Below are 225230 nucleotides of genomic sequence, written 5' to 3'. Positions count from 1 at the left end.
ACCCAGCGTGCCGCCCTCGCACGGGACCTGCAGGCCGGCCTGCTGATGCCCCGGGTTCCCGGCGTGCCCGGCGCGGGGATCGCCACCTACTATCACCCCGCCGGTGAGGGCCTCGACATCGGTGGCGACTTCTACGACGTCTTTCCGCTCCCCGACGGCAGGTGGGCGTTCCTGCTGGGCGACGTCTGCGGCCGCGGCGCCACCGCCGCCGCGACGACCGCCCTCGTGCGCCACACCGCCCGCGCCGTGGCCCGCCTGCTGCCCGACCCGCCGGCCGTGGTCCAGGCGATCAACCAGGCCCTCCTCGACCGGCCCACCGACCACGACGGGGGCTTCGTCACCCTCGTCTACGGCCACTTCGTCCCCGTGGACGGCGGCGGCCTCGACCTGTCCCTCGTCCGCGCCGGACACGAGTACCCCGTCCACATCGACGCCGGCGGAAACGCCCGGCCGGTGGAGGTCCCCGGCCCCCTCATCGGCATCGCCGCCGATCCCGACCTGCCCGCCCACCACATGCGCCTGTCCCCCGGTGAGAGCCTCCTGCTCCACACCGACGGCATCACCGAAGCCTGCGACCGGACCCGCGGCCAGTTCGGGGAGGAACGCCTGTTCCAGGCACTCGGCACGCTTCCGGCCGCCCACACCGCCGAGGACGCCGTCACCGCCCTGACCAGCGCGGTCCGCGCGTTCACCGGATCCGACGGCATCGACGACGACCAGGCGGTCCTCGTCCTGACCGCCCTCCGGGACGGGGCGCCCGGGCCGGTCCGGATCACCAACGAGTGCCCCTTCGAGCGGCGGGAAGGAGAATGGTCGACTCAGGGAGGCTGATGTGACGCGCGACGGGATGGGACTGACCGATGTGCTGGAGGCGGCGGAAGCCGCCGCTCCGGTGGCCTCGCTCGACGTGGTCGCGCGCAATCTGCGCGAGCGGTTCGGCGCGGAGTACGTGTCGTTCCTGTTCGTCGACCTCGTCAGCCGCAGCGTGGTCAGGGTGACCGAGGAGAGGGCCACCCAGCAGGGGCGCCGCGCCGAGCAGATCCCGCTGGCCGGCAGCGTCTACGAGGAGGTGCTGCGCACCCAGAAGGTGCTGCGGGCGGCGAACGCCGGGACGGGACAGCTGGTCCTCGCCCCGGTCACCAACCGCGGCGACACCATCGGGGTGCTGGAGCTGTGGCTGCCCGAGGTGACGGAGGAGGTGCTGGAGCAGGTCGCGGAGGCCGCGCACGCGCTGGCGTACATCGTCGTCACCGACCGCCGCTTCACCGACCTCTACCACTGGGGCCAGCGGACCACCCCGGTGAGCCTGGCGGCGGAGATCCAGCGGCAACTGCTGCCCTCCGCACCCTCCTGCGAAGCCGCCGAGTTCGCGCTGGCCTGCGCGCTCGTCCCGGCCGACAACATCGCCGGTGACACCTACGACTACACCCTCGACCACGACACCCTGCACCTGTCCGTCACCGACGCGATGGGCCACGACGTCCACGCCTCCCTGATGGCCACCTTGCTGGTCAACGCCTCGCGCGGCGCCCGCCGTGCCGGGGCGGACCTCGCCGAGCAGGCCCGCCGCACGCACCAGGCCCTCCTCGATCACGGACGGCGGACCTTCGCCACGGGCCTGCTGCTGCAAGTCGCCCTCGACGGGAGCGGGGCCCGGCTCGTCAACGCCGGACACCTCTGGCCGCTCCGACTGCGCGACGGCGTGGTCGAGACCGTCCCGCTGAACGTCAATCTGCCGTTCGGCGTCGCCGGAGAGCGGGGCCCGTACGAGGTGCAGGATCTCGACCTGCGTCCCGGCGACCGCCTGGTGCTCTACACGGACGGCATGCAGGAGCGGAATGCGGCGTCCGTCGACCTGCCCGGCATCATCGGTGCGACCGCCACGGAGCATCCGCGCGAGGTCGTCCGCGCCCTGGTCGACGCGGTCATCACCTGCGACGGCGACCTCAGGGACGACGCGACCGTGCTGTGCCTCGACTGGCACGGTCCCGGCGCGAAGGTACGCCACTGCGATGCGGGAGCGGACGCCTGAGAGGCGGCTCCTTGGGGGTGCCGGTACGACGGGTGCCAGGGTGACGGGTGCCGGGGTGACGGGTGCCGGGGTGACGGGTGCCGGGGTGACGGGTGCCGGGGTGACGAATCGGCCCCGAGGGGCGGACAAGGTGTCGGCATGAGCGTCGGCCAACCGCGCCCAGGGGGTACGACGCAGCGCATCCGGATCGCGAGCAGGGCCTCGGCGCCGGCCACCGCGCAGGTGAAGTGGTTGACGGGCGAGCCGGAGCGGACCGCCCCGGGCGTGGTGGCGGAGTTCGTTCCCGTCGGGACCGTGGGGGATCGCCGGAGCGGGTGACGCGGGGCTGGTCGAACAGCGCGACCAGGGCCCCAGGCGGCTCCACCGGCAGCGCCGTGAGGAGTTCGACGCCCGCTTCCCCGGCCTTCTCGACCTGACCCTGCGCGCCGACGGGAACGAGTAACGGGGCCCGCACACCGGCAGGTTGGCGCCACGGCCCGAAGTAGCCGCACCCGTCACGCGTAGCATTGACGTGCTCACGTCTCATCGCTACGTTGCGACAGCGTTTCGGCACCCACCGGCGCTCCCCGTGCGAGCCGCCTTGTCCTCCGCCGTGACAAGTCGTCGCCACGTGCACCTCGAACGACCCCGACACCCTCGACCAGGAAGCCCCGTTCACCTTCGAGACAACGTTGTCACCCCTACCCAGGAACCGCGTCGAGTCCGCCCCTCCCCCACTTCCCCAGGAGGCACATCGCGATGTTCGGGAACTCGTTGTTCAGCAGACGCCGGGGCGCCGCCCCGGTCGGGCCACGGTCGTCCCGGTCGCGCCGGGGGTACGCAGCCCTCGGCGCCGTGGCCGGGGCCGCGCTGTTCGGCGCCTACGCGCTGCCCGCGCCCGCAGCGGCGGCGGCCGCCCGCCCCGCCGACCTCGTCGCCCATCCGGCCGACCTGGTCAACCCGTTCATCGGCACGTCGAACGACGCCAACGACTTCCCCGGCGCGGACGTGCCCTTCGGCATGGTGCAGTGGAGCCCTGACACCTCCTCGCGGCCGCCGGGCGGCGGGTACGAGTACAAGGACTCCTCGATCACCGGGTTCAGCCTCACGCACATCGCCGGTCCCGGCTGCGGCGCGGCGGGTGACGTGCCGGTGCTGCCGACGGTCGGCGCGGTCAGCAACTCGGCCACCGACTCCTTCTCGCACGCCAACGAGTCGGCCACGGCGGGCTCGTACAAGGTCGCGCTCGACAACAAGGTGACCACCGAGCTGGCCACCACCACGCGGAGCGGGATGGCGCGGTTCACCTTTCCCGCGACCACTCAGGCGAACCTGCTGTTCAAGCTGAACGGCAGCCAGAACGGCGGTAGTTCGACCCAGTTCAACGTGGTGTCCAACACCGAGGTCAGCGGTCAGGTCACCAGCGGCCGGTTCTGCGGGGCCGGGAACAGCTACACCGTCTACTTCGACATGGTCTTCGACCGGCCCTTCGCCGGCAGCGGCAGCTCGCTCGCCGCGTCGAAGCCGGCGCCGCGCACCGAGCGGGCCGGGAAGAACGCGGCGGACAAGCCGAACCACCCGCGTCTGCACGGCGCCGGGCCGAAGGCGGCCGCCAAGGGCGACGCAACCCCCGAGGCCGCCGCGTCCAACGCCCATGTCACCTTCGACACCAGCTCGAACCAGGTCGTCCAGGCCAAGGTGGGCGTCTCCTATGTCTCCGTCGCCAACGCGAGCGCCAACCGCGCCGCGGAGAACCCCAACTGGAACTTCGACGCCGTGCGCACCTCGGCGCACGACGCCTGGGACTCGGCGCTCGGCAAGGTGCTGATCGGCGGCGGGACCTCGGACCAGCAGAAGATCTTCTACACCGCGCTCTACCACTCCCTGCTGCACCCGAACGTCATCAGCGACACGAACGGCCAGTACTTCGGCTTCGACGGCAGGACGCACCAGGTCGACTCCGGGCACCGGGCCGCGTACGCCAACTACTCCGGCTGGGACATCTACCGCTCCCAGGCACAGTTGGAGGCACTGGTCAGTCCCCAAGTGGCCTCCGACACGGCCCAGTCGATGGTGGACGACTACCAGCAGACCGGGATCTTCCCCAAGTGGTCGGAGAACAACGGCGAGTCCTATGTCATGGTCGGCGACCCGGCCGCGGCCATCATCGCCGACTACTACGCCTTCGGCGCACGGGACTTCGACACCTCGACGGCGCTCAAGGGGCTGCTGAAGCAGGCGAGCACCGCGAACAACGACCGGCCGGGTCTCAATTACCTCGACAGCCCCGGCTACGAGCCGCACGACGGCAGCTACGGCTGCTGCAACTTCTACGGCCCCGTCGCCACCACGCTGGAGTACGACACCGCCGACTTCGCACTCTCCGCACTCGCCGGTTCCCTCGGCGACAGCCAGAACCAGAAGACGTACGCCCGCCGGGCGCAGGACTGGCGCAACGTCCTCAACCCCGCCTCCGGTTTCGTTCAGCCGCGCAACGCCAACGGCGGTTGGACCGGCGGGTTCGACCCCACCAGCGGGACGGACATGGTGGAGGCCGACTCCTGGATCTACACGGGCATGGTGCCGTTCGACGTGGGCGGACTCGCCACCGCCAAGGGCGGCGACAAGGTGATGGGCGACTACCTCGACACCGTGCTGCGCAGCTACACCGGCGCGAACGGCTACGCCTGGGTCGGCAACGAACCGAGTATCGAACTGCCCTGGGAGTACGACTACATCGGTATGCCGTACAAGACCCAGTCCACCGTGCGCGCGGTGCAGGACCAGATCTGGTCCAACTCTCCCGCGGGACTCGCCGACGGCAACGACGACCTCGGTGCGATGAGTGCCTGGTACGTCTGGTCGGCGCTCGGCATGTTCCCCATGACACCGGGCACGTCCGATCTCGCCCTCGGTTCCCCGCTGTTCCCGCAGGCCCAGGTCACGCTGCCGTCGGGCAACACGCTCACGGTCAACGGCTCCGGCGCGGCGGACAACGCCCCCTACGTCCAGTCCGCGACCTTCAACGGCTCGGCGTGGAACAACGCCTACGCTCCGACGTCCGCGATCACGTCGGGCGGCACCCTCGGCTTCACGCTGGGGACCACGGCCAACACCGGCTGGGCGAGCGGGACTTCCGCCGCTCCCCCGTCGTACCCCGGTGACACCTCGGCGCCGGCCAAGCCCCGGGTGGGTCCGGTGAAGGCGGGTGTCGGTTCCTCGCTCTGCGTGGACGACGCCAACTCCGGTACGGCCGACCACACGGCGATCCAGCTCTGGACCTGCAACGGGACGTACGCCCAGGACTGGACGGTCGCCTCGGACGGCACCCTGCGCACCCTCGGCAAGTGCCTCGACGTGTCGAACAGCGGGACGGCCAACGGCACCCTCGTCCAGCTGTACACCTGCAACGGCACCGGCGCCCAGGCGTGGACGATCGGCTCGGACGGCTCGCTGAAGAACACCAACTCCGGTCTGTGCCTGGACGATCCCAACTCCGCCACGGCGGAGGGCACCCGGTTGCAGATCTATTCCTGCAACGGCTCGGCGGCACAGAAGTGGACGCTTCCGGCGGCGTAGCCGGTGGTCCGATCGCTCTCCTTCGCCCTGTCCTCGCGGAGCGGACAGGGCGAAGGCGTCTTCAATTGCGCGTGATCTGTGCGTGCACGGGTGATGCCGGCTCGCCGGCGGTCTGTGAGACGGCAGCTCAGCTCAGCGGCTTGGACAGCACCGCCTTGCGGTGACTGAAGGTCTCCAGCGAGTAGCGGCCGTGGTAGCTGCCCATGCCGCTCTCCCCCACGCCGCCGAAGGGCAGGTCGGAGACGGTGAGGTGGGCGAGGGGCAGGCCGTGACCCAGGCCGCCGGAGGAGGTCTCGGCGGCGATGCGGTCGCGGGTGCTGTCGGACTCGGTGAAGACGTACAACGCCAGCGGCTTGTCGCGGTCGTTGATGAAGTCCACCGCCGCGTCGAGGTCGGGCACGGTGACGATCGGCAGGATGGGTCCGAAGATCTCCTCCCGCATCACGGGCGCCTCGGGCGCGACGTCGGCCAGGACGGTCGGCGCGATGTACTTGTCCTCACGGTCGCTCGCCCCGCCGACCACCACCCGCCCGGAGTCGAGCAGGCCGGAGAGGCGGTCGAAGTGGCGCTCGTTGACGATCCGGCCGTACTCGGGCGAGGTCGCCGGCTCGGTGCCGTAGATGCCCTCGACCGCGCGGACGAGTGCCGCCTCCAGGGCGGGGGCGGTGTCCGGGTCGGTGAGGACGTAGTCGGGGGCGACGCAGGTCTGCCCGGCGTTGAGGAACTTGCCCCGCGCGAGCCGGTCGGCGACCACGTCGAGATCGGTGTCCCGGTCGACGAACGCCGGTGACTTGCCGCCGAGTTCGAGAGTGACCGGGGTGAGGTGCTCGGCGGCGGCGCGCATGACGACGCGGCCCACCGTGCCGTTGCCGGTGTAGAAGATGTGGTCGAAACGCTCGGCCAGCAGGGCCGTGGTCTCCGGGATGCCGCCCTCGACCACGGCGACCGCGTCGGTGTCGAGGTAGGCCGGGATCAGCTCGGCCAGCGCGGCGGAGGTCGCCGGCGCCAGCTCGCTCGGCTTCGCCACGACCGCGTTGCCGGAGGCCAGCGCGCCGACCATCGGGGCGAGCAGAAGCTGGGCCGGGTAGTTCCAGGGGGCGATGACGAGGACGACGCCGAGCGGGTCGTACTGCGTCCAGGCCGTCGCGTCGGCGCCGAGGTGCGCGGGGACCGGAGCCGGCTCGGGGCGCAGCCACTCCTCCAGGTGTTCCAGGGTGTGGTCGATCTCGCGGACCGTGAAGTCGATCTCCGTGCGGTGCGCCTCGGTGGCGCTCTTGCCCAGGTCGGCGTGGAGGGCGGTGGCGAGGTCGGCGCCGCGCTCGGTGAGCAGCGCGCGCAGGCGGCGCAGTTGCTCGCTGCGCCACTCGACGGACTTGGTCCGGCCGGTGCGGAACGTGTCGCGCAGGCGGGCGACGGTGTCGGCGGGCTGCTCGGTGGGGGCGTGGTTCACGGGTGCCTCGCGATCTCGGCTGACAGATGTAAACACCAACCTTTCAGGTGGCCGACCGCATTCCGCGCATTGCCCGGAATGACGCAGATCACGGCGAGCGGGCGCGCGGCGTCAGATGTCCGAGCCCGGCCCCAGCCGTACGTCCAGCCCGTCGTTCTCCGTCCAGAACCGGTCGTCCGCGTCCTGGAGGCGGGACGCGGCGTGGCGCAGATGGAGGCGGGCGGCGGCCTGAGCGGCCTCGGGGTCGCGGGCCTCCACGGCGGCCAGGATGGCGTGGTGCTCCTGGCGCACCGCCTCGATGAAGTCGCTGCGGCGCGCCTCGTTGGCGCGGGTGACGCGGATGCCGCCGCGGGCGACCTCGCCCAGGTAGCGCACCGTCTGGACGAGGACCGGGTTGCCGGTGGACTCCGCGATGGAGCGGTGGAAGGCGAGGTCCTCGTCGACACCGTCGCCGTCGGCCGCGACCGCCGCGTCCAGCGCGTCCAGTGCCCCGCGCATCCGGGCGATGTCGTCCGGCATGGCACGGGTCGCCGCCAGGGCCGCCGCCTCGCCCTCCAGCGCGGCGCGGACCTCGACGATCTGGAGCACCCGGGACTTGGTGCCCGGGGACTCCGCCTCCAGGTCGAGCGGCCGGGTGCGCCGGGGCAGGACGAAGACGCCGAGGCCCTGGCGCGGCTCGACCAGTCCCGCGTTGCGCAGCCGGGACACCGCCTCGCGGACGACCGTGCGGCTCACGCCGAGCTGCTTGACCAGCGCGACCTCGGTCGGCAGTTTGTCGCCCTCGGCGAGCCGCCCGGACTCGATCTCCTCCGCGAGGATCGCGGCGACCTGGTCCGCGAGCCGTATCGGACCGCTCACCTTGGAAAACATGCTTTTCAGTCTATCGATCCGCGCTCTGCCGCCCGGCTCCGAGCCCGGTGACGGCGGTCACCGCGTCGGCGTGGTCGGTGAGGTACTCCCGGACGACCGACTCGAAGTCCGGGTCGGCCGCCAGGCCCAGGGTGGCGGCGCGCGCGTTGTCGAAGTCGGCGGGCCAGGAGCCCACGATGGCCTCGACGGCGGGCTCGGGCGCGACGGTCACGAGGTCCGCGACCGCGTCCCCGGCCACCCGGCGAAGGGTCAGGAGCATCTCCTCGACCGAGACCGTCAGCGCGGGCAGGTTGACCGGCAGCCGCCCGTCGAGCTGACCGGGGCCCTCGCCGCGCTCCAGTTCCGCGACCCGGAGGATGCCCGCGACCGTGCGCCGGGGCGAGGCCAGGGCGACCCGCAGGGCGGGGTCGACGGGGCAGACGGCCGGCAGCCCGGCCAGCGGCTCCCGGACGATGCCGGACAGGAACCCGGACGCGGCGGCGTTCGGCTTGCCCGGCCGCACCGACACGGTCATCAGCCGCGCCACGCGTCCGTCCACGAAGCCACGGCGCGTGTACTCCGCGACGAGCTGCTCGCAGACGAACTTCTGCACGCCGTAACTGGAGCGTGGGGCAGGCAGCGTGGCCTCACTGACCACCTCGGGCAGCGGCAGCGCCGGGTCCGGGCCATACACCGCGACGCTGCTGGAGAACAGCAGCCGTACGACCGGTCCCCCGGCGGCGGACTGCGCGCGGGCGGCTTCGAGCAGGGCGCGGGTGGTGTCGACGTTGGCGGCCATCCCGAGGTCGAAGTCGGCCTCGCACTCGGCGGACACGGCGGAGGCGAGGTGGATCACCGCGTCCACCGGCTCGGCGAACAACTCACCCAGCCGTGCGGTCAGATCGCCCTGGACCACCTCCACGAGCGGGTCGGCGGTGAGCGGTGACGCGTCCGGTGTGAACAGGTCGGCCAGCACCAGCCGGTCCACGGGTACAGCGTTGAACGTCCGCGTCTCCAGCAGCCGTTCGGCCACCTGGCGGCCCAGGAAGCCGAAGCCACCGGTGATGACGATCCTCATGCGTGTGCTCCTCGGTAGTCGTGCAGCCAGCCGAGCCCCTCGCTCGTCCCGGCGCGGGGGCGGTACTCGCAGCCGGTCCACCCCTCGAAGGCCAACTCGTCGATGACAGCGAAGAGATGGCCGAAGTTCAGTTCGCCCGCGTCGGGTTCGTGCCGGTCGGGCACGCCCGCGATCTGGAGATGCCCGACCCGGCCGGTCGGCAGGTCCCGGCGCAGGACCGTGGTGAGGTCGCCCTCGGTGATCTGGCAGTGGTAGAGGTCCAGTTGGACCTTGACGTTGTCGGCGTCCAGCTCCCGTACGACAGCGTGTGCTTGGGTCTGGCGGTTGAGGAAGTAACCCGGCATGTCGCGGTGGTTGATCGGTTCGATCAGGAGGTCCACCCCGGTCGCGTCCGCCCGGTCGGCGGCCCAGGCGAGGTTGGCGAGGTAGGTGTCGCGGTGCCGGACGACATCTGCGGGGGCGGCTCCGGTCGGCAGCAGCCCGGCCATGACATGCACGCGCGGGCAGTCCAGAACGGCCGCGTACTCCAGTGCCCGGTCGATTCCGGCCCGTGTCTCCGCCTCGCGTCCGGGCAGTGCGGCGGTCCCGCGCTCACCCGCGTCCCAGTCGCCGGGCGGGGCGTTGAACAGCACCTGTCGCAGCCCGTGGTCGTCCAGCAGGCGACGCAGATCGGCGGCCTCGTACGCGTACGGGAACAGGTACTCGACGGCTTCGAAGCCGTCCGCCGAGGCCGCGGCGAACCGGGCCGGGAACGGGTGCTCGGTGTACATCATGGACAGGTTCGCTGCGAACCTCGGCATGGTCACTCCCATGACGCCGGTGGGCGCCGGTCAGCGGTTGACGACGTCCTTCTTGGTGGTGAGTACGGCGGCGGCGCCCACGACGAGGCTGAACGCCAGCACGTACATCGGTATCGCGGCCGAGCCGGTGCCGTCCTTGAGCGCGCCGATCATGTACGGGCTGACGAAACCGGCAAGGTTTCCCACGGAGTTGATGAGGGCGAGCCCGGCCGCGGCCGCCGTGCCGCCGAGGAAGGCGGTGGGCAGCGACCAGAACAGCGGGGCGCAGGTCAGTACGCCGGCCGCCGCGAAGGACAGGGCGATCAGGGACAGCGCGGTCGAGCCGGACCAGGAGGCGGCCAGTGTGAAGCCGACGGCGCCCATCAGGCTCGGGACCACCAGATGCCAGCGGCGCTCCCGGCGCCGGTCGGCCGACCGTCCGAACAGGTTCATCGCGACCAGTGCGGCCAGGAACGGCACCGAACTGAGCACGCCGATGGCCAGGTTGCCCTTGATGCCGGTGGACTCCACGAAGGTCGGCATCCAGAACGTCAGCGCGTACTGGCCCATCACGAAGCAGAAGTAGATGAGGCTCATCAGCCACACCTTGGGGTCGCGGAAGCCGTCCCAGACCCTGCCGTGCACGGTCCGGTGCGTGGCGTCCTCGGCGAGCGCCCGCTCCACGACGTCCTTCTCCTCGTCGCTGAGCCACTTCGCGTCCCGCAACCCGTTGTCCAGGTAGAACAGCGTGGCCACGCCCACGGCGAGAGCGGGCAGCGCCTCCAGGGCGAACATCCACTGCCACCCCTGCCAGCCGCCCGTGCCGTGGAAGGCGTCCAGGATCCAGCCGGAGAGCGGGTTGCCGAAGATGCCCGCCACGGGGATCGCCGACATGAACATCGCGATGACGCGGCCCCGGCGGTGCGAGGGGAACCAGTAGGTGCAGTACAGGATGACGCCGGGGTAGAACCCGGCCTCGGCCGCGCCGAGCAGGAAGCGCAGCACGTAGAAGGTCGCCTCGTTGGTGACGAACACGAACGCCGCCGAGACGAGCCCCCAACTGATCATGATCCGGGCGATCCAGGTGCGGGCGCCGACCCGCTGGAGCAGCAGGTTCGAGGGGACCTCGAAGAGGAAGTACCCGATGAAGAACAGCCCGGCGCCCAGGCCGTACGACGCCTCGCTGAATCCCAGGTCACCGGACATCTGGAGCTTGGCGAAGCCGACGTTGACGCGGTCGAGGTAGGAGACGATGTAGCAGAGGACGAGGAAGGGGACGATCCGCCGGACGACCTTGCGGAAGACGGCGTTCTCGCGGGTGAGGTCGACTTCGGTGGCGACCGTGGGGAGAGACATGACGAATCCTTGGAGCGGCTCAGGGGGATTCCGGGGACGAGCGAGCGGGTGCGGGGGCGGGCGGGTTCACCAGCGGGCGCCGAACACGGATCGCAGTTCGGCGAGGGCGGGTTCGGGCAGCGGTGCGGGGCGGCGGTCGGTGAGCAGCCACAGGCGGGCCGTCTCCTCGAGTTCTTCGAGGACGGCGAGGGCGGAGGCCGCGTCGGGCCCCCAGACGACCGGTCCGAGCCGGTCGAGCAGCACGGCCCTGATCGGCGTACCGCTCGCCGCGCGTTCGGCGATGCGGGCGGTCACCAGGTCGGCCACGCGGGGGTCGCCGGGCCGGTGGTAGGGGACGAGCGGGACGTGCCCGACCTTCATCACGTAGTACGGCGTGATCGGCGGGAGCACGTCGTCCTGACTCCACACTCCGGCCAGGGTCAGCCCGACCAGGTGCGTGGAGTGGGTGTGGACGATGAAGCGGGCGGTGGGGTCGGCTGCGTAGATGCGGCGGTGCAGGGTGAGGGTCTTGCTGGCGCGGTCGCCCGCGAGCTGCTCGCCCCGGGCGTCGACGAGGGCCAGCCGGCCTGGGTCGAGGAAGCCCAGGGCGGCGTCGGTCGGGGTGATCAGGCGGGAGTCGCCCACCTGGGCGCTGATGTTGCCCGCGCTGGCGTGGACATAGCCGCGTGCGAACAGGCTCGTGCCCACGCGGACGATCTCGCGCCGGGCCTCCTCCACCGGGTCGGTCACGGTCCTCGTCATGACTTCCCCAGCAGGGTGAAGGCGGCGCAGAAAAAGTCCGGTCCCCCGAAGTTGCCCGACTTCAGGGTGAGATGGAGCGTCTCCCCGTCGGGCAGAGCCGCCGCGCACCAGGGCACACCGGGGTCGATCTGCGGGCCGATGCGGAGCCCGGTGATGCCGAGCGCCCGGACGACGGCGCCCGACGTCTCTCCCCCGGCGACGACGAGCTGCCGCACTCCGCGCGCCACGAGCCCGCGTGCCACCTCGGCCAGGGTGCGCTCCACCAGCTCGCCGGCCTCGGCGGCGCCGAGCCTGCTCTGCACTCCGCGTACGGCGTCGGGCGCCTCGGTGGAGTAGACGAGCACGGGACCGTCGGCCAGGTGGGCGTCGGCGAAGGCGAGCGCCTCGGCGGCCACGTCCTGACCGTCCGCGATGCGCAGCGGGTCCACGCTGAACGCGGGGCGTCCGCTGTCCAGGAACGCGCGGACCTGACCGTTCGTGGCCGCGGAGACCGAGCCGGAGACGATGGCCCGTTGTCCACCGGCGACCGGCAACTCGGCTGCCGCCGAGGAGGGTTCGAACCCCCAGTTGGCCGGGAGCCCGATGGCCAGCCCCGAACCGGCGGTCACCAGTGGCAGTTCACTCACGGCCTCACCCAGCCGCACGAGGTCGTCGTTGGAGACGGCGTCCACGACGGCGAACGCCACACCCTGGGAGCGGAGTTCGGCGATCCGGTCCCGCACCGCCTCCGCGCCGGCCGCGAGGACCGTGTGGTCGACGAGCCCGACGGGACGCGTGGTCTGCGCACCGAGGACGTCGACGAGATTCGAGTCCGTCATCGGCGTCAGTGGGTGGTCCCTCATACCGCTCTCGCTCAACAGCACGTCGCCCACGAAGAGATGGCCCTTGAAGACGGTGCGCCCGTTGTCCGGGAACGCCGGGGTGGCGACCGTGAAGTCGGTGCCCAGCGCGTCCATCAGGGCCTCGGTGACCGGCCCGATGTTCCCGGCGGGGGTGGAGTCGAAGGTCGAGCAGTACTTGAAATAGATCTGCTCGGCGCCCGCGCCCCGCAGCCAGGTCAGCGCGCGCAGCGAGGCGTCGATCGCCTCCGCGACGGGAACGGTGCGGGACTTGAGCGCGATCACCACGGCGTCGGCGTCCCCCGCGGCGTCGTATCCGCCGCCCTCGGGGACGTCGATGAGCTGGACGACGCGCATACCCGCACGCACCAGGTTGTTCGCCAGGTCGGTGGCGCCGGTGAAGTCGTCGGCGATGGCGCCGAGTCGGATTCCCATGTCAGTCATCCTCCGGCTTCGGCAGGTCGATCCCCGGGAACATCTTGATCACCGCGCTGTCGTCCTCGCCGCCGAGACCCGAGGCGGCTGCCTGGAGGAACATCTGGTGGGCGGTGGCGGCCAGCGGCAGCGGGAAGCGCTCGAGGCGGGCGGAGTCGAGCACGATCCCGAGGTCCTTGACGAAGATGTCGACGGCGGACCGTGGTGTGTAGTCACCGGCGAGCACGTGTGCCATGCGGTTCTCGAACATCCACGAGTTGCCCGCGCTGTGCGTGATGACCTCGTACAGCGTCTCCGGCGGGATGCCGGCCTTGATGCCCAGTGCCATCGCCTCGGCGGCCGCGGCGATGTGGACGCCGGCGAGCAACTGGTTGACGGCCTTGACCTTGGAGCCGAGCCCGGCGCTCGCGCCCAGCCGGTGCACGGTCGCGCTCATCGCGTCCAGCACCGGACCGGCGACGGCGTACGCCTGAGGGGACCCGGAGGTCATCATGGTCAGCTCCCCGGACGCGGCGCGCGCGGCGCCTCCGGAGACGGGTGCGTCCAGGTAGAGCACGCCGGACTCGGCCAGTCGGCCTTCCAGTTCGACCGACATGGCGGGGTCCACGGTGGAGCACATCACGAACACGGTCCCCGGCCGCAACCTCTCGGCGGCTCCGCCGTCGCCGAACAACACCTGTTCGGTCTGCGCCGAGTTGACGACCACACCGACCAGGACGTCGACGGTCGCCGCGAGTTCACCGGGCGTCGGGAACGCGGTGCCGCCCTCCCGGGCGAACTCGGCGGCCACGTCGGACCGCAGATCGTGGACCCCGACCTCGTACCCCGCGCTCCGCAGGCTCCGTGCCATTCCGAGCCCCATGGCCCCGAGTCCCACCACGCCCACCCGGGGTAGGGCGGACCTTTCCTGGTCGTTCACGCGCAACATCCTTGTCTCGCTGTGGCCGCCCGGGCGCCCTTCCCTGCCCGGCCCCTTCGCCAACGATCAGGTCATATGATGACCTGATGACGAGAGTTGATGCACTGTGATGCCGGTCACATGACCGCGTGGAAGGGGCCGGCACCGAACGTTCCGGCGCCGACCCCGGCCGAGCCGCGTGACGTCACTGGTCGTCGGCGTCCCCCGCCGTCTTCGTGGACTGGTTGGACATGTTGGGGCCCGTCGGTACGAGTTCGTCCGCGAGGGCTTCGAACAGGGAGATCTTCTGCGTCTCGGGCTGCTGCTCGTCCATGGTCACGACCTCTCTAGGGATGTTCCGCGTCACGGACCGGGGCTGTCGCAGGGAGGCGACCCCCTGCGTAAGCCGTCAGTCCGCCTCTGCCGTCCGTGCCAGTTCCGCGGCCAGCGCTTCGGCCACGGGGATACCCAGTTTCTCCTCCAGCCAGTTGTGCTGACCGTTCGGATTGCACTCCAGGAAGACGACCTGGCCGTCCGGCTGCTCGACCAGGTCGAACGCTCCGTACCTCAGGGAGAAGCGCCGCAGATAGGAGCGGCACAGGTCCGCCACCCCGGCCGGAAGGGGCTCCACGCGGAATTCCACCGACGGTGTGTTCTGCATCCGTCTCCAGTCGTCCCGCGCGTCGGCGTCCGTGTGGACGGCCACCGGAAACACCTCGTCCCCGACCACGGTGATCCGCCATTCCCTGGCCTTCTTCAGGAACGGCTGGAACATTCCGGGGAAGGGAATGGTGCTCTCCTTCAGGCTCTCGATCGCGGAACGGTCGAGCGGCGTGGTGTACAGCCCCTTCAGCCGGTTCTGGTCCGCCAGCACCCCGCGCATCATCTTGACGATGATGTCCGACCCGTCGGGAGCCGTTTCGGCCTCGACGGCGTCCCAGTCGTTTCCCACGACCGTACGCGGGATCGTGAACCCCACGTCCCGCGCCGTGACGAGCTGAAGCAGCTTCTGGTTGGCCACCGCGACGGCCCGGGGCGAGCTGAGCCAGAGACGCTCCGGATACAGGCCCCACAGGCTGCTGTTCCACTGGGCGATCTCGTTCACCATGGAGAGCTGTTTCGCGACGTTCCGCTCGGCGTCGGCGACGCGGAAGCCGGCCACTTTCCAGTACCAGGCCGCGGCGATCGCGTCCGGTGCGATGTCGTGGCCGTCGCAGGTGACGGCCAGTCGTCCGGTGGGATCGATACGCAGCCCGAACCGCTGCCGTCCCGCCATGATCTCGTCCGTCTGGTAGACGACGACGGGAAAGCCGCGCCGGAGAAGCCTCTCCCGCACCGGGCGGTGCGTGTGCGCGTCGAAGCTCGAGGAAGCGATGAGGATCGTCGGTTTCGGACCGGCCACTGCCACCACCTCCGGGGCGGTCGAAGTCGTCGCGGCTCAGGCGCTGGCCACGGTGAACAGCGCGATCAGGTCCGCCTCCGTGGGGCCGAACCGTCGTCCGCCGTAGGAGCCGATCACCTCGCGGGCGCCCTCGGCGGCAGCGACGACGTTGTTCCGCTGAAGTGCCCGCAGCCATCCGCCGAGCCGCTGGAAGGTGCCGGGGCCGTGCGGGCCGTCGAAGAGCAGGTCGAAATAGAGGGTGGGCAGGGAGGTCTCGTAGACGGCGGCGGACATCTTCTGCTCGTACGCGAGCGCGCAGAAGTACTTGCCGACGACCACCTGCCGGTTGGCCGCGTTCGCCCACTGCACCGGTCCCACGAGGTCGGGCACGTCGATGGCGAGCCCGCTGGAGATCTGCACCGACCAGTTGTCCGCGGGCCGGTCGGTGATGTCGGCCCACACCAGGGTCAGAGCGCCCTGGTCGTGGATCCCGAATCCCCACTGCGTGTCGATCAGGTCGAACACCGTCATGTCGACGACGCCCGACGGGTAGTCGCTCTCCGCCCACTGGCGCAGGACTCCCACGGCGCGTTCCACGGAACGGCTCACAGCACCCCCCGGTGTCGGGACCGATGGTCCGGGGACAGACCGTACAGGCCGCACACAAGGGTGCAATAGGCGCGGAACGCGACTGGCATATGCCGGATCGCGTCGCTCCCCCGTCTTTCCGCCCCTCGTGGGGCGTCATTCGGAGGCGTCCAACTCCCGCAGAGCGGCGAGGTTGTTCTCCCGGTCACGCGGGCTCTGGGCGTCCCGCACCCCTGCCGTGTAGAAGCGGCGGGCGGCTTCCCTGCGGCCGAGCTCGCGCAGGCAGTCGCCGATCACCCGGTACGTCCCCGACCGGTCCCGCACCTCGTCCGTACGGGCGTACAGGGCGAGGGCGGTCCGGGCGAGGGAGAGGCCGTCGGCAGGCCTGCCGCGCAGCCGGGTGAGCCGGGCGAGGACGGTGAGGCACTGCGCCTGTCCGACCACGCGCTCCAGTTCGGCGTTGAGCCTCAGGGCCGTGCGGAGGTGTTCCTCCGCGATCTCCATGGCCCCCATGCGCTCCGAGCAGATCCCGAGGTGCTGGTGGGAGCGCGCCATCTCCTCCGGTGCGTCGCGGGCGACGGCGGAACGCAGAGCCGCGTCGAACTCCCGGTGCGCTTCGCTGAGTTCGCCCGCCAGTACGTGCAGGGTGCCGATCTGGTTGCGCAGTTCCTCCGCCTGGGCGAGGTCCTCGCTCTCCTCGCACAACGCCACCGCCGCCCGGCAGTGGTCCATCGCCGTCGCCAAGTCCTGCTCGTCCTCCGCGAGATAGGACAGGCTGCGGTGGCAGGCGACGACCGCGCCCACGTCACCCTCCCGCCGGAAGACCTCCATCGCCTCCGCGAAACCCGCCGCCGCCCGCTCCGGCCGTCCGTCGTACTGGTTCAGCATGGACAACTGGTAGAGCGTCGCCGCCGCGTCCCGCTCCCTGCCCAGCTCGCGGAAGGCGGCCCGCGCCCTCAGATAGCGCGACTCGGCCGCCCTGTGGTCTCCCTGCTCGTGCTCGATGGACCCGAGCTGGTGCTCGGCGTAGGCGACGCCCAGGACGTCGTCCGCGCCGGTGCTCACCTCCAGCGCCCGCTCCAGGTGCGTCCGCGCGGCGTGCATCTCGCCCCGGTCCCGCGCGATGAGACCGAGCTGGCGGTGGACGACGGCCTCCGACTCGGTGCCCGGCTCGCTCCACTCCAGCATCCGCAGACACAGCGCCCGCTCGGTGCTCCAACGGCCCTTGGCGTGCAGAATCCGGCACAGGCCGCGCCCCAGCACCCCCGCCTGCTCGTTGCGTCCGGCCGCGCCGAGGTGGTGCAACGCCTCGAACGCCGCCTCGACGCGTGCGGCGTCGGACAGGGCGGCAGGTACGGCATGGGGCTTCGGGGCGTTCCCGTCGCCTGCCGGCCCGTCGCCGTGGAAGCGCGCCTCGTGATGAGCCGCCGCGCGGCGATGGGCGTCCCGCGCGGCCGACGGGTCGAGGCGCTCCAGCTCGGCGGCGATCCACCGGTGGACGCTCCAGAGGGGAACGCCCGCCTCGTCGACCCCGTCCTCGGCGAGCAGCCCGGCGTCCACCAGGGCGGCCAGGGCTACCGGCGGCTCGCACCCTCGGTCGGCGTCGCCGGTGCGGGCTACGTCGTCCACGTCGTCCACGACGCCGAACGCCCGTGCCGGCACGGGGACGCGGTGCACCGCCGCACGGTGCAGGAGGGTCCGGCTCTCCGGGTCCAGAGTCGCGAGCAGCTCCTGGAGCAGGGTGTCGGCCGCGGTGAGGCTGAGCGCCTCGCGCAGGGCGGGACGCAACTGGCCCCGCACGCGAGAGCGCGCCACCTCCAGACCGCCGCCGAGGCGGCCGATCCGCTCGGCGAGGTCGTCGGCCGGGCGGCCGGTGCCGAGGAGCGCTTCGAGGTAGGCGTACGTACGGGGGTGCCCCCCGGCGGCGTGCCGGATCCGCTGCCAGTACTTCGGGGGTAGCAGCCGGGTCAGGGGCAGCCGCAGCCGCAGGAGGTCGGTCTCGTCCCGGCTGAGGGGAGGCAGCGGCATCTGACGCAGCCGCCCGGCCGCCGGCCCGTTCGGCAGCGGGAGGGGATGGCGCGAGGCGATCAGCAGGCTCGTGCCCGACTGCCGGCCGGCTAAGGCGACGAGGAACTCCCCCAGTTCGGGGTCGGTGAACCGGGTACGACCCTGTGCGTCGCGGCTCAGGTTGGTCTCGAAGTCGTCCAGTACAAGGGTGAGTTGGCCGGCGCCGAGGGCGGCGAGATCGTCCAGCCTCGCGGACCAGGGCCGTTGCGGGTCGCGGACCGCTCGCACCTGTTCGGCGTCCGCTCCGGAAGCGAGCACGGCCGCGGTCTCCCGCAGGATGGAATCCGGGCCGACCGGTCCGCTCAGCAGCACCGTCGGCGCGGGCAGCGCCCGCAACCGCAGCAACTCCCCGACGAACGCGCTCTTTCCGACTCCGCCCACACCGTGGACCACGAGCCCGGCGCCCTCGGCGAGTGTCTTCAGCGCGGCGCGCAGCTGCGTACGGCGGCCGACGAACGCGCCGAGCGGCAGCGCGAGCGGCGCCACGGCAGCGGCGGACTCCCCCGGCACCTCGTCGGCGTCCGGCGGCCTCCGCGTCGGGCGGGGTCCGGCGAACAGCAGGGGTACGTGCCATTCCGGCAGCCATCGCTCGTTCGTGGAGCGCCTGAGCCGCTCCTGCTCGGAGCGGGCGGCGTGCAGCGCGTCCCACAGGGGCCGGCCGGCGGCCAGCTCGGCGTACATGGCCGCCATCAGAGCACCGGCGTAGACGTCGCGTACCGGGGCGGACATGGCCACCACGGCGGGTGAGCCGAACTCGGCCACGCTCTGGGCCAGTCCGGGCAGATACCTGGTGTCGTGCGCCGGTTCCGGGCCCGGGTGCGGCCGGTTCCGGCGCACCGACGACGCGGTCGAGCAACCCGCCAGGACCACGGCGGGAACGCCGTGACCGTCGCGCAGTGCCTCGCACAGGGCGTGCGCGGTCACCGGTGCCGGTCCGCCCCGGTCGTCCTCCAGCAGGAGCTCGCCGGGCCCGGCGTGGCAGACGATGTGCACGATGTCGGCGGGCTTCTCCGCCAGGGCCGTCCGGAGCGCGGTGAGGCTGCCGGAGCTGAGGACGCGCAGCTCGGCCGTCCCCGGGATCCGGGACAGCGCGGTGGCCAGCCGGGCCGTCTCGGCGTCCAGGTCCAGCAGGGCTTCGCGGCGGCCCGGGGCGGTACGCGGGCCGGCGAGCAGCACGAGCAGGCGCAGCGGGCGTCCGTCCGCGCCTGCGGTGTGCACGGGTCCGGCCGTCGCCGCCTTTGTCCCCGCCAAGGCGCGGTACGGCCGGATCGTCGGGTGGAGTGCCAGCGGCACCGTCTGGTTCGGCAGGGTGAGGGCTTCCCAGGGCAGGTCGGCGAGTTCACCCGGCTCCGCCTCGATGGCGAGCGGCAGGCCGTGCTCCCCGGCCGTCTCGCGCTCGGCTGCGGCGAGCGCGAGCGTCACCGCGGAGCCCGCCGCCTCGGCGAGCAGGCGTCCGAGGCGGCGGGTGAGCACCGCCGGTGGCACACCGGTGGCCCGTCGCCGCGCACCCCGGCCCGCGGTCTCGTACGCCCGGTTCAGCGCCCGGACGGTCTCCGCGAGGGGGTAGGACACCTGGACGCCGGGCCCCTGGGCGACGGTCTTCGTACCGGCGCTGAGGGTCACGGCGGTACGCCGTACCTCCAGCCGCCAGTGGGAGCCCTTCGCGGGGTCATCGGGCACAGGGATCCTCCTCCGCGTGGGAGCCGAGTGGCAGGGGCGGCGTGTCCGGCCGGCAGACGTACACCACGGTCGGCTCGTCCTTGGAGTCGAGCGGTGCCGTGACGTAGAGCGCGGCACCGGCGAGTACGAGCAGCGCGGCCAGGAGCGTGTCCCTGCGGGCCCGCCGCAGCGCCTGTCCCACCTGCCAGGCGTGGATCCAGGCGAGCAGCCGGCGTTCCAGGCGCTGAGCCAGGAGCGCGTTGCGCCGCGCGACGGCCGCCTCGTGGGTCAGGACCCGGATGAGCGCGGGATCGTTCTCGCGCGCCAGCATGGCTTCGAGGCGGGCGGCGACGGTCAGGCGCAGGCGGTGTTCCCGCCGCAGGGCGGCCGGGCCGGTGGCGCGGGGGCCGTAGAAGTCCGCGGGACCGCGGTCGATGAGTTCGCGCAGGCCCTTGAGGCGGGGCGAGTCGAGGTCGTCGAGTACGGCGGTGCGTGGACCGAGCACGTCGCTGGTACGCCACACCGCCCAGACCACGCCCGCGAGCGCGAGCAGGATGCCGCCGACCGCCGCGATCACGTCACCGGTGTCGTCCAGGTCCTTCACGATCACGAGAGGTCCGCCCGCCAGCACCAGCGCGCCGACTCCCGCCGCCGCGCCGATGAGCCATCGCGCGGTGGCCCGCATGTCGCTCACGGATGCCTGGAGGTCGGCGAGGACGGGATCGGGTCCCGGGTCCGGGGCCTGACCGTCGGCGGGGCTGCTCACGCCGGGAACGGGAGGTCATCGGGAGCTTCGTCGTCCTCGTCGCCGGTGTGGCCCCGCAGTTGGGGCGGCAACTGGTCGTCGGGCAGTTCCTCGTGCTCGACCCAGTCGCTTCCGTCGAAGTACTCCACGGTCGTGCCGGTGAATCTGACGTCACCGGCTTCGGGGGGCGGAGGTTGCGTGGTCATGGCCGGATTATCAGGCCAAGTCACCTTTCCCGCAGGGCATTCGGGGAAGCTGGGGGAGCCGGGTACGGCGGTCGTCAGCCGGTAGCCGCGAAGTGGTTCCGGAGAACTGTCCGAACCGGTAGCCTTTCGTCCTCGTATCAACCGCCCTGCACACGAACGCCGTTCCGGCTCCCCGCGGTTCTTCTCCGCGTCCGGCCCAGTGGGCGCCCCGCCGAAGGGACCTCCTCGTGCACGACTTGACGCTCGGCCCGGAAGGACGCGGGACGCTGGTGGAGCTGCTCCACCAACTGGTCGTCTCCGCGGGGCTCGTCACCACGGTGCAGACCTCGACCGGCATCCCGGAGACGGTCGCGGAGATCGTCGAGGCGGCTCCACGCCTGTCCGAGGACCACGACATCACCTCCGGCGGTCTGATCGTGAGCCGGGTCGGCATGTACCGGATCGTCTGGGGCGTCGTCAGCCACCCCGGCGGCAGCCTGGCGGTCCTCACCCCGCTGCCCGCCTACGAGGGCCAGCCCTCCGACTGGACCGGCCACTACATGCGCGAGGTACTCGACCCCGTGCTCGCCCTCTCGAAGCGCGGGCATCGCACAGGAGGCGGGGGCAACGGAGGGGTGACGGACGAGGAGTTCGCGCGGGCGTTCCGGGAGGCGTACATCTGAGCAGCCGTCAGCCCGCCGGATGAGACCTGCCACGAAGAAGCTGCGGGACGGGTGGGCGAAACAGGAATCGGCGGTGTCCGCCGACTCCCGAGCCCGTGTGGACCGCCCTCAGCGGGACTTCCGCGCCTTCGCCGCCCTCCTCGCCTCCGCGAGCTTGCGCGCCTCCGCCGCCTTTCGGGTCTCCTTCGCCGGGCGGCCCGGGCGGGTGCCCATGCCGCGGAAGGGAGCGTTGGTGTTCTTGGCGGGGGCCGCGGAGGGGGCGCGGCGGGCGCCGGTGAGGGTGGTCAGCTTCGCTTCGCCGGAGCGGACGGGGGTGACCGTGGGGCGGATGCCGGCGTCGGACATCATGCGGTGGACCTCGCTGCGCTCGCCGGGGGTGACGAGGGTGACCACGCTGCCGGACTCGCCCGCGCGGGCGGTGCGGCCGCCGCGGTGGAGGTAGTCCTTCGGGTCGGTGGGCGGGTCGACGTTGACGACGAGGTCGAGGTCGTCGACGTGGATGCCGCGGGCGGCGACGTTGGTGGCGACCAGCACCGTGAGGTCGCCATCCTTGAACCGGCCCAGTGTGTGGGTGCGTTGGGGCTGCGACTTGCCGCTGTGCAGGGCGGCGGCCTGGATGCCGCTGTCGCGCAGATGGCGGGTGAACCGGTCGACTGCCACCTTGGTGTCCAGGAACATCAGGACCCGCCCGTCGCGGGCGGCGATCTCGGTGGCGGTGGCGAGTTTGTCGGCCGGGTGGACGAGGAGCACGTGGTGCTCCATCGTGGTGACCGATCCCGAGGGCCGGTCGACCGAGGCGGAGACCGGGTCGTGCAGATGGTGCTCGACCAGTCGCTCGACGTCGCGGTCGAGCGTGGCGGAGAACAGCATCCGCTGCCCGTCGGGGCGCACCTGGTCCAAAAGTTCCGAGACCTGGGGCAGGAACCCCATGTCGCACATCTGGTCCGCCTCGTCCAGCACCGTGATCTCCACGCGGTCCAGACGGCAGTCCCGGCGCGAGACCAGGTCCGTCAGCCGTCCCGGGGTGGCGACGACGACCTCGGCCCCGGTCTTCAGCGACGCCGCCTGCCGCCCGATCGACAGACCGCCGACCACGGTCGCCAGCCGGACGCCGAGGACCTCCGCGTACGGCGTCAGGGCGTCGGTCACCTGCTGCGCGAGTTCCCTGGTCGGTACGAGGACCAGCGCGAGGGGCCGCTTCGCGTCGGCGCGGCGGCCCGCCGTACGGACCAGCAGCGGGAGGCCGAAGGCGAGCGTCTTGCCGGAGCCGGTACGCGCCCGGCCGAGGACGTCGCGGCCGGCGAGGGCGTTCGGCAACGTGGCGGCCTGGATCGGGAAGGGCTCCCGCACCGCCAGCTCGGTCATCGTGCGGACCAGCTCCGACGGCAGGTCCAGCTCGGCGAACGCCTCGATCGGCGGCAGGCCCGGCGTCGTCGCACCGGGTGCCGCGCCCTCGCGCCCGGGCGTCTCGGCACGGTCATTGTCGTCGGCACCGGGCTGCCCGGGGTGCGGCGTCTTCGCGTTCATGGGGACCTTCCTTCGCTGGTGACCCCGAACGGAACAGGACCCGCGCCTTGGTCGGCACGGGTCCTGTGTGTTTCGAAGCGTACGGTCATTTTACCAGCGTGCGGCCGACGGCCCGGGGATCCGCGACCGGCGACCGGCGACCAACCCGCACAGGACACGCGGCACCCCCCACCCCGCACCCGGTCACGCCGCCGCCCCGCCCACCGCCCCCAGATATCCCGCCACCACCGACGCGTCGCCCTCGTCCGAGACGACCCCGACATACCCGTCCGGCCGGATCAGGACGAGCGTACGTTCGCCCGCCCCGTACGCCCGCCGCAGATGACCGGCCGTGTCGGCGACGTCATCACCGCCGGCCACGTCGTCCACGACCCGGAGTGTCCTGCCGCCGAGCTGCGGGAACGCCACGTCGGCCGCGTTCCCGAAGCACAGCAACGTGAAGCGTCCGCCGCGCATCAGGTCGAACAGCCTTCTCCTGCCGCCCGTTGTCGCCAGCTCCGTCGCATCCGGAGCCCGATCGCCCGCGCGCAGCGGGGCGTTGTCGTCACGGTCGTCGCGGGCGAGCGCCAAGTCCCGGTAGTTGATGTCCAGTTGGATCGTGCTCGCGTCACGCCGCGTCGGGATGTCCTGCGCCCTCATCATCCGCTCGAGCCGCGCGGTGGACAGTCCCAGCACATGTGCCGCGACCGGCCGCCGCTCGGACTCGTAGGTGTCGAGGAGGGAGGAAGCGGCACCCCGCGCGACCGCGGCCAGCTTCCAGCCCAGGTTGACCGCGTCCTGGATGCCCGTGTTCATGCCCTGGCCGCCCGCCGGCGAGTGGACGTGGGCGGCGTCTCCGGCGAGGAACACGCGGCCCTCGCGGTAGCGGTCGGCGAGGCGGATGTTGGCCCGCCACAGCGAGGAGTACTCCGGGTCGTGGAGGCGGATGCCGGTGCCGCCCGTGCGCCGGTCCAGCGTGGCCTGCAGGTTCGCGAGGGTGAGCCGCGGGTCCTGGCCGGGCGCGACGCCGGCCTGGTACTGGAACACGTCGGTCGAGGGCAGCGGGCAGAGCGCGACGACGCCTTCCGCGTGCCGCCAGACGCGCCAGGCGTCGCGATCGACGCCGTCGGCCCGGACGTCGGCGACGATCATCCGCACCTCTTCCCGAGTCTCGCCCTCGAAGGCGATACCGGCCCGCTTGCGGACGACGCTGTGGCCGCCGTCGCAGCCGACCAGCCACCGCGCGGCGACGGTCGCGATCTCGCCGTCCTCCCCCACCGCGACCCGCGCCGACACGCCGTCTTCGGACTGGTCGAAGCCGACCAGTGAGGTGCCGAACTCGACCGCGCCGCCGAGTTCGGCCAGCCGCAGCCTCAGCGCCTCCTCGACGCGCCACTCGGGCGTGATCAGGCTCGCGGCGTAGGGGATGTCGGGGCGGTTCGCCAGCGACTCGGGCACCGCGCCGCCGACCGTCATCCGGCCGTCCGGGGCGATGGAGTGCATCGGCATCGCCAGGCGGCCGTGCGCGAGGACGCGGTCGATGACGCCGAGGTTCTCGAACACTTCGAGGGTGCGCGGCTGGACGCCCTTGCCGCGCGAGCCGGGCCGCGGCCCCGGAGCGGCTTCGATGAGCCGGAACGACACGTCACGGCGCGCGAGTTCGCAGGCAAGCGTCAGGCCGGTCGGACCGGCGCCGACGATGAGCACGGTGGGGGCGTGGGGTGGTGGCTCGGACTTCGTCATGGTCTCGTCCTCGCGATAAGAGTGGTTGACATCTCTTATACGGGGTCGTTGATAAGAGACGCAAGCCTCTCTTACGATGGCGGCATGAGCACACCGGCCGCCAAGCCCGCACAGCGCCGTCGCGGGGCCGACCTGGAGGCGGCCCTGCTGGACGCCGCGTGGAACGAGCTGGTCGACACCGGCTTCGCGAAGCTCACCATGGAGTCCGTCGCCGCCCGCGCGAAGACGGGGATCGCGGTGCTGTACCGCCGCTGGGCGAACAAGGACGAGCTGGTCCTCGCGGCGCTGCAGCACCACCGCGACAGCCATCCGGTCGAGCTCCCGGACACCGGCAGCCTGCGCGGCGACCTGCTGTCGGCACTCACCGGCATGGGCCAGGAGCGCGCCTCGTTCTTCACCACCGCCGTCACCGCAGGCCTGTCGGGACTGCTGGCCGGCAGCGGACTCAGCCCCGCTCAAGTGCGCGAGCGAATTTTCGGCCGGCACCCGGCGGACCGCGTCAGAACGATCTACGAGCGCGCCCAGGCCCGGGGCGAGATCGACCTCGAGCGCACCCCGCCGGCCGTGCTCGCCATGCCCTACGACCTGGTCAGACACGATCTGTTCATGCGGCTCGCACCCGTGCCGACCGCACGCATCCAATCGATCGTCGACGACCTTTTCCTGCCTCTCGTCGAGCGATGACCGGTCGCCGCGAGCACCCCGCACTCGTACGCGAACTCCACGAAACCAGGCCGAAAACCGCCGGTTGAAAAATCCCCGCACCACTCATTGACGCTCCCCCGCCCGACTGCAATCGTTCTCTGACAACGGTTTCAGCGACGAAACGGGAGATCCTCTGTGAGCACCATTCATGATGTGGCTGCCCGCGCCGGGGTCTCCGCGGCCACCGTCTCCCGGCATCTGCGCGGACAGCGTGTGCGCAGCGCGGAGGTGATCCAGGAGGCCGTGGACGCGCTGGGGTACCGGCCCAGTGCCGTCGCGCAGTCGCTGAAGTCCGGGCGGACACGGACGATCGGTGTCGTCGTTCCCGACATCAACAACCCGTACTTCGCCGCCGTCGTGAAGGGCATGGAGTCGGCCTCCCGGGACCGCGGGTACCGCATCCTGCTCGCCAACAGCGACGAAAGCAGCGAGCGCGAGGACGACGTGCTCTCCGACATGATCCATCAGGTCGACGGGGTGATCCTGGCCCCCGCGACCGAGCAGGACGAGACACCGTTGCACGTGCGGGAGGCGGGCGTGCCGCTGGTGTTCGTGGACCGTGATCTGGCGGGCGGCGAGCACTTCGACGCCGTGCTGGTGAACAACCACGAGGGCGGACGCCAGGCGGCCGGGCATCTGCTCGCGCTCGGGCACACCCGGATCGCCGCCGTCAGCGGCCAGCAGGAGACGACGCCCGGACGGCACCGCCGTGAGGGATTCGTGGCGGCGCTGGCCGAGGCCGGGGTGGAACTCCTGCCGGAGTTCGACCTGATCGGTGACTTCCGGGAGGAGAGCGGATACCAGCTCACGCTGCGTCTGCTGTCCGCGGCCGAGCCGCCCACGGCCCTGTTCACCGCCAACAACCTCATGACCCTGGGGGCGTTGAAGGCGCTGCACGACATGCGCGTCGGCATCCCCGACCAGATCAGCGTCATCGGCTTCGACGACCTCGACACCGGACCGCTGCTGAACCCGCCCCTGACCGTCGTCGACCGCCCCATGGTCGAACAGGGCGTCCTCGCCATGCGCCTGCTGCTCCAGCGCCTCGGCCAGGACGACGACGAGGGCGGCGGGTCCCGCCGGATCACCCTCGACACCAAGCTGGTCCAGCGCGGCTCCACCGCACCACCGCGGCGCTAGCCGACGGCGCCGGGCCGGCGCGGCACACCGCACATACGGACTCCGACACCCCTCAGGGCAACGGCACTTCGCCGCGCCCCTCCCCCACCCATGCCAAAAACGCTCAGTCCCGAGCCGCTCATGTCCCCAACAGGAGGTAGACCGCGATGACACGGACCGGTGTTCTCGTCGTCGGCAGCATCACCGCGGACGTCACCGCGTTCACGCGGCGGCTGCCCCGCCCCGGCGAAACCGTGCTCGGGGACGACTTCACCCTCGTCCTCGGCGGCAAGGGGGCCAACCAGGCCGTCGCCGCCGCCCGGGCGGGCGCGCCCACCTGGATGGCCGGCTGCGTCGGGGAGGACCTGTTCCGGGACCTCGCGCTGGACGGCCTGCGCGCCCACGGCGTGGAGACCTCCGAGGTCCGTACGGTCCCCGGGCGCACCGGTGTCGCCCACATCCGGGTCGACGCCTCCGGTGAGAACGACATCGTGATCACACCGCTGGCCAACGCCTCGCTCACGCCCGAGATGGTGGACGAGAGCATCGCCGCGACCCGGGACCGCACGCGCGTCCTGCTGCTGCAGTTGGAGGTCCGGGCCGAGGTCACCCGTCATGCGGCGCGGGCGGGCGCCGAGGCCGGGTTCACCGTGGTCCTCGATCCGGCGCCCGCGCAGCGACTGCCGGACGACATCTGGGAGTACGTGGACGTCGTCACGCCGAACGAGAGCGAGGCCACCGCGCTGACCGGTGTCGAGGTGGACGGGCCCGAGTCCGCCGAGCGGGCGGCCCGCTGGTTCCTCGACCGGGGCGTACGGCACGCGCTGATCACACTCGGCGGGGCCGGGGCGGTCTCGGTCACCGCGGACGCGGTCCGGCACTTCCCGGCCTTCTCGGTCACCCCCGTCGACACCACGGCGGCCGGCGACGCCTTCACCGGCGCGTTCGGCGCGGCCCTCGCCGCGGGTCTGGACGCCGACACCGCCGTACGACGCGGCATGGCGGCCGGTGCCCTGGCCACCACCCGTCCCGGAGCGAGCCCCTCGCTCCCCGACCTGGCCGCGGTCGACGCCCTGCTCGCCGCAGCCGAGACCGAGACCCACGCGGACTCGGATGCCGACACCGACACCGATTCCACCACCGGCCCGGCCACCGCCGGCGCCGCGACCGACCTGGAAGGAGCCGCCTCGTGAGGCGCAACAACGGAACGCTCAACGGGCAGCTCGCCCGGGTCATCTCCGAGCTGGGCCACACCGATCAGCTCGTCGTCACCGACGCGGGGCTGCCGGTTCCGCCCGGTGTGGAGCGGGTGGACCTGGCCGTCGCCGAGAACCTGCCGCGCTTCCTGGAGCTGCTGGACGTGGTTCTCGCCGAGGTCGCGGTGGAGGACGTGCTCCTGTCGGAGGAGATCAAGGAGGCGAGCCCGGAGATGCTCGCCGAGATCGAGAAGCGGTTCACCGCACTGGGGGTGGCCCTGCGCTTCGTCCCCCACACCACCTTCAAGCAGGCGACCGCCGCCGCACGGGCCGCCGTTCGTTCCGGGGAGTTCACCCCGTACGCGAACGTGCTGCTCACGGCGGGCGTCGTGTACTGAGGAGCGCCGCATGAGGCTACGACTTCAGGACGTCACCAAGTCCTTCGGCGAGAACAGCGTGCTACGCGGTGTCACCTTCGAGGTCGGTCCGGGCGAGGTCGTGGCCCTGGCCGGGGAGAACGGAGCGGGGAAGTCCACGCTCACCCGGGTCATCTCGGGCGCGCACCAGCCGGACTCAGGGCAGGTCGTCATCGACGGCGAGCCAGTGACCTTCAGGAACCCGCAGGCCGCCATGGCCCGGGGCATCGAGGTCATCTACCAGGAGTTCCGGCAGAACCTCTTCCCGCATCTGAGCGTCGCCGAGAACATCCACGTCCTCGACCGCGAGCGGCGGTTCGGGCGGCTGCTGGTCTCCCGGAAGCGGATGGCCGAGGAGGCGCGGTCGACGCTCGCCGCGCTCGGCATGGACGGCATCGACGTGCTCGCGCCGGTCGGCACGCTGGGCGTCGCCGAGCAGCAGATGGTCGAGATCGCCAAGGCCACCTCGCACGAGCTGCGGCTGCTCATCCTCGACGAGCCGACGGCGGCGCTCGACGAGCGCGAATCGGAGCAACTCTTCGAGCAGGTGAAGCGGTTGCGGGACGAGGGCGTGTCCATCGTCTACATCAGCCACCGCCTGGACGAGATCTTCGAGCTGGCGGACCGCATCGTCGTCCTGCGGGACGGCCTGGTCGCGCTGGACACGCCGATCGCGCAGACTGGTCCGGCCCAGGTCGTCGCGGCCATGGTCGGCAACGCGGTGGACGACTTCTACCCCAAGGAGCGCAACGCCCGGGAGGAGGTCGTCCTGCGGGTCCGGGGCGGCTCGGGCACCGTCTTCCAGGGGGTCGACCTCGACGTCCGCGCCGGTGAGGTCCTCGGTATCGGCGGTGTGGTCGGCTGCGGCCGCAGCAGTCTGCTGCGCGCGCTGTTCGGTCTGGAACCGCTCACCTCCGGCACGGTCGAGGTCGACGGCCGGCCCGTGCGGCTGCGGAGCATCCGGGACGCCATCGCCGCCCGCATCGCCTACGTCACCCCCGACCGGCAGGCGGAGGGCCTGTGCCCGGACCTGTCGGTGGAGGCCAACGTCTCGCTGGCCACCCTGCGCCGGCACACCGGCCCCGGCGACCTCGTGCGCCGGAACCGGGAGCGGGAGGCGACCGGCGAGGTCATGTCCCGGCTGCGGGTACGGACCGCCTCCCCGGAGGCCGCGGTGACCTCGCTGTCCGGCGGCAACCAGCAGAAGGCGCTGTTCGCCAAGTGGGTCCTCACCGGCCCCCGGGTCCTGCTCATGGACGAGCCCACCCGAGGGGTCGACGTCGGGGCGAAGACCGAGATCTACCGCATCATCAACCAGCTCACCGCGGACGGCGTGGCCGTCGTCCTGGTGAGTTCCGACCTCCCCGAGCTCGTCGCCATGTCGGACCGCGCGGTCGTCATGCGCCAGGGGCGGCTGGTGGCCGAGATGGCCGGCGACCGGCTGAGCGAGCAGTCCGTCCTGGAACACGCATTGGTGGGTGCCGCATGACCTCCGTCCTGAAATCCGTGGGCCGCCAACTGCGGGCGGTATGGATGCTGTTGCTGGTGGGTGTGGTCCTGAGCATCGCCTCGCCGGTGTTCCTGACCAGCACCAACCTGCTGAACGTCGGGCTCGCCACCTCGGTGGTCGCGCTGCTGGCCATCGGCCAGACGTACGTCATCGTCCTGGCGGAGATCGACCTGTCGGTCGGCGCCGTCCTCGGCTTCTCCTCCGTGGTGACCGCCCTGGTCCTGCGCGACCACGGGCTGCTGCCCGCCCTGGCGGCCGGCATCGGCGTGGGCGCGGCGGCCGGTCTGGTCAACGGGCTGCTGGTGACCCGGACCCGGATGCCGTCCTTCATCGCCACGCTGGCGATGATGTCCATCCTGTCCGGGCTGACGCTCCAGCTCACCGACGGCAACCCGGTCGGCGTCGACGACTACGGCTTCCAGGGCATCGGGCAGGACTACCTCGCCGGCATCCCCCTTCCCGTGTGGCTGATGGTGGCCGGGTACGTCGTCTTCGGCGTGCTGCTCGCCCGTACCGGCTTCGGCCGTTTCGTCTACGCGACCGGCGACAACCTGGAGGCGGCGCGCCTGTCGGGCATCCGCACCCAGCGGGTCAAGGTGCTCGCCTTCGTGATCAGCGGGCTCCTCGCCGCGCTCGGCGGTTTCATCCTCACGGCCCGTCTGTCCACGGCCGAGCCGACCGCCGGTACCGGTCTGGAGCTGGAGTCGATCGCCGCCGTCATCATCGGCGGCACCAGCCTCGCCGGCGGCCGGGGCAAGCTGCTCGGCACCCTGATCGGCGCGCTGGTCCTCGGTGTCATCGACAACGGCATGAACCTGCTGGACGTGTCGCCGTTCCTGCAGAGCGTGGTCAAGGGCGTGGTCATCCTGCTGGCCGTCTTCCTCGACCGCAACGTGGACGGGCTGCGGGCGATGGTCGCCTGGCGCAAGCCGCCGCGGCCCTCCGAGCCCGCGGCACCGGAGACCGTCCTCGCCCCGGCCTCCGCGCCGGCCGCGCATCACACGCCCTGAGCACCCCCTACGCACCATGAGCACCTCCCGAGCACCGCTGAACGTCCCCCGCACGTCCCCTGAAGGAGCCGCACCATGTCCGTCACCCGCACCGTAAGAGCGGCCGCCGCGCTCGCCGCCGTCACCGCGCTCGCCCTGACCGGCTGCAGCCGGGGCTCGGCCGCCGACCCCGCCTCCGGCAAGGCGTCCGGGAAGAAGACCGCCACCCTGATCATGAGCACCCTGAACAACCCGTTCTTCGTCAGTGTGGGCAACGGTGCCAAGTCCCAGGCGGCCAGGTCCGGGGTGAAGCTGAGCGTGCAGAACGCCAACAACTCCGACTCCACGGCGCTGAACCTGGCCACCACCGCAGTCTCCAAGCAGGTCGGCGCCCTGATCATCGACCCGGTCAGCAGCACGTCGGCGACGGCGTCCGTCAAGCAGGCGAACGGCGCGGGCATCCCCGTCATGGCGTTCGACCGCAAGCCCGAGGGCGGCAAGCTGTCGTCCTTCATCGGCTACGACGCGATCCAGGCGGGCCGCAACGCCGCCGACGCGCTCGCCAAGTCCCTCGGGGAGAAGGGCACGATCGTCGAGATCCAGGGGCTGCTCGGCACCAACGTCGCCCAGGACCGCAGCAAGGGCTTCGAGGAGGAGATCGCCAAGTATCCGCACATCAAGACCGTCGCCAAGCAGGCGGCCGACTTCGACCGGGCCAAGGCGCTCGACGTCATGACCAACGTCCTCCAGGCGCACCCCGACATCGACGGTGTCTACGCCGCCAACGACGAGATGGCGATGGGCGCCCTGGCCGCGCTCAAGTCCCGTCACCTCGCCGGGAAGGTCAAGCTGGTCGGCAACGACGGCATAGCCGACGCGCTCGCCGCGATCCAGGCCGGCACGATGTACGCCACCAACGCCGAGTCGCCGTACGCCCTCGGTCAGAAGGTCGTCAGCCTCACCGGCCAGGTCCTCGACGGCAAGAAGGTGTCGGCCACGGAGACCCTCCAGGGCAAGCTGGTCACCAAGTCCACGGTGCGGGAGTACGCCCGGTACCTGGTGAGCATCGGCGACTCGGCGGACGTACCCGCCTCGCTGCGCAAGTAGCAGCCGCTCGTCGCACGGTGGAGGTCCGCGAGCGGGCCTCCACCGGTGCGTTCACGCCCGTACGACCTGCGCGAACATCTCCTCCATGGACCGCTGGGCGGGGCGGTAGCGCACGCCGAGATCCCGGCGGCTCTTGGTGGTGTCGACGCGGAGGTCGTAGCCGATGTTGCGCCGCAGATAGGCGCGTTCGAGTCCGGCGGCCGGTCCGAGGGCGACCGCGAGCGCCTTGGGCAGGGCGCGGCGCGGCAGCGCGTGGTCGGCGCCGTAGCGGGGCAGGAGCCGCCGGGCGAGGTCGACGACGTCCGTGGACTCGGCCGCGAGGAGGTGGCGCCCCCGCGCGTGGGGCAGGAAGGCGGCGGCCAGATGCCCGTAGGCGACTTCCCGCACGTCCACGACGGTGAGCGCGATGCGCGGGGCGCCCCTCCGCATCCGCCCGCTCGCCATCTGCCGGGCGATGGTGAAACTCTCGCTGGTCGGGGCGGAGTTGAGGGCGGGTCCGATGACCAGTCCCGGGTTGACGGTGACCAGACGCCAGTCGTCCCGCTCCTCCGCGATCCGCCACGCCTCCCGCTCCGCCAGCGTCTTGGAGTAGCTGTAGGGCTCGCGGGTCAGGGAGGAGGTGGTGTTCCAGCTCTCCTCGGTCACGGTGCGGTCCGGGAGCGCGAGGGTGTCCTCCGCGTCCCCGAACATCGCGGCGACCGAGCTGGTCAGCACCACCCGCTCGACGCCGCCGACCCCGTTCGCGGTGCGGAGCACGTTGCGGGTGCCCTGTACGGCCGGATCGACCAGGTCCCGCTGGGGGTCCCGTACGGAGCGGACGAACGGCGAGGCGGTGTGGATCACGATCCGGCACCCGCGCATGGCGTCCGCGTAGGAGCCGTCCTTGAGCAGGTCGGACGCGAACAGGCGCAGCGTGCCGGGCGCGCCGTCGGCGGCGTGCAGCAGGTGCCGGACCTTCTTCGTGCTGCCCGGGTCGCGGACGGCGGCGTGCACGGTGACCCCCGCGTCGAGCAGGGCTTTCACGATCCAGCCGGCGACGTAGCCGGTGGCCCCGGTGACCAGGACCGGCGTGCTCGTGTCGACGGGCAGGTCACCGAGGTCGACGTGGGAGTCCATGGCCTTCTCCCCGATTACTCGTTCACCAGGAGGATCTTGCCGATGTGGCCGCCCTCCTCCATGAGCCGGTGTGCCTCGGCTGCCTGGGACATCGGCAACCGCCGGTCGACGACGAGCTGCACGGCGCCGCTCTCGATCATCGGCCAGACCTGTTCCCGGACCTCGGCGACGATCTCTGCCTTCTGCTCCTTGGACCGCGTCCGCAGGGTCGTGCCGTGCACGGAGGCACGCTTGAAGACCAGCTCCGCCAGGTTGAGGGTCGCTTCCAGACCGTCCTGGAGTCCGATGACGACCAGGCGTCCGTCGGGGGCGAGGGAGCGCACGTTGCGTTCGAGATAGCTGCCGCCGACGACGTCCAGGACGACGTCGTAGGGACCGTGCTCGGTGAAGTCCTGGGCGCGGTGGTCGATCGTGACGTCGGCGCCCAACTCCCGTGCGCGTGCGGCCTTCTCGGGACCGCCGACGGTGGTGACGACGCGGGCGCCGAGTGCCTTGGCGATCTGGATCGCCATGGTGCCGACGCCTCCGGCGCCACCATGGACGAGGAAGGTCTCGCCCTTCTTCAGCCCTGCGGTCATGACGATGTTGGACCACACGGTCGCGACGGCCTCGGGCAGACCCGCGGCGTCGACCAGGCTGATCCCCTCGGGCACGGGCAGCAGTTGTCCTGCGGGCACGGCGACCTTCTGCGCGTAGCCGCCTCCGGTGAGCAGCGCGCAGACCTCGTCGCCGACCTGCCATCGGGTCACACCCTCGCCGAGGGCGCTGATACGGCCGGAGACCTCGAGTCCCGGGTAGGGCGAGGTGCCGGGCGGGACGGGGTAGAGACCCCAGCGCTGCATCACGTCGGCGCGGTTGAGCGCGCTCGCGACCACGTCGACGACGACCTCACCGGCGGCGGGGGCCGGGTCCTCGACGTCAGTCCACTCCAGGACCTCGGGACCGCCGGGCTCCTTGATCGACACTGCCTTCATGACGCTCCGTTCATAGGGCTGCGGGCTCCCGCGCACGCATCGGCGCACGTCCGGAAGCTCGATGTTTACAGCACACACATTAGATTGCGGGTGTATGCACTGTCAACATGGACCGCCCTGCCGCGACATCGCCGCCGACGCGGCGAACAGCGCCCGGACAGCCCCACGGACCTGGGCGTCGACCTTTTCAGGGGTCGAGGCGTCGAGCTTTCCGTCCAGACAGAGGAAGGCCAGGCCGTGGACGACCGCCCACACCGTGGTCGCGAGCGCGTCCGGGTCGGCGGCGCCAGGGAAGGCGCCGCGCACGATGGAGCGGACGTACTCGGATATGGCGGCGGTCGCCGCGACCCGCTCCTCACTGGTCGGGTCGCACGGCTCCGCGAACATCACCCGGAACATCGCGGGGCGGTCGAGCGCGAAACGCACATACGCGACGGCGACGGCGGCGAGGTCGTCCGGGGTCGCGGGCGCGGGGTGCGCGGCGGCCAGATATCCGGCGAGTTCGCGGTAGCCCTCGGCGGCGACGGCGGAGACCAGCGCGTCGCGGTCCGCGTAGTGGCGGTAGGGAGCCGTCGCCGACACCCCCGCCCGCCGCGCCACCGCGCGCAGCGACAGACCGGCACTGCCGTCCTCCTCCAGCAGCCCCAGCGCGGCACGCAGACAGGCGGCGCGCAGATCGCCGTGATGGTAGGAGCCGGTCGCTTGCGGCATAGGTCACACTCCTTGAAGTTCACGACGCTTACATCCCTGACCTAATGTAAACGCTGCACACATTGTAAGCGATGCAGATCGAGAGGGAAAAGTATGACCAGCGAACTGTTCTCGCCGTTGTCCCTGCGCTCCGGGCAGGTACTGCGCAACCGGATCGCCAAGGCGGCCATGGAGGAGAACATGGCCGCCGAAGGCCAGTTGCCGGGCCATGAGCTGTTCGGGCTCTACCGGCGCTGGGCCGAGGGCGGCACCGGACTGCTCATCACCGGCAACGTCATGGTCCACGCCGAGGCGCTGACCGGACCCGCCGGTGTCGTGCTCGACGAGGCGGCGCCGCTGGAGCCGTTCACCGAGTGGGCGAAGGCGGGCCAGTCGGGGGGCGGGAAGATCTGGATGCAGATCAACCACCCCGGGCGCCAGATCGGCTCCGACATGCCCGGCGTCGTCTGGGGTCCGTCCGCCGTCAGCGTCGACCTCGGAAGGCACAGCAGCCGCTTCGGCCGCCCGGTCGCCATGACCGCCGAGCAGATCGGCGAGACCGTGACGCGGTACGCGGTGACCGCCTAGCGCGCCGAGGAGGCGGGCTTCGACGGGGTCGAGATCCATGCCGCGCACGGCTATCTGCTCTCGCAGTTCCTGTCGCCCCTGGTCAACAAGCGCACCGACCAGTGGGGCGGCTCGCTGGTGAACCGGGCGCGGATGCTGCTGCACATCGTCCGCGCCGTACGCGCCGCGGTCTCGCCCTCCTTCGCGGTCGCGGTCAAGCTCAACTCCGCCGACTTCCAGCGCGGCGGCTTCGACGCGGACGACGCGCGTGAGGTGATCGAGATGCTCGCTCCGCTCGGCGTCGACCTGGTCGAGCTGTCCGGCGGCAGCTACGAGTCCCCGGCGATGTCCGGGCGCCCGGCGGACGCGCGCACCCAGGCCCGCGAGGCGTACTTCCTCGACCTGGCGAAGGACCTGGTCAGGACCAGTCCGCTGCCGCTCATGCTGACCGGTGGCATCACCCGGCGCGAGACCGCCGAGCGGGTCCTCGCCGGCGGAGTCGCCGTCATCGGCATGGGCACCGCGCTCGCCGTCACGCCCGACCTGCCCGGGCGCTGGCGCGCGGGCCGCGAGGCCGAGCGGCAGCTCCGTCCGGTGACCTGGTCCGACAAGGCGCTCGCCTCGGCGGCGGGCATGGCCCAGGTCCGCCACCAGATGCGCCGGATCGCCCGGGGCAGCCGTCCCACGCCCGGCACCCACCCGGCGGTCGCCCTCCTCGCGGAGCGGCGCAAACAGCGGCGGGCGCTGCGCCGTTACCGCTCCTGGCTGGAGACGGTGCGGCGCGCCGCGTAGCGCGGACCCTTCCCGCACAGCGAGGCGGCGCGACTCCAACGGAGCCGCGCCACCTCGGTGTTGGTTCAGCGGGAGCCGATCACCTTCAGCACCTTCAGCGCCCCGGTCAGCAGTGCCGCCCACGTCTCGGGCGGGATGCTCTTCGGCGGGGCGAACCCCTGGACGCGCTGGTGGGCAACGGTCTGCGCCTCGGTGTACTTGAGGATGCCCTCCGCACCGTGCCGGCGACCGAGCCCGGAGTCGCCCATGCCGCCCATCGGCGCGTCGACGCTGCCCCACGCGGCGGCGAACGCCTCGTTGACGTTGACGGTGCCCGCGTGCAGCCGGGCGGCGACGGCGCGCCCCCGAGAGGAACTACGGGACCAGACGCTGGCGTTGAGACCGTACGGCGTGGAGTTGGCGCGCGCGATCGCCTCGCTGTCGTCGCGGACGGGGTAGACCGACACGACGGGCCCGAAGGTCTCGTGCTCGTACAGCGTCATGTCGGGCGTGACACCGGCGAGGATGGTCGGCTCGTAGAACAGCGGTCCCAGGTCCGGGCGCGCCCTGCCGCCCGCGAGAACCTTCGCCCCCTTGGCCACGGCGTCGTCGACGTGCTCGGTGACGGTCTTGAGCTGGGCGGGCGTGGTGAGGCTGCCGACATCGCAACCGAAGTCGTACGCGCCACCGACCTTGAGCCGCTTCGCGCGCGCGACGAACGCGTCCACGAACTGGTCGTGGACCGACTCCGCGACGTACAAGCGCTCGATGGAGACGCAGAGTTGGCCCGCCGAGGGGAAGCACGCGGCGACGGCGCCGTCGGCTGCCTTCTCGATGTCCGCGTCATCCAGCACCAACATGGCGTTCTTGCCGCCGAGTTCGAGGGAGGCGCCGATGAGCCGCTCCCCCGCGTCCCGCGCGATCTTTCGGCCGCTGGCGGTGGAACCGGTGAACATCATGTAGTCGGCGCCCGCCATCAGCGCCCCGCCGATGGAGCTGCCCCGCCCGATCACCATCTGCCAGACACCGGACGGCAGTCCGGCCTCCCGCATCAGCTCCAGCGACCACAGCGCGGTGAGCGCGGTCTGCGTATCGGGCTTCTGGACAACGGCGTTGCCGGCCATCAGCGCCGCGATGGCGTCACTGGCGGCCATGCTCAGCGGGTAGTTCCAGGGCGAGACGACCGCGACGACGCCCTTGGGGTGGCGCAGTTCGGTGGTGTGGGTGAGCAGCGGGATCGCGCCCCGACGGCGCTTGGGCGCCAGGTAACGGGCGCCGTTGCGGGCGTAGTAGCGGGACACGATGGCGATGTCCACGACTTCGAGGAACGCGTCCCGGCGGGTCTTGCCGTTCTCCGCCTGCATGAGGTCGAGCGCCTCTTCCTGGCGGGCGAGGACGAGGTCGTGGAAGCGCAGCAGGATCTGCTTGCGGCGACTCAACGGGGTGGCGGCCCATGCGCGTTGGGCGATGCGGGCCCGCGCGAAGGCGTCCTCCACGTCGGTGGGCACGGAGACCGGGAGGTCGGCCAGGGGCGCGCCGGTGTAGGGGGCGGTGGTGGTCACGCGTACGGCGTCGGGGGCGGCGGTGACGCGGGCCGCGAGCCGCTCGATCCGCTCCGGCGTCAGGGACGCGGGCAGGGGGGCACGGGAGGCTCGGGCGGTGGAGGCTTGGGCGGTGGTCACGGCGGGCTCCTCGCTTACCGGCTGCGGACCGAGGTCGGGACCGGCATGTGCAGGGCGAGCTGCCCCTCGGTCACGACGTCGAACTGGATGGTCCGCATCGGCTTGAGGGAGCGCAGGTCGTCGGCCATCCGCCCCTCCCCCACCGTGAGCTGGAGATCGCGCGGGACGAGCGAGGTGCCCGCGGAGAGCACGTTGGTCTGGCTGAGGGTCGAGTGCCACGCGCCGTTGATCGAGGTGTACGAGGTGAGCGACGCGACGCGCTTGCCGCTCGGGAAGCTGTTCTGGGCCGGGGTGGGCGCCGAGAGCGCGAGGTCGATGCCGCCCGCGTCGTTCGCCACGCGCGCGGTCGTGCGGTGGGCGTCGATGTCGACGTCCAGACCGGTCACCCACTTGGGGAAACCGTAGCCGTCGTGTCCGCGCACCTGGGCGATCTCGGTGCTGACCGGCAGGGACAGCACATAGGAGTCGAGGTGCTCGTTCTTGAGCGCGGCGACGAGGTCGAAGAAGCCGAGCTTCCCGTGCCGGGCGGGCTTCACCGCGATGCCGACGGCGGCCTCGGTGTAGAAGTCGATGTCGCACACGTCGTACCGGAAGAACATCGCGGAGACCAGACCGAGCCCGGGCGCGACCTCCAGCGGGGCCAGCTCGCGGGGCAGCCGGGAGCGGATGGCGCGGGTGGGCGCGAGCATCGTGAGCCGGGCGGTGGAGATGCGGTAGTAGAAGTTCGGGGTGAGGGTCTCGCCGACGGGCGAGTCGACCTTGGTCTTCGGCAGCTTCCGGAAGAAGTCGACACCGCTGACGCGGGGGTCACGGGCGACCGCGTCCAGGTCGGTGTCCATCCGGTAGCGGTCGTAGAGGCCGCCCTTGGGGACGGTGACCGCGCGACCGCCGAGGTCGACCTTGACGGTGTCGGGCTGGGGCTGGGACGAGGGCATGGAGGGGCTCCCGGATCGCATGTTGACGGTGATTACATCAGCGTAGCACCAATGTAAGCACCGTCAACACATGCGATCGCGCCCGCTGTCTCAGTCGTCCTGGTGCAGGGCGTTCCCCAGGAAGTCGATGGCGATCTTGCGGGCGATGTCGGCCGCCTTGGTGTCGCGCAGGCTGTCCAGGAGCAGGAAGTCGTGGACCATGCCCGCGACGCGGACCGAGGTGACGTCGTTGCCCGCCTCGCGGAGCTTGTTGGCGTACTTCTCGCCCTCGTCGCGCAGCACGTCCGCCTCGTCGGTGATGACCAGGGTGGGCGGCAGCCCCTGCAGCTCCTCCAGGCTGGCCTGGAGCGGGGAGGCGTAGATCTCGGCGCGCTGGGCGGGGTCGGCCGTGTAGGCGTCCCAGAACCACTTCATCCCGTCGCGGGTGAGGTAGTAGCCCTCGGCGAACTGGTGGTACGACGGCGTGTCGAAGTCGGCGTCGGTCACCGGGTACAGCAGGCACTGTGCCTTGAGGTCGATCCCGCCGCGGTCCTTGTTCATCAGCGCGAACACCGCCGACATGCAGCCGCCGACGGACTCGCCGGTGACGGCGATGTTCGAGGTGTCCATGCCGTGGTCCGCGCCGTTCTTGAGGACCCACTGGCCCACGGCGTAGTTCTGCTCGACCTGGGTCGGGTACTTCGCCTCCGGCGCGCGGTCGTAGACGGGGAAGACGCCCACCGCGCCCGCGCCGACGGTGAGTTCGCGGAAGAGGCGGTCGTGGGTGTTCTCGTCGCCGAAGACCCAGCCGGCGCCGTGGATGTAGAACAGCACGGGCAGCGGACCCGTCACACCCTTGGGCCTGATGATGCGGGTGCGGACGGTCCCCCACTCACCGGCGTCGACGTCGACCCACTCCTCGTCGACCTCGGGACGGGGCACGCTGGTGTCGCTCTGGAGGTCGGCGAGGATGGCGCGGCCCTGTTCCGGTGGCACCTCGTAGATCCGGGGGTGCGGGTCGGTCGCCTCGGCCAGTTCCTTCGCGGCGGGTTCGAGGTAGGGCGTGACGGGCGGCGGGATGTCGGTCATGGCCACTCCTTGGGACGGGCACACGAGTCGATAGTCGCGCGGCCTGTCCGGCCGCTGATGGTGACGGTTACCCCGAGGCGGAGATCACCCACACATGTGAGGCGGGAATCCCCGTGTCCATATTTGGCGCCCGCGCCAACGGACGCAACCGGCGCCCCGCGCGTCGCCCGGCCCGGGAAAGAGGGCTGCCCGGCTCCCGTACGGGGGCAGCCCGGCTCGTGCACGAGGGTTGCCCTGCCGGGGTACGAGAGCTGCCCGATCCCATGGACGAGGATTCCCCGGCTCAGGTACGAGCCCCCGCCGGGACGCTCCTGCCGGGCTGCCGCAACGGGCTGAACGAGAGGCGCGACCGGCTCGAGGTCGTCGACACCTACGTGATGACGCCACCCGTGTCATCGTCGCCCCCGGCCGTGCTCTGGACCTGCCCGCGCCGGAGATGCCGCCGAACCCGTAGGCACCGTGCCGGCGCACGACATCGGACGCGTCGGCAGCGAACAGCGGCATCATCCTCACGGCCGGGCGGTGGCGGCCGGCGAAGGAGTCAGGGTTGCGGTTGAGGCTGCTCGACCGCTTCCTCGGCAGCCGCCGCCGTCTCGGCGGCCGCGATGTCGATGAAACGACGTATCGCCTCGGGGGACATGTCGAGCCCCTGGGAGGCGGCGTGTTCGTCGCCGAAGACCTGGACGGCCTCGGCGACGGCCAGGGCGAGTTCGGCTTCCGCCTTGCGCAGCTTGACCTCGGCCTTGTCGACGGTGTCGACGACCGCGAGCTGGCGGCGCTGCTTCTCCTGGAGTCGCTGTTTGCGGGACGGCGTCTTGCCGACGTTCTGCACAGTCACACCAAGATCATAAACAGAGCGGTGGGCAGAGATGTAATCGACAACTCCGCTTCCGCACGCGGCTGTTCGTGGGCCGACGTGCGGAGGGCGTCTCAGGCCGACAGCTCCCAGGCGTACGGCGGTTCCGCGCCGGACCGGGAGCAGGTCAGGGCGGCGGCGCGGGCCGCGAAGCCGAGGACGTCGTGCCAGACCTCGGCGTCGAGGCCCGCGACGGCCGCGTGGCTCAGCGCGTCGATCTCCCGCAGCCAGTGCAGGAGCGCCGCGTTGACCGTGTCGCCCGCTCCGATCGTGTCGACCACCGTGACCTTCGTACCCGGCACGCTCACCCGGCCCGCGCCCCGGCTCCACACGCTCAGTCCGTCACCGCCCCGGGTCAGGACGATCGCCGCCGGGCCGTACTCCAGCCACTCGGCGAGCCGGGCGTCGAGGTCGCCGTCGGGGCCGAGGTCCGCGAGCCAGCGGGCGTCCTCGATCGAGAGCTTCAGCAGCGCGACGTACGGCAGCCAGGAGAGGAACCGCTTCCGGTAGGCGTCGGCGTCCGCGATCAGACCGGGGCGGATGTTGGGGTCGAGGGCGGTGAAGACGCCGTTGTCGGACTCCCGGCGCAGCAGCGCCTCGTACGCGCTCGCGCCCGGTTCCAGCACGAGCGAGCAGGTGCCGACCGACAGGGCGGTGACGCCCTCCGGCAGGGCGGTCGGGAGCGCGAAGAGACGGTCGGCGGTGCCCTCGGTGTAGAAGCCGTAGCCCGCCGATCCGTCGCTGCCCACGTCGGCGACGGCCAGCGTCGTCGGTTCGGGACCCCGCTGGACCAGCGCCGTGTCGGCACCCGCGTCCCGCAGCCCCGACAGCAGGGCCGCGCCGAAGGCGTCCGTGGACACGCGGGAGCAGAACGAGGTCGGGGAACCGAGGCGGGCGAGCGCGACGGCGACGTTGTACGGCCCGCCGCCCCGCTGCGGGAGGAGCGGCGGCAGCGGGGACGCCGAGTCTGAGTGGGTGACGGGGGCGGGCACGAGGTCGATGAGCGCCTCGCCGGCGACGACGATCACTGTGCTGATTCCTTTCGGTGCGCCGTGGAGCGGCGGGGCGGGAAGGGTCGTAACTGACCAACAGAGCAAGGGACTTGGGACGGGCTACGGCGACCCCACCGGGAAGTCGGTCGCCCCCGCGCCGAAGGCGGCAGCCCCCGGCGGGCACCCGCAGGACGTCCGGTGGACCACCGCGCACGGCAGCCGGACCGTCCGGGCGGCGCGCCCCGGCGCGTCCAGCCGCTCCAGGAGCAGCCGCAGCGCCGCCCGCCCCACGTCCCGGCTCGGCTGGCGGACAGCCGTGAGGCTGGGCGAGAACAGGTCCGCCCACTCGAAGTCGTCGAAGCTGACGAGCGCGATGTCCTCGGGGATGCGCAGGTCCGCGTCGCGGAGTGCCTGGAGCGCGCCGATGGTCATCGCGTTGTTGGCCGCGATGAGGGCGGTGGGACGGGCGCTGCCGGACAGCAGGCGCTCGGTCGCGAGACGGGCGCCCTCGGAGGCGGAGCTGCCGTGCGCGAGCAGTTCGGGGTCGTAAGGAAGCCCGGCCGCACGCAGCCCCTCCCGGTATCCCTCGACGCGCTCGGTCGTCGTGCTCAGCCCGGCGAGGCCCGCCACCATGGCGATCCGGCGGTGCCCGAGGGAGGCGAGGTGCTCCACGAGTTCCCGCACGGGCGCGACGCCCTCGGCGCAGACCTGGTCGTACGCCGGTTCCTCGGACTCGTCGACGCGGCGGTCCAGGAAGACGGCGGGGACGGCGGCGCGGGCGAGGTAGTCCAGGAGGGCCGACGGCTGGGCCGAGGGGGCGATGATCACGCCGTCGACGCGGCGTTCGTGCAGCATCCGGACGACGCTCAGCTCGTGCTCGGGGTCGTCGTGCGGGTCGGCGATGAGCAGTCCGTACCCGGCGGCGAGCGCCTCGGCCTCGACGCCCTGGAGGATCTCGGTGAAGTACGGGTTGCTGATCGCGGAGACGGCGAGGCCGACCGAGCGGGTGCGGGAGGTGACGAGGGAGCGGGCGAGGGAGTTGTGGATGTAGCCCAGCTCGTCGATGGCACGGAGTACCGCGTCGCGGGTCGCGGGCCGTACCGGACGTGTGGCGTTCAGCACGTGGGAGACCGTGGCCACCGAGACGCCCGCGTGCCTCGCCACGTCCGCCATCGTCCGCATCCCGTACTCCTTCGTGTTGCCCCGTACCGCGTGGTTCCGCGTGTTCTCCCGCCCGCGGTGGAGCCGGACGGCGGCGGGCGCGGTGGGGGAAGCGCGGGCCGTCCGTCCATGAGACCTCGTCCGCCGGAAGGACAGACGCCGAAGACCTATGAAAAGTCACACGTAAGCGTTTGCGCAAGCGCTTACGTGGCGATTATGTTTCCCGCGTCTTCGGACATCCGTCCGCACACCGCTGTGAGGAGGCGCCATGCGCGCTGTCGTGGTCACCCAGCCGGGAAGCGCCGAGCTGACCGTCATACCCGATCCGAGTCCCGGTCCCTCGGAGGTGGTCGTCCGCGTCAGCTCCTGCGGCCTCTGCGGCACGGACATGCACATCCTGGGCGGCGAGCTGCCGTCCGTCGGCTACCCGCTGGTCCCCGGCCACGAGCTGACCGGCGTCGTGGTGGAGACCGGCCGGGACGTACGCTTCCCGCTCGTCGGCCAGCGCGTCGCCGTGGACCCCAACACCCCGTGCGGTGCCTGCCATTACTGCCGGATCGGCCGCGGCAACCTCTGCGAGCACTACACCGCCGTCGGCGTGACCCGCGACGGCGGTTTCGCCGAGTACGTCGCGGTCCCCGCGGGCCGCTGCCACGTCCTGCCCGAGGGCCTGTCCGAGGCCGCCGCCGGTCTGGTCGAGCCCCTGTCCTGCGCGGTCCACGGCCTGAGCCGCCTCCCCCGCCGCCCCGGTGAGCACTACCTCGTCTACGGCGCCGGGACCATGGGCCTGATGATGGCGGCCCTGGTGGCGCACTCGGGCGCGGCCTCCGTGTCCGTCGTCGACCCCAACACCCGCCGTCTGGACCTCGCCAGGCGCATGGGCGCGGATGCGACCGCCGCGAACGCCGACGAGCTGGGCCGCGACCACGGCTTCGAGGTCGTGATCGACGCGACCGGTGTCATCGCGGCCATCGAGGACGGTCTGGGCCGCGTCCGCAAGGGCGGCACGTTCCTGCAGTTCGGCGTGGCGGACCCGGCCAAGCGGGCCTCGTTCTCGCCGTTCCTCGTCTACAACCGCGAGATCGACATCATCGGCTCCATGGCGGTGCACAACGGCTTCCAGCCCGCGGTGGAGATCCTCGCCGGTGGGCTGGACCTCGACCCGCTGGTCAGCGACGTACTGCCGCTGGAGCGCTTCGACGAGGCGGTGGGGCTGTTCCGCGCGGGTGCGGGGCAGAAGATCCATCTGGCTCCGCAGCTTGATGATCCGCGGGTGGCGGGGGCGGTGGCACGGGGTGCGGCTGGTGCGGAGAGCCCGGTGATCGTCGCGCCGGAGGTCGCGGCGGCCGCCGAGGCGGCGACGGCCGCGGCAGCCGAGGCGGCGGCGCGGCTCGCGACGGCTACGGCTGGGGATGCGGCTGCGGCTGAGGGCGTCGACGCGGCTGCGACCACGGACGCGGCGTCGTGAGCCGGGTCGCGGAGCCGGAGACGGCGACCGAGAAGGCACCCGAGCCGGCGGCGAAGCGGCGGCCACGGCTGCGGAACGCCCTGATCTGGGTGTTCGGCGCCCTCGGCGGCATCCTGTGGGGTTACGACACGGGCGTGATCTCCGGAGCGATGCTCTTCATCCGCCAGGACATCGCCCTGACGCCGCTGATGGAGGGTCTGGTCGTCTCCGGGCTCCTGGTGGGCGCGATGGCGGGCGCCGGGCTCGCCGGAAAGCTGTCCGACGCGTGGGGCCGGCGGCGGCTGATCCTCGGCGCGGCGCTCGTGTTCATCGCGGGCACGGTCGGCGCGGCGCTCTCCTCCGAGGCGTCGCTCCTCATCGGCGCGCGGGTGCTGATCGGTGTCGGCGTGGGCATCGCGTCCGTCGTCGTCCCGCTCTACCTGACGGAACTGGCGCCGATGGAGGTGCGCGGCGGCCTCGCCTCCCTCATGCAGCTCCTGGTGACCGTGGGCATCTTCCTGGCCTACCTCACCGACTACGCACTGGCCCCGGCGCACGCGTGGCGCTGGATGATCGGGCTCGGCGTCCTGCCCGCGGCGGTCCTGGCCCTCGGCATCCTGACCCAGCCGGAGAGTCCCCGCTGGCTGGCGGGACGGGGCCGCCGTGACGACGCCCGCGCCGCCCTGACCCTGCTGCGCGGCGACGGCGAGACCGCCCGCACCGAGCTGCTCGACATCGAGAAGACGCTGGCGGAGGAGCGGGCGGCGACCCAGCGGCTGACGCTGCGGGACCTGTGGTCCCCGCGTCTGCGACCCATGCTGGTCGTCGGTCTGCTGCTGGTGTTCTTCCAGAACTTCGGCGGCATCAACACGATCATCTACTACGCCCCGACGCTCCTCACGAGCATCGGTTTCGGCGACAACGGCGCGATCCTCGCGAACGTCGGCGTCGGTCTCGTCAACATGCTGATGACCCTCCCCGCGATGCGCCTCATCGACCGCCGCGGCCGCCGTCCCCTCCTCCTGTGGGGCTCGGTCGGCATGTGCGCGGGCATGGCCGTCCTGGCCGCGGTCAACCTGACCCCCCTCGGCCACGGCTCCCTCCTCGCCCCCCTCACCCTCTTCGGCGTCGCCCTCTACGTCGCCGCCTTCGCCGCCTCCTGGGGCCCGGTGCAGTGGGTGATGCTCCCCGAGCTGTTCCCCACCCGCATCCGCGCCGGCGCGGTCGGCGTCTGCGTCGTCTTCAACTGGCTCTTCAACATGGCCGTGGCGCTCGTCTTCCCCTCCCTCCTCCACGCCTGGGGCGCGGGCGCGAACTTCGTCGTCTTCGCCGTGACGACGTTCGCCTCCGGCGTCTTCGTCAAGCGGCTGCTGCCGGAGACGAAGGGGCGGTCGCTGGAGCAGATCGAGCGGGAGGTGTTGCGCAGGGGGGACGCGAGTCCTTCGGCGGACGAGGTGTCCGCTCCGACTGCCTCGGTGTCCTGAGCCCGATTCCGGAGTATCAGTCCTCCACACGACCGTCGGGCCGGTAAACCGGCACGTCGAAGCGGTCGGACATGGTCTCGAAGGTGCGCTGATCGGTGGCACGCCGCTCGACGAAGTCGCGGGCCGCGGTCGGACCGAAGCCGACTTCCGCGTGTGAGCCGTCCAGCAGGGGGAACACGGTGTCGCAGAATTCGTCCAGCTCGACACCGTGTACCCGGCCGGGACCGGCGAGATGGGTGGCCACCGCCGGGGGCATGAGTTCCACCACCCGGACCGACGTGGCGTTCAGGGCGTGCCGCAGGTTCACGGTGTAGCTGTGCAGTGCGGCTTTGGCCGCGCTGTACAGCGGGGCGAACGGCTGGGGGACGAAGGCTCCGCCCGACGTGACGTTGACCAGCACGCCGGGACGACCGTGGGCCAGCATGTGCGGGACGAGCAACCGCCCGAGGTGGACCGGCGCGGCGAACAGGATGTCGATCTCGTTCTGCGCTTCGGCCCAGGGAGATCGGTCCGAGGCGATGCCCACCCGTCGCTGGATGCCGGCGTTGTTAATCAGCACGTCCAGCTCCGGCATCGTCCGCCGGACGTGATCGGCCAGGTGCTGCCGCCCTTCAGGCGTGGCGATGTCGTTGGTGAGGGTCTCGACGCCCGGCAGACGGTCGGCTACCGCGTCGAGCCGGGCGGAGCTGCGGCCGGTGATCATCACGCGGTGTCCGGCGGAGAGGTGCCGTTCGGCCAGGCCGAGCCCTATGCCGGAGCCGCCGCCAGTGATGAGCACCGCGCGCTTCTGTCGAGTTTCCATGTAAACCATCATGAGCCGTTTGTGTTTACACGGCAACTCGCAGGTAGGGTGACCCCATGACGCAGCCCCTTGACGACGCCGAGGTGGCGCGGTGGACCGCCTGGAAGCGAGCGAATGAGGCGGTACTCGCCGCGGTCGCACAAGAGATCCACAGTGCGGCCGGGCTGTCCGCAGCCGACTTCGCCGTCCTCTCACGCGTGATCGAGAACGGCGACGGCCACATCCCCCAACAGGACCTCGGCACCATGCTGGGCTGGAAACGGGCCCGCCTGTCGCGCCAGCTCTCCCGTATGGCCGACCGCGGACTCCTTCGACGCGAAGACGGACACGGCAGGCGCGTGCTCGTCACCGCGACGGACGAAGGGCAGACCGCCCTCGCCGCCGCCCGCCCGGCTCACGCACGGGCAGTCCGCCGCGCTCTGTTCAAGCACACCAGCACGCCGGGCTCCGATGACTTCTGGAACGTCATCCAGGAGATCTCCTCCACCCCTGAGGTGGCACAGTAGGCACCCGTCTCCGGGACTCGGGGGGCGCCCCCAACGGACGAGCGCGCTCCCGAGGGCAAGGAAGGCTCGATGGATGTCGTCGCATGTCTCCGAGCGGATCCACAGGCACCGGAACCCATGCGGTTGGGCGAACACCGGCTCCACGAACCGGCGTTGGGTGCCCGGACCGAAGTCGTGCTCGGTGCGCGGCGGGGTCAGCGGCTTCACGCCGAGGTCCCGGACCAGCCGGCGGTACTTGTCGTGGCGGTAGTCCCGGTCAGCCATCACTGCGTCCGGGCGGCGTCGGGGTCGCCCGCGCTTGCCGTGCACGGGCGGCAGCCGTCAGCCCTCCGCCACCAGGACACCTCCGGTGACGTGGCGCGGGTGACCTTGGACCTGTCGCTGGAGGCCCTCGGCTTGTCCGCTCCAGCTGTCGGGGCTTTGCTGCAGGCGCCGGCGGCGGATGTGGTACGTCGTACAGCCGCGCGCTCCACGTGGAAGCCAGGAACCAGGTACGCCGCATGACCGACCACGCCCCAGCCTGCCCTCAGTGCGGCCGGCACATGGAATCCGGCGGCCTTGTGCTGTCGAAACGAGTGGACGACAGTCGGCGGACCTGCCGATCGCTGTGGCGGTGTACCGATCGGCATGTCTGGTGGGGCTGGGCCGACCGACCGGACGAGCCATTGGAGCCCTGTCCGGTGCCGGACCTCTTCCATGACCTCGACGGCAGCGGGACACCGGGTCGAAGGCGTGCCTAAGAACTCCTATCGCAATGACTTCAGGCGTCGCCCGCAGATCAGTGCGCATCCGAGGGTGAGGAAGGCTTCGTGGATGTCGTCGCGGATCTCCCAGCGGATCCGCAGTCGGCGGAACCAGTGCAGATGGGCGAACGCCCGCTCCACGACCCAGCGTTGGGCACCGAGTCCGGAGCCGTGCTCGGTGCCCCGCCGGGCGATCAGCGGCTTCACACCGAGCTCCCAGACCAGGCGGCGGTACTTGTCGTGGTCGTAGCCGCGGTCGCCCAGCACCACGTCAGGGCGGCGCCGGGGTCGGCCGCGCTTGCCCCGCACGGGCGGCACGGCCTGAAGGAGCGGGATCAGCTGGGTGACGTCGTTGCGGTTGCCGCCGGTCAAGGTGGCGGCAAGCGGGATCCCGGTGGCGTCGGTGATCAGATGGTGTTTGCTGCCCGTCCTGCCCCGGTCGACAGGGCTTCGTCCCGTCTTGGCTCCCCCTTTAACGCCCGGACGTGGGAACCATCGACCGCCGCCCGGGAGAAGTCCAGAGCGTTCGCACCCCGCAGCCTGGCGAGCAGAACCTCGTGCAGCCGGGGCCAGACTCCGGCCTCCGTCCACTCGGCCAGGCGGCGCCAGCAGGTCATGCCCGAGCCGAAGCCGAGCTCCTGCGGCAGGTGCTCCCAGGCGATCCCGGTATGCAGCACGAACAGGATCCCCTGGAACACCAGCCGGTCCGGATGCCGCTTGCGTCCCGGATGCCGCACCCGACGCTCGACCTTCGGCAGCAGCGGCTCGACCACCGCCCACAGCTCGTCGTCGACCTCCCACGGCTTGGACCGCGCCACCCCACACCCCCAGATCGTCAGACTGAAGGCGATCCAACCACGACGAAGATCATTTCGTTAGGAGTTCTAAAAGCGGTGACCTCACACCATGCGAGTGAGATCATCCGTAGATGACCGACGCGCGACTACCTCGGGGATGGACTCTTCAGCAGATCCGCGAGGTGTCCGGGGATCGAGAGGCTGTCGCCCTGGATCCCACTCGGCCAGTGAAGTGGGTCAGCGTCGGCGAGGCCCACGAGATGCCACACCCTGAGATCGTTCTCGGATTCCACAGCCTGTGTCTCGTGAAGCCTACCGATGACGACGACTGGTACATGGGCAACCTGAACGACGACGGCAGCATCGACTGTTGGGAAGCCTACAGCGACCTGCACGAGGCGCTACGTGGTCTATAGGAGCAGTGGCAGCCGCAGAAACCCGATGCGTGGCCGCTACGACCGTCGATGACCGATCCACATTGAGCTACGGATCAGGTGTTGTCACTGATCCGTAGCTCTTCCTTTCGTCGGCGGGCGTAGCCCTCCAGGTCCTGCTTGATGGCCATGACGTCCTCGACGCGGAGGTGGATCGGCCCGCAGTGCAGCGCATCGCAGGAGCGGGGAAAGCTGCCGTCGATGAGGGAGACGCCGCTGAGTAGGATGCCCGCCGCCTCATCAACCGCAGTGCACAGCACCGGATGGAACGAGCAGTCCTCATAGATGTCGCCCACCTGAAGGCCGTTCGGGTTGCCGGGGTCTGGTGTCTCGCTCATGAGGGGCACCGTCTCAGTTTCCGCCTCATTCAGCGACGTTCAGGCCCGTTCGGGAGGGGCCATAAGCGAGAAGCCGCCCGTCGTTCGACCGCACGCGAACGCAAGTGAACGAGCCTGGACAGAGCTCCGGGCAGCAGGTCGTGGATTCAAGACCCGTCTCCCCCGCGCGGTTCTCAGCTGGAACAGGAGACAACCTGCCCGACAACGGAGAAGCGCTGCTCACACTCCGGACAGGTCGCCTCACCAAAGGCATAAGTCAGGGCGCGCGCGACGTCCTCATGACCGTCGGCCAGGGCAAGGTCGTAGAGGCGCCGGCCGAGACCTTCCAGGGCACATGGATCGGCCGGATGGAGAGGGAGGGTCTCGGTGTCGTCGTCGCAGAGGGCGTAGTCCTCCGCCACGCTGAAGAAGCCTCGCTCTCCGAGAATCACCCACACCGTCGCGCATCCGTCGGGATCGGGGCACTCGAGCTCGTATTCCTCGCTGACGACGCCCCAGATCAAGTCCTCCGCCCAGGAGATGTCGCCTTCCAGGTTCAGGACCGCCTCGACCAGATAGCAGTAGTCCTTCCGGCCGGCGGTGAGCGTTCGCCACCTGTTTGCGGCGCCCAGTAGCCGTATGACTTCCGGCGCGTACTGGTACCGCAGGTTACGCGTCTCGTACCGCTGGTCGGCCTGGACGAGGAGGGCGCCGGCTAGGTGGAGGGCCGAAGTCGCCGTGCTGGCTTTGTCGGTCTGCGCCATGTCGGCCAGCGTGTGCAGCACCAGCGGCTGGGCGACATCCAGAGAGCCGTTGTGGTAGAGCTCCGTCCAGAGGTCGCTCCAGGCCTGACTGTCCCGGCCCTTGGCGGCACGTTCCAATAGGGCTCCCAGGCGGTCGGAATCGGCGTCGTCTGCGCGGGGGACAGGAGGGCTCGTTGTCATCTCCGGCATCCAAGCAGACTGCCGCATCTGCACTTTCGCCGACCTGTCGATCGCCGTGGAAGTGTGCCGGTCGGCATGTCCGGTCCGGCTGGCCCGCCAGGCAAGCCATTGCAAGTCGGCCCGGTGCCAAAGCGGTTGCGCTGACATCCAACACTGACATCAACGACCACGGACAGCGGTGGCGCCCGGCAATCATGTGCGGCACCCGTGCGCGCAGGGGGCCGCCATCACATGGGGGCGTGATCGAACTCCTGAAGCGGTGCTCACAGAAGCCGCGGCCGACGGCAGCGACGGCAGCGCTGACGGCAACGACAGCGGACGTCAGCGGTACTGCGCGACCCGGCACGGTAGCGGCAGAGTGCAGGCGGACCGTCCCGCCAAGGCGCGCCCGCATCTTCTAAGAGGTCATCTCATTTGGCGAGTCTGCGGTAGCAGATGAGGGTGCAGGCGATGCTGGTGAAGCCGAGGAAGTGCTCGGCATTGCGCTCGTAGCGACGATGGAGGCGACGGCATCCAGCGAGCCAAGCCATGGTGCGTTCGATGGTCCAGCGGTGCCTGCCGAGTCGCTGAGAGGTCTCGATTCCCTTGCGGGCTATGCGGTGTCGGATGCCTCGCTGGGATAACCATCGCCGCAGGTGGGAGTAGTCGTATCCCTTGTCGGCGTACAGCTTGCCGGGCTTGCGCCGACGGGGTCCTCGCCGGGATCGGATCGGCGGTATGCCCTTCACGAGCGGCATCAGGGCCTGGCTATCGTGGACGTTGGCACCGGAGATGCCGACAGACAGGGGCAGACCGGTCCGGTCGGTGATCAGGTGGATCTTCGAACCGTACTTACCCCGGTCGACAGGATTCGGACCTGTCAGGTCCCCTTTTTCAGGGCCCGCATGTTCACCGAGTCGATCGCGCAGCGGGACCAGTCCAACTCCCCGCGGGACCCGAGTTCGTCGAGGACCAGGCGGTGCAGCTTGGCCCACACGCGGGCCTTCGTCCACTCGGTGAACCGGCGGTGAGCTGTCGCTCCGGACGGTCCGAACGACGCCGCGGGTAGCTGCTGCCACGTGCAGCCCGACGTCGCCACGAACACGATCGCTGCCAGCACCTCACGGTCGCCGTGCCGGCGCCGGCCGCCACCTTGAGGCCGCGATGGCGCCTCTGGCACGACCCGCTGGAACAGCTCCCACAACTCGTCCGGCACCAGCCGTTCAATGATCCCCACCACAGCGGACAGCCTACTCAGCCAAATGAGATGACCTCTAAGCGCTTGGCCGCCGGTTCGCGTGTCGAGTACGTGTCGAAGCACCCGCCCTCGGAATCAGCGGGCTCCCGGTACCTCCCGTACCGATGCCGTCGACATGCGGGTCTGGCTGATCGAGAGTTGGACGGGAACTCCGGTCAATGTCGCGTTGGACGAGCACGATGACATCGCGTGGTTCCAGGACGGCGAACTCGGGGAACTGCGCCTCGCACACGACAGCTACCTCGCGATGTTCACCGAGGCACTCGCCGTGCGCTGAGCCTCCGCGGCGGGAAGTGACCGAAGCTTGATCGAGATGTCCGGCTGGGAGGCTGGTGCCGTGGAAGACTTCACAGCGCGAGGACTTCGCCGCTCGGTCGCCGAGGCCGACTCTCCGGCCTGGCAGGTCAGGGCGGCCGCAGGACGACGGCTGGCGGCGGCGCCCCGGATCGAGGGCATCGCCGGTGTGCTGCGCCGTCTCCTCCTGGACGCTCAGGACACCGGGGTGACCTCCGACACCGCTGCGGCTCTGTTGGCTCGGAAGGATCTGGCCGGCCTGCGGGCCGTGCTCGCGGCCCGTGCGGTGGCGTCCGACGAGGGGACGGCTGACCAGCTCACTGCCGAGCTCGACTGCGACCCGCGCTGGGCGACCGGAGAGGGCGGCGCCGAGCTGATCACACAGCTGCGGACTCTGGCATCGGACCCGGACCCAGAGGTCCGCGACGAGGCCCTGCTGCGACTTTCGCAGTTGCGCTGATCGGACAGGTGGACAGTGGGCAACCGTGCACCGCGAGATCGTCCACGAGCTCCTGACCAACTGTCCGTGGCGGCTGGCAGGGCCGGGAGAGCAAGTCTGGGGGTGATGCGGCTACCGGCGGCGGACGTACCAGCCCACCACCAGCACGATGAGGATGGCAACGACGAAGGCCCACACGGTCGCTGCGCCGTGGTACGAGCGGTACGCAATCAGAGCCAGCATGTTCAGGCGGATACCCCGGAGAGATGGCTTCAGCCGAGATACGTTGGCCGCCCCCTTGTGGAGAAATACGCCTCGCCCACGACGGCTGTCACTTCAGGACGACTCCGTGCCTTGCCGGGACGGTGCGCGGTCGGCGCTGGCAGGTCACCTCGTGGCCATCGACGTAGCCCGACCGTCGGTTAGGTCCCGGACAGGCAGTCGTCCGGGCCGCCCCCGGACAGGCCGGGGATGCAACCATTCCTCTCAGAGCTGGAACCCCCGGAAGCCGACCGCGCGTTCGCGACCCTAGAGGACGGCACTGACAACGACCCGTGCCGATCGGACGACGGCTTACAGTTGGTCCCCCTTGAACGCCGGCTTCGGGGGATGTGGGCCGCCGCCGTCCTTGACGTCCTGTTCGCAGGTCCGGCGGTCTTGGGACCGGTCGTTGGGGATCAGCAGCACGGCGGCGACCTGCTCAGGGTGCTCGACCTCGAGCCAGGCGTCGCCGGTGTGGTTGCCGTTCGGGCCGAACGCCTCGGACGAGTAGACCGTCTGACACAGCATGGCCACGCGCTGCTTGTCGACCGCGCAGGCGTCCACCGCGGGACCGGAATACTCGTCGGCGCCGTCGAAGCGGTAGTGGAAGTGGACCTCGTCGCCTCGGTCGGGCACCTGCGGGTGGGGCTCGAGGCGCCAGTCAACTACCTCGGCGGTGACGTCGAGTGGGCGCCCGGTCGCGTCCTCGACCTGTACCCTCACTCCCGCCTTGCCGCGCTTCGCGGTCGTGTCGGTGCAGCCCCAGGAGGAGCAGCCGGAGAGGGCGAGGAGCAGCAGGGCCAGCGGAGCACCGGCGAGTATGCGGGTGGGAGGCATTCAGGTGGTTTCCCTTTGGGGTGGGGTGACCTTCTCGAAGCGGGCGAGCAGGTCGCGCCAGAAGGGAACCGTCGCTCGTGGGTTCCAGCTCTCGTCGACCTCGCCCCGGGTCTCGTCGAACTCCCGGTGTATGTAGTCGACCAGGTCCTCGCCGTAGTAGATGGTGTCGGTCTGCCACACGGAGAGCACGGGGTGTCCGGAGGTTCCCCGGCCGGCGGGCAGGTAACGGTGGGCGTACACGGGCACCAGGACCGGTGTCTTCGCCAGGTGCCGGCGCGCCCTGCCCAGCGCCACCGCCTGGGAGGCCGGACGTTCGCCCCAGCTCTCGTGCCAGAACCCGCTGTGCTCGACGTCGAGCAGCACCCCCTCGACCGGCCAGTCGAGCTGCTCACGCAAGCTGTCCGGGTCGCCGCCCCGCCATTCGGGCCAGGGCCTGGCCCAGGCCTGCCCTTCCTCGGGCGGGACGTTGATCGGGAGCCCGGCTGCGAGGAACGCTCGGTGGTCGTCCGCGAACTCGAAGCCGTACTCGTGCTCGATGTGCTCGAACTCGTCTTCGGTGAGGCCCGGTTCGAACTCGTAGAGGCCCGTCGCCGCCAAACGACGCGCGGCCTCCGCACCCACCGGTGCTCCCTCGCTCCTGATCACTGCGGCACGATAGCGTCAACGGGCTGTGCGGTCACCTTAGTTGCTGCGTCGGCTCCGGCTGCGGGCGCGCGCAGGCGGGCGGCGCCTTGGCCGGAGCGATCCCGCGGCGGGCGGCAGGACGCCGTGGCTGCGACGCTCTGGTGGCGGACCGCGCCGACTGCGGTGGTCCGGGGGCTGGAACCGGTGTCTCCACGTGCGGGGTCAGAGTCTGTGGTAGATCTCCTTTTCACGCATCAGCGTCTTCAACTGCTTGTCGGTCAGCGGTCGGAGAGAGTTCAGGAGACGGCGTAGGGCCGCTTCGTCCACGGTCTGGCTGGAGACTTCGAACTCGGCGTCGTCGTGGCGGCGGGTGAGGGTGGTGGTGTGGCCGCCGGGGAAGGGGATGATCGTGCGCATGGTGCCCGGGGTGGTCACCCTGCAGGTTGCGCCCTTCTGCAGGACACCGGGGCATTGGAGCGTCGGTGTGACGGGTGGGCGGACCACGAGATCCAGGTATCCGTGTTCGTCCTGCCGTGTGGGGCGGTAGGACGCGCTGAAGTAGCCGGGGCCGATGTCGACGCGGGAGAGTGTCATGCCCGGGGGCGGGGTGCCCAGGTACTGGAGTTCCGCGTGCTCTCGGTAGCGGGTGAAGTCGGCGTCTTGGTGGCGCTGTTGGGCGTGGGCCGGGCCGATGAAGGCACCGTACGCCACCCCGGCCGCGAGGGCTGCCGTCGCACCCAGGCGGACCCAACGGCTCGGGACGAAGAACGCGGCGGCCACGGCGTACGGCACCCCCACCAGCGCGATCCGGGTACCGGCGCTCCCCAGGTCGACCTCGTCGGTGTAGGCGACCACGCCCGACAGAACGCCGAGTGTGCCCAGGGCGAAGACGGACACCGCCCAGCCGAGCCGCTGCCGGACGGAGCCGCAGCGCGGGACCACGGTCCGTGCCGGCAGGGCCGCGATGACCAGCGCGCACACCACCAGCGGCACGCCCAGGGCGAGGACGAGTCCCATCGCGCCCGCTCCGCCGCTCCACCCCGAGGCGAACAGCACGAGTCCGAGTACCGGCACGGCGGTCGCCATCATCGCCCACACCAGGAAGAGGTGCAGAGCCGTCAGGGCTCGTCTGTCGCTCGTCACGCCTCCGGATGCTGGCAGTCGGGGGCTGGGGCCACATGAGTACGCGTACTCAGCGGGCAGCTGCTTCAGGAGCCGGAATCCGGGCTGCCGGGCCCAGGCGCGGAGGAAGTCCGCCGAGCCGTGGATCGCGGGCCACGGGTCGGTCGTCGTGGGGGGGGACGCCGGGGAGGTCCGCCACCAACGGTGCCTGGTCGTCAAGGAGTTCGGCGTTGGCGACGCCGCCGACTACATCCGCTCACGAAACCGGGAGTCCGCCCATACGAGAGCCGCGTCGCCGGGCGGGCCACCGCAGTCCCCCTCGGTGGCCCGCCCGGTGTCTCGTGAGCGGAGCGACTAGCGCAGCGCCCGTCCGAAGCGCGCCGAAGTGGCCGGCGCGCCCACGGTCGTGGGACCGAAGGCGGTCGCTCCGGTGGTGGTCAGGCCGGTGGAGGTGCCGTTGAGGGACCAGACGGCGCCTGCCGCGGCGTTCTCGTTGGAGGCGGAGACGGCGAGGTCGCGGTGGCCGTCGCCGTTGGTGTCGACGAGGGCGCAGGCGTCGCCGAAGCGGTCGTTGGTCTCGGCGACGCCGGGGACGCCGGCGGTGTTCTGGTGCATGACCTGGCTGCCGGTGCCGGTGACACCGGTGGACGTGCCGTGCAGCAGGGCGAAGGAGCCGGCGTCGGTGAGGCCGCTGAAGTCCTCGCCGCTGATGCCGAGCGCGACCTCGGCCTTTCCGTCGCCGTCCACGTCGCCCACGGCGACGCAGGAGCCCAGGTCGTCGCCCTCCTCCTGCGCGCCGTGGAAGCCGGGGAGGCTCTGGTCGAAGGTCTGGGTGCGCTTGGTCAGGTCGGCGTCGGGCGAGCCGAAGCCGATCGTGACGGAGGGGCGGTCCTCGCCGGAGCCGGACACCACGTCGTCGTAGCCGTCACCGTCCACGTCGCCCACGCCGATCGCGCCGTCGTCGCCGGGGGCACGGACGACCTTGAAGCCGGTCGGGGTGCTCAGGAGCACGCGGTTGCTCCAGCTGCCGTCGCCGGTGTACAGCCTGATCACGATGTCCTGGAGGTGGTCGCCGTTGACGTCGCCGGTGGCCAGGGCGACGACGGGGCCGGCGATGGAGTGCGGTCCGTTGACGCAGGTGTCCTTCGCGGCGCAGGCGTCGGGGCCGTCGTCACCGTCGTCGCCGTAGCCCCACCACGTCGACTTGTCCATGAAGTCACGCGTCGCGGCGGGCTTGCCGGAGCGGGAGATCGGGCCCTTCCACAGCGCGGCGGGCTGGGCCACCGGGTCGTCGCCGAAGGCGTCCGGGTCGCCGAAGAGGGCGAGGTCGGTCCTGCCGTCGCCGTCGAAGTCCCCCGCGATGGGCGTACGGCGGTACTTGCCGAGATCGGTGCCGCCGGTCAGGCCGGACGGGGAACCCCACAGGACGACGGCGTCGGAGCCGTTCTTGCCCGCGCCGATGACGAGGTCGCTGTAGCCGTCGCCGTCGAGGTCGCCCTTGGTGAAGGACTCACCGAACCCCTCCTTCGCGACGGCCGCGCCGGGTACGCCGCTGGTGGAGCGGGAGATGATCGACTTGTGCGCGGGCGAGAGGCCGGAGGCCGATCCGTACATCACCGCGACGTAGCCCGCGGCCGCCTTGCCGGAGACGGTGCCGTTCGAGGCGCTGATCACGAGGTCCGCGTAGCCGTCGCCGTTGAAGTCGTCCGCCTTGGTCACCTGGGACGCGTGACCGGTGGCGGCGTGGGCGGGGGCGGCGGACAGGGTCAGTGCGCTCATGCCGGTGGCCGCGAGCAGGGCGGCGGCGAGGGGCGCGGTGACGCGGGCACGGGTCGCTCCGCCGGTCACGCGGTGCTCGGGGTCAACAGGGCGTCGTATGTGCGTCATCGCGGAGTCCTTCTGTCGTGGGTCTACGTTCACAAGACCCACCGGGGGGCGATTGGTTGCACGCGCCACGAGAATCGACCGGAGAATCACACATCACCGGCCCGGTGGGGGGGACGAGGGGTTCGCTGCGTGTCGTCGCCCGTCGCGAGACCGCGCGGATCTCGTTCTCCGTCCTGCCGTCGAGCCGTCCGGCTGGACACACGTCCTGCCCGGCCGACGGGTCAGCACGCGCGAGGACGGAGATCGCTCGCCGACACAGGTCAGGGCGGTGGCCGTGGCCGAGTCGTGGCTCAGCCAGTCGTCGCGGACCGCGTCCGGGATCTTGAGACCGCGAGCGGCCCATGGCAGCCTCGTGCCGCGTGATCGATGACTTCGCGAAGGACAACCTGCACGGGAGACTGCGGCGGGACCGCGCGGCGCTGCTCTGGAAACTCGACGGTCTGTCCGAATACGACGCCCGCCGTCCTTTGACTGCGACCGGGACCAGCCTTCTCGGTCTGGTCAAACACGTGGCCGGCGTCGAGGCCCGCTACTTCGGCGAGGTCTTCGGCCGTCCGTCCCCGGAACCGCTGCCCCGGTGGCAGGACTCCGACGGCAGCGATCTGTGGGCGGCCGAGCACGAGACCCGCGATCAGATCATCGGCTTCTACCGGCGCACGTGGGAACACTCGGACGCGACGATCAACGCGCTTCCCCTCGACGCCCCCGGCCACGTGCCGTGGTGGCCGGAGCCTCATGCCGACACGAACCTGTTCGCCGTGATGGTCCATGTCCTCGGCGAGTGCGTCCGACATGCCGGACACGCAGACATCCTCCGCGAGGGTCTCGACGGCCGGACCGGGATGCGCGCCGAACACGAGGAGCGGATCGACGAGGAAGCCCGAGCGGCCCACCGCGCGAAGATCGAGCGGGCCGCCAGGTCTGTCTCCGAGAAGCTCACGGGCGTCGCCGCCGCCCCGGATCACGATCGCCGCCAAGTGCCGCCTGGAGAGGGCTGATTCCCCTTTCCCCCCTACTGTCGGCCATCCGGCTGCTGGGTCTCCTACGGGCAGGGTGCGAGGATGCCCGCGTGGTGAGCGTGGAGGAGTGGCATCGCATCCGTACTGGCCTGCGGCTCGGGCAGCGGTTTCGGGGGAGGGTGACCTGCGTTCCGAACCCCGGGGCCACCGGGATCTTCGTGGACATCGGCCTTCCCGTCGGCGGCTTCGTCGACGTGCTGCTGCTGCCGAGGGCTTCGGAGCGGTGGCCGGAGGAGGGGACGGTTGCCGAGTTCGAGGTGTGGTGGGCCGATGAGCGCCCGCAAGTGCGGCTCAAGCCGGTGGCTCGTCAGTTCCTGAGGGAGGATTTCGACGAGTGGCTGAGCGAGTGGCGGCCCGGCTGGACCGCTGAGCACGGGCAGGTCGTGCGGGAGGACACCCCGGCGGCCGAGGCGTGGGGGGACGCGATCGCGACGCCCCTGCGGGGAGTCCGCGCGGCGACGGGTTTCACCGCGGAGACCGAGGAGACACTGCGTGCGGCCGGGTGGTTCCCCGGGCGGTGCGTATCCGTCGAGCCGTGGCGCGAGCGGCTGGAGGCGAGCGGCGAGGTGCGCATGCACGAGGCCGCCAGGAGCTTCCTGGCGGAGTTCGGCGGCCTGAGCGTGCGGATCGGCGGGCCGGGTGTCACGTGCGCCAAGTCGCCCTTCGGCTTCGAGCCCGGATTCCTCGTCGGCGAGGAGGACCGCTTCGCCGACTGGAGCCGGACCATCGGACGCGACCTCTTCCCGATCGGCGAACTCGACGAAGGCCGGTTCTTCCTGGGCATCGATCAGCACGGAGAAATCCACCTGGTCGAGACCTGGGTGGCGACCTTCGGCCCCGTCCGGGACGCCCTGGAGAAGCTCGTCCTGGGATGTGGTCCGGAAACCATAGGGTGACCACATGACACAGACAGCGCGTCCGTCCCTGGTCGGCGAGGCGGACGCACTGTCCGCCGCGGGGGCCGGAGCTGTCCAGTACGAAATGGGCCCGGCGGTGATCGCGGCGGGGGCGGACGCGACCGTTGTCGTCGTCGAGCCGGGGGACGACCCGAGGGTCAGTGGCGTGCGGGATGCCCATGGGGTGCTCCTGCGCGGAGAGCCGGTTCCGGACCTCTCCCCTCGCTTCGAGTTCGAGGACGCCCCGCCGACTCACGTCTTCGTGCGCCTGGGCCCGGGCTGCCTCCCGCTGGGCACGGCACGTTGCCGGGGCAGCTCAGCATCGCCCGCCGGGTTGGTCGGCGTGGAGCTGCGGCTCGACGTACCGCTGGCCAGAGAGGTGCTGGACCTGGTCCGGCCCGTCCCCGAACCCGGACCGGTGCCGGATGTGGACTGGGTCGATCTGGTGAAGACCGAACCGATCCGCGCTCTGGAAGCGTTCGTGGTCGGCTGGTTCCCCGCTGAGGAGGCGGAAAGAGACACACCGGATGAACGGGGCGAGCTGCCGTCGGCGTTGGCTGCCTTTCACCGCCTGGCCCGCCTGCGACCGGCGCTCCACAGATTTCACGACCCCGTGCTGGAGGAACCCGGGATCGCCACCGGGCCGCTCGGCGATCGGCTGGTGTTCGCCGTGTGGAACGGGGCCGGGATGGACTGGTCCATCCCCTGGTCGTCGGAGGGTCCACGCGCGGCGGATCCCGTGGTGTGGCACACCGAAGACCCCTGCGGCACCCCGGAGACGCTCGTAGAGGAAGAGCCGCTGAGCCGATTCCTCCTCCAGTTCACCCTGGCCCAGGCCACAGGCGGCGCGCCGTTCCACGCGGCGACGCCCTACATGCCGGCCGCGCGCTTCGACGCCTTGCGCGGCGTGCTGCGGCCTGTACCGCTGAGCCCGTTCCTGCCGGCTTACACCGCTGACAGGTTCTTCGTGGCCCCCGGCCTGCTCGCCCAGGTGAGCGGTGACGAGGACGAGGTGAGCGTGTTCTTCGGCGCGCTCCACAGGGGAACCCTGACGCCGCTGCTCGACCATGGGTTTCCCTGGTCCCAGTTCGACGGGTGAGGTACGGCGACTCCGATCGACACCGCGCGCGGAACGGGCCGGCGCGCCGTCAGCAGGCCCGCTCGTAGAGCGCCCGCAGCCACGGTTCCCTGGGCGCCAGCATGAGCGCGAGGGTTTTTCGGAAGGCGTAGGGGGACGGCTCGAAGGGGCAGGGCGGGTGGGGTGGGAGCGGGTCGTCCTGTTCGGTGCCGGGTGGGAGGCCGCCGACGACCGGGAGTCGGGTGCGGTGGGGTGGGAAGGCGAGTTCGGACCAGAGTGCGGCGTCCAGGGGGACCGGGCGCGCGCCGGAGCGCGGCTGCCAGATGTCTCCGGTCTGGGGGTGGACCGGTACGAGGACCAGGTCGGCGGTCGGATCGCCGTACCCGGGGCCCGCGAGGTCCAGCCGCTTCGCGGGTTTTCCGGTGGGCACGAGCGCGCCGAGTGCCCGGCCGAGGAGGTCGGTGACCGGGCCGGGAGCCGTCTCGACGGGGGCGCCGTCGGCGGCCACCACCACGTGGGCGAGGGCCACGCCTGCCGGGATGTCCCGGAACTTGCTCAGCCGGTGCCACAGCGCGTCGGTGGCCAGCAGTTCCGGCCAGTCCATGACCGGGCGCTCCGGCGGGGCGGGCAGCCGCACCACGGCCTCGGGGACGAGCTGGACGACCTGCCAGCAGCCGCAGTCGTCCACCCTCGTGCCGACCGGCAGATCGCAGTCCACGCAGGCGAGGTTCGGGCCGTCCCGCCCGTCGATCCCCATGCAGTAGCCCGCGGCCCGCTCCAGGATCAGCCGGGTACCGCGTGTGTCGCCGGGGGCGAGGAGGACGGCGTCCGAGCGTGCGGGGTCGACGGCGTAGGAGCCGGCCTCCAGCAGGGGCGGGTGCAGTGTCTCCCAGTGGGTGTCGATCACGTGGACCGGCAGCGCCACCTTCGACACCGCCGCCGTCAGCACCGCACCGCAGCCCGCGCACCCGAACACCGCCAAGCCGACTCCTCCCACCGTCGAAACTCCTGCATCCCATCAGCATGCGGACCTGGGAGCAAGGGGATATCGGACGGCCCCGCGCTTCTCGTCCTCCGGTTCCGTCAGCCCGAGTGCCAGCGGTTGCGGCCGTCGGAGGCGGGTCCGCAGACCATGGAGGTGCCCGCCCGAGTGACGCCTCTTGCCCCTGCGGGGGCACAGTAGGCGCCGGGGTGGACGACCGGACCGCCGCCGCCTCCCGTGGCGGAGGAACTGCCGCCGGAGGTCGAGGACGAGCCACCACCCGTTGTCGAGCCACCACTCGCAGATGAGCCGCCACTCGCACCACTCGGGGACGACCCCCCGTTCGTGGACGAACTCCCGCCGCCCGTAACGGTCCCTCCCGATCCCCCGGCCGCTCCCCCGGTCGTCGCACTCCGCACCCGGTCATCGCTGTGATCCCGGTAATCCGGAACCCCGTCGTCGTCCTTGTCGCCCAGGTACGAACCCTCCCTTGCGCAACCGGCTTTAGGCGAGGCGAGTTGGAGCGTCACCTCGGCCGTGATCTCGTCGCCCTTCGCAGGGTTCTGGTCGCAGACGCGCCAGGTCCCGTAATCCCCCTCGGGCAGCGCGTCGTTCATGTAGTGCGACTGCGCCCGGAGCGCTTCCCCGGACACCCCGAGATCCGTCAACTCCCCTGCGGCGGCACGCCATGTACGACCCCGCAGATCCGGCATCACCGGCCGGGGAATCCTCGCGCCGTCCTTCTCCGGGCACCGTTCCCCGGACTTGACGGCGGCGAAGGCGATCGACCTGCGGCCGCTCCCACCGGTAGCGCTCTGGAAGCACACCACCCATCCCGCCCGCACGACGATCGCGCGGTGGTCGGCGGAGGCGTCGTGGTGGGCGGCGGTGTAGCCCGCGGCGCGGGCCTCCGTCTCCGCCCTGTCGAGCGGCTTGCCGCGGTAACTCGGCGGTGGCGCGGGCTCGTTCGTCCGCTGCCGTGACGGCTCGGTGCTCGGCAGGTGGGTCCGCACGGCGGACGGTTTGGCGTCCGTCCGGGCGGTGGTGTCGTCGAGCTGTCCGCCCGCGGCCGCGCCGATCGCCAGGAGGACGAACGCGCCGACGCCGGCGCCGAGTTTGGCGAACCAGCGCCAGGGCGGGAGGAACCAGAGCAGGGCGACGGTGGCGATCAGCGCGAGGAAGCCCAGCGGGAAGCTGAACGCGCCGATGAGGGCGACCGCCGCCAGGAGGCCCAGTCCGGCGGGGGTGGTCTTCCACCAGGGGCGTACCGGAGGGGGCGGTGGGGGTGCGGGGGTGTACGGGTTCACCGTGGGGGTTCCTCGTTCGCCGGATGCGGGGACGCTCCGGTTCACGCGGGGGGGGTGCCCTTTTCGCGGATGCGCCCAAGTCGCCCCACTTTAGCGGGATGTCACCCTTTGTGTGGCTCCTTCCGATGCGTCTCGCGCGCCTCCCTCACAGCGATCTGTCTGCCACCCCCACACTCCCCCGCCCGCTCAGGCGGAACAGCAGCAGGATGGACGGGACGATGAGGACCGCCGCCACGCAGGCCACACCCACGACCACCGCGAGTGTCGCGTCGGGGGCGGCCGCTTCGGCGAGGGTGAGGTGGGTGCCGAGGAGGTAGGGGTACTGGGCGACGCCCCAGCCGGCGACGACCAGGGCGACCGCCCCGGCGGCGATGGCACGGACGCCGAAGGTCCTGCGGGCGCGGAGCATGACGAGCCCGACGATGCCGCCGACCGCGGCCAGGACGACCAACGGCAGGGCGCGGCCGGTGAGATGGGAGAAGAGGCGGGGCGCGTCGGCCTGGAGGACGAAGATGCCCGCGATGCTCCCGGCGCCGGTGAGCGCACCGGCGCCGAGGGCACGGTTGCGGAAGTAGCGGTAGAGGGGGTGCTCGTCGCGGCGCAGGGCCTCGACGGTGAGGTAGGTGGCGGCGAGGTATCCGCAGGCGAGGACCGCGAGGACGCCGCCGAGGATGCTGGAGGGGTTGACCCAGCTCGAGACGGCGTCGCCGTTGCCGCCCGTCGGTACGCGCCCGGAGGCCAGCCCGCCCGCGATGGTGCCGAAGCAGTACGGCGTGAGGACGGAGGACAGCGCGAAGGCCACGCCGTACACGCGTCGTTCGGGCGTGCTGATCGTCGCCTTGCGGAAGGCGAATCCGGCGCCGCGCAGGACGATGCCGAGCAGGGCGAGGACGAGCGGGATGTACAGCGTGGTGGTGATGGCGGCGAAGGCGGTGGGGAAGCCGCTCCAGAGGACGACCAGGCAGTAGATGAGCCAGGTGTGGTTGGCCTCCCAGACGGGGGCGAGGGAGGAGTCGATGAGGTGGCGGGGCGCGCGGCCGCGCCGGGCGCCGCCCGCGAGCAGGTCCCAGAAGCCCGCGCCGAAGTCGGCTCCGCCGAGTACGGCGTAGGCGATGACGCCGATGAAGAGGAACACCGCGACCACGTCGGCCATTTACGACACCTTCCCCTCGGTGCGCTCGCGCGAGGCGTCGGGTCCGTACGGCACGTCGACCGTCCCGTCGCCCTGTTTCTGCCAGCGTCTCTTCATGGACAGCAGGACCCAGATGGCCGCGGAGCCGACGGCGGCGTAGAGGACGAGCACGACCCCGAAGGTGATCCACAGGTTGCCCTGGGTGGCCACGGCGTCCCGGGTGCGCAGCAGTCCGACGACGATCCAGGGCTGGCGGCCGACCTCGGTGACCACCCAGCCGCTCTCCAGGCTGAGGATGGACAGCAGCCCGCAGACGGAGGCGGCGCGCAGGAACCAGCGGTCGGTCTCCAGGGTGCCTCGGCGCTTCCACCACACCCAGACGAACCAGGCGGCGACGGCCAGCATGACCGTGGAGGTGCCGACCATGATGTCGAACGCCCAGTGGACGATGTTGACCTGCTCGGCGGTGGGCCGTACGGCCACGGGGACGGCGTCGAGTCCCTTGATGGTGGTGGACGGTTTGAATCCGGCGAGGATGGAGGCGACGCTCGGCACGGAGATGCCGTAGCGCACCTCGCCGTCGATGAGGAAGCCGCCCAACGTCTCGGGGACGTGGTTGCCGGTGGTGGGGAGGAGTTCGATGGCGGCGAACTTGGCGGGCTCGTCGTCGAAGACCTCGCGGGCGATGGTGTCGCCGACGAAGATCTGCACGGGCAGGGCGGCGGCCGCGGTGACGAAGCTGATGAGGAAGCCGAGCCGCTGGTAGTGGCCGCGCCGTCCCCGGAGCATACCGACCGTGTAGACGCCGGCGACGACGAATCCGGCGACGATGTAGGCGGCCAGGAGCATGTGCCAGAACTGCCACCAGAAGGCGCCGTTGAAGAAGACCTCCGCCGGGCGTACGGCGGTCACCTTGCCGTCGCGCATCGTGATGCCGCCGGGCTGGTTCATCCAGCTGTTGGCGGCGATGACGGCGGCGGCTCCGCCGACGCTGGCCAGCGCGACCGGCACGCCCGCCCAGAAGTGGGCCCAGGGGCGCATCCGGTCCCAGCCGTAGATGTAGATGGCGACGAAGATGGCCTCCAGGAAGAAGAAGAGGCCCTCGATGGCGAACGGGAAGCCGAAGGCGGCGCCGTAGGTCTTCATCAGGCCGGGCCAGAGGATGCCCAGCTCGAAGGAGAGGACGGTGCCGGTGATGGCGCCGACCGCGAAGAGCACGGCGGCGACCTTCGACCAGCGCCGGGCCAGGAGCAGGGCCGCCTCGTCGCCCTTGCGCAGTCCCCGGTAGTTGGCGATCAGCATGAGGGAGGTCAGCGCCACGCCGAAGGGGACCAGGATGATGTGGAAGCCCAGGGTGAAGGCCATCTGTTCTCGCGCCGGCAGCAGCTGATCCGGGTCAGCGGCGGCCAGGATCGCGGTGACTCCGGCCGGGTCGACCGTGAACATGGACGGTTCCTCCTCGTGCTCGGGAGGGACTGCGGCCACCGGGGGATCTCGGCCGCCTTCCATGGATCTGTTTCACTTCCTACACCGGATTCGGATGCGTCACGATACGTCCTGGTCTGAACGGGTACGACCGCGCCCGGTGCTAGAGATGCGCGGCCGGGGCGTCGGGCAGGGTGGTCCGGGCGACCAGCCCCCCGGGCACGGGCCGGGCGCGCAGCAGGTCGGCGACGGCCTCGGCGGCGAGCGTGTGCCAGGTGGGCAGGCGGCGCAGCATGGCGTGGTCGGTGTCGGCGAGGACGACCATCCCGGCACGGGCTCCCCCGGCGCGCGCCCGTTGGACGAAGCGGCTGGAGTCCGCCGCGGACGTGACGTGGTCGGCGTCCCCGTGGAGGACGAGCAGGCGGGCGCCGTCCAGGTGGGCGGTGGGTTCGCCGGGCGGCAGCCAGGGGGCGAGGGCGAGTACGCCGCGTACGGCGGGGTGGTCGGCCACGCGCAGCGCGGCCCGGCCGCCCATGGAGTGGCCGACGAGGACGACGGGGACGGGGCCGTGGCGGGCGGCCAGTTCGGCGAGGGCGCGGCGGACGTCGTCGGCGGCGGCGCCGTCGTTCCAGCCCCGGTGGCGGTAGCGGATCTCGCCCAGCAGGACGTGGTCCGCGGGCAGTCCCGCGCCGACCGCGCGCAGGAGGGGGCGCATCCGCAGTGCGGCGAGGTGCCAGGGGCGGGAGAGGGTGTGGTCCTCGGCGCGGCCGCCGTGGGCGGTGAGGACGGCGGCCCGTACGGCATTCGGCGCGTGCCGTACGAGCAGGGCGCTCCTGGTGGCCGGGCTGTCCGTGGCCGTGCTGTCGGTCGTCATCCGCCGTGCTCCCCGCTGTCGTGATCGTCGGCCGCCGTGGGGAATCCGTAGCCGAGCGCCGCACGGCTTGGCCCGGGAGCCGAACCGGTGGATGCGGAGACCGGTGAGGCGGGCCGGCCGGGAACCCGGCAGGTCTGAGCGCGCCGGTCCGGGGCACCTGTCACCAGGCAAGGAACGCACGCCTGTGAAGAGACCTGAGGTGAATCATGACGAAGGAGATCAAGGACCTGACCCCGAAGTACACCGTCCCCGGTATCGAGCGCGAGGCGGCGGGACGGCTGATCGGGTTGCTGCGGCTTCGGCTGCACGCGCTGAACGATCTGCATCTGACGCTCAAGCACGTGCACTGGAACGTCGTCGGGCCGCACTTCGTCGCCGTGCACGAGATGATCGACCCGCAGGTGGACCGGGTGCGCGACATGGCCGACGACGCGGCGGAGCGCATCGCGGCGCTGGGCGGCGTGGCCCAGGGGACGCCGGGCAAGCTGGTGGAGGAGCGCACCTGGGACGACTACTCGATCGGCCGGGGTGACGCCATCGCCCATCTGGGTGCCCTGGACCTCGTCTACACCGGCGTGATCGAGGGCGTACGGGCCGCGATCAAGGAGGCGGGCGAGATCGACCCCGCCACGGAGGATCTGCTGATCGAGCAGTTGCGGGACCTGGAGCAGTTCCAGTGGTTCGTGCGGGCCCACCTGGAGAGCGCGGGCGGCACGCTCGCGACGGGTGGCGCGCACACGGAGGAGCAGGCCGCGGCGAAGGGTGCCGAGCTGAGCTGAGGACGTGCGGGGGCGGGGGCGCGGCGTCACGGGGGTCCGGCGCCGCGCCCCCGCTGTGTGCGCAGCACCTCGTCCAGGTCGCCGAGCCGGTCCAGGCCCTGGACGGCGCGGGCGGTGCGGGGGTTGCCCGCGAGGACGGCGCGGTGGCGGTGGACGAAGGACCAGTAGCCGGTGGTGAAGGGGCAGGCCCGCTCGCCGGTGCGGTCGCCCGGGCGGTAGGCGCAGCCGTCGCACAGGTCGCTCATGCGGTGGATGTAGGCGCCGCCGGAGGTGTAGGGCTTGGTGGTCATGCGGCCGCCGTCGGCGTACTGGGACATGCCGACGACGTTGGGCAGCATCACCCAGTCGTAGCCGTCGACGAAGCTGCGGTGGAACCAGTCGGTCACCGCGGCCGGGTCCCAGCCCTGCTGGAGGGCGTGGCTGCCGAGCAGCATCAGGCGCGGGATGTGGTGGGTCCAGCCGGTGTCGCGGACCTGGGCGAGTGCGGTGGCCAGGCAGCGGGCGGTGACGGCGTCGGCGTCGAGGTCGGCGAACCAGTCGGGCAGCGGGGCGTGGTGGCGCAGGGCGTTGCGGTGCCGGTAGTCCTCGCCGAAGTACCAGTAGAGGTGCCAGACGTACTCGCGCCAGCCCGCGATCTGCCGTACGAAGCCCTCGGCGCTGTGCACGGGCGCGTGCCCGGAGCGCCAGGCGTCCTCGGCGGCGTCGACGGCCTCGGCGGGGTCGAGGAGGCCGAGGTTGAGGGAGGACGAGAGCAGGCTGTGGCTCATGACCGGGTCGCCGGCGAGCATGGCGTCCTCGTGGGGGCCGAATCCGGCGAGCCGGTGCCGGGTGAAGCGGCGCAGCGCGGCGAGCGCCTCGCGGCGGGAGGCGGGGAAGCGGCGGGGGCCGTCGCGTCCGGCGAAGCGGATGCCGTCGTGCTGTTCCCAGCGGTCGAGGTCGGCGCGGACCTCGGCGTCGATGTCGTCCTCGCGGGGCCGGTAGGGGGCGGGGGCGCCGAGGGTGCCGGCGCCCTTGGGCGGGGGTTCGCGGTTGGCGTGGTCGTGGTTCCAGCGGCCGCCCGCCGGGGTGTCGCCGTCCATGAGGAGGCCGAGTTCGCGGCGGACCCAGCGGTAGAAGTCCTCCTGGCGCAGTCGTCGTCCCTCGCGGCCGTCCGCCCAGGCGCGGAAGGTGTCGTGGGGCAGCAGGAAGGCGGGGGTGGGCAGCACGCGGACCCGGTCGAGGGAGTGGACCAGGCGCAGGGCGGCGCGTGAGGTGGGGTGGTGGACGGTGACGGGGGTGTCGCCGACGGCTTCGCGCAGGCCCTCGCGGTAGGTCTCGGCGCGGACGTAGCGGACGCGGTCGCCCAGTTCGGCGGCGCGGTGGCGCATCGCGGAGAGCACCAGATGGGCCTTGGCGCGGTGGAAGCGGCGGCGCCGGAACACCGAGCGAGCCTCGATCATGACGACGGGGGCGTCGCGGACGGGGGCGTGGTCGCCGGTGAGGAAGTGGGGGCCGAGCTGGTCGCCGAAGAGCCAGTGCGGGTCGGTCATGCGCGCCTCGTCTCTGCGGCCGGTCTTCTCGGGGTGCCGTCAGTCCAGTTCGGGGGCGGGGCGCGGGGTGCGGCGGAAGAAGGTGGTGGCGCGGCGGATGCGGGAGGCGGTGTCGTGGGGGCGCCAGAGGTTGCCGAGGTAGGGGGCGTAGCGGCGGGCGCCGTGGTGGTAGAAGCCGGGCAGGTGTCCGGCCAGGGGCGGCTTGAGGTCGAGGGCGCGCAGGCGCGCGAAGGGCACGAACTCGGGGGTCATGCCCGGCTCGCGGGCCACCGGGCTCTGGCCGTGGGCGGAGCCGTCGGCGGCGAAGACCAGGTCGACGGTGCGCTGCCGGTTGTCGGGGTCGACGGCCTCCAGGACGAAGGCGACGCGGGTCGGTTCGACCGCGAGACCGGTCTCCTCGCGCATCTCGCGGCGGGCGCAGGCGGCCATGCTCTCGCCCATCCGGGGGGTGCCGCCGGGCAGCACCCAGTCGTCCAGGCCCTGGGCGGTGCGGTGGACGAGCAGCACGCACTCTCCTCGGAAGAGGATGGTGGAGCAGCGGAGCATCATGTCGTCCGGCATCGTCATGCCGACCTCCTCGCGAATGACGTGCGGGTCTGCCGGCAGAGGCCATCGACGGCGCGTTCGCGTCCGCGGTTACGGCGAGCCTCATCGCCGCGAGTGCTGGCTCCATTGTCGAACCGGTCGGGAGCACCGGCAAACGGTGGGCCCTACTCGGCACCCCCGGGCGGGCCGAGCCGGGCCAGGAGGAGGGCGGTGTCGTCCCCCGAGGACTGGTCGAGGGTGTCCAGGAGCATGTCGCAGATGTCCTGGAGCGATCCGGGGGACGCGGCGGAACCGGTGGCGCCGGTGGCCCGTTCCAGTGCGCGGCACAGGGCCTCGATGCCGACGTCGATGGAGTCGTGCCGGGACTCCACGAGGCCGTCGGTGTAGAGGGCGAGCAGGGAGCCCTCGGGCAGCTTCGTCTCCAGCGTGCCGAAGGGTACGCCGCCCACGCCCAGCGGGGCCGCGGGGGGCAGGGTCAGAAGCCGGGCGCCCTGGCCGGGCTGGACCAGGACGGGCGGCAGGTGTCCGGCGCTGGACAGGACGCAGGTGCCGCGTTTGGGGTCGCAGGCGGCGTAGACGCAGGTGGCGAAGGACTCGCTCAGCTCCGCCGCGGTCTCGTCGAGGTGGCCGAGGAGTTCGGCGGGCGGGAGGTCGAGGCGGGCCAGGGCGCGGGTGGTGGTGCGCAGCTGACCCATGATCGCGGCGGCGCGTATGCCGCTGCCCATGACGTCGCCGACCACCAGTCCGACCCGGCCGTCGCCCAGCGCCAGGACGTCGTACCAGTCGCCGCCGACCTCGGTGCCGCTCCCGGCGGGCCGGTAGCCGACGGCGATCTCCAGGCCGTCGGGCTGCTCGGGGGGCTGCTGGGGCAGCAGGCTGTGCTGGAGGGTGAGCGCGGTTTCGCGTTCACGGCCGTAGAGCAGGGCGTTGTCCACGCTGACGGCGGCGCGGCCGACGAGTTCGCACACGAGCTGGAGGTCGCGGCTGTCGAAGGGGCGGGTGTCGGCGGTGCGGTAGAGGGTGAGCACGCCGAGCACGGAGCCCCGGGCCAGCAGGGGCGCGGCCAGGACGCTGTGCACCCCGGCGCCGCGCAGCGCCTCGGCCGCCTGCTCGTCCCGGGCGATCTCGTGGAGCGCGGTGTCGTCCACGCGGGGGATCATGACGGGGGCGGCCTCGCGGACGCTGCGACACAGCAGCGGGGACGAGCCGGAGCCGGTGAGACCGTCCGGCAGCTCGGCGGTGCCGTCGCTGCCGTCGGGGCGGGCGGCGGCGACGGCCAGCGTGCGGAAGCCGCCGTGGCCTTCGCCGGAGTGCGGGGCCAACGGCCGCTGTCCGACGACGGAGTCCAGTACGTCGACGGTGGCGAGGTCGGCGAACCGGGGTACGACGGCCGCGGCCAGCTCCCGCACGGTCTGCTGGAGATCGAGCGTGCTGCCGATGCCCGAGCTGGCCTCGGTGAGCGTGGCGAGGTGGCGGTGGGCCGCAGCGATCTCGGTGGCGGCCAGATGCCGCTCGGTGACGTCCACGACGGACACCGCGACGCCGAGCGGGTGCCCGCGCTGGTCCTCGATGCGGTAGTACGACTCCGACCAGGCGTGGTCGTGGTCCGGGTCGAGCGGGGTACGGCCCACCGTGCGCTGGTCGAGGATCGGCTCGCCGGTACGCAGCACCTGCCGCATCGCGGTCTCGATCGCGGTGGTGTCCAGCTCGGGAAGCGTGTCCTCCAGCCGACGCCCGCGCACCTCGTGCTCGGTGACCCCGTTGGCGGTCGTCAGAGCGGGGTTGATCCGTATCCAGCGCAGGTCGGTGTCGAACACCGCGAGCCCGACCGGGGACTGGTCGATCAGCAGCTCCGACAGGGCGAGATCGCCCTCCACGCGTCGCACGGTGCCCTCGTCGGCGGCCAGCGCCAGGCCCAGCACCTTGCCGTCGGGGTCGCGCAGCCGGCCCTTGCGGTACTCCACCAGCCGGGTGGAACCGTCCTTGCACCGCGCCGGGAAGACGCCCGCGAAATCCTCCCCGGTCTGGATCCGCCCGAACAGTTCGTGCGCGCGCTCCACGTCCTCCGGCGAGGCCAGCAACTCCTCCACGGACTCGCCGAGCGCCTCGTCGGCGGCGTACCCGAAAAGCTCCTCCGCCTCGGGGCTCCACAGAACGATGCGGCCGTGCCCGTCCACCACCACGGCCGAGGCGTGCAGCAGATCCAGCAGACCGCCGGGCGCCCCGGTGTCCCGGGCCCCGGCCGCGCCGGGCCCGCAACTCCAGAGCTCCTTGCCACCCATACCCGCCGCCTCCCGTCACCCGGCCGACCTTGCACACCGCCCGGATCGCTCCTTTTGCGTAGCTGATACCACTATGCCGCGAGGGGGACGGTGACGCGGGGGCGCTGCCGCGCGGGAGGGGCGACCGGTACCGGGCACTGGCGTGCGGCAGGGGGTCAGCTCGGGGCGCTGCCGTGCGGCCGGTGCCAGCGCGGTGCGCTGCTATGCGGCGGGGGTGGTCGCGAGGGGGGGGCTGGCGTGCGGCGGGGTGACCCCGCAGTCCGCTGCCACACGGCAGGGGCGAGCGCGCAGACCCGCCACCACGCCAGTCGGCGCAGGGCACTGCCACCCGGCAGGTGTCGGCGCAGAGCGCTGTCACACGGCAGAGGTGACCGCGAAGGACCGCCACGGCAGGTGTCCGGCGCAGGGCGCTGCCGGGCGGGAGGAGTGGTCGCGAGGGGGCGGGACCGGGTGAGGCGGGCTCGATCGCGGTGGGATGATCTCGCGGTGAGTGAGGCGAGGGTGTTGGCCGCGGAGGCGGTTGAGTCGCATGTCAGGGCGTTCTTCGAGGGGCACGCCGTGGAAGCGGTCGACTGTGCGCTCGGGCCGGGACGGCGGGTGGCGGTCCCCGGGCCGCGCGTCCTCGTCGTGGGACCCGGTCCCCGCGGTGACGGCTGGGCCTATGTGACCGCCGGGTGCTGGGCCGCGACGGAGAAGGACGGCCACGGCCTCGAGTTCGTCATGACCGCCCATGTCCGCGACCAGCGGTTCGTCGAGCTGATGGCGATGATCGCCTCCTACCACTGCGGAGGGCATCGCCTCGACCTGGAGCACAGCCTGTCGATCGGTGAGCCGTGGGTGCCGGGGTCGACCTGCGAGCACCTGCTGATCAGCCTGCCGTATCTGCATGGACCGGACCTTGAGCACTGCCCCGTGCCCGGCGGCCACGCCCGCATCCTGTGGACCCTGCCCGTGACGGCGGCGGAGATCGAGTTCCGCAGGCGTCACGGGCACGAGGCGTTGGAGCGGCTCTTCGACGAGGCGGAGATCGTCCCCACCGACCCCTTCAGGGCGTCGGTCGTCTGAGTTTCCGGGCACACGCCTGCCGGGTTCCGGGGCACACCCCTACACAGCGGGATCGCCCTCGGTGCGCCGGCTCCCCGTTTCCGCCACCGCGGGAACCGCGGGCACCACCCCCACCGCGCCCCGGCCGGAGGCCCACCGCACCGCCGGGCCCATCGCCAGACCCGCCGTCAGGAACAGCGCTCCCAGGAGGAGCCAGCCGAGAGTGCCGCCCGAGAGGACGAGGGTGGTCAGGAGCAGGGGGCCGATGAGGCGGGCCACGGCCGTACCGGCGCCGTAGAAGCCTTGGTACTGGCCTTGTTTGTCGGGTGGGGCGAGGGCGAAGCCGATTTCCCAGGAGCCGGAGCCGAGGAGCATCTCGCCGAGGACCTGGACGCAGGCGGCGGCCAGGAGGACGAGGGCGGCGGTCCAGGCGGTGGTGCCGGTGGCCGACAGGGCGAAGCAGGCGCAGGCGGCGAGGAGGACGAGCCCGGCGTGCCGTATCGCGCGGGACGCGGAGGGCAGATCTCTGACGCGGGCGGCCATGCGTACCTGGAAGAGGACGACGCCGACGGTGTTGACGACCAGCAGCGCCGACACCGTCCAGCTCGGCGCCTCCGTACGCTCCACGATCCACAGCGGCAGCACCACGCTGAGCAACGGCATGTAGAGCAGCATGATCATGTTGAGGAGGGACACCAGGGCGTACGGCCGGTCACGGAGGACCGAGAGGCTCGGGCCGTCCTGTACCGCGGCCGCCGGCACGCCGGTCGGCGGTCGCAGGCGCGTCAGCACCGCCGCCGCCACGAGGAAGCTCGCCCCGTCGGCTGCCAGCGCCGTCAGATACGACGCCTCCGTGTCGAGCCGCAGCGCGATGCCGCCCAGCGCGGCCCCGAGCGCCAGTCCGGCGTTGACGGTCGACTGGAGGTAGGCCCGGGTCTCGGTCCGCCGGGCAGGTTCGACCAGCCCGGCGAGCAGCGCCTGCCGCGCCGCCCCGAGCCCGCACTGGCAGCAGGTGTAGGCGCAGACGGCTACCAGGAACGCCGGGTACGAGCGGACGAAGAGGAACGACCCCACGGCCAGCCCCGTCGCCACGGACATGAGGATGGCGATGCCTCGCGGACCCCGCCGGTCCGCGAGGTGGCCGAGCGGCACCCCGGCGACGGCGCCGAGCGCCCAGCCGAGGGTGAGCGCGGCGCCGATCCGGGTCGGGCTGAGCCCGACGATCCGGCTGAAGTACAGCACCGAGCAGACGTAATACGCGCCGTCGCCGACGGAGTTCGTCAACTGGGCCAGCGCGAGCGTGCGCGCGGGCCCGCCGGGTGGGACGATCCGGATGAAGCGCACGTGCGTTCCTCTCGGTCGGTGGCTCGCTGTCCGTGGCTCGCTCGTCGGGGTGCCGGAGGGTTCACGGGGAGGCCCGGATCACCGGCCGGCTCAGTCCAGTTCGCACTCGAACCAGATCCGGTGGGCGCCGTCGGTCTCGACCTCGACGTGCTTCTCCGTCCGAGCGACCCCGTCCGGCAAGCCGGTGGTGACGGCCCGGTCCGGCGTCACCTCGGTGGGGACGAACGCCTTCACCGTGAACGTTCCATCAGCTCTCATGGGCCGACCGTATGCCCCGGGTCTGACATCAGGGCCCGACCACCGCCCTGACCTGTGACGTCATGGCTGATGAGGTGATGTTCGTCCACACGGAGCGCCTGCCGTCGGTCTCACAGCACACGGGGGTCCCGGTTCACACCCCCCTCGGGTCCGCCGTGGACGGTTCCCGGGTGCGGGTCGACGTCGGATCGGAGAGCGTGGCCCTGCGTCCCTACCAGACCTGAACGCGCCATCAGCCGCAGCTGCGGAAGTGCGAGGTCAGTCGCGCTCCGCCGGCGGGCGACACCGAGTCGGCCGAGTTCTCGACGAGTTCGGTCGGCAACTCGATGACGTGTACCGCGTACCCGGGCGGTGCCGTCCGGTCGATCACCCCGCCCCACTCCTCTGCCTCCGTCTCCCAGCCGAGCCGGAGGGTGGAGGTGACGCCGGGGCCGAGGGCGAGCGGCCGGCCGGCGAAGGTCGTCACGGTGGCGGAGTGGGCGTGGCCGCCGAACACCGCGACGATCTGCGGGTGTTCGGAGAGCAGCGCGGCGAGGTCGTCGGCGTTGTCGAGCATGATGGAGTCGATCAGACCGCCCCCGAGCTCGACGGGCGGCTGGTGCAGGGCGAGGACGACCGGTGTGCCTGCGGGCAGGGCGTCGCGGATCGTCCCCCGCACCCAGTCCGCCGTCTCGTCGGCCAGGTGACCCTCGTCGCGGCCGGGGACGATCACGTCGAGCATGAGGACGGCGAGGGGTCCGACCTGGTGAAGCCGGTTGACCGGCGCGTCGGAGGCGGGCTCTTGGAGGAGGACCTTGCGGTAGGGGCCGCGGACGTCGTGATTGCCGGGCAGGCACAGCACGGGCGCCGGAAAGTCCGCCAACAGCCGGGCGGCGGACTCGTATTCGGGCTCCGTGCCGTGGTCCGCGATGTCTCCGGTGACCAGCAGCGCGTCGAACGGGCCCGGCATGGACCGCAGTCGGTCGAGCACCCGCACGGCGCGCTCCTCGGCGCGGGCGCCCCCGTCGAGGTGGAGGTCGCTGATGTGCGCGAGGGTCACGCGCGAACTCCCGCGTGCCGTATACGCCTTGCCCGAGTCCCCCGCTGCCGCTTCCTGCGTCATGATGCCACCCCTCGTCTCGCTCTAACGGTAAAGTTGACCATAACCGTTAGGAGCCGCCATGGAAACCACGCCACACGAGACCGCCGTCGTGGAACCCTCACCGTTCGACCTGACGGACACCCTCCACCACGACGGCCACGGTGGCGTGACGGACGACCTCGCCACCACCGCGGGGTTTCTGGCCTGGGCACCACCCGGCACCCCCGAGGGACTCCGGGACGAAGTCATCGAGGTACGGCGAGCGGTCCGCGCCCTGTTCGCGTACGCCACCGGCCACGAGGACTCCCGAACCGATCCGAGCCCCTCCCGGACGGAGGCGGTCACCCTGCTGAATCACTACGCGAGCCGGGAACGCGTCTCGGTGCGTCTGGACTGGCCGGCCCCTGACGCGACTCCGCTCCTGAGGTTCACGGGGACCCTCGATTTGCCCGCCCGACTCGCGCGGTCGGCGGCCGAGTTCCTGGCCGGACCCCTGCGCGGGCGACTGCGAGCCTGCCCCGCCCCTCGCTGCGTCCGCTACTTCGTCCAGGACCACGGCAGGCAGGCGTACTGCAAGACGTCCTGCGCCAACAGGGCACGCGCGGCGCGGCATTACGCGAGGAACCGTTAGACACGCCGGACACGGCGACGGCAGGGCCGGTATGGGGAGACCGACCCTGCCGTCAACCGCGCCGGGACTACGTCTACTTGCTCGCCGCCGCCTTGTCGGCGCCCTTCAGGCCGAAGATGCTGACCGCCTGGTAGTAGGTCCAGGCGGTCGAGTTGCAGCTCGTCTTGGTGGCGCCGGAGTAGTTGTTGCAGACGCGCTTGAGGTCTTCGTAGAAGGCGGAGTCGAGGCGGGACTTGTTGGCGTCGAACGCGCCGGCGGCCTTGTAGTTGCGGTAGCCGAAGTCGTGGCGCGCACAGGGGGTCTGGAACGGGAAGCCGAAGGGGTTGTCCGGCGAGGAGCTGCAGTAGTCCGTGGACCAGTCGAAGCCGTAGGCCGCCCACTGGCCCTGGTTCGACCGGGCGGCGTACCAGGCGTTGTAACTGGCCGCGCTGGTCTGCGTCCAGGAGCTGAGCACCTGCATCTTGTCGGCGGGGGCGGCCGAGGCCGAGGTGGCCGGGACGAGGACCGCGGGGAGCGCGAGAGCGGCGACGACGAGGGGAGCGGCAAGACGACGACGCATGGAGACCTCCGGTGCGTGGGGCCCGTGAGTGCTCGCGGGGTTCGCGAAGCGGGCTCAGCTTGGCCCAGGAGTGCCTTCATGAACAGTCCATGTCAAAAAATAAATGGCCCGAATTCCGCTGCCCGGCATCTTCAAGTTCCGCAAAATTCGTCAAATCTACGCGAGTTGACAGCCTCTCAGGGAGACGTCGGCGAGGGTTCGAGTGAATCCTCGCTCCTCGATCCGGCTTGCCCGGCTCAGTCCGGTTTGTTCAGCAGCCGCGTCACGCTGTCGCCCACTTCCGCCGTGATCCGCCCCTCGCACTCCACCCCGACCGCCGTCGCCAGGTCCCTCCCGTGCAGGTCGGCCAGCGCCTCCGCGAGTTCCGCGAAGGACGCGGCGGCGGTGCGGCCACGAGACAGTCCCGTCAGAGCGGTCGCCACACCGATGAACGCGGCGGGCCACCACCAGATCGCCAGCAGGAGATAGGCCACGCCCCAGGCGCTCAGCCGGGCCGCCGCGCTCAAGGCACCCCGCGCGGTGCTCAGTTCCGTTCGTGTGCTGTCGGGCGCGAGGAGCCACAGGTGGGGCCAGGCGGTGGTGAGGTCGAGGCGGTAGGCACGCCAGACGCGCTGGTCCGGCGCCGTGACCCGGTCCCCCGCCCAGAACGGGTGCCGGGGCCGGACCAGGGCGATCCGGTTGCGCTCGGCGTAGCGCGCCTCCGCCTCGTCGGCCAGGGCGCCGGCGTCGTCCCGGCCGCTCAGCCGGGCGCGTCCGGCGGCGACCAGCGCCGTGCGGTAGCCGGTGTCGGCGGTACGCCAGCGGCGCACGCGGCGTGCGGTCAGCAGGCGGGTCAGCGGGCCTCGGGGCGCCATGAGCCAGGTCCGCTCGACGAGCGCCCCGAGCGACTGCGCGGCCGTGCCGGTCAGCGCGGCCCCGGCCAGCACGGCGACCGCCGCGACCGCGAGGGCGCCCGGGCTGTGGGCGCCGGGCGCCTCCGCCAGAGAGTCCAGGCGGGTCCGCAGCCGTCCGGTGTCGTTCCAGTGGCTCTGGCCAAGGGTGACCGCCGTGGCCAGCGCCACCAGGTACACCAGTCCCGGGATGGCCAGCAGGGCGAGCCAGCGTTCGGCCAGCTTGCCGCTCAGTGCGCCGAGGAACGCGTTCACGGCCGGCGCAGCCCGAACTCGCGCAGCGCCTCGCCGAAGATCCGGCAGGCCGGTCGGCCCTCGTCCTCGGACGGCGGTGCCTCGACCCGGGCGCAGTGGCCGCGCGGGCAGGTGAGCACGTGGAGCGGAGGGTGACCGGCGCCGCTGCCGGGGAAGCGCTGGTACGGCGGCGGGGCGTCCGTGCGGTAGGAGCCGAGTCCGGCGCTGAGCCCGGCGGCGAGGAGGAGGTCCTCCAACTCGTCGAAGTATTCCTCCAGTTCCTCGGGTGCGCGGCCGTCGCGCACCTCCGAGGTGATGTGCTCGATCAGGAGGCGCACCGGCGGATCGAGGTCCGCGGTGCCCGGGGAGGCGGTGAGCCGGTGGCACAGGGCGGCCAGCCGCTCGTGCCCGAAGGCGTCCACCCCCGCACCGGTACCGTCCGTGCCGTCACCGAGTCCGCCCATCACCGCACCTCCAGGGTTTCAGCCGTCGCAAGCTCACCACAACGAGCGTGACAGCGGGGCTTCCTGGGTAAAATCGGGCTTCGGAGTTCCCGCCGCGCGCCAAGGTCGAGAGCCCACAGTGAGCCGCACGGGGGCGGACGATGGCAGACGTCAACGGGCCGGACAGGGAGACGCTCGAACGGGTCGTCGCGCTGGTCGGACACTTCCAGCGCACCGGTGACCGCCGCCCGCTGGACAGCGGTGTCGCGATCTGCCGTGCGGTGCTGAGTACGGAGCCCGCCGCCGAACACGTGCGGACCACCTGGGAGTCGACCCTGCGACTGACTCTGGTGCTGCGCTGGACGGCCTTCCACGACCGGCGCGACCTGGACGAGTCGATCGAGCTGGGCCACCGGCTGATCGTGCGCCGCACCGTGCGCGAGCAGGATCTGCGCCTGCTGGGCCGTATGCTCGCGGATCGCTTCGAACTCGACGGTGACCGCCGCGACATGGAGACCGCGATCGAGGTGTCACGGCGCGCCGCCGCCATGCCCGAGGACGGTACGAACCAGCCCACGGCGACCTTGGACACCCTGTCCACCCTGCTGCTCGAACGCGCCAGACTCACCGGCAGCCCGACCGATCTCGCCGAGGCGGAGCGATTGCAGCGGCACGCCCTCAGCCTGCTGGCCGACGTTCCCGAGAACGCCGAGAGCATCGCGGCCCTTCGCAACAATCTGGCGTCCACGCTCAACCACGCCGTCAGAACACACCGTTCGCCGGACGTCGCGCGTGAGGCCGTGGCACTGTCGCGGGCGGTCCTCGCGGCAACGCCCGCCGGCCATCCGCACAGGACGACGGCACTGCTCAATCTGGCCACCGCGTCCGTCGCCAAGGCCGAACTCACCGGCACGGCCGCCGACATGGAGGACATGATCGCGGACGCCCGGGCAGCGGTCGCCGTCACACCTCCGGGACATCCCTCGCGCACCCGCGCCGCGGCCGAACTCGGCGTCGCCCTGCGCATCGCCTCCGAACACACAGAGGGCACGGCGCTGTTGGACGAGTCCGTGGCGCTGCTGCGCGAGGCGGTCGAAGGCACCGGCCGGGACAGCGCGTTACTCCCCCAGCGGCTGAACAGCCTCGGCAACGCCCTGCACCGCCTCGCTGAACGCACCGGCGACGCGGTGCTGTCGGACCAGTCGGTGGAGATCCTGCGAGCGGCCGTGGCGGAGCCGTCCCCGGATCTCCCCGACCACTTCGGCCGCTTGACCAACCTGGCCGTGGCCCTGCGCGAGCGCCATCACCAGACCGGCGATCTCGACGCCCTGCGCGAGGCGGCCGAACTGGCCCGGCTCGCCAGGCGATTCCCCCACTCCCCGGAGCAGTCCACCCTGCACCTGGCCAACCTCGGTGTCGTCCTCCAGACCTGGTACGACCGTACGGCGGACCCGAGCGCCGCCCTCGAAGCCGTCGAAACGGCCCGGCAGGTCATCGCCCTCGCCCCGCGCGACTCCGCCGAACGCGCCTCACATCTGAACCACCTCGGCAACGCCCTCCACAAGCGGTTCCTGAGCCATGGCGACCCGGCCGACCTGGACGAGTCCGCCGAGATGCTGAACCTTGCGGTGGAGGCCACGGCGTACGGCAGCCCGGAGCACGCCAGTTACCTGCACAACCTGGGCCTCACCCAGCTCGGCGCGGCCCGCTTCGCGCAGGATCCGGCACTTCTGGACCGTGCGGTGTCCACGCTCGGCCGGGCGGTGTGGGCCTCCGCCACCGGCGCGGCGCGTACCGCCGTGTATCTCCAGTCGTACGCTTCCGCGCTGCGCACCCTGCATCTCGTGGACGAGGACCCCGCCGTCCTGCGCACGGCCGAGGACGCCTACCGGCAGGTGGCGCGGATCGAGTCGCTGCCGGCCTCGCGGCGCGTCCTGGCCGCGTACGACTGGGGCGCGGCTGCGGCCGACGGGGGCAGGTGGGAGGAGGCACTCGAAGGGTTCGAACTCGCCCTCGCGCTACTGCCGTTCAGCATCACGCGGCGGCTCGCGCGCGACGACCAGGAGCACGAGCTGGTCAGCGTGCAGGGGCTCGCCGCGGACGCGGCCGCCTGCGCCGTACAGCTGGGCAGGCCCGAGCACGCCGTACTGCTTCTGGAGCAGGGGCGAGGGGTGCTGCTCGGGCAGGCGATCGCCGAGCGGGCCGAGTGGGAGCGGCTGCGCGCCGGACATCCGCTGACCGCCGAGCGCTTCGTCCATCTGCGTCGGCTGATCGAGCTGACCGACTCCCCCGCCGGGGGCGCGGACACGGCGGGCATCGCGGATCTGCGGCACACCCTCGCGGCCCGCTGGGAGCAACTGGTGACCGAGATCCGTGCGTTGCCCGGCTTCGGAGACTTCCTCGGCGCGCCGACGTACGCCGAGGTGCTGGCCTGCGCCGAGGACGGGCCCATCGCGGTGGTGTACTCCAGCGTCTACCGGAGCGATGCGCTGATCGTGCGGCCGGACGGGGTGACGCCGGTGCCGCTGCCCGGGGCGGCTCCCGAGGCACTGGACGCACAAGTAGCGCGGCTGAACGCTGCGTTGGAGACCGCGGTCGTACCCGGGCGGGAGCGGGAGGCGCAGGGCGCCATCGGTGGGGTGCTCGCCTGGACGTGGGATCACGTCACGGAACCGGTGCTCCGCGAGCTGGGGCTGCTCGACCGGCCCGCCGACGGCGCCTGGCCTCGGTTGTGGTGGTCGCCGGGCGGCGCGCTCGCGGCCCTGCCGCTGCACGCGGCGGGCCACCACGAGGAGTCGCCGGGGCCGGAGCCGCGAACGGATTCGCAGCCGCGGACCCACCCGCGTCCCCGGACCAGCACGGGGCTCAGGACTGACCCGGGGCACCACACGGCCCCCCGGCGGCAGACCGGCCCCCGCCCACGGGCCGTGCTCGACCTGGTCGTCTCCTCCTACACCCCGACCGTCCGCGCCCTTTCCTACGCCCGCACCCGCGCGTCGGGCCCCCAGCCGCCGGGCGGGCTGCTCGCGGTGGTCGTGCCCGACGCACCCGGCACCCGACCCCTCGGCGGCGTCCGCCGGGAGGTGCGGGAGCTGCGCGCCCTGTTCCCGGTTCCTGGGATGCTCGCGGGCCCGCGCGCGACGCGCGACAACGTGCTGGCCGTCCTGCCCGCCCACCCGTACGTGCACTTCGCCTGTCATGGGGTGAGCGATCCGGAGAGTCCGTCGCGGGCCCGGCTGCTCGTGCACGACCACCAGGAGCAGCCGCTGACAGTACGTCACATCTCACGCCTCGAACTGCCCGGCGCGCGGCTCGCGGTGCTGTCGACGTGCGACACGGCACGGGGTTCCGACCTGCTGGCGGACGAGGCGATCCACATCACCTCCGCCTTCCAGATCGCCGGATACCCGCACGCGATCGGCACGCTGTGGCCCGTGCACGACGCGGTGGCGGTCCGCGTGACCAGAGACCTCTACCGGGGGTTGCGAGCCGGCATACCGGCCGCGTCACTCGCCCTCGACACGGACCGGGCGGCGCTCGCGCTGCACCACGCCGTACGACAGTGCCGTACCGCCTTCCGGAACAGCCCCAGTCTGTGGGCGGCCCATGTGCACTCGGGGGCCTGACCTGCCGGAAGGTCCGAAGCGGAAGCCGACGAGAAGGAGTTGGGCGCGACATGGCCCCCTTGTGGCGCAGGAAGCGCGACGACGCACCACCGCAGCGGCAACCGGCGCCGCCCGCCGCCCCCGCCGATCCGGAACAACCGCCTGCGGCCGATCTGGTGGTGACGCTGCTGAACGACGACGGCGGGGAGGAGGAGATCGCCCGGGTCGGCATCCCGCCGCACGAGTTCTACGGTATGAAGGCGAACGCCGCCTACGAACGGCTCGGCCCCCGGCACCCCGACACCCTGCTGGCATTCCGCGACTACGCCCGTGCGCTGGCGCGGATGGAGGGACGCCGGCAGGAGGCACTCGATCGCCTCATGGACCTGGTGCGCCTCCAGACGGAGCTGCTCGGCTACGTCCACGTGGACACCCTGACGACGGCCGCCGACATCGCCGGCCTGCTGGAGAGCACGGGTGACCCCGGCAAGGCGGAGGAGGTCTGGCGCAGCGTGTGGACCAGCCGGGCCGAGCTGCTCGGCCGCGACCATCCGGACACCCTGAACAGTGCGACCGGTCTGGCCCGGACCCTGGAGGATCTCCGCCGTGAGCCAGAGGCGTTGGGGCTCCGCCGGGACGTGCTGGAACGCCGCAGGCGGCAGCTCGGGCCCGACCACCCCTTGGTGCTGTCGGACACCGGGCGGCACGCCGCCGCGCTGGTCAAGTGCGGCCGCTGGGCCGAGGCGGAGCCGGAACTGCGCTCGCTGCTCGCCCACTTGGAGCGGCGCGGCGAACTCGACGGCGAGATCGGTCTGTCCGCCCAGGCCAACCTGGGAGCCGCGCTCTGCCGCCTGGAGCGGCTCGACGAGGCCGAGTCGGTGATGCGTACCGTCCTCGCCGCCCAGCGGCGGGTCGACGGTTCCGCGCATCCGGCGGCGCAGAGCACCCGCAACAACCTCGCGGCGGTCCTGCACGCCCGGGAGCGGTACGGCGAGGCGGCCGTGCTCCTCCGCGAGGTGCTCTCCGAGACCGCCCGGAGGAAGGGCGATGGTCATCCCGAGACCTGCCACGCCCGCGACAACCTGGCCAACGCCCTGATCGACGCGGGCGAGCGCGCCGAGGCCGCCGACCTGCTGCGCCGCTGCCAGTCCGACTACGCCCGCGTGTTCGGCCCGGCCCACCCGCTGACCCGGACGGCCGCCGAACGGCTCGCATGGCTCCGGGACAACCCCTACTGAAGACCGAAGCAACGTGGCGGCCGGTTCGGTGCGCCTCTCCGAGGGCGGGCCGACCGACCTCCAGCGTCCCGCCGGGTGCCCCGGTCAGGGGGCGGCGTTCTCGTGACCGGGCTTCCCTCGGGCGCCGGGCGTCGCGCCGTGGCGCGGGATCGCGGCAGGGTGGCGGCGAGGAGGAGGGCGACGGCGACGAGGCAGGCGCCGACGCGGAAGGCGAGCCGGTAACCGCCCGTGAGAGCCGAGGTGTTGCTCGCGTCGTCGCCCAGCAGGGCGTCCGTGTGCGCGGTGGCGAGGGTGCTGAGGACCGCCTGGCCGAAGGCGCTGCCCGGCCCTCGCCGGACTCGTCGGCCGGGCGGAACGGCACGGGGCGGACATCACCGCCGCTCGGGCCGCGTACGACGCCGCGCCCTGAGGGTCCCCGACGACGGCGCCGGAGCGACGCCCCTGCGGCGAGGCGCCGCCCCTCGGTGGTGCGGGAACCGGTGCCGGATACGGTGGCCCCCTCAGCGAACAGATCCGGGAGAAGCCCCATGCCCGTCCCCCTCGGCCAGAACCTGGTGGCGCTGCTGCGCCGCCCCAGCACCTGCTACATCGCGACCACGATGCCCGACGGCTCACCCCAGCTCACCCAGACCTGGGTGGACACCGACGGCGAGTACGTCCTGATCAACAGCGTCGAGTCGCACCAGAAGACCCGCAACATCGAGCGCGACCCCCGCGTGGCCGTCGCGGTCTCCGACCCCTCGGACCCCTCGAACTACGTCCAGATCCGCGGCCGGGTCGTGAAGGTGACCAAGGAGGGCGCGGTGGAGCACATCGAGGCGCTCTCGCAGAAGTACCTCGGTGGCCCGTACCCGTGGTTCGGCGGCCGCGAGCAGGTCCGGGTGATCTACGTGATCCAGCCGGAGCGGATCAGCAGCCCGCGCGGCTGACGTCGTCGGCGTCCTGCGGCGCTGCTTGCGAGGCCGCGGCACACCCGCCTCAGAGTCTGCTCAAGTCTCTTGGCGGACAGGCCCGTTGACCCGCACGATGATCCGCATGACGGACATCAAGCACCTCAGGGACCTCACCGGCAAGCGCGAGTTCGCCCTGGTCGTCCGGGAGACGGACCTGGTGACGGCGGCACTCCGGCAGGCGCTCGCGGATGCCGCGCCCGAGGAACGGCCGGGCTTGGAGCGGGCGTTGGCCGTCGTCGCGGCCACCGCGACCGCCGACGACGACCGGCTCTGCGCCCACTGGTTCCGGGACCGGCTGGCCGCCGCCGGATTCACGGGGGACATCGGATCGGTCGCGGCCCTGAAGGCGCTGCGCCAGGCGGAGCGTGGGCTGGGCCTGCTGACGGCGGTCCGGCTGCAGAAGGCGGCGGTGGCCCACCCGGAGTGAGGGTCGAGTCCACGCCATACGGTCGACTTCTGTCACTGGGCGCTCAGTTGCGCTCGGTGAGTGAGCGGCACTCGACATTCACCCGTCAAGAGACGTCACTCCCGAAGACCTTCGTACCGGCCTCGATGCGGCTCGCCTAGCGTGCGGGCACCGGGCGGATCACGTCGCGCCGGTTCGGACGAGGTTCAAGGGGAGGATCACCATGGCGAGTGTCGAGGTTTCGCTGAAGGAGATGATGGCCGGGGTCGAGGGGGCCGTGGGCGCGGCAGTGGTCGACTACACCAGCGGCATGGCCCTGGGCACCCTGGGCGGGGGCAAGGACCTGGACCTGAACGTCGCGGCGGCGGGGAACACGGACGTGATCCGCGCCAAGGTCCGCACGATGGAGGAGCTGGGGCTCAAGAGCCAGATCGAGGACGTGCTGATCACGCTCGGCTCGCAGTACCACCTGATGCGGCTGGTCACCGGCCGCAACGGCAACGGTCTCTTCCTCTACCTGGTGCTGGACAAGTCGCGTTCCAATCTCGCGATGGCCCGCCACCAGCTCAAGCGCGTCGAAGAACAGCTTGAGGTCTGACGTCTCCTCATGTCCCGGGCCGACACATGCCCATGATGTGAAGACTTCTTCAAGTCGCGACATCAGCATGATCCCAACTCGCGGTTGCGCGCGGCCCGGGACGAGAAGGATCGCCTGTACAGGGCGTGTGGCACGCGGCGGCGCCCTCGGGTCCGCCGCCGCGTCCTGGACCGACCGTCCCCGACGCGGCAGGGAGCGAGCCCGATGCAAGTCCCCCTCTACCAGGCCAAGGCGGAGTTCTTCCGGATGCTCGGACACCCCGTGCGCATCAGGGTCCTCGAGCTGCTCCAGCACGGCCCCGTGCCGGTGCGGGACCTGCTGGCGGACATAGAGATCGAGCCGTCCAGTCTCTCCCAGCAGCTCGGCGTGCTCCGGCGGTCCGGGATCGTCGTGTCCATCCGGGAGGGCTCCACGGTGAGTTACGCGCTGGCCGGCGGCGACGTGGCCGAGCTGCTGCGCGCGGCCCGCCGCATCCTCACCGAGCTTCTGGCCGGGCAGAATCAACTCCTCGCGGAACTGCGGCAGTCGGACGCGCCCACGGCTGACGGTCCCGCGATGTCCTCACGTACGGCGCATTAGCGGAGCCCGTCCCACCGTGCGCACCTCGGCCCGGAAAGGCGGACCGCCCGCCACCGCATCCCGCTCGGGCGCCTGACTCACGTCAGGGCGGCGGCCGTCTCGCGCGCGAAGACCTCGGGGTTGTCCAGCATGATGTTGTGCCCGCAGTCGGGGACGGCGACGACCCGCACCCCGGCCTCCTCCAGCCCCTCCGTGCCCGGGAACGGCCCGTCCGCCTCGGGGAAGAGGAAGGTGCGCGGTATCGGCAGCCTCAGCAGCAGCTCGCGCATCGTCGGGGTCGTACCCCGCGTGAGCCGGACCGCGCTGCGGTGCAGGGCGGTCGGGTCGGCCAGGCGCATGGTGGCCCACCAGTGCGGGCCCGCCGTGTCACGGACCTTCTCCCAGCCGCCGTCCAGGAACTCCCGCTCCGAGAAGGCCGTGATGCCCGAGCTCCCGGGGGCGCCGGGGACGGGGGTGATCGGGTCGAGGTTGGCGTCGATCAGCACCAGCCGCGAGACAAGTCCGGGGTGACGCGCGGCCAGGACGATCGCCACCGAGCCGCCCATGCTGTGCGCGATCAGCTCGGCGCCGCTCACCCCGGCGGAGGTCAGCGCCGCGGCCAGGGCGTCGGCGTGGGACTCCAGGCTGTAGTCGAAGTCAGCCGGGCGGTCGCTGATGCCGTGGCCCAGCAGGTCGATCAGCAGCGAGCGGTGACCGGCGAGCAGCGGGTGCACGGCGGTCTCGGTGAAGTACGCGGGCGAGCTGGCGCCGAGGCCGTGGACGTAGACGCGGGGGGCGTCCCGGCCGGGCAGCTCGACCCAGCGCATGAGGTCCCCGTGGGGCGTGACGGCGGCGTGGCGCATGGTCTGCTCCTTGATCACGACGAGCGGACGAGTGTAGCCGCCCGTACGGACCGGCAGCGCGGCACCTCACCAGCGGCGCAACACCTGCTCGCCGAACCGCCCGAGCCCCTCAGCCCTGCCGGGGCAGGCGTACCACCTGGACGAAGAAGTCGTCGATCTGGCGGACCGCCGCGATGAACTGGTCCAGGTCCACCGGCTTGGTGACGTACGCGTTGGCGTGCAGCTTGTAGCTGCGCAGGATGTCCTCCTCGGCGGCGGAGGTGGTGAGGACCACGACGGGGATGTGGGCCAGATCCGGGTCGGACTTGATCCGCTCTAGGACCTGGCGGCCGTCGTACTTGGGCAGGTTGAGGTCGAGCAGGATCAGGTCGGGGCGCGGGGCGCCGGCGTGCTCGCCCTCCCGGTAGAGGAACTGGAGCGCCTCCTCTCCGTCCCGCACCACGTGGAGGGTGTTGCCGATCTTGTTGTCCTCGAACGCCTCCCGGGTCATCAGCTCGTCTCCCGGGTCGTCCTCGACCAGGAGCACGTCGATCGGGGTGGCGGAGGGGGTCGTCATGTCAGGGCCTTTTCCTGGGGTTCGGCGCCGGACTCGTCCGGGACGGGGGCGGCCGGCGGGAGGGTGAGGCAGAAGCGGGTGCCGTCCGTGCACTCGGTGTCGAGCCAGATCCTGCCTCCGTGATGTTCCACGATCTTCTTGCACAGCGCCAGTCCGATGCCCGTGCCACCGTAGGCGTCCCGGCTGTGCAGCCGCTGGAAGATGACGAAGACCTTCTCGGCGAACTCCCCGGGGATGCCGATGCCGTTGTCCTTGACGCAGATCCGGGCCATGCCGGGCTCGTCGGGGTCGGGCTCGCAGGTGACGGTGACGTGCGGCGCGCGTTCGGGGTGGCGGAACTTCAGCGCGTTGCCGATCAGGTTCTGCCAGAGCATGGCCAGCAGGGTGGGGTCGCCGACGACCTCGGGCAGTGTCTCCGGGCGGTCGATGACGGCGCCGGACTCCTCGACGGCCGCGCCCAGGTTGGCCAGTGCCTTGTCCAGCGCCGGGCCGAGGCCGGCGGGCACGCGGGCGTCGTTGACACGGCCGACGCGGGAGAAGGTGAGCAGGTCGTTGATGAGCACCTGCATACGCTTGGCGCCGTCCACGGCGAAGTCGATGTACTGCCGTCCCCGGTCGTCCAGTTGGTCGCCGTAGCGCTTCTCGAGGAGCTGGCAGAAGGAGGCGACCTTGCGCAGCGGTTCCTGGAGGTCGTGGGAGGCGACGTAGGCGAACTGCTCCAGCTCGACGTTGGAGCGGCGCAGTTCGACGGCCTGGGCGTCGAGGTCGGCGGTCTGCCGGGCGAGGACGCGCTCCTTGTCGCGGGAGGCGTCGAGTTCGGCGACGATGCGCTTGCGCATCCCTTCCACGTCGTCGGCGAGCGCGGTCAGGTCGGCGGGTCCGCCGCTGGTGATGACGTGAGCGAAGTCACCGCCCGACACGCGGCGGGAGGCGGTGCCGAGGGTCGCCAGCGGGCGGGCGACCAGCGTGCGGACGAGGAAGGCGAGGGCGATGCCGGTGAGCAGGAAGGCGGCCACCATCCCGCCGAGCACCGAGTTGCGCACGGTGCGTTCGTGGGCGATCTCGGCGCGGCCGTCGCGGACGGTGCGGGCGAGGTCGGCGTTCTGCTTCGCCCAGGTGGCGCGCAGGTGGTCGAAGTTCCGCCGGCCGTGTTCGGCGGTGGTCTTGTCGACGCGCTTGGGCTCGCCGGGGGTGACGGAGGCGGCCATCGGCTCGGCGTAGGCGCGGCGCCAGTCCGCCGCCTGCCGCTCGACGGCTTCCAGGTCCGCGAGCAGGGCGGGCTGGTCCCCGATGAGCTCGCGCAGCCGGGCGGCGGAGCGGGCCTCGTCGTTCTTGCCCTGGGTGTAGGGGGCGAGGAACTGCCGGTCGGCGGCGATCGCGTAGCCGCGGATGCCGGTCTCCTGGTTGACCAGGGCGGCCTGGAGCCGGTACGCCTCCGTCTGGGCGGGCTGGACGCGCAGGAGCAGCCCGTCGGTGGCCTCGGCCGTGCGGCCGAGCAGATTGGCGCCGATCACCGTGCCGACCACCACGAGCAGGGCCATCAGCGCCAGCACGAGCTGGAACCAGCCCTGCACCGTCAGGCTGCGCCGGCGGGCGCGCTTGTCGTTCCTCACCGTGTGCTCCGACTCCGTATGCGTCACTTCTGGTTCCAGCTCACGTGGACGACGGCCACGTCGTCCGCGAGTCCGCCGCGTTCCTCGGCCAGGCCCTCGGCGCGGTTGATCAGGGTGTCCACGAAGTCCTCGGCGGGCAGCGTGGCCGACTCCCGGGCGAGGGCGAGCAGGCCGTCCTCGCCGAGGCGTTCGGTGCCCCGGCTGACGTGCCCTTCGAACAGGCCGTCGGTGAACATCACCACGGACGCGCCGGGCGGCACCGGCAGCTCGGCGGTCGGCCAGCCGGCCACCCCGGGGATCATGCCGAGGGCGGGTCCGCCGGGCACCTCGACCCAGTCCACCTGGGTGCCGGTACGGCGCAGCAGGCCGGGGTGTCCGGCGCGTACGACGCTGGCGCTGGGGGCGCCGGGGACGGCGGCGAGGCTCACCAGAGTGGCGAAGACCTCGTCCCGGGCGCGCTCGGCGACCAGCAGCTCCTCCAGGCGGGCGACCTGTTCGGCGCCGGTGACGCCGCTGAGGACGAGGGTGCGCCAGGCGATACGCAGGGCGACGCCGAGGGCGGCCTCGTCGGGGCCGTGCCCGGAGACGTCGCCGACCAGGGCGTGGACGGCGCCGTCGGCGCTCTGCACGATGTCGTAGAAGTCACCGCCGAGCAGTGCCTGGGCGCGGCCCGGGCGGTAGCGGGCCACCACCTCGACGCCCCCGGCGCGCAGCAGCGGGCGGGGCAGCAGGCCGCGTTCCAGGCGGGCGTTCTCCCTGGCCTGCATCTGGCTGGCCTGGAGGGCGACGGCGGACTGCTCGGCCTGCTTGCGCTGGATCGCGTAGCGCACGGCGCGACCGAAGAGTTCGGGTTCGACGCGGCCCTTGACGAGGTAGTCCTGGGCGCCGGCCGTGACGGCGGCGAGGCCGGTCTGCTCCTCGGCGAGGCCGGTGAGGACGACGACGGCGACCTGGTCGGCGTACGACTGCACCATGGACAGGGCCTCAAGTCCCTGGGCGTCGGGAAGGTGCAGGTCGAGGAGCACGCAGTCGGGCACCTCGGCGGCGAGCACGTCGGCGGCCTCGGTCATCGAGCGCACCCAGCGCAGGCTCATCTTGAGCGCGCTGTCGGTGACCAGTTCCTCCACCAGGAGGGCGTCACCGGGGTCGTCCTCGATGAGGAGCACCGACGGCTCTCTGCCGTCCCACTCCCCGGCGACCCGTGCCGTCGGCACGAGCCGCGCAGCACCCGTACGCGACGTCACCATGGTCCCGCCTCTCCCACCCTTACCCGTCGCCTACGCTCAGTGGACGCCGACCGCCAGCAGCCGAGCATACTCATCGCCGGCAACCGGTGGTCACCAGTCCCCTATGCCCAGGCAGCGGGAAAGCGATCCGGGCATGATGGTGATCATGGAGACAGCAGTGGATACGGAGTGGATCAGCGTCGCGGCCTACGAGAACCTGCCGGGCGCCGTCCGGCCGCTGGCGGCCGCGCGCGCTTGACTGCGCGACCGCGGCATCGACTGGATGCCCTTCGCCCCCGACGAGATCGGCTGGCAGCACGCCTGCGGGATCGGCGCCGACGGCCACTGGCACGGCTGGTTCGACGTCCGTGTCGACGCCGACGCGCTCCGGCGACTCGGGCTGCATCCCGACCAGCCCACCGCCGAGGTGGACGGGCCGTCCCCGCCGGGGTGGTGGCACGCGGCGGCGGAGCGGCGCGCTCGATGAGCACGCCGCTCGGCAGCGCTGGAGGACGTTCCGGTCAGCCTCGCGCCGCCGCCTGCCTCAGTGCCACGTTCAGCTCCAGGACGTTCACCCGGGGTTCGCCGATGAAGCCGAGCGTCCGCTTCTCCGTGTGTGCGTCGACCAGTCGACGCACGAGGGAGACGGGGAGGTCGCTGTAGGCGGCCACGCGGCGGACCTGGAGGAGGGCGTAGCGGGGGGAGATGTCGGGGTCGAGGCCGGAGCCGGAGGAGGTCACCGCGTCCGGCGGGACGTCGGCCGGGGCGACCGGGTGGCCGGGGACCGAGTTGTCGCGGGCGACGGCGGCGCGGGCGGTCAGGACCTGGGCGCAGAGGGTGCCCTCCTCGGGGACCGCCGGGCAACGGCCGCGTACGGCGCCGCTGTCGGCGGCGAGGTTGGTCGCACCGGAGAGCAGCAGGTGGTACCGGGTGTTGACGCTGTTGACACCGAGCCCGTTCGCCGGGCGCCCCTGGAACCAGCGGAGGTCGGGACGCGGCGCGTTCTCGCCCTTCCTGCGCGGGAGGTCGTAGGACTGGCCGATGAGGGAGGAGCCGACGGTACGGCCGTCCGCCCGGACCTCGGAGCCGTTGGCCGCGCCGCGGAACAGCGACTGGGCGACGCCGGTGATGGCGAGGGGGTACAGCACGCCGGTGAGCACGCTGAGCACCAGCAGCGCCCGCAGGCCGGCGCCGAGCAACCGGGCCGTGGTGGCAAGGGAGTTGTTCATGTCGTCATCCGATCCCGGGGATCAGCGAGAGAAGGAGGTCGATGAGTTTGATGCCGGCGAAGGGCGCGACGAGACCGCCGAGTCCGTAGACGGCGAGATTGCGCCGCAGCATCCGGTCCGCGCCGACGGGCCGGTAGCGGACACCGCGCAGGGCGAGCGGCACCAGGGCGACGATGACCAGTGCGTTGAAGATCACAGCCGAGAGGATCGCGGAGTCCGGCGAGGAGAGTCGCATCACATTGAGCGCGTCCAGGCCGGGATAGACCGCCGCGAACAGCGCCGGGATGATCGCGAAGTACTTCGCGACGTCGTTGGCGATGGAGAACGTCGTCAGCGCGCCCCGGGTGATCAGGAGCTGTTTGCCGATCTGGACGACCTCGATCAGCTTGGTCGGGTCGGAGTCGAGGTCGACCATGTTGCCGGCCTCCTTGGCGGCCGACGTACCGGTGTTCATCGCCACCCCCACGTCCGCCTGGGCCAGCGCGGGCGCGTCGTTGGTGCCGTCGCCGGTCATCGCGACGAGCTTGCCGCCCGACTGCTCCCGTTTGATCAGGGCCCTCTTGTCCTCGGGAGTGGCCTCCGCGAGGAAGTCGTCCACGCCCGCCTCCTCCGCGATGGCCTTCGCGGTCAGCGGGTTGTCCCCGGTGATCATGACCGTACGGATGCCCATGCGGCGCAGTTCCGCGAACCGCTCCCGCATCCCGTCCTTGACCACGTCCTTGAGGTGGACGACACCGAGGACGCGCGCTCCCCTGTCGTCGCGCACGGCGACCAGCAGCGGGGTGCCTCCGGCGCGGGAGATGCGGTCCACGACCGCCTCCGCGTCGTCGGCCACGGAGCCGCCGCGCTCGCGCACCCAGGCGACGACCGAACCGGCCGCGCCCTTGCGGATCTCGCGTCCCGCCACGTCGACCCCGGACATGCGGGTCCTGGCGGAGAAGGCGACCCATTCCGCGCCCGTCAGCTCACCCTGGTGCCGCTCGCGCAGCCCGTACCGCTCCTTGGCGAGGACGACGACGGAGCGGCCCTCGGGGGTCTCGTCGGCGAGCGAGGAGAGCTGGGCGGCGTCCGCGAGTTCGGGCTCGGTGGTGCCCCGCACGGGCACGAACTCGGCCGCTCTGCGGTTGCCGAGGGTGATGGTGCCGGTCTTGTCGAGCAGCAGGGTGGACACGTCACCGGCCGCCTCGACGGCTCTCCCGGACATGGCCAGGACGTTGCGCTGGACGAGCCGGTCCATGCCCGCGATGCCGATCGCGGAGAGCAGCGCGCCGATGGTCGTCGGGATCAGACACACCAGCAGGGCGATCAGGACGACGAGGGTGAGGTGGGTGCCCGCGTAGTCCGCGAACGGCGGCAGCGTGGCGCAGGCCAGCAGGAACACGATGGTCAGCGAGGCGAGCAGGATGTCGAGCGCGATCTCGTTGGGCGTCTTCTGCCGGGCCGCTCCTTCGACCAGGCCGATCATCCGGTCGACGAAGGTCTCGCCGGGCCGGGTGGTGATCCGGACGACGACGCGGTCGGAGAGCACCCGGGTGCCACCGGTCACCGCGCTGCGGTCACCGCCGGACTCGCGGATGACCGGCGCCGACTCGCCCGTGATCGCGGACTCGTCCACCGACGCCACGCCTTCGACCACGTCCCCGTCGCCGGGCACGATGTCCCCGGCCTCGCAGACCACCAGGTCACCGATGTCGAGGGCGGTGCCGGGCACCCGCTCCTCGCGCCCGTCGGTCAGCCGTCGGGCCACCGCGTCCGTCCTGGCCCGGCGCAGACTGTCGGCCTGCGCCTTGCCCCGGCCCTCCGCGACCGCCTCCGCCAGGTTGGCGAAGAGCACGGTCAGCCAGAGCCAGGCGCTGATCGCCCAGCCGAACCAGTCGGTGGGGTCGGTGAGGGAGGACCCCGTGGTCAGGACCGAGCCGATCCAGACGACGAACATCACGGGCGACTTGACCATGACGCGCGGATCGAGTTTCCGGGCGGCGTCCGGCAGCGACCTGATCAACTGCCGGGGGTCGAACAGACCCGCGCCTACCCGGTCCCGTGCCTCACGCGGCGGGGCGGGCGGTTCCAGACGGGGGGTGCGGGCGGGGGTGAGTGCGGACATCGCGTCCTCTTGCCTGTCCATACGAGTGGTCATCACGCCAGCCCTTCGGCGAGCGGACCCAGCGCGAGCGCCGGGAAGTAGGTCAGCCCGGTGACGATCAGGATCGCCCCGACCAGCAATCCGGTGAACAGCGGTTTCTCGGTGCGCAGGGTGCCCGCGGTGACCGGCACCGGCCGCTGCGCGGCGAGCGATCCGGCGAGCGCGAGCACGAACACCATCGGCAGGAACCGGCCGAGCAGCATCGCGAACCCGGTGGTGACGTTGAACCAGTCGGTGTTCGCGTTCAGCCCGGCGAAGGCCGAGCCGTTGTTGTTCGCCGCCGAGGTGAAGGCGTACAGCACCTCGGAGAAGCCGTGCGCCCCGGAGTTGAGCATCGAGTGCGGCGGGGTCGGCAGCGCCATGGAGGCGGCGGTGAAGACCAGCACCAGGGCCGGGGTGACGAGGATGTAGCAGGCGGCGAGCTTCATCTCGCGCGCGCCGATCTTCTTGCCCAGGTACTCGGGGGTGCGGCCGACCATCAGACCGGCCAGGAACACCGCGATCACCGCCATGATCAACATGCCGTAGAGGCCGGAGCCGGTGCCGCCGGGCGCGATCTCGCCCAGCATCATGCCGAGCATGGTGAGGCCGCCGCCGAGTCCGGTGAAGGAGGAGTGGAAGGAGTCCACCGCGCCGGTCGAGGTGAGCGTGGTCGAGGCGGCGAAGATCGACGAGGCGCCGATGCCGAAGCGGACCTCCTTGCCCTCGGTCGCGCCGCCGGCCGCCTGGAGCGCGGGGCCGTGGTGGGCGAACTCGGTGGCCGTCATCAGCGCGGTGAAGCCGAGCCAGATGACGCCCATGGTGGCGAGGATCGCGTACCCCTGCCGCACCGAGCCGACGAGCACGCCGAAGGTGCGGGTCAGCGAGAACGGGATCACCAGGATCAGGAAGATCTCGAACAGGTTGGTGAAGGGGGTCGGGTTCTCGAAGGGGTGGGCGCTGTTGGCGTTGAAGTAGCCGCCGCCGTTGGTGCCCAGCTCCTTGATGGCCTCCTGGGAGGCGACGGCGCCGCCGTTCCACTGCTGGGTGCCGCCCAGGAACTGTCCGACCTCGTGGACGCCGGAGAAGTTCTGGATGGCTCCGCAGGCGACCAGCACGAGGGCGGCGAGCACGGCCAGCGGCAGCAGGATGCGTACCGTTCCGCGCACCAAGTCGGCCCAGAAGTTGCCCAGTTCACCGGTACGAGACCGGGCGAAGCCGCGTACGAGCGCCACCGCCACGGCCATGCCCACGGCGGCGGAGACGAAGTTCTGCACCGCGAGACCGGCGGTCTGCACGACGTGCCCCATGGTCTGTTCGCCGTAGTAGGACTGCCAGTTGGTGTTCGTCACGAAGGAGACGGCCGTGTTGAACGACTGCGTCGGCGACACCGAGGAGAAGCCGAGCGAGCCGGGCAGCAGGCCCTGGAGCCGCTGGAGGAGATAGAGGAAGAGGACACCGGCGGCCGAGAAGGCGAGGACCGCCCGCAGATAGGCGGGCCAGGTCATGCCGGTGCCGGGGTCGGCGCCTATGCCCTGGTAGATCCACCGCTCCAGGCGCAGATGTCTGCGGGAGTCGTAGACCCGGGCCATGTAGGTGCCGAGGGGGACGTGGACGAGCGCGAGCGCGCCCGTCAGGGCGAGCAACTGGAGCACGCCCGCGAGTACGGGACTCATGGCCGCGCTCAGAACCTCTCCGGGAAGATCAGGGCGAGGACGAGATAGGCGAGGAGGGCGACGGCCACGACGAGACCGACGACGTTCTCGGTGGTCACAGCTTCGTCACCCCCTTGGCGACGAGGGCCACCAGCGCGAAACCCGCGAGGACGGCGAGAACGAGGGCCGTATCGGCCATCTTGGACTCCCGAAGGGAAAGGTTTGATCGCTTACCCTCCGAGCAAACCCCTCCGCCGGCCCCTCCGGCCCCCACGTTGACAGTCCTCTTACGCCCCCGGGCCCGCCCTTGACGAGCTTCTTACGACGAGGCCCGCTCCCGCCGGCCGGGCCCGCGCTCTCCTACGTCGGGAGCCGGGCACACTCCTCGCCTGTCGTGCGACAGTCGGCATCAGCACCGCATCGGCACGGACGGCCACCACCGCCGTGCACAGGGACACGGCGCAGTTCGGCCGTGGCCGCGCCCACGGCGATCACCGCGAGCACGCACAGCAGACCGCCGCTGACGAGCGCCGTCGTACCGGTGGTGACCGAGGCGACGAAGCCGCCGCGCAGGTTGCCGAGGTCGGGGCCGGCCTGGCCCACGATCTGCTCGGCGGCGCCGACGCGCCCGAGCAGCGCGCGCGGGGTGTGTGCCTGGACCACGGTGCTCCGGGCCACGACGGAGACCGTGTCGGCGGCGCCCGCGAGGACGAGGAAGGCCAGCCCGAGCCAGGGGTCGCCCGCCAGTGCGAAGAGGATCAGCGCGGCTCCCCAGGCGGCGGAGGCGAGGAGCATGACCAGCCCGGGGCGCGGGCTGCGGGTGAACGTCCCGGACAGCAGGGACGCGGCCACGCCGCCGACGGCGACTGCGCTGAGGAAGAGCCCGAGGGTGCGCGGATCGCCGCCGAACCGTTCCGCGTTGACCAGCGGGAACAGGCTGATCGGCATGGACAGCACGGTCGCGGCGAGGTCGGTGAGCAGGGCCCCGCGGATGACGGGGGTGCGCACGACGAAGGCCAGACCGTCCCGCACGCCGCGCAGACCGGGCCGGGCGGCCTCGGCGTCGCCGTCCGGGCTCATCGGGGGCAGGCCGAGGGCGCCGAAGAGGGCGGCGAGGAAGGTGAGGGAGTCGATCAGAAAGCACCCGCCGACCCCCACCCCGCTCACCAGCAGGCCGCCCAGCGCGGGCCCGGCCAGCATCGCGGCCTGGGAGGCGATGCGCCGCAGTGCGAGCCCGGCCGCGCGCTGGTGCTCGGGCAGCAGATGCGGCACGAACGTCCGCGAGACCGGCGCCCCTCCGGCGACGAAGCAGGACTGGAGCGCGACGAGCCCCAGCACACCGGCGGGCGGCAGATGCCCGAGGAACCCCTGGAGCGCGAGGAGCAGGGAACAGAGTGCCTGGCCTACGGTCGTCCACAGGTAGAAGCGGCGGCGGTCCACCCGGTCGGCCAGCGCCCCCGCGAAGAGCCCGAGCCCGACGAGCGGCACCGCCTGTGCCAGCCCGACGGCACCGGTCCACGCCGTGCTGCCGGTCGTCAGCCAGATCTGGAACATCACGGCGACGGCCGTCATCTGGCCGCCGAACCCGGACAGCGTCTGCCCCAGCCACAACCGCCGGAAGACGGGCGACGACCGCAGCGGGGTCATGTCCAGCAGCACGCGTTGCAGGCCCATGACCGGCCAGTCTGCCGCAACGGCGGACGCGTTCACGCCACGTGCCCCGAACCGGTCGCCCTCTCCCCCGACCGGCATGACCCCGACCATGCCGGGGCAGTCTGAGCAAGCCCGCCGTATCCACCCGAGAGGTGCCGAAATGCCCGCCGACGAAACCGACTTCCCGCCCGCGACGGGCGGGCGAATCCTGAACGTCATCGGCGTCCATCTGTACGCGGAGGACCCGGAGGGACGGGTCCTGCTCGGCCGGCGTCATCCCGACTCAGCCTACGAGGGCGGCAGTTGGCACTTCCTGGCGGTTCATTAGGCAAGCCGGTTGTCGGAACTACAGTTGTCGGGAACTCCTCGGCCTTCATGGCTCGTCCTGCCGGGCATGACTGGCAAGCATCCGTAGACTTGTGCAGCGAAGGGCCGTCTCCCCCATTGCGAGTGCTCTTCCCCCGCGCCGCGAAGTGACCTGCGCCAGACGACGCTGGCCAGGTCGTAGGCGCTGCTAGCGCAGACCGGGACTGACGGATAGACCGAGTAGCGCGAGGAGGCTGGCGATCATGTCGTCGAAGAGTGCGCGGTAGTCGCCAAAGGCGTAATCCAAGTGACCGAAGGCTGCCATGCATGTGATCCCGTAGATCTGGCGCCAGCAGGTGAGCATCAGATACGCCACGCCTGTTGGCAGGTGTGGGCAGACCTGGGCGCGGTACGCCTCGAGCTGACCGCGCAGGGCAGCGGGAATTTCGTCGTCTGCTGGGAAGGCGAGTCCTCCGCGTCGCCACAGCTGCTCGAACACCTTGGCGAAGACTCCGCCCAGTTCGCGGGCGATGACCCGGGGGACATCACCTCCGGAACTGGACGCTTTGGGGTAGGCCGAGCCCATTAGTAGATCGAATGCCGCGCGGTTGGCAACCGACCAGTCGAAGACGGCGAGGGTGCCTGCATGCAGCTGGGCGCTGAGGTCGTCTGCGTCCTGTCGCTGTGCGGCAGCTGCGACCGTAGAGATCAGCTCGGCAGTGAGATCGCCGTAAAGTGCCCGAACCAGCCCGTCGCGCCCCGCGAAGTACCGGTAGAGAGCCGGAGGACTCACTCCGACCGCCCGTGCCACGGCAGCCAGGGTCAGTCCGTCGATACCCTCTGCGGCCGCGATCTCGCGGGCGGCACGATGTGTGTCGAGCAGAAGCTGTTCACGCTGGCGTTCCCGGCGGGTGCCGGCCGTCCCCATGCCATCCATGGCGAATCCCCCTCCAACGTGGCTCTGCTGCTGCGCCTTCCAGCACCCGTTCATTCGAACGCCCGTACGTGGCAGGTGCGTTGAACCTGTGAGCGACCCGCTCGAACGACTTGCGCTGGTGGCGCATCACCCCGCTAATGGTACTCACGGCGTGACGACCCTTCACGGATCGGCTAACGGGATGAGACGTGCACTCTGTCACGACTCCCACCGCTCAGGCGGAAGCGGCAGAGAGCCATGACAAACGAGCCGAGACTCCGACACCGGAAGGTTCAGAGCGTCGCGTACACGCGTGACAGCCCAACAGCGGGTTGCGACGAGGCGGGCGCATTATCGCACGGCTCGCATTCATCACCCTTCTCGATCCACAACGGGGGTAACAGTGACCGGAGTTGAACTGATCCTGGCTGCATTGGCTGCAGGTGCGACAGCCGGGATCACGGACACCGTGAGTGACGCCGTACGTCAGTCTTACGCGTCTCTGCGTGAACTGGTCAGGCGCCGGCTGGAAGTACGCAATGACGCAGCAATTCAGTTCCTGGACGCTGAGGAAGTCGAACCCAACGTGTGGCAGGCACAGCTCGGTGAGCATCTCGTCTCGGCGGGAGCGGACCGTGACGAACAGATCCTCCGTGCCGCCGAGACGCTGCTGGCTCAGGTTGAGTCCCACAGTGGGCCTGCGTCGAAGTACACCGTCGACGCCCGTGGAGCCAAGGGCGTGCAGACTGGTGACCACAGCACGCAGACGAACACTTTCAACTGACAGTGAACGATCACACGGCGGCTGCGGATCCAAAGCTTGTTGACCTCCGTAACGCGCATGGAGTTCAGGTCGGCGACAACAACATCCAAATCGCTAACTTCCTCTCGCGCCAACAGGCGGCTCCTCAGCCAGCAGAGTGGCCGGTGCTGCGGACTGTCGAGAGCCCCGTTCACTTGGGTGTGCATCCCACCCCCTCCGGCAGGGAGGGGGAGCCGCAACTGCCGCCCTACGTGCCGCGGGACTGCGACACGCTACTGCGCGACGCGCTACGGACCGCCTCTGCGGCCGGTGGGCTGGTTCTGGTGCTCGGCGAGTCCACCTCAGGCAAGAGCCGATGTGCCTTCGAAGCCGCGCACGCCATCGTTCCGGACCATCGGCTGCTCCACGTCCCACCCCAGGAACTCCTCAGCGGACTCGAGAGCATCCCCGACGGGATGCGGGTGATCGTTTGGCTTGACGACCTCGAGCACTACCTGGGGCCAGCTCGCTTGACGGCTCCGTGGCTTCGCCTGATGCGGCAGAAAGGCGTAGTGCTCCTGGCGACGATGCGCGTAGAGGAGTACTCGCGGCTGCGGTCCGCGTTGACGGACGACGGCCACCGCCTCGTCAGTGACGACATCCTCAGGCAGGCCGATCACGTAATCCGCGTGGACAGACGCTGGTCCTCATCTGAACTAGACCGCGCCAGTCGTTATAAAGACTCTCGACTCTCTGAGGCGCTTCAGCGGTCACATGAGTACGGGCTCGGGGAATACCTAGCCGCCGGACCCGACCTCATGACGGCATGGCTCAACGGGTGGGCGCCAGGCGCGCATCCAAGAGGCGCAGCCATCGTCGCCGCTAGCGTGGACCTTCGCCGTGCCGGCGTGCGCGCTCCCATTCCACTGTCCCTGTTGGAGCAGTTGCACGGGCACTATCTGCGTGGGCGCGGCGGTGCCCGGCTTCGTCCCGAGCCCTTCCCTCAGGCCATGGAGTGGGCAACTGCACAGGTCCGGGCCACCACCGGCCTGCTTCTGCCCACTGAGTTCGAGGGGCTTTTCACGGTGTTCGACTACCTCGTCGACACCACTCAGCGAGACACCAACGCATCTCCTGTACCGGAAGTCATCTGGGATGCGGCCCTGCAGATTGTTACCGAGGCCGATCGGGCTACGGTCGCGGAAGCGGCAGTCAGTGAGGAGCAGTACGACATCGCAGAGGGTATCTTCCGCAAGTTGGTGGATGCCGGCAACGAAGATGCCCTCTTCGGCCTGTGCCGGGCACTCCTAGGACAGCTGAGGCTGCACGATGCCGTGGAACTTCTTGAGCAACAGCTGACCGTCACTGTTGCGGAGCCGCGTCGGCACACCGTCTGCAGGTCCCTGCTCGGCATGCTCCTCTGTGTTGAGGAAAAGTTCGATGAGGCCGAGGTCCATCTGCGTCAGGTCTTGGATTCCGAATTCCCGGTTCCCGGTGCGGGGTATTATCTCGGCACAATCCTGTTGGAACAGGGGAAGCACGCGGAGGCGGAGAGTGTTCTGCACCCATGGGCGGGACAGGGCGATACAGATGCGTGCTGCGCGCTCGGAAAGGCACTGGAGGCCCTTGGTAGAAGAGAGGAGGCACTCCCTTGGTTCATCAAGGCAGCGGAGGCGGACAACAATGAAGCCATGATCTTTGTCGGGCTCAGCGCCAAGAATGAAGAAGACATGGCCACGGCAGAATCATGGTTCCGCAAGGCATCTGCACTCGGCGGTAAAAGTGGAATAGCAGCCGATGGGTTCTTGGCGATGCTCCTCTCTGCACAGGGAAAATTTGCTGAGGCGGAACCCTTTTGGCGCACCTTGGCCGAAGCTGGCGGGAGCCCGTTCGCTGCGCACCACCTCGGTCAAGCTCTGCTGGCTCAGGGCCGGGCAAGCGACGCCGAGTCATGGCTCCTCCAGGCTACCGAAGGCCACTACGACGGGGCCGTTGAGGCCAGGGTTCTGCTAGGGGGCGCTCTTGCCGAGCAGGGCAAGAGAGATGAAGCTCGGCGTTGGTGGCACGAGGCTGCCACAGACGGATCGCCGGAGGCGGCGGTGAGGCTCGGCTCCCTTTTGCTGGACCAAGATTCTCCAGACGCCATCGAGTGGCTTGAACGGGCGGCCAACGCAGGCCAGGCTCAAGCGAGTGGTCTTTTGGGAACGCACTTTGCGCAAATAGGCCAACATGCGGAAGCGCAAAGATGGCTCACGCAAGCAGTTGAGGGCGGCATTGCGTCCGCAGCGCACCTGTTGGGCCTGCTCCTTAGCCAGCAGGAGCGGTTCCAAGAAGCTGAAGAATGGTTCGAAAAGGCGGCCGAGTTGGGATGGCCGGAGGCGACCAAGTCTCTCGCCGAGTTGAGAGCGAGGGGGGCGCAGCCACGGTTGAGGGCGCTTGCCCAGCACGACGAACCACGAGCCGACGAGGCGTATACCGCTGGCCTTCACTTCCGAGACGCTGGTAATGAAGAGCAAGCCGAGGCAGCGTTCCGCGTAGCGGCGGAGCTTGGCCATGCCTATGCCGCCATGATGCTAGGGGTGGCGCTCATCAACAGGGGCGCAGGTGCCGAGGGTCTCGGTTGGATACACGAAGCCGCTGAGAGCGGGCGGTGCTCCGGCGCGGCTCTGACCCTGGGAATCCTGCTCAAGGAGGAAGGATCCCTGGACGAAGCGGAATCTTGGCTCAGACAGGCGGAGGAGGGCGGCCAGTCCAGTGCTGCTGAGGAACTCGGCAAGCTCCTACACGCTCAGAACCGCATTGAGGAGGCGGAGCCGTTGCTCCGAAAGGCGGCTACAGCTGGAAGTGCCGAAGCGGCAGGCGTTCTCGGCGTGCAACTCAAGGACCAGGGGCGCACGGACGAGGCATGGGCAATGCTCTACCAGGCAGCTACAGCAGGGTACGGGCTAGCGGCCACGGTACTCGGCCTCATGTGTCTGGAGCAGCAACGCGTTGACGATGCCATGAAGTGGTGGCAGTACGCGGCACAGGCTGGCGACCCTCTCGGAGCCCACACTCTGGGGACCGTATGGGAACAGAACGGGCGGATCCAAGACGCAATCGCTATGTACACCCTGGCCGCCAATGAAGGGCATGCGGACGCGATTGTTGCCCTGAACCGGCTGCGGACTCAGGGGTTCTGAGCTTGATCACTAGCTTCGCAGATCACCCGACCGCCCGACCTGCTAGATCTTCCAGTTCCAGGGAAACGCGAATCGGTCATCCTACATGCCTCGAGATGTTGAGTTACGGAATTCATCGAAGTGAACGTCGGTCTCCAGGGGGTAGCCCGCATCCGCCGGGCACCCTCCCAGAACCCAGGGTCTTTGAGAAGTGATCTTGTGTCCGGGTTCGTCATGCCAGGCCGAGGGCGGTGAGGGGCCGCAGGTGGTTTCGGGCGGTGTGGCGGAGGGCGGCTGCGATGTTGGCGTGGCCGTCCTGACGGTGGACTCCGATGGCGAGGTTACGCAGGCCGGCCATGACGCGGGGTAGGTGGCGGGTGCGGATGTGCGAGGCGTCCTCGTGGAAGGTGCGGTCGCGGACGTGGTGAAGCTGGTTCTCGATGCGCCAGTGGCCGCGGATCCAGGCCGCAAGTTCGCTGCCGTCGGCCGCGCCGGGCGGCAGGCTCGTGACCAGGTAGATCCGTTCGATCGTCAGTTTGCCCGTGCCCATGTCCCGTCTCCAGCGCACGACTTGGAGGGCCTGGCGTGCGTGGGGATAGTCGATGTGGGCGAACGCGGCGGTCTTCAGGCGGCGGATCTCGTCGCGGTGGTGGGCCCGGGTGCGGTCGACGTGGTCCAGGCGGATGTCGCGCCAGGGAAGGCGGCGGACCCGCTTATGCAGTCCGGGGTGGTTCCGCTTGATGACGGCCAGATAGTGAGCCCCGCGTTCGTGCAGGTAGGAGGCGTGATCGCGCTGGGTGTGCAGGGCGTCGGCGGTGATCACGGCACCGGTCAGGTCGATGCCGTCCAGGAGCGGGGCGAAGGCCGGGATCTCGTTGCTTTTCCTGTCGATCTGCCGTTGGGCGAGGACCTGGCCGCTGTGGGTCATGGCGGCGATCAGGGCGGTGGCCGCCCGCGTGGCGCTGCGGGAGCCGCGGAGTGTCTTGCCGTCGACGGCGATGACCTTTCGTCCCGGGGACGGGGCCTGGCGTTCCTGGAGGAAGTCGCCGATGGCGCGGTCGAGGGCGTCTCCGTCCGCGGCGGCCAGGACGAGTCGGACGGTCGTGGCATGGGGTGGGCGGATCGGATCAGGCCGGTCAGCGGGTCGGGCCGGAACCCGAGCAGGGCCAGGACGCGCTGCGGCGCGTCAGCAACCCACTCGCCGATCGCCGTGATCGAGGCGGCACCGGCCAGAACGGCGGCGGCCGCAGAAGTGAGCAGCGCCGTCCATGGGTGACGGACGCCGCGACGGGCCCGCGGGTCAGGCACCGTGGCCAGAAACCTCCGCAGGTCAGCGGCTGTGGCCAGCGGGGCTGGACCGGAGGCTTCCCCCAACTGCTGAAGGCATGACGGCATGCGGGAAGATGGGCGCGCAGGCATGGACTCGCACGGTGCTCATACGGACTCGACACCCACATGATCACCAGCGGCCATGCCTGTTCTGCGTCCAGGAGCGCCTCCGGGTAGAAGCCGACAAGCCGTCACATTCGGCTCTCAGCAGGCGAACGGCCCACCTCGGCACTTCTCAAAGACCCTGTCCCAGAACCGACCGCATCAATCAGCGGCAACCAGCCGACCAGGCCACCTTCGTGTCGAATGCCGCCGAAACCGCCTCCGAGCACAAGTGCGAGATGTGCGTGGCACTCGGGCGCTTCCGCGGGGAGACCGCAGGGAAGCGGATGCAGTCGCTGTGCGAGGACTGCCGCACCCCTCCATACCTCGGCCGCTTTCGGCTCACAGTTCCGGTTCGAGAGAACGGTCACCGACGCGCCGGTCGCCGCCGCGGAGTGGGGAGACGGGTGACGTTCCCGGAATGCCCGAGCTCCTCGCGGGCCTGGTCGAGCTCCAGATCGAGCTCGGCGACGATCCGGCGCAGTGTGGCGGTGACGGCGCGCTCCTTGACCAAGGCTTCCGTCGCGTCGGCAAGCTTCTTTTTCAACTCGGCCTTCTGATCGGCTAGTTCCTGCATGGCAGCCGGTGTGGCGCTCTGCGCCTTGACGCGCGCCTGGAACTCCTCCACGAGGTCCTTGTGGTCGCCGTAGGCGACATCGCGCCGGAGCCCGGACTCACGAAGCAGCTCGGAGGCGGTGAGTTTCCCAGAGACCGAGCGCAGGGGCGTGCCGGCCAGGAGGCGGTCGGCTGCGGCCCGAAGCGCGGCACGTTCGGCTTCCCGATCCCGCGGGCGTCGGCTGGTCATGCGGTCCTTTCCCCGGCGTCAGGGGCGCCGTGTACTTGGTGGCGGTCGATGATCCCCGACAGTTGCGCGGCCTGCGCCGCCGCGCGGTCGCGCCGGGGCCTGGGGGCCAGCGGGTCGGCCGCGTCGGCCCGGTGCCGCTCGCGCCGGCGCTGCACGTCTTCGATGTCACGGTCGGTGTAGGCGAGGTTGACGCACGAGGACCGGCACTCCGACTCGTCCGGCGTGTCATCGTCCGGCAGCCCGAGCGCGAGCTTGGCCTTGCGGCAGGCGGCCGTGGCCGCACGCCACACGCACGTCATGCCCTGCCCGTGATAGATCGCGGGATCCATCTGTTCCAGGAGGCGTTCCACGCTGCCGGCGCTTGTCACCACTCGGCCCTCGAACGACGCGGTGCGCTCCACGCGGGCCCGGTACTCGTCGGCAGAGGGGCCGCTGACGTGCTCACCGGCCGCGAGGCGCCGGCCGTCCTGTTCGACCTGGTCGATGATGAGCTCGAGTTTCTCCACGGCGATGTCGTGCAGCCAGGAGGGATCGGCATACCCGGCATAGCTCAGGGTCACTTTTGTGTGAATATAACCGTATTGTAGTGCAGCTGCGATCAGTCCCCGCGGCTTGCGGACGATGAAGCGGGCCAGGGTGCGGCGGTAGCGGTTGGCGTTGATGCGGCCGGCAGGATCGGCCGGGATGGGGGCGCCGCGATCTGCTCTGCGGTAGGTGGAGTTGATCCAGGAGATCAGATCCTGGATGTCGTCATTCATGGCGCGGCCTGTGCGTGCGTTGACCGTGGCGGGACGCTCGCCGTGGGCGCTGATCAGGCTGGAGGGAAAGAGCAACGGAAGATCGTGCAGCTCTTCCAGAAGGCCGATGGCCGCGTGCACCACGTCCACGACCACCCACGGACGCAGGGGTTCGGAAACGTCCGGCTGGTCGGGGACGCGGTCGAAGCCCTTGCCGCGGAAGCCATGGACCAGGAGCTCACCTGTCTCTTCGTCGGTATCACGGCATCCCCGGCGCAGATTGAGAACCTCGCCGGGACGCATTCCGGAGAGGTAGCAGACCGCCGTGAACAGTGCGGCAGACAGCAGCCGCACCAGGGAGGGAAGTTCCCCGATCGTAATGGGGTGCTCACGCCAGGGGCGGCCATGGACCTGTCCGGTGATGCGGCCGATACCGGAGAAGGGCGCGACGGGCAGACCGCTGTCGGCAAGGAGATCCCGCATGGCCGCGGACACCCCTTGGCGGTGCGCCTTCGGGATGCCCATGAGTCGTTTGATGTGCCCATGGTTGATACCTCCCCCGTCGTGGCCGGGCAGGGCGACGCCCTGTTGACGGCAGTACGAGAGGTATGCGCGAAGCCGTTCCTCCCGTGTGCCGGTGTACCTGGCCTGCGAGACGTGCCTCCCGGCCTCCAGTTGCTGGTATTCGTGCCAGGCGTCGCGGATGTCGGGGCCGACTTCCTCGATCATCACCAGGGTCCAGGCCAAAAGGCCCTCCATGGTGTCGTCGGCGATGCGGGGTGTCTTGTTCTCGCGTTCCGTCCCTGCCGGTGCTCCGACGACCTCCTTGGCGGTCTGGCCGGCCCAGGGGAAGTCGCAGTCGAGGCGGCACTGGGCGGGCATGTGCTCGCTGAAGAGCCACAGCAGGCGCACCGCGGTGATCAGGTCCGACTTTCGGCGGCTGTCGCGGTCCAGGCCGAGCACGTAGGTGCGGAAGCTCTCCAGGTCGGCGTCGCGTACCTCGGAAAGGTCGCGGCACCCCTGCTCGTCCAGCCAGAGCGCCAGGACCCGCATGTCAATGACCCAGTAGGGGAAGCTGCCGACGCTGGCCTGCTCGGCGGGGCGCTGCCGCCCGCCCGGCTCGACCGGGACGGGGTGGTCCAGGGCGGCCAGGAAGAACGTACGGAAATGCCGACGCAGCGCGGCGGGGAAGCTGGACCAGGAGATGGCCGAGATCTGAAGGTGCGCGTCGCGGTGGGCCGGCTGGACATGCCATTGCTCATCTGCGAATCGCGACATGCGCGAGGGCGGAGTACCGATCCGTACCGGTCGGTTGCGGAGGATGAGGACGTCGTCGGCAGGCCAGAGCGCCTGCCCCGGCAGGCTGCCGCCTCCTGGCGCGGGAGTGGCCGAGGGCACGGTCATCGAAGATCCAGCCTTCCGGCGAGCAGGTCGTCGATCAGTTCGCTCTGCCCGTCGCTCAGCTTGGCGCGGGCCTGCTCGCGCTCGGCAGGGGTGTAGTGACGCAGGATGTCCTCCAGTCGGTCGGCAGCCGCTTGGTATTTCGCGTGCCAGGTCGCGGCATCGGAGTTGGGGCGGGTGGCGAGAAGACGGTCGCGAACAACGATCTGGACCGGCAACTGGTGTGGGAGAGCACGAGCGTTCCCGCATCCCAGGCATGCGAAGAACGAGGCCGTGCACGGTGTCCCCGGCGGCGTGTCAGGCCCGGCGAGGTGATCGACGCATCCGGTCAGCACTGTGTCCTGATCCCCGGCCAGCAGCCGCTTCAGGGCTTCCGGGTCGAGCCCGGCCTCCGCCGCTGCCGCCTCCGGGTCCCGAGCCGCGCGGTCGAGGAAGGCCGGGGTGAACACCGGGACTTCCATCGCTGTGCGTGCCTTCGCGACCTGTTCGCGCAGCGCCTTGCCGACCACGGAACGGCTCTGCTCCTGCACCGTGCGGCTGCGCTTGAGGTAGTGGTCCCGCAACGTTTCGCGGCTGTGGGCGACCGGGCGCCGCTTCAGCTCCAGCGCACTCTGGCGGATCCGCCGAACCTGCACGACGGGGGGTCCCCCGGCGACAGCTTCGCGCATCGAGGGGAAGCCCCGCGTCTGACTCCAGTGCTTCACGTGCACCTCGGTGTTCCACATGTCTCTGCCGAACGCGGAGCGGCGCTTCGGGCTGTAGCTGATGAACGGGCGGGTCGCTCCGCTGAGGCGGCGAGCGGTCTGTGTCAGCTCCAGCAGCAGCTGGTACACCCGCAGCGGCGAGTGGAAGAGCCGGGGCTCGGCGTCCTCGGATTCGGCCAGCTCGCGCAGGGAGGCGGGGAGATCCTCAAGTGCGGCGACCATGTGCTCACGGTCGGGGCCGCGACGCGGTTTGGCCTCCTCGACCAGGGCCACCGCTTGCGCCGTCACCCCGCCGTCGGGCCGGGTGTGCAGAGCCGGCCACGTCTTGACGGTCCCGAAGTTCTCCGCGGTCAGCGCGCTCAGCAGCAGCGCGAAGGCCGTCGACTCGTCGCGGGTGAGACTCAGCATGCCGCTGATGGCCATCGCGCCGCCGAGCCGGGAGACCTCGTCCCGCAGGACACCGGACTCGTTCCGGGGCAGATCCCCCGTCGTGGCGAACTGCTCCAGCATCCTTCCCAGGGCCTCCTCTCTGCTGCCCGGTATGAGTTCACCGTCCCGGAAGCGGGCCAGAAGCCGCACTCCCGCACGGATGCGGTCCCGGCTGATACGGACATCACGGCGCACAGCGGTCATGATCTGCTGCCACTCGTGGTCGCTGTACGCCATGACCTGCGTCGCCTCCGCGGCGGCGGGAAGCCGTGTGCGCAGGAGAGCGTGGAGGGCCTCTTCCGTCAGGTCGTCGCGCTTGCACATGAGACGCCGCAGCGCTTGCAGGTGCAGCCGCAGGCTCGTCGGATGGTCCTCGTACCGGTCGCGAAGTATCTGGAAGTGTTCCGGCGCCAATTCTTCCGGCGTCGACGGCACACGGCCGGCCTCCGACAGCACCACCGTGAAGCGGCGCAGTATCCAGTGGTACCTCTTCGCCGTGGCCAGGCGCTTACTGCCGCCACGCGCACCGCACCGGGCCGCCAGCAACACGGCCATCCACCGCTGCATCGCGAGCGGCGCCGGGAAGGACGAGAAGTCGAGGATGTGACTCTTCCCGCTCTGTTCCTCGTAGAAGACCACCGTGGTTCGATCCCCGTCGGCGGGCAGCCGCTCAGGAGGCTGCCAGTCCGAGGGCGGCTGGGACGCTCGTTGGCCACCTCGCCTACTCACTGGGCGTCTCCTGGAGTGGCTGCCACGGCAACGGGCACGATGGTGGAACCGCCGTGCCGCGCGAAGATGCGCACCAGCGAGTCCACGCCAGCTTGCTCGTCGTCATCGAGCAACGACATCAAGTAGGACAACTGCAGCCCCGTGAAGGGCTCCAGGTAGTGGTCCCGGGTGGTGTCCGGGTGTTTGTGGCCGAGCAAGATCGCCAACTGTAGCCAGATGTCCCCGAGTTGATCTCGGAAGTCCTCGATCTCCTCCGAGGTGAATCCCTCCAGCCGCCGCTCCTCCAGCAGGGACAGGATCGAGAACCATTTCAGGGCGAAGGAATGCCGGCACATATGGGCGGTCGCCCATAGCGGGCATTCGTGACGGATCCGTTCGCGCTCCTCCCCGGTCAGGCGCCCGTCCGGATCGGTTCTGCGCACCCACGCTTCCGCGACGCGTTTGTTCGCGTCGTCGAAGGTGTCCTCCCAGCTGTGGACCTTCTTCGGCAGTCCGTTCACCGAGAGCCACAGGCAGAGCGGCTCCAGCCCGGCGGGGGTCCGGCGGAAGAGCATGCGGCGTTCGTCCGGCGCGAGCACGTCCAAGGCCAGCGCCGCCGGCCCGCTGCGGCCCTCAAGATAGAGCTCACCGGTCCGGGGGTTGTGGCCGGTGGCAATCCGCACGCCGCGCAGCCGGTCGTACCGGCCCCGCTGCTGAGCTCGGCGGATCACCTCCGCCCGCGAACCCTCCAAAGGATCCGCATAACCTTCCACCGACTGCAGTACACGTCGCGGGATCCAGTACTTTCGGCCTTCTTCACCACCCTTGATGCACTTCGCGGCCAGCCACGCCTCCCCCATCCGCTCTGCACCTGATGCGGGGAGTTCGACATCCAGGCCACTGACCCACTCCCGAACCCGCAGACCAGTGCCGTAGAGCCCGTCGACGAAGGCGCAGTCGCGGTCCTCGTTGAACCCCCGCCATCCATCCCGGCGCAGACCATCGAAGTCGAATCCGCGCAGACCGATGTTCCGCCACTGCTCCAGCGCAGCCCGCAGCAACCACTTCACCTGGCGGCGTCTCGAGCCCGCCGGCCGCAGTGGGTCCCGGCGCTGCTGCGTGTAACCCGGCCCGGGCCTCCAGGCGGCTTCGTCCGAGTCGTCGGCCTGGACGGTCGGCACCGGGTTGAACACTCCGTAGCGCGAACTCGCCCAGGTGTAGAAGGAGTTCAGGGCCGCGCGGTCCGTATCGAATGAAGTCGGTCGGATCCGTTCATCATTGCGCAGGTCCGTGATTCGCCAGTCCTTGAACGCTTCGACATCGCGTACGCTCGCGCAGTCCCACGACGTGCCGATGGCATCCAGGAAGTCCAGCCACACGATCAGCGCGTACGCGTACCGCCGCCAGGTGCTTGCTTCGTGTGCTGCCATGCGGCCCGTGCGGAAGAAGAGGTTGATGCGAGGGTCCGGCCGACCCGACGGAGAGGTGATGACTGGGGTGCCGTGGCGCGCGCCGTTGCGGGCCGCTCTATCGAGCAGATCGCCGAACCTCAGAATGTCCGGATCGTCGGTGGTTGGGGGTGGGACGGTGAAGTCATAGAAGTCCACATTCCAGTGCTCCAGTACGTTCACGAGCCCCCTCCCGACACATCCTGAACCGACAACTCAGAGGAGCCTAGAGAATGGCCGGACACTGCGAGCAGGAGTCCGCGGTGGCGTGCCTGGTGCGGGAGGCGTACGAGGAGGGCGGGCTGGTGATCGACCCCGCCGACGTCGAGTTCGCGCACGTGGTGCATCTGCTGGACGCCCCGCGGAGACGGCCTCGTATGCAACTGATCTTCCGAGTGCGGGAGTTGAAGGGCGTCCCGGAGGTCAGGGAGCCGGACAAGTGCCTGGCCTGGCGCTGGTGGCCCCCGGACGATCTCCCGGACCCGGTCGTCCCCTACGCCCGCGCGGCCATCGAGGGCATCCGCGCCGGGCGCACGTACACGGAGATGGGCTGGTGAGCCGATTGAACGCCAAGCAGCTTGAGCGGTGCCGTCGTTGAGTGCCGGGCGTCGTCACACCGAGCCCGTCTACGTCCATCTGATTCTGCGCCGCGAGGGCGACGGCGGGCCCGAGGTGCTGATGTCGCGGCGGGCCGGGCAGGTCTACGCGACCGGGCTGTGACATCGACCACCAGGTGAGCGCGGTCGTGGACGTACGCCCGTGGCTGGACCTGAAGTGGGCGGCGATCCTGGCGCACCGCGGCCAGGTGGAACGCGAACGCCCGCTTCCCGGCATCCTCGCCCGCCTTCCCGCCGAGGCCCGGCACCGCATCATCGGCACGGCGTACAGCCTCGCGAGCGGGCGTCCGGGGACACCGCCGACATCAGGGAAGCCGCACAAAACCCCCATATCACGTCTCACCCTGACATAGTGCCGCCATGCCTCTCCCCCGCCGCACTCTCCCCCTCCTCGCCCTGACCGGTACCGCCGTCGCCCTCACCGCCACCGCCTTCCTGGTCCTCGAACCACGCTCCAGGACCCCGGGCCCCCACCCGGCACCCCACCCGGCCCCCGGTGCGACCCGTACCGCCACGCGGGCCGCCGACGTGCCCCGGCCCGGCGCGCCCGGCATCGGTGATCCGCTCGTGCCGCTCGACGGCAACGGCGGGTACACGGTCGACCGGTACACCCTCGACTTCGACTGGCGGGCGCCCCGCACGCCCTTCCCCGCCGCCGCGACCATCGCCGCGACCGCCACGCAGGCCCTGTCCCGGTTCGACCTCGACTTCGCCGGAAACACGCTGGGCGCCGTCACCGTGGACGGCGCCCCGGCGAGAACCGAGCGGAAGGGCGACGAGCTGGTCGTCACGCCGGGACGACCCCTCGCGCGCGGGCACCGCTTCACCGTGCGTGTGGCGTACACCGCCGACCCCACGCAGCGGCGTCACCGCGACGACGCGATCCAGGACTACGGCTGGGTGCCCACCGACGACGGCATGCTGCTCTCGCCCCAGCCCGACGGCGCCAAGATGATCTTCCCGGCGGACGACCACCCCAGCCTGCGCGCGCCCTACACCTTCCGCGTCACCACCCCGCCGGGGATCACGGCCGTCGCCAACGGACGGCTCGTCAAGCGCGAGCGGCGACCAGGCGGGCGGACCCGGTGGACGTACGACTCGGAGCAGCCGCTCGCCGCGCAGCTGGTCCAGCTCGCGATCGGCAGGCTGACGGTGATCGACGGCAGGGGCCCGCACGGGCTGCCCGTGCGGGACGTGGTGCCGGACGCACTGGTGGCGGACACCAAGGCGTACCGCTCGCTGACGCCGGACCATCTGGCCTGGCTGGAGCAGCGGCTGGGCCCGTACCCGTTCAGCCGCTACGGCGTGCTCGTGGGCGCCGGCGATCTGCCCGTGGCGCTGGAGACCCAGTCCCTGTCGACCGTGCCGAGCGCCGACCTGCTGGGCGATCAGGTCACCGCCGAGCGGAACCTCGTGCACGAACTGACCCACCACTGGACCGGTGACAGCGTGGCGATCCGCCGCTGGTCGGACCTGTGGCTGAGCGAGGGCCACGCCCGTTTCTACGAGCTGCTCCACGCCGACGCGCACGGCGGCCCGAGCATGGCGGACATGATGCGTTCGGCCTACGAGCAGCACGACCAGTGGCGCCACGACGACGGCGCCCCGGCCCAGCCGGCCGAGGACACGCTGTTCCGGAGAATTCGCTACGACGGCTCCGCGCTGGTGCTCTACGCCCTCCGGGAGAAGGTCGGCGCGGACGCCTTCGGGCGGATCGAGCGCTCCTGGGTGACGGAGTACCAGGGGAGGACGGCCGGTACCCGAGACTTCGTCAGGCTCGCCTCGAAGGTCGAGGGCGAGGACCTGACACGGTTTCTGGACCGTTGGCTGTACGGTGCGCACACACCGCCGATGCCTGGTCACCCGGACTGGCACACCGACCCGGTGGAGGAGGACTGAGTCGCCGTCCGCCGGGCGGGGCGCGGCTGCCGCCGACCGGGTGGCCTCGGCGCGGGGGATGGTCCACGCGGTTGACGCTCGGCGCGACGTGGCGCGCGAGGCAAGGAAACGTACGAGGGGCGACGTGCAGGGCCGGCCCCTGCGCCCTGGTCGCATTCTCTGGCCACGCCGACCTCGTTGGAGCCTCCCGTATGAGAAAACGCGTCGCCCCCCGCGTCTCCGGTTATGTGCGCGGACACCGGCGAATCGTCTGTGTGAGCGCTTCGGCGGCACTGCTGCTGCCGCTGCTGCTGCTCGACCACTCGGACGACGGCGGCGGCCCGTCCGAGAACCGCCTTCAGGACGACTACACCGCCGCCGCGGCCGAGTACCACGTGCCCCGCAGCGTGCTGATGGGCGTGTCCTACCTCCAGTCGAGGTGGGACTCCCATCCCGGTGTCGCGAGTGTGGTGGGCGGCTACGGCCCGATGCACCTGGTGGACTCCGCCGGGCCGCCGCCCGAGCAGCCGCGGCACCATGTGACAGCCCGGCCGCAGACGCTGACACCGAGTCCGGCCGCCTCCCACGGGACCGCCTCCCCGAACACCGGTGGCCAGGCGGACCTGCGGCGGGCCGCCGGACTCCTCAAGCTGCCGCCCGAGCGACTCCAGAGGGACGACGCCGCCAACGTGCGCGGCGGTGCCGCCCTGCTCGCCGAGACCCAGCGCAAGCTCGGCAAGCCGCTGAGCGCCGATCCGGCCCAGTGGTGGGAGGCGGTGGCGAAGTTCGGCGGGCCGACCGACACGGCGCAGGCCGAGGCGTACGCGAACGACGTCTTCGACGTCATCCGCAAGGGTGCCGACCGGGTCACCGACGCCGGACAGCACGTGATATTGGCCGCGAGCCCCCAGGTGCGCCCGCACCCGGCCACCGCGCAGGGCGCGGAGCGCTCGAAGAACTCCGAGTGCCCGCCGGAGCTGAACTGTTCCTGGCTGAGCGCGCCCTACGTCCGGATCAACGAGGACGCCTACGGCAACCACGACCTGGCGAACCGCCCCAAGGACCAGCGGATCGAGTACATCGTCATCCACGACACCGAGGCACCGCTGGCCTCGATGCTCGCGACCATCCAGGACCCGGAGGAGGTGTCCTGGCACTACTCCATCCGTTCCAGCGACGGTCATGTCACCCAGCACGTGAAGACCAAGGACGCGGCCTGGCACTCGGGCAACCAGTTCGTCAACGGCCGCTCGATCGGCATCGAGCACGAGGGCTTCCTGCGCCAGCCGGACGCCTGGTTCACCGAGCGGATGTACCGGTCGTCGGCCCGGCTCGTGAAATATCTGGCGAAACGTTACTCCATCCCACTCGACCGGTGGCACGTCTTCGGGCACGACAACGTTCCCTCACCGACCGGGGGCAGCATCCCGGACATGCACGACGACCCCGGTCCTTTCTGGGACTGGCGGCACTATTTCGACCTGCTCGGCGCGCCGCTGAGGGCCACGGCCGGGCCGGACAGCGACATCGTGATGATCCTTCCGGACTACGCAAGGCACGAGCCGGTCTTTACGGGCTGCTCGGAGAAGGGCGCGCCCTGCGCGCCGCACGGTTCGAGCGCCGTCCGGCTGCGCACCGAGCCCTCCAAGGAGGCCCCGCTGATCCAGGACCCGGGCCGGCGGCCCGAAGGCGACGACGCCACGGTGGACGTGGACGACCTCGCCTCGCGGGTCTCGACGGGGCAGACCTTCGCGGTCGCCGAACGCCGCGGCGACTGGACGGCGATCTGGTTCCAGGGCCACAAGGCGTGGTTCAGGAACCCGCAGAAGCGGCCGACCGCGGTCGGCGCACGCGGCCACATGATCACCCCCAAGGCGGACCGGGACGAGATCCAGGTCTACGGCCGCGCGCTCCCGGAGGCGTCCGCCTACCCCGAGGGCATGGACGAGGCGCAGCAGACCCCGCTGCCGTACACCATCAAGGCGGGCCAGCGGTACGTCACCGGGGCGCGGGTGTTCGGCTCGTACGTGGACCGCTCCACCTTCCAGGACATCCCGGCGCCGGTCATCAACGGCCAGGAGGCGTACTACGAGATCCAGTTGGACCACCGGCTCGCCTACGTCCGGGCGAGCGACGTGGACGTGATCTCGACGCCCGGTGCGGCGGGCGCGCCGGCGCACGCGGGTCCGACACCGCAGCGCTGACCCCGGGTCGAGGGCCGACTCCGCGAGGGGGCCGGCTCTCCGCCGTGAAGTACGCCTGCTGGACGTGCTGTTGGGAAGCCAGCAGACTGGAGGCATTGGAGGAAGCGATGGCAGACGAAGAGGTCCCTCGCGTCCGGCTCACGCCGCAGGCGGCCGAGTTGGTGCGCAAGCTGCGGGCCGAGCACGGTCCGCTGATGTTCCACCAGTCCGGCGGCTGCTGCGACGGCAGCGCGCCCATGTGCTACCCGGCAGGCGAGTTCCGCACCGGCGACTCCGACGTGCTCCTGGCCGAACTCGCCGTCGAGGACGTGCCGGAGGCGGTGCCGTTCTGGATGTCCAGGTCCCAGTTCGAGGTCTGGAGCCACACGCGTCTGACGGTGGACGTGGTGCCGGGCCGGGGTAGCGGCTTCTCGCTGGAGGCGCCCGAAGGGGTGCGGTTCCTGATCCGCTCGCACGTGGTTCAGGGCTAGCCTCGCCGTGAACCGCCGGTCGGCGGTGATCGCTTCGTGCGGCGCGGTGTTCGCGCTGCTCACCGTGTTCGTGGTCCCGGCGGGAGCCGCCCCGGACGGCAGCGCGGTCGTACGAGGCGTGCGGTACCGGCAGTTCGACGTGGCAGGGGCGGCCGGGACCGCGCGGGTGCATCTGCTCACCGTGGATCTGGGCGACCGGCATGTCCGGGTCCGGCTGCTGCACCCGGGCGCGGTGGCCGCGCGGGAGACGGTCTCGCGGCTCGTGGAGACGGCCGGGGCGGTCGCGGGGGTCAACGGGGACTTCTTCGACATCACCGAGACCCAGCATCCGGGTGTCGAGGCGACGGGCGCGACCGTGGGACCGGCGGTCGCGGACGGCCGGGCCATGAAGGCGGCGGTTCCGCCGGGCCAGCGCTTCGGACCCGCGCCGCCGCCCGGCACCACCGGGCGCGAGGTGTTCGGCGTGGGCGTCGACCGCAGGGCCCGGCCGGGACGGCTGCGGCTGGTCGGCTCGGTCCGCACGGCGGCGGGCGCCCTTCCGCTCGGCGGCCTCAATCAGTACGCGCTCCCCCAGGACTCCATAGGTGCCTTCACCATGTGGTGGGGCACCGTCTCACGGGCGCGTGCGGTGTGCGGCACCGACACCGACAGGGCGGCCGGCTGTGACACCGACGCCCGGGAGGTGGCCGTGCGCGCCGGCCGGGTGGTGACCGTGTCCGGTGGGCCCGGCGCCGGCCCCATCGCCCCGGGCACGACGGTGCTGCTCGGGCGCGGCAGCGGGGCACGCCGGCTGGCCGCGCTGTCCGTGGGCGACCGGGTGCGGGTGCGGTACGGCCTGGTGTCCGGGTCGGTGCCGTACGCCTTCGCGCTCGGCGGCTTCCCCGTCTTGAGCGGGGGCGAACCGCTGCCCGGTCTCGACGACAGGGTCTCGGCCGTGCGGACGGCGGTGGGCGTGACCCCGGGTGGCCGTCGGCTGCTGCTGCTCGCGCTGGACGGATCGGCCGGCTACCGGACCGGTCTGACCGTCGCCGAGGAGGCCGCGACCCTGCGGACGCTGGGCGCGGCCGAGGGGTTCAACCTGGACGGCGGCGGGTCGACCGAGCTGGTCACGCGGGAGCGGGGCGGCATCGTGATCCGCAGCCATCCGAGCGGCGGCGCGGAACGGCCGGTGCCCAACGGCATCGGGGTGTTCGCGGTGCCGTGAGCCACCGGGCGACACGCCCCACGGGGGATCAGGGGCGCAGCCCGCTGACCAGCTCCGCCGTCGCCGTGAGCCCGCTGGAGATGCTCGGGCCCATGCTCGTGCCCGCCAGACAGAAGCCGAGCAGGACGCAGGTCAGGGCGTGGGACATCTTCAGTGCGCCGTTGCGCAGGAAGACCACCGCCAGGATCAGGAGCAGCAACATCACCGAGATGGAAACGGCCATCGGAAACCTCCTCCGCGCGCGCCCGTTGGGCGGCGTTCGGCCGCAAGTGTGGCGTAGCGGGGGGTCCGTCCGGGCTGCTGACGTGTCCCCCGTCCGGGTGATGTCGCGCGGACGGGGGCTGTCGGTGGGCCGGTGTCAGGGCGCCTGGAGGTCGACCAGTGCGGCCAGCGCCTCGCGGTGGGCGCCGGCCGTGCCGTGGGCGAGCGAGTCGGCCTTGGCGCGCTTGAGGTACAGGTGCGCCGGGTGCTCCCAGGTCATGCCGATGCCGCCGTGGAGCTGGACGGCCTCCTCGGTGGCGTGCACGGCGACCGGAGAGGCGTACGCCTGGGCGACGGCCACGGCGACCTCGGTGTCCACGCCCGTGGCGAGGGCGTCGGCGGCGGCGCGGGCGGCCGCGCGGAGGTTGACGACCTCCAGCCACAGCTGGGCGAGCCGGTGCTTGAGCGCCTGGAAGCCGCCGACGGGACGGTTGAACTGCCTGCGCTCCTTGAGGTAGCGCACCGTCTCGGTCAACGACCAGTCGGCGACGCCCAGTTGCTCCGAGGCGAGCAGTCCGGCGGCGGCCGTCAGGGCGCGGCGCACGGCGGGCTGGGCAGCGCCGACGCGGCGGCCCGGCGCTCCGGTGAGGCTGACGGTGGCGAGGGGGCGGGTCAGGTCGAGCGAGATCTGCGGGGCGACCCTCGCCGCGTCGGCGTTCACCGCGTAGAGCCCGCCGTCGTCGGCCGGGACGAGCAGCACGTCGGCGGCGGCCGCGTCCGCGATGCCGGTGAACTCGCCGTGCAGCGCGCCCCCTTCGAGACGGGCGGTGGGGAAGGCGGCACCGGGTGCTCGGTGCAGGCCGACGGCGAGGGCGGCGACGACACGTCCGGAGGCGAGGTCGCGCAGCAGCTCGGCGTCCTCGCAGGCGAGCAGCGCCTCGGTGGCGGTGACCGCGCTGGCGAGATACGGCACGGGGGCCATGGAGCGCCCCAACTCCTCCAGGACCACGGCGACTTCGCGGTGCGTGGCGCCCTGACCGCCCAGTTCCTCGGGGATCAGCAGTCCGGCCAGGCCCATGCCGTCGGCCAGCAGCTTCCACAGGGCGCGGTCGTGCGGGGTGTCCGACTCGATGCGGGCGAGCACGGACTCGGGTGCGCAGTGGTCGCCGAGCAGGTCGCGGACGGCGGCGCGGAGGGCCTCTTCCTCTTCCGAGTAGAGCAGATCGGGTTCGGTTGCCGGCGTGCGCACACCGGAGTTCGTCGTGCTCATCGGGCGAGGTCCTTCCAGGCGACGTCCTTGTCGGTGCGCGGTTCGGCGGGCAGGCCGAGGACGCGTTCGGCGACGATGTTCAGCAGGACCTCGCTGGTCCCGCCCTCGATGCTGTTGCCCTTGGCGCGCAGATAGCGGTATCCGGCGTCGCGCCCGGTGAAGTCGACCAGTTCGGGACGGCGCATGGTCCACTCGTCGTATCCCAGCCCCTCTTCGCCCCGGAGTTCGACCTCCAGGCCGCTGATCTCCTGGTTGAGGCGGGCGAAGGCGAGCTTCATGCCGGAGCCCTCGTAGCCGGGCTGTCCGGCGACGAGCTGCTGGCGCAGACGTTCGGCGGTGAGGCGGGAGACCTCGGACTCGACCCAGAGCCCCAGCAGGCGCTGGTGCAGATCGTGGGTGCGCAGTTCGGGGCGCTCGCGCCAGGTCTTCGCGACCGGGCCGATCATGCCGCCCTCGCGGGGCAGCCGCATACCGCCGATGGAGACGCGTTCGTTCATGAGCGTGGTCTGCGCGACCCGCCAGCCGTCGCCGACCTCACCGAGGCGGCGGGAGTCGGGTATGCGCACATCGGTGAGGAAGACCTCGTTGAACTCGGCCTCGCCGGTGATCTGGCGCAGCGGCCGGACCTCGACACCGGGGTCGCTCATGTCGCAGATGAAGTACGTGATGCCCGCGTGCTTGGGCACGTCCGGGTCGGTGCGGGCGATGAGGATGGCCCAGCGGGCGAGATGGGCGCTGGAGGTCCACACCTTCTGCCCGTTGACCACCCAGGATCCCCCGCTCTCGGCCTCGCTCGAGCGGGCGGCACCCCCGTCGTCCCGGACGGCGCGGGTGCCGAGTGCGGCCAGGTCGGATCCGGCGCCGGGCTCGCTGAACAACTGGCACCACACCTCCTCGCCGGTCCACAGCGGGCGCAGGAAGCGGGACTTCTGCTCGTCGGTGCCGTAGCGCAGGATGGTCGGCGCGGCCATGCCGAGGCCGATGCCGATGCGCCGGGGGTCGTTGTCGGGCGCCCCCGCGGCCTCCAACTCGGCGTCCACGACGGCCTGGAGGGCGCGCGGGACACCGAGTCCGCCAAGGCCCTCGGGGTAGTGCACCCAGGCGAGTCCGGCGTCGAAGCGAGCGCGCAGGAAGTCGAGGCGGTCGGTGGTGGCGGGCGGATGCGCGGCCAGCAACTCGACTGTGCGGCGGCGGAGTTCCTCGGCGTCGGTCATGCGGCGGCTCCGTTCTCCAGGACCACGGCGATACGGCCCGTGGTCGTACCGTCGGCGACCCGCTGCACGGCGTCGGCCGCGCCGCTCAGGGGTACGCGCTCGCTGATCAGCGGCTTGATGGCGCCGCGCGCGGCGAGTTCGGTGAGTTCCTCGTGGCAACGCAGGACCAGCTTGGGGTCCTTGGTGTTGTACAGGCCCCAGTGCAGGCCCACGATCGAGTAGTTCTTCACCAGGGCGTGGTTGAGGGCGGGGCTCGGGATGGTGCCGCCGGCGAAGCCGACGACGACGATCCGGCCCTCGAAGGCGACCAGCTTGGCGGACTGCGCGTAGGCGTCGCCGCCGACGGGGTCGTAGATCACGTCCGCGCCCCGGCCGGCGGTGGCCTCCTTGACGGCGGCGACCACGTCCTCGCTCCGCCGGTCCACGACCACGTCACAGCCCAGCTCACGGGCCACAGCGGCCTTTTCGGGGCCGCCGACGACGCCGATGACGCGCGCCCCGGCCGCCTTGCCGAGTTGCACGGCCGCGCTGCCGACGCCTCCGGCGGCGGCGTGCACGAGCAGGGTCTCGCCCGCCTCCAGGTGCGCCCTGCGGTGCAGGCCGAACCAGCCTGTCTGGTAGCCGATGTGCAGGGCGGCGGCCTCGGCGTCGTCCAGCGAGTCGGGAGCGGGCAGCAGCGCGCGGGCGTCGGCGAGGGCGTACTCCGCGAAACCGCCGTACGGCAGCGCGGGGTTGGCGATCACCCGGCGCCCGTCCTCGGTCTCGCCGCAGATCTCGACGCCGGGCGTGAAGGGCAGCGGCGGCCGGATCTGGTAGTGGCCCCGGCACAGCAGGGCGTCGGGGAAGTTGACGTTGGCGGCACGCACCCGGAGCAGCACCTGCCCCTCGCCGGGCACCGGGCGGTCCACTTCCGCGAGACGCATCACCTCACCCGGCTCGCCGTTCTCGTGCACCTGCCATGCCTGCATGTGAAGCCTCCACGGGACTGCCTCGTGCGACCGGGTTCTCCGGCATACTAAGCGGTCGCTTGCCGGTGAGGGAAGGGCGGTCACGCGCCGCTCGCCATCGATCACGCGGACCCCCGGGCCGCCCACGGCTCACTCCTTCTCGCCCTGTCGTCCCGTCCGCGCCCGTACGTGCATCCGCTCGCCCTGTGGCCCGAAGAGGCTCAGGAACTCCACCGGCCCCTCCCCCGTGGACCCGAACCAGTGCGGCACCCGGGTGTCGAACTCGGCAGCCTCCCCCGGCCCGAGCACCACGTCGTGGTCGCCCAGCACCAGCCGCAGCCTGCCGGAGAGGACGTACATCCACTCGTAGCCCTCATGGGTGCGCGGGTCGGGCTCGCGGACGCGCCGCGGTTCGAGCACCTTGAACGCCTGGAGCCCGCCGGGGCGCCGGTTCAGCGGCAGAAAGGTGCGCCCGTCCCGCGTCAGGGGCTTCGCCCGCACCCGGGGATCACCGACCGGTGGCGCCCCGACCAGCTCGTCCAGCGGGACCTGGTGCGCCTGCGCGATGGGCAGCAGCAGTTCGAGGCTGGGCCGGCGCAGCCCCGACTCCAGCCGGGACAGGGTGCTGACGGAGATGCCGGTGCGCTCGGAGAGGGCGGCCAGGGTGACGTCCCGCTGCTTGCGGATGCGCCGCAGGCGCGGCCCGACGCCCGCCAGCACCTCCTCGGTGCTCCCTTCGGTGCTCTCTTCCGTCTCCCGGTGGCTGTGGTTCATGTCCTTCATTGCAGAATCGGCAAACAGGTTTGTCAACACGGCAGGGGGCGCGCGACCGTCGGGACCGGAGGTGGTCACCTTGACCGAGATTTCCGGGAACGGGAAGAGCGACGAGAACGGCTACGACGTGGTCGTCGTGGGAGGCGGCGCGGCCGGGCTTTCCGCCGCGCTGGTGCTGGGCCGGGCCAGGCGGCGCACGCTGGTGGTGGACGCGGGCGAACCGCGCAACGCGCCCTCGGCCCACCTGCACGGCTATCTGTCGCGCGACGGCATGGCACCGGCCGACTTCCTGGCGGCGGGCCGCGAGGAGATCGCCCGGTACGGCGTGGAACTGGTGCGGGACCGGGCGACGACGGCGAGCCGCGACGCGAACCCGGCGCCCGGCGGCCCCGCCCCGGCACCCGGCGGCTTCACCGTGACCCTGGCGAGCGGCCGGACGGTACGCGCCCGACACCTGGTCGTCGCCACCGGCCTCAGGGACGAGCTCCCGCCCGTCCCGGGCCTGGCCGGGCGCTTCGGCCGGGACGTGATCCACTGCCCGTACTGCCACGGCTGGGAGGCCCGCGACCTGCCCACCGGCGTGCTCGCCACGAGCCCGCTCAGCGCCCACCAGGCGCTGATGGTCACCCAGTGGTCCGACGACGTGCGGCTCTTCCTGCACGAGGTGCGGGAGTCCGACCTGGCGGACGAGGACCGGCGCAGGCTCGCCGCCGCCGGGGTGGAGGTCGTCTCCGGCGAGGTGAGCGGCCTGGTGGTGAGCGACGACCGGCTCACCGGGGTCCGCCTCGGCGACGGCACCGTCCACGAGCGCGCGGCACTGTACGTCGCCCCGCGCGCCGTACCCCGCGACGAGCTGCTGACCTCGCTCGGCGCCGAGATGCGCGAGACGCCGTTCGGCAGGTACCCGGTGATCGACGAGCGGGGTCTGACGAGCGTGCCGGGACTGTGGGCGGCGGGCAACGCGAGCGGGTTCGCGGAGCAGGTGGTGAACGCGGCGAGCCGGGGGTACCGGGCGGGCGCCACGATCAACGGGGAACTGCTCTTCGCGGATCTGGACGCGAAGGCGGCCGAGCCCGCGTAGCCCGGCCGGGTCCGCCTGACCGCGGGTGTGATCGCGCCTCCTGCGAGGCACCATGACTGCATGTTGCTGACCCGCCTCGCGGAGGTCTCCCGAGAGGTCGCCGCGACGGCGTCCCGTAACCGCAAGACCGCCCTGCTCGCGGAGCTGTTCCGGGACGCGCAGCCGGCCGACGTGCCGATCGTCATCCCTTATCTGGCGGGACGGCTGCCGCAGGGGCGGATCGGGGTCGGCTGGAAGGTGCTGGGCGCTCCGGTGCCGCCCTCCGCGGAGCCCTCGCTCACCGTGCGGGAGGTCGACGCCCTGCTGACCGAACTGGGCGCGGTGTCCGGCGCGGGTTCGCAGAAGGAGCGCGCCCGGATCCTCGACGAGCTGATGGGCGCGGCCACCGAGGACGAGCAGCGCTTCCTGCGGGCCCTGCTCACGGGCGAGGTGCGGCAGGGCGCCCTGGACGCGGCCGCCGTGGAGGGGCTGGCCGCCGCGACCGGCGCGGACCCGGCGGAGGTGCGCCGGGCGGTGATGCTCGCCGGGTCGCTGCAGCCGGTGGCCGGTGCGCTGCTCGCCGAGGGCCCCGCGGCGCTGGACCGGTTCCGGCTCACGGTGGGGCGGCCGGTGCTGCCGATGCTGGCGCGCAGCGCCTCCTCGGTGGCGGAGGCGGTGGAGAAGCTGGGGGCGTGCGCGGTCGAGGAGAAGCTGGACGGCATCCGGGTCCAGGTGCACCGCGACGGGGACACGGTGGGCGTCCACACCCGCACCCTGGACGACATCACCGACCGGCTGCCGGAGGTGGTGGCGGCCGCGCGCGGGCTGCCGAGCGAGCGGTTCGTGCTGGACGGCGAGGTGATCTCCTTCGGCCCGGACGGCCGGCCGCGCTCCTTCCAGGAGACGGCGGGCCGGGTCGGCTCCCGGGTGGACGTGGCGCGCGCTGCCGAGGAGGTGCCGGTCTCCCCCGTCTTCTTCGACGCGCTGTCCGTCGACGGCCGCGATCTGCTGGACCTGCCCTTCGCCGAGCGGCACGCGGAGCTGTCCCGGCTGGTGCCGGAGCCGATGCGGGTGCGCCGGGCGCTGGTGACGGGTCCCGAGGAGACCGGCGAGGCGGAGGCGTTCCTCGCGGCGACGCTGGCGCGCGGCCACGAGGGAGTGGTGGCCAAGGGGCTGGACGCGCCGTACAGCGCGGGCCGGCGCGGCGCGTCCTGGCTGAAGGTGAAGCCGGTGCACACCCTGGACCTGGTGGTCCTGGCCGCCGAGTGGGGACACGGGCGACGCACCGGCAAGCTCTCCAACCTGCACCTGGGCGCCCGCTCCGCCGACGGCGGATTCGTGATGCTGGGCAAGACCTTCAAGGGCATGACCGACGCGATGCTCGCCTGGCAGACCGAGCGCCTCGGTGAGCTGACCGTCGAGGAGAAGGGCTGGGGGGTGACCGTCCGCCCGGAACTCGTCGTGGAGATCGCCTACGACGGCCTCCAGCGCTCCACCCGCTACCCCGGCGGTGTCACCCTGCGCTTCGCGCGCGTGGTCCGCTATCGCGAGGACAAGCGGCCCGAGGAGGCCGATACGGTGGAGGACCTGCTCGCGGCCCACCCGGAGGTCATGACGTGACAGTGCGTGCGACGAAGCGCAGCGCGGGACTGCTGGTGTTCCGCCACACCGATGACGGACTCGAAGTGTTGCTCGGCCATATGGGCGGCCCCTTCTACACGAAGAAGGACGCCGGGGCCTGGACGGTCCCCAAGGGCGAGTACGAGCCGGACGAGCCCGCGTGGGAGGCGGCCCGGCGGGAGTTCCGCGAGGAGCTGGGGCTCGAACCGCCGGACGGCGAGGCGCTGCCGCTGGGCGAGATCGCGCAGCGCAACGGCAAGATCGTCACCGCCTGGGCGGTCGAGGGCGACCTCGATCCCGGGACGATCTCGCCGGGCACGTTCACGATGGAGTGGCCGCCGCGCTCGGGACGTACGCAGGAGTTCCCCGAGCTGGACCGGGTGGCCTGGTTCACGCCCGAGAAGGCACGGGAAGTGCTCGTCGCCGGGCAGGGGGCGTTTCTCGACCGGCTGGCGGAGCACTCGGGCTGAGACGGACGGCCACGCGTTGCGCTGCCCCGCGGCACGCGCGAAGGTCGAGGAAAAACCGCTCAGGGAGGCCAGCCATGCCCATCGCGACGGTGAACCCGGCGAACGGCGAGACGCTCAAGATGTACGAGCCGATGGACGACGACGAGGTGGAGCGCAGGCTCCAGCTCGCGGAGGCCACCTTCCGCACCTATCGCACGACCCCGCTCGCCGAGCGCTCCCGGCTGCTCAACCGGGCCGCCGACCTGCTCGACGAGGACCGGGACGAGGTCGCGCGGATCATGACCCTGGAGATGGGCAAGCCGATCGGCCAGGCCCGCGCCGAGGCCGCCAAGTGCGCCAAGGCGATGCGCTGGTACGCCGCGCGCGCCGCCGAACTGCTCGCCGACGAGGTACCGGACCCGGAGGACGTACGCGACTCGGGCGCCATCGGGGCCCGCGTCGTCTACCGCCCGCTCGGCCCGGTGCTCGCGGTGATGCCGTGGAACTTCCCGCTCTGGCAGGTGATCCGCTTCGCCGCGCCCGCGCTGATGGCGGGCAACGTCGGACTGCTCAAGCACGCCTCGAACGTGCCGCAGACCGCCCTGTACCTGGAGGACCTGTTCCACCGGGCGGGCTTCACGGAGGGCTGTTTCCAGACCCTGCTGATCGGTTCCTCCGCCGTCGACGCGATCCTGCGCGACGACCGGGTGAAGGCCGCGACGCTCACCGGCAGCGAGCCGGCCGGACGCGCGGTCGCCTCCACCGCCGGCGAGATGATCAAGAAGACGGTCCTTGAGCTGGGCGGCAGCGACCCCTATCTCGTCCTGCCCTCCGCCGACCTCGACCGTGCCGCGCGCACGGCGGTGCTCGCGCGCACGCAGAACAACGGCCAGTCCTGCATCGCCGCGAAGCGGTTCATCATCCACCGGGACGTGTACGACGCGTTCGTGGCCGAGTTCGTCGCCCGCATGAAGGAACTCACCGTCGGCGACCCGTTGGACGAGAACGTGAACATCGGCCCGCTCGCCACCGAGCAGGGCCGCAACGACGTGGAGGAACTGGTCGACGACGCGCGCCGCAGCGGGGCCGAGGTGCTGTGCGGGGGCGAGCGGCCCGAGGGCGCGGGCTGGTACTACCCGCCGACCGTCCTCGGCGGGATCACCCGCGAGATGCGCATCCACCGTGAGGAGGCGTTCGGTCCCGTCGCCACGCTGTACCGCGCCGACGACCTGGAGGAGGCGATCCTGATCGCCAACGACTCGCCGTTCGGCCTCAGTTCGAGCGTGTGGACCCACGACCCGGACGAGATGGCGCACTGTGCGCGGGACATCGAGGCGGGGGGCGTCTTCATCAACGGGATGACGGCCTCTCACCCGGCGCTCCCCTTCGGCGGTGTGAAGCGGTCGGGGTACGGACGTGAGCTGTCCGGGCAGGGAATCCGGGAGTTCTGCAACATCACGACGGTTTGGCAGGGTGCGTGAGGGCGGCCGGACTACGATCCCGACTGTGACCCGCGAAGTGACGTTGCCCTTGATCGTGGACGACCGTGGCGCCTTGCAGGTGTCGGCGGCGGATGTGAGTGCGCTGCTGCGCAGTGTGGGGGCGCGGTGGGTGCATCTCGTGGAGGCCGGGGAGAGGCTGGACGAGGATACGGTTGCCGCGCTGACCATCGAGTTGGCGAAGCTGGCCGACCGGATCGACGTGGCGTGCATCGCTCATAGCAGCGGAGCGCCGTAGTTCCGTCCGCCGGAGGTCGGGTGCGGGTGCGTGGTGGCCGATCGCGCAGCTCCCCGCGCCCCTTCGGGGAGTTGCCCTCGGCCCTGCTTTCAAGTAGCCGCTGACCTGCGAAAACGGAAGATCGTCACTCTCTGCTCTCGCCGGTTCGGAGTAACACCGCGCGAGTTCGTCGCTCTCTCGGGTGAGTGTGGGTGGACCACCTTCTGACCGGCGGACGAAGGCCCGCCGGACGGCGAAAGCAGGGACCGCTCATGGCGACTTTGTGCAGACCCTCGGTGTCCGTGCCGGAGCATGTGATCACGATGGAGGAGACGCTGGAGCTGGCGCGTACGCACCATGCGGACAACCCCCAGCTCCCGCTGGCCCTCCGGCTGATCGAGAACACCGGAGTGCGCACCCGGCACATCGTGCAGCCCATCGAGGAGACCCTGAAGCACCCGGGGTTCGAGCAGCGCAACAAGCTCTACGAGTCGGAGGCCAAGGCCCGGGTCCCGGCGGTGATCCGCGAGGCGCTCGACGACGCGGAACTCCTCACCTCGGACATCGATGTCATCATCTACGTGTCGTGCACGGGCTTCATGATGCCCTCGCTCACCGCGTGGCTGATCAACGAGATGGACTTCTCCAGCACCACCCGGCAGCTGCCCATCGCCCAGTTGGGCTGTGCGGCGGGCGGTGCGGCCATCAACCGGGCGCACGACTTCTGTTCGGCCTACCCCGACGCCAACGCCCTGATCGTGGCCTGCGAGTTCTGCTCGCTGTGCTACCAGCCCACCGACCTCGGCGTCGGATCACTGCTGTCCAACGGGCTGTTCGGCGACGGCATCGCGGCCGCCGTCGTGCGCGGCCGGGGCGGCCGGGGTGTCGAGCTGGAGCGCAACGGCTCGTACCTGATCCCCAAGACCGAGGACTGGATCTCGTACGACGTGCGGGACACCGGGTTCCACTTCCTGCTGGACAAGCGGGTGCCGACCACGATGGAGCCGCTGGCTCCGGCGCTCCAGGACCTCGCGGGCACCCATGGCTGGAACGCCTCCGACCTGGACTTCTACATCATCCACGCGGGCGGTCCCCGAATACTCGACGACCTCAGCAAGTTCCTGAAGGTCGAGCCGCACGCGTTCCGGTTCAGCCGGTCCACGCTCACCGAGTACGGGAACATCGCGAGCGCCGTCGTCCTGGACGCGCTGCGCCGGCTGTTCGACGACGGGGGCGCCGAGGACGGGGCGCGGGGGCTGATGGCCGGGTTCGGGCCCGGGATCACCGCCGAGATGACCGTCGGCCGCTGGTCCGACGGCGGTTGAGAGGAGGCGCCATGTCCGAGGAGACACTCACCGAGACCCAGCCTCCCGTCCGGCAGTGGCCGGCGCTCGACCTGGCCGGGACGGACTTCGACCCGGTGCTCACCGAGCTGATGCGCGAGGGCCCGGTCACCCGCATCCAACTGCCCAACGGCGAGGGCTGGGCGTGGCTGGTCACCCGGCACGACGACGTGCGCACGGTGACCAACGACCCCCGGTTCGGCCGGGAGGCGGTCATGGACAAGCCGGTCACCCGGCTCGCCCCGCACTTCATCCCGGACCGCGGCGCGGTCGGCTTCCTCGACCCGCCGGACCACACCCGGCTGCGCCGCGCGGTCGCCGCCGCGTTCACCGCGAAGGGCGTCGAGCGGGTCCGCGAGAGGTCCCGGCACATGCTGGAGGAGCTGGTCGACGAACTCCTCCAGGACGGTCCGCCCGCCGACCTCACCCGCTCCGTGCTGAGCCCCTTCCCCATCGGGGTGATCTGCGAGCTGATGGGCGTCCCGGCCGCCGACCGGCACTCGATGCACGAGTGGACCCAGCTCATCCTGTCCTCCGCGCACGGCAAGGAGGTCAGCGAGAAGGCCAAGCGCGAGATGGGCGCCTACTTCTCCGACCTGATCGCCTTGCGCGAGGGCAGCACGGGCGAGGACGTGGTCTCGCTGCTCGGCGCGGCCCTGGGCCGGGCGGAGGTCACCCTGGAGGAGGCCGTCGGGCTCGCCGTGCTGCTCCAGATCGGCGGCGAGGCGGTCACCAACAACAGCGGGCAGATGTTCTATCTGCTGCTCACCCGGCCGGAGTTGGCGGACCGGCTGCGCCGGGACCCGGCGATCCGGCCGAGGGCAGTCGACGAGCTGCTGCGCTACATCCCGCACCGCAACGCGGTCGGCCTGTCCCGGATCGCCCTGGAGGACGTGGACATCAGGGGCGTGCGGATCCGCGCGGGCGACACGGTCTACGTCTCCTACCTGGCCGCCAACCGCGACCCGGAGGTCTTCCCGGACCCGGAGACGATCGACTTCGAGCGCAGCCCCAACCCGCACGTGTCCTTCGGCTTCGGACCGCACTACTGCCCCGGCGGGATGCTGGCCCGGCTGGAGTCCGAACTCCTGGTGGACACGCTCCTCGACCAGGTGCCGGGTCTGAGGCTCGCGGTGCCCCCGGACCAGGTGCCCTTCCGCAAGGGCGCGTTGATCCGGGGTCCAGAGGCGCTGCCGGTGACCTGGTGAGCGGCCCATGACCACCGATGGACTGCTGGTACCGCCGGGTCAGGGCCGGGTCGTCGAGACGGCCGCCCAGCGGGTCACGTTCAAGGTCACCGGCACCCACTCGCGGACGGCCTCCACCTTCGAGGTGGAGGTCCCGCCCGGGTTCGACGTCGGCGCCCATGTCCACACGCGCAGCGAGGAGCTGTTCTACGTCCTGGACGGCGAACTGGACGTCCTCGCCTTCGAGCCGCGCATCCGCACCCCCGACAACTGGCAGAAGTGGGAGTCGACGACGGGCTCCCGGGTGGTACGCGCCACCCCGGGCACCCTGATCGTCGTACCCCCCGGCTGCCCCCACGCCTTCGCCAACCCGACGGACACCCCGGCGAAGATGTTCTTCCAGGCGTCTCCCCCACCGGACCACGAACGCTACTTCGAGGAACTGCTGGAGATCCTGGACAGCGAGGGCCCCCCGAATCACGAGGCGATAGAGGAGCTTCGGAGTCGCTACGACATCACCCAGCTGACGCCTCTGAAACACCGGTAGCCGGTCCCACCCGAGAGGGCGCGGGGAACTGCGCGAACGGCCGCGACGAACGCGCGGACCGAACCAAGCGGTTCCCCGACGGCGCTACCGAATCGGCACTCCGGCCAAGGTTCGAGCGATGACCAGCCGCTGAATCTCGCTCGTCCCCTCGAAGATCGTGTAGATCGCCGCATCCCGGTGCATCCGCTCGACGGGATACTCGCGGGTGTACCCGTTACCGCCCAGAATCTGAATCGCCTGCCCGGTGACCTTCTTGGCCGTCTCGGAGGCGAACAGCTTCGACATGGACCCCTCGGCAGCGGTGAACGGCTTCCCGTTGACCGCCATCCAGGACGCCCGCCACACCAGCAGCCGAGCCGCGTCGATGGAGGTCCGCATGTCCGCGAGCTGGAACGCGACCCCCTGGTTGTCCACGATGGGCCGCCCGAACTGCTCCCGGGTGACGGCGTAGTCGAGAGCGACCTCGTAGGCGGCCCGGGCCGTACCCACCGCCATCGCCCCGACGGCAGGCCGCGACGCCTCGAACGTGGCCATCGCCGCGTTCTTGACCCGCTCACCACTGCGGGCACGCTCCCGCGCCCGCGCCAGCCGCTCGTCCAGCTTCTCCTTGCCCCCGAGCAGGCAGGACCCGGGCACCCGGACGTTGTCGAGCACGACCTCGGCGGTGTGCGAGGCGCGGATGCCGTGCTTCTTGAACTTCTGCCCCTGGGACAGTCCCGCCGTGCCGGGCGGGACGATGAAGGAGGCGTGGCCCTTGGAGCCGAGGTCGGGGTCGACCACCGCGACGACGACGTGGACGTTGGCGATGCCGCCGTTGGTGGCCCAGGTCTTCGTGCCGTTGAGCACCCACTCGTCCGTGGCCTCGTCGTAGACGGCGCGGGTGCGCATCGAGGCCACGTCCGAGCCCGCGTCGGGCTCGGAGGAGCAGAACGCGGCGACCTTCACGTCACTGGCGTCGCCGTACATCTGGGGAATCCAGGTGCCGATCTGCTCCTCGGTGCCGTTGGCGAGGACGCCGACGGCGGCGAGGCCGGTGCCGACGATGGACAGCGCGATGCCCGCGTCGCCCCAGAACAGCTCCTCCATGGCCATGGGTATGCCGAGCCCGGTGGGGTCGAAGTACTGCTGGGCGTAGAAGTCGAGGGAGTAGATGCCGACCTTGGCGGCCTCCTGGATGACCGGCCAGGGAGTCTCCTCACGTTCGTCCCATTCGGCGGCCGCGGGGCGGATCACGTCGGCGGCGAAGCCGTGCAGCCAGTCCCGGACCTCCTTCTGTTCGTCGTTGAGCTCCATGGTGAACTCGGCCATGTCCCCTCCAGCGGCGGCGCGTATTACTGTTACTAGCGGTAACCAGAGTGTGTTACCGACCGGTAGCAGAAGTCAACTCCACATGTCCTCTCGGTATCCCGTTCGATGTCAGGGGGCCTTTCAGTGTTACTTTGCGCAGGCGTCACCGAATCAGCACAGGTGGGGAGAGCACATGGACACCACGCAGCGGACCGACCAGCAGCGGTCCGCCGACCGCCGACGGCGCGAGTTGCTGGAGGCCGCCGACCGGGTGGTGCTGCGCGACGGCCCGCAGGCGTCGATGAACGCCATCGCCGCGGAGGCGGGCATCACCAAGCCCATCCTCTACCGCCACTTCGGCGACAAGGGCGGGCTCTACGCCGCTCTGGCCAAGCGGCACACCGACGCCCTGCTCGACTCCCTGCGGGCCGCCCTGGACGCGCCCTCGGACCGGCGCGAGCGGGTGGAGAACACCCTCGACACCTATCTGGCCGCCATCGAGGCCCGGCCGCAGGTCTACCGCTTCCTGATGCACCCCGCCGAGGGCAGCCCGTCCGGCGACCCAGGCTTCGACGTGGGCAAGCACAGCGTGCCGCTGCTGCGGCGGATGGGCGAGGAACTGGCCCAGGTCATCGAGGAGCGCGTGGACCTCGGTCCGGGCAGCGAGCAGCTGGCCCGGGTGTGGGGGCACGGGATCGTCGGCATGATGCACGCGGCCGGCGACTGGTGGCTCGGCGAGCGCCCCTGCTCCCGCGCCGAACTCGTGCGCTCCCTCGCGGACTTGCTGTGGGGCCGCCTCGCGGCAGCCGGGGACCGGATCGGCGGTCCCGGCTTCTGAACACCCGGTGAGGAAGCTCAGCGGCTCCAGTCGGCCCGCTTCACCTGCCGCTCCAGCCGCCGCTTGCGCCAGCCGGTGACCCGGTCCGCGTAGACCGTGCCGTCGAGGTGGTCGCACTCGTGCTGGAGGCAGCGGGCGAAGAAGCCCGTGCCGTGCACGGTCACCGGCTCGCCGTCCACCGTGAAGCCCTCGACCACCGCGTGGTCGTACCGCTCCGTGCCCGCCTCCAGACCGGGCAGGGAGAGGCAGCCCTCGGGGCCGCGCAGCTCGATGCCGTCCGCCGTCACCAGGCGCGGGTTCACGACATGGCCGAGGTGGCGCACCTCCTCGTCGTCGGGACAGTCGTAGACGAACACCCGCGAAGGGACACCGATCTGGTTGGCGGCGAGACCGACTCCCCGGGCCGCGTACATGGTCGCGAACAAGTCCGCGACGAGCCGGGCGAGTTCCGGACCGAAGTCGGTGACCTCCGCGCAGGGGGCGTGCAGTACGGGGTCGCCGAGGAGGGAAAGCGGCCTGACGCGCCCTCGGGCGCCCGGGATGGAGCGTTGTCGCATGGCGGCAAGGGTACGGTTCGTTCGGCCCATGACGACCGCGCGGTGTGGGCCGGGATTCGGGTGTGCGAACGGTTCTCGATAGGCTGAGGCCCCCACCACGTTGCCGGATGGCCTGAGGCGCGGCGCGTACGCAAGGAGGATCGAGGACTGATGGCAGGCAACTCGGACCCGCTCTCGCCGCGGGCCAAGCTGGCCGTGACCGCGGGCAAGGCGGTCGCGGCGGCATCGCGCGCCGCCGGGCGCGGCAGCGGGTCGGTGATCGGCGGAAAGGTCGCCCTGCGGCTCGACCCCGACCTGCTGGCCCGGCTGGCCACGCACCTGGACGTCGTCCTGGTGTCGGCGACCAACGGCAAGACCACCACGACCCGGCTCATCGCGGAGGCGCTGCGCGCCGCCGGACCGGTCGTGTCCAACGCGCTCGGCGCCAACATGCCGGCCGGTATCACCTCCGCCCTCGCGGGCGGCTCGGACGCCAAGTTCGGCGTCATAGAGGTGGACGAGAAGTATCTGGCCGGTGTGGCGCGCGACACCAGCCCGAAGTGCATCGCGCTGCTGAACCTCTCGCGCGACCAGCTCGACCGTGCCGCCGAGACCCGGATGCTCGCCGAGAACTGGCGTGAGGGTCTGTCGGACTCCAAGGCCGTGATCGTCGCCAACTGCGACGACCCGCTGGTGGTGTGGGCGGCCTCGTCCTCCCCCAACGTGGTCTGGGTCGCGGCCGGGCAGATGTGGAAGGACGACGCCTGGTCCTGCCCGTCCTGCGGCGGCGTCATGCAGCGTCCGGGCGACGACTGGTTCTGCGGCGAGTGCGGCTTCCGCCGTCCGACGCCGAGCTGGGCGCTCTCCGGCGACCACGTGCTCGACCCGCACGGTTCGGCCTGGCCGATCCACCTCCAGCTGCCGGGCCGCGCCAACAAGGCGAACGCGGCCAGCTCCGCGGCCGTCGCCGCCGTCTTCGGGGTGCCCCCGCAGGTGGCCCTGGAGCGGATGTACCAGGTGCAGGCGGTCGCCGGACGCTACGACGTGGTCCAGTTCCAGAACCGCGACCTCAGGCTGCTGCTGGCGAAGAACCCGGCCGGCTGGCTGGAGACCTTCTCGCTGATCGACCCGCCGCCGACCCCGGTGATCCTGTCCGTGAACGCACGCGGCGCGGACGGCACCGACACCTCGTGGCTGTGGGACGTGGACTACACGCGGCTGACCGGTCACCCGATCTTCGTGATCGGCGACCGCAAGCTGGACCTGGCCGTCCGCCTGGAGGTCGCGAACCAGAACTTCCAGGTGTGCGAGAACCTCGACCAGGCCGTGCAGATGGCACCGCCGGGCCGTATCGAGGTCATCGCGAACTACACCGCGTTCCAGGACCTGCGCCGCCGGGTCGGCAACTGATCAGGAAGGGCGATCACCTATGAGCGACAACCAACTGCGGCTGGTGTGGATCTATCCCGACCTGCTGAGCACCTACGGCGACCAGGGCAACGCCCTCGTCGTGGAGCGCCGGGCGCGCCAGCGCGGCCTGGACGTGGCCCGGCTGGACGTGCGCAGCGACCAGCCGATCCCGACCTCCGGTGACATCTACCTGATCGGCGGCGGCGAGGACCGGCCCCAGCGGCTCGCGGCCGAGCGGCTGCGCCGGGACGGTCACCTCCAGCGGGCGGTGGAGAACGGCGCGATCGTGTTCTCCGTGTGCGCGGGCTACCAGATCCTGGGCCACGAGTTCATCAACGACCTGGGCCAGCGCGAGCCGGGTCTCGGTCTGCTCGACGTGGTCTCGGTGCGCGGCGAGGGCGAGCGGTGCGTCGGCGACGTGCTGGGCGACATCGACCCGCAGCTCGGTCTGCCCCCGCTGACCGGCTTCGAGAACCACCAGGGCGTCACCCATCTGGGCCCGACCGCCCGCGCCTTCGCCCAGGTCCGCCTGGGCCGGGGCAACGGCACCGGGGACGGCACGGAGGGCGCGTACAACGGCACGGTGTTCGGCACGTACATGCACGGGCCCGTGCTGGCGCGCAACCCGCAGATCGCGGACCTGCTGCTGAAGCTGGCGCTGGACGTGAACGCGCTGCCGCCCATCGACGACCGGTGGTACGAGGCGCTGCGCGAGGAGCGGATCGCGGCGGCGAAGCAGCCCGCGTAAGGGCGACGCCCGAAAGGGTCAAAGCAGTACATTCCAGGCGGGCCTGTGACGGTGTCACGGGCCCGCCTGACTGTGTGTCCGCTCAACTGTGCGGGCACGTCCATCAGGCGGACGCCCGGTGGGGCGGCGGCCGATCCCGCCGTAGTCTGACCGGGAAAGCCGCCGGACAACGCGGTCCGGCCTCCCGGTACTCGTCGAGAAGGTATCTCGGGCTATGCGCATTGGTGTCCTCACATCCGGCGGCGACTGCCCCGGTCTGAACGCCGTCATCCGGTCCGTCGTACATCGCGCCCTCGTCGACCACGGCGACGAGGTGATCGGTTTCCGGGACGGCTGGAAGGGCCTCCTGGAATGCGACTACGTCAAGCTCGACCTCGACGCCGTGAGCGGCATCCTCGCGCTCGGCGGCACCGTCCTCGGCTCCTCCCGGGTACGCCCGGAGCGGCTGCGCGGCGGGGTGGAGCGGGTACGGGGCCACGTCGAGGAACTGGGCCTGGACGCGATCATCCCGATCGGCGGCGAGGGCACCCTCAAGGCGGCCCGGCTGCTCTCCGACAGCGGGCTGCCGATCGTGGGCGTGCCGAAGACCATCGACAACGACATCGCCGCGACGGACGTCACCTTCGGCTTCGACACGGCGGTTGGTGTCGCGACCGACGCGCTCGACCGGCTCAAGACCACCGCCGAGTCCCATCAGCGGGTGCTGATCGTGGAGGTCATGGGGCGCCACACCGGCTGGATAGCGCTGCACTCGGGCATGGCGGCGGGCGCCCACGCCGTCCTCGTCCCGGAACGGCCCTTCGACGTCGAGGAGTTGGCGCGCCGGGTCGGCGCGCGCTTCGCGGCGGGCAAGCGGTCCGCCATCGTGGTCGCGGCCGAGGGCGCCGAGCCGCGCGCGGGCTCCATGGAGTTCGACGAGGGCGGCACGGACGTGTACGGCCACCGGCGCTTCGCCGGGGTCGCCCGGCAGCTCGCGGTGGAGCTGGAGCGGCGGCTCGGCAAGGAGGCCCGTCCGGTGATCCTCGGGCACGTCCAGCGCGGCGGCACCCCGACGGCGTACGACCGGGTGCTGGCGACCCGGTTCGGCTGGCACGCGGTGGAGGCGGTGCACCGCGGGGAGTTCGGGATGATGACCGCGCTGCGCGGCACCGAGATCGTGACGGTGCCGCTGGCGGAGGGGGTGAGCCGGCTGAAGACGGTCCCGGCGGAGCGGTACGCCGAGGCGGAGTGCGTGGTCTGAGGGACCGGGGGCAGGGGCGACCCCGCTCACGGGCGGTCACGGCGGCGCCCGTACCCTGAGTGCGGACAGAATCCGCACAACCCTCACGAACCAGGAGCCGCCGGATGGACCACAGCGGGCACGGCATGATGCCGGATCTGCCGCCGTTCACGCTGGGACGGGGGCTGGAGTGGTCGACGGACCCGTTCTTCCTGATCGCCTGTCTGGCCGGGCTCGGGCTGTACGGCTGGGGCGTGGTGCGGCTGCGGCGGCGCGGGGACCAGTGGTCGACGGCGCGGACCGTGTCGTTCGCGGTGGGCGTGCTGACGATCGGCCTGGTGATGTGCACCAGGCTGAACGACTACGGCATGGTGATGTTCAGCGTGCACATGGTGCAGCACATGATCATCAGCATGCTGTCGCCGATCCTGCTCCTGCTCGGCGCCCCGATGACGCTGGCGCTGCGTGCGCTGCCGACGGCGGGCAAGGGCCGCAAGGGTCCGCGCGAGCTGCTCCTCGCGCTGCTGCACAGCCGGTACATGCGGGTGATCACGCATCCGGCGTTCACGATCCCGATGTTCATCGCGAGTCTGTACGCGCTGTACTTCACCCCGCTGTTCGACTTCCTGATGGGCTCGCCGCTCGGGCACATCGCGATGATGATCCACTTCCTCGCGGTCGGTGTGGTGTTCTTCTGGCCGATCATCGGCGTGGACCCCGGTCCGCACCGCCCCGGGTATCTGATGCGGATGCTGGAGCTGTTCGCGGGGATGCCGTTCCACGCGTTCTTCGGCATCGCGCTGATGATGGCGTCCGAGCCGATGGTGAAGACCTTCCAGCACCCGGCCGCCTCCCTCGGCATCGACGCCCTCTCCGACCAGAACGCGGCCGGCGGCATCGCCTGGGCGTTCAGCGAGGTGCCCTCGGTGCTGGTGCTGATCGCCCTGCTGTTCCAGTGGTACGGCTCCGAGCAGCGCCAGGCCCGCCGCAAGGACCGCGCGGCGGACCGGGACGGTGACAAGGAGCTGGAGGCGTACAACGCCTATCTGGCCTCCCTGAGCGGGCGCCAGGGCTGACGCCGCCGAGGGAACGGACGTCGTACGGGGCCGGTCGCAAAGGACGCGACCGGCCCCGAGTCGTGCCACGGACGGCGGATGCGGGGCACCATGGGGGTGGACCGACCACGAGGAGGGTGCCGCGATGCCCGGTTCCACGAACGGTTCCACGAACGGCTCCACCAGGGTGATGGGGGCCCTGACGGTCGGCGGGCTCGTCGTCGTCACCGCGTACACGGTCGCCCTGGGCGGCAACGGCTGGCTGTGGTTCGGCTGGATCGTCCTGGTGCTGCTGACCCTGGCGCTGGTCCTCACCAGGTCATAGGTCGCAGACGCGCGGGGGCGGCGCCCCGGCCAGCTGACTTACAGTGCCCGCATGAGCAGCAGGGCCGCGTCCTTCGACGACCTCGACCGGAAGATCATCACCGCGCTGATGGCGAACGCCCGGAGCAGCTTCGCCGAGATCGGCGCGGCGATCGGGCTGTCGGCCACGGCGGTGAAACGGCGCGTGGACCGGCTGCGCGAGACCGGGGTGATCACCGGTTTCACGGCCACCGTGCAGCCCACCGCCCTTGGCTGGCGCACCGAGGCGTACGTCGAGGTCTACTGCGAGGGCGCCGCCCCGCCCCGGCGCCTGGCCGAGGTCGTGCGCGGGCACCCCGAGATCGCGGCGGCCATGACCGTGACCGGCGGCGCGGACGCGCTGCTGCACGTACGCGCGCGGGACGTGGAGCACTTCGAGGACGTCCTGGAACGCATTCGCGCCGAGCCCTTCATCCGGAAGACGATCAGCGTGATGGTCCTGTCCCACCTTCTCCCGGACGCTCCCGAGGCGGGCGCCACCCAGGCCGCACCGGAGTGATCGCCCGTTAAACCTCGGACGGACGCAGGTGTCGTGCGTTCTCCCAGGTGGAGACGCAGCGATACTGCGCGGACACGCAGCTTTTGTTTCTTGTCCGCCGTCGCCGGGTGTTCTTACCGTGGTGACATCCCGAGTGACACACCGGAAAGCGGAGGAAACCCTCTGTGGCCGAAACCCGTGTGCGGCGCCCCCGGCGCTTCCTGGTCTGCGAACCCAGACACTTCGAAGTGCGGTACGCCATCAACCCCTGGATGCGTCCCGAAGCTCCCGTGGACGTGGAGCTGGCGCGGACGCAGTGGCGCACGCTGGTCAGCGCCTACCGCGACCACGGACACACCGTGGAGGAGATCGACCCGGTCCCCGGGCTGCCCGACATGGTGTTCGCCGCCAACTCGGCGTTCGTCGTCGGCGGCCGCGTGTTCGGCTCGCTGTTCCACGCCCCGGAGCGGCGTCCGGAGTCCGAGCACTACGACGCCTGGTTCAAGACGGCCGGGTACGACGTCTACCGTCCGCTGTCGGTCACCGAGGGCGAGGGCGACCTGGTGTGGACCGGCCGCTACGTGCTGGCCGGCACCGGCTTCCGCACCTCGCGCGAGGCCCACCGCGAGGCCCAGGAGTTCTTCGGGCACCCGGTGATCGCCCTGACCCTGGTGGACCCGTACTTCTACCACCTGGACACGGCCCTGTTCGTGCTGGACGACGACAACGTCGTCTACTACCCGGAAGCCTTCTCGGCGGGCAGCCAGGAGGTGCTGCGCAAGCTGTACCCGGACGCCGTGCTCGCCACCCGGGACGACGCGCTGGCCTTCGGTCTGAACTCGGTGTCCGACGGCCGTCACGTCTTCATCGCCCCCCAGGCCGAGGCACTCGCCGCGCGTCTGGACGACCATGGATACACCCCCGTTCCCGTCGACCTGTCCGAGCTGCACAAGGCGGGCGGCGGCATCAAGTGCTGCACTCAGGAGATCCGCTCATGACCGCACCCGCGCACCCGCGCACGTCCGACGACCTCATCCGGGCGGAGGAGCCGGTCCTCGCGCACAACTACCACCCGCTGCCCGTCGTCGTCGCACGGGCCGAGGGCGCCTGGGTGGAGGACGTCGAGGGCCGCCGCTACCTCGACATGCTGGCGGGCTACTCGGCCCTGAACTTCGGCCACCGCCACCCGGCGCTGGTCCAGGCCGCCCACGACCAGCTCGACCGGCTCACGCTGACCTCCCGCGCCTTCCACAACGACCGGCTCGCCGAGTTCGCGGAGCGCCTCGCGGCCCTCACCGGGCTCGACATGGTGCTGCCGATGAACACCGGCGCGGAGGCGGTGGAGAGCGGCATCAAGCTGGCCCGCAAGTGGGCGTACGACGTGAAGGGCGTCCCCGACGGCCGGGCGGACATCGTGGTCGCGGCGGACAACTTCCACGGGCGGACGACCACCATCGTCAGCTTCTCCACGGACGAGTCGGCGCGAGCGGGCTTCGGCCCCTTCACGCCCGGTTTCAAGGTCGTGCCGTACAACGACCTCGCGGCGCTGGAGGAGGCGGTCGACGAGAACACGGCCGCCGTGCTCATCGAGCCCATCCAGGGCGAGGCCGGGGTGATCATCCCGGACGACGGCTATCTCACCGGGGTGCGCGAGCTGACCCGGCGCAAGGGATGCCTGTTCGTCGCGGACGAGATCCAGTCCGGGCTCGGCCGCACCGGGCGCACCCTCGCCGTCGAGCACGAGGACGTGGTACCGGACGTCCTGCTGCTCGGCAAGGCGCTCGGCGGCGGGATCGTGCCGGTGTCGGCGGTCGTCGCCCGGCGCGAGGTCATGGAGGTGCTGCACCCGGGCGAGCACGGCTCCACCTTCGGCGGCAACCCGCTCGCGGCGGCCGTCGGCACGGCCGTGGTCGAGCTGCTGGAGTCCGGCGACTTCCAGAGCCGGGCCGCCGAGCTGGGCCTGGTCCTGCGCGAGGGACTCACCGCGCTCCTCGGCCACGGCGTGACCGGATTCCGGTCGCGCGGGCTCTGGGCGGGCGTGGACGTCGACCCGGCGCTCGGCACCGGGCGCGAGATCAGCGAACGGCTGATGCGCGAGGGCATCCTCGTCAAGGACACCCACGGCTCGACCATCCGGCTCGCGCCGCCGCTGACCATCACGGCGGAGGAGCTGCGCGGGGCGCTGGACACCCTGGCGAAGGTGCTGGGGCAGACGGACTGAGCACGGAGCCGGTGGGCCGGGCGCGTACGCGTCCGGCCCACCGGCGCGTCCGGCTCTACTCGCCGCTGTCGAGGAGCTTCCTCATCTCCGCGATCTCGGCGCTCTGGCCCTGGATGACGGCGCCGGCCAGCTTGGTGGCGGGGGCGTAGCGGCCCTTGTCCTTCTCCGTGGTGGCCATCTCGACCGCGCCCTGGTGGTGGCGGATCATCAGGGAGAGGAACGCGGAGTCGAAGGCGGCGCCCTTCTTCTTCTCCAGGTCCGCCATGTCCTCGCCACTCATCATGCCGCTCATGCCGCTCATGCCCGAGTGGGCGGAGTGGTCCATGCCGGCCATGGGCGGCTGCTCGCCCCAGGACTTCAGCCAGCCGCTCATGGTGCGGATCTCCGGCGCCTGTGCCTTCTCGATGCGCGCGGCGAGGTCCTTGACCCGCGCGGACTCGGCCCGTCCGGCGGCGAGCCGGGCCATCTCCAGGGCCTGCTGGTGGTGCGGGATCATGCCCTGCGCGAAGGCGACGTCCTGGGCGTCGTGCGGGGCCGCGGTGGCGGTGGCGCCGTGCGCGGAGTGGCTGCCGGTGTCGGTGTGGGTACCGCCGCAGGCGGTGAGGAGGAGGGCGGCGGAGAGGGCGGCCGCGCCGAGCGCCGCCGTGCGGAAGGTGTGACGGATGGTCATGCGAGGACTCCTGTGGTCCGAGAGGTGCGAGGGCATACCGCTGGACGCGACCGCGTACGGCCGCGCGGGTGCCTCTAGATCCGCAGGAGCTGGAGTTCCGCCAGGGAGGGCGGGGCCCGGGCGCCGTCCGGCGCCGTCACGGCACGGGCGGGCGCGAGGGCGCCGGGTACGGGGGTGACGGCGTCCGGGGAGGCGGGCAGCGCGAGTTCGGGCCCACCGGGTACGGCGCCCGACGCGCAGGTGGCGTCGGCGTGGTGGACGTGTCCGCTTCCGTCGTGCCCGTGGTCCGCCCCGCAGTCGCCGGGGGCGCTGATCATGACGGCCATGCGCGGAGCGCTCGCCCGGTGCATGGTCCCGGGTCCGCCGCCGGGTGCCAGGCCGTGCATGCCCAGCAGCCCGCCCAGCACGAGCAGCACGAGCAGGCGCCACGGGGGCGGGCCTGGGGTGCGCTGACGGGTGCGGGACATCGCCCGCATCCTACGACGGCACTCCCCCGGACCCGCGCCCGGACCCGCCGGGCCGCACTCGTCGGTCGGGACCCGCCGGTCAGGAATCCTTCTCGCCCCGGCGGTGCGGCAGGAACTCCCGGACCTTCGCCTTGAAGCCCTCGCGGACCACGGCCGCGCGGTCGCCGTCGCTCTTGACGACGGGGGCCGCGGCCGCCTCGATCCGGTCGCCCGTCAGGCCGGTCTCCTTGGCGTAGCCGACGTGGGCGCCCATGTTGCGCTCCATCATCTCCAGCGCCGCCTCCTCCAGTCGCGGATGGATGGAGGCGACCGCGTCCCTCGGGACCGTGACGCCGAGGTGGCGGATGTGGGCGTCCAACGCGGAGTAGAGCACGCACTGTTCGGTGACCTGACCGCACAGGACGACGTGGTCGACGCCGAGTTGACTCAGCAGGTAGGTCATGGGCGTCTCGTAGAAGATGGAGTGGCGGGCCTTGACCACGAAGAGCGAGTCGTCGTCCGGCGTGATCGGATCGACGAGGTCGCCGTGCGGTCCGGCCCGCGCGGTCTCCACGAGTTCGCCGTGGTGGGAGCGCCAGAGCCCGAAGTTGTCGTTCGCGTAGATCACGGGCACGCCCGTCTCGCGGGCGCCGTGGATCAGGTCCGCCACGACCGGTACGACGCGGCGGGCGGAGGGGACGAGGAGTTCGGCGTCCGGGTGGTCGTACGTGTTGATCATGTCGATCACGACGAGCGCGCGGCCCGCCGGCCCCTCGGATCCGCTCATGGTGCCACCGTCCCGGTCGTCAGCCCCGCAGGGCGGGCAGGACCTTGGTGCGGTAGAAGTCGAAGAAACCGCGCTGGTCCTTGCCGATCTGGTTGACGTAGACGGCGTCGAAGCCCGCGTCGGCGAAGGCGGCCAGCGCCTCGATGTGGGCCTCCGGGTCGTCGCCGCACGGTACGGACTCGGCGATCCGCTCCTCCGTGACCAGCTCGCACGCCTGCTCGAAGTGGCGCGGGGTGGGCAGGACCTGCGGGAGTTCGCCGGGGAGCGACTCGTTGGGCCACAGCCGGTGGACGGTGCGGACCGCCTCCTCGCGGTCGGGTCCCCAGCACACCTTCAGGCCGCCGGAGACCGGCGAGACGCCTCCGCCGCCGCGCCGGTACCGCTCGACCATGTCGGCGTCGGGGGTCATGGTGATCAGTCCGTCGCCGATGCGCGCGGCGACCTCGGCGGCCTGCGGGCCGAAGGCCGAGACGTCGATGGGGACCGGCTGGTCGGGCACCGTGTACAGACGGGCGCTCTCCACCGTGTAGTGCGTGCCCCGGTGGCTGACCTGCTCTCCGGTCAGGAGCTTGCGGATGACGGCGACGGCCTCCTCCAGCATCTCCAGCCGTACCGCCGTCTCGGGCCACGCGTCGCCCAGGATGTGCTCGTTGAGGGCCTCGCCCGAGCCGACGCCCAGCCGGAACCGGCCGCCGAGCTGGACGGCGCTCGTTGCGGCCGCCTGTGCGACGACGGCGGGGTGGATGCGCACGGTGGGGCAGGTGACGGCCGTCTCGACCGGCAGGGAGACCGCCTCGGACAGGGCACCGATCACGGACCAGACGAACGGGCTCTGGCCCTGCTGGTCGTTCCACGGGTGGTAGTGGTCCGAGATCCACAGACAGTCGAACCCTGCCTCCTCCGCGAGCCGGGCCTGCTCCACCAGCTCGGCGGGGCCGTGCTCCTCGCAGGAGAGGAAGTATCCGAAGTGAGCCACGGTGCATGCCTCCCGGGGCCGTGTGTACGAGGTCGTCCGTGACGCGGCTGCGCTCGCACCGGGTACCCGGTGCGAGCGCTGGCATCCACCGGGACCCGGACGCGCGGAAGGGAACCGGCCGGGACCGCTCAGCGGTGGCAGTCCGAGGAGTGGCAGTCGGACGCGGCCAGGATGCCGTAGGTGACGGTGCCGTAGATCAGGTGTGGGACCACGTCCGAGGTCCAGTCCACGGCCGACCAGGTCCTCGGGTCGCTCACGCCGAGCCGGGCCATCGGCAGGTCGGCACCCGCCATGGCGAGGGCGCCGGTCACGATGCCGCCCAGCCACCACGGCATCCGGATGCCCACGCCGCGCAGCACGGCGACGGCCACACCGGTGGCGCAGCCCACGCCGATGCCGGTGAGCGCGGCGATGCCGCTCACCCGGTTGTCCCGGGTCTCGCCCTCTCCGGGGACCGGGTGTCCCACGTCGTGCGCGACCTTGTCCACGACCTCGGACGGGGCGTCGCTGGCGGCCCTGCCCCGCAGGGCCATGTCGGCGTAGGTGACGGCGTTCAGCACGGTCGTTCCGGCGGCGCCCGCGACGCCGCCGCGCAGAATGGTCTGGATCATGGGCGCCGAGTTCCCAGGCGGGGACGGCCGAATCCTGATCGGGCCGGCCCGGTCACCACGGCTCCAGGATCGTCTTGATCATGCCGTCGCTCTTGGTCTGGAACATCTCGTACGCCTGCGGGGCGTCCTCCAGCGACATGATCTGGGTCGCGAAGGTGTCGACGCCGAGCGGGTCCTCGTCGGTGAGGAGGGGCAGGATGTCGTCCACCCAGCGGTGCACGTTGGCCTGGCCCATGCGCAACTGGATCTGCTTGTCGAACAGCGTGAGCATGGGCATCGGGTCGGTCATGCCGCCGTAGACCCCGGAGACGGAGAGGGTGCCGCCGCGGCGGACGGTGTCGATCGCGGCGTGCAGCGCGCCGAGCCGGTCGACGCCCGCGTGCTCCATGAGCTTCTGGGCGAGGGCGTCGGGCAGCAGCCCGGTGGCCCACTGGGCGGCCTTGGCGACGGGGGCGCCGTGCGCCTCCATGCCGACCGCGTCGATGACGGCGTCGGGGCCGCGTCCGTCGGTGATGTCGCGGATCGCGTCGGGCAGCGAGTCGCCGTACTCGCTGATGTCGAACACGGTCACACCGCGTTCCTTGGCGCGCTCCAGCCGTTCCGGCACCAGGTCGACCCCGATGACCTTGCCCGCGCCCCGCTCCAGCGCGATCCGGCAGGCCATCTCGCCGATGGGTCCGAGGCCGAAGACGGCCACCGAGCCGCCGGGCGGGATGTCCGCGTACTCGACGGCCTGCCAGGCCGTGGGCAGCACGTCGGACAGGTACAGGAAGCGGGCGTCGGGCGGCCCGTCGGGCACCTTGACCGGGAGTTCGTTGCCGAAGGGCACCCGCAGGTACTGGGCCTGGCCGCCGGGCACCTGGCCGTACAGCTTGGTGTAGCCGAACAGGGATGCGCCCATGCCCCGGTCGCGCACCTGGGTGGTCTCGCACTGGGAGTGCAGGCCCTGGGCGCACATGTGGCAGGTGCCGCAGGAGACGTTGAAGGGGACGACGACCCGGTCGCCGGGGGCGAGCGCGGTGACCTCGGGACCCGTCTCCTCCACCACGCCCATGGGCTCGTGGCCGAGTATGTCGCCCTCGTCGAGGAACGGCCCGAGGATCTCGTACAGATGCAGGTCCGAGCCGCAGATCCCGGTCGACGTCACCCGGACGATCACGTCGGTGGGGTTCAGCAACTGCGGGTCGGGGACGGTCTGGACCTGTACGTCCCTCCTGCCCTGCCAGGTGAGAGCACGCATGGTTCGCCTCCAGGAGTGTCGGTGCTCGCGGCTCGTCCTGGCACCGAGTACCCGGCGGCCGGGTGCTCACCCGGGCGGGTGGCCGACCGGGGACCGGCGCGGGGTTCGCGGCCCGGCGCCGGAGCGCATGGCCCGTCGTGTCCACGGGTACCCGACGGGCCGGGAAAACAGGTGGAACACACACGTACCGGAAGGAAGCCGTCATGGCGGACACGGGGCTGGGTGACACGGGCGGACTGCGGGTCGTGGTCGTGGGGGCGACCGGGAACGTCGGTACCAGCGTGGTGGGGGCGTTGAGCGAGCGCCCGGAGGTGGGGTCCGTCCTCGGGCTGGCCCGCCGGACCCCCGACTGGCAGCCGCGGAAGACGACCTGGGCGGCCGTGGACGTCGAGCCCGGCGGTGACGACCTCGTCCCCCATTTCAGGGGTGCGGACGCGGTGATCCAGCTGGCCTGGAAGTTCCAGCCCACGCACGATCCGCTGACGACCTGGCGGACCAACGTGCTCGGCAGCAGGCGGGTGTTCGACGCCGTCGCCGCGGCCGGGGTGCCCGCGCTGCTCCACGCCTCGTCGGTGGGCGCGTACTCGCCGGGCCCCAAGGACCGCGCGGTGGACGAGTCCTGGCCGACCGACGGCTGGCCGCAGGCGGCGTACTGCCGCGAGAAGGCGTATCTGGAGCGCTGTCTGGACGCCTACGAGCGGGCGCACCCGGAGATCCGGGTCGTGCGGATGCGGCCGGGCTTCATGTTCAAGCGGGAGTCGGCTTCCGAACAGCGCAGGATCTTCGCGGGGTCGCTGATCCCGCCGCAGTTGATCCGGCCGCAGTTCGTGCCGGCGGTGCCGGATCTGCCGGGTCTGGTGTTCCAGGCGCTGCACACCGACGACGCGGCCGACGCGTTCGCGCGGGCCGTCACGCTGCCGGTGCGCGGCGCGTTCAACCTCGCGGCCGAACCGGTCCTGAACGCCGACGAGTTGGGCAGGCTCCTGGAGGCGAAGCCGGTGCGCGTTCCACTGCCTCCGCTGCGGGCCGCGCTCGCGGCGGCCTGGTGGCTGCGACTGGTGCCCGCCTCCCCCGACCTCTTCGACGCGGTACTGCGGCTGCCCCTGATGAACTGCGCGCGCGCCCATGAGGAGTTGAGCTGGCAGCCGACGCGTACGGCGCTGGAGGCCATCAAGGACTTCCTCGACGGGCTCGGCGACCGCGCGGGCATGGACACCGCGCCGCTCGCGGCCTGAGTTCACCGCCGTACGCGGCGAACGTGTGCCACCGCGCCGGAACTGGCTCACCGGCCACCGCGACGACACCGAGCCCGAGTGCCCGCGCCGCGGGGACCCGCCGGACTCGCGGCGGGTGTCGGGGCGGCGGACGGCGTGGTGCCCCCACTGACGGCGCCGAGCGCGCGGCCGGAGGGGTTCAGCCCACGTAATCGCGGGCCGTCGAGCCGCGCCGTGCCCGTTGCAGGGTCATCAGCCGCCGCTCCAGCTCTGGCGGTACGGGGTCGCGCTGGCGCAGGACCCAGGGAGCCCGGCGAGCGCGTGGCCCACCGCGCGGGCCGAGGGCAGGTCCCAAGGCACGGTGGCCAGCAACTGGAGGGTGCGGCCGAGCGCGGGCCGCAGCGGTCGGCGCAGCCAGGTGAACCACAGGGTGTTGCGCAGCCCGAGCACGCGCCGTCCGGTGCTGTCGCGCAGCACGGAGGCCGCGTGGTGGACGGTCAGGTCCTCCAGGTAGCTGAGCCACCAGCCCTGCCGTTGCAGATCGGTGGCCAGCAGCTCCTCCTCACCGCCGAGCCACAGCCCGGGGTGGAAGCCGCCCGCGCGGCGGAAGGCGTCGGCACGCAGCACGGTGGCGCCCGCGAGGAACGAGCCGAGCGCGGGCCCGGGCAGCCAGTCGGGCCCGGTCAGCGGGGAGTCGCGCAGTTCCGGGACGACGGGGTCCTCGGTGCCGGCGGGCTCCACCACGATGCGGGCGGTGACAGTGGCGAGGCCGGGGTGCGCGTCGAGGACGTCCGCCGCCCGGCGCAGACTGCCCGGCTCCCACCAGGTGTCGTCGTCGCAGAAGGCGACATAGGGAGTGCGCACCTCGCACACCGCGAGATTGCGGCCGACGGCGCCGAGGTTGCGGCCGGGCTCCAGGAGCAGGACGCCGGGGAAGGCACGGCGGACGGCGTCGGCGGTGCCGTCGCGGGAGCCGTTGTCGGTGACGATCACGCGAGGGCGCTCGGGCAGGGACTCCAACAGCCTCAGGGTGCGCAGGAGTTCGGCGCGCCGTTCGTGGGTGATGACCACGACGGTGGTGCGCCGGTCGGGCCGGGCGGGGTCGGCCGTGGTGCCGTGGGCGTCGGGCGCGGGGGTGCCGGTGCGCGCGGGGATCATGACGTTTACCTCCCCGGCGGGGTGCCGTCGAGCAGTCTGGCCGCGTGCTCGACCCGCTGGGGCAGCCGGTGGCGGCGGGCCAGGGCGGCGGGGAGCCGGGCGAGCAGTTCGCGCAGGGCGGGGCGCGCCGGGGCGGTTCCGTACGGCGGCCGCGGCGAGGCGGGTGCTGGCGGCGAGGGCGACCGGGAGGGGGCGGCGCAGCCAGAGGGTCAGCACCGCGTTGCGGCGCAGCACGGGGCTGCGGCCGCGGCGGCCGGTCGGCTCGGGGTGGTGGCGGGCGGTCATGGCGGGCTCGTAGGAGACGCCCCAGCCGCCGGCGGCCAGGTCGTAGGCGAGCAATGTCTCCTCGCCGCCGAAGAACAGCAGGGGGTGGAAGCCGCCCGCGCCGAGGAACGCTTCCCGGCGCACCACGCAGGCGCAGGCGAGGAAGCCCAGCACGGGGCGTCCGGGCAGGTCGGGTTCGGCGGGCAGCGGGGAGTCGGCCAGTACGGCGTTGAGCGGGTCCTCGGCGCTCTCGGGGCCGACCAGGGTGCGGGCGGTGACAAGGCCCAGGCGGGGGTGGGCGTCGAGCAGGTCGGCGGCGTGACGCAGGGCGCCGGGCTCCCACCAGGAGTCGTCGTCGCTGAAGGCGACGTAGGGGGTGCTCGCGTGGGCGGCGGCGAGATTGCGGCCGAGTGCACCGGTGTTGGCGCCGGGGCGCAACAGGCGGGCGCCGCCGGGGTGTTCGCGCACCGCGCGGGCGGTGGTGTCGTCGGAGCCGTTGTCCACGACGATGACCCGGGGATGTTCGGGGAGGGCGGCCAGGGCGTCGAGGGTGCGCAGCAGGCTGGCGCACCGGTCGCGGGTGATCACGGCGACGGTGATCCGGCCCGCCGAGGACGTGCCCTCGGCGATCGGCGTGGGCGCGCTCGTGCACAGCGGGGGACGGCTCGCCGGCACGGCCCTGGCGGGCGTCGCGGTCGGCCTGCTCGGCACCGGCGCCGCCTACGCGGCCAACGGGCTGTCGTTCCTGTTCGTCGCCGCCGTCGTGCCCTTCCTGCGCCCGCTGCGTCACACCACGCCCGACGCCGCCCCGCCCCCCGGACGAACCGGCGGCTCCGCTCGGCGTGCGCGAGGGGCTCGCCTGGTTCGCCCGCCGCCCCCGCCTGGTGGCGCTCGCCTGCGTCACGGCGGTCAGCTCGGTCTTCGGCCGCAACTACGGCCTGACCCTCGCCGTCCTGGTGACCGGCCCGCTCGCCGCCGGGGCGAGCGCCTTCGGCACGGTCTCCGCCGTACTGGCCGTCGGCGGCATCGTCGGCGCGCTCGTCGGCGCCCGGCTGCGCCGTCCCTCGGTCCGGCTGGTCGGCGCCCTCGCGGCGGCCGGCGGACTGCTCCAGGCGGCGGCCGGACTCTCCCCCACCTGGGCCGTGCTCCTCGCGCTCGTGCTGCCGATGGCGGTCGTGGAGTCCGTCAGCGACACCGCGGGGACCGCCGTCCTCCAGACCGATCCGCCCCCGCATCTGCGTGGCCGGGTGCTCGGCATCTGGGGCAGCATCGGCACCGTGTGGAGCCTGGGCGGGCCCCCGCTGCTCGGCCTCCTCATGGAGCGGGCCGGAGCCCGGGGCGCCCTGGTGGCGGGCGGTCTGTTCATCGCGGTGAGCATCGCCGCGGGCTTCGCCGTACGCGCCCGCCGCTCCTCGGCGCCGGTGCCGTTGCGCACCGGAAAGGCGCACCGGCCCCGCCCTGAGGAGCTGAGCACGGCCGCCTGAGCGCGTCCGCTCCCGCCACACGGGCCGTGTTTCGCCCCGGTCCGCCTGGAGAACCGGCAGACGGACGCGGTCCGCCCGCACGGCGCCGGTCCTCCGGGAGGCGGCCGGACGAGGGTGGAGCATGTCAGCAGACGGAGCCCGACAGGGCGGGGGTGACGACGATGCGGCCGGGTGTCCCCGATCAGCCGTCCGACGACGGCACACCCCTCGGGGCACAGGAACGGCTGTGGGGCACGGAGATCCTCGCCGCCGCCCGGGGGATCGACCCCGAGCAGGTGCCCGAGGCACTGTGCCGCGCCTGTGTGGGGGTGCTGCCGGTCACCGGCGCCTCGGTCTCCATCGCGGGCGGACCGAGCGTACGGGCCACCTGGTGCGCCAGCGACCGTACGGCGGCGCGGCTCGCCGAGGCGCCGTACACCCTGGGCGACGGCCCCAGCCAGAGCGTGCTGGAGGACGCGGCGGCGGTGCTGGCCGCCGATCTCACCCAGGGCCCGGACTCGCGCCGCTGGCCGGTGTTCGCCGGTGAGGCCGTGGAACTGGGCGCGCGGGCGGTTTTCTCACTGCCGCTGGGCGTCGGCCGGACCACCATCGGCACCCTCGACCTCTGCCGCGACCGCCCCGGCGGACTCTCGGCGTCCGACCTGCGGATCGCGCTGTGGACCCGGGACGCGGTCACGTTCGCCATCATGAATCTCCAGCCCGGTCACGACGCGGGCGAACGGCCGGCCCAGGAAGGGGTGGCGCCGTGGATGGAGGCTTCGGAAGCCGACCACCGCGAGGTGCATCAGGCGGTCGGCATGGTCATGGTGCAACTCGATCTGGACCCGGAACAGGCCCTGGACCGGATGCGGGCACGAGCGTTCGCCGAGAGCCGCACGGTCAGCGACGTGGCGCACGACATCGTCCTGCGCAGGTTCGGCTTCGCGTCGGTGCCGGGCGGCGGCCGTGGCACGGACGCGGGCCGGCGGGGCACCGGTGAGGACGGACGGGCAGGCGATCGGTGATGCCGCCACCGGGTCACCGCCATCGGGCGCTGTCTCGTCGATCGGACCATGCCGCCGGACGACGTCCTCGCGTGGACGAGGTCCTCGCGGAACTCGCCCGACCTCCTGCCCGGTGACCGATGCGTGCGCGCCCGCCACGGGTACCCGGTCGCCGAGCGACGGGAGTACGACAGGAGGGCGCGTCATGACGAATCCCGATCCCGAGCCGCGCCGCACCCCTGGCCCCGCCCCGGGCGGCGGGGTGCCGCCGGGCGAGACCCCGCCCGCGGAGGGCGGCATCTCCGGCATCTCGCATCCGGAACCTCCCGAACTGCGCAAGGGGTGGGGGCCGATGCCACTCGTCGTGATCATGGTGGTGGTGCTGCTGGTGGCGATCGGGCTGATCGCCATGGCGGTGGCCCTGATGGTCTAGGGGGCGTCTGCCCTGTCTTCGTGGATCAGCCCGCGGCGGCTACGGTCACGGTCCGGGCGGCGGCGGTCCGGGCCGAGGCGGCCCGGCGCCCCGCCCTGATCGGCCGCGATGTTTGCCGCGCACAGCGCCGGTGACTCGTCACAGGCAGCCCCGTGGGGACTCCGAAGGAAGATGAAGACCGTGACCAGCGACATCGCCAGCACCAGGGACACCAGGGAAACCGACGACACCGAGGACGGTGTCGTGGACACGAGGGAGTGGGCGTCCGTCCGTGTCGTCGAGACCGGCTGGGCCAGAGCCCGCCGACTGCGCGGCGAACGGGTGCGTACCTGCGTGGCCGCGGTCGTCACGGAGGACACCCCGCCACGGACCGGTGCCGAGGGGAACATCGTCAGGGGCGAGGACTGAACCTTCCCGCCCCCTCCGTCCGCGAGGCGGCATGGGTGGCGCCAGGTGTGGCACCCGTGTCTCTGTGCGAGGGATGCGAGGGATACGAGCGACATGGCAGGCGGTGGTCCGCGATCTTTCCGCGACGGCGCGGGGAGTGCGCCGCGCATGGGCGGGACCGAGCCGCGAACGGGATCTGATCGCCCAGGCCGCGAAGGCCGCGCTGGCCGCCTGGATCGCCTGGGCGGTGGCCGGCTGGTGGCTGCACGTGCCCGCGGCGTTCGTCGCGCCCTGGGTCGCGGTCGTCCTCGTGGAGTGGACGGTCTACCGCTCCCTCGCCCACGGTCTCCAGCAGCTCGCGGCACTCGCCTTCGGCACCGTCGCCGCGACGGCCGTGGGACTCCTGATCACCGACACGGTCGCGGCGATGGCTGTCGTGCTGCCCCCGATGATGCTGCTCGGTCACTGGCGGCGCCTGGGCAACCAGGGGATCTACGCGGCCACCGGCGCCCTGTTCGCCCTGACCGCCGGGCCGGTGTCCATCGGCGCCGGGGCCGCCAGGATCGGCGCGGCCTGCTTCGGCGCACTCGTGGGCATCGGCGTCAACGCCCTGATCCGGCCCCCGGTCTATCTGCGTGACGCCCGCGCCCTCCTCCAGAACGCGACCGACGAGGCCCACGACATCCTGCGGGACGTGGCAGACGGTCTGGCCGAGGGGCACATGGCGGACGCCGAGGAGGCGGGCGCCTGGCACGAGCGGGCGCTGCGGCTGTACGGGCTCGTGGAGCAGGCCCGCGCCACGATGGTCCACACCCGGGAGAGCCTCAGGGTCAACCTCCGACACCGCACCGGAGCCGTCCCCCCGCCCGGCCAGGCGTACGACGACGCGCTGACCGTCCTCGACTACGCCGCCGTGCACACCGCCGGAGTGACCCGCACGGTCCTGGAGGTGGCCTCCGCCGACGGCTCGGCGCCCCGGCTGGACACCCAACTCGCGCGCCGTTACGGAGAGTTCCTCGGTCAGACCGCCCGGGCCCTGCATCTGTACGGTCACAGCAGGTTCGGGCACGACAGCGACGAGGCGCTGCGCGAGGCCGTGGAGAACCTGCGGGACACGCTCGCGCCCCTGCGCCGCGACCTGATCCGCTCGGCCGCGGACGACCCGGAGCGGATCGCCACCTACGGCACGCTGCTCACCCAGGCACACCGGCTGGCGGACCGGTTGCGGACCTCGGTGCCCGTTTCCGACGTGCGGAGCTGACGGGAATTCATTTCCACCGATTCACGTTTCACCCAATGTTCTCCGGATACGCGGAGGAAATCTCATTCCTCCACCCGAGAGGGTGTTTTCCATGGAGACTGTCCACCTGTCCGAGCGGGAATTGCGAACGTTGGCCGAGATGGAGAAATCCCTGGGCCGGGAGCCCTTCCTGACCCGGCACTCCTTTCTGACCCGGCACACCCGGGGCCACCGGCTCGCCGTCTGGGTGTCGGTGCTCGCGCTCGCCTCCTTGAGCCTGCTCATCCTGGACGTGCTGTTCGTGAACCCGTTGCTGACCAGCGCATTCATCATCGTCTGGGCGATCACCCTGGCCGGCCTCGTGGGTCTGGTCGTGCGCTGGAGCCGTGAGTGGAAGAGGCAGGTGACGATCCGCATATGAGCACCACCGGCTCTTGTACGGACATACGCATACCCAAGGCGCGGCATCCGCTGACCGACGAGGAATTCCGCGACCTGATGCGCGAGGCACGGCAGGAGGCGCGGCGCCGGCGGATCGGCGATCCGCCGAGAGGGGAATCCGCGCTCTCGCTGTGCACACAGCACGCGGAATTCGGAGCGTCCGCGCACTGAGCGGCGTGAGGCACTCCTGGAGGTCCGCCGGGTGGTGACCGATGCGGGGGCGCGCCCGGTGCGGGCCGAGGTGACGTACCCGTCCGAAGCGAGGTGACGTACCCGCCCGTATACGGCAGCGTCGTACCGGCCGGTGTGCGGTCCCGCCGTACCGGCCGGTGTGTGGCCGCGTCCACCCGGGGAATCCGCCTCCTTGGCGAGCGCCCCCGGCGAGAGGAGCCCAGGTGACAGCGTCGGCATCGGGAACGGGGAGCCGGAAGCCGGAGACCGGGGAGTCGGGGTACGAGCCCGACCCGCGGCGGTGGCGGGCCCTGTGGGTGACACTGGTCGCCGGCTTCATGAGCCTGCTGGACGTGACGATCGTGGCGGTCGCCCTGCCCACCATCCAGCGGGACCTGCACGCCTCCCCGGCCCAGGTGCAGTGGGTGGTCTCCGGGTACGCCCTGACCTTCGCCCTCGCCCTCGTCACCGCCGGACGGCTCGGCGACGCCCTCGACCGGCGCCGTATCTTCCTGCTGGCCCTCAGCGGGTTCGTGCTGTTCAGCGCCGCCTGCGGGGCGGCCCCCGACATCGACCTGCTGGTGGTGGCCCGCCTCGCCCAGGGTCTCGCGGCGGGCTTCATGGCGCCGCAGAACTCCGCGCTGATCCAGCAGATGTTCCGGGGCGCCGAGCGCGGCCGGGCGTTCGGCTTCTTCGGCGCGACCGTCGGCATATCCTCCGCCGTCGGCCCCCTGACCGGCGGCGCGATCCTCGCCCTGGCCTCGGGCGACCAGGGCTGGCGCTGGATCTTCTACGTGAACGTGCCCATCGGCGTCCTCGCCGTCCTGCTGGGCAGGCGGCTCCTCCCCCGCACCCGCCGCAGCGGCCGGGGGCACGTGGACGTGCCCGGGGTGCTGCTCCTCGGCCTCGGCGTGCTCGCGGTCATGTTCCCGATGGTCCAGGCGGACTCCGGGGGCATCGGGCGTCTGTGGTGGCTGTTCCCGGTGGGCGCGGCGCTGCTCGTGGTCTTCGCCCTCTGGCAGCGACGGCTCGTCGCCCGGGGCACCCAGCCCCTGCTGGACCCGCGCCTGTTCACCACCGTGCGCGGCTACGCGGTCGGCGCGGGCGTCGGCACGCTGTACTTCATCGGCTTCAGCGGCGTCTGGCTGGTGTTCGCGCTCTTCTACCAGCACGGTCTCGGCTTCTCGCCCCTGATGTCCGGGCTCGCGGTGACCCCGTTCGCCCTCGGCTCGGCGATGGCCGCCGTCCTCGCCGGGCGCCTGGTGGAGCGCTTCGGGCGCGTGCTCACGGTGTGCGGTCTGACGGCGGTGATCGCGGGACTCGGCGGCACCGCGCTCCTGCTCCGGCTCGCCCCGCTCGGCAGTGCCCCCTGGCTGGCCGCGCCGCTGCTGTTCCTGGGCGGCGTCGGCAGCGGTTTCGTGGTGTCCCCGAACATCACCATGACCCTGCGCGAGGTGCCCGTGCGCATGGCGGGCGCGGCGGGCGGCGCCCTCCAGACCGGCCAGCGCCTCGGCGCGGCGGTGGGTACGGCGGCGCTGCCCGGCCTGTTCTACCTGGCGCTCGCGGGGCACAGCGACTACCGCTCCGCGCTCACCATGGCGCTGGTCGCCGCCCTCGTCGGCATGGCGGCGTCCCTGGCGCTGGCGGCCTTCGACTGGCAGCGGGACCGGCGCGCGTCCCGGTCCCGGAGCGAGTGCCCCGACGAGGCAGCGAACGATCCGGTGAACGCCCGGCAGAACTGAGACCCCTGCCCGCCCGGTGCGCTTTTCCGACCACTGCTCCACTCGTGTGCGACAACCACCCGTACGGCGGCATGTCGGCCGCCCGGGGACGCCCTTCTCCGTCCCGAGCCTCCAGGATTGCGGTCACCTACGCCATGGGGCGGCCGGACCGCGAACACCAGGAGAAGCGCAACCCGTGACTACCATCGACCGCCCCGAGCCGGCAGCGGAGGACTCGTCCGAGAACGAGCTGCTGGTCCGGCGCAACGAGCCCGGCAGTGTCGTGGTGAAGTGGCTGACGACCACGGACCACAAGACGATCGGCACGCTCTACCTCGCGACGTCGTTCGCCTTCTTCCTGCTGGGCGGTGTGCTCGCGCTGCTGATGCGCGCCGAGCTGGCCCGTCCGGGTCTGCAGATCATCTCCAACGAGCAGTTCAACCAGGCGTTCACGATGCACGGCACCGTGATGCTGCTGATGTTCGCGACGCCGCTGTTCGCGGGCTTCACCAACTGGATCATGCCGCTGCAGATCGGCGCGCCCGACGTGGCGTTCCCGCGGCTGAACATGCTGGCGTACTGGCTGTACCTCTTCGGCTCGCTCATCGCGGTCGGCGGCTTCCTCACCCCGCAGGGCGCGGCCGACTTCGGCTGGTTCGCCTATTCGCCGCTCTCCAGCGCCATCCGCTCACCCGGCGTGGGCGGCGACATGTGGATCATGGGGCTGGCCTTCTCCGGCTTCGGCACGATCCTCGGTTCGGTCAACTTCATCACCACGATCATCTGCATGCGCGCGCCCGGCATGACCATGTTCCGTATGCCGATCTTCTGCTGGAACGCGCTGCTGACCAGTGTCCTCGTGCTGCTCGCCTTCCCCTGCCTCGCGGCCGCGCTGCTCGCCCTGGAGGCGGACCGCAAGTTCGGCGCCCACGTCTACGACGCGGCCAACGGCGGACCCCTGCTGTGGCAACACCTGTTCTGGTTCTTCGGCCATCCGGAGGTGTACATCATCGCGTTGCCGTTCTTCGGGATCGTCACGGAGATCATCCCGGTGTTCTCGCGCAAACCGATCTTCGGCTACATGGGTCTGGTGGCGGCGACCATCGCGATCGCGGGCCTCTCGGTGACCGTGTGGGCGCACCACATGTACGTCACCGGCGGTGTGCTGCTGCCCTACTTCTCCTTCATGACGTTCCTGATCGCGGTCCCGACCGGGGTGAAGTTCTTCAACTGGATCGGCACCATGTGGAAGGGCTCGGTGTCCTTCGAGACACCGATGCTGTGGACCACGGGCTTCCTGGTCACCTTCCTCTTCGGCGGCCTGACCGGCGTCATCCTCGCCTCCCCGCCGATGGACTTCCACGTCTCCGACTCGTACTTCGTGGTCGCCCACTTCCACTACGTCGTGTTCGGCACCGTCGTCTTCGCGATGTTCGCGGGCTTCCACTTCTGGTGGCCGAAGTTCACCGGCAAGATGCTGGACGAGCGCCTGGGCAAGATCACCTTCTGGACGCTGTTCATCGGCTTCCACGGCACCTTCCTGGTCCAGCACTGGCTGGGCGCCGAGGGTATGCCCCGCCGCTACGCCGACTACCTCGCGGCCGACGGCTTCACCCTGCTCAACACCGTCTCCACCATCGGCGCGTTCCTGCTGGGCCTGTCGATGCTGCCGTTCTTCTACAACATCTGGAAGACCGCGCACTACGGCAAGCTCGTCCAGGTGGACGACCCCTGGGGCTACGGCCGCTCCCTGGAGTGGGCGACCTCCTGCCCGCCCCCGCGCCACAACTTCCTCACGCTGCCCCGCATCCGCAGCGAATCGCCCGCCTTCGACCTCCACCACCCCGACATCGCGATGGCCGAGCACGCGGCCAACGCGATCCGGCCGTGACCGCACGGAGACACCATGCGCGACCCAGCGGGACCTGAGGCCGAGGACGCCAGGCTCGGCAACGAAGTGGAGGGATACCTCCTGTGGCAGGCCACCATCGCCGTCGCGGAACAGCGCGCGCGTGACTTCACCGGACCCCTGGACTGGCTGACCACCGCCCAGCGCGAGGAGATCGAACGGCACTACATCGCCGACAGCCTCCACCGCGCCCGCCAGGACCTGGAACGCGTCGCCGCCCGCTGCCGCTCCCTGCGCACCGAGTACGAACAGCGCTACCGCGCTCTCCGCCTCCGCTGCGTCGCCTGCACCCTGGCGGCGGCGGCCTGCCTCACGTCGGTGACGACGGCGGCGGTCTCCCTGGCCAGGTGACCCGGCTCCTTCCGTGACGAATCCCGCCTCCCGGGTACCCGGGAGCCCTCACGGAAGGAGCCCGTCCATGAGCTTCGAGACCCCCACACCGTCCCAGGCCGAGGGCGAACGAGAACCGGACGTCGAGACCGCCGGCAGCCCCGTCCGCCGCGACGTACCACGCACGACTCCGTCCCAGGCGGAGGGTGAGGACCCCGAGGAGGAGGCCGGATAGGACGGACGACGACGTGCGCCTCGTCGAAGGTCGTCCGAGTGCGGTGCCCCTCTCGGCACCACGCCTGCCGCGTACGCCAGGAGAGGTGAGCCGCACGGCGGCCCGATTATCCGCGTGACAGCCCGCCTCCGGTCCGCCTACGATCCCGGCGATGAAGAACTCCTCCTCTTGTGGATCGGGGGAATCGTTCGCGCAAGGTGAGTGCTGATGGCACATCACTTCGTGAATGTTCCGACCCGACTGTCGATGTGGCGGCGCGTGCGGGAGTACGCGGTGCCGCTGTCCATGATCGAGACGGCCACCGCACGGCGGGCGGCCGGTGACTGGGGCGGGGCCTGTGCGGCCGCCCGTATGAACGTGGATCTCGATCTGCGCGCCGTGCGCAAGCGCCACGGCAACGAATTCACCGGCCGGCTGCGGGCGGATCTGCGGCGGCTGGCACCGGATCTGCTGCGGTGGCACATGCCCCGGGTCGTGCCCGACGGGCGACTACGGCCCGGTCTCACCGTGACTGTCGCCCGCTACGCGGGGGCCACGCCCGTACATCTCGTCGTACGGACGCCGCCCGCCTGGGCGGATGCCGGGCAGCGGATGACGCTGGCCCTGTGGGAGGGGCCGGGGAGCGAGTACCGCGGTCATCATCCGCATCCGCATCCCGACCGGCGCTTCCGGCTCGATCTGCACCGGCGTCTGTGGGACGCCCGGGCGTGCGCCGAGCCCTGGAGCCCGACCGGCCGGGCCGAGCCGCCCGAGGGGCTGGACCTGCCCTCCCCGTGGGCTGCCGGGAACTGGGCCGCCGAGGCGGAAGCACTGCTGCGCGCCGAGGGGCGGGCTCGGGGCGCGTTCACCGTCCGGATCGGGGCGCGTCGCCGTGTCGTACTCGAACTCGTCGCGCCCGACGACGGCCATGTGCCGACGGTTCGACGCGTGCGGGAGGTACCACCTCCGCAGGAGGTCGCGGCGCTTCCGGTGCTGCCGGAGGTGGCGGCGCGAGTCCTGCCCGACGTCGAACTGCTGCGGGCCGGTCTGGTGGCGCTGCCGCAGTTGCATCCGCTCGTCGCGCGCGCGTTGGCGGGGTACGGGGCGGGTGAGTCCGCCGACGCCCCGCCCGTCCCGCACGATCCGCACCGGGTCGAGTGCCGGGGCCAGGTGCACCGGATCGCGCTGCGGGACGGTGTGCTGACCGCCGTCGACCACGACCCGGCCGAACTCCGCCGCGAGGAACTGCTGTCGGGTCTCGGCGGCCCCCCGCTGCCGTGTCTGCGGGCGATCGACGCCGTGCACCGCAGTCCCGAGGCCCTGCCCGCGATCCGGGAGCGGCTGCGGCACGGGGACACGGTGGGGGCGCTGGCCGTGGTGGAGGGGCTGCTCGGTCCCGGGGCGCTGCTGCGCGACGGGCCGCTGCGGGACGAACTGGAGTCGGCGGCGGCCGGCCGCATCGAGCACGGGCTGTACCGCTCGGGGCTGGTCACGGTGCACCCCGCCGCCGAGGCGGTCTGGGAAGCCGCCCGGCGCCCGCGCCTCGGCCGCCGCACACCCGCCTTTCTGCTCCTCAAGCGCGACAGAAGGAACCGGCCGCGAACCGGCCTGAAGTTCTGACCGACTTCACCAGGGGTCCGGCCGACCCCGTTTGTCTTCAGACCACTTGGGACACCTCTGTCCCCTTCCCCTCCACAGGTGACGCCCATGAACCCCAGTACGTCCACCGCGCCCCAACTCGTCCTCGCACAAGACCTCTTGACCCTCCTGCGCACGACCACCACCGAGCCCCGCCCCGATGAACAGCTCGAAGCGCTCGCGCTCGCCGTGGCCGCCGATCTGCCCGTGCTGCTCTGGGGCGAGCCCGGCATCGGCAAGACCGCCGCGCTGACGCAGCTCGCCGCGACGCTCGAACTGCCGCTGACGACCGTGATCGCCAGTGTCCACGAGCCGTCCGACTTCTCCGGGCTGCCGATCCTGGGAGACGACCCGGAGGTGCGCGGGGTGCCGATGGCGCCGCCGCAGTGGGCGGTCGAACTGGTCCGGGCCGGAGGGGGGTTGCTGTTCCTCGACGAACTGTCCACCGCCACCCCTGCCGTGCAGGCCGCGCTGCTCCGGGTTGTCCTGGAGCGCAGGGTCGGCACGCTCCAGCTCCCGCCGGGGGTAAGGATCGTGGCTGCCGCCAACCCGCGCGCATCGGCGGCGGACGGCTGGGAACTGAGCCCGCCGTTGGCCAACCGGTTCGTGCATCTGCACTGGGTCCACGACCGCGAAGTGGTGGTGCGCGGGCTGGGCGGCGTCTGGCCCTGTGCCGAACTACCGCGACTGGTTCCGGAGTTGCTGCCGGACGCCGTGGCGCTCGCGCGGCGCACCGTCACCGGCTTCCTCAGCGCCCGCCCGACCCTGATCCACCGCCTGCCCACCACCGAGACCCGGCGCGGCGGCGCCTGGCCCTCGCCCCGGAGCTGGGAGGCGGCGCTGACGCTGCTGGCCTTCGGTACGGCCGCCTCCGTCTCCCGCGATGTCCTGGCGCTGCTCGTACGGGGCGCGGTCGGGGACGGTCCCGGGCTCGAACTCCTCGCGCACATGGACCGCTTGGACCTCCCCGACCCGGAGATCCTGCTCGCCGACCCGGCCTGCGCCGAGCTGCCGGAGCGGGGCGATCTGCGGCAGGCCGCGCTGGAGGCGGTGGTCGCCGCCGTGGGCGCCCGGCCCGAACGGCCGCGCTGGGAGGCCGCCTGGGCGGTCCTGGTCCGGGCCCTGGAGACCGGCGCCCCGGACCTCCTGGTCGCCCCGGCCACGACCTTGGCCGCCCTCCGCCGCGACGACTGGGACGTGCCGGACACGATGGAGCGGCTGGCCGGAGTGATCGGCATCGCCCGGGGAGCCGACCGGTCGGTGGAGCGGATGGCCGCGGCGGCCGCGGCGCGCCGATGACGGGGGCCGCCGAACGCCGGGTGCCCGGTTCCACCGGCACGGCCGCCACGACCGTCACCAGGAAGCGCCCCGTACCGCGCCCAGGGCCCCCGCCACTCCGTCCCGTCCGCCCCACCACTCCCCCGCCCCTCTCCGACCCCGCCCTCGACCTCCCCAAGCTCCTGACCGCCCGTCTCCACGCGGTCAAGGTCCGCCCCTACCTCGCCGACGCGCTCTTCGCGCTGCATGTCGTGGAGGACCGCTCGGTGCCGACCATGGCGGTGGACCCCCACTGGCGCTGCTACGTCTCCCCCGCCTTCGTGGCACGCACTCCCGTGGCGGAGCTGGCGGGGGCCTGGGTGCACGAGGTTTCCCATCTGCTCCGGGACCACCACGCCCGGGGCGAGCGGTACGCGCGGGAGAACGAGGCACACGGGCCGGGCGAACCGTTGCGCCGGAACATCGCCGCCGACTTCGAGATCAACGACGACATCTACGGAGACGGCCTGCCGCGCCCCGTCGGCGCGGTGCTCCCCGGACTGCTGGCACTGCCCGCCGGGCTCCTGATGGAGGAGTACCTGCGCACCGCCTCCCTGTCCGCGCTCACCACGGACCTGGCCTGGCTGGACTGCGGCAGCGGCGCGGACGGGCGGGAGCGGCGATGGGACCTCGGGCCCGAGGGAGCGCACGGGCTGAGCAGACAGCAGCGGGACGCGGTCCGTTTCCGGGTCGCGGAGGGGATCAGGGGCCGGCCGGGCAGCGCGCCGGACGGTTGGCGTCGCTGGGCGGACGAGGCGTTCCATCCGCCGCAGCCGTGGCGGCAGTTGCTGGGGGCGGCGGTCCGCTCGGCGGCGTCCGCGCCGGGGGTGGGCGAGAACCACACCTACCGGCGCCCCTCCCGCCGCTCGGCCAGTGTGCCCGGGGTGGTGCTGCCGAGTCTGCGCCGTACACCGCCCCGGGTCTGCGTGGTGATCGACACCTCCGGGTCGGTGAGCGACGCCGAACTGGGCAGTGCGCTGCTCGAGGTGGCGGCGATCACCCGCGCGGTGGGCGGCCGTCGTGACCTGGTCTCGGTGATCTCCTGCGACGCTGCGGCCGGGATCGCCGTACCCCTCTGCCGGGCGGAGAGCCTGGAGCTGATCGGCGGGGGCGGCACGGATCTGCGCTCCGGGTTCGCCCGGGCGCTGCGCGCGCGGCCGCGCCCCGACGTGATCGTGGCGCTGACGGACGGCCAGACCCCCTGGCCGTCCGCCCCGCCGCCGTGCCGTACCGTCGTCGGCCTCTTCCCGCGTCCGCCTCGGGCGCGGAACGAGGAGGACCCCGACCACGTGCCGGAGGGGCCGCCCGTCTGGGCACGGGTGGTCACCATCGGCTGAGGCGGCTCAGCCGACCGCCAGGTTCTGCGCGACGGTGTTCCCGGCGAAGCCGTTCACACCGAACAGCCCGCTCGCGTACGTGGAGTCGGTGGCGTCGATGACCGGGTCGGCGCCGCTGCCGAGCCAGACGCGGATGCGGTCGCCGTTCGTCCGCACCGTGAGGTGGTAGGTGCGGCCCTCGACGACGGCCGTCTTGTACGTGGCGATGTCCCGGCCGGGGCGCCAGAGCTTGACGACGCCGCTGGTGTCGATGTTCGCCGTGTACCCGGCGCCAGTGGCGTCGGCGCGGAAGGTGAGACCGGTGGCGGTGCCGTTGGTGACGGACAGGTCGCCCTGGTAGGTGAAGTCGGTGCCCGTGCGGTCACTGAGGTAGAAGCCGTCCTGGGCGGTACGGCCGTGCAGCCCGTCGGGGCCGACCGTCCAGGTGCCGCCGCGCGGTGTCCACCGGCCGGCGGGGAACGTCGTGAAGCCGTCCGTGCCGGTGTCGAGGTTCTGCACGGTGGCGGTGCCGCTGTAGACGTTCGCGCCGAACACGCCGCTCGTGTAGGTGCCGTCGGTCGCGTCGACGACCGGGTCGGCGCCGTTGTCGAGCCAGACGCGGATGCGGTCGCCGTTCGTCTGCACCTTCAGATGGTGGGTGCTCCCGGCCGCGATGGGCGTGGCGTAGGTCGCGATGTCCCGGCCGGGGCGCCAGAGTTTGACGACCCCGCTGGTGTCGATGTTCGCCGTGTACCCCGCGCCTGAGGCGTTCGCGCGGAAGGTGAGACCGCCGGCCCGCGCGGAGTCGAGGCTGATGTCTCCCTGGTAGGTCGCGTCGCCCGCGCTGGTGGCGCTGAGGTAGAAGGCGTCGCCGGAGGCGGAGGCGCGCTTGCCGCCGCTGACGTCGCTCCAGGTGCCGCCGGAGGCGTGCCAGGGTCCCTTGAGGTTGCTCAGGAGGGTGGACTGGCCTGTGCCCCAACTGGTGTTGAGGCGTGTGAAGGTCGCGCTGTCCAGGGTCACCTTGCCGTCGAGGGCGAAGAGTCCGATGCCCTGGCTGTCGGCGCCGGAGTCGAAGTAGGCGTTGTCGGAGAGGGAGTAGAGACCGCCGTCGGCGAACAGCTCCAACTGCCCCCGGTCCACGAGGAGTCGCAGGGTCACCTTGCCGTCGCGCGGCTTGAGCGGCTTGTCCTGGAGCGTCTGGGCCTTGAGGTCGTAGACGACCCGGCGGTCGGCGGAGCCGTCCGAGCGCAGATGCAGATCGAAGCCGAACCGGGAGGCGGTGGCGTTCTTGACGTCGAACTGCGCGGTGAGTTCGTAGGTGTCGGCCTTGATGCCGTCGAGGAGGTTGCCGGACTTCGCGGTGTCGATGGTCCGGTTCTTCCAACTGCGGCTGTCCGAGGCGAGGGTGGACAGTTCGGCGACCGGGGTGCGGGTGATCCGGGGGCCGTCGGGGGTGGTCACCAGGGCCAGGGTGGCGGGGAAGGTCGCGTTGCCGGTCCAGGTGCTGCCGTAGTTGCCGCCCTGCCAGGCCATCTGCACGGTACGGCCGTCGGGGGTGTTGGTGAACGTCTCGGCGGCGTAGAAGCTGCCGCCCGCGTAGGTGGTGCCGAGGTCCATCTGCTGGGGCTGGGTCCAGTCGGTGCTGAACGTCCTGCCGTCGAAGGAGCCGACGACGTACTGGCTGGAGGCGGAGGTGAGGATCCACTTCTGCTGACCGGACTTGCCGTCCAGATTCAGCGGATACATGTCCGGGCACTCGAAGAGCCAGGGCGCGCTGAAGCGACTGGTGAACGTCCAGTCCAGGAGGTTGGGCGAGGTGTAGATGTTCACGCCGTTGCCGCCCTGCGAGGACCACACCACCATCGCCCAGCGGTGCCGGGCCGCGTCCCAGAACACCTTGGGGTCACGGCTCTCGTCCGGGATGTCGATGACCTTGCGGCCCTTGTCGTACGCCTGGAAGCTGCGCCCGTCGTCGTTGCTGTAGAAGACGCTGACGCCGCCCGTGTTGGAGAAGACGACGATCGGGTCCAGCGAACCGGTCTTCAGGCCGGAGGTGTTGTCCTTGTCGACCACTCCCCCGCCGGAGAAGAGCGTGCCGGGGTGGACGCCCGGCTCCAGCGCGACCGGCTTCTGCGTCCAGTGGACGAGGTCGGGGCTGGTCGCGTGACCCCAGTGCATCGTGTCCCAGGCCAGGCCGTGCGGGTTGTGCTGGTAGAAGAAGTGGTAGAGCCCGTTGGCGTAGACGAGACCGTTCGGGTCGTTCATCCAGCCGGACTGCGAGCTGAAGTGGAACTGGCCCCGGTACGGCTCGCTGTAGGTGGTCGGCGCGTACGGGAACTCGGGGTAGTCCTGCACCGTCCCGGCGGCCGCGGGGGTCCCCGGCAGCATCGCCGCCAGGAGCGCGATCAGGGAGACGAGCAGGGCTGCGGCTCTTCGACGCACGGAAACCACCCTCACCTGGGACATGTGCATGTCATCGTTGACATCGTTATCGTCGCGCGGTCGATCAGATGATGGGGCCGGCAACTCAACACGTCAACGGAAAGGGCGAGTTCGGTTCACCCGGGGTGCGGCGCGCTCAGCGAGTGGACTCCATCTCGCCCTGGCGCTGCAGCAGTTCGTCCATCGCGGTGGCGGCCATGTGACGTGCGGTGCGGAGGATGTCCTCGTCGCTGAAGTCGCCGTGCGCGGAGGCGTCCACGGCGGCGTTGATGCTCAACAGGGCCATGCGCAACTGGAGTACGTCCGTCGGTGCGCGGCGGGGCAGCAGCTCGGTCAGCGCGTCGACGAGGGCCGCGAGGGCGAATCCGATCCGGTTGTCGGTCTGCTCGGCGAGGGTGCGCACCAGGAGCGGGTTGGCGGTCAGGAAGCGGATGCCGTGGAGCTTGTCGGTGGAGAACGACTCGACCCAGCGCAGCACGGCCGCCTTCGCCAACTCCTGTGTCCGGGGCTGGGTATCGATCCACGCGAGCAGTTCCTCCGCCTCCGAGCCCCGCTGGTCGAACAGGGAGCGGACGATGTCCTCCTTGCCGGCGAAGTGGTAGTAGAGCGACGCCTTCTTGATCCCCAGCGCCTCCGCGATCTCGCGCATCGAGGTCGCCTCATAGCCGGAGGCGGTGAACAACTCCAGGGCCACGCGGCGGATCGCGGCGCGCGTTTCGGCGCCGGAGCGGCGGGGCGACTCGGGAGCGGGTGGTGTGACCATGCCCTCAGCCTACCGCACGGTAGGCTTGTCTACCTTCCGGTAGGTAGGCTACGTTCGGCGGCGCCACCCGGCCATGCGCCCCTGTCGCCTTTGGAGGAAATTGATGAGCAGGTACGACATCGTGTGCGAGTACCCGTATCCGATCGCGGAGGTCTGGCACGTCCTGACCGACCCCGCCTGCGTGGCCCGATGGACGACCACCGGCCAGGGCGGCCGCCCGGACGGCTTCGCACCGGTCGTCGGCACGGCGTTCCGCTTCGTCGGCAAGCCGACCATGGGGTGGGCGGGCGTCGTGTACTGCGAGGTCCGGGAGGTCGACGCGCCCCACCGGCTGCGCTACTCGTGGAAGGGCGACGCCGACACCGACGAGGTCACCGAAGTCACCTACGTCCTCCAGGAGATACCCGGTGGCACCCGCTTCACCTGGCAGCACACGGGGTTCACGGGTGTCGGTGGCTTCGCGATGTCGAAGCTTCTGGCGAGCGTGCGCCGCAAGATGCTGACCGAGGGCGTGCCGCCGGTGCTCGCCGCCCACCACTCGGCTCAGTCGACCTGACCGTCCAGCCGGCCACCCTCACGCATGAGCACCCTCCCCCGCAGCTCCGGCACTCCCCGCCAGGCCAGCACACCGCTCAACCTCACCCGCACGAAGACGAACGACCCCTCCTCGCCCCGCGGGTCCCACCCGAACTTCCCGGCGAATCCCTCCGCCGCAGCCGCCGGCACCTCCTCGACCGGAAAGCACCGCGCCTCACCCCGCAGCAGCACGACGTCGAAGCTGTCCGGCAACGCCAACCGCACCCGCGGCTCCACCCGGAGGTTCCGCACGGTCGCGGAACCGCCTCCGGTACACATCCACACCGCCTCGCCGTCCCACCAGAACCACAACGGCACCTGATGCGGGCCGTGTTCGGGGTGTGCGGTCGCCACCCACACGTCCCGCTCCCCGGCGAGCCGCCCGAGCGTGTCGTTCCGTCGCCGCGCCGTGTCCCGGCATCCGATGTCCGTGGTCCGCATGTCGGTCAACCTAGTCGGCGGGTCCCGGCCCGCGCCTCAGGCAAAGGGCCTACGACCTGCGACCGAAGCCTCGGGGCGCGGTGATCGGGGGCAGCTCAGGGCGCCGTGAACAGGGTGGGAAAGCGGGGTGCGAGCCAGGGCTTGCGCCCCCAGGCGAGTACGCCTCCGCGCGCCATGGCCTGCCAGGGACCCAGTCGCCCCAGCGCGATGAGCAGGAAGGTGACGGGCTCGGTGAGGATGGTGCAGTCGGACGGCTCCGGCGGGGCGGGGAGGACCTCGACCGTGCTGTCGGCGAAGGTGACGCCGAACGCCTCGCCGCCCCGGACGCGCAAGGTGAATCGAGCCGACACCCCGGCGGCGGCATCGGCGTTGGCGACGCGCGGCATCGCCGTCTTCAGGAACGGCAGGCACAGCTCGACCCGCCCCCGGTCGATCATGTGCGGGCGCCGCGCCGCGCGCGCGAGGTCGTAACCGTGGCCCAGCATGTGGGTCAGCAGATACGAGGCGAGCACGGCCGGGTCCATGGGCCCGAGCGGGGTCAGCAGCGTCCGGTCCGCCGGGCCTCGCTCCACCGCGTCCAGGAACACCTCCGCCTGCTGCACGATCATCGCGGCCAGCGGCTTCGCCCCGCGCTCGGGGAACGCGGCGAGGCTTTGCGCGTTGGCGGCCGCGAGGCTCTGGGGCGTGCCGTCTCCGTAGAGCCGTTCCTCGCCGGCCGCGAGATCGGCCATGAGACCGTTGGCCAGCGCCAGATGAGCGGCCGTCTCTCCCACGGTCCATTCCAGCCCCGGAACGGGCAGGCCCATGTCCGTCGCGCCGTCGAGGAGCGCGGCGATGTCCCCGGCGGTCCCCCGTATCTCCCGCCCGAGTCCCTCCGGCAGGACACGCCCGGCACTTGTCCCCACTTCCCGCTCCACGCCGCCGCTCTCCTCGCACTTCGCTGATCACGCACTCGTAGCGCGGTACGAAACCAGACCCACCGGCCGGGGACAAGGCACGGGCGGGGCTCACACCGGGACGCCGGTCAGTGGCCGCCGCTCGGGGGCTCGCAGTGCGAGCCGTCCGGGTAGCCGCCGAAGGCGTCCGCCTTGGTGGAGTCGGTGGTCATCGTGCCCTCGAGACACCAGGGAGCGGCACCGATGTCGACGAGGAAGCCGACCCCGGTCGGGCCCTCCTGATACGCCCGCACCGAGTCGGCGGAGTAGCCGAGCCGGGTGAGTGCGTCACGGACGCCGTCCGGGGCGAAGTCGCCGCGCTCGCGCAGCGGTTCGAGTGCGCTCGTAACACGTGCGACGGCCGCGATCCCCTTGCACCGGTTCTCTCCGTGGAGCTTGAGGGGCACCCTGAATCCGTGGTTCTCGGCGTAGTGGTCCGGCGGTGACGCGGTGGCGGTCGGGGTGGTGGCCGCGGGCGTCGTCGGCACGGCGCTCTCGCCGGGACAGGGGAAGTCCGTCTGCGCGCGGGGAGTCGGCGCGGCGGTCGGCGTCGGCCGTGCGGGCGGGTTCGCGCCGACGGTGTCCCCCGCCCGCTCCGTCCCGCACCCCGTCAGCAGGACCATCACCGCCACCGGCAGCATCCCGAGGCGGACTGGCGTCTTTCTTGGCAACGTCATGGCCCGATCCTGCCTGGCACCGGTGCGGGTGTCATGAGCATTCTTACTCAGCCGCCCGTTCACCGGACTCCTCCGGTCACCCCGTCCCCGGCGTCCCCGGCGGCCCGTCACCCGGTTCGGCAGCGGCGCAGCATGAGTCCGGTCCGGCAGGGTTACAGATGACTGCAGACGCGCGACGATCGGGTTCCGCGTTCTCGGTGCCCGCAAAGGCCCGGGTGGGCGGCGCACGCGCGAGGGAGAGGGGCGAGCCGTGTTCTACAACCTGCTCAAGTACGTTCTGCTGGGACCACTGCTCAGAGTGGTGTTCCGGCCGCGGATCGAGGGGCTGGAGAACGTGCCCGCGGACGGCGCGGCGATCGTCGCGGGCAATCACCTGTCGTTCTCGGACCACTTTCTGATGCCGGCGATCCTCAAAAGACGGATCACGTTTCTCGCGAAGGCCGAGTACTTCACGGGGCCGGGTATCAAGGGTCGGCTGACGGCGTTCTTCTTCCGGAGCGCGGGGCAGATCCCGGTGGACCGGTCGGGCAAGGAGGCGGGGCAGGCGGCGATCCGGGAGGGGCTCAAGGTGCTGGGGCGCGGGGAGCTGCTGGGGATCTATCCGGAGGGGACGCGCTCGCACGACGGGCGGCTGTACAAGGGCAAGGTCGGGGTCGCCGTGATGGCGCTGAAGGCGGGGGTGCCGGTCGTGCCGTGCGCGATGATCGGGACCTTCGAGGCACAGCCGCCCGGCCGGAAGCTCCCCCGCCCGCGGCCGGTGGCGATCCGGTTCGGAAAGCCGATGGACTTCTCCCGGTTCGCGGGGATGGAGGGCGAGCGCGCGGTGCTCCGGGCGGTCACCGACGAGATCATGTACGAGATCCTGGCGCTGTCCGGGCAGGAGTACGTCGACGAGTACGCGGCCGTCGTCAAGGAGAGCCAGGGCGAGCGGCAGCGCCGCTTTCCGCGCGCACCGCTGAGCTGACCTCCGCCTCCCGGCCGACTCGGGCCGCCGCCCCGCGTCCGGTGCCGGCCTCCACTCTCGGCTTCCGCTCTCGGCTTCCGCACTCGGCGGCTTCCGCTCCAGGCGGACTCCGCTCTCGGCGCAAGCGGGCGTCGGCCGCGCCGCGCCCCGGCCAAGATCGCCGTATGAAGCGAGCTGTGGTGATCGGCGCGAATGGTCAGATCGGGCGTCCCGTGGTGGACGCGCTGGTCCGGGACGGATGGGAGGTGACGGCCGCCACGCGGAGCGGCGGCCGGAGCGCGGCGTGGGACGAGGGGGTGCGGGCGGTCCGGCTGGACCGTGCCGACGACGCCGCGCTCGGCGCGGTGGTGGGCGACGGCTGCGATGCCGTGGTCGATCTGGTCGGCTACGACGCCGTCCACGCACGGCAGTTGACCGCTCTGGCGGGCCGGATCGGCTCGGCCGTGGTGATGTCCACGGTGGCGGTGTACACCGACGGCGCGGGGCGCGGTTTCGACACGATGGACGACCCGGACGGCTGTCCGCACTTCCCGGTGCCCATCGCGGAGACCCAGCCCACCGTCCGCCCCGGGGAGGCGACCTACGCGACCCGCAAGTCGGCCCTGGAGCACGAACTCCTGGGCAACGAGGCGGGGTTGCCGGTGACGGTGCTGCGTCCCGGCGCCGTCCACGGGCCGCACAGCCGGCTCCCCCGCGAGCTGTACTTCGTGAAGCGCAACCTCGACGGGCGCGCGTCACGGGTGCTGGCGCTGCGGGGCGAGACCCGGTTCCACACCGCGAGTGCCCGCAACGTCGCGGAGTTGGTCCGGCTGGCGGCCGACCGCCCCGGCACCCGGGCGCTCAACGCGTGCGATCCGCAGGCGCCGACGGCGGAGGAGATCGGGGCCGCGATCGACGCGGTCATGGGCGTGAAGACCGAGACGACCCTGCTCGACGGACCCCCGCACGACGGCTCCGTGGGCCTGAACCCCTGGGCGGGCCCACGCCCTGTGGTGTGCGACATGTCCGCCGCCGAGCGGGAGTTGGGCTACCGGCCGGTGGTGTCGTACGCGGACAGCCTGCCGGAGACGGTGGAGTGGCTGACGGCCGAACTGCGCGCCGGTACCTGGGACGAGCGCTTCCCGCTGCTCGCGGGGGCGTACCCGGAGCTGTTCGACTACGCGGCGGAAGACGCCCTGTCGGCCGCGCGGAAGGCATGAGAAGAGGGGCGACCGGAAGTCTCCGGCCGCCCCTCTCCCCTCGTGACAGGTGTTACGGCTTCGGGGTCGCGTGCGGGGCGCACGTGACGTCGGAGCCGTCGAGCTGCCCCGTGAGCAGGTAAGCGTCGACCCGGTCGTTGATGCAGGGGTTGACCAGACCGGTCACGCCGTGCGAGCCCGCGTCCCGCTCGGTGATCAGGCGCGAGTTCTTGAAGCGCTTGTGCAGCGAGACGGCGCCCTCGTACGGGGTGGCGGCGTCATGCGTGGACTGCACGATCAGGACCGGCGGAAGACCGCGGTGCGTCGTGACCTCGACCGGCGTGTGCTGCTTGGCCGGCCAGGTGGCGCAAGGCAGGTTCATCCACGCGTTGGCCCAGGTCATGAAGGGATAGTCCCTGTTGAGCCGGGTGTTGTCCCGGTCCCAGGTCTTCCAGTCCGTCGGCCACTTGGCGTCGGCGCACTCCACGGCCGTGTAGACCGCGTTGCCGTTCTCGGAGGACGCGTTGCCCGCGGTGTCCGACAGATCGGGGGCGGCCGCGTCGACCAGCGCCTGAGTGTCACCGGCGACGTACTTGCTGAACACCGAGGCGACCGGCACCCACGACGAGTCGTAGTACGGCGCGTTCTGGAAGAAGCTGATCAGCTCGGCAGGACCGACGACCCCGCCGAGGGGGTGCTTCTTGGCCGTCGCGCGCAGCTTCAGCCACTGGTCCTGGACGGCGGCGCGGGTGGTGCCGAGGTGGAAGGCGGCGTCGTTGGCGGCGACCCAGTTCTCCCAGTCCTTCCAGCGGCCCTCGAACGCGATGTCCTGGTCCAGGTTGGCCTGGTACCAGATGTTGTCGCGGTCCGGGTTGACCACGCTGTCCACGATCATGCGGCGCAGGTGGCCCGGGAAGAGGGTGCCGTAGACGGCGCCGAGGTAGGTGCCGTACGAGACGCCGAGGTAGTTCAGCTTCTTCTCACCGAGCGCGGCGCGGATGACGTCCAGGTCGCGGGCGGTGTTCGGGGTGGTCATGTACGGCAGCATCGCGCCGCTGCGCTCGCCGCAGCCCTCGGCGTACTCGCGGGCCAGCTTGCGCTGGGCGCGCTTGTCGGCCTCGGTGCCGGGCACCGGGTCGGCCTTGGGCGCCTTGACGAACTCCTGCGGGTCGACGCAGGAGATGGGCGCGGAGTGGCCGACGCCGCGCGGGTCGAAGCCCACGAAGTCGTAGGCCTTGGACACGTCGGTCCACAGCGGGTTCTTGTTGGTGACGCGGGTCGGGAAGCGCATCCCGGAGCCGCCGGGGCCACCCGGGTTGTAGACCAGCGCGCCCTGGCGGTCCTTCTGGGTGCCGGTGTTGCCGATGCGGTCCACGGCGAGCTTGATCTGCTTGCCGCGGGGGTGGGCGTAGTCGACCGGCACGCTGACCCAGCCGCACTGGATGGGCTTGGCCAGCCCCCAGTCGGCGGGGCAGTCCTGCCAGTCGATGCCCTGGTGGGCGGCGCGGGCGGCGGCGATCGCGGCGCCGAGCGCCTCACGGTCCTGCGTGTGCCGGCTGTCGGCGGTGGCGGCGGGGGCCGACACCGCCCCGGCTATCAGGCTCGCGACGAGTGTTCCGGCCGAACCGAGCGCCAGAACAAGGTTCTTCGGTTTTTTCTCCCTCAAGGAGATCCTCCCCGTGCCTGATGGACATAGTCAGGCGGGGATACTGTCGGCTGTGAGCCGCCTGAGAACAGGGTCCACGGATCTTCTTTATCAATCCGATAAACGGATCACCGGATATCGGTGAGCGGGCGGTCTCACGGGCCCTGCGTCAGCACCGCCAGCGCCTCGTCCAGTCGCCTCCGCAGGGACAGCGCGTCGGGAGCCACGGCGCTGACGAGGACGGCGGGACCGGCGAGCGGCATCAGCGCGGCGCCCTCCCCCAGCAGTCGGGCATCGGGCCGCGCCTGAGCGAACTCGGGGCGAACGACCATCAGTTGCCCGACGGCCCGCATACCGCCGAGGACCGCGGGACCGTCCCAGCCGCCCGGCGCTCCGGGACCGCAGGACAGCTCCTGGTCGAGGACGGTGGTCCGCGCGATCCGCACGGTGAGGCGGCTGGTGAGTCGGCCGGGGTTCTCCCCGACCCGGCCGAGCACCTGCTCCTCGCGGAGCACCAGGCGTGCCCCCGGGGCCAGTTGGGCGCGGGTGGTGACGTACAGGTCGCTTCCGGCGGCCGAGATGAGCTGCTCGGGAAGCCAGTGCAGCTCGCCGCCGTCGGCCACGTCGAGCCGTACGTCGTAGCGTGCCTCGTGCTTCGTCTGGCCGGGCAGCGCGATGGTGGCGGCGGCCGAGCCCAGGTGCAGCCGGGCGCCCTCCCCCGCCTCCGCCTCGACGGTGAAATGGTCGCCGCCGAGCGGTCCGCTCATCGCGCCGACGAGCAGGACGCGCGCCTCTCCCCCGTGCGCGCGGGTGCGCCGGAGCGCCAGCGGGCCGTCGCCGTCCAGGACCGGGAGCGCGGTGCCGCCGCGTCCGTCGGTGCGGGCGGCGATGCGGGCATGGGCGTTGACGCCGTGGGAACGCAGCCCCGTTGAGGCGGGCCCTTCGGCCGTCCCCGTCACGCCGTCCACGCCGCGAGCCGGCCCCGCACCCACGCCGCCACGTCGGCGACCCCCGTCTCGGTGCGCAACGACTGGAAGACGACGGGGAGTTCGGCGCGCTGAGCCTTGGCGTCGGCGGCCATCCGGGCGAGATCGGAGCCGACGTACGGCGCGAGGTCGGTCTTGTTGACGACCAGCAGATCGGCGGTGGTGACGCCGGGACCGCCCTTGCGCGGGATGTCGTCGCCGCCCGCGACGTCGATCACGAAGACCTGCGCGTCCACGAGCCCCTTGGAGAAGGTGGCGGTGAGGTTGTCGCCGCCGGACTCGACAAGGATCAGGTCCAGCGGTCCGACCGCGTCCTCCAGGTCCTCCACGGCTTCGAGGTTGGCGGAGATGTCGTCGCGGATCGCGGTGTGCGGACAGGCGCCGGTCTCCACGGCCGTGATCCGCTCGGGGGGCAACACGGCTTCCCTGAGCAGGAATTCGGCGTCCTCGCGGGTGTAGATGTCGTTGGTGACGACGGCGAGCGACAGCTCGTCGCGCAGCGCCCGGCACAGCGCGGCGACGGTCGCGGTCTTGCCCGACCCGACGGGACCGCCGAGCCCGATGCGCAGCGCCCGCCGTGCGCCGTCGGGCCGGTGGGCGTCGGCGCTGACGGCGGCCGGGCCGGTGTGGGTGTGGTCGAGATGCATGAGCGGCTCCAGGTTCGATGCGGGTGGGTCGCTGGGGACACATCCCCTGGGGGGGTGTCTCCCTAGGAGGCGAAGAGGCGGACGTGCCACGCCGCGTGCCACTCGGCGCCGGTCTCCAGCAGGGGCGCCGAGGCGGCGGGCAACGCGTCGGTGCCCTCGACCGCCGCGCGCCGGGCCGCCTCCGTCGCGCGGTCCACGACGCGGTCCAGCTCCGGTGCCAGCCGGGCCAGTACACCGGTCGCGTCGAAGGGGTCGAGGCTCAGCAGCCGTACGGTGGCCGTCGCGGGACCGCTCACGCTCTCGTAGGCGGCGCAGTAAGCGGCGTCCTCGGGGGCGAGACCGGCGGCGCGGGCGGTGAGTCCCAGGACGACGGGCTGATGCGCGCCCTTGGGGAACTCGGCCGCCAACGCGTCGAGTTCGGGCGACGGCCAGGTGGCTCGGGCGGCTCGCGCCAGTTGCCGGCCGAGTCTGCGGGCGGCGGAACGCAGCGCGGGTGACGGCGTACGGGCGTCCGCCGCCGCGTCCAGCTCCGTTGCGGGCAGACCGAGTACGGCCGCCGCCGCGAGCGCCGCCGCGACCAGCCCGGACGTGTGCAGCCGGCCCCGGCAGAACGCCTCCAGGCTCGCGGCCGAGGTGATGCGGCCCGCCTTGACGGCGGCCTCCGCCCCGCCGGAGTGGGCGTGCCCTCCGGCGGGGAAGCGGCCGTCGGCCAGGACGAGCAGGGCTCCCCTGGACATCAGAAGAGGAAGTAGCGCTGAGCCATGGGCAGTTCGGCCGCCGGTGTCGCCTCGACCAGCTCCCCGTCGATGTGCACGGCGAAGCTGTCGGGGTCGATCCGTACGTCCGGCATGGCGTCGTTCTCGCGCAGGTCGGCCTTGGTGACCGCGCGGGTGGACTCGATGGCCACGAACCGCTTGCCGAGCCCGAGCCGCTCCGGCAGCCCGTCCTCGATCGCCAACCCCGCCACGAAGTTGACCGAGTTGGCGGCCGGGGCGCGTCCGATCGCCCCGTACATCGGGCGGGGCAGGATCGGCTGCGGGGTGGGGATGGAGGCGTTGGCGTCGCCCATCTGCGCGTAGGCGATCTGGCCGCCCTTGAGGACGAGCAGCGGTTTCACGCCGAAGAACGCGGGCTCCCACAGCACCAGGTCCGCGAGCTTGCCGGTCTCCACCGAGCCGATCTCGGCGGCGAGACCCTGGGCGAGCGCCGGGTTGATCGTGTACTTGGCGACGTAGCGCCGTACCCGGTGGTTGTCGGCGCGGCCGTCGCCGGGGAGCGCCCCGCGCCTGCCCTTCATCACGTGCGCGGTCTGCCAGGTGCGCAGGACGACCTCGCCGACGCGGCCCATGGCCTGGGAGTCGGAGGAGATGATCGAGATCGCGCCGAGGTCGTGGAGGATGTCCTCCGCGCCGATGGTGGACGGCCGGATGCGGGACTCCGCGAAGGCGAGGTCCTCGGGGACGGCAGGGTTGAGGTGGTGGCAGACCATCAGCATGTCGAGGTGTTCCTCGGCGGTGTTGACGGTGAACGGCCGGGTCGGATTGGTCGAGCTGGGCAGCACGTTGGGCTGCGAGACGACCGTCATGATGTCCGGCGCGTGCCCGCCGCCCGCGCCCTCGGTGTGGTACGAGTGGATGCCCCGGCCCGCGATGGCGGCGAGGGTGTCCCCCACGAAACCGGCCTCGTTGAGGGTGTCGGTGTGGATGGCGACCTGGATGCCGGTGCGGTCGGCCACGGTGAGGGCGGCGTCGATGACGGCGGGGGTGGATCCCCAGTCCTCGTGCAGCTTCAGGCCGACGGCGCCGCCGCGGATCTGGGAGAGCATCGCCTCCTGCGAGACGGTGTTGCCCTTGCCGAGGAAGCCGACGTTGACGGGGTACGCCTCCATCGCCTCCAGCATCCGGGCGAGGTGCCAGGGGCCGGGGGTGACGGTGGTGGCCTTCGAGCCCTCGGCGGGTCCGGTGCCCCCGCCGACGAGCGTGGTGACACCGGAGGCGAGCGCCTCGTCCGCGATCTGCGGGCAGATGAAGTGCACGTGGGCGTCGATGGCGCCCGCCGTGAGGATGCGGCCGTTGCCCGCGATGATCTCGGTCTCGGGGCCGATGACGAGGTCGGGGTGGACACCGTCCATGGTGTCCGGGTTGCCCGCCTTGCCGATACCGGTGATGCGGCCGTCGCGGATGCCGACGTCGGCCTTGATCACGCCCCAGTGGTCCACGATGACGACGCCGGTGATCACGGTGTCGGGGGTGCCGTCGGCGCGGGTCGCGCGGGACTGGCCCATGGACTCGCGGATCACCTTGCCGCCGCCGAAGACCGCCTCGTCGCCGGAGCGGCCGGGGCCACCGGAGCGGTCCTCCTCGATCTCGATCAGCAGGTCGGTGTCCGCGAGCCGGATGCGGTCGCCGGTCGTCGGGCCGAACAGGTCGGCGTACGCGGCGCGGGAGATCTCAGGCATCGAGGGCACCTCCGGTCTCGCCGCGCAGTCCCGGCACGACACGGGCGCCGGTGAGCGGGACGAGTTCGACCTCCACGGGGATGCCGGGCTCGAAGCGGACGGCGGTGCCGGCGGCGACGTTCAGCCGCTTGCCGTGCGCCTGCCGCCGGTCGAACTCCAGGCCCGGGTTGGCCTCGGCGAAATGGTAGTGGGAGCCGACCTGTACGGGGCGGTCGGCGGCGTTGAGCACAAGGAGGCGGGTGACGTCACGGCCCTCGTTGCAGACGATCGGCTCGTCCGCGAACAGCGTCTCTCCGGGAATCATCGCGGCGCCCCTCAGACGATCGGCTCGTGGACGGTGACGAGCTTGGTGCCGTCCGGGAAGGTCGCCTCGACCTGGACGTCGTGGATCATCTCGGGCACGCCCACCATGACGTCGTCCCTGGTGAGGACCTTACGGCCGGAGGACATCAGCTCGGCCACGGTGCGGCCGTCGCGGGCGCCCTCCAGGATGTGCGACGTGATGAGCGCGATGGCCTCCGGGTGGTTCAGCTTCAGCCCTCGGGCCCGGCGCCTCTCGGCCACGTCCGCCGCGACATGGATCAGCAGCCGCTCTTGCTCGTGCGGGGTCAGTTGCACGTCCCACCTCACAGTCCTCGCTCCGGACCGTGCGGGGTCCGGTTGCCGCGGCCACCTCACGGCTCCAGCTCGACCGGAAAGCCCCTGGTGGCGTGGGGGGAAGGCTAGTTCGCGGGCGTTTCAGCGAGGTTAACCGGCGCACTTCCCGCGAGCCTTCGCTCCCCACCCCTACGGCGCCCCCGGCCCCCTGTGCTCCGCCGCGATCCCGAACCGCTGCCGCACCCCCGGCCCGCTCTCGCCCACCCGCGACACCGAACTGACGACCCGCTCCCGCTCCGCCGCGTCCAACGCCTCCAGCCGCTCCAGATCGGCGGCGGACACCAACGCGACGAGCGGCTTCCCGTGCCGGGTCACCACCACCCGCTCCCCGCCGTACACCACCCGGTTGATCAGATCCGCCAGCTCAGCCCTGGCTTGCGTCACCGGAATCTCATAGGCCATGCGGGCAAGTCTAGGCGCCGCCCGAAATGGGGGGTGGATCCCGGGGTGCACCCCCATGAGACCCGCAGAGCCGTCGCTCACCTGAACCCCCGTCGGGCGCAACACATTTGAGTAGCCGTCATGCAGCACGTCGATCCCGTACGTCCTGTACATTTTTTACAGAAGCGAGGGCCCGTCACCGGCCCGTTCGTCAGGAGGGTTACGCCCATGTCCCGTTCGTCTGCCCGATACGTCCTGCCCGAGTTCACCGAGCGCGGTACCACGGGACCGCGCACGCTCGATCCGTATTCCAAGTTGTTCGAGGGGCGGATCGTGTTTCTGGGGACGCCGTTGGACGACACGGCGGCGGCCGATGTGATCGGGCAGCTCATGCAGTTGGAACACACCGCGCCGGAGCGGGACATCACGCTGTATCTGAACAGCCCGGGCGGCTCGTTCCACGCGATGACCGCGGTGTACGACACGATGCGGTACATCTCGTGCGACGTGGCGACCTACTGCCTCGGCCAGGTGGCCGCCGCGTCGGCGGTGCTGCTCGCGGCAGGGACGCCGGGGAAGCGGTGCGTGCTGCCCGGGGCGCGGGTCGTGCTGGAGCAGCCCGCGTTGGGCGAGCCCGCCCACGGGCAGCCGAGCGATCTGCTGATCCAGGCGGAGGAGCTGGGCCGGACGCGGGCGCTGCTGGAGGAGATACTCGTGCGGCACACCGGGCAAGGCGCCGAGCGCGTGCACGCCGACCTGGAGCGCGGGCTGGTGCTGGACGCGCGGGACGCCGTCGCCTACGGCCTCGCGGACGAGATCGTCCAGAGCCGCGCCACCGGCGCCCGGTGAGCGCGCCGTGCTGCCGGACCTTCCGCCGCTGCCCGCCCTGACCCGCGCCGAGGGCGAGCTGATCGACCGTTACCTGGAGGCGGCCGAGCTGCTCGGCCGGATCAACCCCGCCCGGCAGGACGACACCTACAGCGGTCTGCGCGCCGCACAGGCCCTCGTGCGCAAGGCGACAGAGCTGCGGGACGCGCTCACGCTGATGCACCAGCGGGGTGAGACGGAGCTGCACGGGAGCACGCTGGCACGCGCGCTCCGCCTGCTGGACGGCGAACGCCGCACCGCGCGGGTCGTGCTCCCGCCGGGCGACGGGAAGTGACCCGACGCGCCGGAATACCGCCGGACTTCCCCCGGTCCGGCACGCCGTCCGTTCCCACCCCCGCCGCGCTCCCGCCCGACCACGGCACCGGGCCCGGACACCCGGCACCCCCGCCGGCCCCCGCGTGTCGAGGACGCCGCCACTCGGGGAGCCGAAACGGGCCGAACGTGGTACGGCCGACCGTGGTATCTCCACCCGGGTTTCCGCGGCCTCCGACTTGCGCGGCACGGGCACCACGGGGCCGCGAAGGGCCCTCGCGCCCCAGGTCCGGGGCTACGTCCGGGGTCTGACGGACGTTCGGAAACTGGACTGTCCACCCGAACGGGTGAGTGGTGAGTAACACCACAAACCGCCGATTCCATTGGGTTTTTCGGTCCCCAGTACGTGAAGATCCCTGTCTGACGACAAGCCCCCGCCACAGCGGCGGGGCGGTCCGGGCGGACGCCGAGTCCTGCCGCCGCCCGGATGACCGGTCGACAGGAGTGCATCGGCAGGAGTGGAGGACCCGAGCAAGACGGGTCGCCGGGACGGACGTTCGCGAGCAGCGGGCGGTCGTGCCGAGTGGCCCTTGGGGTGAAGCCGTGGCGACACGGCCGGGCAACTTCGCCAGCCCGAATCCGACAGGTCATCCTTCACAGGCGGCTGACGAAGGGTTGCGCATGACTGCGCTCAATCGTGTCCCGTCGCTCATGGCCCGGGCCGGCACCGCCTCGGCCCTCACCCTGGCCGCGGTCGGCGGCTCGATCGCGGTACCGGGGCTGGCCACCGAGGCCTCCGCCGCGACCACGGCGACGAAGGCGCTCCAGGTCGCGGCGTCCAAGAAGGGTTCCCCGTACAGCTATGGGGCCACCGGGCCGCGCCGGTTCGACTGCTCAGGGCTGACGCTCTACTCGTTCAAGAAGGCGGGCAAGAAGCTGCCCCGCACCGCCGCCCAGCAGTACAACAAGACGCACCACATCTCGGCCGGCCACCGCAAGGCCGGCGACCTGGTGTTCTTCCACTCGGGATCAAGCGTCTACCACGTCGGGATCTACGCCGGTAAGGGCAAGATCTGGCACGCCCCGAAGACCGGGGACGTGGTGCGCCTGCAGAAGATCTGGACCAAGAGCGTCTGGTACGGCCGGGTGAACTGACCCGGCGTCGAGCGCGGCCGCGGTCCTCCCGGGCCGCGGCCACCACTCCCCGGCGAGGTTACGGCTCCTGACGCGCCGCCGCCGTCCAGGGCCCCGCCGGTGCCGTCCAGGGCAGCTCGACGGCGACCGTCTTGCCGCCCTCGCGGGTGGAGTGCACCCGGAGCCTGCCCCCGCACTCGGCGGTCAGGCACCGGATGATGACCATCCCGCGCCCGTTGTCCTGCTGCACCGCCGCGGGCAGCCGTCTGGGGAAGCGGGGGTGGCTGTCCGTCACGCCGACGCGCAGCCACTCGTCCCGCACGAGGACGAGGTCCACGGTGAACGTGGGCGACTGGCCGAAGGTGTGCTGCACGGCGTTGGTCGCCAGCTCCGAGACGATGAGCCGTACGGTGTCGGCGTCCTCCGTGTCCGACGGCAGACCCCACTGCGCCAGCACGCCGAGGACGTAGGTACGGGCCGTGGCGACCGAGGCGGGTTCACTCGGAAGAGTGACGGATGCTTCCAGATGGTCTGCCATGGCGACGTCGTCCCTTTCCACGCTGGGCGGTCAGCCTGCCACCACCGGACCGGTCGGGGGCACCAACCCCCGATATATGCACATATCTATCGCCCGATGCGGTGAACTGTGCGACGCGAGAACGGATTTGAGGCGCGCGACGCACTCCGGCGCGCGCCCGGCTCACTCTCTCCCGCGCGAGACCTGCGGCCGGGTCTCGCCGATCACGCGGACCGCGCGCGCGATCTCCTGCCCCGTCAGGTCCGCCCGAGCCGTCAGCCGGAGCCGGGAGACCCCGTCCGGCACCGACGGCGGCCGGAAGCACCCCACGGCGAGACCGGCGGCCCGGCAGCGGGCCGCCCACTCGACCGCGTCGGACGCGGAGGGGGCGCGTACGGAGACCACGGCGGCGTCGGGACGCACGGCGTCCAGGCCCTCGGCGGTCAGGCGCGTGTGCAGCTCGGTGGCGACCGCGCGGGCCCGGGCGGCCCGTTCGGGCTCGCGGCGCAGCAGCCGCAGCGCGGCGAGGGCGGCGCCGACGGAGGCGGGGGCGAGACCGGTGTCGAAGATGAACGTACGGGCCGTGTTCACGAGGTGGGCGATGACCCGCTCCGGGCCGAGCACCACGCCGCCCTGACTGCCGAGCGACTTGGAGAGGGTGGCGGTGGCCACCACGTCGCCGGCGCCCGCGAGTCCTGCGGCGTGCGGCGCGCCCCGGCCGCCGTCGCCGAGGACGCCGAGCCCGTGGGCGTCGTCCACCACCAGTCCGGCGCCGTGCGCCCGGCACGCGGCCGCGAGGGCGCCGAGCGGGGCGGCGTCGCCGTCCACGGAGAAGACCGTGTCGGAGACGGCGACGGCGGCGCCCCGGTGGGTGCCGAGCGCCTTGTCCACCGCCTCCGGGTCGGCGTGGGAGACGACCTGGGTGGTGCCCCGGGCGAGCCGGCAGCCGTCGATGAGCGAGGCGTGGTTGCCCGCATCGGAGACGATCAGCGAGCCGTGCGGGGCGAGCGCGGTGACGGCGGCGAGGTTCGCGGCGTACCCGGAGGAGAAGACGAGGGCGGCCTCGAAGCCGCAGAAGGCGGCGAGTTCGCGCTCCAGCTCGGTGTGCAGCTCGGTGGTGCCGGTGACCAGGCGGGAGCCGGTGGAGCCGCCGCCCCAGGCGCGGGCGGCGCGTACGGCGCCCTCGGTGGTCTCGGGGTGGCGGGCGAGGCCCAGGTAGTCGTTGCTCGCGAGGTCGAGCAGCGGGGAGTCGGAGGGGCGGGGGCGCAGGGTGCGTACCAGTCCGGCGCGGCGGCGGGCCCCGGCCTCCTCGTCGATCCAGCCGAACGCCATGGGTCCTCCGGTGCTTTTGTAGGTAGCGGACAGACACTAGCGGCCCACGCGGCCGCCCATGATGTGGCAATACCCACACTCCGAACGGCGTCTGTTGTGTGAAGTCTCCTTGGCCCGGGGCGGTGCCGTAGGACAGGATCGGGCCCCATGGACCTCCTGAACACGCTGGTGGACAAGGGACTTCGGCGCGAGACGCCGACACGGGCCGAGGCGCTCGCCGTGCTGGCCACCTCCGACGACGAACTGCTCGACGTGGTGGCGGCGGCCGGCAGGGTGCGCCGGCACTGGTTCGGGCGGCGGGTGAAACTCAACTATCTGGTCAACCTCAAGTCCGGTCTGTGCCCGGAGGACTGCTCCTACTGCTCGCAGCGGCTCGGCTCGACGGCGGGCATCCTCAAGTACTCCTGGCTGAAGCCGGACCAGGCGTCCGAGGCGGCCGCCGCGGGGCTGGCCGGGGGCGCCAAGCGGGTGTGTCTGGTGGCGTCGGGGCGCGGGCCGACGGACCGGGACGTGGACCGGGTCTCGGAGACCATCAAGGCGATCAAGGACCAGAACGAGGGCGTGGAGGTGTGCGCCTGTCTGGGCCTGCTCTCCGACGGCCAGGCCGAGCGGCTACGCGCGGCGGGCGCCGACGCCTACAACCACAACCTCAACACCTCCGAGGCCACCTACGGCGACATCACCACCACCCACACGTACGCCGATCGGGTGGACACGGTGCACAAGGCGCACGCGGCCGGGCTCTCCGCCTGCTCGGGGCTGATCGCGGGCATGGGCGAGAGCGACGCGGACCTGGTGGACGTGGTGTTCGCGCTGCGCGAGCTGGACCCGGACTCCGTTCCGGTGAACTTCCTGATCCCGTTCGAGGGCACCCCGCTGGCCAAGGAGTGGAACCTCACCCCACAGCGCTGCCTGCGCGTCCTCGCGATGGTCCGCTTCGTCTGCCCGGACGTGGAGGTGCGCATCGCGGGCGGCCGTGAGGTCCATCTGCGCACGCTCCAGCCGCTGGCGCTGCACCTCGCCAACTCGATCTTCCTCGGCGACTACCTGACCAGCGAGGGCCAGGCGGGCAAGGCGGACCTGGAGATGATCGCGGACGCCGGGTTCGAGGTGGAGGGCGCGGACGAGGTGACACTGCCGGAGCACCGGGCGGCGGGCGGAGGCGGCTGTGGTCCGGGCGCTGCCGGTGAAGGCGGCTGCGGTTCGCACGGTGTGTGCGGTACGGCGGACTCCGCACCGGCGAAGACCCCGGCGCAGGCGACCGCCCCGGACGAGACGGAAACCCCGGCCGAGGCCAGGCCCGCCGCCGACACCCCCCGTACCGACCTGGTCGCCGTACGCCGCCGTGGTGCCGGAACCGACCTCGCGCCCAATGCCTGACCTCGGCACGGCCGAACTGCTGGACCTCGACCGGCGGCACGTCTGGCACCCCTACGGTCCGATGCCCGGGCGCGCCGAACCGCTCGTCGTGGAGTCGGCGAGCGGGGTCCGGCTGCGACTGGCCGACGGCGGCGGCGAGTTGGTCGACGGTATGTCGTCCTGGTGGTCCGCGATCCACGGCTACCGGCACCCGGTGCTCGACGAGGCGGCCCGCTCGCAACTGGACCGGATGAGCCATGTGATGTTCGGCGGGCTCACGCACGAGCCCGCCGTCCGGCTGGCGAAGCTCCTTGTCGACATGTCGCCGGAAGGTCTCGAGCACGTCTTCCTCGCGGACTCCGGCTCGGTGTCCGTCGAGGTCGCCGTCAAGATGTGCCTCCAGTACTGGCGCTCGCTGGGCCGACCGGCCAAGCGGCGGCTGCTGACCTGGCGCGGCGGCTACCACGGCGACACCTGGCACCCGATGTCGGTGTGCGACCCGGAGGGCGGGATGCACGGGCTGTGGTCCGGGGCGTTGCCGCGCCAGGTGTTCGCGGACGCGCCGCCCGCCGCGTACGAGGAGTCGTACGCGGACCATCTGCGCGCCCTGGTCGAGCGGCACGCGGACGAACTGGCCGCCGTGATCGTGGAGCCGGTGGTGCAGGGCGCGGGCGGGATGCGGTTCCACTCCCCCGCGTATCTGCGGGTGCTGCGCGAGGCGTGCGACGCGCACGGCGTGCTGCTGGTGTTCGACGAGATCGCCACCGGGTTCGGCCGCACAGGCGCCCTGTTCGCGGCGGAGCACGCGGGGGTGAGCCCGGACGTGATGTGCGTGGGCAAGGCGCTGACCGGCGGCTATCTCACGATGGCCGCGACGCTGTGCACCGCGCGGGTGGCCGAGGGGATCTCGCGCGGCGAGGTGCCGGTGCTCGCGCACGGGCCGACCTTCATGGGCAATCCGCTGGCGGCCAACGTGGCGTGCGCCTCGGTCGAGCTGCTGCTCGGGCAGGACTGGCGGACGGAGGTGAAGCGGATCGAGAGCGGCCTGCGCGACGGTCTGGCGGAGGCTGCCGGGCTGCCCGGCGTGCGGGACGTGCGCGTCCTCGGTGCCATCGGGGTGGTCCAGCTCGACCACGAGGTGGACATGGCGGCGGCCGCGCGCGCCGCCGTGCGGGAGGGCGTGTGGCTGCGCCCGTTCCGCGATCTGGTCTACACGATGCCGCCGTACGTCACGGACGACGCGGACGTGGCACGGATCGCGCGCGCGGTGTGCGCCGCGGCGCGGGAGGGATGACATGCCGGTACTGGTGATCACGGGCACGGGCACGGAGGTCGGCAAGACGGTCACGACCGCCGCCGTCGCCGCGGCCGCGCTCGCCGCGGGGCGTTCGGTGGCCGTGCTGAAGGCCGCGCAGACGGGCGTACGCCCCGACGAGCGCGGGGACGCCGACGAGGTGGCCCGGCTCGCGGGCCCGGTCGCCGCGTCCGAACTCGCCCGCTATCCGGAGCCGTTGGCGCCGGGTACGGCGGCGCGGCGGGCCGGTATGGCTCCGGTGCGGCCGCAGGAGGTGGCGGAGGCGGCGGCCAAGCTGGCGACCGAGCACGATCTGGTGCTGGTGGAGGGCGCGGGCGGGCTGCTCGTACGGTTCGACGCGGCGGGCGGCACGCTGGCGGACGCGGCGGTGCTGCTGGGCGCGCCGGTGCTCGTGGTGGCTCCGGCGGGGCTCGGCACGCTCAACTCCACGGAGCTGACGGCTCGCGAACTGCGGCTTCGGCAGCTTGAGTTGATCGGGGTGGTGATCGGCTCCTGGCCCAGGGACCCGGACCTGGCCGCGCGTTGCAATGTGGCCGATCTGCCGGAGGTGGCCGGGGCTCCGCTGCTCGGCGCGATCCCGGCCGGGGCGGGTGCGCTGTCGCCCGCCGACTTCCGTGCGAAGGCGCCGAGTTGGCTGTCGGCGCGGTTGAGCGGGGAGTGGGACGCGGGGGCCTTCCGGGAACGGCAGGCGGCGTTCCAGGGAGACGCGCCCTAGCCGGCCGGTGTCGGGACCGGGCGCACCGGGGCCGTATCCGGACGCATGTCCGCGAGGAGGGGACATTCCGTGCGCCCTCGGGAAGAATCGCCGTGAAGGCGGGACCGTTCCCCGGGAGGCTGCCATGCGACTGTCCTCGACCCGCTCCGGCCGGGCGGCGGGCCCCGACGGTGTCCACCATCCGCTGTTCGCCCGCTGCTGGGCGCGCCTCAGCGCGAGCGCGGACACGCGGCTGGGCCTGGCCGAGCTGCGGGAGCGGCTGCTCGCGGGGGTTTCCGGGCGGGTGATCGAGATCGGCGCGGGCAACGGGCTGAACTTCGACCGGTACCCGTCGGCCGTCTCGGAGGTCGTGGCGATCGAACCGGAGCCGCTGCTCCGGCGGTTGGCGCTCCGGGCGGCGCTGCGGGCGGAGGTACCGGTGGATGTCGTACCGGGGACGGCCGAGGCGCTGCCGGTCAAGAGCGAGTCGTTCGACGCGGCCGTGCTGTGCCTGGTGCTGTGCAGTGTCCAGGACGTGCGGCGGGCGCTGGCGGAGGTGCGGCGGGTGCTCAAGCCCGGGGGCGAGGTCCGCTTCCTGGAGCACGGCCGGGGCGGCGGGCACGTGATGCGGGCGGCCCAGCGCGCCCTGGACCACACGGTGTGGCCCCGCCTGGCCGGCGGCTGCCATCTGTCCGGGGCCCCGCTGACCGCGCTGCGCGAGGCGGGCTTCGCCGTCGGCCCCCACCACCATGTGCGCCTCCCGGACCGGGGGCCGAAGCTGCCGTGGTCGTACGGCGTCCTGGGCGCGGCTCGGCGCCCGGGGCCCGTGACGTGAGGGGCGGTGGCCCACCCGGAAGGGTCAGTGCGGTGACCGTCACGGCGCGCGTGCCCCGCCCCGCGCGCCCGGCGCTCCAGGCCCCCGATCTCCCCTCCCACCAGTGCCGTGAAGCGGAGCGGATGTGGGGCGGGTCACACTAGGCTCGGCTGGGGCAAGGAGTGGGACGTCTAGGTGACCTGGAGGCGGTCTTGTTCACATCTGCCGAGGAGAATGTGCCGGGGGCCGAGCCGGGGCAGGGCACCGCGGCCCGGGCGCGCGGGCTGACCAAGGCGTACGGCTCGGGCGAGACCGCCGTGATCGCCCTGGACTCGGTCGACGTGGACATCGCGCGCGGCCGCTTCACCGCCGTGATGGGCCCCTCCGGCTCGGGCAAGTCCACGCTGATGCACTGTCTGGCGGGGCTCGACACCGTCTCGGCCGGTCAGGTGTGGCTCGGGGACACCGAGATCACGGGGTTGAGGGACAAGGAGCTGACCCGGCTGCGGCGCGACCGGATCGGGTTCATGTTCCAGTCGTTCAATCTGATCCCGACGCTGAACGCGGCCGAGAACATCACGCTGCCGATGGACATCGCGGGCCGCAGGCCCGACGAACAGTGGCTGGACCAGGTGATCGACACCCTGGGGCTGCGCGGCCGCCTCAAGCACCGGCCCTCGCAGCTCTCGGGCGGTCAGCAGCAGCGGGTGGCCTGTGCGCGGGCGCTGGCGTCCCGGCCCGAGCTGATCTTCGCCGACGAGCCGACCGGGAACCTGGACTCGCGGGCCGGTCTGGAGGTGCTGGGCTTTCTGCGCAGGGCGGTGGACGAGCTGGGGCAGACGGTCGTGATGGTCACCCACGACCCGGGCGCCGCCGCCCACTCCGACCTGGTGCTCTTCCTCGGCGACGGCAGGATCGTGGACCGGATGGAGCGGCCGACCGCGGACGCCGTGCTGGAGCGGATGAAGGCGTTCGACGTGGTGCGGGGCCGGATCGGCGACGACGCCGTGGCGCAGGAGGACTGATCCGGTGCTCAAGGCGACGCTGAGAAGCTTCCTGGCGCACAAGGGCCGCCTCGCGCTGTCCGCGCTGGCCGTCCTGTTGTCCGTGGCGTTCGTCGCGGGCAGCCTGATCTTCTCCGACACGGTGAGCCGGACCTTCGACCGGCTCTTCGCGTCGACGGCGGCCGATGTGACGGTGGGCCCGAAGGAGGACCTGCGCTCCCCGGTGCCGGGCGGCGCCGTGCAGACCGTTCCGGCCGCGCTGCGGGACAAGGTCGCCAAGGTGCCCGGGGTGGCCTCGGCCCACGCGGACGTGTCCGTGCAGAACGTCGTGGTGGTCGACAGCCGTGACAAGTCGGTGGGTCCGACGACCGGCGCCCCCACCATCGCCATGGCCTGGTACCTCACCGACCGCAGCCCGGTCGAGCTGACCTCGGGTCACGCCCCGCGCGGTGCGGGCGAGGCGCTGCTGGACGCGGACACCGCGAGCAAGAAGCACGTGCGGGTCGGTGACACGCTCACGGTGCAGGCGCAGCCGGGGACCTTCCGGGTCCGGGTGGTCGGCATCGCCACGTTCACCACGACCAATCCCGGCGCGGCCCTGGTCTTCCTGGACCCGGCGGTGGCCGCGCGCGAGCTGCTGGGCTCGGACACCCGAGCCACCGCCATCTCGGTGGACGCGGCCCCGGGCGTCGACGACAAGGTGCTCAAGAGCCGGGTGGCGACGGCCGTCGGCCCCGGGCACTACGACCTGAAGACCGCCGGTGAGCAGGCGAAGTCGGCCGCGGCGAACCTCGGCGGCTTCCTCGACGTGATCAAGTACGTGATGCTGGGCTTCGCCGGGATCGCCGTCCTGGTCGGCATCTTCCTCATCGTCAACACCTTCTCGATGCTGATCGCGCAGCGCACCCGCGAGCTGGGCCTGCTGCGGGCGCTGGGCGCCGACCGGCGGCAGGTGCGCCGCTCGGTGCTCCTGGAGGCGCTGCTCCTCGGGGTGGCCGGCTCGACGCTGGGGCTCGCGGCCGGGATCGGGCTGGCCTACGGGCTGATCCGGCTGATGAGCGCGTTCGGGATGAACCTGAAGGCCACCGAGATGGTGATCGGCTGGGGCACCCCGGTGGCGGCGTACGTGGTCGGGGTGGGCGTCACCTTCGTCGCCGCGTATCTGCCCGCGCGGCGCGCGGCGACCGTCTCCCCGATGGCCGCGCTCTCGGACGCCGAGATCGCGGGCGTCGACAAGCCGCTGACCGCGCGGGCCGTCGCGGGCGGGGTCGTCGGCGTGGCCGGCGCGGCCGCGCTGGCCGGGTGCGTGGCGTCGGACAGGACCGTCACGGCGGCCTCGCTGCTCGGGCTCGGTGTGGTGCTGACGCTGATCGCGACCGTGGTCGCCGGGCCGCTCCTGGTACGCCCGGTGATCCGGGTGCTCGGCGCGGCCTTCCCGGCGCTGTTCGGCTCGGTGGGCCGGATGAGCCAGCGCAACGCGCTGCGCAATCCGCGCCGTACGGGCGCCACTGCGGCCGCGCTGATGGTGGGGCTCGCGCTGGTGGGCGGGATGTCGGTGGCGAGCGCGTCGATGTCGGCGTCGTTCGACCGGCAGATCGACCGCACGCTGGGCGCCGACTACGTCGTGCAGAGCCAGAACTTCACGCCGTTCACCAAGGAGGTCACCCGCGCGGTCGAGGGCACACCGGGTGTCGGACTGGTCGTACGGCAGCGGCTCACCCCGCTGGCGCTGCGGCTGCCCGACGGCAAGCGGGTGGAGACGGCGGCCGCGGGGTACGGCCCGCACCTCGACCAGGTCGCCCATCTGGCCTACACCCAGGGTGGGACGGCGGCCGCGCTGGCGGACGGGCATCTGGCGATGGACGCCGGGTTCGCGAAGGACCACCGGGTGAAGGTCGGCAGCGTGCTCCCGGTGGAGTTCCCGGGCGGACGGCGGGCCACGCTGACGGTCGGCGCGCTCACCAACCTGGACACCGGCGAGGGCTTCGGCACCCAGGGCGGTGTCTTCTTCGGCCTGGGCACCCTGGAGAAGCACGTGCCCGGCGCCCAGGACTCCTCCCTCTACGTCAACGCCTCCCCCGGCACGAGCGCGAGCGAGCTGCGCGGCGCGCTGAACTCCTCCCTCAAGCCGTTCCCGCAGGTACAGGTGCGCGACCAGGCCGACTACAAGAAGCTGGTCCACGACCAGATCTCCGTCCTGCTCTACCTGGTGTACGCCCTGCTCGGCCTCGCCATCGTCATCGCCGTGCTCGGCGTGGTGAACACGCTCGCCCTCTCGGTCGTGGAGCGCACCCGCGAGATCGGCCTGCTGCGCGCGATCGGGCTCAGCAGGCGGCAGTTGCGCCGGATGATCCGGCTGGAGTCGGTGGTGATCGCGGTCTTCGGCGCGGTCCTCGGACTCGCCCTCGGCCTGGTCTGGGGCGTCTGCGGCCAGCAGGTCCTGGCCCTGCGCGGTCTGAAGGAACTGGCCGTCCCCTGGGGCACGATCGTCGCCGTGGTGATCGGCGCGGCGGTGGTCGGCGTGGTCGCGGCCCTGCTCCCGGCGCTGCGCGCCTCGCGGATGAACGTGCTGGCGGCCATCGCGCACGAGTGAGCCCCGCGTTCGGCCCCGGCCGGGTGCGCGCCGTGATGGAATCGCAGGGTCAGCGCAACTCGCCTCAGACCCAGGAGAGTTCATGCCTCGCCCGTTCCGGTTCGGAGTCAACATGCTCGCCCCGTCGCCCGGCGCCGAGTGGCGGGCGAGATGTCGGCTGGCGGAGGAACTGGGGTACGACGTGATCCTGGTCCCCGATCATCTCGGCATGGTCGCGCCGTTCCCCGCGCTGGTGGCGGCCGCGGCGGTGACCGAGCGGCCCCGGCTCGGGACGCTGGTGCTCAACGCGGGGCTGTGGAACCCCGCACTCCTGGCCCGCGAGGTCGCCACCACGGACGCGCTGACCGACGGGCGTCTGGAGCTGGGCCTGGGTACCGGGTACGTCCGCGCCGAGCACGAGCGGGCCGGGCTGCCGTTCGGTGCCCCGCAGGAGCGGGCGGACCATCTGCGCCGCACGGTGGAGGAGTTGGAGCGGCTGCTCGGCTCCGGCGAGGCGGGGTTCCACCCCGTGCAGGAGCGGGTGCCGCTGCTGATCGGCGGCGACGGCGAGCGCACGCTGCCGCTGGGGGTGGCGCACGCGGACGTCGTCGGCTTCACCGGGGCACGGATGGTGGGCGGGCGACTGCGCGCGCTCCCGGCGAAGGAGGTGGCCGAGCGCGTGGCCCGCTACGAGGAGCTGGCGGCGGACCGTGCCGTGGCCGCGGAGCGGAACCTGCTGATCCAGACCGTCGCCGTCACCGGCGATCCCGCGGCCGCGCTCGGCCCGCTGCTGGAGCGGCAGCCGCAGTTGTCCCTGGAGGAGGCGCTGGAGCTGCCCGTCGTCCTGGTCGGCTCGCTGGAGGAGGTCGTGGCGAAGGCGCTCGCGCTGCGGGAGCGGTACGGGTTCTCGTATCTGACCGTGCTGGAGCCGTACCTGGAGGTGTTCGCGCCGGTGCTGGAGCGGCTGCGGGCCGCGGACGCCTAGACCATTCGGGGTTTTCGTTCCGTTTCGAGACGGTATACATGCTTCCGTACCGCGTGACCCGCACGGGGTGCGCCCGGGCGCGGTGTGGAGCCCGTACGGCCCGGACGCGGCCGTACGTCCTGCGGGCGTCCCGGCGCAGCGCGCGTCGGGGCCGCCGGGCGCCCCCGCTACCGCCTTCCGGAAGAGGGATGCGCCATGACGACAGACACCGGCGACGGGCAGGTCGGCTTCGCCGATCTCGAACTGGCCCCCGAGATCGTGGGGGCGCTGACCGCGCTCGGCTACGAGGAGCCCACCCCGATCCAGCAGGAGGCGATCCCGCCGCTGCTGGCGGGGCACGACCTGCTGGGGCAGGCGGCGACGGGCACCGGCAAGACCGCCGCGTTCGCGCTGCCGCTGATCCAGCGCCTGGCGCGCGGCGGCAAGCGCGGCGGGGGGCCCTCCGCACTGGTGCTGACGCCGACCCGCGAGCTGGCCATCCAGGTGTCGGAGGCGGTTCATCGCTACGGCACCGACCTGGGCGTACGCGTCCTGCCGGTGTACGGCGGCCAGCCCATCGGACGCCAGCTGCGCGAATTGCAGCGCGGCGTGGACGTGGTGGTGGCGACACCGGGCCGGGCGCTCGACCACATCGCGCGGGGCACGCTGAAGCTGGACGACCTGCGCACGGTCGTCCTCGACGAGGCCGACGAGATGCTGGACATGGGCTTCTCGGAGGACATCGACGCGATCCTGGAGCATCTGCCCGAGGAGCGGCAGACGGTGCTGTTCTCGGCGACGATGCCCGCGCGGATCGACTCCATGGCGCGCAAGCACCTCAGCGACCCGGTCCGGGTGCGCATCGAGCGGGAGGCGCCCGCGCCGGGCGAGGCACCCCGGGTGCGCGAGTCGGCGTACGTCGTGGCGCGGAACCAGAAGCCGGCCGCGCTGGGGCGGCTGCTCGACGTGGAGTCGCCGGAGGCGGCGATCGTGTTCTGCCGCACCCGCGACCAGGTGGACCAGCTCTCCGAGACGCTGAACGGCCGCGGTTACCGCGCCGAGGCGCTGCACGGCGGGCTGAGCCAGGAGCAGCGGGACCGGGTGATGGGGCGGCTGCGCAGCGGTACGGCGGACCTGCTGGTGGCGACCGATGTGGCGGCGCGCGGCATCGACGTGGAGCATCTGACGCACGTGATCAACTACGACGTGCCCTCGGCGCCCGAGTCGTACGTCCACCGGATCGGGCGCGTGGGCCGCGCGGGCCGCGAGGGCGTGGCGATCACGCTGGCGGAGCCGCGCGAGTCCCGGATGCTCAAGACGATCGAGCGGGTGACCGGGCGGAAGGTGCCGCTGGAGAAGGTGCCGTCGGTGGCGGACCTGCGGGCCCGGCGCCTGGAGCTGACCCGGGCGGCGCTGCACGAGAGTCTGCTCGACGACGAGGACCTGGAGCGGTTCCGGGTGGTGGTGGAGACCCTCGGGGACGAGTTCGACGTGATGGACGTGGCGCTGGCTGCGGTGAAGCTGGCGCACGAGTCGGGCGGCGCCGCCTTCGACGAGGAGGAGATTCCCGAGATCACGCCTCGTGACCGGGACCGTGATCGCGGCCGGGACCGGCGGGACCAGGACCGGGGCCAGCGCGGGCGCCGGGCGCCGCGGCGTTCCTCGCCGGGGATGACGCGGCTGTTCGTGGGCGCCGGGCGCAGCGCGGGCATCCGGCCGCAGGACCTGGTGGGCGCCATCGCCGGGGAGTCGCGGCTGGACGGGCGGGACATCGGCTCGATCGAGATCGCGGACCGCTTCTCGCTGGTGGAGGTGCCCGACGAGGCGGCGGAGGACGTGATCCACGCGTTGCGCGGTGCCTCGATCAAGGGGCGGCGGGCGCAGGTCCGGCGGGAGCGGGAACAGCGCTGAGCCGAAGGGACCGGCAGGGGAAATCCTCTGGCCCGGCCGGACGGCGTTCTGGTTGGGTCGGGGGACATGAGCGATCTTCAGATCCGGCCCGCCGCCGTCCCCGACATCGACGCCGTCCTGGAGTTCTGGCGGCAGGCGGCGGAGGGCACGAGCATCAGTGACGACCGGGAGGGAGTGGCCCGGCTCCTCGCGACGGACCCCGAGGCACTGCTGCTCGCGGAGCGCGCGGGGGCACTGGTAGGGACGGTCATCGCGGGTTTCGACGGCTGGCGCTGCTCGGCGTACCGCCTCGCCGTGCACCCGGACCACCGACGTCGGGGCATCGCGAGCGCGCTGCTGGAGGCGGCGGAGCGGCGGTTCGCCGCGCTCGGCGGGCGCCGGGCGGACGCGATGGTGCTGGTGCGCAACGAGACGGCGCACCATGCCTGGGGCGCGGCGGGGTACGTGCCCGAGGAGCACTGGCGCCGCTGGGTGAAGCCGCTGACGTCCTGAGGCCGGACCGGCCCGGCCGCACGGACGCTTTGCTTTTCCTTTACCCTGTAGGTGTCATCCGGTCTTCGACGAAAGGTTGTGAGCGTCCGCCCATGGGCGAGCCTCCCAGTACGCGACATCGCGCGTTCCGCGCCCCGGTGCCCGATCATGGGACGGGGGTGACCCGATGACCGAAGTGCTGCTCCTTGTGGTGGCGGTTCTGCTGTCGCTCGCCTGCGGCGCCTTCGTGGCGGCCGAGTTCTCGCTGACCACGGTCGAGCGCGGCGAGCTGGAGCGGGCCGCGGCGCGCGGCGAACGCGGGGCCTCCGGTGCGCTGAAGGCCGTGCGCAGTCTGACCTTCCAGCTCTCCGGCGCGCAGCTCGGCATCACCGTGACCAACCTGGTGGTCGGTATGCTGGCCGAGCCGTCGATCGCCAAGCTGCTGTCGGGGCCGTTCCGGTCGATGGGTCTGTCGGCGACCACCGCGAGTTCGGTCGCGCTGGTACTGGGCACGGCCCTCTCCACGGTGTTCCTGATGGTCGTCGGCGAGCTGGTGCCGAAGAACTGGGCGATCTCCTCGCCACTGGCGGTGGCCAAGCGGGTGGGGACGCCGCAGCGGTGGTTCAGCAATGTCTTCCGCCCGTTCATCACCCATCTGAACAACACGGCCAACCGCGTGGTGCGCCGCTTCGGTCTGGAGCCCGCGGAGGAGCTGGCCTCGGCGCGCGGACCGCAGGAACTGGTGGCGCTGGCCCGGCACTCGGCGCGGCAGGGCGCGCTGGAGGCGGACACCGCCGAGCTGTTCGTGCGCACGCTGAACCTGGCCGACCTGACGGCGGAGAACGTGATGACGCCCCGCGTGCAGGTCGTCGCCCTGGACACCCAGGCGACCTGCGAGGACGTGGCGAACGCGACCCGTGCGACCGGGCTTTCGCGCTTCCCGGTGTACCGGGGCGGTCTCGACGCGGTGGTGGGTGTCGCGCACATCAAGGACGTGCTCGCGGTGCCTGCCGGGGACCGGCCGGTGCGCTCGGTCACGCAGATCATGCGCGACCCGCTGCTGGTGCCGGAGTCCCTGACCGTGGACCGGCTCCTGGACCGGCTGTCCGGCCGCCGCACCATGGCGGTCGTCATCGACGAGTACGGCGGCACGGCGGGCGTCGCGACGCTGGAGGACATCGTGGAGGAGGTCGTCGGCGAGGTCCGCGACGAGCACGACCCGCACGAGACGCCCGACCTCGCGCCCGACGGCACCGACGACGAGGGGCGTCTGGTGTACGCGGCGGACGGCGCCGCCCGCACCGATCAGCTCGCGAGCATCGGGCTGCGGGTGCCCGAGGGGCCCTACGAGACGCTGGCCGGGCTCGTCGCGACCCGGCTCGGCCGGATACCCGAGGCCGGGGACCGGGTCGAGGTCGCCGGCTGGCGGCTGGACGTGACGGACGCCTCCGGGCACCGGGCCGCGCGGGTGAGGCTGCACGCGCCGTGGGGCACGGTCCGGGGCGGGGCGGAACACGGTGAGCGGACGGAGGGGGCGCGATGACCGCAGTACAGCTTCTGATCGGACTGGCGACGCTGGTCGTCAACGCCTTCTTCGTGGGCGCCGAGTTCGCGCTGATCTCGGTGCGGCGCTCCCAGGTCGAGCCGCTGGCCCAGGAGGGCGACAAGCGGGCACGTCGGGTGCTGTGGGGTCTGGAGCACGTCTCCGCGCTGCTCGCGGCGGCACAGCTCGGCATCACCCTGTGCACCCTGGTCCTCGGTGTGGTCGCGGAGCCCGCGATCGCGCATCTGCTGGAGCCGGTGTTCCACGCGGTGGGCGTGCCCTCCAGCGCGGGGCACGTGGTGTCGTTCGTGATCGCGCTGACGCTGGCGACGTATCTGCACATGCTGCTCGGGGAGATGGTCCCGAAGAACATCGCGCTCGCGGAGCCGGTGCGCAGCGCGCTGCTGCTCGGGCCTCCGCTGGTCGCGCTGTCCCGCGCCCTGCGCCCGGTGATCTTCACGGTCAACGCCTTCGCCAACGGCCTGCTGAAGCTGCTCCGCGTCGAGGCCAAGGACGAGGTGGCGGCCAGTTTCACCGACACCGAACTGGCCGAGATCGTCAAGGACGCCAGCGAGGCGGGTCTCATCGACGACCGCGCCCAGGAACGCCTCCACGACGCCCTCGAACTCGGCAGCCGCCCGGTCCGCGACGTCGTCGTCCCCCTGGAACGCGTCGTCTACGCCCGCGTCGGCATCACTCCGGAACAACTGGAACGCCTCTCCGCCGAGTCGGGCTTCTCCCGCTTCCCGGTGGTCGACAACGGCCGCCGCATCGTCGGCTACCTCCACGTCAAGGACGCCCTCGACGCCTCTCCCCGCGACATGCCCTTCCCCCTCGCCGACATGCGCCCCATCGCCCGTATCCGCGAGACCAGTCCCCTGGACGACGTCCTCACGGCGATGCGCGGCAGCCGGACCCACGTGGCGGCGGTGATCGGGGAGGACGGGCGACTGGCGGGACTGGTGACGATGGAGGACGTACTGCGGGAGCTGTTCGGCCAGACGGCGTGAGGGGTGCCGTCCGGCGGTGGGGGCGGGACCCTGCGACGCACCTGGAGTTCGGCGCCCCTGCGGGTCGGGCTCGGCTGGAGCGACGCGGACCTGGGCGGCGCGGGGCCCGGCGGAGTGGCGCGCGTTCCGTGCGCCCGGCGCGCGTGCCGACCGCCGGCGGGACGAACCGGCACGGCGGCAGGGGGTGCGGCGGCGGACGGACGGAGCGGCACCAGGGACCGCAGCCGCGCCGCGCAGGGCACCGTGGGGGTACCGACCGGTGAGTATGCGGGGCAGGGATACCATCGCTTTCGCCATGCACACGAATTCCACGCCTCCCGCGCACACCAGCCTTGTCGCCGTCGGCGACTCCTTCACCGAGGGGATGTCGGATCTGCTGCCCGACGGGTCCTATCGGGGATGGGCCGATCTTCTCGCCGCGCGGATGGCGGCACGGCAGCCGGGGTTCCGGTACGCCAACCTCGCGGTGCGGGGGAAGCTGATCGGGCAGATCGTCGAGGAGCAGGTGGATCTCGCGGCCGCGATGCGGCCGGATGTGATCACGCTGGTCGGCGGGCTGAACGACACCCTGCGGCCCAAGTGCGACATGGGCCGGGTCAAGGGCCTGCTGACCGAGGCGGTCGAGCGGCTGGCGCCGCACTGCGAGCAGCTCGTGCTGATGCGCAGCCCCGGCCGCCAGGGCCCCGTGCTCGAACGGTTCCGGCCGCGCATGGAGGAGTTGTTCGACTGCGTGGACGGGCTCGCGGAGAAGCACGGCGCCGTCGTCGTCGACCTGTACGGCGCGGCCTCGCTGTCCGACCCCCGGATGTGGGACGTGGACCGGCTCCACCTCACCCACGAGGGCCACCGCAGGGTCGCGGAGGCGGTGTGGCAGTCGCTCGGCTACGAGCCCGAGGACGCCGACTGGCACACCCCGATGCCGCCCACCCCGCTGCCGGGCTGGATGGACCGCCGCGTGGCGGACGCCCGCTTCGCGCGGACGTACCTCCTGCCGTGGATAGGCCGCCGTCTGACCGGCCGTTCCTCGGGCGACGGACGGCCGGCCAAGCGCCCCGACCTGCTGCCGTACGAGGACCTCACGGGCTCCTTGTAGGTTCCTCCGAACAACCCCAGGGCGCTGGCCTGCACGAATTGCCAGTAAACTCGGTGCACGTGACTTCAGCGCCCGCCAAGCCCCGCATCCCGAACGTCCTCGCCGGACGCTACGCCTCCACCGAGCTCGCCTCGCTCTGGTCGCCCGAGCAGAAGGTGAGGATGGAGCGGCAGCTCTGGCTCGCCGTGCTGCGGGCGCAGAAGGACCTCGGCATCGACGTGCCCGACGAGGCCATCGCCGACTACGAACGCGTCCTCGACACCGTGGACCTGAACTCGATCGCCGAGCGCGAGAAGGTCACCCGGCACGACGTGAAGGCCCGGATCGAGGAGTTCAACGCCCTCGCCGGTCACGAGCACGTGCACAAGGGCATGACCTCCCGCGACCTCACGGAGAACGTCGAGCAGCTCCAGATCCGTGTCTCCCTGGAGCTGATGCGCGACCGTACCGTCGCCGTCCTCGCCCGCCTCGGCAAGCTCGCGGCGGAGTACGGCGAGCTGGTCATGGCCGGCCGCTCGCACAATGTCGCCGCCCAGGCCACCACTCTCGGCAAGCGCTTCGCCACGGCGGCCGACGAGCTGCTCGTGGCGTACGAGCGCGTCGAGGAGTTGCTCGGCCGCTACCCGCTGCGCGGCGTCAAGGGACCGGTCGGCACCGCCCAGGACATGCTCGACCTGCTCGGCGGTGACGCCGCCAAGCTGGCCGAGCTGGAGCAGCGGATCGCCGCCCACCTCGGCTTCTCGCACGCGTTCACCTCGGTCGGTCAGGTCTACCCCCGCTCGCTGGACTACGAAGTCGTCACCACGCTGGTCCAGCTCGCGGCGGCGCCGTCCTCGCTGGCCAAGACGATCCGCCTCATGGCGGGCAACGAGCTGGTCACCGAGGGCTTCAAGCCGGGCCAGGTCGGCTCCTCCGCGATGCCGCACAAGATGAACACCCGCTCCTGCGAGCGCGTCAACGGCCTGATGGTCGTCCTGCGCGGCTACGCCTCGATGACCGGCGAGCTGGCGGGCGACCAGTGGAACGAGGGCGACGTGTCCTGCTCGGTGGTGCGCCGGGTCGCGCTGCCGGACGCGTTCTTCGCGCTGGACGGCCTGCTGGAGACGTTCCTGACCGTGCTCGACGAGTTCGGCGCCTTCCCGGCGGTGGTCGCGCGCGAGCTGGACCGCTACCTGCCGTTCCTCGCCACCACCAAGGTGCTGATGGCCGCGGTGCGGTCCGGGGTCGGCCGCGAGGTCGCGCACGAGGCGATCAAGGAGAACGCCGTCGCCACCGCGCTCGCCATGCGGGAGCAGGGTGCCGACCGCAACGACCTGCTGGACAAGCTCGCCGCCGACGAACGACTGCCGTTGGACCGCGCGCAGTTGGAGGCCCTGATGGCCGACAAGCTGTCCTTCACCGGCGCCGCCGCCGACCAGGTCGGCGTGCTGGTGGGCCGGATCGACGCGATCGCCGCCAAGCACCCTGAGGCCGCCCGCTACACCCCCGGAGCGATCCTCTGACCCGCTTCACCCAGGCGCAGCTGGAGGCCGCCCGCGACCGTCTCGTCCCCGACGTGATCGCGGACGGCCTCCATGTGCTGTTCTGCGGCATCAACCCCGGTCTGATGTCGGCCGCGACGGGCCACCACTTCGCCCGGCCCGGCAACCGCTTCTGGCCCGTACTCCACCGCTCCGGCTTCACCCCCCGCCTGCTGAAGCCCGCCGAGGAACGCGACCTGCTCGCCTGCGGCCTCGGCATCACCAACGTCGTCGCCCGCGCCACCGCCCGCGCCGACGAGCTGAAGCCCGAGGAATACCGCGAGGGCGGCCGCCTGCTGGCCGCCAAGGCCGAGCGGTACGCCCCGCGCTGGCTCGCCGTGGTCGGCGTGACGGCCTATCGCTCCGCCTTCGCGGACCGCACCGCCCAAATCGGCCCCCAGGAACGGACCTTCGGCGACACCCGGGTGTGGGTCCTGCCCAACCCCAGTGGTCTGAACGCCCATTGGACACTGGAGACGATGGCGGAGGAGTTCGCCCGGCTGCGGGAGGCGGCGACGGAGGCGTAGCCGCGCCGGCTCAACGCCACCGCGGCGGGACGGCGGCCAACCGCGAGCGACGGTCCCACGTGGGGGGCCGTCGCTCCGGCTTGAACCACGGGGCCCCGTTGTCGAGCCAGCTCCGGCGCAGTGACCGCACCTGATGCGGCCGCTCGTCACCGTGCCCCGGCTCCGTTCCACAGCAGTCGCAGATCACATGGAGCGCGCAGCCGAACGCGTCGAAGCGGGCGTCGCCCGCGTCCCATGCGCAGACGCGGCAAACGGTCTCGGCGGCGAACCTCATGCCGCAGGTTATCGCCGTCACCGCCTGGGACCGACTCTACGGCGGAGCCGTCCGCGTCACCGTCGCCAGCAGCTCCGCCTCGTCCGCCGGGTCCCGGTCGGCCACGCCCACCGCCACCCAGGCGCCGTCCTCCGCCTGCCACACGTCCAGTTCGTCGGTGCGCAGACAGAGCGTGGCCCAGGGCTCGGGTATGGACTCGCCCCGCGCCAGCCGGACCCGGAGGGTGAGCATCCCCCAGACGGGGCCACCGCCCCAGCGCTCGTCGAGCCGTGCGGCTATCGCCCCGCACAGCGCGTGCAGGTCCTCCGCCGCACCCGCCCGCACCCCGGCGTCCCCCGCCCCGAGCCCCTGACCGGTCTCCAGGACCACGGTGTGATGCCCGACCCCGCCCGCCGGCAGATCCAGGGCGCGGAGCCGGTCGATGGCGGCGAGGTGCCGTGCGACGACGTCCATGGGTCCAGTAAAGCGGGGTGCACTGACAATTGGCGGGGCGTCATGCTCTCCCTCCGGACCGCGCCACGCCCTCAGGCGTCCCGGCGCCGTACGCACCACGCCCCCGCGAGGAGCGCCGCCGCCGTCCACAGCGCGGTGACCGCGAGCCCGGACCAGGGGCCGAGGGCGCCGTCCCAGCTGCTGTGCAGGGCGATCTGGCCGGCCCGGTCGGGCAGATAGTCCGCGGCGCCGGAGGAGAGGTCGCCGATGACGAAGGACACGATCAGCAGGAAGGGGATCAGCAGGGCGAGCGTGGTGACGCCGCTGCGCAGAACGGCCGCGAGTCCGGCGGCGAGGAGCGCCATCAGCGTCAGGTACAGCGCGCAGCCGAGGGCGCCGCGCAGCCCGTCGCCCCAAGGGGGTGCTTGCGCACCGAGGTTGACCCGGCCCACCGCGAGGGTCAGCACTCCGGTGAGCAGACCGACCGCGCACACCGGCAGTGCGACGGCCGCGGCCTTGGCGGCGAACCAGCGGGAGCGGTCCGGAGCGGCGGCGAGCGTCAGCCGGAGCGCACCGCCCCGGTACTCCCCCGCCACCGCCAGCGCACCGAAGGCGACCGCCGCGATCTGGCCGAGGCTCACGCCGAAGTACACCGAGAACAGGGCGTCGGAGTGATCGGGATGCGCCGAGGTGACCGCCGAAAAGCCCACGGTGACGAGGAGGACGGCGGAGAGAGCGCCCACCAGCGACCGCAGCGTACGGATCTTGAGCCACTCGGCGTGCAGGACCGGGACGAACGGCATGGTCAGACCTCCTGGGACTGTGCGGTGAACTCGGCCTCGGCGGCCGTGAGATCGAGGTACGCCTCTTCCAGGCCGGCTTCCTGGGCGGCGAGTTCGAGCACCGGCAGCCCCGCCTCGGCCAGCAGCCGCCCCAGCTCCTCCGCGGAGGCGCGCCCAACGGTCCACGCGCCGTCCGCGCCCCGCTCCGCCTCGTGGCCGTGTCGCAGGAGCAGCGCGCCGAGGGCGTCGGCGTCGGCCGTACGTACCCGGACCCGGGGCCGCACCCGCGCGTCGATGAACTCCCGTACCGGTGTGTCCGCGAGGAGGCGGCCCCGGCCGAGGATCACCAGATGGTCCGCGAACGCGGCCGTCTCGCCCATCAGATGGCTGGACACCAGGACCGTACGCCCCTCGGCGGCCAGCTCCCGCAGCAGCGAGCGGACCCAGACGATGCCTTCGGGGTCGAGGCCGTTGGCGGGTTCGTCGAGCAGGATCACCTCGGGGTCGCCGAGCAGCGCGGCGGCGATGCCGAGCCGCTGGCGCATCCCGAGGGAGAAGGTCCGCACCCGGCGCCGGGCCACGGAGGCGAGCCCGGTCCGCTCCAGGACGGCGCCGGCTCGCGCCACGGGGATGCGGTTGGCCGCCGCCAGCACCCTGAGGTGGTCGTACGCCGTGCGGGCACCGTGCGCCGCACGGGCGTCCAGCAGGGAACCCACCCGGCGCAGCGGCTCGGTGAGGCGGTCGTAGGGGCGGCCGTCGAGGGTGGCGGTGCCGGAGGTGGGCCGGTCGAGACCGAGGACGAGCCGCATGGTGGTGGACTTGCCCGCTCCGTTGGGTCCGAGGAAGCCGGTGACGCGGCCGGGGCGGACGGTGAGGGTCAGTCCGTCGACGACGCGTCTGCCGCCGTACTCCTTGGTGAGGTCGCGCAGTTCGATGCTGGTCATGGCAGTGAGCCTCGCCGGACGCTCGCCCCCGCGCCTCCCCCCGGCGTGGGGATCTCCTCCCCCGTGCGAGGGAGGTGCGTCACCCGCGCGGCCTGCGACGATGGCGCCATGGTCCGCTTCCTGCGCCCGCTGCTGCGCGGGACGACGTACACACGCCTGCTGCATCTGTGGGTGCCGATGCTGATCGTCAGCGTCTGGCTCTTCATCGACCCCCGTACGCCGTGGATGCCCGCGCTCCTGATCGCGCCGGCCGGTCTCGCGTCCGGGGTGCGCATGGGCGAGGGAGTGCAGGCGCGGCTGCTGCTGACGCCCGGTGAGAGGGAGCCGGGCATCTCCGCGGTCCCGGCGGCCTCCTGGCGGGACCGATGGCGCACCGTGCTCTGGCTGGAGGTGCGGATGGTCCTCGGGGCGGTCGCGGTGTTCGCCTGCGTGTGGCTGCCGACGCTCACCTTCGACCTCAGCAAGTACGCCTGGGGAAAGCCGCCTTCGGGTCTCCCCATCCTGGACCGGCTGCCGCCGCACCCGGCGTACGCGCTGTTGGCCCCGCTCCCGCTGCTCGTCCTGTACGGCGCGGTGGTCGGGCTCGGCACGCTCGTCACGGCGTGCGCACGGCAGTTGCTCGGTCGCTCGGCCGCCGAACGTCTGGCCGCGCTGGAGGAGCGCACCGAGCTGCTGCTCGAACGGACCCGGATCGCGCGGGAGTTGCACGACTCGATCGGTCACGCGCTGACCGTGGCGGTGGTCCAGGCGGGCGCCGCGCGGGCCGCGGACGACGCGGAGTTCACCGGACGCGCGCTGACCGCCATCGAGGAGACCGGCCGGGCCGCGCTGGAGGATCTGGAGCGGGTGCTCGGGGTGCTGCGCGAGGCGGAGCGACCGGTGGCCGCGCGGCCCACGCTGACGGCCGCGGACCGGCTGCTGGAGTCGGCGCGGGCCTCGGGCGCCGAGGTGGACTCCGTGGTGACGGGTCCGGTGGCGGCGGTGCCGGGCCCGGTGTCCCGCGAGGGCTACCGCATCCTCCAGGAGGCTCTGACCAACGTCCTGCGGCACGCCGGGCCGGTGCCCGTGCGGGTCCGGGTGACCGTCGCCGGGCAGCGGCTCACGCTGGAGATACGCAATCCGCTCCCGGCGGTCCGGGCCGACAGCCGTGGGGGCAGCGGGCTGCGCGGCATCCGCGAGCGGGCGGCGCTGCTCGGCGGCACCGCCCTGACCGGCCCGGACGAGGGCGAATGGCGGGTGCGGGCGGAACTGCCGCTCGGCTGAGACGGAGCGGAGGAGCGCGCCACCACTCGGCCGACACGAAGGCGCCCGCGCTGATCTACGCTGGCCGGATGCCGGTCACCGTACTGCTCGTCGACGACGAACCCCTGGTCCGCGCCGGTCTGCGGGCCGTGCTGAACGCACAGCCCGGCATCGAGGTGGTCGGCGAGGCCGCCGACGGCGCGGCCGTCATCCCGCTGGTGCGGCAACTCCGGCCGGACGTCGTGGCGATGGACGTGCGGATGCCCCTCCTCGACGGCATCGAGGCCACCCGGGCGGTGCTGCGCACGGTGAGCGAGCCGCCCAAGATCCTCGTGGTGACGACCTTCGAGGAGGACGAGTACGTGTACGAGGCGCTGCGCGCGGGCGCGGACGGCTTCCTGCTGAAGCGGGCCCGCCCGGAGGAGATCGCGCACGCGGTGCGCCTGGTCGCGGCGGGCGACTCGCTGCTGTTCCCGGCGTCCGTACGGCAGTTGGCCACCCGTTACGGCGGAGGGCGGCGCGCCTTCGACCCCCTGGCGGCGGCCCGGCTGACGGAGCGGGAGGCGGAGGTGCTGCGGCTCATGGCGCGGGGACTGACGAACGCGGAGATCGCCGGCCGGCTGGTGGTCGGCGTCGAGACGGTGAAGTCGCATGTGAGCGCGGTGCTGGCCAAGCTCGGGGCGCGCGACCGGACGCAGGCGGTCATCGCCGCGTACGAGTCGGGGTTCGTCGCGCCGGGATGACCCCCGCCCGCCCCTCGCCGGGATCGGCGGGCCCGAGTACGATCCGCCCCACGACGCCCGCGAGCTGGGAGGACGGACCGTGGGGCAGCTTACCGGTGGCGATCCCTCGCTGCTGCGGAGGATCAACTCCGCGGTGGTGCTGCGCGCGCTGCGCGACACGGAGTGCGCGACGCTCACCGAGATCACCCGGGTGACCGGGCTGTCGCGGCCCACCGTCGAGGGGGTCGTGGAGGGGCTGGCCGAGGCGGGGCTCGTGGTGGAGACGGCGGCCGAGGAGGGGACGGCCCGGCGGCAGGGGCGCCCGGCGCGGCGGTTCCGGTTCCGGGCCGAGGCGGGGCATCTGCTGGGCCTGGAGATAGGCGCGCACCGGGTGGTGGCGACCTTGTCCGACCTGGACGGACGGGTCCTCGGCACCCAGACCAGACCCGTCGACGAGAAGGCCCCCGCCGACGAGCGCCTGGAGCGGCTGCGCGGCACGGTCGCCGAGCTGCTGCGCCGGGCCGGGGTCGCCCGTGGCTCGCTGCGCGCGGTCGGGGTGGGCACGCCGGGCATCGTGGAGGCCGACGGAACGGTTCGCCTGGGTACGGCGCTGCCCGGCTGGACGGGGCTGCGGCTCGGGGACCGGCTGAGCCGTTCGTTCAAGTGCCCGGTGCTCGTGGAGAACGACGCCAACGCGGCCGTCGTGGCCGAGCGCTGGAAGGGCGCGGCGGCGAAGAGCGACGACGTGGTGTTCGTGCTGGCCGGTCTCAGTCCGGGCGCGGGCGCGCTGATCGGCGGGCGGCTGCACCGGGGGTTCGGCGGGGCGGCCGGGGAGATCGGGGCGCTGCATCTGCTGGGCCGCGAGGCCACCCCGGAGACGCTGCTGTCCACCACGGACGAGCCGCTGCCCCCGCTGGACGAGCAGGCGGTCACCGAGGTGTTCGCGCTGGCCCGCGAGGGCGACCGGGCGGCGCGGGCCGCCGTGGAGCGCTTCATCCAGCGCCTGGTGCACGACGTGGCGGCGCTGGTCCTGGCCCTCGATCCCGAACTCGTCGTCATCGGCGGCTGGGCGGCCGGTCTGGACGGCGTCCTGGACCCCCTGCGCCGCGAGCTGTCCCGCTACTGTCTGCGCCCCCCGGGCGTCGCCCTCTCCCTCCTGGGCGAGACGGTCGTCGCCATGGGCGCGCTGCGGCTGGCGCTGGCGCATGTGGAACGGCAACTGTTCGCGGTGGAGGGGGCGGTGGGGGCGGGCGACTGAGCCGGCCCGGCCGTACAACACCGCACGCCCCGCCCGGCAGGCGAGGCGTGCGGTCGGTTCAGAGCCCCCGTCAGGACGCCCGGCGCGCCGGATCCTCGTGTATCTCCACGTCCGGGGAGTCCCCGAACGTCAGCCGGCACGTGTCCGCCCGGTACGTCGCCACGGAGAGCGCCGCCGTGCGGCCCGCCGCGTGGAAGCGCGTCGTCAGGACCAGGACCGGGGAGCCCGGCAGCCGGTCGAGTTCGCGGGCGTCGTCCGCCCCGGCGGAGCCGAGTTCGACGGCGCGGTCCTGACCGTCCAGCTCCAGCCGGTGCAGCTCGCGCAGCACCGCACGCGCGCGGGACGGCCCCGAGGGCGCGTCGATCGCGGTGAGGTCGGGCACCGAGGCAGCCGGGACGTAGAGCAGTTCGGTGGCGACGGTGCGGCCGTGCGAGGTGCGGGAGCGGCGCACGGTGTGCACCTCTTGCCCGCCCGTCTCCAGCGCGGCGGCGACGGACGCGGGTGGCACGGACCGTACACAGTCCACGGGCTGCCAGGCGTCGTCCCCGGCCCCCGGCCAGGTGTGCCGCGAGGTGCCGACGGCCACGCCCATGCGCGGCGGTGCGACGGTGGTGCCGACGCCCCGGCGGCGCTGGAGGCGGCCCTCCAGCTCCAGTTGCTCGAGCGCCTGGCGCAGCGTGGCACGGGCCACGCCGTAACGGGCCGCGAGGTCGCGTTCGTTCGGCAGGATCTCGCCGACCGAGAACTCCGAGTCGAGTGCCTCGGTGAGCACGGTCTTGAGATGCCAGTACTTCGGTTCCGGCACCGATTCCAGTTGCGTGGTCCCCACCCTGTCCTCCGCAAGCCGTTGTCCGGCGGTTTTGGCGCCCTTGTTTATTAAAGGTTGTTGCAGTTATCAGTGACCATAAAACGGGCCTGATTCTTGGTCAAGACCAATCCTCTCTCCAGGGCCCATATCGGCGGGGCCCGGACACCCGGGCGTTCACACGGTGTTCGCGAGAGAGCGCAGCTTGTCCGGGTTGCGGACGATGTAGACCGTGCTGACGAGGCCGTCCACGATGTCGACCTGGAACACCGAGTCGGGCTTGCCGTCGATCAGGACGAGCACCGCGACGCCGCCGTTGACCTCGACGAACTCGTACGACATCCCGGGTACGACGCCCTTGCCGGTGGCGCCCACGAGGAAGCGGCCGACCTTGTCCGCGGTGTGCAGCTCGCGCACCGGCGCCTTCGCCTTGCCGCCGCTGTCGCCGACGAGCCGGGCCTCGGGCGCGAGGAGAGACATCAGCCCTTCGAGGTCGCCCTCGGTCGCGGCGGCGAGGAAACGCCGGGTGAGGTCGCGGCGCTGGGCGGGGTCGACGTCGTAGCGGGGCCGTCGCTCCTCGACGTGGCGGCGGGCCCGTCCGGCGAGCTGGCGCACCGCCGCCTCGCCGCGGTCGAGGAGGTCAGCGATCTCGGCGTACGGGTAGCCGAACGCCTCGCGCAGCACGAACACCGCGCGCTCCAGCGGGGAGAGCGACTCCAGGACGACGAGGACGGCGAGGGAGACGGAGTCGGCGAGCAGGGCGCGGTCGGCGGTGTCGGGGACGGAGTCGCCGAAGTCGGTGACGTACGGCTCGGGCAGCCAGGGGCCGACGTACGCCTCGTCGCGCGCCTTGACCTGGCGGAGCCGGTCGATGGCGAGGCGGGTGGTGACGCGCACCAGGTAGGCGCGCGGTTCGCGGACCTTGTCGCGGTCGGCGCCCGCCCAGCGCAGCCAGGCGTCCTGGACCACGTCCTCGGCGTCGGCGACGCGGCCGAGCATCCGGTAGGCGACTCCCATGAGGAGAGGGCGGTTCTCTTCGAAGACGTCGGTCGCGGTGTCGGTGGTCACCGCCTCATCCCAGCCGACCTGTCCGCCGGTGTCCAGACGGTATCGCCCGACACGCGGCAGGGCCCCTACGGAATCAGCCGGTCCGGTACCGGGGTGGCGAGTTCACCGCCCGGCGCGGGTACTACCCGCCGGTAGCCATTGCTGACAAGCTGTCCACCGCGTCCGTCAGCAGCCCACCCGAGGAGCACTTCATGTCCGCCACCGCCTCCTTCCCGGTCACCGGCCCGCACGGCACGGGAGACGTGACCGTCTCCTACGAGCGCGTGGGACGCGGCGAGCCGCTGGTCCTGCTGCACGGCATCGGGCACCACCGGCAGGCGTGGAGTCCGGTGATCGACATCCTGGCGACCGAGCGCGAGGTCGTCGCGGTGGACCTGCCCGGCTTCGGCGCCTCTCCCGGTCTGCCGGCCGGCCTGGACTACGACCTGCCGACGACGAACGCCGTGCTCGGCTCGTTCTTCCGCGAACTGGACCTGGACCGGCCGCACGTGGCGGGCAACTCGCTCGGCGGACTGCTCGCCCTGGAGCTGGGCAGCGCGCGACTGGTCCGCTCGGTCACCGCGCTGTCCCCGGCCGGGTTCTGGACGGAGGCCGAGCGCCGCTACGCCTTCGGGGTGCTGCTCGCCATGCGCGGCATCGCGCAGCGCCTTCCGCTGCCCCTGGTGGAGCGGCTGGCGGGCAACGCGGTGGGGCGTACGGCGCTCACCAGCACCATCTACGCCCGCCCGGCGCGCCGTTCGCCCGAGGCGGTGGTTGCCGAGACGCTGGCGCTGGCCGGGGCGAGCGGCTTCGAGGCGACGCTGCGCACGGGCACCACCGTGCGGTTCACCGACACCGTGCCCGGTACGCCGGTCACGGTCGCGTGGGGCACCCGGGACCGGCTGCTGCTGCGCAGGCAGGGCGTGCGCGCCAAGCAGACGATTCCGCACGCCCGCCTGGTGCGGCTGCCCGGCTGCGGGCACGTCCCGATGAACGACGACCCGGCGCTCGTGGCACGCGTCCTGCTGGACGGCAGCCGCTGACCGCCCGCGTCCCGTACCCTCGGTAGTGCCGCGCACCGGCGTCATCCCCCGGAGCGCGGCACTCCCGCGTACGGGCCAACTCGCCTGCGGGGTGAGCACGTTCCGTGGCTGATGGGGCGGCGCACGAGGCGCCGCGGCGGATCACGGCCGTAGAAAGTGCAATGAAATCGACCCAATCAGCCTTTACCCATCGGTCACAGAGCGTTCGTGATCACGCAACACCACTGCGTCACAGTGGCCGCATGACACCAGAGACCTCTCAGACGATGCGCGCCCGGCACGGGCGCCCGGTGCACCACTGGCGGCGCGATCTCGTGGAACTGGCCGCGCTGTTCACGGCCGTCGCGGTCGCGGACGCGGTGGCGAACCTGGTCGGGCACGGTCCCGACGGTCCCGCGCTCCTGGTGGCCTCGGCGATCGCGCTGGCCGCGACCGCCGGTTTCCACACGTGGTGGTCAAGGCGCCACGCGCCCCCGGTGCCCGGCAGCGATACCGGCGCCCGGTCCGCCGCCGTGGCGCGGCAGGCCGGGCAGCCGGACGACGGGAGTGCCCCGCTGGAAGGACCGGGCGCGCTGTGGCGGATGCGGACGACCGTGCGGGACGAACCCGGCTCGCTGGCCGTGCTGTGCACCGCGCTGGCCGAGGCGCGGGTCGACATCCTGAGCCTCCAGACGCATCCGCTGGGCGACGGCACCGTGGACGAGTTCCTGCTGCGGGCGCCTCGGGCGCTGACGGCGACCGAGCTGACCCGGACGGTCGCCCGGGCGGGCGGCGCCGCCACCTGGGTGGAGCGGGCCGACGCCCACGATCTGGTGGACGCCCCCACCCGGGTCCTCGGCCTGGCCACCCGTACCGCCCTGGACACCGCGGAACTCCCGCTCGCACTGAGGCAGTTGCTGGGGCGGTGCACCGTGCGTTCGCTGCCCGGCAAGCCGACGGACGCGGGCGCGGTGCCCGTCGAGGGCGTGCTGGAGGACACGGTGATGCGGCTCCGCGCCCCGGGCGGCGGGGTGTTGAGCGTGGAGCGGCCGTATCTGCCCTTCACGCCGACGGAGTTCGCGCGGGCGCGGGCGCTGGTCGAGCTGGACGGCAGGCTGGGCCCGCGCATTCCGCGCGGCCATGACGTGCTGACGCTGCCGGAGGGCAACGACATCACCGTGCGCCGGGTGGACACCGGTGACCTGGAGGCCGCCCGCGCGATGCACGAGCGGTGCTCGCCGGACACCCTCGCGCTGCGCTACCACGGCCCGGTCTCCGACGCCGACCGTTACCTCAACCACCTGCTCAGCCCCCGCTTCGGCCGCACCCTGGCCGCGCAGACCACGTCGGGACGCGTCGTCGGACTCGGCCATCTGCTGTGGGACGGCGACGAGACCGAGGTCGCCCTGCTGATCGAGGACGACTGGCAGCGGCGCGGCATCGGCGCCGAACTGCTCGGCCGCCTGGTCGCGATGGCGGTCGAGGCGGGCTGCGAGAGCGTGTACGCCGTGACCCGCTCCTCCAACACCGGCATGGTCGCGGCGATGCGCGGTCTCGGGCTTCCCCTGGACTACCAGGTCGAGGAGGGCACCCTGGTCATCACCGCCCGCCTCGACACGGTGCCGGTGCCGGTGCCGCGCGAGGACGGCCGGGTACGGCTCGGCGGCGCGGCGGAACATGGCTGAGCGCGACTGAACACCGCTCCCCCGGCATCGCCGGCACGAGCGCGGCACGGCCCGAACGGCACCTGGGTACAGGGCCGTTCGGGCCGTGCCGCGTTCACCCCACCGCCTCGCTCAACGGCACCGGCTTACGGGCGACCGCACCCCGCGCGCCGCCCAGCGCGCCGTCCAGGTCCGCCCACAGGTCGTCCACGTCCTCCAGACCGACCGAGAGCCGCAGCAGCCGGTCGCTCACCCCGGCGCCGCGCCGGTCCTCGGCGTCGACGATGCGGTGGCTGATGGAGGCGGGGTGCTGGATGAGGGTGTCCACGCTGCCCAGGCTGACGGCCGGGGTGATCAGCCGGACGCGGGAGATCACCTCGTGCGGGTCGCCGTGCGTCTCGAAGGCGATCATCGCGCCGCCCAGCCGCGGATAGCGCACGCGGGCCACGCGCGGGTCGGCGGCGAGCCTGCGGGCGAGTTCGGCGGCGGTCACGGAGGCGGCCCGTACCCGGACCGGCAGCGTGGCCAGGCCCCGCAGCAGCAGGTATCCGGCGAGCGGGTGCAGCACCCCGCCGGTGGCGAACCGTATCCTGCGCAGTTGCCCGGCGAACTCCTCGTCGCAGGCGACCACTCCGGCGAGCACGTCCCCGTGGCCGCCGAGGTACTTGGTGGCGCTGTGCAGCACCAGGCGGGCGCCGAGTTCCGCGGGGCGTTGCAGCACCGGCGTCGCGAACGTGTTGTCGGCGAGCAGCGGGACGGAGCCGCAGGCGTGGGCGACGGCGCGCAGATCGGTCTCGGCGAGGGTGGGGTTGGCCGGGGACTCGACCATCACGAGGCCGGTGTCGGGGCGCAGCGCGTCGGCGATGCCGGCCGGGTCGGTCCAGGTGACCTCGGTGCCGAGCAGTCCCGCGGTCAGCAGATGGTCGCTGCAACCGTACAGCGGCCGTACCGCGACGACATGACGCAGGCCCGCCGCCGAGCGGGCGAGCAGGACCGCGCTGAGGGCGGCCATGCCGCTGGCGAACGCCACGGCCGACTCGGTGCCTTCGAGCCGGGCGAGCGCGGTCTCGAAGCGGGCCGTGGTCGGGTTGCCCAGGCGGCCGTAGACCGGCGGTCCCACGGGGTCGGCGCCCTCGGCGGCGAAGGCGTCGATGCGTGCCGCCTCGGCGCGGCTGTCGTACGACGGATACGTGGTGGACAGGTCGATGGGCGGGGTGTGCAGGCCCTGGCGGGCCAGGTCGTCGCGCCCCGCGTGCACGGCCTCGGTGGCCAGAGCGCGGGAAGCGGTGTTGTCGAAAGCGCCGTTGCTCGCTGAGTCCATGGGCGTCAGGGTGAACACCGGCCGGGCTCAGGGGGTGAACAGCCGTGTTACGTTCGGCCCATGGCCGATTCCGTCGTACTGGACCCGGTGGATCTGCTGTTGCTGCGGCTGCTGCAGAACGACGCCCGGACCACGTACCGCGATCTCGCCGCGCAGGCCGGGGTGGCGCCCTCGACGTGTCTGGACCGGGTGGCGCGGCTGCGCCGTTCGGGGGTGATCCTCGGGCACGAGCTGCGCCTGGACCCGGCGAAGCTGGGGCGCGGTCTCCAGGCGCTCCTTTCGGTGCAGGTACGGCCGCACCGGCGGGAGTTGGTGGGTCCCTTCGTGGAACGGGTGCGCGCGCTGCCGGAGTCGCGGACGGTGTTCCATCTGACCGGCCCCGACGACTATCTGGTGCACGTGGCCGTGGCGGACATGGCCGATCTTCAGCGCCTGGTTCTGGACGAGTTCACCTCGCGGCGCGAAGTGGCGCGGGTGGAGACCCGGTTGATCTTCCAGCAGTGGGATTGCGGTCCGCTGCTCCCGCCCGGCACGCCGTGATCGGAAACGGGGGTGACGTGGGCACTCCGTGGCGACGAGGATGGGCGCCATGTCTGAGACGAAGAGCGCACTGCCCCGTCAGGTCGCCGACGCGTACGTCGACGAACTCGTCGCCCTCGACCCGGTCACCGGCACCTACCTCGGTGTCGCGGAGAGCTCCGGCAGGCTTCCCGACTACTCCCCCGCCGGCCATGAGGCCCTGGCACAGCTGGCGCGCACCACCCTGGCGCGCCTGGACGAGGCCGAGCGGCAGCCCGGCGCGGACAGCGACGCCGAGCGCCGCTGCGCCCGGCTGCTGCGCGAGCGGCTGACCGCCGCGCTGGCCGTGTACGACGCGGACGAACATCTGCGTGCGGTCGGCAACATCCACACGCCCGGCCATCTGGTGCGCATGATCTTCACCGTGACCCCGGCCGAGACCGAGGAGGACTGGGCGGCGATCGCGGAGCGGCTGCGCGCCGTCCCGGCCGCCTACGCGGGCTACCGCGCCTCGCTCGAACTGGGCCTGGAGCGGAAGCTGTACGCGGCTCCCCGGCCGACCGCCACCTTCGTGGAGCAGCTCACCGAGTGGGCCGACACCGGCGAGGGCAAGGGCTGGTTCGAGGACTTCGCCGCCGCCGGACCCGACGCGCTGCGCACCGAACTGGACGAGGCGGCCCGCGCGGCGACCGCCTCGGTGGCCGCACTGCGCGACTGGGTACGGGACGTGTACGCCCCGGCGATCGAGGGCGCCCCCGAGGTGGTCGGCCGGGAGCGCTACGCCCGCCTGTCCCGTTCCTTCAACGGCACCGACCTCGACCTGGACGAGGCGTACGCCTACGGCTGGGCGGAGTTCCACCGGCTGCGCGCCGAGATGGCGAAGGAGGCGGAGAAGATCCTGCCGGGCGCGAAGACGCCCTGGGAGGCGCTCGCGCACCTGGACGAGCACGGCCGGCACATCGAGGGGGTCGAGGAGACCCGGCAGTGGCTCCAGGACCTCATGGACCGGGCGATCACGGAACTGGACGGCACCCACTTCGAACTGGCCGAGCCGGTGCGGAAGGTGGAGTCGCGCATCGCCCCGCCCGGCAGCGCGGCCGCCCCGTACTACACCGAGCCCTCGGAGGACTTCTCCCGTCCGGGCCGGACCTGGCTGCCGACGATGGGCGCGACCCGGTTCCCCGTCTACGACCTGGTCTCCACCTGGTACCACGAGGGCGTGCCCGGCCACCATCTCCAGCTCGCGCAGTGGGCGTACGTCGCGGACAGCCTCTCGCGCTACCAGGCCACGGTCGGCATCGTGAGCGCCAACGCCGAGGGCTGGGCGCTGTACGCGGAGCGGCTGATGGACGAGCTGGGCTACCTCACGGACGCGGAGGAGCGGCTCGGCTATCTGGACGCGCAGATGATGCGCGCGGTGCGGGTCATCATCGACATCGGCATGCATCTGGAGCTGGAGATCCCGGCGGACTCGCCGTTCCACCCCGGTGAGCGGTGGACGCCGGAGCTGGGCGAGGAGTTCTTCGGCGCGCACAGCAGCCGTCCCGCGGACTTCGTGGCGAGCGAGCTGACCCGGTATCTGACCATGCCGGGCCAGGCCATCGGCTACAAGCTCGGCGAGCGGATGTGGCTGCTCGGCCGGGAGCGGGCGCGCGAACGGCACGGGGATTCCTTCGACCTGAAGGCGTGGCACATGGCGGCGCTGTCGCTGGGCTCGCTGGGTCTGGACGACCTGCTGGACGAGCTGTCGCGGCTCTGACTCCGCGGACCCGGTAGGAGCGCGCGTCGCGCTCGGCGCCCTCGGCCGTACGGCCCCCTTCCACTGGCGCGGTCCCGCGCACCGGCTGCTTGCTGGTGCGGGGGCCGTCGCTCGGGAGGTGGGCCGCTGATGCAGGTCAAGGGGCGCGAGGAACCGGCCCGGGAGGCGCTGGAGACCCCGCGCGCGGCCGGTCTCGCCGGGGTGGTGTTCGCGCTGCTCCTGGCGGCGACGATCGTGCTGATGCGGCTCGGCATCCCCGAGGGCGCCGGCGCGGCGGCCGCGCGCGGGTTCACGGACCCCACCCGGCGCGGCGCGGTGCAGACGGCGCTGGCGCTGATCCCGTTCGCGGGCATCCTCTTCCTGTGGTTCCTCGGCGCGGTGCGCGCCCATGTGGGCGAGGTCGAGGACCGGTTCCTGGCGACCGTGCTGCTCGGCAGCGGTCTCGTCTTCACCGCGACCCTGTTCGGCGCGGCCGCGGCGGCCTCCGCCGTGCTGGCGGTCTCGCACCCGGCGGGCAGCACGCCGTCGCCGGAGACCTGGGACTTCGGGCGGCACTTCGCGTACGGGCTGATGACCGAGTACGCCATGCGGATGGCGGCCGTCTTCGTGTCGTCCATGTCCGTGATCGGCAAGCGGCTGGGCGTCCTGCCGCGCTGGCTGACGGTGCTGAGTTCGCTGACCGCGCTGGTCCTGCTCTTCGTCTCCTCGAACGTGCCCTGGGCGGAGATGGCCTTCCCCGCCTGGTCGCTGGTGCTCAGCGTGCACATCCTCGTGGCGAGCGGGCGGCGGGCCGCGGGTGCCTCCTAGGGCCTGTCTGACCATTCCCGTCGCCGCCCGGAGGGCGACCTCACCCGTTCGGCGGCTCCCGGCGCGCGGGCGGGTACGCGTGGCTTCCATGCTGGCGGGCGGGGGACGACCGCCGTCCGGACCGCGCGCCGTGCAAGGGGGCGGGCCCACCGGACCTGGCCACCGGAAGAGAGCGGAGCGTCGATGAGAATCGTCGTCGATCTCAACAAGTGCCAGGGATACGCCCAGTGCGCGTTCCTGGCCCCCGACGTCTTCACCATGCACGGCGACGAGGCGCTGCTCTACGACCCGCGCGCCGCCGACGAGGAGCGCGACGCGGTCGCCCGGGCGGCCGCCGCCTGTCCGGTCAAGGCGATCACCGTCGAGGGCGTCTACGAGGGCGCCGCCGCCCATGACGAGCCGCTGGCCGTAGGAGCCCCCTGGGAGCTGTCCGATGGCCGCTGACTACGTGGACTGGCTGCGCCGCGAGGGCCGCATCGTGATCGTCGGCGCCTCGCTGGCCGGGCTGCGCGCGGCCGAGACGCTGCGCGCGGAGGGCTTCACCGGCGCGCTGACCCTGATCGGCGACGAGCCGTACGAGCCCTACGACCGGCCGCCGCTGTCGAAGTCGGTGCTGCTCGGCAAGGCGTCTCCGCAGCACACCGAGCTGCCCCGGCGCCGGGACGTGGACGCGGAGTGGCGGCTCGGTGTCCCGGCGTCCGGGCTCGACCTGACCGGCAAGCGGGTGCTCCTCGCCGACGGCGAGGAGGTCGAGTACGACCGGCTGCTCATCGCGACCGGTGTGCGCGCCCGGCCCTGGCCCAAGGAGGAGGAGGCCGAGCTGGGCGGCGTGTTCGTGCTGCGCACGCGGGACGACGCGACGGGGCTGTGCAACCGGCTGCGCGCCGGGGCGCGGCGGGTCGTGGTGATCGGCGCGGGGTTCGCCGGGTCCGAAGTCGCCTCGGCCTGCCGGGAGATGGGCCTGGAAGTGACCGTCTGCGAACGGGCGGGCGCGCCGCTCGTGGGCGCGCTCGGCGGGGTGATCGGTGCCGTCGCCGCGGAGCTCCACGAGGAGAACGGCGTGGACCTGCGCACCCATGTCACGGTGACCGCCCTGGAGGGCGACCCGATGGGCCGGGTCCGGGCGGTGCATCTGTCGGACGAGAGCGTGGTCGAGGCCGACGTCGTGGTCGTCTCGCTGGGCTCGCAGCGCAACACCGAGTGGCTGACCGGGTCCGGGCTCGGCGCGGGACCGCGCGGCATCGCGAGCGACGCGGGCTGCCGTGCCTTCGACTTCCGGGGCATCGTCACCGACGACGTGTTCGTGGCCGGTGACGTGGCGCGCTCCCCGCATCCGATGTTCGGCTATCAGTTCCTGTCCCTGGAGCACTGGGGCAACGCGGTCGCGCAGGCGGAGACGGCCGCGCACAACATGATCTGCCAGCCGTACGACCGGCGCCCCCACCTGTGGATGCCCGCCTTCTGGTCCTCGCAGTTCGGGGTGAACATCAAGTCGGTGGGCGTGCCGCCCATGGGCGACGAGCTGATGATCACCCAGGGTTCGACGGCGGAGCGCCGGTTCGTCGGTGTCTACGGCTACAAGGGACGGATCGTGGCCGCCGTGACCTTCGACAACGCGCGCTGGCTGGAGTACTACCAGCGGCAGATCGAGCAGGGCGCCCCCTTCCCGGCCGACTATCCGACGATGGACAGGCGCCCCGAGGGGCGGCGGGCGGTGGCCTCCGACTTCCCCGACCCCTCGCTGCCGACCCACGCCCCGACCGTCACTCTCAGCGGCTACTCCCCGGCCGACCGCCGTCTGGTCTTCACCCCCGGCCACCACTGACCGCACGCCCAAGGACCTGTCATGACGCGAGCCTCGCTGGTGCGCCAGATCACCGACTTCGCCAACCGCGCGAACCCGTACCCCCTCTACGCCGAGCTGCGCCGCACCCCGGTGCTGCACGAGGAGGAGGGCGACCCCTATGTCATCAGCTCGTACTGGGACATCGAGAGCCTGCTGCACGATCCCCGGATCAGCTCGGACGCGACCAATCTGACGGAGGCGGGGGCGGACGAGCTGGGGGAGAACACCGGCCTGCCGCCCTCCTTCATCCGCCTGGACCCGCCGGAGCACGACCGGCTGCGGCGCATCGCCAACAGTGCCTTCGGGCCGCCGCACAAGCCGCGCCGCGTCGACGACATGCGGCCCGAACTGCACGGGATCGTGAGCGAGTTGATCGACGGATTCGGGGACGCCCGGGAGGTCGACCTGGTGGACCAGTTCGCCTATCCGTTCCCGGTGACGGTGATCTGCCGGCTGCTCGGGGTGCCGCGCGAGGAAGAGCCGCGTTTCCGGGCGTGGGTCGACCCGATCGTGGCCGGCCTGGACCCGGACACCCGGCAGTCGGACCCGGAGTTCGTGAAGAACGTGCAGGAGGCACGGACGCAGCTCGGGATGTATCTGGCCGGGCTGGTGGAGCAGCGGTCCAAGGAACCGGGCGACGACATGCTGTCCGACCTGGCCGCGGGCAAGGGACCGGACGGCTCCATGACGATGATGGAGATTCTCAGCACCGCCGTGCTGCTGCTGATCGCGGGCCACGAGACCACGGTCAACCTGATCACCAACGGCACGTTGACCCTGCTGCGCCACCCCGAGTACCTGCACCGGCTGCGCGAGGACCCCGGCCTCGCCGCCAACATCGTGGAGGAGCTGCTGCGCTACGAGCCGCCCGTGCAGCTCGTGCCCCAGCGCACCTGTATCACCGACATCGAGGTGCGCGGGGTGACGATCCCGGCGGGCTCCCGGATCTGGCTGATGCTGGCGGCGGGCAACCGCGACCCCGAGCGCTTCAAGGACCCCGACCGCTTCGACCCGGACCGCGCGGACCTCCAGCACCTGGGCTTCGGCAGCGGCATCCACAGCTGCTTCGGCGCCCCGCTGGCCCGCCTGGAGACCCAGATCGCGCTGGCCGAGCTGGCCCGGCGCCTGGTGGAGCCCCGGCTGGTGGAGGACCCGCCGCCGTACCGGCCCAACGCGGTGCTGCGCGGGCCGCGCCATCTGCCCGTCGCCTTCGAGGGCGTACGGCCCTGAGCCTGCGTACGCCTTCGAGGAACCGGGCCCTCACACGCCCCGCAGCCGCAGCGTGGACCCCGATCTGTTCTTCTCGACCTCGAGTTGGGCGTGGATGCGGCGGCGCAGGTCGCCCACGTGGCTCACGATGCCGACGCTGCGGTCGCGTTCACGCAGGGAGTCGAGGACGTCCAGGACCTCGTCCAGGGTCTGGTCGTCGAGGCTGCCGAAGCCCTCGTCGATGAACAGGGTGTCCAGGCGGACCCCGCCCGCCTCGTCGGTGACCACGTCCGCCAGGCCGAGGGCGAGGGCGAGGGAGGCGAAGAAGGTCTCGCCGCCGGACAGGGTCGCGGTGTCCCGCTCTCGGCCGGTCCAGGCGTCCACGACGTGCAGCCCGAGCCCGCTGCGCCCGCGTCCGCTGCGGTCGTCGGAGTGGACGAGGGTGTAGCGCCCCGAGGACATCATGCGCAGCCGGGCGGTCGCGGCGGCGGCCACCTGCTCCAGGCGGGCGGCGAGGACGTACGACTCCAGGCGCATCTTGCGCTCGTTGTCGGCGGAGGTGCCCGCGGTGAGGCCGGCGAGCCGGGCCACCCGGTCGTACTCCGCGCGCAGCGGGGCGAGACGGCGGGCGCCGTCCTCGGCGCGGGCGGAGAGACGGTCCAGCTCGGCGGCGGCCCGCTGGGCCGCGTCGCGTGCGGAGACGGCCTCGCGCATCCGGCGTTCCGCCCCGGCGGCGCGCTGTTCGGCGGCGGCGGTGTCGGCGGGCGGCTGCTGGGCGGCCCGCGCCGTCTCGGGCTCGGCGAGTGCGACGCGTACGGCGGCTTCCTCCGAGTGCCAGGCGTCCAGGCGGTGCTGGAGTTCGCGGTGGGCGGCGGGGTCGAGCAGGGCGGCGGCAGCGTCGGCCGGGGTGTCGAAGCCCGCGCGGTAGGCGGCGTCGGCCAGGCGGGCGTCGGCTTCCTTCAGGCGCGTGGCGGCCTCGTCGGCGGCGCGGGCGGCGTCGGCGGCGGTGGTCAGCAGGGCTGCGCGGCGCTCCAGTTGGGCGGCCCGGTCGGCGACGCTGGCGGCTCCCCCGCGCGCTCGGGCCAACTCCTCCTCCAGATCGGTCTGTTCGCGCTCCAGGGTCTCGCGCCGGGCGACCCGGGAGGCGGTGCGCACGGCGGCGCTCTGACGGGCCTCCAGGCGCTGTTCGCGTTCCCGCTCGGCCTGGCGCAGCTCCTCCTGGGCGGCGTGCAGCGCGGCGGCGTCGCGGCGTGCCTGCTCGAACTCGCCTTCCAACTGGTCACGTTCGGCAGCGAGACGGTCGACGGAGGCGTCACCGGCCTCGACCGTGGCCGTGTCCAGCGCCGCCCGGAGTTCCACCGTGCGGCGCTCGTCCCGGGCGTGCTCCTCCTCGGCCTGCTGATGCGCCTTGAAGGCACGCTGTTCGGCCTCGCGGTCCACGTGCCCGGCGTCCTTGCGCGCCGGAGCCGGGTGTTCGGTCGCCCCGCAGACGGCACAGGGCTCGCCCTCGGTGAGGTGGGCGGCGAGTTCGGCGGCGATGCCGTTCAGGCGCTGTTCCCTGAGGTCGAGCCAGCGTGTGCGCAGGTCGCCCGCGCGCCGGCCCGATTCCAGCGCACTGTGACGAGCGGCGTCCACCTCCCCGGTCAGCGTGTCCCGCCGCCGCGCCGCGTCCAGCCGTCGCCGGGCGGGCTCACGCCGCGCCCCGAGCTGCTCGGCCCGCACGGCGGCCTCCCCGGCGGCGTCGATCCGCGCCTGGAGCCCGTCGCGCAGGCTCTCCCACCCGCTGAGCCAGGCATCCGCCTCGCGCAGGGCGTGCTCGTCCTCGCGCTCCTGGCGGTCGAGTCCGGCGCGCTCGGCGAGAAGCTGACCGAGCCGTCCCTCGGCGCGCCGGGCGGCGTCGAGTCCGCCCAGTTCCCCGGCGGCGCGGCGGGCGGCTGCCGCGAGACCGGTCGCGTCGGCGCCGCTGTGCTCCCCGGGCAGCGGCCGCCGGGCCTGCTCCTCGGCGTGGGTCGCCCGCAGGTGGGCGGTCTCGGCCTCTCGGCGCAGGTCGAGGGCGGGGGCGACGGTCTCGGCCTTGCGTCCGCGCTCCATGCGTTCCTGAGCCGCACGGTGGTCGCCGGAGCGCTCCTCCAACCGTGCGGCCCGCTGCCGGGCCTCGGTGAACCGGGCCTGTGCGCGGGCGAGTTCACGCGCCTCGCTCAGTTCCCGCTGAGCCTCGGTGTGGCCGGACTCGGCGGCGGCCAGTCTGCAGTGGGCGACGGTGAGTCGTTCGCGGGCGGTGCTGCGTGCGACGGCGGCGGCGGCGAGGACCGCTCCCGCAAGGCCGGGGTCGCCGGGGGCGAGGTCGGGCAGCTCCATGGCGTCGCCCGCGGCCTGCTGCATCCGGTGGGCGTCCGCGAGGAGCGCGGTGTCGGCCTCGCGCACCCGTGCCTCGGTGGCCCTCCTGCGTTCCGCGAGCCGCTTCTCCACCTCCGCGAAGCGCCGGGTGTCGAAGAGGCGCCCGAGCAGTTTGCCGCGTGCCTCGGCGTCGGCGCGCAGGAAGCGGGCGAAGTCGCCCTGGGGCAGCAGGACCACCTGGCAGAACTGCTCGCGGCTCATGCCGAGGAGCTGGGTGATCTCCTCGCCGATCTCCTGGTGGGAGCGGCTGAGGTCCTTCCAGGCGCCGCGGCCGGCGTCGTACTCGCGCAGCCAGGTCTGGGCCTTGTCGAGGGTGGTGCCGGTGCCGCGCTTCTTGGGCCGCTCCCACGGGGGCTGCCGGGTGATCTCCAGCCGGCGTCCGGAGACGGTGAGGTCGAGGCGGACCTCGGTGCGCGTGCCCGGCTCGGCGTGGTCGCTGCGCAGATGGGTGCCCTGGCCGCCTTGCCGGGCGCCGGGGACGGAGCCGTAGAGGGCGTAGCAGACGGCGTCCAGGACGGAGGTCTTTCCGGCGCCGGTCGGGCCGTGCAGCAGGAAGAGTCCGGCGGCGGAGAGGGCGTCGAAGTCGACGCTCTGGGTGGCGCCGAAGGGGCCGAACGCGGTGATGTCGAGTCGGTGCAGCCTCACCGGGCCACCTCCCGCACGGTGTCGTCGGCGCGTACGGCGTCGAAGGCGTCGCGCAGGACGGCCGCCTCGCGCGGGTCGGGTCCGGCGCCGCGCACATGGGCGACGAAGTCCTCGGCGATCTGCTGGTCGTCGCGTCCCGCGAGGCGGCGGGCGTAGGAGACGGCGGGGTCGTCGGGGGCGCGCTCGGGCGCGAAGACGAGACTCAGGGTGTGCGGGAAGCGGGCGGCGATCCGGGCCATGGGGTCGGCGGGGCGGATCGCGTCGGTGAGGGTGGCCTCGACCCAGGCGTTCTCGTGGCGGTCCAGGCGCGGGTCGGCCAGCAGCTCCTCCAGGGTCCCCCGGATACGGGCGAGCGGGCGCGGCGCCGGGCAGTCGAGACGTTCGGCGGCGACCGAGCCGCCGGCACCGAGGTCGACCAGCCACATGCTCTTGCGGTGGTCGGCCTCGGAGAAGGAGTAGGCGAGCGGGGAGCCGGAGTAGCGCACGCGCTCGGTGAGGGTCTGGCAGCCGTGCAGATGGCCGAGGGCGACGTAGTCGACGCCGTCGAAGACCCCGGCGGGTACGGCGGCCACTCCCCCGACGGTGATGTCCCGCTCGCTGTCGCTGGCCTGGCCGCCGGTGACGAAGGCGTGGGCGAGGACGACGGAGCGGGTGCCGGGCGGGCGGCCGGCGAGGTCGGCGCGGACCCGGTCCATGGCGGCGGCGAGCACGGCCTCGTGACCCGCCTTGGCCACCCCGAACTCGTCCTTGACGAGGGCGGGTTCGAGGTAGGGCAGGCCGTAGAAGGCGACCTCGCCGTGGGCGTCGGACAGGACGACCGGGGTGCCCGCGGCGGAGGGTTCGGTGCGCAGGTGGATGCCCGCGCGGTCGATGAGTCCGGCGCCGACGCCGAGACGGCGGGCGGAGTCGTGGTTGCCGGAGATCATCACGGTCGGCACGCCGAGGTCGGCGAGGCGGTGCAGGGCGTCGTCGAACAGCTCGACGGCGGCGAGCGGCGGCACCGCGCGGTCGTACACGTCCCCCGACACGACCACGGCGTCCACGGCGTGCGCGCGCACGGCGTCGACGAGGTGGCCGATGAACTCGGCCTGCGCACCGAGCATGTTCACCCGATGGAAGGACCGGCCGAGATGCCAGTCGGAGGTGTGCAGGAGTCTCATGATTCCCGAGACTAACGGGAGGGTCCGACAACGGGCTCCGCCGCTTGCGCACCACCCGCCCCACACTTGACCGTTATGCCCGTTTCGCCCCAATTACCGGGGATGGCAAGCCGCTTCCTCGGGCGTTCCCCGTCTCAGACGTCGCCGTACGCTTCGCCGCCCAGTTCGAAGGCGGCCGACCCCGCCGTCGCGTCCGCGAGCCAGCCCCGGAAGGCGGCCACGTCGGCGTCCGGGAGCGCGATCTCGATGGCGACAGCCTCGCCGTAACGCACGTCACGCACCTCACGCCCGGTGGAGCGCAGATCGTTCTGCATCTTGCCCGCGCGCTGGTGGTCGACGGTCACCGTGGCGAGCCGGTAGCGGCGCCGGGTACGGGTGCCGACCGCGTCGAGGGCCTCGCCGACCGCTCCGCCGTAGGCCCGGATCAGACCGCCCGCGCCGAGCTTCACGCCGCCGTAGTAGCGGGTGACGACGGCGACGACGTACCGCATGTCGCGGCGCAGCAGCATCTGGAGCATGGGCAGCCCGGCGGTGCCGCCCGGCTCGCCGTCGTCACTGGCCTTCTGCACGGAGGCGTCGGCGCCGACGACGTACGCCCAGCAGTTGTGCGTGGCGTCCGCGTGCTCCCTGCGGACGGCCGCCACGAACTCCTGCGCCTCGCGCTCGGTGGCGGCCGGGGCGAGCGCGCACAGGAAGCGGGAACGGTTGATCTCGGTCTCGTGCGTGCCCGCGCGGGCGACTGTGCGGTACTCGTCCTGCATCCCGCCAGCCTATGCGGAGCGCCGCGCTGGCCCGTGCCCCGGTATACGGGTGAGGATGCGGGGCATACGCGCCGAGCGATCAGGCGGCCGGGGCACCGGGCGCCGTACGAGGAGGCAGCACCGTATGACCCGCGTCCCCGTGCACCCCGACGCCACCGGCGCATCCGGGCGGCACGGCGTGCTCTCCCGGAGCCGGGCCTGGCTCCTGGAGGGCCTGAGCGAGCAGACCGCCCGGCATCCGGGGCCGCACCGCACCCCGCACCCCGAGCAGGAGGGTCACCCGTGGTGGCGGGTGATGTGCCTGACCGGCGTCGACTACTTCTCCACGCTCGGCTACCAGCCCGGCATCGCCGCCCTCGCCGCCGGAACGCTCTCCCCGCTGGCCACCCTCGTACTGATCGCGCTGACCCTGTTCGGCGCGCTGCCGGTCTACCGCCGGGTCGCGCACGAGAGCCCGCACGGCGAGGGGTCCATCGCCATGCTGGAGCGGCTGCTGTCCTGGTGGTCCGGGAAGCTCCTGGTCCTGGTGCTGCTGGGGTTCGCGGCGACCGACTTCATGATCACGATCACGCTGTCCTCGGCGGACGCGGCCGCGCACGTGCTGGAGAACCCGTTCGCCCCGCACTGGATCGAGGGCACCAACACCTGGATCACGCTCGTGCTGATCGGTCTGCTCGGCGCGGTCTTCCTCAAGGGCTTCAAGGAGGCCATCGGCATCGCGGTCGCCCTGGTGGCCACCTATCTCACGCTCAACGTGGTGGTGCTCGCGACCTGCGCCTACGAGGTCCTCAGCCGCCCGGTGCGGATCTCCGACTGGACGCACGCGATGACCACCGCGCACTCCTCCCCGCTCGCCATGGTCGGCGTCGCCCTGCTGGTCTTCCCCAAACTCGCGCTCGGCATGTCCGGCTTCGAGACGGGCGTGGCGGTGATGCCGCAGATCAAGGGCGCTCCCACGGACACCTGGGAGAACCCGGCGGGACGCATCCGGGGCGCCCGCAGACTGCTGACCACCGCCGCGCTGATCATGAGCTGCCTGCTGCTCCTGTCCAGCCTGGCGACGACGATCCTCATCCCGCAGCAGGACTTCAAGTCCGGTGGCCCCGCCAACGGCCGCGCCCTCGCCTATCTCGCCCACCGCTACCTGGGCGGGATCTTCGGCACCGTCTACGACCTCTCCACCATCACCATCCTGTGGTTCGCGGGCGCCTCCGCCATGGCGGGCCTGCTCAACCTCGTCCCGCGCTATCTCCCCCGCTACGGCATGGCCCCCGAGTGGACCCGGGCCGTACGCCCGCTGGTGCTGGTCTTCCTGGTCGCGGCCGTGCTGATCACCCTCTGGTTCCACGCGAGCGTGGACGCGCAGAGCGGTGCCTACGCCACCGGCGTGCTGGTCCTGATGCTCTCCGCGGCCTTCGCCTCCGCGGTCGCCGTCCACCGCCGACGGCACCGGGCCGCCACGATCGGCTTCGGGCTGATCACCGCCGTGTTCCTCTACACCCTGGTCCTCAACGTGATCGAGCGGCCCGACGGCATCAAGATCGCGTCCATCTTCATCGTGGCGATCATGCTCACGTCCTTCGGCTCGCGCGTGCACCGCGCCTTCGAACTGCGCGCCACCGACGTGGTCTTCGACGAGGCCGCGCTGCGCATCGTCGACGCCGCCGCCGAGCACGGCCCGCTCCAGATCATCGCCAACGAGCCGGACGAGCACAGCAGACGCGCCTACCGCGCCAAGGAGCAGGAGCAGCGCGAGCACACCCGGCTGCCCAAGGGCGCCGACGTGATCTTCCTGGAGGTGTTCGTGCGCGACTCCTCCGACTTCACCGCCGAGATCACCGTGCACGGCGACGAGAAGCACGGGGTACGACGGCTGCGCGCGGACGGCCCCACGGTGCCCAACACCATCGCGGCCGTGCTGCTCGCCCTGCGCGACCGCACCGGCAAGCCTCCGCACGTCTACTTCAACTGGACCGAGGGCAACCCGGTCAGCCATCTCGTCCGCTTCCTGGTCTTCGGCAGCGGCGAGACGGCCCCGGTCACCCGCGAGGTCCTGCGCCGCGCGGAGCCGGACCCGGAGCGCAGGCCCTGGGTGCACGTGGGCTGAACCGGGCTACGGCTTCTCCCCGCGTGCCGCCTTCTCCCCGCGCGGCACCGTGACCGAGGTCAGCCGCGCCGCGCCGGGGGCGAGCACCGTCCAGTCGGGCCCCTCCCAGTCCAGCACCGCGACGGCCGCGGTGGGGAACTTGGCCCGCACCCGCTCCAGGGTGTCCCCGGCCGCCTCCCCCGCGAGCCTCTCGATCAGGCCCTCGAGTCCGGGGCTGTGCCCGATCAGCAGCAGCGTCCGCACCTCGGGCGGGGTCTCGCGCACCACCTCCAGGAGCCGGGCCGGGGGCGCCTCGTAGATCCGCCGGTCGTAGCGCACCGGGGGCGCCGCGGCCCACTCGGCGGCGGCCAGCTCCCAGGTGCGGCGGGCGCGTACGGCGGTGGAGCACAGGGCGAGACCCGGCGGGTCGAGCGACCGTCCGACGGCGGGGGCGTCCCGCAGACCGCGCGGGCCGAGCGGGCGGTCGTGGTCCGGGACGCCGTCCGGCCAGGCGGACTTGGCGTGCCGCAGCACGACCAGTCGGCGCGCCGGTCCGCTCACGCGGTGCCGCCCAGGCCGCTCGCGAGGTCGAGGGCGAGAAGGCGGTCGGCGTACATGTACGTCTCGAAACGAGCGCCGTCGGAGACTCCGGGCGCCTCGGCGACCTCGCGCAGCACGGTCAGCACCCCGGGCAGGTCGAGGTCGTCCTCCCAGGCGGCGCGCAGCCGGGTGCGTACCTCGTCCGGCACCGGCCGCGAGGGCCGGCGGGCCCAGCCGGCCACGTCCGCGCGCCACCCGGCGACGGTCCGCACGGCCTCCTCCAGCGTCGCGCGGTCCAGGCGGACCGGTGCGGTGCGCGGGACGGAGAGCAGGGCGAGGCGGAGAGCACCCGGGTGGTCGAGGAGCTCGGCGAGCGGCTCCTGGTCGGACTCCGCCCACTCCACGGGGGCCACCGCGAGCACCGGACCGGTGCCGGGGGCGGGCGTGTCCTGTCTGAGGACGTGCACGGTCTGCGCCTCGCCCAGCCCCGAGGCCAGGTCGCGGCTGTCCTCGAAGGGGCGGATGCCGAGGGTGGTCCCGGCGGCGCGCAGCTCGGCCTGTTCGCGGGGCGCGCTGAGCAGGGTCCACAGCGGGGTGCCCGCCAGTTCCAGGGCGCGCACGAGGAGGTCGGCGGCGAGCAGGACCCGTAGCGCCGTCAGGTCCAGGCCGGGCACATGGGCCTCGACACGGGTCAGCCCGCGGCGGGCGGGGGTGGGGGTGACGGGCTCGCCGGTCCGGGCGTCGAGGATGCGCAGCACGCAGCGAGCGTAGGCGGGCGAACGCCCGAACGCAGCACCTTGCGCCGATTTGGACCACGTCGTTATCCGATGAGCGGTCTCATCGTGTCCATGGCGGGGGAATCGGCGCGCGCGGGGTGTTGTTCGAGCCCACGGCACCGTTCCCCCGAGAACCGAGGAGGCCGCCGTGTACGGCGACGAGGCGACGATCCGCAGCATCCTGACCGAGCTGGGCGACACCTGGGCGGTGGTCGGCCTGTCCGGCAACCGGAACCGGGCCGCGTACGGCGTGGCGCAGGTGCTCCAGCGGTTCGGCAAGCGGGTCGTGCCGGTGCACCCGAAGGCCGAGACGGTGCACGGCGAGCGGGGGTACGCCTCGCTCGCGGACATCCCCTTCGAGGTGGACGTGGTGGACGTGTTCGTCAACGGCGAGCTGGCCGGCGCGGTCGCGGACGAGGCGGTGGCCAAGGGCGCGCGGGCGGTGTGGTTCCAGCTCGGGGTCGTGGACGAGGGGGCGTACGAGCGGACGCGGGCGGCGGGGCTGCGCATGGTCATGGACGCGTGCCCGGCGATCGAGATCCCCCGGCTGGGTCTCTGAGGCGGTCCGGCGCGGGACCCGCGGTCCGGCGCGGATCTCGCGCCTGCGCACCATGCGCAGGTGACAGGTGCATGTTTGGGTGTTCGCGTCCACAATGTCCCTGTGGGCGTGGCGCGTCCAGGCGCCGCCCGGCGGAAGGGGACCGATGTGAGCCACCGTCACTCCCGTCACACGGGCCCGCCGCACCGGCTCGCCCATCTCCTCACCCCGCACTCGCACGCCACCGCCGACCGGACCGACTCCGCGCTGGAGTCCTCGGCGCGCGGGCTGCGGGCGCTGTGGGTGTCGCTGGCCGTGCTGGGGGCGACCGCGCTGGCGCAGGCGGTGGTGGTGGCCGTGTCGGGGTCGGTGGCGCTGCTCGGGGACAGCGTGCACAACGCGGCGGACGCGCTGACGGCGGTGCCGCTCGGCATCGCGTTCCTGCTCGGGCGCAGGGCGGCGACCCGGCGTTTCACCTACGGCTACGGGCGGGCCGAGGACCTGGCCGGGCTCGTGATCGTGCTGACCATCGCCGCCTCCGCCGTGTTCACCGCCTGGGCGGCGGTGGACCGGCTGTTCTCGCCGCGCCCGGTGGAGCACCTGCCCGCCGTGGCGGGCGCCGCCTTCGTCGGTTTCCTGGGCAACGAGTGGGTGGCCCGGTACCGGGTCCGGGTGGGCCGGGAGATCGGCTCGGCCGCGCTGGTGGCGGACGGGCTGCACGCCCGCACCGACGGCTTCGCGTCCCTGGCCGTTCTGCTCGGCGCCGGAGGCTCGGCGCTCGGCTGGAGCGCGGCGGACCCGCTGGTCGGGCTCGCCATCACGGCGGCCATCGCGCTCGTCCTGCGGGACGCGGCACGCGAGGTGCTGCGGCGGATGCTGGACGCGGTCGATCCGGAGCTGGTGGACCGGGCCGAGCGGGCGGTCCGGGAGGTGCCGGGCGTGCGCGGGGTGGGCGAGCTGCGGATGCGCTGGATCGGACACCGGCTGCGCGCCGAACTCGCGGTCCTGGTGGACGGCGAGGCCACCGCGCGCGAGGCCCACGCGGTCGCCGTGGCCGCCGAACACGCTCTGCTGCACGCCGTACCCGGGCTCACCGCCGCCCTGGTGCACGCCGATCCGGCGCCGGTGCCGGGCGAGAGCGACCCGCATCTGCCACTCGCCCACCACGTTCCGGTACGGCTCAGCTGAGGCCGAGGCCCTCGATCACCACGGCACCGGGCAGTTCCGCGAACACCTCGCCGGGCACGAGGAGTTTGCCCTGCCTCCGCCCGCTGCCGACGAGCACGTACGGCAGCTCCACGACGGCGGAGTCCACCAACAGCGGCCAGTTCTCCGGCAGTCCGATGGGGGTGATGCCGCCGTACTCCATGCCGGTCTCGCCGGTCGCCGTGTCCATCGGGGCGAACGACGCCTTGCGCGCGCCCAGTTGGCGGCGCACCACGCCGTTGACGTCGGCCTTGGTGGTGGAGAGCACCAGGCAGGCGGCGAGCGTGGTCTCCCCGCCCCGCTTGCCCGCGACCACCACGCAGTTGGCCGACCGCTCCAGCAGCTCGGCGCCGTAGTGCTCCACGAAGACGGCGGTGTCCGCCCAGCGCGGGTCGGTGTCCACGTAGACGATCCGGTCGGCCGGGGTCTTGCCCTTCCAGTCGCGCAGGGCGGCGGCGACGGGCGCGGTCAGCCGGTCGAGGGCGTCCGGCGCCGGGAGGGCGGTGTCGAAGTCTCCGATGGGGGCGCGCATGACGGCACGCTAACAGCCCTGGTCCGACTGGTTCAGCGCACCGGCGGCACGGAGACGGTCATGACCATCTCCATGGGGACGTCGCCCTCGTTGCCGTACGTGTGCGGGATGTTGGCCTCGAAGGTGGCGCTCGCCCCGGCCGGTACGCGGTGGGGTGTGCCGTCCACGGTGAGGGTCAGCTCGCCGGAGGTGACGTGGACCAGTTCGACGGTGCCGGCGGGGTGCGGGTCGGAGGGGCTGCTCTCGCCCGGCATCAGCCGCCAGTCCCACAGCTCCAGCGGTCCCGGCGCCTCGGTGCCGGTGAGCAGCCTGCTGTAGCTGCCCGCGTCCGTGTGCCACAGGCGCACCGCCTGCTCGGCGGGGACGACCCGGACGCGTGGCCCGCGCTCGTAGTCGAGCAGGGTGGGCACGCTCACGCCGAGCGCGTCCCCGATCTTGACGACCGTGCCGATGCTGGGGTTGGTGCGGGCCTGTTCGATCTGGATCAGCATGCCCCGGCTGACCCCGGCGCGGGCGGCAAGGGTGTCCAGGGTGAAGCCGCGCTCGGTACGCCAGCGTCTGACGTTGCGCGCCAGGGACTGGGTCAGCAGGTCGAGGTCCGACACATCACGTCCATCGAGTCCATCGGGGCCATCGGGTTCGCGGGAGGGGCGCGGGGACCGCTGCGCTGCACCCCGTCGTACACCGCACTGTACTGCGGGCGGGCCGCGCGCAGCAGCGGGATTCGACGCTGGGCACCGGAGAAGGGGTCAGCCCTCGGCGTCCAGCCGGGCCAACTGCTCGATCTGCTCCTCGTCCAGCGCGGCCAGCGCCCGGAACTGCGCCGGGGTCGACCCGTCCGGGGGCGGCACGGGCGCGGGGGTGCGCAGCGGGGGCTGCCAGCCCTCTTCCGGGGTCCAGCGGCGCACGACCCGGGCGGGGGCGCCCGCGACCACGGCGTGGTCGGGGACCGTGCCGCGCACCACCGCGCCGGCGGCGACGACCACGTTCCGGCCGATCCGGGCGCCCGGCAGGATCACCGCGTTGGTGCCGATCCAGCAGCCGGGCCCGATCTCCACCGGCTCCATCCGGGGCCACTGCCGGCCGATGGGCTCGTGCGGGTCGTCGTAGGAGTGGTTGGTGGAGGTGACGTAGACGTACGGACCGAAGTAGCAGTCGCGCCCGATGGTGACGGAGGTGTCCGCGATGACGTGGCTGCCTCGGCCGAGGACCACGCCGTCCCCGATGGTCAGGATCGGCTCGGGTCCGAGGTCGAGGTCGGGCATGAGTCCGGCGGTGAGGGTGACCTGCTCGGCGATGATGCAGTAGGCGCCGAGCCTGATCCAGGGCTCCCCGAAGACCGTGCCGAGCGGGAAGGCCAGCCGGGTGCCCTCGCCGATCGCGCCGAAGCGGAGGCGGCCGGGGTGCTCGGCGCTGACGGAGCCGGTGCGCCGCGCCCACTCCCAGACCGCGTGGACGGCCCGCTGAGCGAGGCCCTTCCGCCAGGAAGAGAAGGTGTTCGCGGTCTTCGGCACGCGCTCACGTTACTCACCGGTCGCCTCCGGTGCGGCGCAGTACCGCTGTGATCTTCACCCCATACGACGGGGCCCTGCGGCGGGAGGGCCATGCACTAGCGTGCGCGGGTACGCGACCTCGCCGACGCGCAGGCTGCGCGACCTCGACGACTCGAAGAAGAGACGGTGGACCGGATGACGCACCAGCCCTTGATCGTGGGCATCGGCGGCAGGGAGCCGACGATCGACCCGGATGCCTTCGTGGCCCCCACGGCCTCGGTGATCGGTGACGTCACGCTGAGCGCGGGGGCGAGCGTCTGGTACGGCGCGGTGGTGCGCGGTGACGCGGAGCGGATCGCCGTCGGGACGGACGCCAACGTCCAGGACAACGTCACCCTGCACGCCGACCCCGGTTTCCCGCTGACGGTCGGGGAGCGTGTCTCCATCGGGCACAACGCCGTCGTGCACGGGGCGACCGTCGAGGACGACTGTCTGATCGGCATGGGCGCGACGGTGCTGAACGGCGCGGTGATCGGCGCGGGTTCCCTGGTGGCGGCCCAGGCGCTGGTCCCGCAGGGGATGCTCGTGCCGCCGGGCTCGCTGGTGGCGGGGGTGCCCGCGAAGGTCCGCCGGGAGCTCTCGGAGGAGGAGCGTCAGGGCGTCACGCTCAACGGCACGCTGTACGCGGAGCTGGCGAAGACGCACCGTGCCGTGCACGAGTGAGGCACGGGGTCGTACGGCGGCTGGGCGCGCCGGGGTCAGTCCCCCGCGCCCACCGGCTCGGCCTCCGGGGTCTGCTCGGCGGCGGCCTCGTTCCGCTTCGCCCGGCGCCTGACGATCAGCAGGGAGCCGATGCCGAGGGCGAGGGCCACCGCGAGACCCACGTACGAGAAGCGCTTGAGCCAGTCCTCGGCGACGATGCCGACGTAGTGGACGACGGCGGTGGTGCCGCCCGCCCAGACGATGCCGCCGAGGACGTTGGCGATCAGGAACTTCCAGTAGGGCATCTGGAGCACGCCGGCGAGGGGGCCGGCGAAGATGCGCAGCAGGGCGACGAAGCGGCCGAAGAAGACGGCCCACATGCCCCACTTCTCGAAGGACCGCTCGGCGGTGGCCACATGGGCCTCGCTGAAGTGTTTCGGCAGTTTCCTGGCGAGCCAGGCCAGCAGGGGGCGACCGCCCTTGCGGCCGATCGCGTAGCCGATGGAGTCACCGATGACGGCGCCGGCCGTGGCGCACGCGCCGAGCACGAACGGGTCGATGCCGGAGTGGGTCGAGGACATGAGCGCGGCCGAGACCAGGACGATCTCGCCGGGCAGCGGGATGCCCAGGCTCTCCAGGCCGATCACCAGGGCCACCACGGCGTAGACGGCGAGCGGGGGCACCGAGTCGAGCCATTCCTGGACGTGCACCGCCGGTTCCTCCCAGTCGCTGTCCCTGATCGCGGGGCCGCGCCTGCTTCAGGGGCCCTCCGGGAAGGCTACCCGGTCGGGAACGGCGGACGGCCCGCCTCCACCCGCTCGGGGGCGTGACCTGCCACTCGGGGGCGCGGCCCGGGCCATAGGGGCGCGTTGCGCGACTCGGGGGCGCGTGCCCGCGGGGCCCGCGCCCCCGAGATCCCCTCGGGTCCCCCGATATCCCCCGGCCCGTCAGCCGTTCGGCCGCAGGGTCCACACGACCGTCATCTCGCCGGAGACGGAGCCGTCCTCGCGCTCGATGGTGATGGCCACCGGGAACTCCGGGCGCTTGCCCGCGTCGAGGTCCGCGACGACCTCGGCCGCCGGGCGGCCCAGGGTGGCGGTGGCGGTGACCGCACCGAGGGCCAGCTTCTTGTAGTCGATCTCGGCGCGCACCGCGAGCGGCACCGCGCGCGAGAGCTGCTCCCCGAAGGCGGTCAGCACGATGGCGCCGCTCGCGGACTCGGCCAGCGTGAACATGGCGCCGGCGTGCGGTCCGCCGAGGTGGTTGTG

General features: G+C 72.0%; 212 protein-coding genes, 7 pseudogenes and 1 riboswitch (2 of these 220 running past the window's edge). Of the genes and pseudogenes, 108 read left to right on the top strand and 111 right to left on the bottom strand.

Features of this window, described 5'->3' with window-relative positions; genetic code table 11:
* The 4 genes and pseudogenes from ACWEEU_RS15785 to ACWEEU_RS15770 form a co-directional block, all read left to right on the top strand.
* A protein-coding gene (locus ACWEEU_RS15785) for a SpoIIE family protein phosphatase (RefSeq protein WP_451732634.1) crosses the window boundary here: on the top strand, positions 1-831 show its final stretch. It extends 1464 nt beyond the left edge of the window; the window shows 831 of its 2295 coding nt (coding positions 1465-2295); its start codon lies beyond the left edge, outside the window; the stop codon is at positions 829-831.
* A gap of 1 nt (position 832) precedes the next feature.
* Positions 833-2032, top strand: a complete 1200-nt coding sequence (locus ACWEEU_RS15780; protein WP_451732631.1) for a PP2C family protein-serine/threonine phosphatase — start codon at positions 833-835, stop codon at positions 2030-2032.
* A gap of 319 nt (positions 2033-2351) precedes the next feature.
* Positions 2352-2474: pseudogene (locus tag ACWEEU_RS15775) on the top strand (transcriptional regulator); the annotation flags it as partial.
* 296 nt (positions 2475-2770) lie between these two features.
* Positions 2771-5590: a lectin gene (locus ACWEEU_RS15770; RefSeq protein ID WP_451732628.1), complete on the top strand. Its 2820-nt coding sequence runs from the start codon at positions 2771-2773 to the stop codon at positions 5588-5590.
* A 127-nt stretch (positions 5591-5717) separates the two neighbouring features.
* Here the strand turns inward: ACWEEU_RS15770 and ACWEEU_RS15765 are convergent, their stop codons facing one another.
* From ACWEEU_RS15765 to ACWEEU_RS15700, 14 genes are all read right to left on the bottom strand, one after another.
* A complete protein-coding gene (locus ACWEEU_RS15765; protein WP_451732625.1) occupies positions 5718-7040 on the bottom strand; it encodes an aldehyde dehydrogenase family protein in 1323 nt (440 codons plus the stop codon).
* A 111-nt stretch (positions 7041-7151) separates the two neighbouring features.
* Positions 7152-7910, bottom strand: a complete 759-nt coding sequence (locus tag ACWEEU_RS15760) for a FadR/GntR family transcriptional regulator (protein WP_451732622.1) — start codon at positions 7908-7910, stop codon at positions 7152-7154.
* Between the two features lie 10 nt (positions 7911-7920).
* On the bottom strand, positions 7921-8967 hold the full coding sequence (gene denD / locus ACWEEU_RS15755) for a D-erythronate dehydrogenase (RefSeq protein ID WP_451732619.1): 1047 nt from the start codon (positions 8965-8967) through the stop codon (positions 7921-7923).
* Entirely contained in the window at positions 8964-9767 is an 804-nt protein-coding gene (gene otnI, locus ACWEEU_RS15750) for a 2-oxo-tetronate isomerase (protein ID WP_451732616.1), read from the bottom strand. The genes denD and otnI overlap by 4 nt, the downstream gene beginning before the upstream one ends.
* Before the next feature lie 30 nt (positions 9768-9797).
* A complete protein-coding gene (locus ACWEEU_RS15745; protein ID WP_451732613.1) occupies positions 9798-11102 on the bottom strand; it encodes an MFS transporter in 1305 nt (434 codons plus the stop codon).
* Positions 11103-11168: 66 nt separating this feature from the next.
* Positions 11169-11843, bottom strand: a complete 675-nt coding sequence (locus ACWEEU_RS15740) for a class II aldolase/adducin family protein (RefSeq protein WP_451732610.1) — start codon at positions 11841-11843, stop codon at positions 11169-11171.
* On the bottom strand, positions 11840-13117 hold the full coding sequence (otnK, locus tag ACWEEU_RS15735) for a 3-oxo-tetronate kinase (protein ID WP_451732607.1): 1278 nt from the start codon (positions 13115-13117) through the stop codon (positions 11840-11842). The genes ACWEEU_RS15740 and otnK overlap by 4 nt, the downstream gene beginning before the upstream one ends.
* A 1-nt stretch (position 13118) precedes the next feature.
* Positions 13119-14036, bottom strand: a complete 918-nt coding sequence (ltnD, locus tag ACWEEU_RS15730) for an L-threonate dehydrogenase (RefSeq protein ID WP_451732604.1) — start codon at positions 14034-14036, stop codon at positions 13119-13121.
* 184 nt (positions 14037-14220) lie between these two features.
* The gene (locus ACWEEU_RS15725) at positions 14221-14382 is read right to left on the bottom strand and encodes a hypothetical protein (protein WP_451732601.1); all 162 of its coding nucleotides are present in this window, start codon (positions 14380-14382) and stop codon (positions 14221-14223) included.
* A gap of 42 nt (positions 14383-14424) precedes the next feature.
* Positions 14425-15417 (bottom strand): hypothetical protein, encoded by a 993-nt coding sequence (locus tag ACWEEU_RS15720; RefSeq protein WP_385742446.1) that lies wholly within the window; start codon positions 15415-15417, stop codon positions 14425-14427.
* Positions 15418-15453: 36 nt separating this feature from the next.
* Positions 15454-16005 (bottom strand): hypothetical protein, encoded by a 552-nt coding sequence (locus ACWEEU_RS15715; RefSeq protein WP_451732598.1) that lies wholly within the window; start codon positions 16003-16005, stop codon positions 15454-15456.
* 135 nt (positions 16006-16140) lie between these two features.
* A complete protein-coding gene (locus tag ACWEEU_RS15710) occupies positions 16141-19731 on the bottom strand; it encodes a CHAT domain-containing protein (RefSeq protein WP_451732595.1) in 3591 nt (1196 codons plus the stop codon).
* Positions 19721-20476, bottom strand: coding sequence for a hypothetical protein (locus tag ACWEEU_RS15705; protein WP_451732592.1), 756 nt, complete (start codon positions 20474-20476; stop codon positions 19721-19723). The genes ACWEEU_RS15710 and ACWEEU_RS15705 overlap by 11 nt, the downstream gene beginning before the upstream one ends.
* Entirely contained in the window at positions 20473-20661 is a 189-nt protein-coding gene (locus ACWEEU_RS15700; RefSeq protein WP_385742438.1) for a hypothetical protein, read from the bottom strand. The genes ACWEEU_RS15705 and ACWEEU_RS15700 overlap by 4 nt, the downstream gene beginning before the upstream one ends.
* Before the next feature lie 227 nt (positions 20662-20888).
* On the opposite strand from ACWEEU_RS15700, the gene ACWEEU_RS15695 reads away from it, so the two are divergent.
* Complete coding sequence (locus ACWEEU_RS15695; RefSeq protein WP_451732589.1) at positions 20889-21323, top strand: hypothetical protein; 435 nt, start codon at positions 20889-20891, stop codon at positions 21321-21323.
* A gap of 108 nt (positions 21324-21431) precedes the next feature.
* Here ACWEEU_RS15695 and ACWEEU_RS15690 read toward each other — a convergent pair whose 3' ends face one another.
* Both ACWEEU_RS15690 and ACWEEU_RS15685 read right to left on the bottom strand, forming a co-directional pair.
* Positions 21432-22850, bottom strand: a complete 1419-nt coding sequence (locus ACWEEU_RS15690; RefSeq protein WP_451732586.1) for a DEAD/DEAH box helicase — start codon at positions 22848-22850, stop codon at positions 21432-21434.
* Between the two features lie 183 nt (positions 22851-23033).
* Complete coding sequence (locus tag ACWEEU_RS15685; RefSeq protein WP_451732583.1) at positions 23034-24572, bottom strand: FAD-dependent oxidoreductase; 1539 nt, start codon at positions 24570-24572, stop codon at positions 23034-23036.
* A gap of 84 nt (positions 24573-24656) precedes the next feature.
* On the opposite strand from ACWEEU_RS15685, the gene ACWEEU_RS15680 reads away from it, so the two are divergent.
* The 7 genes from ACWEEU_RS15680 (at position 24657) to ACWEEU_RS15650 (ending at position 31614) form a co-directional block, all read left to right on the top strand.
* Complete coding sequence (locus ACWEEU_RS15680; protein WP_451732580.1) at positions 24657-25256, top strand: TetR/AcrR family transcriptional regulator; 600 nt, start codon at positions 24657-24659, stop codon at positions 25254-25256.
* Positions 25257-25412: 156 nt separating this feature from the next.
* Positions 25413-26417: a LacI family DNA-binding transcriptional regulator gene (locus ACWEEU_RS15675; RefSeq protein ID WP_451732577.1), complete on the top strand. Its 1005-nt coding sequence runs from the start codon at positions 25413-25415 to the stop codon at positions 26415-26417.
* A 146-nt stretch (positions 26418-26563) separates the two neighbouring features.
* Positions 26564-27589: a ribokinase gene (gene rbsK, locus ACWEEU_RS15670; protein ID WP_451732574.1), complete on the top strand. Its 1026-nt coding sequence runs from the start codon at positions 26564-26566 to the stop codon at positions 27587-27589.
* Positions 27586-27990: a D-ribose pyranase gene (gene rbsD, locus ACWEEU_RS15665; RefSeq protein ID WP_385742423.1), complete on the top strand. Its 405-nt coding sequence runs from the start codon at positions 27586-27588 to the stop codon at positions 27988-27990. Before rbsK ends, rbsD begins: the two co-directional genes overlap by 4 nt.
* Positions 27991-28000: 10 nt before the next feature.
* On the top strand, positions 28001-29497 hold the full coding sequence (locus ACWEEU_RS15660; protein ID WP_451732571.1) for a sugar ABC transporter ATP-binding protein: 1497 nt from the start codon (positions 28001-28003) through the stop codon (positions 29495-29497).
* A complete protein-coding gene (locus ACWEEU_RS15655) occupies positions 29494-30528 on the top strand; it encodes an ABC transporter permease (protein ID WP_451732568.1) in 1035 nt (344 codons plus the stop codon). The genes ACWEEU_RS15660 and ACWEEU_RS15655 overlap by 4 nt, the downstream gene beginning before the upstream one ends.
* 75 nt (positions 30529-30603) lie before the next feature.
* Positions 30604-31614: a substrate-binding domain-containing protein gene (locus ACWEEU_RS15650; protein ID WP_385742417.1), complete on the top strand. Its 1011-nt coding sequence runs from the start codon at positions 30604-30606 to the stop codon at positions 31612-31614.
* A 51-nt stretch (positions 31615-31665) separates the two neighbouring features.
* Here the strand turns inward: ACWEEU_RS15650 and ACWEEU_RS15645 are convergent, their stop codons facing one another.
* From ACWEEU_RS15645 to ACWEEU_RS15635, 3 genes are all read right to left on the bottom strand, one after another.
* Positions 31666-32730 (bottom strand): NAD-dependent epimerase/dehydratase family protein, encoded by a 1065-nt coding sequence (locus tag ACWEEU_RS15645; RefSeq protein WP_451732565.1) that lies wholly within the window; start codon positions 32728-32730, stop codon positions 31666-31668.
* Positions 32731-32744: 14 nt separating this feature from the next.
* The gene (locus tag ACWEEU_RS15640) at positions 32745-33704 is read right to left on the bottom strand and encodes an NAD(P)H-quinone oxidoreductase (RefSeq protein WP_451732562.1); all 960 of its coding nucleotides are present in this window, start codon (positions 33702-33704) and stop codon (positions 32745-32747) included.
* A gap of 102 nt (positions 33705-33806) precedes the next feature.
* Positions 33807-34415: a TetR/AcrR family transcriptional regulator gene (locus ACWEEU_RS15635; protein ID WP_451732559.1), complete on the bottom strand. Its 609-nt coding sequence runs from the start codon at positions 34413-34415 to the stop codon at positions 33807-33809.
* Positions 34416-34508: 93 nt separating this feature from the next.
* Between ACWEEU_RS15635 and ACWEEU_RS15630 the strand changes: the two are divergent.
* A pseudogene (locus tag ACWEEU_RS15630) lies at positions 34509-35753 on the top strand (NADH:flavin oxidoreductase/NADH oxidase family protein).
* A gap of 65 nt (positions 35754-35818) precedes the next feature.
* Here the strand turns inward: ACWEEU_RS15630 and ACWEEU_RS15625 are convergent.
* The 6 genes from ACWEEU_RS15625 to ACWEEU_RS15600 all read right to left on the bottom strand — a co-directional run bounded on the left by ACWEEU_RS15625 (position 35819) and on the right by ACWEEU_RS15600 (position 42447).
* Positions 35819-37414 carry a succinic semialdehyde dehydrogenase gene (locus ACWEEU_RS15625; RefSeq protein ID WP_451732556.1) on the bottom strand — a complete coding sequence of 532 codons (1596 nt, stop codon included), beginning with the start codon at positions 37412-37414 and terminating at the stop codon, positions 35819-35821.
* A 14-nt stretch (positions 37415-37428) separates the two neighbouring features.
* Complete coding sequence (locus ACWEEU_RS15620; RefSeq protein ID WP_451732553.1) at positions 37429-38349, bottom strand: acetoacetate decarboxylase family protein; 921 nt, start codon at positions 38347-38349, stop codon at positions 37429-37431.
* Positions 38350-38439: 90 nt separating this feature from the next.
* Positions 38440-39417, bottom strand: a complete 978-nt coding sequence (locus ACWEEU_RS15615) for an alpha/beta hydrolase (RefSeq protein WP_385742403.1) — start codon at positions 39415-39417, stop codon at positions 38440-38442.
* Between the two features lie 541 nt (positions 39418-39958).
* The gene (locus ACWEEU_RS15610; protein ID WP_451732550.1) at positions 39959-40255 is read right to left on the bottom strand and encodes a hypothetical protein; all 297 of its coding nucleotides are present in this window, start codon (positions 40253-40255) and stop codon (positions 39959-39961) included.
* Positions 40256-40347: 92 nt separating this feature from the next.
* The gene (locus tag ACWEEU_RS15605) at positions 40348-41301 is read right to left on the bottom strand and encodes a carbohydrate kinase family protein (RefSeq protein WP_451732547.1); all 954 of its coding nucleotides are present in this window, start codon (positions 41299-41301) and stop codon (positions 40348-40350) included.
* Positions 41302-41385: 84 nt separating this feature from the next.
* Positions 41386-42447 carry a LacI family DNA-binding transcriptional regulator gene (locus ACWEEU_RS15600; protein ID WP_451732544.1) on the bottom strand — a complete coding sequence of 354 codons (1062 nt, stop codon included), beginning with the start codon at positions 42445-42447 and terminating at the stop codon, positions 41386-41388.
* A gap of 247 nt (positions 42448-42694) precedes the next feature.
* Here ACWEEU_RS15600 and ACWEEU_RS15595 point away from each other — a divergent pair, with 247 nt between their 5' ends.
* The gene (locus ACWEEU_RS15595) at positions 42695-43894 is read left to right on the top strand and encodes a zinc-dependent alcohol dehydrogenase family protein (RefSeq protein WP_451732541.1); all 1200 of its coding nucleotides are present in this window, start codon (positions 42695-42697) and stop codon (positions 43892-43894) included.
* Positions 43891-45357, top strand: a complete 1467-nt coding sequence (locus tag ACWEEU_RS15590) for a sugar porter family MFS transporter (protein WP_385742389.1) — start codon at positions 43891-43893, stop codon at positions 45355-45357. The genes ACWEEU_RS15595 and ACWEEU_RS15590 overlap by 4 nt, the downstream gene beginning before the upstream one ends.
* 16 nt (positions 45358-45373) lie before the next feature.
* On the opposite strand, the gene ACWEEU_RS15585 is transcribed toward ACWEEU_RS15590, so the two are convergent.
* A complete protein-coding gene (locus ACWEEU_RS15585; RefSeq protein WP_451732538.1) occupies positions 45374-46159 on the bottom strand; it encodes an SDR family NAD(P)-dependent oxidoreductase in 786 nt (261 codons plus the stop codon).
* A 56-nt stretch (positions 46160-46215) separates the two neighbouring features.
* Between ACWEEU_RS15585 and ACWEEU_RS15580 the strand changes: the two genes are divergently transcribed.
* Complete coding sequence (locus tag ACWEEU_RS15580) at positions 46216-46665, top strand: MarR family winged helix-turn-helix transcriptional regulator (RefSeq protein ID WP_451732535.1); 450 nt, start codon at positions 46216-46218, stop codon at positions 46663-46665.
* Between the two features lie 746 nt (positions 46666-47411).
* On the opposite strand, the gene ACWEEU_RS15575 is transcribed toward ACWEEU_RS15580, so the two are convergent.
* Positions 47412-48226 (bottom strand): IS5 family transposase gene (locus tag ACWEEU_RS15575; protein WP_451732532.1). Its coding sequence is split into 2 segments (ribosomal slippage): positions 47412-47897 and positions 47900-48226, totalling 813 coding nucleotides; the frame shifts between segments, so codons are not numbered across the junction.
* A gap of 110 nt (positions 48227-48336) precedes the next feature.
* On the opposite strand from ACWEEU_RS15575, the gene ACWEEU_RS15570 reads away from it, so the two are divergent.
* Entirely contained in the window at positions 48337-48621 is a 285-nt protein-coding gene (locus ACWEEU_RS15570; protein ID WP_451732529.1) for a hypothetical protein, read from the top strand.
* A 74-nt stretch (positions 48622-48695) separates the two neighbouring features.
* Here ACWEEU_RS15570 and ACWEEU_RS15565 read toward each other — a convergent pair whose 3' ends face one another.
* From ACWEEU_RS15565 to ACWEEU_RS15555, 3 genes are all read right to left on the bottom strand, one after another.
* Entirely contained in the window at positions 48696-48977 is a 282-nt protein-coding gene (locus ACWEEU_RS15565; RefSeq protein ID WP_451732526.1) for a hypothetical protein, read from the bottom strand.
* 173 nt (positions 48978-49150) lie between these two features.
* Positions 49151-49909, bottom strand: a complete 759-nt coding sequence (locus tag ACWEEU_RS15560; protein ID WP_451732523.1) for a hypothetical protein — start codon at positions 49907-49909, stop codon at positions 49151-49153.
* 401 nt (positions 49910-50310) lie between these two features.
* Positions 50311-51110 (bottom strand): IS5 family transposase gene (locus tag ACWEEU_RS15555; protein ID WP_451732739.1). Its coding sequence is split into 2 segments (ribosomal slippage): positions 50311-50771 and positions 50771-51110, totalling 801 coding nucleotides; the frame shifts between segments, so codons are not numbered across the junction.
* Between the two features lie 364 nt (positions 51111-51474).
* On the opposite strand from ACWEEU_RS15555, the gene ACWEEU_RS15550 reads away from it, so the two are divergent.
* Entirely contained in the window at positions 51475-51891 is a 417-nt protein-coding gene (locus tag ACWEEU_RS15550; RefSeq protein ID WP_385742380.1) for a hypothetical protein, read from the top strand.
* A gap of 552 nt (positions 51892-52443) precedes the next feature.
* Here the strand turns inward: ACWEEU_RS15550 and ACWEEU_RS15545 are convergent.
* The 4 genes from ACWEEU_RS15545 to ACWEEU_RS15530 form a co-directional block, all read right to left on the bottom strand.
* The gene (locus tag ACWEEU_RS15545) at positions 52444-52968 is read right to left on the bottom strand and encodes a hypothetical protein (protein WP_451732520.1); all 525 of its coding nucleotides are present in this window, start codon (positions 52966-52968) and stop codon (positions 52444-52446) included.
* Complete coding sequence (locus ACWEEU_RS15540; protein WP_451732517.1) at positions 52969-53613, bottom strand: hypothetical protein; 645 nt, start codon at positions 53611-53613, stop codon at positions 52969-52971.
* A gap of 201 nt (positions 53614-53814) precedes the next feature.
* A complete protein-coding gene (locus ACWEEU_RS15535) occupies positions 53815-54735 on the bottom strand; it encodes a hypothetical protein (RefSeq protein ID WP_451732514.1) in 921 nt (306 codons plus the stop codon).
* 333 nt (positions 54736-55068) lie between these two features.
* Entirely contained in the window at positions 55069-56601 is a 1533-nt protein-coding gene (locus tag ACWEEU_RS15530; protein ID WP_385742370.1) for an FG-GAP-like repeat-containing protein, read from the bottom strand.
* Between the two features lie 359 nt (positions 56602-56960).
* Here ACWEEU_RS15530 and ACWEEU_RS15525 point away from each other — a divergent pair, with 359 nt between their 5' ends.
* The 3 genes from ACWEEU_RS15525 to ACWEEU_RS15515 all read left to right on the top strand — a co-directional run bounded on the left by ACWEEU_RS15525 (position 56961) and on the right by ACWEEU_RS15515 (position 59615).
* A complete protein-coding gene (locus ACWEEU_RS15525) occupies positions 56961-57599 on the top strand; it encodes a DinB family protein (RefSeq protein ID WP_451732511.1) in 639 nt (212 codons plus the stop codon).
* 140 nt (positions 57600-57739) lie between these two features.
* Entirely contained in the window at positions 57740-58516 is a 777-nt protein-coding gene (locus tag ACWEEU_RS15520) for an SUKH-3 domain-containing protein (RefSeq protein ID WP_451732508.1), read from the top strand.
* 97 nt (positions 58517-58613) lie between these two features.
* The gene (locus tag ACWEEU_RS15515) at positions 58614-59615 is read left to right on the top strand and encodes a hypothetical protein (protein ID WP_451732506.1); all 1002 of its coding nucleotides are present in this window, start codon (positions 58614-58616) and stop codon (positions 59613-59615) included.
* A gap of 49 nt (positions 59616-59664) precedes the next feature.
* Here the strand turns inward: ACWEEU_RS15515 and ACWEEU_RS15510 are convergent, their stop codons facing one another.
* The 5 genes from ACWEEU_RS15510 to ACWEEU_RS15490 all read right to left on the bottom strand — a co-directional run bounded on the left by ACWEEU_RS15510 (position 59665) and on the right by ACWEEU_RS15490 (position 65314).
* Positions 59665-60570: a hypothetical protein gene (locus ACWEEU_RS15510; RefSeq protein ID WP_451732736.1), complete on the bottom strand. Its 906-nt coding sequence runs from the start codon at positions 60568-60570 to the stop codon at positions 59665-59667.
* A 107-nt stretch (positions 60571-60677) separates the two neighbouring features.
* A complete protein-coding gene (locus ACWEEU_RS15505; protein ID WP_451732503.1) occupies positions 60678-61883 on the bottom strand; it encodes a PASTA domain-containing protein in 1206 nt (401 codons plus the stop codon).
* Between the two features lie 145 nt (positions 61884-62028).
* On the bottom strand, positions 62029-63036 hold the full coding sequence (locus tag ACWEEU_RS15500) for a cytochrome d ubiquinol oxidase subunit II (protein WP_451732500.1): 1008 nt from the start codon (positions 63034-63036) through the stop codon (positions 62029-62031).
* Positions 63037-64461 (bottom strand): cytochrome ubiquinol oxidase subunit I, encoded by a 1425-nt coding sequence (locus ACWEEU_RS15495; RefSeq protein ID WP_385742489.1) that lies wholly within the window; start codon positions 64459-64461, stop codon positions 63037-63039.
* Between the two features lie 142 nt (positions 64462-64603).
* Entirely contained in the window at positions 64604-65314 is a 711-nt protein-coding gene (locus tag ACWEEU_RS15490; protein WP_451732498.1) for a dienelactone hydrolase family protein, read from the bottom strand.
* A gap of 206 nt (positions 65315-65520) precedes the next feature.
* On the opposite strand from ACWEEU_RS15490, the gene ACWEEU_RS15485 reads away from it, so the two are divergent.
* A complete protein-coding gene (locus ACWEEU_RS15485) occupies positions 65521-66093 on the top strand; it encodes a Dps family protein (RefSeq protein ID WP_385742360.1) in 573 nt (190 codons plus the stop codon).
* Between the two features lie 26 nt (positions 66094-66119).
* Here the strand turns inward: ACWEEU_RS15485 and ACWEEU_RS15480 are convergent, their stop codons facing one another.
* The 3 genes from ACWEEU_RS15480 to ACWEEU_RS15470 form a co-directional block, all read right to left on the bottom strand.
* Complete coding sequence (locus ACWEEU_RS15480; RefSeq protein ID WP_451732495.1) at positions 66120-67622, bottom strand: cryptochrome/photolyase family protein; 1503 nt, start codon at positions 67620-67622, stop codon at positions 66120-66122.
* 39 nt (positions 67623-67661) lie between these two features.
* Entirely contained in the window at positions 67662-68189 is a 528-nt protein-coding gene (locus ACWEEU_RS15475; RefSeq protein ID WP_451732492.1) for an NUDIX hydrolase, read from the bottom strand.
* Positions 68190-68218: 29 nt separating this feature from the next.
* Positions 68219-68287: riboswitch (Fluoride riboswitch) on the bottom strand.
* Positions 68288-68332: 45 nt separating this feature from the next.
* Positions 68333-70450: a SpoIIE family protein phosphatase gene (locus ACWEEU_RS15470; RefSeq protein ID WP_451732489.1), complete on the bottom strand. Its 2118-nt coding sequence runs from the start codon at positions 70448-70450 to the stop codon at positions 68333-68335.
* Between the two features lie 486 nt (positions 70451-70936).
* Here ACWEEU_RS15470 and ACWEEU_RS15465 point away from each other — a divergent pair, with 486 nt between their 5' ends.
* The gene (locus ACWEEU_RS15465; protein ID WP_451732486.1) at positions 70937-71515 is read left to right on the top strand and encodes a suppressor of fused domain protein; all 579 of its coding nucleotides are present in this window, start codon (positions 70937-70939) and stop codon (positions 71513-71515) included.
* A gap of 39 nt (positions 71516-71554) precedes the next feature.
* On the opposite strand, the gene ACWEEU_RS15460 is transcribed toward ACWEEU_RS15465, so the two are convergent.
* The 3 genes from ACWEEU_RS15460 to ACWEEU_RS15450 all read right to left on the bottom strand — a co-directional run bounded on the left by ACWEEU_RS15460 (position 71555) and on the right by ACWEEU_RS15450 (position 74135).
* Complete coding sequence (locus ACWEEU_RS15460; RefSeq protein ID WP_451732483.1) at positions 71555-72838, bottom strand: MFS transporter; 1284 nt, start codon at positions 72836-72838, stop codon at positions 71555-71557.
* A 90-nt stretch (positions 72839-72928) separates the two neighbouring features.
* The gene (locus tag ACWEEU_RS15455) at positions 72929-73096 is read right to left on the bottom strand and encodes a hypothetical protein (RefSeq protein ID WP_385739522.1); all 168 of its coding nucleotides are present in this window, start codon (positions 73094-73096) and stop codon (positions 72929-72931) included.
* A 232-nt stretch (positions 73097-73328) separates the two neighbouring features.
* Positions 73329-74135, bottom strand: a complete 807-nt coding sequence (locus ACWEEU_RS15450) for a metallophosphoesterase (protein WP_385739931.1) — start codon at positions 74133-74135, stop codon at positions 73329-73331.
* Between the two features lie 121 nt (positions 74136-74256).
* Here ACWEEU_RS15450 and ACWEEU_RS15445 point away from each other — a divergent pair, with 121 nt between their 5' ends.
* Entirely contained in the window at positions 74257-74808 is a 552-nt protein-coding gene (locus tag ACWEEU_RS15445) for an ABATE domain-containing protein (protein ID WP_451732480.1), read from the top strand.
* Between the two features lie 73 nt (positions 74809-74881).
* On the opposite strand, the gene ACWEEU_RS15440 is transcribed toward ACWEEU_RS15445, so the two are convergent.
* The 3 genes from ACWEEU_RS15440 to ACWEEU_RS15430 form a co-directional block, all read right to left on the bottom strand.
* A complete protein-coding gene (locus ACWEEU_RS15440) occupies positions 74882-75367 on the bottom strand; it encodes a phospholipase (protein WP_385739528.1) in 486 nt (161 codons plus the stop codon).
* A gap of 236 nt (positions 75368-75603) precedes the next feature.
* A complete protein-coding gene (locus ACWEEU_RS15435; RefSeq protein ID WP_451732477.1) occupies positions 75604-76512 on the bottom strand; it encodes a hypothetical protein in 909 nt (302 codons plus the stop codon).
* Positions 76509-76955 carry a hypothetical protein gene (locus tag ACWEEU_RS15430; protein WP_385739534.1) on the bottom strand — a complete coding sequence of 149 codons (447 nt, stop codon included), beginning with the start codon at positions 76953-76955 and terminating at the stop codon, positions 76509-76511. The genes ACWEEU_RS15435 and ACWEEU_RS15430 overlap by 4 nt, the downstream gene beginning before the upstream one ends.
* A 140-nt stretch (positions 76956-77095) precedes the next feature.
* On the opposite strand from ACWEEU_RS15430, the gene ACWEEU_RS15425 reads away from it, so the two are divergent.
* From ACWEEU_RS15425 to ACWEEU_RS15400, 6 genes are all read left to right on the top strand, one after another.
* Positions 77096-80560 (top strand): CHAT domain-containing protein, encoded by a 3465-nt coding sequence (locus ACWEEU_RS15425; protein ID WP_451732474.1) that lies wholly within the window; start codon positions 77096-77098, stop codon positions 80558-80560.
* A 50-nt stretch (positions 80561-80610) separates the two neighbouring features.
* A complete protein-coding gene (locus tag ACWEEU_RS15420; protein WP_451732471.1) occupies positions 80611-81777 on the top strand; it encodes a tetratricopeptide repeat protein in 1167 nt (388 codons plus the stop codon).
* Positions 81778-82304: 527 nt separating this feature from the next.
* The gene (locus tag ACWEEU_RS15415) at positions 82305-82706 is read left to right on the top strand and encodes a PPOX class F420-dependent oxidoreductase (RefSeq protein WP_451732468.1); all 402 of its coding nucleotides are present in this window, start codon (positions 82305-82307) and stop codon (positions 82704-82706) included.
* 106 nt (positions 82707-82812) lie between these two features.
* Complete coding sequence (locus ACWEEU_RS15410) at positions 82813-83157, top strand: hypothetical protein (protein ID WP_451732465.1); 345 nt, start codon at positions 82813-82815, stop codon at positions 83155-83157.
* Positions 83158-83359: 202 nt separating this feature from the next.
* Positions 83360-83734, top strand: coding sequence for a roadblock/LC7 domain-containing protein (locus tag ACWEEU_RS15405; RefSeq protein ID WP_385739550.1), 375 nt, complete (start codon positions 83360-83362; stop codon positions 83732-83734).
* Positions 83735-83938: 204 nt separating this feature from the next.
* Positions 83939-84313 carry an ArsR/SmtB family transcription factor gene (locus ACWEEU_RS15400; protein ID WP_385739553.1) on the top strand — a complete coding sequence of 125 codons (375 nt, stop codon included), beginning with the start codon at positions 83939-83941 and terminating at the stop codon, positions 84311-84313.
* A 77-nt stretch (positions 84314-84390) separates the two neighbouring features.
* Here the strand turns inward: ACWEEU_RS15400 and ACWEEU_RS15395 are convergent, their stop codons facing one another.
* The 4 genes from ACWEEU_RS15395 to ACWEEU_RS15380 form a co-directional block, all read right to left on the bottom strand.
* Entirely contained in the window at positions 84391-85155 is a 765-nt protein-coding gene (locus ACWEEU_RS15395) for an alpha/beta fold hydrolase (RefSeq protein ID WP_451732732.1), read from the bottom strand.
* A 109-nt stretch (positions 85156-85264) separates the two neighbouring features.
* Positions 85265-85711, bottom strand: coding sequence for a response regulator (locus ACWEEU_RS15390; protein WP_385739556.1), 447 nt, complete (start codon positions 85709-85711; stop codon positions 85265-85267).
* Positions 85708-87252, bottom strand: coding sequence for a sensor histidine kinase (locus tag ACWEEU_RS15385; RefSeq protein ID WP_451732729.1), 1545 nt, complete (start codon positions 87250-87252; stop codon positions 85708-85710). Before ACWEEU_RS15385 ends, ACWEEU_RS15390 begins: the two co-directional genes overlap by 4 nt.
* A 95-nt stretch (positions 87253-87347) precedes the next feature.
* Positions 87348-88571, bottom strand: coding sequence for a PP2C family protein-serine/threonine phosphatase (locus ACWEEU_RS15380; protein ID WP_385739559.1), 1224 nt, complete (start codon positions 88569-88571; stop codon positions 87348-87350).
* 262 nt (positions 88572-88833) lie between these two features.
* On the opposite strand from ACWEEU_RS15380, the gene ACWEEU_RS15375 reads away from it, so the two are divergent.
* Positions 88834-89037, top strand: coding sequence for a hypothetical protein (locus ACWEEU_RS15375; RefSeq protein ID WP_451732460.1), 204 nt, complete (start codon positions 88834-88836; stop codon positions 89035-89037).
* A 34-nt stretch (positions 89038-89071) separates the two neighbouring features.
* Here the strand turns inward: ACWEEU_RS15375 and ACWEEU_RS15370 are convergent, their stop codons facing one another.
* From ACWEEU_RS15370 to ACWEEU_RS15350, 5 genes are all read right to left on the bottom strand, one after another.
* On the bottom strand, positions 89072-89779 hold the full coding sequence (locus ACWEEU_RS15370; RefSeq protein ID WP_451732457.1) for a potassium-transporting ATPase subunit C: 708 nt from the start codon (positions 89777-89779) through the stop codon (positions 89072-89074).
* 4 nt (positions 89780-89783) lie between these two features.
* Positions 89784-91883 carry a potassium-transporting ATPase subunit KdpB gene (kdpB, locus tag ACWEEU_RS15365; protein WP_451732726.1) on the bottom strand — a complete coding sequence of 700 codons (2100 nt, stop codon included), beginning with the start codon at positions 91881-91883 and terminating at the stop codon, positions 89784-89786.
* A gap of 32 nt (positions 91884-91915) precedes the next feature.
* Positions 91916-93577, bottom strand: a complete 1662-nt coding sequence (kdpA, locus tag ACWEEU_RS15360) for a potassium-transporting ATPase subunit KdpA (RefSeq protein ID WP_451732454.1) — start codon at positions 93575-93577, stop codon at positions 91916-91918.
* 8 nt (positions 93578-93585) lie between these two features.
* The gene (gene kdpF / locus ACWEEU_RS15355) at positions 93586-93675 is read right to left on the bottom strand and encodes a K(+)-transporting ATPase subunit F (protein ID WP_199582170.1); all 90 of its coding nucleotides are present in this window, start codon (positions 93673-93675) and stop codon (positions 93586-93588) included.
* A 241-nt stretch (positions 93676-93916) separates the two neighbouring features.
* Positions 93917-95230, bottom strand: a complete 1314-nt coding sequence (locus tag ACWEEU_RS15350) for an MFS transporter (protein ID WP_451732450.1) — start codon at positions 95228-95230, stop codon at positions 93917-93919.
* Positions 95231-95369: 139 nt separating this feature from the next.
* Here ACWEEU_RS15350 and ACWEEU_RS15345 point away from each other — a divergent pair, with 139 nt between their 5' ends.
* On the top strand, positions 95370-95537 hold the full coding sequence (locus tag ACWEEU_RS15345) for a hypothetical protein (RefSeq protein WP_451732447.1): 168 nt from the start codon (positions 95370-95372) through the stop codon (positions 95535-95537).
* A gap of 186 nt (positions 95538-95723) precedes the next feature.
* On the opposite strand, the gene ACWEEU_RS15340 is transcribed toward ACWEEU_RS15345, so the two are convergent.
* Complete coding sequence (locus ACWEEU_RS15340) at positions 95724-96452, bottom strand: TetR/AcrR family transcriptional regulator (RefSeq protein ID WP_237490295.1); 729 nt, start codon at positions 96450-96452, stop codon at positions 95724-95726.
* A 382-nt stretch (positions 96453-96834) separates the two neighbouring features.
* Between ACWEEU_RS15340 and ACWEEU_RS15335 the strand changes: the two genes are divergently transcribed.
* Positions 96835-97215 (top strand): hypothetical protein, encoded by a 381-nt coding sequence (locus tag ACWEEU_RS15335; RefSeq protein WP_161107190.1) that lies wholly within the window; start codon positions 96835-96837, stop codon positions 97213-97215.
* 320 nt (positions 97216-97535) lie between these two features.
* On the opposite strand, the gene ACWEEU_RS15330 is transcribed toward ACWEEU_RS15335, so the two are convergent.
* Positions 97536-97853 (bottom strand): hypothetical protein, encoded by a 318-nt coding sequence (locus ACWEEU_RS15330; RefSeq protein ID WP_451732443.1) that lies wholly within the window; start codon positions 97851-97853, stop codon positions 97536-97538.
* Between the two features lie 330 nt (positions 97854-98183).
* On the opposite strand from ACWEEU_RS15330, the gene ACWEEU_RS15325 reads away from it, so the two are divergent.
* Positions 98184-100355: a tetratricopeptide repeat protein gene (locus tag ACWEEU_RS15325; protein WP_451732440.1), complete on the top strand. Its 2172-nt coding sequence runs from the start codon at positions 98184-98186 to the stop codon at positions 100353-100355.
* 211 nt (positions 100356-100566) lie between these two features.
* Here ACWEEU_RS15325 and ACWEEU_RS15320 read toward each other — a convergent pair whose 3' ends face one another.
* The 6 genes and pseudogenes from ACWEEU_RS15320 to ACWEEU_RS15295 form a co-directional block, all read right to left on the bottom strand.
* The gene (locus tag ACWEEU_RS15320) at positions 100567-101421 is read right to left on the bottom strand and encodes an ISAs1 family transposase (protein WP_451732723.1); all 855 of its coding nucleotides are present in this window, start codon (positions 101419-101421) and stop codon (positions 100567-100569) included.
* Positions 101422-101543: 122 nt separating this feature from the next.
* Positions 101544-101729: pseudogene (locus ACWEEU_RS15315) on the bottom strand (transposase family protein); the annotation flags it as partial.
* A gap of 403 nt (positions 101730-102132) precedes the next feature.
* On the bottom strand, positions 102133-102570 hold the full coding sequence (locus ACWEEU_RS15310; protein ID WP_161107188.1) for a hypothetical protein: 438 nt from the start codon (positions 102568-102570) through the stop codon (positions 102133-102135).
* A complete protein-coding gene (locus ACWEEU_RS15305; RefSeq protein ID WP_451732437.1) occupies positions 102567-104711 on the bottom strand; it encodes an integrase in 2145 nt (714 codons plus the stop codon). Before ACWEEU_RS15305 ends, ACWEEU_RS15310 begins: the two co-directional genes overlap by 4 nt.
* Positions 104708-106570 (bottom strand): hypothetical protein, encoded by a 1863-nt coding sequence (locus ACWEEU_RS15300; protein WP_451732434.1) that lies wholly within the window; start codon positions 106568-106570, stop codon positions 104708-104710. The genes ACWEEU_RS15305 and ACWEEU_RS15300 overlap by 4 nt, the downstream gene beginning before the upstream one ends.
* Positions 106567-108180, bottom strand: coding sequence for an integrase (locus ACWEEU_RS15295; protein ID WP_451732431.1), 1614 nt, complete (start codon positions 108178-108180; stop codon positions 106567-106569). Before ACWEEU_RS15295 ends, ACWEEU_RS15300 begins: the two co-directional genes overlap by 4 nt.
* Positions 108181-108230: 50 nt before the next feature.
* Here ACWEEU_RS15295 and ACWEEU_RS15290 point away from each other — a divergent pair, with 50 nt between their 5' ends.
* The 7 genes from ACWEEU_RS15290 (at position 108231) to ACWEEU_RS15260 (ending at position 114370) form a co-directional block, all read left to right on the top strand.
* Complete coding sequence (locus ACWEEU_RS15290) at positions 108231-108554, top strand: NUDIX domain-containing protein (RefSeq protein ID WP_451732428.1); 324 nt, start codon at positions 108231-108233, stop codon at positions 108552-108554.
* A gap of 28 nt (positions 108555-108582) precedes the next feature.
* Positions 108583-108717: a hypothetical protein gene (locus ACWEEU_RS15285; RefSeq protein ID WP_451732425.1), complete on the top strand. Its 135-nt coding sequence runs from the start codon at positions 108583-108585 to the stop codon at positions 108715-108717.
* A 13-nt stretch (positions 108718-108730) separates the two neighbouring features.
* Positions 108731-108967 (top strand): hypothetical protein, encoded by a 237-nt coding sequence (locus ACWEEU_RS15280; RefSeq protein WP_385739581.1) that lies wholly within the window; start codon positions 108731-108733, stop codon positions 108965-108967.
* 7 nt (positions 108968-108974) lie between these two features.
* A complete protein-coding gene (locus ACWEEU_RS15275; protein WP_451732422.1) occupies positions 108975-110513 on the top strand; it encodes a M1 family metallopeptidase in 1539 nt (512 codons plus the stop codon).
* Positions 110514-110767: 254 nt separating this feature from the next.
* Positions 110768-112696 carry an N-acetylmuramoyl-L-alanine amidase gene (locus ACWEEU_RS15270; RefSeq protein WP_451732419.1) on the top strand — a complete coding sequence of 643 codons (1929 nt, stop codon included), beginning with the start codon at positions 110768-110770 and terminating at the stop codon, positions 112694-112696.
* A gap of 107 nt (positions 112697-112803) precedes the next feature.
* Positions 112804-113166: a DUF779 domain-containing protein gene (locus ACWEEU_RS15265; protein ID WP_385739590.1), complete on the top strand. Its 363-nt coding sequence runs from the start codon at positions 112804-112806 to the stop codon at positions 113164-113166.
* 7 nt (positions 113167-113173) lie between these two features.
* Positions 113174-114370, top strand: coding sequence for a phosphodiester glycosidase family protein (locus tag ACWEEU_RS15260; RefSeq protein WP_451732416.1), 1197 nt, complete (start codon positions 113174-113176; stop codon positions 114368-114370).
* 28 nt (positions 114371-114398) lie between these two features.
* On the opposite strand, the gene ACWEEU_RS15255 is transcribed toward ACWEEU_RS15260, so the two are convergent.
* The 5 genes from ACWEEU_RS15255 to ACWEEU_RS15235 form a co-directional block, all read right to left on the bottom strand.
* The gene (locus tag ACWEEU_RS15255; RefSeq protein ID WP_199582179.1) at positions 114399-114593 is read right to left on the bottom strand and encodes a hypothetical protein; all 195 of its coding nucleotides are present in this window, start codon (positions 114591-114593) and stop codon (positions 114399-114401) included.
* A 135-nt stretch (positions 114594-114728) separates the two neighbouring features.
* A complete protein-coding gene (locus ACWEEU_RS15250) occupies positions 114729-115841 on the bottom strand; it encodes an acyl-CoA dehydrogenase family protein (protein ID WP_451732413.1) in 1113 nt (370 codons plus the stop codon).
* The gene (locus tag ACWEEU_RS15245; RefSeq protein WP_451732411.1) at positions 115838-117055 is read right to left on the bottom strand and encodes an acyl-CoA dehydrogenase family protein; all 1218 of its coding nucleotides are present in this window, start codon (positions 117053-117055) and stop codon (positions 115838-115840) included. The genes ACWEEU_RS15250 and ACWEEU_RS15245 overlap by 4 nt, the downstream gene beginning before the upstream one ends.
* On the bottom strand, positions 117052-118023 hold the full coding sequence (locus ACWEEU_RS15240; protein WP_385739603.1) for an NADPH:quinone oxidoreductase family protein: 972 nt from the start codon (positions 118021-118023) through the stop codon (positions 117052-117054). Before ACWEEU_RS15240 ends, ACWEEU_RS15245 begins: the two co-directional genes overlap by 4 nt.
* A 129-nt stretch (positions 118024-118152) precedes the next feature.
* Entirely contained in the window at positions 118153-118776 is a 624-nt protein-coding gene (locus ACWEEU_RS15235) for a helix-turn-helix domain-containing protein (RefSeq protein ID WP_385739606.1), read from the bottom strand.
* Positions 118777-118846: 70 nt separating this feature from the next.
* Between ACWEEU_RS15235 and ACWEEU_RS15230 the strand changes: the two genes are divergently transcribed.
* From ACWEEU_RS15230 to ACWEEU_RS15195, 8 genes are all read left to right on the top strand, one after another.
* Positions 118847-119857: an NAD(P)/FAD-dependent oxidoreductase gene (locus ACWEEU_RS15230; RefSeq protein ID WP_451732407.1), complete on the top strand. Its 1011-nt coding sequence runs from the start codon at positions 118847-118849 to the stop codon at positions 119855-119857.
* Between the two features lie 60 nt (positions 119858-119917).
* Positions 119918-121456 (top strand): ATP-dependent DNA ligase, encoded by a 1539-nt coding sequence (locus ACWEEU_RS15225; RefSeq protein WP_451732404.1) that lies wholly within the window; start codon positions 119918-119920, stop codon positions 121454-121456.
* Entirely contained in the window at positions 121453-121926 is a 474-nt protein-coding gene (locus ACWEEU_RS15220) for an NUDIX domain-containing protein (protein ID WP_018546606.1), read from the top strand. The genes ACWEEU_RS15225 and ACWEEU_RS15220 overlap by 4 nt, the downstream gene beginning before the upstream one ends.
* A 74-nt stretch (positions 121927-122000) precedes the next feature.
* Positions 122001-123386 (top strand): NADP-dependent succinic semialdehyde dehydrogenase, encoded by a 1386-nt coding sequence (locus ACWEEU_RS15215; RefSeq protein WP_451732399.1) that lies wholly within the window; start codon positions 122001-122003, stop codon positions 123384-123386.
* 25 nt (positions 123387-123411) lie between these two features.
* Positions 123412-123642, top strand: coding sequence for a DUF6213 family protein (locus tag ACWEEU_RS15210; RefSeq protein ID WP_361785055.1), 231 nt, complete (start codon positions 123412-123414; stop codon positions 123640-123642).
* 251 nt (positions 123643-123893) lie between these two features.
* Positions 123894-124946 (top strand): type III polyketide synthase, encoded by a 1053-nt coding sequence (locus ACWEEU_RS15205; RefSeq protein ID WP_385739618.1) that lies wholly within the window; start codon positions 123894-123896, stop codon positions 124944-124946.
* 11 nt (positions 124947-124957) lie between these two features.
* Positions 124958-126172: a cytochrome P450 gene (locus ACWEEU_RS15200; RefSeq protein WP_451732395.1), complete on the top strand. Its 1215-nt coding sequence runs from the start codon at positions 124958-124960 to the stop codon at positions 126170-126172.
* 7 nt (positions 126173-126179) lie between these two features.
* On the top strand, positions 126180-126698 hold the full coding sequence (locus ACWEEU_RS15195; RefSeq protein WP_385739625.1) for a cupin domain-containing protein: 519 nt from the start codon (positions 126180-126182) through the stop codon (positions 126696-126698).
* An 84-nt stretch (positions 126699-126782) separates the two neighbouring features.
* Here ACWEEU_RS15195 and ACWEEU_RS15190 read toward each other — a convergent pair whose 3' ends face one another.
* Positions 126783-128006 (bottom strand): acyl-CoA dehydrogenase family protein, encoded by a 1224-nt coding sequence (locus ACWEEU_RS15190; RefSeq protein WP_385739628.1) that lies wholly within the window; start codon positions 128004-128006, stop codon positions 126783-126785.
* A 172-nt stretch (positions 128007-128178) separates the two neighbouring features.
* Between ACWEEU_RS15190 and ACWEEU_RS15185 the strand changes: the two genes are divergently transcribed.
* Entirely contained in the window at positions 128179-128823 is a 645-nt protein-coding gene (locus ACWEEU_RS15185) for a TetR family transcriptional regulator (protein WP_356103548.1), read from the top strand.
* 17 nt (positions 128824-128840) lie between these two features.
* Here ACWEEU_RS15185 and def read toward each other — a convergent pair whose 3' ends face one another.
* Complete coding sequence (def, locus tag ACWEEU_RS15180) at positions 128841-129380, bottom strand: peptide deformylase (protein WP_451732390.1); 540 nt, start codon at positions 129378-129380, stop codon at positions 128841-128843.
* A 150-nt stretch (positions 129381-129530) separates the two neighbouring features.
* Here def and ACWEEU_RS15175 point away from each other — a divergent pair, with 150 nt between their 5' ends.
* From ACWEEU_RS15175 to rocD, 8 genes are all read left to right on the top strand, one after another.
* Positions 129531-130769 carry a MurT ligase domain-containing protein gene (locus tag ACWEEU_RS15175; protein ID WP_385739637.1) on the top strand — a complete coding sequence of 413 codons (1239 nt, stop codon included), beginning with the start codon at positions 129531-129533 and terminating at the stop codon, positions 130767-130769.
* 19 nt (positions 130770-130788) lie between these two features.
* On the top strand, positions 130789-131517 hold the full coding sequence (locus ACWEEU_RS15170) for a type 1 glutamine amidotransferase (protein WP_161183228.1): 729 nt from the start codon (positions 130789-130791) through the stop codon (positions 131515-131517).
* 214 nt (positions 131518-131731) lie between these two features.
* Positions 131732-132757, top strand: a complete 1026-nt coding sequence (locus tag ACWEEU_RS15165) for a 6-phosphofructokinase (RefSeq protein WP_451732386.1) — start codon at positions 131732-131734, stop codon at positions 132755-132757.
* 104 nt (positions 132758-132861) lie between these two features.
* Positions 132862-133812, top strand: coding sequence for a cytochrome c oxidase assembly protein (locus tag ACWEEU_RS15160; protein ID WP_385739643.1), 951 nt, complete (start codon positions 132862-132864; stop codon positions 133810-133812).
* Between the two features lie 124 nt (positions 133813-133936).
* Positions 133937-134116 carry a hypothetical protein gene (locus ACWEEU_RS15155; protein WP_451732383.1) on the top strand — a complete coding sequence of 60 codons (180 nt, stop codon included), beginning with the start codon at positions 133937-133939 and terminating at the stop codon, positions 134114-134116.
* A 51-nt stretch (positions 134117-134167) separates the two neighbouring features.
* Positions 134168-134653, top strand: coding sequence for an Lrp/AsnC family transcriptional regulator (locus ACWEEU_RS15150; protein WP_356103557.1), 486 nt, complete (start codon positions 134168-134170; stop codon positions 134651-134653).
* Between the two features lie 164 nt (positions 134654-134817).
* A complete protein-coding gene (gene ddaH / locus ACWEEU_RS15145; RefSeq protein ID WP_385739647.1) occupies positions 134818-135630 on the top strand; it encodes a dimethylargininase in 813 nt (270 codons plus the stop codon).
* Complete coding sequence (gene rocD, locus ACWEEU_RS15140; protein ID WP_451732378.1) at positions 135627-136853, top strand: ornithine--oxo-acid transaminase; 1227 nt, start codon at positions 135627-135629, stop codon at positions 136851-136853. Before ddaH ends, rocD begins: the two co-directional genes overlap by 4 nt.
* A 55-nt stretch (positions 136854-136908) precedes the next feature.
* Here rocD and ACWEEU_RS15135 read toward each other — a convergent pair whose 3' ends face one another.
* The 6 genes and pseudogenes from ACWEEU_RS15135 to ACWEEU_RS15110 form a co-directional block, all read right to left on the bottom strand.
* Positions 136909-137523 carry a DUF305 domain-containing protein gene (locus ACWEEU_RS15135; protein ID WP_451732375.1) on the bottom strand — a complete coding sequence of 205 codons (615 nt, stop codon included), beginning with the start codon at positions 137521-137523 and terminating at the stop codon, positions 136909-136911.
* A 74-nt stretch (positions 137524-137597) separates the two neighbouring features.
* Complete coding sequence (locus ACWEEU_RS15130; RefSeq protein WP_385739656.1) at positions 137598-137990, bottom strand: DUF6153 family protein; 393 nt, start codon at positions 137988-137990, stop codon at positions 137598-137600.
* 238 nt (positions 137991-138228) lie between these two features.
* Positions 138229-138756: pseudogene (locus tag ACWEEU_RS15125) on the bottom strand (cysteine hydrolase family protein); the annotation flags it as partial.
* Positions 138757-138775: 19 nt separating this feature from the next.
* Entirely contained in the window at positions 138776-139732 is a 957-nt protein-coding gene (locus tag ACWEEU_RS15120) for a TIGR03557 family F420-dependent LLM class oxidoreductase (protein WP_451732372.1), read from the bottom strand.
* Between the two features lie 128 nt (positions 139733-139860).
* Positions 139861-140343 (bottom strand): hypothetical protein, encoded by a 483-nt coding sequence (locus tag ACWEEU_RS15115; protein WP_385739665.1) that lies wholly within the window; start codon positions 140341-140343, stop codon positions 139861-139863.
* 52 nt (positions 140344-140395) lie between these two features.
* Complete coding sequence (locus tag ACWEEU_RS15110; protein WP_385739668.1) at positions 140396-141583, bottom strand: zinc-dependent alcohol dehydrogenase; 1188 nt, start codon at positions 141581-141583, stop codon at positions 140396-140398.
* Between the two features lie 203 nt (positions 141584-141786).
* Between ACWEEU_RS15110 and ACWEEU_RS15105 the strand changes: the two genes are divergently transcribed.
* Positions 141787-142818, top strand: a complete 1032-nt coding sequence (locus ACWEEU_RS15105; protein ID WP_451732367.1) for an NAD-dependent epimerase/dehydratase family protein — start codon at positions 141787-141789, stop codon at positions 142816-142818.
* A gap of 178 nt (positions 142819-142996) precedes the next feature.
* Here the strand turns inward: ACWEEU_RS15105 and ACWEEU_RS15100 are convergent.
* A pseudogene (locus ACWEEU_RS15100) lies at positions 142997-143955 on the bottom strand (glycosyltransferase family 2 protein).
* A gap of 5 nt (positions 143956-143960) precedes the next feature.
* Positions 143961-144873, bottom strand: a pseudogene (locus ACWEEU_RS15095) (glycosyltransferase family 2 protein).
* Here ACWEEU_RS15095 and ACWEEU_RS15090 point away from each other — a divergent pair.
* The 14 genes and pseudogenes from ACWEEU_RS15090 to ACWEEU_RS15025 form a co-directional block, all read left to right on the top strand.
* Positions 144824-145703: pseudogene (locus ACWEEU_RS15090) on the top strand (MFS transporter); the annotation flags it as partial. The pseudogenes ACWEEU_RS15095 and ACWEEU_RS15090 sit on opposite strands and share 50 nt — an antisense overlap.
* 161 nt (positions 145704-145864) lie before the next feature.
* Positions 145865-146707, top strand: a complete 843-nt coding sequence (locus ACWEEU_RS15085; protein WP_451732720.1) for an ANTAR domain-containing protein — start codon at positions 145865-145867, stop codon at positions 146705-146707.
* A 184-nt stretch (positions 146708-146891) separates the two neighbouring features.
* Complete coding sequence (locus ACWEEU_RS15080; protein ID WP_385739717.1) at positions 146892-147119, top strand: DUF6480 family protein; 228 nt, start codon at positions 146892-146894, stop codon at positions 147117-147119.
* 171 nt (positions 147120-147290) lie between these two features.
* The gene (locus ACWEEU_RS15075) at positions 147291-147527 is read left to right on the top strand and encodes a hypothetical protein (protein WP_451732364.1); all 237 of its coding nucleotides are present in this window, start codon (positions 147291-147293) and stop codon (positions 147525-147527) included.
* A 73-nt stretch (positions 147528-147600) separates the two neighbouring features.
* Complete coding sequence (locus tag ACWEEU_RS15070) at positions 147601-148767, top strand: FUSC family protein (protein ID WP_385739721.1); 1167 nt, start codon at positions 147601-147603, stop codon at positions 148765-148767.
* A gap of 91 nt (positions 148768-148858) precedes the next feature.
* On the top strand, positions 148859-149167 hold the full coding sequence (locus tag ACWEEU_RS15065; RefSeq protein ID WP_385739723.1) for a DUF3040 domain-containing protein: 309 nt from the start codon (positions 148859-148861) through the stop codon (positions 149165-149167).
* Entirely contained in the window at positions 149164-149358 is a 195-nt protein-coding gene (locus ACWEEU_RS15060; RefSeq protein WP_385739726.1) for a hypothetical protein, read from the top strand. The genes ACWEEU_RS15065 and ACWEEU_RS15060 overlap by 4 nt, the downstream gene beginning before the upstream one ends.
* Positions 149359-149582: 224 nt before the next feature.
* Positions 149583-151100 (top strand): MFS transporter, encoded by a 1518-nt coding sequence (locus ACWEEU_RS15055; RefSeq protein ID WP_451732359.1) that lies wholly within the window; start codon positions 149583-149585, stop codon positions 151098-151100.
* A 175-nt stretch (positions 151101-151275) separates the two neighbouring features.
* Entirely contained in the window at positions 151276-152970 is a 1695-nt protein-coding gene (ctaD, locus tag ACWEEU_RS15050) for an aa3-type cytochrome oxidase subunit I (protein ID WP_385739732.1), read from the top strand.
* Positions 152971-152985: 15 nt separating this feature from the next.
* Positions 152986-153339, top strand: a complete 354-nt coding sequence (locus tag ACWEEU_RS15045) for a cytochrome C oxidase subunit I (RefSeq protein ID WP_451732356.1) — start codon at positions 152986-152988, stop codon at positions 153337-153339.
* A 67-nt stretch (positions 153340-153406) separates the two neighbouring features.
* A complete protein-coding gene (locus ACWEEU_RS15040) occupies positions 153407-153553 on the top strand; it encodes a hypothetical protein (protein WP_385739738.1) in 147 nt (48 codons plus the stop codon).
* 207 nt (positions 153554-153760) lie between these two features.
* The gene (locus ACWEEU_RS15035; RefSeq protein WP_451732353.1) at positions 153761-155152 is read left to right on the top strand and encodes a hypothetical protein; all 1392 of its coding nucleotides are present in this window, start codon (positions 153761-153763) and stop codon (positions 155150-155152) included.
* An 87-nt stretch (positions 155153-155239) separates the two neighbouring features.
* Positions 155240-156469 carry an AAA family ATPase gene (locus tag ACWEEU_RS15030; protein WP_451732350.1) on the top strand — a complete coding sequence of 410 codons (1230 nt, stop codon included), beginning with the start codon at positions 155240-155242 and terminating at the stop codon, positions 156467-156469.
* Positions 156466-157824 (top strand): vWA domain-containing protein, encoded by a 1359-nt coding sequence (locus tag ACWEEU_RS15025; protein ID WP_451732347.1) that lies wholly within the window; start codon positions 156466-156468, stop codon positions 157822-157824. The genes ACWEEU_RS15030 and ACWEEU_RS15025 overlap by 4 nt, the downstream gene beginning before the upstream one ends.
* Before the next feature lie 6 nt (positions 157825-157830).
* Here ACWEEU_RS15025 and ACWEEU_RS15020 read toward each other — a convergent pair whose 3' ends face one another.
* A complete protein-coding gene (locus ACWEEU_RS15020) occupies positions 157831-160245 on the bottom strand; it encodes a glycoside hydrolase family 32 protein (RefSeq protein WP_451732345.1) in 2415 nt (804 codons plus the stop codon).
* Positions 160246-160381: 136 nt separating this feature from the next.
* Positions 160382-161008, bottom strand: coding sequence for a TetR/AcrR family transcriptional regulator (locus ACWEEU_RS15015; protein WP_385739752.1), 627 nt, complete (start codon positions 161006-161008; stop codon positions 160382-160384).
* A 103-nt stretch (positions 161009-161111) separates the two neighbouring features.
* Between ACWEEU_RS15015 and ACWEEU_RS15010 the strand changes: the two genes are divergently transcribed.
* On the top strand, positions 161112-161564 hold the full coding sequence (locus ACWEEU_RS15010; protein ID WP_451732341.1) for an SRPBCC family protein: 453 nt from the start codon (positions 161112-161114) through the stop codon (positions 161562-161564).
* On the opposite strand, the gene ACWEEU_RS15005 is transcribed toward ACWEEU_RS15010, so the two are convergent.
* The 3 genes from ACWEEU_RS15005 to ACWEEU_RS14995 all read right to left on the bottom strand — a co-directional run bounded on the left by ACWEEU_RS15005 (position 161552) and on the right by ACWEEU_RS14995 (position 163637).
* On the bottom strand, positions 161552-162025 hold the full coding sequence (locus ACWEEU_RS15005; RefSeq protein ID WP_385739758.1) for a pyridoxamine 5'-phosphate oxidase family protein: 474 nt from the start codon (positions 162023-162025) through the stop codon (positions 161552-161554). The genes ACWEEU_RS15010 and ACWEEU_RS15005 overlap by 13 nt on opposite strands.
* Positions 162026-162120: 95 nt before the next feature.
* Positions 162121-162930, bottom strand: a complete 810-nt coding sequence (locus tag ACWEEU_RS15000) for a maleylpyruvate isomerase family mycothiol-dependent enzyme (RefSeq protein ID WP_451732337.1) — start codon at positions 162928-162930, stop codon at positions 162121-162123.
* A 119-nt stretch (positions 162931-163049) separates the two neighbouring features.
* Complete coding sequence (locus tag ACWEEU_RS14995) at positions 163050-163637, bottom strand: hypothetical protein (RefSeq protein ID WP_385739764.1); 588 nt, start codon at positions 163635-163637, stop codon at positions 163050-163052.
* Positions 163638-163887: 250 nt separating this feature from the next.
* On the opposite strand from ACWEEU_RS14995, the gene ACWEEU_RS14990 reads away from it, so the two are divergent.
* On the top strand, positions 163888-164601 hold the full coding sequence (locus tag ACWEEU_RS14990; RefSeq protein ID WP_451732334.1) for a lysophospholipid acyltransferase family protein: 714 nt from the start codon (positions 163888-163890) through the stop codon (positions 164599-164601).
* A 164-nt stretch (positions 164602-164765) separates the two neighbouring features.
* Positions 164766-165800 carry an NAD-dependent epimerase/dehydratase family protein gene (locus ACWEEU_RS14985; RefSeq protein ID WP_451732330.1) on the top strand — a complete coding sequence of 345 codons (1035 nt, stop codon included), beginning with the start codon at positions 164766-164768 and terminating at the stop codon, positions 165798-165800.
* 52 nt (positions 165801-165852) lie between these two features.
* Here the strand turns inward: ACWEEU_RS14985 and ACWEEU_RS14980 are convergent, their stop codons facing one another.
* From ACWEEU_RS14980 to ACWEEU_RS14945, 8 genes are all read right to left on the bottom strand, one after another.
* Positions 165853-167445, bottom strand: coding sequence for an alpha/beta hydrolase (locus ACWEEU_RS14980; RefSeq protein ID WP_385739773.1), 1593 nt, complete (start codon positions 167443-167445; stop codon positions 165853-165855).
* Positions 167446-167579: 134 nt separating this feature from the next.
* Positions 167580-168392, bottom strand: coding sequence for an urease accessory protein UreD (locus tag ACWEEU_RS14975; RefSeq protein WP_451732326.1), 813 nt, complete (start codon positions 168390-168392; stop codon positions 167580-167582).
* Positions 168380-169057, bottom strand: a complete 678-nt coding sequence (ureG, locus tag ACWEEU_RS14970; protein ID WP_385739778.1) for an urease accessory protein UreG — start codon at positions 169055-169057, stop codon at positions 168380-168382. Before ureG ends, ACWEEU_RS14975 begins: the two co-directional genes overlap by 13 nt.
* Positions 169058-169119: 62 nt before the next feature.
* The gene (locus ACWEEU_RS14965; protein ID WP_451732323.1) at positions 169120-169794 is read right to left on the bottom strand and encodes an urease accessory protein UreF; all 675 of its coding nucleotides are present in this window, start codon (positions 169792-169794) and stop codon (positions 169120-169122) included.
* Positions 169794-171515 carry an urease subunit alpha gene (locus tag ACWEEU_RS14960; RefSeq protein ID WP_451732320.1) on the bottom strand — a complete coding sequence of 574 codons (1722 nt, stop codon included), beginning with the start codon at positions 171513-171515 and terminating at the stop codon, positions 169794-169796. Before ACWEEU_RS14960 ends, ACWEEU_RS14965 begins: the two co-directional genes overlap by 1 nt.
* Positions 171508-171819, bottom strand: coding sequence for an urease subunit beta (locus tag ACWEEU_RS14955; RefSeq protein ID WP_385739783.1), 312 nt, complete (start codon positions 171817-171819; stop codon positions 171508-171510). Before ACWEEU_RS14955 ends, ACWEEU_RS14960 begins: the two co-directional genes overlap by 8 nt.
* Before the next feature lie 11 nt (positions 171820-171830).
* A complete protein-coding gene (locus ACWEEU_RS14950; RefSeq protein WP_385739785.1) occupies positions 171831-172133 on the bottom strand; it encodes an urease subunit gamma in 303 nt (100 codons plus the stop codon).
* Positions 172134-172301: 168 nt separating this feature from the next.
* Positions 172302-172574, bottom strand: coding sequence for a type II toxin-antitoxin system Phd/YefM family antitoxin (locus ACWEEU_RS14945; RefSeq protein ID WP_385739787.1), 273 nt, complete (start codon positions 172572-172574; stop codon positions 172302-172304).
* Positions 172575-172781: 207 nt separating this feature from the next.
* Here ACWEEU_RS14945 and ACWEEU_RS14940 point away from each other — a divergent pair, with 207 nt between their 5' ends.
* From ACWEEU_RS14940 to ACWEEU_RS14930, 3 genes are all read left to right on the top strand, one after another.
* Complete coding sequence (locus ACWEEU_RS14940; RefSeq protein WP_385739789.1) at positions 172782-173402, top strand: ATP-dependent Clp protease proteolytic subunit; 621 nt, start codon at positions 172782-172784, stop codon at positions 173400-173402.
* A 7-nt stretch (positions 173403-173409) separates the two neighbouring features.
* Positions 173410-173715: a hypothetical protein gene (locus ACWEEU_RS14935; protein WP_385739791.1), complete on the top strand. Its 306-nt coding sequence runs from the start codon at positions 173410-173412 to the stop codon at positions 173713-173715.
* Positions 173716-174374: 659 nt separating this feature from the next.
* Positions 174375-174848 (top strand): C40 family peptidase, encoded by a 474-nt coding sequence (locus tag ACWEEU_RS14930; RefSeq protein ID WP_366803071.1) that lies wholly within the window; start codon positions 174375-174377, stop codon positions 174846-174848.
* Between the two features lie 58 nt (positions 174849-174906).
* Here ACWEEU_RS14930 and ACWEEU_RS14925 read toward each other — a convergent pair whose 3' ends face one another.
* Both ACWEEU_RS14925 and ACWEEU_RS14920 read right to left on the bottom strand, forming a co-directional pair.
* On the bottom strand, positions 174907-175365 hold the full coding sequence (locus ACWEEU_RS14925) for an ATP-binding protein (RefSeq protein ID WP_451732313.1): 459 nt from the start codon (positions 175363-175365) through the stop codon (positions 174907-174909).
* 162 nt (positions 175366-175527) lie between these two features.
* Complete coding sequence (locus ACWEEU_RS14920; protein WP_451732310.1) at positions 175528-176676, bottom strand: 8-amino-7-oxononanoate synthase; 1149 nt, start codon at positions 176674-176676, stop codon at positions 175528-175530.
* A 147-nt stretch (positions 176677-176823) separates the two neighbouring features.
* Here ACWEEU_RS14920 and bioB point away from each other — a divergent pair, with 147 nt between their 5' ends.
* From bioB to mug, 14 genes are all read left to right on the top strand, one after another.
* Positions 176824-178056: a biotin synthase BioB gene (bioB, locus tag ACWEEU_RS14915; RefSeq protein WP_451732307.1), complete on the top strand. Its 1233-nt coding sequence runs from the start codon at positions 176824-176826 to the stop codon at positions 178054-178056.
* Positions 178049-179329 carry an adenosylmethionine--8-amino-7-oxononanoate transaminase gene (locus ACWEEU_RS14910; protein WP_385739802.1) on the top strand — a complete coding sequence of 427 codons (1281 nt, stop codon included), beginning with the start codon at positions 178049-178051 and terminating at the stop codon, positions 179327-179329. The genes bioB and ACWEEU_RS14910 overlap by 8 nt, the downstream gene beginning before the upstream one ends.
* 1 nt (position 179330) lies before the next feature.
* Positions 179331-180065, top strand: coding sequence for a dethiobiotin synthase (gene bioD, locus ACWEEU_RS14905; protein WP_451732304.1), 735 nt, complete (start codon positions 179331-179333; stop codon positions 180063-180065).
* Positions 180066-180189: 124 nt separating this feature from the next.
* Positions 180190-180879 (top strand): class I SAM-dependent methyltransferase, encoded by a 690-nt coding sequence (locus ACWEEU_RS14900; RefSeq protein WP_451732301.1) that lies wholly within the window; start codon positions 180190-180192, stop codon positions 180877-180879.
* A gap of 191 nt (positions 180880-181070) precedes the next feature.
* Positions 181071-181883: an ABC transporter ATP-binding protein gene (locus ACWEEU_RS14895; protein WP_451732298.1), complete on the top strand. Its 813-nt coding sequence runs from the start codon at positions 181071-181073 to the stop codon at positions 181881-181883.
* A gap of 4 nt (positions 181884-181887) precedes the next feature.
* Positions 181888-184455, top strand: coding sequence for an ABC transporter permease (locus ACWEEU_RS14890; protein ID WP_451732295.1), 2568 nt, complete (start codon positions 181888-181890; stop codon positions 184453-184455).
* 82 nt (positions 184456-184537) lie between these two features.
* Complete coding sequence (locus tag ACWEEU_RS14885; protein ID WP_451732292.1) at positions 184538-185419, top strand: TIGR03621 family F420-dependent LLM class oxidoreductase; 882 nt, start codon at positions 184538-184540, stop codon at positions 185417-185419.
* Positions 185420-185614: 195 nt separating this feature from the next.
* Positions 185615-187309 (top strand): DEAD/DEAH box helicase, encoded by a 1695-nt coding sequence (locus ACWEEU_RS14880; protein ID WP_385739822.1) that lies wholly within the window; start codon positions 185615-185617, stop codon positions 187307-187309.
* 66 nt (positions 187310-187375) lie between these two features.
* Positions 187376-187801 carry a GNAT family N-acetyltransferase gene (locus tag ACWEEU_RS14875; RefSeq protein WP_451732288.1) on the top strand — a complete coding sequence of 142 codons (426 nt, stop codon included), beginning with the start codon at positions 187376-187378 and terminating at the stop codon, positions 187799-187801.
* A gap of 166 nt (positions 187802-187967) precedes the next feature.
* The gene (locus tag ACWEEU_RS14870) at positions 187968-189323 is read left to right on the top strand and encodes a hemolysin family protein (RefSeq protein WP_385739828.1); all 1356 of its coding nucleotides are present in this window, start codon (positions 187968-187970) and stop codon (positions 189321-189323) included.
* Positions 189320-190333, top strand: a complete 1014-nt coding sequence (locus tag ACWEEU_RS14865; protein WP_451732285.1) for a hemolysin family protein — start codon at positions 189320-189322, stop codon at positions 190331-190333. Before ACWEEU_RS14870 ends, ACWEEU_RS14865 begins: the two co-directional genes overlap by 4 nt.
* 295 nt (positions 190334-190628) lie before the next feature.
* The gene (locus ACWEEU_RS14860; RefSeq protein ID WP_451732282.1) at positions 190629-191426 is read left to right on the top strand and encodes an SGNH/GDSL hydrolase family protein; all 798 of its coding nucleotides are present in this window, start codon (positions 190629-190631) and stop codon (positions 191424-191426) included.
* A 59-nt stretch (positions 191427-191485) separates the two neighbouring features.
* Positions 191486-192928 carry an adenylosuccinate lyase gene (purB, locus tag ACWEEU_RS14855; RefSeq protein ID WP_451732279.1) on the top strand — a complete coding sequence of 481 codons (1443 nt, stop codon included), beginning with the start codon at positions 191486-191488 and terminating at the stop codon, positions 192926-192928.
* Positions 192925-193473 carry a G/U mismatch-specific DNA glycosylase gene (gene mug, locus ACWEEU_RS14850; protein WP_451732717.1) on the top strand — a complete coding sequence of 183 codons (549 nt, stop codon included), beginning with the start codon at positions 192925-192927 and terminating at the stop codon, positions 193471-193473. The genes purB and mug overlap by 4 nt, the downstream gene beginning before the upstream one ends.
* Before the next feature lie 310 nt (positions 193474-193783).
* On the opposite strand, the gene ACWEEU_RS14845 is transcribed toward mug, so the two are convergent.
* The 3 genes from ACWEEU_RS14845 to ACWEEU_RS14835 form a co-directional block, all read right to left on the bottom strand.
* The gene (locus ACWEEU_RS14845; protein ID WP_451732276.1) at positions 193784-194200 is read right to left on the bottom strand and encodes a hypothetical protein; all 417 of its coding nucleotides are present in this window, start codon (positions 194198-194200) and stop codon (positions 193784-193786) included.
* A 71-nt stretch (positions 194201-194271) separates the two neighbouring features.
* On the bottom strand, positions 194272-194982 hold the full coding sequence (locus ACWEEU_RS14840) for an ABC transporter permease (RefSeq protein ID WP_451732273.1): 711 nt from the start codon (positions 194980-194982) through the stop codon (positions 194272-194274).
* A gap of 2 nt (positions 194983-194984) precedes the next feature.
* Positions 194985-195905 (bottom strand): ABC transporter ATP-binding protein, encoded by a 921-nt coding sequence (locus ACWEEU_RS14835; protein ID WP_385739849.1) that lies wholly within the window; start codon positions 195903-195905, stop codon positions 194985-194987.
* A 108-nt stretch (positions 195906-196013) separates the two neighbouring features.
* Here ACWEEU_RS14835 and ACWEEU_RS14830 point away from each other — a divergent pair, with 108 nt between their 5' ends.
* The 3 genes from ACWEEU_RS14830 (at position 196014) to ACWEEU_RS14820 (ending at position 199127) form a co-directional block, all read left to right on the top strand.
* On the top strand, positions 196014-197168 hold the full coding sequence (locus tag ACWEEU_RS14830) for a sensor histidine kinase (protein ID WP_451732269.1): 1155 nt from the start codon (positions 196014-196016) through the stop codon (positions 197166-197168).
* Between the two features lie 68 nt (positions 197169-197236).
* Positions 197237-197890, top strand: a complete 654-nt coding sequence (locus tag ACWEEU_RS14825) for a response regulator (RefSeq protein ID WP_385739855.1) — start codon at positions 197237-197239, stop codon at positions 197888-197890.
* Positions 197891-197969: 79 nt separating this feature from the next.
* A complete protein-coding gene (locus ACWEEU_RS14820) occupies positions 197970-199127 on the top strand; it encodes an ROK family transcriptional regulator (protein WP_385739858.1) in 1158 nt (385 codons plus the stop codon).
* Between the two features lie 70 nt (positions 199128-199197).
* On the opposite strand, the gene ACWEEU_RS14815 is transcribed toward ACWEEU_RS14820, so the two are convergent.
* On the bottom strand, positions 199198-199956 hold the full coding sequence (locus ACWEEU_RS14815) for a GntR family transcriptional regulator (protein WP_451732265.1): 759 nt from the start codon (positions 199954-199956) through the stop codon (positions 199198-199200).
* Positions 199957-200109: 153 nt separating this feature from the next.
* Positions 200110-201000: an RNA polymerase sigma-70 factor gene (locus tag ACWEEU_RS14810; protein ID WP_451732262.1), complete on the bottom strand. Its 891-nt coding sequence runs from the start codon at positions 200998-201000 to the stop codon at positions 200110-200112.
* A gap of 191 nt (positions 201001-201191) precedes the next feature.
* On the opposite strand from ACWEEU_RS14810, the gene ACWEEU_RS14805 reads away from it, so the two are divergent.
* Both ACWEEU_RS14805 and ACWEEU_RS14800 read left to right on the top strand, forming a co-directional pair.
* Entirely contained in the window at positions 201192-202022 is an 831-nt protein-coding gene (locus tag ACWEEU_RS14805; protein WP_385739867.1) for an alpha/beta fold hydrolase, read from the top strand.
* Positions 202023-202264: 242 nt separating this feature from the next.
* On the top strand, positions 202265-203686 hold the full coding sequence (locus ACWEEU_RS14800; RefSeq protein WP_451732259.1) for a GNAT family N-acetyltransferase: 1422 nt from the start codon (positions 202265-202267) through the stop codon (positions 203684-203686).
* Positions 203687-203780: 94 nt separating this feature from the next.
* Here ACWEEU_RS14800 and ACWEEU_RS14795 read toward each other — a convergent pair whose 3' ends face one another.
* Complete coding sequence (locus tag ACWEEU_RS14795; RefSeq protein WP_451732256.1) at positions 203781-204986, bottom strand: trans-sulfuration enzyme family protein; 1206 nt, start codon at positions 204984-204986, stop codon at positions 203781-203783.
* Positions 204987-205046: 60 nt separating this feature from the next.
* Here ACWEEU_RS14795 and ACWEEU_RS14790 point away from each other — a divergent pair, with 60 nt between their 5' ends.
* From ACWEEU_RS14790 to ACWEEU_RS14765, 6 genes are all read left to right on the top strand, one after another.
* A complete protein-coding gene (locus ACWEEU_RS14790) occupies positions 205047-205526 on the top strand; it encodes an Lrp/AsnC family transcriptional regulator (RefSeq protein WP_385739876.1) in 480 nt (159 codons plus the stop codon).
* A gap of 49 nt (positions 205527-205575) precedes the next feature.
* Positions 205576-207264 carry a DUF885 domain-containing protein gene (locus tag ACWEEU_RS14785; RefSeq protein ID WP_451732253.1) on the top strand — a complete coding sequence of 563 codons (1689 nt, stop codon included), beginning with the start codon at positions 205576-205578 and terminating at the stop codon, positions 207262-207264.
* A gap of 129 nt (positions 207265-207393) precedes the next feature.
* Positions 207394-208071, top strand: a complete 678-nt coding sequence (locus tag ACWEEU_RS14780) for a hypothetical protein (RefSeq protein ID WP_451732251.1) — start codon at positions 207394-207396, stop codon at positions 208069-208071.
* Positions 208072-208254: 183 nt separating this feature from the next.
* Complete coding sequence (locus ACWEEU_RS14775) at positions 208255-208515, top strand: ferredoxin (RefSeq protein WP_385739885.1); 261 nt, start codon at positions 208255-208257, stop codon at positions 208513-208515.
* Positions 208505-209896 carry an NAD(P)/FAD-dependent oxidoreductase gene (locus tag ACWEEU_RS14770; RefSeq protein ID WP_451732247.1) on the top strand — a complete coding sequence of 464 codons (1392 nt, stop codon included), beginning with the start codon at positions 208505-208507 and terminating at the stop codon, positions 209894-209896. Before ACWEEU_RS14775 ends, ACWEEU_RS14770 begins: the two co-directional genes overlap by 11 nt.
* 21 nt (positions 209897-209917) lie before the next feature.
* On the top strand, positions 209918-211147 hold the full coding sequence (locus tag ACWEEU_RS14765) for a cytochrome P450 (RefSeq protein ID WP_451732244.1): 1230 nt from the start codon (positions 209918-209920) through the stop codon (positions 211145-211147).
* Positions 211148-211177: 30 nt separating this feature from the next.
* Here the strand turns inward: ACWEEU_RS14765 and ACWEEU_RS14760 are convergent, their stop codons facing one another.
* From ACWEEU_RS14760 to ACWEEU_RS14750, 3 genes are all read right to left on the bottom strand, one after another.
* Complete coding sequence (locus tag ACWEEU_RS14760) at positions 211178-214168, bottom strand: AAA family ATPase (RefSeq protein ID WP_451732241.1); 2991 nt, start codon at positions 214166-214168, stop codon at positions 211178-211180.
* Positions 214165-215328, bottom strand: a complete 1164-nt coding sequence (locus ACWEEU_RS14755) for an exonuclease SbcCD subunit D (RefSeq protein WP_385739896.1) — start codon at positions 215326-215328, stop codon at positions 214165-214167. Before ACWEEU_RS14755 ends, ACWEEU_RS14760 begins: the two co-directional genes overlap by 4 nt.
* Before the next feature lie 134 nt (positions 215329-215462).
* A complete protein-coding gene (locus ACWEEU_RS14750; protein WP_385739899.1) occupies positions 215463-216089 on the bottom strand; it encodes a YigZ family protein in 627 nt (208 codons plus the stop codon).
* A 124-nt stretch (positions 216090-216213) separates the two neighbouring features.
* Between ACWEEU_RS14750 and ACWEEU_RS14745 the strand changes: the two genes are divergently transcribed.
* Entirely contained in the window at positions 216214-218196 is a 1983-nt protein-coding gene (locus tag ACWEEU_RS14745; protein ID WP_385739902.1) for an APC family permease, read from the top strand.
* A 6-nt stretch (positions 218197-218202) separates the two neighbouring features.
* On the opposite strand, the gene ACWEEU_RS14740 is transcribed toward ACWEEU_RS14745, so the two are convergent.
* Both ACWEEU_RS14740 and ACWEEU_RS14735 read right to left on the bottom strand, forming a co-directional pair.
* The gene (locus tag ACWEEU_RS14740) at positions 218203-218736 is read right to left on the bottom strand and encodes a SixA phosphatase family protein (RefSeq protein WP_451732237.1); all 534 of its coding nucleotides are present in this window, start codon (positions 218734-218736) and stop codon (positions 218203-218205) included.
* Positions 218733-219473 (bottom strand): hypothetical protein, encoded by a 741-nt coding sequence (locus ACWEEU_RS14735; protein ID WP_385739907.1) that lies wholly within the window; start codon positions 219471-219473, stop codon positions 218733-218735. Before ACWEEU_RS14735 ends, ACWEEU_RS14740 begins: the two co-directional genes overlap by 4 nt.
* A 166-nt stretch (positions 219474-219639) precedes the next feature.
* Between ACWEEU_RS14735 and ACWEEU_RS14730 the strand changes: the two genes are divergently transcribed.
* Positions 219640-220050, top strand: coding sequence for a CoA-binding protein (locus tag ACWEEU_RS14730; RefSeq protein ID WP_385739910.1), 411 nt, complete (start codon positions 219640-219642; stop codon positions 220048-220050).
* A gap of 147 nt (positions 220051-220197) precedes the next feature.
* Positions 220198-221217, top strand: coding sequence for a cation diffusion facilitator family transporter (locus tag ACWEEU_RS14725; protein ID WP_451732232.1), 1020 nt, complete (start codon positions 220198-220200; stop codon positions 221215-221217).
* On the opposite strand, the gene ACWEEU_RS14720 is transcribed toward ACWEEU_RS14725, so the two are convergent.
* The 3 genes from ACWEEU_RS14720 to ACWEEU_RS14710 form a co-directional block, all read right to left on the bottom strand.
* Complete coding sequence (locus ACWEEU_RS14720; protein WP_451732229.1) at positions 221210-221767, bottom strand: YbaK/EbsC family protein; 558 nt, start codon at positions 221765-221767, stop codon at positions 221210-221212. The genes ACWEEU_RS14725 and ACWEEU_RS14720 overlap by 8 nt on opposite strands.
* A gap of 32 nt (positions 221768-221799) precedes the next feature.
* Entirely contained in the window at positions 221800-222372 is a 573-nt protein-coding gene (locus ACWEEU_RS14715; protein ID WP_385739919.1) for a helix-turn-helix domain-containing protein, read from the bottom strand.
* A 144-nt stretch (positions 222373-222516) separates the two neighbouring features.
* On the bottom strand, positions 222517-223281 hold the full coding sequence (locus tag ACWEEU_RS14710; RefSeq protein WP_451732225.1) for an acyltransferase: 765 nt from the start codon (positions 223279-223281) through the stop codon (positions 222517-222519).
* Positions 223282-223455: 174 nt separating this feature from the next.
* Here ACWEEU_RS14710 and ACWEEU_RS14705 point away from each other — a divergent pair, with 174 nt between their 5' ends.
* The gene (locus tag ACWEEU_RS14705) at positions 223456-223983 is read left to right on the top strand and encodes a gamma carbonic anhydrase family protein (RefSeq protein ID WP_451732222.1); all 528 of its coding nucleotides are present in this window, start codon (positions 223456-223458) and stop codon (positions 223981-223983) included.
* A 35-nt stretch (positions 223984-224018) separates the two neighbouring features.
* Here ACWEEU_RS14705 and ACWEEU_RS14700 read toward each other — a convergent pair whose 3' ends face one another.
* Positions 224019-224672, bottom strand: a complete 654-nt coding sequence (locus ACWEEU_RS14700; RefSeq protein WP_451732219.1) for a DedA family protein — start codon at positions 224670-224672, stop codon at positions 224019-224021.
* Between the two features lie 237 nt (positions 224673-224909).
* Positions 224910-225230 carry the 3' portion of a DUF4442 domain-containing protein gene (locus ACWEEU_RS14695; RefSeq protein ID WP_199582289.1) on the bottom strand. It continues 132 nt past the right edge of the window, so the window shows 321 of its 453 coding nt (coding positions 133-453); the start codon falls outside the window, past its right edge; it ends in the stop codon at positions 224910-224912.

The organism is Streptomyces sp. NPDC005004 (genome assembly GCF_053600675.1).
This window is presented reverse-complemented; position numbering and strand designations above follow the sequence as displayed.

Coding starts and splice junctions, on each gene's coding strand:
- ACWEEU_RS15770 (WP_451732628.1), top strand. CDS start 2,771: ATGTTCGGGAACTCGTTGTTCAGCAGACGCCGGGGCGCCGCCCCGGTC.
- ACWEEU_RS15760 (WP_451732622.1), bottom strand. CDS start 7,910: ATGTTTTCCAAGGTGAGCGGTCCGATACGGCTCGCGGACCAGGTCGCC.
- denD (WP_451732619.1), bottom strand. CDS start 8,967: ATGAGGATCGTCATCACCGGTGGCTTCGGCTTCCTGGGCCGCCAGGTG.
- otnI (WP_451732616.1), bottom strand. CDS start 9,767: ATGCCGAGGTTCGCAGCGAACCTGTCCATGATGTACACCGAGCACCCG.
- ACWEEU_RS15745 (WP_451732613.1), bottom strand. CDS start 11,102: ATGTCTCTCCCCACGGTCGCCACCGAAGTCGACCTCACCCGCGAGAAC.
- ACWEEU_RS15740 (WP_451732610.1), bottom strand. CDS start 11,843: ATGACGAGGACCGTGACCGACCCGGTGGAGGAGGCCCGGCGCGAGATC.
- otnK (WP_451732607.1), bottom strand. CDS start 13,117: ATGGGAATCCGACTCGGCGCCATCGCCGACGACTTCACCGGCGCCACC.
- ACWEEU_RS15700 (WP_385742438.1), bottom strand. CDS start 20,661: ATGACCACGCAACCTCCGCCCCCCGAAGCCGGTGACGTCAGATTCACC.
- ACWEEU_RS15690 (WP_451732586.1), bottom strand. CDS start 22,850: ATGAACGCGAAGACGCCGCACCCCGGGCAGCCCGGTGCCGACGACAAT.
- ACWEEU_RS15685 (WP_451732583.1), bottom strand. CDS start 24,572: ATGACGAAGTCCGAGCCACCACCCCACGCCCCCACCGTGCTCATCGTC.
- ACWEEU_RS15680 (WP_451732580.1), top strand. CDS start 24,657: ATGAGCACACCGGCCGCCAAGCCCGCACAGCGCCGTCGCGGGGCCGAC.
- rbsK (WP_451732574.1), top strand. CDS start 26,564: ATGACACGGACCGGTGTTCTCGTCGTCGGCAGCATCACCGCGGACGTC.
- ACWEEU_RS15660 (WP_451732571.1), top strand. CDS start 28,001: ATGAGGCTACGACTTCAGGACGTCACCAAGTCCTTCGGCGAGAACAGC.
- ACWEEU_RS15655 (WP_451732568.1), top strand. CDS start 29,494: ATGACCTCCGTCCTGAAATCCGTGGGCCGCCAACTGCGGGCGGTATGG.
- ACWEEU_RS15650 (WP_385742417.1), top strand. CDS start 30,604: ATGTCCGTCACCCGCACCGTAAGAGCGGCCGCCGCGCTCGCCGCCGTC.
- ACWEEU_RS15645 (WP_451732565.1), bottom strand. CDS start 32,730: ATGGACTCCCACGTCGACCTCGGTGACCTGCCCGTCGACACGAGCACG.
- ACWEEU_RS15640 (WP_451732562.1), bottom strand. CDS start 33,704: ATGAAGGCAGTGTCGATCAAGGAGCCCGGCGGTCCCGAGGTCCTGGAG.
- ACWEEU_RS15635 (WP_451732559.1), bottom strand. CDS start 34,415: ATGCCGCAAGCGACCGGCTCCTACCATCACGGCGATCTGCGCGCCGCC.
- ACWEEU_RS15620 (WP_451732553.1), bottom strand. CDS start 38,349: ATGCCCTCGTCCCAGCCCCAGCCCGACACCGTCAAGGTCGACCTCGGC.
- ACWEEU_RS15615 (WP_385742403.1), bottom strand. CDS start 39,417: ATGACCGACATCCCGCCGCCCGTCACGCCCTACCTCGAACCCGCCGCG.
- ACWEEU_RS15600 (WP_451732544.1), bottom strand. CDS start 42,447: ATGCGGACGATGGCGGACGTGGCGAGGCACGCGGGCGTCTCGGTGGCC.
- ACWEEU_RS15595 (WP_451732541.1), top strand. CDS start 42,695: ATGCGCGCTGTCGTGGTCACCCAGCCGGGAAGCGCCGAGCTGACCGTC.
- ACWEEU_RS15585 (WP_451732538.1), bottom strand. CDS start 46,159: ATGGAAACTCGACAGAAGCGCGCGGTGCTCATCACTGGCGGCGGCTCC.
- ACWEEU_RS15580 (WP_451732535.1), top strand. CDS start 46,216: ATGACGCAGCCCCTTGACGACGCCGAGGTGGCGCGGTGGACCGCCTGG.
- ACWEEU_RS15570 (WP_451732529.1), top strand. CDS start 48,337: ATGACCGACGCGCGACTACCTCGGGGATGGACTCTTCAGCAGATCCGC.
- ACWEEU_RS15565 (WP_451732526.1), bottom strand. CDS start 48,977: ATGAGCGAGACACCAGACCCCGGCAACCCGAACGGCCTTCAGGTGGGC.
- ACWEEU_RS15560 (WP_451732523.1), bottom strand. CDS start 49,909: ATGCCGGAGATGACAACGAGCCCTCCTGTCCCCCGCGCAGACGACGCC.
- ACWEEU_RS15545 (WP_451732520.1), bottom strand. CDS start 52,968: ATGCCTCCCACCCGCATACTCGCCGGTGCTCCGCTGGCCCTGCTGCTC.
- ACWEEU_RS15530 (WP_385742370.1), bottom strand. CDS start 56,601: ATGACGCACATACGACGCCCTGTTGACCCCGAGCACCGCGTGACCGGC.
- ACWEEU_RS15500 (WP_451732500.1), bottom strand. CDS start 63,036: ATGGCCGACGTGGTCGCGGTGTTCCTCTTCATCGGCGTCATCGCCTAC.
- ACWEEU_RS15495 (WP_385742489.1), bottom strand. CDS start 64,461: ATGTTCACGGTCGACCCGGCCGGAGTCACCGCGATCCTGGCCGCCGCT.
- ACWEEU_RS15490 (WP_451732498.1), bottom strand. CDS start 65,314: ATGACGACCGACAGCACGGCCACGGACAGCCCGGCCACCAGGAGCGCC.
- ACWEEU_RS15485 (WP_385742360.1), top strand. CDS start 65,521: ATGACGAAGGAGATCAAGGACCTGACCCCGAAGTACACCGTCCCCGGT.
- ACWEEU_RS15480 (WP_451732495.1), bottom strand. CDS start 67,622: ATGACCGACCCGCACTGGCTCTTCGGCGACCAGCTCGGCCCCCACTTC.
- ACWEEU_RS15475 (WP_451732492.1), bottom strand. CDS start 68,189: ATGACGATGCCGGACGACATGATGCTCCGCTGCTCCACCATCCTCTTC.
- ACWEEU_RS15470 (WP_451732489.1), bottom strand. CDS start 70,450: ATGGGTGGCAAGGAGCTCTGGAGTTGCGGGCCCGGCGCGGCCGGGGCC.
- ACWEEU_RS15455 (WP_385739522.1), bottom strand. CDS start 73,096: ATGAGAGCTGATGGAACGTTCACGGTGAAGGCGTTCGTCCCCACCGAG.
- ACWEEU_RS15445 (WP_451732480.1), top strand. CDS start 74,257: ATGGAAACCACGCCACACGAGACCGCCGTCGTGGAACCCTCACCGTTC.
- ACWEEU_RS15440 (WP_385739528.1), bottom strand. CDS start 75,367: ATGCGTCGTCGTCTTGCCGCTCCCCTCGTCGTCGCCGCTCTCGCGCTC.
- ACWEEU_RS15430 (WP_385739534.1), bottom strand. CDS start 76,955: ATGGGCGGACTCGGTGACGGCACGGACGGTACCGGTGCGGGGGTGGAC.
- ACWEEU_RS15425 (WP_451732474.1), top strand. CDS start 77,096: ATGGCAGACGTCAACGGGCCGGACAGGGAGACGCTCGAACGGGTCGTC.
- ACWEEU_RS15420 (WP_451732471.1), top strand. CDS start 80,611: ATGGCCCCCTTGTGGCGCAGGAAGCGCGACGACGCACCACCGCAGCGG.
- ACWEEU_RS15415 (WP_451732468.1), top strand. CDS start 82,305: ATGCCCGTCCCCCTCGGCCAGAACCTGGTGGCGCTGCTGCGCCGCCCC.
- ACWEEU_RS15410 (WP_451732465.1), top strand. CDS start 82,813: ATGACGGACATCAAGCACCTCAGGGACCTCACCGGCAAGCGCGAGTTC.
- ACWEEU_RS15405 (WP_385739550.1), top strand. CDS start 83,360: ATGGCGAGTGTCGAGGTTTCGCTGAAGGAGATGATGGCCGGGGTCGAG.
- ACWEEU_RS15400 (WP_385739553.1), top strand. CDS start 83,939: ATGCAAGTCCCCCTCTACCAGGCCAAGGCGGAGTTCTTCCGGATGCTC.
- ACWEEU_RS15395 (WP_451732732.1), bottom strand. CDS start 85,155: ATGCGCCACGCCGCCGTCACGCCCCACGGGGACCTCATGCGCTGGGTC.
- ACWEEU_RS15390 (WP_385739556.1), bottom strand. CDS start 85,711: ATGACGACCCCCTCCGCCACCCCGATCGACGTGCTCCTGGTCGAGGAC.
- ACWEEU_RS15385 (WP_451732729.1), bottom strand. CDS start 87,252: ATGGCCCTGCTCGTGGTGGTCGGCACGGTGATCGGCGCCAATCTGCTC.
- ACWEEU_RS15380 (WP_385739559.1), bottom strand. CDS start 88,571: ATGGTGACGTCGCGTACGGGTGCTGCGCGGCTCGTGCCGACGGCACGG.
- ACWEEU_RS15375 (WP_451732460.1), top strand. CDS start 88,834: ATGCCCTTCGCCCCCGACGAGATCGGCTGGCAGCACGCCTGCGGGATC.
- ACWEEU_RS15370 (WP_451732457.1), bottom strand. CDS start 89,779: ATGAACAACTCCCTTGCCACCACGGCCCGGTTGCTCGGCGCCGGCCTG.
- kdpB (WP_451732726.1), bottom strand. CDS start 91,883: ATGTCCGCACTCACCCCCGCCCGCACCCCCCGTCTGGAACCGCCCGCC.
- kdpA (WP_451732454.1), bottom strand. CDS start 93,577: ATGAGTCCCGTACTCGCGGGCGTGCTCCAGTTGCTCGCCCTGACGGGC.
- ACWEEU_RS15350 (WP_451732450.1), bottom strand. CDS start 95,230: ATGGGCCTGCAACGCGTGCTGCTGGACATGACCCCGCTGCGGTCGTCG.
- ACWEEU_RS15345 (WP_451732447.1), top strand. CDS start 95,370: ATGCCCGCCGACGAAACCGACTTCCCGCCCGCGACGGGCGGGCGAATC.
- ACWEEU_RS15340 (WP_237490295.1), bottom strand. CDS start 96,452: ATGGATGGCATGGGGACGGCCGGCACCCGCCGGGAACGCCAGCGTGAA.
- ACWEEU_RS15325 (WP_451732440.1), top strand. CDS start 98,184: ATGGAGTGGGCAACTGCACAGGTCCGGGCCACCACCGGCCTGCTTCTG.
- ACWEEU_RS15310 (WP_161107188.1), bottom strand. CDS start 102,570: ATGACCAGCCGACGCCCGCGGGATCGGGAAGCCGAACGTGCCGCGCTT.
- ACWEEU_RS15305 (WP_451732437.1), bottom strand. CDS start 104,711: ATGACCGTGCCCTCGGCCACTCCCGCGCCAGGAGGCGGCAGCCTGCCG.
- ACWEEU_RS15290 (WP_451732428.1), top strand. CDS start 108,231: ATGGCCGGACACTGCGAGCAGGAGTCCGCGGTGGCGTGCCTGGTGCGG.
- ACWEEU_RS15275 (WP_451732422.1), top strand. CDS start 108,975: ATGCCTCTCCCCCGCCGCACTCTCCCCCTCCTCGCCCTGACCGGTACC.
- ACWEEU_RS15265 (WP_385739590.1), top strand. CDS start 112,804: ATGGCAGACGAAGAGGTCCCTCGCGTCCGGCTCACGCCGCAGGCGGCC.
- ACWEEU_RS15255 (WP_199582179.1), bottom strand. CDS start 114,593: ATGGCCGTTTCCATCTCGGTGATGTTGCTGCTCCTGATCCTGGCGGTG.
- ACWEEU_RS15250 (WP_451732413.1), bottom strand. CDS start 115,841: ATGAGCACGACGAACTCCGGTGTGCGCACGCCGGCAACCGAACCCGAT.
- ACWEEU_RS15245 (WP_451732411.1), bottom strand. CDS start 117,055: ATGACCGACGCCGAGGAACTCCGCCGCCGCACAGTCGAGTTGCTGGCC.
- ACWEEU_RS15240 (WP_385739603.1), bottom strand. CDS start 118,023: ATGCAGGCATGGCAGGTGCACGAGAACGGCGAGCCGGGTGAGGTGATG.
- ACWEEU_RS15235 (WP_385739606.1), bottom strand. CDS start 118,776: ATGAACCACAGCCACCGGGAGACGGAAGAGAGCACCGAAGGGAGCACC.
- ACWEEU_RS15225 (WP_451732404.1), top strand. CDS start 119,918: ATGTTGCTGACCCGCCTCGCGGAGGTCTCCCGAGAGGTCGCCGCGACG.
- ACWEEU_RS15215 (WP_451732399.1), top strand. CDS start 122,001: ATGCCCATCGCGACGGTGAACCCGGCGAACGGCGAGACGCTCAAGATG.
- ACWEEU_RS15205 (WP_385739618.1), top strand. CDS start 123,894: ATGGCGACTTTGTGCAGACCCTCGGTGTCCGTGCCGGAGCATGTGATC.
- ACWEEU_RS15200 (WP_451732395.1), top strand. CDS start 124,958: ATGTCCGAGGAGACACTCACCGAGACCCAGCCTCCCGTCCGGCAGTGG.
- ACWEEU_RS15195 (WP_385739625.1), top strand. CDS start 126,180: ATGACCACCGATGGACTGCTGGTACCGCCGGGTCAGGGCCGGGTCGTC.
- ACWEEU_RS15190 (WP_385739628.1), bottom strand. CDS start 128,006: ATGGCCGAGTTCACCATGGAGCTCAACGACGAACAGAAGGAGGTCCGG.
- ACWEEU_RS15185 (WP_356103548.1), top strand. CDS start 128,179: ATGGACACCACGCAGCGGACCGACCAGCAGCGGTCCGCCGACCGCCGA.
- def (WP_451732390.1), bottom strand. CDS start 129,380: ATGCGACAACGCTCCATCCCGGGCGCCCGAGGGCGCGTCAGGCCGCTT.
- ACWEEU_RS15175 (WP_385739637.1), top strand. CDS start 129,531: ATGGCAGGCAACTCGGACCCGCTCTCGCCGCGGGCCAAGCTGGCCGTG.
- ACWEEU_RS15170 (WP_161183228.1), top strand. CDS start 130,789: ATGAGCGACAACCAACTGCGGCTGGTGTGGATCTATCCCGACCTGCTG.
- ACWEEU_RS15165 (WP_451732386.1), top strand. CDS start 131,732: ATGCGCATTGGTGTCCTCACATCCGGCGGCGACTGCCCCGGTCTGAAC.
- ACWEEU_RS15160 (WP_385739643.1), top strand. CDS start 132,862: ATGGACCACAGCGGGCACGGCATGATGCCGGATCTGCCGCCGTTCACG.
- ACWEEU_RS15155 (WP_451732383.1), top strand. CDS start 133,937: ATGCCCGGTTCCACGAACGGTTCCACGAACGGCTCCACCAGGGTGATG.
- ACWEEU_RS15150 (WP_356103557.1), top strand. CDS start 134,168: ATGAGCAGCAGGGCCGCGTCCTTCGACGACCTCGACCGGAAGATCATC.
- rocD (WP_451732378.1), top strand. CDS start 135,627: ATGACCGCACCCGCGCACCCGCGCACGTCCGACGACCTCATCCGGGCG.
- ACWEEU_RS15135 (WP_451732375.1), bottom strand. CDS start 137,523: ATGACCATCCGTCACACCTTCCGCACGGCGGCGCTCGGCGCGGCCGCC.
- ACWEEU_RS15130 (WP_385739656.1), bottom strand. CDS start 137,990: ATGTCCCGCACCCGTCAGCGCACCCCAGGCCCGCCCCCGTGGCGCCTG.
- ACWEEU_RS15115 (WP_385739665.1), bottom strand. CDS start 140,343: ATGATCCAGACCATTCTGCGCGGCGGCGTCGCGGGCGCCGCCGGAACG.
- ACWEEU_RS15110 (WP_385739668.1), bottom strand. CDS start 141,583: ATGCGTGCTCTCACCTGGCAGGGCAGGAGGGACGTACAGGTCCAGACC.
- ACWEEU_RS15105 (WP_451732367.1), top strand. CDS start 141,787: ATGGCGGACACGGGGCTGGGTGACACGGGCGGACTGCGGGTCGTGGTC.
- ACWEEU_RS15085 (WP_451732720.1), top strand. CDS start 145,865: ATGCGGCCGGGTGTCCCCGATCAGCCGTCCGACGACGGCACACCCCTC.
- ACWEEU_RS15080 (WP_385739717.1), top strand. CDS start 146,892: ATGACGAATCCCGATCCCGAGCCGCGCCGCACCCCTGGCCCCGCCCCG.
- ACWEEU_RS15075 (WP_451732364.1), top strand. CDS start 147,291: ATGAAGACCGTGACCAGCGACATCGCCAGCACCAGGGACACCAGGGAA.
- ACWEEU_RS15070 (WP_385739721.1), top strand. CDS start 147,601: ATGCGAGGGATACGAGCGACATGGCAGGCGGTGGTCCGCGATCTTTCC.
- ACWEEU_RS15065 (WP_385739723.1), top strand. CDS start 148,859: ATGGAGACTGTCCACCTGTCCGAGCGGGAATTGCGAACGTTGGCCGAG.
- ACWEEU_RS15060 (WP_385739726.1), top strand. CDS start 149,164: ATGAGCACCACCGGCTCTTGTACGGACATACGCATACCCAAGGCGCGG.
- ACWEEU_RS15045 (WP_451732356.1), top strand. CDS start 152,986: ATGCGCGACCCAGCGGGACCTGAGGCCGAGGACGCCAGGCTCGGCAAC.
- ACWEEU_RS15040 (WP_385739738.1), top strand. CDS start 153,407: ATGAGCTTCGAGACCCCCACACCGTCCCAGGCCGAGGGCGAACGAGAA.
- ACWEEU_RS15035 (WP_451732353.1), top strand. CDS start 153,761: ATGGCACATCACTTCGTGAATGTTCCGACCCGACTGTCGATGTGGCGG.
- ACWEEU_RS15030 (WP_451732350.1), top strand. CDS start 155,240: ATGAACCCCAGTACGTCCACCGCGCCCCAACTCGTCCTCGCACAAGAC.
- ACWEEU_RS15025 (WP_451732347.1), top strand. CDS start 156,466: ATGACGGGGGCCGCCGAACGCCGGGTGCCCGGTTCCACCGGCACGGCC.
- ACWEEU_RS15015 (WP_385739752.1), bottom strand. CDS start 161,008: ATGGTCACACCACCCGCTCCCGAGTCGCCCCGCCGCTCCGGCGCCGAA.
- ACWEEU_RS15010 (WP_451732341.1), top strand. CDS start 161,112: ATGAGCAGGTACGACATCGTGTGCGAGTACCCGTATCCGATCGCGGAG.
- ACWEEU_RS15005 (WP_385739758.1), bottom strand. CDS start 162,025: ATGCGGACCACGGACATCGGATGCCGGGACACGGCGCGGCGACGGAAC.
- ACWEEU_RS14995 (WP_385739764.1), bottom strand. CDS start 163,637: ATGACGTTGCCAAGAAAGACGCCAGTCCGCCTCGGGATGCTGCCGGTG.
- ACWEEU_RS14985 (WP_451732330.1), top strand. CDS start 164,766: ATGAAGCGAGCTGTGGTGATCGGCGCGAATGGTCAGATCGGGCGTCCC.
- ureG (WP_385739778.1), bottom strand. CDS start 169,057: ATGCATCTCGACCACACCCACACCGGCCCGGCCGCCGTCAGCGCCGAC.
- ACWEEU_RS14965 (WP_451732323.1), bottom strand. CDS start 169,794: ATGTCCAGGGGAGCCCTGCTCGTCCTGGCCGACGGCCGCTTCCCCGCC.
- ACWEEU_RS14960 (WP_451732320.1), bottom strand. CDS start 171,515: ATGCCTGAGATCTCCCGCGCCGCGTACGCCGACCTGTTCGGCCCGACG.
- ACWEEU_RS14955 (WP_385739783.1), bottom strand. CDS start 171,819: ATGATTCCCGGAGAGACGCTGTTCGCGGACGAGCCGATCGTCTGCAAC.
- ACWEEU_RS14945 (WP_385739787.1), bottom strand. CDS start 172,574: ATGGCCTATGAGATTCCGGTGACGCAAGCCAGGGCTGAGCTGGCGGAT.
- ACWEEU_RS14940 (WP_385739789.1), top strand. CDS start 172,782: ATGTCCCGTTCGTCTGCCCGATACGTCCTGCCCGAGTTCACCGAGCGC.
- ACWEEU_RS14930 (WP_366803071.1), top strand. CDS start 174,375: ATGACTGCGCTCAATCGTGTCCCGTCGCTCATGGCCCGGGCCGGCACC.
- ACWEEU_RS14925 (WP_451732313.1), bottom strand. CDS start 175,365: ATGGCAGACCATCTGGAAGCATCCGTCACTCTTCCGAGTGAACCCGCC.
- ACWEEU_RS14920 (WP_451732310.1), bottom strand. CDS start 176,676: ATGGCGTTCGGCTGGATCGACGAGGAGGCCGGGGCCCGCCGCCGCGCC.
- bioB (WP_451732307.1), top strand. CDS start 176,824: ATGGACCTCCTGAACACGCTGGTGGACAAGGGACTTCGGCGCGAGACG.
- ACWEEU_RS14910 (WP_385739802.1), top strand. CDS start 178,049: ATGCCTGACCTCGGCACGGCCGAACTGCTGGACCTCGACCGGCGGCAC.
- bioD (WP_451732304.1), top strand. CDS start 179,331: ATGCCGGTACTGGTGATCACGGGCACGGGCACGGAGGTCGGCAAGACG.
- ACWEEU_RS14900 (WP_451732301.1), top strand. CDS start 180,190: ATGCGACTGTCCTCGACCCGCTCCGGCCGGGCGGCGGGCCCCGACGGT.
- ACWEEU_RS14885 (WP_451732292.1), top strand. CDS start 184,538: ATGCCTCGCCCGTTCCGGTTCGGAGTCAACATGCTCGCCCCGTCGCCC.
- ACWEEU_RS14880 (WP_385739822.1), top strand. CDS start 185,615: ATGACGACAGACACCGGCGACGGGCAGGTCGGCTTCGCCGATCTCGAA.
- ACWEEU_RS14875 (WP_451732288.1), top strand. CDS start 187,376: ATGAGCGATCTTCAGATCCGGCCCGCCGCCGTCCCCGACATCGACGCC.
- ACWEEU_RS14870 (WP_385739828.1), top strand. CDS start 187,968: ATGACCGAAGTGCTGCTCCTTGTGGTGGCGGTTCTGCTGTCGCTCGCC.
- ACWEEU_RS14865 (WP_451732285.1), top strand. CDS start 189,320: ATGACCGCAGTACAGCTTCTGATCGGACTGGCGACGCTGGTCGTCAAC.
- ACWEEU_RS14860 (WP_451732282.1), top strand. CDS start 190,629: ATGCACACGAATTCCACGCCTCCCGCGCACACCAGCCTTGTCGCCGTC.
- ACWEEU_RS14845 (WP_451732276.1), bottom strand. CDS start 194,200: ATGGACGTCGTCGCACGGCACCTCGCCGCCATCGACCGGCTCCGCGCC.
- ACWEEU_RS14840 (WP_451732273.1), bottom strand. CDS start 194,982: ATGCCGTTCGTCCCGGTCCTGCACGCCGAGTGGCTCAAGATCCGTACG.
- ACWEEU_RS14835 (WP_385739849.1), bottom strand. CDS start 195,905: ATGACCAGCATCGAACTGCGCGACCTCACCAAGGAGTACGGCGGCAGA.
- ACWEEU_RS14830 (WP_451732269.1), top strand. CDS start 196,014: ATGGTCCGCTTCCTGCGCCCGCTGCTGCGCGGGACGACGTACACACGC.
- ACWEEU_RS14825 (WP_385739855.1), top strand. CDS start 197,237: ATGCCGGTCACCGTACTGCTCGTCGACGACGAACCCCTGGTCCGCGCC.
- ACWEEU_RS14805 (WP_385739867.1), top strand. CDS start 201,192: ATGTCCGCCACCGCCTCCTTCCCGGTCACCGGCCCGCACGGCACGGGA.
- ACWEEU_RS14800 (WP_451732259.1), top strand. CDS start 202,265: ATGACACCAGAGACCTCTCAGACGATGCGCGCCCGGCACGGGCGCCCG.
- ACWEEU_RS14795 (WP_451732256.1), bottom strand. CDS start 204,986: ATGGACTCAGCGAGCAACGGCGCTTTCGACAACACCGCTTCCCGCGCT.
- ACWEEU_RS14790 (WP_385739876.1), top strand. CDS start 205,047: ATGGCCGATTCCGTCGTACTGGACCCGGTGGATCTGCTGTTGCTGCGG.
- ACWEEU_RS14785 (WP_451732253.1), top strand. CDS start 205,576: ATGTCTGAGACGAAGAGCGCACTGCCCCGTCAGGTCGCCGACGCGTAC.
- ACWEEU_RS14780 (WP_451732251.1), top strand. CDS start 207,394: ATGCAGGTCAAGGGGCGCGAGGAACCGGCCCGGGAGGCGCTGGAGACC.
- ACWEEU_RS14775 (WP_385739885.1), top strand. CDS start 208,255: ATGAGAATCGTCGTCGATCTCAACAAGTGCCAGGGATACGCCCAGTGC.
- ACWEEU_RS14770 (WP_451732247.1), top strand. CDS start 208,505: ATGGCCGCTGACTACGTGGACTGGCTGCGCCGCGAGGGCCGCATCGTG.
- ACWEEU_RS14765 (WP_451732244.1), top strand. CDS start 209,918: ATGACGCGAGCCTCGCTGGTGCGCCAGATCACCGACTTCGCCAACCGC.
- ACWEEU_RS14755 (WP_385739896.1), bottom strand. CDS start 215,328: ATGAGACTCCTGCACACCTCCGACTGGCATCTCGGCCGGTCCTTCCAT.
- ACWEEU_RS14750 (WP_385739899.1), bottom strand. CDS start 216,089: ATGCAGGACGAGTACCGCACAGTCGCCCGCGCGGGCACGCACGAGACC.
- ACWEEU_RS14745 (WP_385739902.1), top strand. CDS start 216,214: ATGACCCGCGTCCCCGTGCACCCCGACGCCACCGGCGCATCCGGGCGG.
- ACWEEU_RS14720 (WP_451732229.1), bottom strand. CDS start 221,767: ATGCGCGCCCCCATCGGAGACTTCGACACCGCCCTCCCGGCGCCGGAC.
- ACWEEU_RS14705 (WP_451732222.1), top strand. CDS start 223,456: ATGACGCACCAGCCCTTGATCGTGGGCATCGGCGGCAGGGAGCCGACG.